Raw genomic sequence first — 230686 nt, forward strand, 5'->3', positions numbered from 1 at the left:
AGAACGGTTACGGTAGAAACTTTTTAATTCCAACTGGTCAAGCTATTTTAGCTACCGTTTCAGCAAAAAAAGTATTAGCTGAAAATTTAAAGCAAAGAGCTTTTAAAGAAAAGAAAATTATTGATGATGCCAATGCTACAGCTGAAGTATTAAAAGCATTAGAAATTAAAATAGCATCAAAAGTAGGTGCAGGCGATAAATTATTTGGTTCTGTAAATAATATTGATGTTGCTGCTGCCTTAGAAAAAGAAGGTCAAACAATTGATAAAAAATTCATCAATGTAATTGGTGGTAACGTAAAACGTTTAGGTAAATACAATGCTGTTGTGCGTTTACACAGAGAAGTATCTGTAGATTTACCTTTTGAGGTTGTTGCACAAGCAAATTAATGTTAACAAAAAGTTAATAAAATATTATCATAAAAAAAGGCTACTCAACTGAGTAGCCTTTTTTTTTAGTAATTTTGTACTGCATGTTTACTATGCATGCATAATAGACTAACTCATTTTAAAACAATTCACATGAAAAAATCAACTACTTTAATTTTCTTCTTGTTTTGTAGTTTACTTGGTTTTGCTCAAGTAACAACATCAAACATTAAAGGCCTTATTGTTGATGGCAGTTCAGAGCCACTTCCGGGGGCCAATGTTGTTGCTATACATACACCAACAGGTACAAAGTATGGTGCAGCTACAAACTTTGATGGAAGATTTAACCTTTTAAATTTAAGAGTAGGCGGTCCTTACACCATTACTGTAAGTTTTATTGGCTACCAAGAACAAACATTTAACAATGTGTTTTTAACCCTAGGTAAAACACAAAATATTGATGTTACCTTAGCTGAAGACAGTCAACAGCTTGATGCTGTGGTAATTCAAAGTTCTGGCGGTACAGGTACTTTTGGTAGTGACCGTACAGGTGCAGAAACCAGTGTAGGCAGAAGAGAATTAACAAGATTACCAACAATTTCAAGATCGCAAGCAGATTTTACACGATTAGAGCCAACAGCAAGTGGTGGTTCATTTGGTGGTAGAAATGATCAGTTTAATAACTTTTCATTAGACGGAGCTATTTTTAACAATCCATTTGGTTTAGATGCAGCAACACCTGGTGGGCAAACAGGCGCACAACCAATTTCGTTAGATGCTATTGATCAAATTCAAGTATCAACAGCGCCTTATGATGTTACACAATCTGGTTTTACTGGAGCCTCTGTAAACGCTGTTACTAAAAGTGGTACCAATGAATTTCATGGTACTGTTTATGGTTTTACCAGAAATGAAAAAATGACTGGCAAAAAAATTAAAGGTGAAGATGTTACGCGTCCAGATTTAAACCAAACGCAATACGGTGTAAGTATTGGCGGACCAATAATAAAAAATAAATTATTCTTTTTTGCAAATTTTGAAAAAGATGATAGAGATGATTTAGGAACCAATGGCTGGGTACCAAACACTGGCGCAGGCGGTATTAACGAGTCTAGAGTCTTAGAAAGTGATTTAATAGCGGTTAGAGATGCGCTTTTAGCACAAGGTTATGATCCTGGAGCTTATCAAGATTTTACACACGCCTCAGAATCTACTAAAGGTATTTTTAAATTAGATTGGAATATTAACGATAAAAACCGCTTAGCATTAATTTATAACTTTTTAGATGCTTCGCAGCAAAAACCAGCACATCCATCGGCTATATATCCACGTGGTCCTGGTGCTTCTACACTTCAATTTCAAAACTCAGGTTATGAGCAAGTTAATGAGTTAAATTCGGTGCAGTTAGAGTTAAATTCAACAGTCTCAGAAAGTGTTACAAATAAATTACAAGTTGGGTATTCACACTTTAATGATTTTAGAAATCCGTTTTCAACACCAGCACCAGTAATTAATATTTTTAAAGATGGATCGCCATACATTGTTGCAGGTCATGAGCCATTTTCAATAAATAATAAATTAGACCAAAAAGTAATTCAGTTAACCAATAACTTAAACTTTTTTAAAGGGAACCATACTTACACTGTTGGTTTTTCATTTGAAAAATTTGAGTTTGATAACTCATTCAACTTAAAAGGTTACGGTTTTGATGTTTTTGGAAGTGTTGATATTAACGAATTTGATGCCGCTGCGTACGATTTTGCAGCAGCACAAGCTACTTTTAATGCAAGAAATGCACAGCCAGATGGAACAGATGGTGGTTGGTTACTTGCTGAAACTAACGTAGGTCAATTAGCATTTTATTTACAAGATGAATGGGAAGTAAATGATAAATTCAAATTAACCTACGGTATCCGTTTTGATAAACCGCTATTTTTTGATACCGCAGATAAAGCACAAAACTTTATTGATACTGATAATGGTGAAATTTATTTACCAGACACGCAATATTTTGATCCTAATACAGGCGAACCTTTGTTAATAGATTCTACTCAAATGCCAGGTAACGATTGGTTAATTTCTCCAAGAGTTGGTATTAATTATGATGTTAATGGCGATAGCTCATTACAAATTCGTGGTGGTACAGGCATATTTACTGGGCGTTTCCCATTTGTATGGATTGGTAATCAAGTAAGTGGTGTAGATGCATTTTTCTACCAAGCGGTAGACCCTGATTTTAAGTTTCCACAAGTTTGGAGAACTAATTTAGGTATTGATAAAAAATTAGAAAACGGTATTATTTTAACTGCCGATGTATCATACACCAAAGATATTAACGGTGTACATGTGCAAAATTGGGGATTAAATAAGCCAACTGGCCAACTACAAGGAGTTGATAACAGAGCTGTTTATACAGATGCAGACCACGCAAAAGCTACATTACCATGGGGAGAAGTTGTAAATGGTAACGCGTATGTTATGACAAATTCTGATAAAGGTAGAATTTGGAATGCTTCTTTAAAAGCTCAAAAAAGCTTTGATAACGGCTTATATACAATGCTTGCATATAGTTATTTAAATGCCAAAGACGTAAATTCTATTGAAGCTGAAATTACCGGTGATGCCTTTAACGGAAATCCTGCTTTAGGTAATGTAAATAACGATGTGTTAAACTACTCTAAATATGGTGATACACACCGTTTTATTGGTGTTGCTAGTAAAAAATGGACGTATGGCAGTGATAAATGGTCTACTACAATTTCTACATTTTTTGAGTATGCACAAGGAGCACGTTTTAACTACACTTACGGTGGAGATATTAATGGCGATGGTAGTGGTATTAATGATCTTATTTACATACCAACATCATCTGAAATTGGTCAAATGCAATTTGCTAATACTGCCGATGCGCAGGCGTTAGAGAATTACATTGCTCAAGATGATTATTTAAGCGACAGACGAGGTGAATACGCTGAGCGTTACGGAGCTTTAGCACCTTGGAGAGGACGTTGGGATATTAAACTATTACAAGATTTTAAATTTAATGTTGCTGAAGATAAAACAAACACGCTTCAACTAAGTTTAGATATTTTAAACTTTGGTAATTTACTAAATTCAGATTGGGGTGTTATTCAACAACCAAACAACACACAACCTATTGGTGTATCTTTTGATAATGCTGGTGCACCAGTTTATACCTTTAACGGTAACCAAACTAAAACCTTTGGTTTTGATTCTAGTTTGGCATCGCGTTGGCAAGCCCAAGTAGGTTTACGTTACATTTTCTAGAATACTAGTAGTAATATTATTAAATTTGCGCTTCTAAATTTAGAGGCGCATTTTTTTTATTATGAAATATTTACTAGTTTTTTTTCTTCTTCTGGGGCTATCATGTAAGCAAACAGCTAATCAAACAGAGCAAAATAAACCATCGGCTTTATTAAGTTCATTTACGTATTCACCAAAAGCATCAACAATAATAAGTGTACATAGAGGCGGAAAAGGCATAAAGAATTATCCTGAAAACTGTTTAGAAACACTTCAATTTATAAATGATAGTATTAAAGGCGCCGTTTATGAAATTGATGTAGCTTTAACTAAAGATAGTGTATTGGTTTTAATGCATGACAATGCAATAAACCGAACCACAACCGGAAACGGTAAAATTTCAAATTTCACTTACAAAGAACTTTCAGCATATTATTTAAAAGATGATTTTGGAAATGAAACACCATTTAAAATACCGTTATTTATCGATGTTTTGCAATGGGCAAAAAAGAATAATGTAATTTTAACGGTTGATATTAAACGAGGCGTTTCTGTGAAAAAAGTAGTAAATTTAATTAAAGAAGCGCAAGCTCAAGACATAGCCATAATTATAACTTATAGTATAGAACAAGCAGTAGCTGCTCATAAAGTTGCTCCAGAGTTACTATTATCAGTTTCAGCTAGAAACGAAAAGGAGCTTGACTGGTTAATACACTCAAAAATTCCCACCCAAAATATGTTAGCCTTTACAGGTACACGCTTATCATCAAAAAAATTTTATGATAAGATACATTCTTACGGAATAAAAACAATTTTAGGAACATTAGGTAACCTAGATAAACAAGCACAAGCAAAAAATGATTCATTGTATAAAGTATGGTCTAAAAAAGGTATAGATATTATTGCTACAGACAGACCTTTTGATGCTTATAATGCAATAACCAATTAAAAAAATAATCTTTAAAGAGTTACAATGAAATATTCAAGATTAACAAAAGAACAATTTGAAGAACTACATAAAGAGTTTATAAACTTTTTGGCAACACAACAAATAACTGCCAGTGAATGGGAAAATTTGAAAGTAAATAAACCCGAATTGGCAGAAACAGAATTAGATGTGTTTAGTGATTTAATCTGGGAAGGTGTTTTAAACAAAGCTGAATATTTAGAACATATTTCGGCAAAACATATGTATTTGTTTTATTTAGGCGAAGAAAACATGCAAGCCATTGTTATTAACCTAAAAAATGATGTAGACATTACAACTACTGAAGGTTACAATTGGTTACGTGAAAATTTAATGGATGAAAATGTTGAGTTTTTACAGGCAAATAAAGATTACACCGAAGATAAAAACTTAGATAAGTTTAAAATGATAGAACAAGGCGCCGTAATTACTAAAGGCGATTTGTTTAAATACTTTAATAAACTCATAAATTAAGGTTTTATTCCTGCTAATGCAGCAACCTTTTTCAAGATAAACAGTTATTTTTGTTATTCCGTGTTTTAATACGGAATCTATTTTATAATTTTTAAAAGAGATACCTGTATTTACAGGCAGAATTATGGCTCAAAAACCAAGTATACCAAAAGGCACAAGAGATTTTAATCCAGAACAAGTAGCAAAACGCAATTATATTTTTAATACCATTCGTGCTGCTTTTGAAACGTTTGGCTTTCAACCCATAGAAACACCAAGTTTTGAAAACTCAAGTACTTTAATGGGGAAATATGGCGATGAAGGTGACCGCTTGATTTTTAAAATTTTAAATTCTGGTGATTATTTAAATAAAGCCAATACTGAAGCTTATGAGGCTAAAGATTCTAATAAATTAACCGCAAGTATCTCAGAAAAAGCATTAAGATATGATTTAACTGTGCCTTTTGCACGCTACGTAGTACAACATCAAAACGATATTGAATTTCCGTTTAAACGCTATCAAATTCAACCTGTTTGGAGGGCAGATAGACCACAAAAAGGACGTTTTAGAGAATTTTACCAATGTGATGCCGATGTAGTTGGAAGCAAAAGTTTGTGGCAAGAAGTTGAATTTATTCAGTTGTACGATACCGTGTTTTCTAAATTACAGTTAGATGGTGTTACAATAAAAATAAACAACCGTAAAATATTGTCGGGTATTGCTGAAGTTATTGGTGCAAGTGATAAATTAATAGATTTTACAGTAGCCCTTGATAAGCTAGATAAAATAGGCGAGGATAGGGTAAAAGAAGAAATGCTAAGTAAAGGTATTCCTCAAGAAGGTATTGATAAACTACAACCTTTATTTACGCTTTCTGGTGCTTTTGAATCTCAAATAGAGAGTTTAAAAACTATTTTATCAACCTCAGAAGAAGGCTTAAAAGGCATTGAAGAATTGGCGTTTATAGATAATGCTATTGCTACTTTGGGCCTAAAAACAGCAACTTTACAATTAGATGTTACCTTAGCACGCGGTTTAAATTATTATACCGGGGCTATATTTGAAGTTTCAGCACCAAAAGGCGTAAAAATGGGCTCTATTGGTGGCGGTGGAAGATATGACGATTTAACGGGTATTTTTGGTTTAAAAGATGTAAGTGGCGTTGGTATTAGTTTTGGTTTAGATAGAATTTACTTAGTGCTTGAGGAGTTGAATTTATTTCCTGAAACTGTAAATAAAAATGTTGAGGTTTTATTTATAAATTTTGGTGATAACGAAGCGCTTTTTAGTTTTAAAGCTATAAAACAATTACGTGCACATGATATTAATGCCGAATTATATCCTGATGCTGCTAAAATGAAAAAACAAATGATGCATGCTAATAAGCGTAATATTCCGTTTGTTGTTTTGGTTGGTGAAGAAGAAGTAAAATCAAACACTTACACGTTAAAAAACATGATAACTGGTACGCAAGACAACCTTGAATTATCTCAATTAATTAAAGCTGTTAAGCAATAAAAAGAAAAGCCCTTAATAAAATAAGGGCTTTTCTTTTTTAAGGGTTTATTCATTATAAACACTAGTTTATTATTACTTTTTTAGAAATAGTTTTATCATCCATTTCAACGTTTAAAATATAAGTGCCAGATTGTAATTTTAAAGTTTCAACAGCAATGTAATCATCATTGGTATTTAGGGTTTTATTAATAAATGATTGCCCTAAAATGTTGTGTAATGAAACAGTTTTTATGTTTTCATTTATTGAATTAATAATAACAATTTGATTGCTATTATTAGCGTAATGTATTTGAAGATTTTTAGTTTCAAATGTTTCATTACTTAACGCGTTTGCGGTTGTAGTGCCAAACGTTAATTCAAATCTATCAAGATATTCTCCCGCATTCATGTAAGTTTGGTAATTGCTATCCTTTATGTTGTGGTATAAATTAAGCGCTTTATCATGTATGAAAATAGATGTTTCTTCATTAATATTTTCTAAAGATTCAATTTTTAAAGTAATTAAACCTGCTTTATTAATTGTAACACCAAGTGGCAAAACTTGTGAACTATCAAAATTATTAATGGCTTGTATTATTAATTTAGAATTAAGTAAAAACCAGAAGGCATCCTCTTTGTTGTTTTCAATTAAAACACCTTCATAACCCAAATCAAAATTTGCTGTTGCATTGGCATCTGCACCTAAAAGCAGCTCACGATGATACCCTGTTGGTGTGCTTATTAATAAACGTAATTTTTGTCGGGTATCAGTTTCACTAATTTTACTGGTGATGTTTTTCAATTTTTCAGATTCATGAGCTTTTACTTCTTCTTTTTTGAAGGTTCTTTGGGTATTATTAAAAGTAATTTTTCCGCCGCTAACAGTTGTGTTATTAATATTACTATTTACTGTTGAAGATACAATAAATCCTTGCCCAACAGGAATGTGTTTACTAGGCACTGTTGTTTGCGGTATATTGGGTGTATTTAAGCGTGTATTGTGTGTAAGCGCCTTAACGCCTCCCATTAAAGTGTACATTGCATAACCACCACTATACTCTAATGGTTGGTGTGAGTTTGCAGCAAAATGATCCCAATAATAAATGGTGCCATTAATAATATTTTTAGTGTTATTTCCGCCGTTTAAAACCGATATGTTATCTTTTATAAATACATCAGCATCAATAGCAGATGGATACGGATTTCCAATTAAATAGTTATTGTTAGAAACAATGTTTAAGGTAATATCACCATTATTTGGTTGCCCTTTAAATACATAATTTTGGTTGATGTTATTTGTTCCCGGCCCTTTCATAGTAAAGCCTTCACCAGCTTTAATGGCACCTGTACTTCTAACATGTTGCCACTGCGAGCAATTTATGTTAGGGTTGTTGGCGTATTTCCAAATCCAATAATCGGCAATTTTAACGGGCGATGATGTGCCATTATACCCCGATGTTAAAAAACCTATATTATCTATAACACTTTTTGCAGTATAATTTGTGTTACTAGTAGGGGCAACGGGAGATGACCAATAGTTATATGTATACGTGTTTGCTGTACCTTGTTGGTTTAGTTCTAAAGAGCCAATGCTACTAGAATCATAAAAACTACCAAGTGTTTGTATAAGTTGAGATTTACCTTCTAAATCAATACTACCGTCTATTTTTAAATAATGCGTAACAGTTAAAGCGTACCCTGTTTTATCATTGTTGTTGCCAGTTAAAACTAATGATCCGTTAGGGTTTACAATTAATCCCAAAACATTTCTATCGCCGTTATTTTGTTCAGGAATTAAATTGTTATTATCATTACTTAAAGTAGTATTGTGATTTATAACAGCTATAGCATTGTTAATTGTTTGGTTTGAAAAACTACAAGATTTTGCGCCAGGGATATATTGCACATTACCGTTAAGCCACGTATTTGGGTTGTCCCAATGGCCATTTTGAGCTGTTTGGTAAGGCAAAGGAGCTGTTTGTGGTTCCAATCCATTAAAGTTAATCATAGAAGCATCGTTATTGTATTTTGATGCGTCTTTTATACTTCCAAAAACCACTGTATTCATGGGATAATAACCCAATAAATCTTCCCAAGAAATTGTATTAATATCATTTTTTTCTGTTGAAGCAGGCAGTACTTTACCCGCAACATTACATTGAGCATCTTCTTTAATTTCTTGATTCATAATAAACCGAATTTGGTTTGCGGTTAAAGCAGTTTTCCAAATTCTAATTTCATCAATACTACCATTAAAATAATTTTTTGGATTTTTATGGTTTGAAGCACCAATTAAAAAATGGGCATCGGTGCTGTTTTCTATAGCAGGTTTTGTTGATGTTTTGCTTTCTAGAATACCATCAACATAAAGCATAAACGTGTTGCTATTACTGTTGTAAGTTACTGCAAAATGATGCCATTGGTTTTTTAAAATAGCTGTTGAAGCTTCAATGTTATGACTGTTATTATTGTTTTTCCAAGAAAATTTAAGCGTGTTGTTAATTGTTGTTGAAACAGTATAACCATTAGTGTTGTTAAGTTTTGAAACAATATCAAAGTTACCATTTGAAGCCAATTTTACCCAACCACTAAGCGTAAAGCTTGTATTGTTTAAATTGTGAACATTGCCAGCGCTTAAAAATGAATTTGTGTTTTGAAATGAAGCTGCTCTAGGGATTTCTGGTGTTATTTGAGTTGAAGCAAACGTAACATATTTAGTACCTGTAAAATAAAAACTAGCCTCAAGTTTTGTGCTGTTAGCTTTCATAGTTACAGATGTTACATTACTGGTGAAATTTTCATCATCGGCAATTAACATCACATAAGTACTATTGCTACTTTTTGTACTTGAAACCAAGTGTTCTGGAATTGAAATTTTAATTGTAGGTATAGTATCTGTAACAACAAATTTCCAAATTCTTGCAATAGCTATTGCGCTAACATTGGTTGCCGTATTAGGTGTTGAATCACTGTAATTTACGGTTATTGTAGATGCAGATAATGTACTTTTGTTATTATGCCCACATGCAAGAAAACTTTTGTTGTTAAAAAAAGTTTCAGTGTTTAATGTTGCTATTGTTTTAATGCCAATGGTAATATTGTTATTTGCAGCCTGAGATTGTTTTTTATTTAAGTTTGAAGCATCATCTCTACCAATTACAATTACGTTGTTGTTATAATTTCCATTTTCAGATATATTCCAAATATTATTACCACTAGAATCAGTGTAGTTTTGGGCTGTATTATTTTGTGCAAATATTAAAGTACCGAAGCACAATAATATTTGCAAAGGCAAATACCTTGAAAGAGGGACAATTATTTTCATTATTGGTTAAGTTTTAGCTTTGGGGGCTAATTACTCGTCAAAAGTATAAATAACATCTTTTAAATGCAAAAATAATCGATTAAGTGTTGTTTTTGTTTTTATTTTGAAAGAATAAGACTTCTTTTTTTGTGTTTGTTCAATGGAGGGAATAATTTATAATGATATTCATAAAAAAACCTCAGATGATTAGTCTGAGGTTTTAAGCTTTTATTAAAAAGAGGTATTGTTAATCTACATGAGCATCAACAGCGCCACCAATATTGTTTTCAGTATAGCCTTCTAGCGTTATTTTGTAAGCATGCGCATAATTTGAAGGATAATTATCTGCAGCATTAATTATAAGGCCTTCATCATTTCTTTCCCAAGTAATAGTTTCATTACTACCTAAAAGTTCAATGCTTTCAATTTTTGAATTTAAAAGACCAATTTGTTTGCTAAAAGATTTAATAACCGTTTTTTCAGAAGGTTTATCCATTACAATGGCATAAAATTCTTTATCAGATTTTTTAGTAAATCTTATATCTTTATTAGTGTATTCAATTTTTAATTTTTCAACTTTATGGCCACCTTCAGGTAATCTTGTTGGGCCTTCGCCAAAAATAGTATAAGGTCTTGTGCCATAAATAGCATCGCCGTTAACCTCTAACCAAGCGCCCATTTCTGTTAATAAATTAGCCATAACATCAGGAATAGTACCGTCAGGATTTGGTGGTACATTTAATAACATTAGCCCGTTTTTTGATACTATATCAACAAGAATATCAATAAGTTCATTAGGTGTTTTAAATTTGGCACCTGGTCTGTAAAACCAAGCCCCTGGTGATGTATCTGTTAACCAAGCATTTTCTTTAGGTTGGTTTGGGCGGCCTCTTTCATAATCTTTAACAGCAGCATTTTCATTAAATGTGGTTTCTTTGTAGCAAACCACTACGTCTTTTCCCCATTCTAAACCTTTGTTATAGTAATACGCTAAAAATTCTGTTCTACATTCTTCAGTCATGTTTTCCAACCACCAGTCAAACCAAATTAAATCGGGTTGATAAACATCAATAAACTCTTTTAATTTTGCCCACCAATCTGCATAAAACTGTGCGTCTGGAGTATCAGAATCTATGGGGTGTGGGTTGGTGTATAAATCATAATCTTTTGGGTTTATACCGCCATGTGCGTGTGCTGGTGCAAAATATTTCCAAGTAAAAGCATGATGAAAAGACCCCATAAATTTCATGCCTCTGGCTTCAATTTCTTTTTTTAATAGGGCAGAAGGATCAATACCTCCATAATTCATAGAATTCCATCGTGTAGATTTTGCATCCCACATAGCAAAATTATCATGGTGCATAGCTACTGGTCCCGCAAATTTAGCACCAGATTTTTCAAATAATTCGGCCCAAGCTTTGGCATCAAAACCAGAAGGATTAAATTCTTCAATTATATGTTTATATCCGTATTTTTTTGGATTTCCGTATTTCTTTTTGTGATGAATGTAATTATTTGATGGTTTTCCGTTTTTGGTAGGTACTTTTTTGCCATCTTCATACATTTTCATTCCGTGCCAACCAGCATACCACGTATCTGGGTCGCCACCTACAAAAGCATTACTAACAGGGCCCCAATGGGCATAAATACCAAACTTAGCATCTTGAAACCAATCTGGTGTGGCATTTACAGTGTTAACAGATTCCCAAGTAGCTTTGTATGGTTCTTTTTTTGTGTTTTGTGCATTTAAGTTTAAAGCAAAGCTTAAGCCTAAACCAAAAAGGAATGATAATTGGCGCGTTTTTTTAGTTAATCGCATTTTAAGTGTTTTTTTATTAATTGAAATATCTTTTATTCTTTTTAAACGAGATACCTGACAATACAAAACTAAATGTAAACTAAAGTAAGTTTTAAGACATATGATTTAGTTTAGGCTACAAATGATTTTTAAAATGAAATTAAGAGCAACAAGTGTCTTTTTCATTTTAAATTACATTGTATATTTATATTATCTCTCAACAGAATAGTACATTAATTATGACCTTTAACAAACGTTTCATTACTACATTATCTAATATTATTGTTTTCTCAATAATTCAAATTATTAATGCCCAAAGCAATATAAAATTTGAGCGTATTACCACAAGCGAAGGTTTATCACAAAGTGATATAAATTGTATATATCAAGACCATGAAGGTTTTATGTGGTTTGGTACTTTTGATGGTTTAAATAAATATGATGGCTATAAGTTTGATAATTATGTGCCTAACCCAAACAACAAAAATAGCATTAGTAGTAACATAATATTTACTATTAGTGGCGATAAAAAAGGTAATTTATGGATTGGTACCACCGGCGGCGGATTAAATAAATTTGATAAAAAAACCGAAACGTTTACTAAGCATTATCACATAGAAAATGATAGCACAACAATAGATAGTGATATGGTAAGAGTAGTTTTTGTTGATAATAAAGACAGAGTTTGGGTAGCTACCGATAGAGGAGTTAATTTATTAATAGATGAAACACCAAAAGGTAAAATGATATTTAAGCGCTTAGAGCTTCCATTTAATAAAATAATAAAAACAATTTACCAAGATAAAATGGGTACCATTTGGTTTTCTGCTACTGAAAAATTATTTGAACTTGTTGAAACTAATGATGGCACGTTTAAATTTAAAAAACTTAATTACAGCCCCGATGTACTCAATAGCACTATTTCATATTTAGGTGAAGATAAAAAAGGTAATTTACTAATTGGCACTACAAAAGGCTTATTTGTAAAGAGCTTAAAACACAAAAAAAGAAAAGCAAAACAAGTGTTGAAAACTGCCGTAAAATCTTTGGTTATTGATAATGATAATAATTACTGGGTGGGCACCAACAACGGTGTTTTACAATATGAATTTAATGATAAAGGGAGGCAATTAATAAAAGAAAATCACTTTATTTATGATCCTGTTAACCCAAATAGTTTAAGTAAAAACTTGGTTAATTTATTGTACAAAGATAAAACAGGCATTATCTGGATTGGTACTAACGGTGGTGGCGTAAATAAAGTAAACCCCAAGAAAAAACAATTTCTTCATGTAAAAAAAACATCAAGCCCCAATAGCTTAAGTTATGACAAAATTAGAGCGCTTTTTGAAGACAGTTTAGGTAATGTTTGGATTGGTACTGAAGGCGGAGGTCTCAATTTACTTCCTAAAAATGAAATAGGTAAATATAAAAACTTTAAAAAATTTGAAAAGGTTTTAAGAGGTTTTGCGCTACAAGAAGTTGAAATAAACAACCGAAAAAAATTATTAATTGGCGATGGAAATAAACGTGGCTTATATATGTTAGATATTGAAGATGCCACTAATAAAACCAACACCAAAACAGAACTGCTATTAGAAACCACAAATAGTGTTTTTTCTATATTAAAAGATACAGACAATACCATTTGGGTAGGCACATACAATGGTGGTGTATATAGAATGGTGAAAAATAAAAATGGGTCTTACAATGTGTCTGTATTTAAAAATAACCCAGAAAATAAGTACAGTATTTCTAATAATATTATAAGGTATATTTACCAAGATAGTAAAGGAAATATTTGGTTTGCAACAGGTGATGGCTTATCAAAACTAGAATATAATGAGCTTTTAGAAGAAGACCCTATGTTTGATGTTTATAAAACAAGCAAACAAGATGCTAACTCTATAAGTCATAATTACATTATGCCAATATATGAGCATTCATCTGGCGATATTTATATAGGAACTTTTGGTGGCGGCCTAAATAGGTATATACCACCTAGAAATGGCAGCTCTGAAAAGTTTATGAGGTATTACCAAAAAGATGGTTTAGCCAATAATGTAGTAAAATCTATTTTAGAAGACCATTTAGGACATGTATGGATATCAACAAATAAAGGACTTTCAAAGTTTAACCCAGAAAATCAAACCTTCAAAAATTATGATGTAAATGATGGTTTACAAGACAATGAGTTTCAAGAATTAGCAGCTTTAAAATTAAGCTCAGGAGCTTTAATGTTTGGTGGTATTAACGGTTTTAATGTGTTTACACCAAGTCAAATAAATGATAATGTATTACCTTCAGAAACCATAATATCAAATTTTTCAATTTTCAATGAAAAAATAAAAGTAGGCCAAACATATAATGAAACTGTGGTTTTAGATAGTGCCATAGCCTACAAAAAAAATCTAAACTTAAAGTATAATCAAAATAGTTTTGCAATTGAATTTACAGGCTTGCATTATGAAGCGCCATTAAAAAATAAGTTTTCATATAAGTTAGAAGGTTATGATAAAAATTGGATAAACTCAACATCTAATAATAGATATGCCAATTACACCAATATATCACCCGGAAATTACACGTTTAAAGTAAAATCATCAAACAGTGATGGTGTTTGGGATACCACACCAAGTACATTAAATTTGTATATAGCACCACCTTTTTGGAAAACAAATTATGCCTATCTTATATATACATTACTTACAATAGGGCTCTTATTGGCCTTCAGAAAATATACTATTATAGGCACAACCCGAAAGCATCAATTAGAATTAGATCAATTAGAAAAGGAACAAAAAGAAGAACTTCAAAAAATAAAATTAGAGTTTTTTACTAACATTTCACATGAGTTTCGTACACCTTTAACACTTATAAAAGGACCTTTAGATTATTTACTAACATCTAATACAACAAAAGATAATGAAGTAGTGCAAGAGCAAGCACAAATCATGCTAAAAAACACCAATTATTTATTACGGTTGGTAAATCAGCTTTTAGATTTTAGAAAAATAAACCAAGGAAAAATGAGGCTTGTATTACGCAATACAGAAATAATTAGCTTTGTAAAAGATATAGGAGAGCCTTTTCAGTTTATAGCACACAAGCAAGATATAGATTTTAATATAGAATCACCGCATAAAAGTATTAAAGCATGGTTTGATCATGATGCGCTTGAGAAAATAACTAAAAATTTACTGTCAAATGCATTTAAATTTACGCCTGCAGGCGGTGAAGTTACCGTTAATATTTTTAAAGAAACTAATGAGCTACAAAACCAAAATACAGATTTTGTTATAATAAAAGTTAAAAACACGGGAGTTGGTATTAGTAAAGATGATATTGAAAATATTTTTGAACGTTTTTACACCAAAAAAAATAAAAAGCGAAATACCGATTTTCAAAACGGAGCAGGTATTGGTTTAGCCTTCACTAAAAATCTTATAAATTTTCATCAAGGCACAATTAGCGTTGAAAGTGAACCTAATAAAACAACTACTTTTATTGTAAAATTGCCACAGCGTAAAACAGCTTATGAAAACATACCAGAAATAAGTATAAAAGAAAAAAACGAAAGCGATTTTCTAGTAAGAAGTTCAGAGCAAGAATCGTTTGCAATTCAATTAAATGATGAAATAACAGATTCTCAAATATCAAGTTATCGCTCTAAACTCCCCGTTTTATTAGTAGTTGATGATAATAAAGATATAAGAAGTTTTATAAAGCGTGCTTTAGGTGAAACATACAAAGTATTAGAGGCTGAAAATGGAGCCGAAGGTTTAGAAATAGCCAATAAAGTAATACCAAACATTATACTAACCGATGTTATTATGCCGGTAATGGACGGTATAGAACTTTGTAATAACTTGAAAGCACAAAACAAAACTAGCCATATTCCTGTAATTATGTTAACAGCAAAATCTTCAAACGAAAGCGAAATAGAAGGTTTAAAAATAGGAGCCGATGGTTACATGAAAAAACCATTTGATATAAATATTTTAAAATTAAAACTTAGTAATATTTTAAAGTATAGAGAAGGTTTAAAAAAGAAATTTAATAGAGAAATAACACTGCAGCCAGAAGAAGTTACCGTAACATCATTAGACGAAAAGTTCTTGAAAAAAGCCATTGAAATTGTTGAAAAACATATGATGAATACAGATTTTAATGTAGAACTTCTGGTGAAAGAAATGGGCCTAAGTCGTAGTAATTTATACGTTAAATTTAAAGAGCTTACGGGGCTTTCATCAAGTGCGTTTATTAGAAACATTAGGCTAAAAAGAGCAGTTCAACTTTTAGAGCAAAGTAATTTTTCAGTAAAAGAAATTATGTACATGACAGGGTTTAACACCTCATCATATTTCTCACAATGTTTCAAAAAACAATTTGGTATGTTACCCAGAGAATACGTAAAAAAAATAAAAGCCGAAAAAGCCAAAGCTTCACAAAATATATATTAATCACAAAAAAACATCATGGGGTCTAAAAATTTAATTTGTATAACTTTTGTACATATTTTAAATACTCATGAATATGGACAAAAAGGCTTTTTTAACTATATTTCCACATCAATTAAACACTTAACTATACAATATGAATTTTAATTTAAAACCTTTATTTTTTTTAATGTTAGGTTTGTTGTTTTTAAGTTGTAAACAGCAACAAGAAAACGTTCAAATAGACCCGCCAAACATAGTTTGGATAACTTCAGAAGACAATTCAAAACACTACATGAAATTGTTTGATGAAAACGGTGTTGCAACACCAAACATTGAGGCATTAGCAAGCCAAGGTGTAGTTTTTAACCATGCATTTTCAAATGCGCCAGTTTGCAGTGTAGCACGTTCTACGCTAATTTCGGGAAGTTACGCTCCAAGAGTTGGTGCGCAGTTTCATCGAAAAATAGAACAGGTGCCAATGCCAAATGGTGTAGAAATGTACCCTGCTTATTTAAAAAGCGCAGGGTATTACACTACAAACAATGCTAAAGAAGATTATAATTTTGTAAAAAGTGATTCCGTTTGGGATGATTCTTCAAAAAAAGCAACCTATAAAAACAGAAAAGAAGGGCAGCCATTTTTTCATGTTGTTAATTTAGGTGATTCTCATGAAAGCAGACTGCATTTTTCTGAAGAAAAAATGAAGAACAACCCAACAAAAACAGATGTTAATACTGTTTTTGTGCAACCTAATCATCCAAACACAGAGGTGTTTAAATACACAAATGCCTTTTACAGAGATAAAATGGTGCACATTGATAAGCAATTAGGTGAAATAGTAAAAGAATTAGAAACTGATGGCTTATTAGATAACACTATTATTTTCTATTTTGGAGATCACGGAGGTGTGTTACCAGGAAGTAAAGGTTATATTTATGAAACGGGTTTACATGTACCTTTAGTGGTTAGGGTGCCAGAAAAATATAAACATTTGGTTAATGCTAAAATTGGCGGAAGAGAAGATGCTTTTGTAAGTTTTAAAGATTTTGGGCCAACACTTTTAAACTTAGCAGGTATTAAAGTTCCTGAAGGTATGGATGGTAAACCTTTTATGGGTGAAAACGTAACCAAAGAATACCTTGCAAGTTGCGATGAAACTTATAGTTATGCCGATAGGTTTGATGAAAAATATGATATGGTACGTACCGTTAGAAAAGGTAAATACAAATACATGCGTAGTTACCAACCATTTAATTTTGATGGTTTAATGAACAATTACCGTTATAAGCAATTAGCATACAAAGAATGGGCTAAATTATATGATGAAGACAAATTAAACGAGGTTCAAGCCGCATTTTTTAAAGAGCGACCAGTTGAATTACTATTTGATGTTGAAGCAGACCCCTACGAAACTAAAAATTTAGCAAATGATGATAACTTCAAATCTAAATTATTAGAATTGAGAGGAAAGTTAAATAATTGGGTAGAAAGTATGCCAGATTTATCATTCTATCCAGAGCATTATTTAATTGAAAATGCTTTTGATAATCCTGTAAAATTTGGTCAAGACCATAAAGAAGATATTAAGCGTTATATAGATATTTCTAACCTAAGTTTATTGCCTTTTAATGAAGCAAAATCAACTTTAGAAAAAAGTTTAAATTCTTCAGATCCTTGGGATAGATATTGGGCATTAATTAACTGTAGTATTTTTGGTGAAGAGGCTAAAGAATTTATACCAAAAATAGTTGAAATATCTAAAACAGATTCAGAATTAATTAACAAAGTTAGAGCAGCAGAATACCTTGGCTTAATAAAGCATACAAGCCCTGTAAAAGTAATGACAAATGCACTTTACCAATCAAAACAAGCAGCAGAAGCATTATTAATAATAAACTGTATTGTTTTAATGGATCAAGAACAAGGAGGTCATAAATATCAGTTTAATATAGATGTTAATAAAATTGACAAAGAAATCTTAAAAGTTAAAGAACTAGAACGTAAAATGGATTACATAAAAAATACAATAAACAGCTAGTAATTTAATACGTTATAAAATCAGGAAAGCCTATGAGAAATCATAGGCTTTTTTTAACCATATCAAACACTCAAAAACACATTTGGTGTACAGTAAAATAAAAGTTATAAATAGTTTTGTAATAAACATTCAAACTATATTAAACCCAATGAAATTTTATTTAAGTCTATTTGCTGTAGCGCTTCTATTTTTTAATTGTGCCGAAACTAAAAAACAAACAGCTCAAAAAGCGTTTAAAAAGCCCAATGTTATTTTAGTTATAACTGATGACCAAGGCTACGGAGATATTGGAGCTCATGGCAACAAAATTATAAAAACACCAAATATTGATGCGCTGCATAATGAAAGTTATAGGTTTACAGATTTTCACGTGGGGCCAACATGCGCACCAACGCGCTCTGGTTTAATGACGGGTAGATACGCCAATGAAGTTGGTGTTTGGCACACCGTAGGCGGTTGGTCTTTATTAAGAGAACAAGAAAAAACTCTAGCCGATATGTTTACCCAAGCAGGTTACGCCACAGGCGGATTTGGTAAATGGCATTTAGGAGATAATTATGGCTTTAGGCCAGAAGATAGAGGTTTTCAAGAAACCGTAATGCACGGTGGTGGCGGTGTAGACCAAACACCAGATTATTGGGGAAATACTTATTTTGATGATACTTACTTTCATAACGGTAAACCTAAAAAATATGAAGGTTACTGTACAGATGTGTTTTTTAGAGAAGCCACAAGGTTTATTGGAGAGAATAAAGACAAACCTTTCTTCTGTTATATTTCAACAAATGCACCGCATGGTCCGTACCATGTTCCTGTAAATTATTATAATATTTATAAAGATTTAGGAAATGATGTTCTAAAAGATACACAAAAGCGCTTTTATGGAATGATTACTAATGTTGATGATAACTTAGGTAAACTTCGTAACACATTAAAAGAAATGGGTATTGCAGATAACACAATCTTAATTTTCATGACAGATAACGGAACATCGGCAGGATATTATAACAAAAAAGGAAATATTACCGGCTATAATGCAAATATGAGAGGAACAAAAGGCAGTGAATATGAAGGTGGACATAGAGTACCATTCTACATTTATTGGAAAGATGGAAACTTAGCTACAGGCACAGATATTAATCAATTATCGGCTAATTTAGATGTAATGCCAACATTAGCAGAATTGTGTAAAATAGATTTACCTCAAAATCATTTAGAATTAGCAGGACAAAGTTTAGTGCCTTTCATACAAAACCCTGATAAAAAAGAAGATAGAATGTTGGTAACAGATTCACAAAGAATTCAAGTACCAGAAAAATGGCGAAAATCTTCAGTAATGCAAAACAAGTGGCGTTTAGTAAATGGTGAAGAGCTTTATAATGTTGAAGATGATAAAGGGCAAAAGAAAGATTTAGCTGAAGAATACCCTGAAAAAGTAGCGCAAATGCGTTCGTTTTATGAAAAATGGTGGCAACGCGTGTCTGTGCAATTTAATGAAGAAGTTTACATAAAAATTGGAACACCACAAGAAAATCCTGTTACATTAACATGTCACGATGTACATGCCGATAATGGTAAACAACCATGGAATCAGCGCTATATTAGAAGTGGCGCAAACGGAGAAGGTTATTGGGCTATTAATGTTTTAAAAGAAGGCGATTACCAAGTGTCTTTAAGAAGATACCCAATAGAAGCAAATGTTATTATAAACGGAACAGTGCCAGCAATTACAAAAGATGAAAAACCAGGATTAGAAAATGCCTATGCCGAAGGCGAAAATTTAAATTATGTTAAAGCAAACATTAAAATTGGTGAAGTAATTAATCAATCAGTTAAGGTGTCAAACACAGATAAATCGGCTAATTTTAATGTGCATTTAAATAAGGGTAAAACTAAACTGAATGCAAGCTTTTTTAATGCTGAAGGTGAAGAAAACGTAGCCTATTATGTTTACATAACTAAAAAAGGATAGTACTTTAAAATCAGTTTATTTTATAAATGAGGCGTCTATTTCAGACGCTTTTTTATTGTATAATAGCTATTAAAAACCATTTATTGCTATTTTTATTCACTTTCTTACTTTTTAAACTTTTTGTACCAGTTAATTTTACGTCAACCAATAATATCAAGAAGGTAATTGCTTAAAAAAAAAAATCAATTTAACCAATATGTTATAGGTTTTGAATCGTATGTCTTATTAAAGCACTAAATAATTAGGCATATTTGTTTTGGACACTTAAACAAAAAACATGAAACTATTAAAATTAGTTATTATAACAAGTATATTTCTATTTGTATTAAACGTTTCTGCTCAAAAAGAATACAAATCAACTTGGGAATCATTAAAAAAACATAATGCCGTTCCAGAGTGGTTTTCTAATGCCAAACTTGGTGTGTATTTTCATTGGGGTGTATATTCAGTGCCAGCCACCGATGGTGAGTGGTACCCGCGTTGGATGTACGTTCCAGACAGAGATGAAAATCTTTGGGGCGGAAAAGTATATAAAAAACATCGCGAAACTTACGGAGAAGATTTTGATTATCATGATTTTATTCCCATGTGGAAAGCACCTAAGTTTAACGCCAAAGAATGGGTAGACATGTTTGAAGGCATGGGAGCTAAATTTATTGGTTCAATAGCAGAACATCACGACGGATTTTCCCTCTGGGAAAGCGAGGTAAACGAATGGAATTCTGTAGCTAAAGGCCCAGGAATTGATGTTGTAAAAGCCATTGGAGAAGAAACCAAGAAACGTGGTTTAAAATTTATGGCAACATTTCATCATGGATTTCACAACGTATTTTATCCAAAACCCGATTTATCGTATTTACGTCCTGTTACTTTGAATAAATACAATTATGTATATGAAAATTGTGAAGTACCGCAAGATGAAAAATACAAGAATCTATATTGTAACATGGATTATAAAGAAGCACAAGATTTGTGGCTTGGGAAGTTAAACGAAGTCATTGAGGCGCATTGTCCAGACTATATTTGGATGGATTTTGGGCAACGTTTCATTTCAGAAGATTACAGAAAACAATTCTTAAAAAACTACTTTAATAAAGCTGAAAAAGAAGGTAAAGATGTAGTTGTTAATACAAAAGGAGATTTCTTTCCAACGGAACTGGCAGTAGTTAATGTGGAACGCGCAACAATGGAAGATATAACTCCAGAAGTTTGGATTACCGATTTTATTCTGGGTAGCAGTTGGTGTTACAACAAAGAAAAAAGAACAGCTATTAACCCTGCACAAGCAATTAGAATGTTGGCCGAAGTAGTAAGTAAAAATGGTGTAATGTTGTTATCTGCAGGTCCTATGGCAGATGGTACAATGCCTGAAGAACAGGTGAAAGCTATGGAAGGCATAGGTGCGTGGATGAAGATTTACGGCGAATCTATTTACAATACCAAACCGTTTGTAACATTTGGAGAAGGCACAACAGTTTTAAAACGAGATGAAGCCGATGCTTGGAATGAATACGGTGCTATAAAAAAGGGTTTAAATAAATTGAATGCTGAAGATATTAGGTTCACCCAAAAAGGAAAGGTGGTTTACGCTATTCAGTTAGGATGGAATGAAAAAGAATCAAAAAGAACTTTAAAGGTTTTTGCAAATGAAGCTAAAGATTTAAAAGTAAAATCAGTTTCTGTCCTAGGAAGTAAAGAAAAAATACGTTGGAAAAAAACGAAAGAAGGTTTGCTTTTAACTCAACCTAAGCAAAAACCATTAGAGGCAGCAAAAGCCTTAGTGTACAAAATTAACATCAAATAAAAAAGAATTTTTCATGCTGAACTTGTTTCAGCATTAAAGAAAAAATTATAAACGACTCTAAACATGAAAACTAAACTTATTCCACTTTTATTTCTGCTATTGGCCACAGCTGTCTATGCTCAAGATAAACCAAATATCATCTGGATTTTTAGTGATGATCACTCCTATCAAACCATTGGAGCTTATGGCGGTAGGCTGCAAGAAATAAACCCAACACCTAATTTAGATAAATTAGCTTCAGAAGGTATGATTTTTAATAAATGTTATGTTGAAAACTCCATTTGTGCACCTAGTAGAGCCGCTTTGTTAACTGGTAAAATGAGTCATTTAAATGGAAAATTCACCAATACAAAAAGGCATCCTTTTAATCATGATCAGCAACAGTTTCAAAAGATTCTAAGAAAAAATGGGTATCAAACAGCAATGATTGGTAAAATCCATTTAGATGGTAATATGCAAGGCTTTGATTATTGGGAAGTTTTATTAGGTCAAGGCTCTTATGTAAATCCGGTGTTACTTTCAGAAGAAGGTGAAAAAAAATACCAAGGTTACACAACCAATATAATAACAGACAAATCTTTAGACTGGTTAGAAAACAAGCGCGATAAAAGTAAGCCTTTCATGATGATGTTGCACCATAAAGCACCACACAGAGCTTGGGTGCCTAGTAGAGAGCACATGACTTTATACGAAGACATTACAATTCCAGAGCCAGATAATATGTTTGATGATTACAAAACAAGAACTACTGCGGCAAACGGACAAACCATGAGCATTTTAAAAGACATGAATTTGCACAGAGATTTAAAAATGATTGAGGCCGAAAATGATTATTGGAAAGTAACAAAAGGCATTGATGATAGATTTGATGCCAGAAGAGAAAAATATAAAAACCTTGATTTAAAAGGAGATGAATTATTGAAGTTGAAGTACCAAATCTACATGAAAGATTATTTACGATGTATTTATAGTGTAGACCAAAATATAGGTCGTGTTATGGCATATTTAAAAGAATCAGGCTTAGATAAAAATACCATTGTAATGTATTCGTCAGACCAAGGATTTTATATGGGAGAACACGGTTGGTTTGATAAACGTTTTATTTATGAAGAATCTTTTAGAACACCGCTAATTGTAAAGTGGCCGGGGCAAACCAAACCAGGAAGCGTAAATAAAGATTTAGTACAAAACATAGACTTTGCCGAAACCTTTTTAGACATAGCTGGAGCTCCAATTCCAGACGACATGCAAGGAAAAAGCCTAGTGCCCATTTTAAAAGGTAAAACACCTAAAGATTGGAGAAAAAACCTCTATTATCATTATTACGAATATCCAGGAGCACACTCAGTACGTAGGCATGAAGGTATAGCAAATAAACGCTATAAACTCATTAGGTTTTATGGGGAAGACGTTAAAAATGGCGAAGAATGGGAGTTTTACGATTTAAAGAAAGACCCTGCCGAAATGAATAATTTGTATCCAAAATTAAAAAATAGCAGTAAAATTTCAGAAATGAAAAAAGAACTGTTAAAACTAAAAAAACAATATAAAGTAATTTAATACCAATTTAAAATTCAAAATAAAAACAATGAACAAACTATTTAGTTTACTCTGTTTTGTGGCCTTAAGTATAAGTAGCTTATGCGCACAAAATTTAAATTTTAACGACTCTTGGAAGTTTTATAATGATAAAGCAGAAGGTGCCGAAAATATATCTTTTGATGATTCAAAATGGCGAGATTTGAATCTCCCACACGATTGGGCTATTGAAGGACCTTTTGATGTAAAATATAACGCCCGCGCAGGCGGATTACCTTTTCACGGTACAGGTTGGTATCGCAAACATTTTAAGATGGATGCAAATGCCAAAGGTAAAGTGGTGCGTTTAGAATTTGAAGGCGCTATGTACAATGCGCATGTATGGGTTAATGGGGAATTTGTTGGTAATCGCCCATACGGATACATTGGATTTGAATTTGATGTAAGTAAGTATTTAAAATATGATGGTTCAGATAATGTAGTAGCTGTGAGATTAACACCCGAAGATTTATCTTCAAGATGGTATCCTGGAGCAGGTTTATACCGTTCCGTTTGGTTAAAAATTGATAACCCTGTGCATGTTGAACAATGGGGTGTTTATATCACCACACCAACAGTGTCTGAAAAATTAGGTGTAGTTCAAAATGAAACCACCGTTGTAAATAAAACCGTATTACCAGTAACTGTAAATGTAAAACACGAATACTTTTCACCTGATGGCAAATTAGCTGTCACTATAGATGACGATATTAAAATTGAAGCAAATTCAAAAGCAGTGTCTGGAACTTGGGTAAATGTTGAAAACCCTAAAATATGGGATACCAAAACGCCTCATATTTATAAAGCGGTTACTACAATTACTCAAAACGGAAAAGTTATTGATACCTATAATTCCACTTTTGGTTTCCGTTCTATTTCCTATACCACCGAAGGGTTCTTTCTTAATGGTAAAAAAGTAAGATTTAATGGGGTTTGTTTACACCATGATAATGGGGCTTTAGGTGCTGCTGTTTACAGAAGAGCAGATGAACGTAAACTTCAAATTATGAAAAGTATGGGAGTAAACGCTGTTAGAACCAGTCATAATCCACCATCAAGAGAGTTTTTAGAATTGTGTGATGAGTTAGGGTTGATGGTGTTAGATGAAGCTTTTGATGTTTGGGCAGAAGAAAAAGTACCTAACGGATATAATTTGTTTTTTGAAGAATGGGCAGAACGCGATATTAAAGACATGGTGAGAAGAGATAGAAATCATCCATCTGTTGTAATGTGGAGTACAGGAAACGAAATTCATGAGCAGCATAACAAAACAGAAGGCTGGAAAATGGCAAGAATGCTACATAACTATTGTAAAGAAATTGACCCAACACGCCCTACAACTTTAGGAATGAACAATTTTGAAGCACCTTATAAAATGAATTTTGCGGCACAGTCTGATATTGCTGGAATTAATTATAAGCCAACAAAATATGGCTATATTCATGAAACTTATCCGCAATTGGCGTTGTACGGTTCAGAAACTTCAAGTTGTACCAGTAGTAGAGGTGTTTATCATTTGCCAATAGAAAAGTACCAAACTCATGAATCTAAACACGTTACAAGTTATGACTTAATTGGTCCACCATGGGCATATCCACCAGATGTAGAATTCCATTTTCAGGAGCAAAACCCACATATAATGGGAGAGTTTATCTGGACAGGTTTCGATTATTTAGGAGAACCAACGCCATATGGCGGAAAGGACAACTCAACAAATGGGTATTGGAATGCCGATTGGCCATCACGTAGTTCTTATTTTGGAGCCGTAGATTTATGTGGTTTCCCAAAAGATAGATTCTTTTTATATCAAAGTCAATGGACAACCGAACCTATGATTCACTTACTACCACATTGGAACTGGAAAGGCATGGAAGGACAAACCATTCCTGTGTATTGTTATACGAATTGCGATAGTGCCGAGTTATTTGTAAACGGAAAATCAATGGGTAAACGTGTTAAAGGTAAAGATTTAACAGAATTAAAGGTTGATTTTTTAAGGTACGAACCAAAAACATTTCAGTCTAAATATAGACTGTCTTGGGATGTACCATACGAAGCAGGAACAATTAAAGTAGTTGGTTATAAAGATGGAAAACAAATTTTAGAAAAACAGATAAATACAGCAGGAAAGCCAGCAAAAATAAGCTTATCTGTTGATAGAGAAGAAATAAATGCAGATGGTGAAGATTTAGCTTATGTAACAGTTAGAATTGAAGATAAAAACGGAAACTTATGCCCGAATGCAGATAACCTAGTAAACTTTTATGTAAAAGGAACAGGTGAATTATTAGCTGTTGATAACGGAAACCAAACCAGTGTAGAGTCTTTTCAAGCAAATCACAGAAAAGCTTTTAGCGGTATGTGTTTAGCTGTTGTGAAAGCAAAAGATATTAAAGGGAAAATTACATTGTACGCAAAATCTAGAGGATTGAAGTCTTCAAAAATTGAAGTAATTTCTAAATAATACAAATAACCTTAAAACTAAAAGCCAGTATCTTAAATATGAGTTGCTGGCTTTTTTTAAAGCACAAGTTTATCTTTAATAGATGATTGCCTAATATTAAATTCGCCATTCATAACAATAGTTTCAATAGGTGCGTTTTCATCTTCAATTCGTTTAAGCAAAAGTTCAGCAGCTTTTTTAGCCATATCATATGTTGGTTGTTTCACGCTACTTAACGGTGGGCTCATCAATTCAGCTATTCTAGTTTCGGTAAAACCTACAAAAGCTACGTCTTTAGGAACAGCGTAACCATTTTCTTTAAGCTTTTTAATGGCACCAAGGGCAACCATATCATTCACACAAAAAAAGGCATTTGGTATATCATGGTTAAAAATTAAATCTTCAATAACTTCCATACCTTCTTTAGCTAATAAACCGGCTTCAATAATTTTATAGTTTTCTTTAGGGAAATTATGTTTATTCATTGCTTTTTTGAAACCCTGAACACGTTCATATGAAACAGATAAATCTTTATAGCCAGACAGGTGATATATTTTTTTATAACCCTGCCTAATTAAATGTTCGGTGGCAAAAAAACTCCATTTTAAATTATTAAAAACTACTTTTGAAACTGGCACGGTTTCTTCTATTCTATTTAAAAACACAATAGGGTAGCCATCTTTAATTCTGTCTTGGTAGTATTTCATGTTTCTATTGCCGGTGGTTGGCGCAACAATTAACCCATCAACCATGTTGCTAATTAAGGTTTGAGCATTCATAAGCTCTAAATCTTCATTTTCATCAGATTGCATTACCAAAACTTGATATCCTTTCAAAATTAAAAACTCTTGAAGTGCAATTACAATTTCAGAATAATATTCGTTTATAAATTCAGGTACAACAACACCAATATTTAAAGATCTTTTTTGGCTTAGTTTTTTAGCAATTGGGTTAGGCATGTAGCCCATTTCTTCAGCAGTTTTTAAAATGAGTGCTTTGGTTTCTTTTTTAATATCATATTTATCATTGAAGGCTCTTGATACTGTAGAAACCGAAACATTCAATTTTTTTGCTATGTCTTTAATGGTGTAGTGTTTCATGAGGGTAAATATAGTGATTTTCGGTAACGTTTTCGGAAATTTATATTGTTTTCGGTAACGTTTCCGAAGATATATTTAAGGCTTTTTAGTTTAGATATATGTTCTGGGGTTATCTTTAAAAGAAATTAATCTTTTTTTATGAATAATATTGATATTATTGTCATATTGGTGTTTACAGCACTAGTTTTTATCTGCGGTATGAGTTTCTCAAAAGCAGGCAAAAATATGAAGTCGTTTTTTGCTGCAGGAGGCGCATTGCCTTGGTGGATGAGTGGCTTATCGCTTTTTATGAGTTTCTTTTCTGCAGGTACATTTGTAGTTTGGGGCTCCATTGCTTACTCAAGTGGTTGGGTAGCAGTTTCTGTGCAATGGACTATGTGTATTGCAGGAATTATAATTGGGTTCTTTATAGCTCCTAAATGGCAAAAAACAAAAGCTTTAACAGCTGCAGAATATATTACAGACCGCTTTGGGAAGACCACACAAAAAACATATACTTATCTATTTTTATTCATTTCATTATTCACAACAGGCGCTTTTTTATACCCAGTGGCTAAAATTGTAGAAGTATCTACAGGAATTCCTATAGTTACAAGTATAATTGTTTTAGGAATTCTAATTCTTATTTATACGGCAGTTGGCGGCTTGTGGGCTGTAATTGTAACAGATGTTTTACAATTTATTGTACTAACTGCTGCTGTTTTAATAGTGCTGCCGTTATCATTTAATAAAATTGGTGGTATTGATAATTTCATAGCAAAAGCACCTGAACGATTTTTTGAGTTTACAAATAATGAGTATTCGGGGTTATTTATGGTAGCTTTTTGTTTGTATAACTTATTCTTTATTGCCGGAAACTGGGCATATGTGCAGCGCTATACCAGTGTAGCAACTCCAAAAGATGCAAAGAAAGTTGGTTGGTTGTTTGGAGCGCTATATACAATAAGTCCGTTAATTTGGATGTTGCCTCCAATGATATACAGAGTACTAAATCCAGATTTACAAAATTTAGCAGATGAAGGAGCGTATTTACTAATGTGTAAAGAGGTATTACCAGTAGGCATGTTAGGGTTAATGTTAGGAGGCATGGTGTTTGCAACTTCAAGTTCTGTAAATACAACACTTAACATTTCAGCTGGAGTATTAACAAATGATTTGTACAAAAATATATTCCCTAATACAAGTGGTGAAAAGTTAATGAGGGTTGCTAAAATTGCAACAGTGGTTTTAGGAATATTAACCATTATTGTAGCGCTGTTAGTACCGTATTTAGGGGGTATTGTAGAAGTAGTATTGAGTTTAGGAGCAATAACTGGTGGCGCTATGTTTTTGCCGCCACTTTGGTCTCTGTTTTCAAAACATCAAACAGGGAAAACCATATTATTTGTAACAATTACATCATTAATAATTAATTCATTTTTTAAGTTTATTGCTCCAGAAATGTTAGGTATTTCCTTAAGTCGCGCTATAGAAATGGCTGTTGGTATGGGCGTGCCAATATTATTAATGGCTTTACTAGAAATTTATTTAATAAAAACCAATAGTGATACTTCAGCCTACGATAATTACGAAAAAATTAGAAAGGAAAAATTGGTCAATGCTACAGCAGAAACATCAGGAGATGATTCTGAAGGAAATAAAAGAGGAACTAAAGTTATTGGTATAGGCGTAGCTTCTACAGGTGTACTTATATTAATACTATCATTTTTAGCAGAGTCAGCAACTACGTTAGTGGCCGGTATGGGAATAGCTATTCTAATACTTGGGGCATTCATAATAAAAAAATCAAAATAGTATAAAAATAAAATTGCGTTTCAATGATAATAGAAACTTTCAATAAAGAAAAAAGAAACAATAAAACAATCACTCTTGAGTGCGATTTAAGCATAACAGGAGGTGGAACTGCCGGTGTTTGTGCTGCAATTACAGCAGCCAGACAAGGTACTAAAGTAGTGTTAATACAAGATAGACCTGTTTTAGGCGGTAATGGTTCATCTGAAGTGCGTTTATGGATTTTAGGAGCCACTTCACACATGGGCAACAACAACCGTTGGTCTCGTGAAGGCGGTGTTATGGATGAAATTTTAGTTGAAAATTTATACCGAAACCCAGAAGGTAATGCTGTAATTTTTGATACTGTTTTACTTGAAAAAGTGTTAAATGAAGAAAACATAACGTTACTTTTAAATACAAGCGTTTATGATGTTACCAAATCTAGTGATACACAAATAGAGTCTGTAACAGCATTTAATTCTCAAAATTCAACCCAATATATTGTTAAAGCACCATTGTTTTGTGATGCTTCAGGTGATGGTATTGTAGCCTTTAAAGCAGGTGCATCATTTAGAATGGGAGCAGAACCAAAAGAAGAATTTGGTGAGTTGTTTGCGCCAGATAAATCTTATGGAGAGCTTCTAGGGCACTCAATGTATTTCTACAGTAAAAATACCGATAAACCGGTGAAATTTAAAGCACCAGAATTTGCTTTAAAAGATATAAAACAAATTCCAAGATACAAAGCCATTGGTAAAGATGATAAAGGGTGCCGTTTTTGGTGGTTTGAATATGGCGGACGAATGGATACCATTCACGATACCGAGCATATTAAATATGAACTTTGGAAGGTAATTTACGGTGTTTGGGATTACATAAAAAATTCAGGTGAGTTTGAAGATGTTGATAATATGACCTTAGAATGGGTTGGTACTATACCAGGAAAACGCGAAAGCCGTCGTTTTGAAGGACTGTACATGATGAAACAACAAGACGTTATTGAACAACAAACGTTTGATGATGCTATTGCACACGGTGGTTGGGCCATAGATTTACATCCTGCCGATGGGGTTTACAGTAACCTTTCGGCTTGTACACAATGGCACTCAAAAGGGGTGTACCAAATTCCGTATCGTTCGTTTGTAAGTAAAGATATTGATAATTTATTTTTAGCAGGCAGAATAATAAGTGCAACACACGTTGCTTTTGGCTCTACGCGTGTTATGGCTACAACAGGTTTTTGCGCTCAAGCCGTTGGTATGGCAGCTTCAATTTGTACTGAAAAACAACTAAAACCTGCCGATATTTTAAAAAATAATGAAATTAAAAACCTTCAAAATAGATTAAATATTGAAGGGCAAAGTATACCAGATATTCCAATAAAAGCAGAAACTAATTTGTTAAATGAAGCTGAGGTTGAAGCCTCTTCAGAATTGCAATTAAGTGAAATACCTTCAGATGGAAAATGGTTTCAATTAAATATTTCGGCGGCTCAATTATTACCTTTAAAAGCTAAAGAAAACTACCAATTTAAAGTATTGGTAAAAGCTGAAAAAGCAACAAGTTTACATGTAGAACTAAGAACTTCAGAAAAAAGTAAAAACTACACACCAGAAGTTATTTTAGATACACAAACCTTCAATTTACAAGAAGGAGAGCAAACTATAAGTGTTAGTTTTTCAAACGGAATGCCTCAAAATCAGTACGGTTTTGTAACGTTTTTAACAAATGAAAATGTAAGTATAAAAACAAGTAAAAAGCGCTATTCAGGAGTTCTGTCGGTTTTTAATGGTGTTAACAAAGCCGTGTCAAATAACGGAAAACAAGTGCCACCACCAAACATTGGTGTAGATGAGTTTGAATTTTGGACACCACACCGCAGGCCCGAAGGTGAAAATATAGCCATGGCAATTACCCCAGCAATTAAAGCATTTAATGCTGAAAATTTAGGCAATGGTTATGTGCGTCCGTGGGGTCAAGTTAATGCGTGGGTTGCCAGTTTAAATGATAAAACGCCAACTTTAAAAGTAGCTTGGAATGAGGTTAAAGAAATATCAGAAATTAAATTGTTTTTAGATCCAGATTACGATCATCCTTTAGAGTCAACCCTTATGGGCCACCCCGAAGAAATAGTTCCTTTTATGCTTAAAAATTATGTAATAAAAGATTTAGAAGGTAATACTTTACAAACAGTTGAAAATAACTACCAAGCCATAAACAAATTGAAGTTTAAAGAGCCGGTAAAGTTAAACGGATTTGTAATAGAGGCAGAACATCCATCAAAAGATGTACCAGCAGCAATTTTTGAAATATTATGTAAATAATGGTATTTTTAAATATGAAACATCTTTTTTTAATTTTCATCACATTTATATTTTTTGGATGCAACACTTCAACTGAAAAAAATAAAATAGTAGGTGTTGATGAATTCTCATTAAATGGTAAATGGAAATTCAATGCTATTTACGGGCAAGGTTACAACTACTTAAATGTTGAAGAAACCACCTCAGATATTATTATTGATAATACAGATAAAAGTAGAGTTGAGCTAAAAGGTAATTGGAAACTATCAACAAAAAAAAATAGAAGTTCTAATTTTTACGGTGAAAATTATTATTCAAAGTTTTTCAAAGAAGATCAAAAAGATGAAGGTGAAAATTATGTGCGTTTTCGTCCAAAAATTAAAACCTCAGGGTATTATGAAGCATTTGTAACCCATCCGTTTTCATCACATCAGACGGTTCAATGTAATGTGAATCACGCAGATGGAAAAACAGCGAATTATGTAAGTCAAAGATTGTATTGCGGAGAGTGGATTAGTATTGGTATTTATCAATTTAACAAGGAAGATGATAATTACTTAGAGATTACTGCGGTTACAGAAGGGCAAGTAGCGGCAGATGCGGTGATGTTTAAACCCATTTCTAAAGAAAAATACTTAGAGGCAAAAAAATTACCAAGTCAAGTTTTCAAAACAGATTTTGATGATAGCAAATGGTATGATTTAAAAGTGCCTGGGCATTGGGGAATGATTAATTCGTTCTCTAACTATACAGGTTTAGGTTGGTATCGAAAATCATTTGAATTACCACCAAGTTGGTCTGCCCAACAAGATGAAAGAATTCGTATACAATTTGGAGCCGTTTATCATTTAGCAAAAGTTTATGTAAATGGTGAATATGTTGGTAAACATCAAGGTGGACTAACACCTTTTGAGTTAGATATAACCGACTTTGTAAAGTTTGGAGAAGAAAATGTAATTGCCGTAGAAGTTAATAACGCTTTTATTGTAGGCGCTACTTGGAATTGGGGCGGTATTATTAGAGATGTCACAATTAATAAAAACAAAGATGTACGTATTCAACATCAATATATTCATGCCGAACCTGATTTAAATACTGGTACTGCAGATGTTAGTTTAAAAGTGAGATTAGAAAATAACTCCAATAAATTAAGAGCCATAAATGTGCTTTCAAAAATTAAAGAAGTAGAAAATATAATTTTATCTCAAGAAGGTGTTGAAGTAGAGCCAAATAGTACAAAAACAATAGAGTTAAAAGGCAAATTAAATGCCAGCAACGTTAAGTTATGGCATTTTGATGAACCAAATTTGTATACGCTTCAAACTACTATTTTTGAAAATGAAAATACCTTAGATTTTGAGATAGACAAATTCGGAATTAGAAAAATAGAATTAACAGATTCTCAATTAATTTTAAACGGAGAACCTATTAGAACAGGTGGCTTTAACCGCGTAAGTGAACAACGTTATTTTGGCTCTTCAGAACCCATTGAAGTTTTAGAAAAAGACGTAGACTTAATGAAACAATCAGGAGCTAATTTCATGCGTATTATGCATGGAACTCAAAATGAAAAACTAATTGAGTTATGCGACAGGAAAGGTATTTTATTGTTTGAAGAAGTTAATGTACGCCAACTATCTAACCCAGAATTTACAGCACCAGAGTACCCATTGGTTAAATCTTGGCTGAAGGAAATGATAGAAAGAGATGCTAATCATCCAAGTATTATTGGTTGGAGTGTTGGTAATGAACTGGCTTACCATTATGATTACGCAAAAAAAATGATGGAGTATGTACGTGTTGAATTGGATGAACACAGAATATTAACCTGTGTGAGTAACAGTGGGCAAAAAGATGAATATACCCGCGAAACAGACCCCAATACTCATGTAGATTTAATTATGCATAACATGTACAGGTGGCAAGGTCAGCCACAAGATATTTTAAATACCTTAAGAGAAAAATGGCCAAACAAACCTGTTTTTATTTCAGAGTATGGCTTTGACCCCTACCCAACAGCATCCTTAGATGGCGACAAACCAATAGTTTCTGAATGGAACGCCCATTACAGAGGTAAGAACGAATTTGTAATTGGTACGTCTATGTGGACTTTTAACGATTATAGAAGTGGATACGCAGGAACTTCCGCTGAAGAAAATAGAGTTTGGGGTGTTGTAAATGTTTGGGGGCAAAAAAGACGTTTGTTTGATAGATTTCAAAAAGAAAACAGTCCAGTTGAAGTTTTTGATGTAGCTAATGTAGACATGTCAAAAAAAGAAACCTCTGTAAAAATAAAAACCAAAGCACTTTCAAATTACCCAAGTTATACTTTGAAAAATTATAAGTTGATTTATACGTTCTCAAATGAAGAAGGCGAAAGCGTATTTCAAACTGAGGTTGATTTACCAATATTGGCACCAGGGACTTCTTGGGATGGTAATATCACTTGGGAAAATATTGAGAAACCATATAGCTTAAAGGTTCAAATAATTAATCCGTTAGGTTATGAAAGGGCTAAAAAAGAAATATTCTTTAAGGTTCCAAATGCTCCTACCATAAAACAAGTGATTGCAGGAAACAGAAAAGCAAGAATCTATTTTGATAAAGCGTTTGGTATACAAGAATACAAGGCTGCTTATAAAACCAATGGCAGCGATTTTCATTATTCTGAACCAACAATTTCAGATTTTATTACACTAGATAGTTTGTCTGGTAAAAATTATGAAGTAGCTTTAATAGCAATAAATGGTAAAGGAGAGAGTAAGCCTTCCGAAGTTATAAAAGTTACAATGAATAACAAGTTGTTACCACCAGTGATATGGCATTCTTTTATAACCGATAATAAATTAGTGATTGGATATTCAAGCGATTTTGAAGATGGTTTATACACTGTAAAATATGGTACTTCAAAAGATAATTTAGATAAAGAATTTACTTCAAATGTAAGAGGAATGATGTCGATAGATTTAAATGGAGAAAAACCACTTTTCTGTCAGATAAAGCGAACATCTATAACAGGTGAAAGCGCATGGTCTAACATAGTAAAAGCCAACCAAAACTAATACATAAAACAACAATTAAAGAAATTAATTATATAACATGAATAATATTAAACTAATAGTGTGTAGCTTATTATTTATAGTAATAGCTATCTCTTGTGGAAAAAAACAAGACAAACAGGGAGCAAAGAAGGAAGCTGTTATAGACTACCAAATTGAGTTTGAAAAAGTATCTCCAAAATCAGTTTTTGTAAACGATACAATGAGTATTTGGGGCGGTTCATTAGTTAAAGGCGAAGATAACCTTTACCACATGTTCTATTCAATTTGGCCAAAAAATATTGGTTGGGAATGGGTTAATTATTCTATCATAGCTCATGCCACCTCAAAGTCTCCATTTGGTCCTTTTGAATATAAAGGCGATGCTTTACCAGATAGAGGCACTAAATTTTGGGATGGTTCCACAACACACAATCCTACGGTACACAAATTCAACGGTAAATATTACCTGTATTATATGGGTAATAAGGGCGATAAAAAAATTGTTAGCGTTCCAGGAAAACAAAAAATAAACTGGGTACACAGAAACAATCAAAGAATAGGTGTGGCTGTTGCAGATACACCAAATGGCCCATGGAAACGCTATGATAACCCCGTTTTAGATATTACATACAACGATTCTTTGGCACACGATGCGCTTATGACATCAAACCCCTCAGTTTGCCAAATGGCAGATGGTAAAATTTTAATGGTGTATAAAGCTGTTGGAAAAAAAGGAAAAATGCCAAATGGTGGACCAGTAGTGCATATGGTAGCTATTGCAGACTCGCCAACAGGACCTTTTAAAAAATACCCAAATCCTGTGTTTACTTTTGAAGGAGAAACGTTTCCTGCAGAAGATCCATACATTTGGTATCAAGATGGCAAATACCGCGCTATTGTAAAGCGTATTAAACATGAAGGAAAAAAACGTGTATTCTCTTTGGTTCATTATGATTCTGAAGATGGCATAAAATGGAATCAAGCCAAACATTTTGAGATATCAGACCGCACAGTAACATTCACTGATGGTAGAAAAATAAAATTTGACCACCTTGAGCGTCCGCAAGTGTTTGTTGAAAACGGAGAGCCTGTGGCGCTTTTATGTGCTGCCGATACTATTGATGTTAATAATGTACGTCATTCATTTAACATTCAAATTCCTTTAAAAATTACTAAGCATAAAAATTAATAGCCGTGAAAATTCAAATGTATCTTCTTTTAATGTTTGTTGTTCTATTTAGTTGTAATAACACCCAAAAGGACATTGTAGGAAACCGTATATCCTTAAACGGAACATGGAATTTTTACGCTTCAAATGATGTGAATGAAACAGAAGTTTTAACACAAAGCACCATAAAATGGGATACAATACAAGTACCTGGAAATTGGGATACTCGTGAACGCTATTCAGAATATGTTGGAAAAGCATATTACCAAAAAGAATTTAGTTTACCTAAAAATTGGAAAAGCAAACAAATAAGATTAAAATTTGATGCCGTTTATGAAACTGCCAAAGTTTGGTTAAACGGTAAGTTTTTAGGTGAACATGTAGGCGGTTATACACCTTTTGAGTTTAATATAACAGATGAAGTATATTTTCAAAAATCTAACTCAGTGGTGGTTATGGCCAATAACACATATAAACGCGGTGCTTGGTGGGCATGGGGCGGTATCAGTAGAGATGTTTCTCTACTAGCCAATAATAATGTTAGAATTGTTTACCAACACATTACTTCAGAGCCAGATTTTGAGACTAATAAAGTTAACTTCATTATTAAATATAAGTTAGAAAACAACGGAGCGGAACAAGCTTCTGTAAAAATACATTCAAATATAGCAGGTATTCATAAAGATTCTCTATCTGTAACTATAGATAAAAATGCCGAAGCAGTATCATATTTAAAGTTTGAAAAACCACTTTCCGATGTAAAACTGTGGCATTTTAATCATCCTAATTTATATGAATTACAAAGCACTATTTCAAAAAATAATGATCAATTAGATACAGCTTCTGATAAATTCGGAATCAGAAAATTTGAAGTTCGTGGTGAACAATTCTTCTTAAACAATGAAGCCGTTAGAATGAATGGTGTAAATCGTGTACATGACCATCCCGCCTACGGAAATACAGAACCAGATCATTTAGTAAAGCAAGATATGCTTGATATTAAATACAACTTAGGCTGTAATTTTTCTAGGTTAATGCATGCTCCGCTTTCAAAAAACATTTTAAAATTATGCGATAGTATTGGTTTTTTATTAGTTGAAGAAATTCCTGTTTGGGGAGAAAAAGACCCAAATTCAGTTCCTAATAACCCTGTTACAAAAAGATGGTTAGAGGAAATGGTAGAGCGTGATTATAATCATCCGTCAGTGGTTGCTTGGAGTGTTGGTAATGAATTAAGAACTGTTGAACCTAAATGGGGAAAACAACATTTAACAAAAGACCAATATGATTATGTAAATGAAATGATTGATTATGTTGGAACATTAGATAAAACAAGACTAAAAACCTACGTGAGCAACACATCATATCAAGGTGGCGAAATAGGAAATGAACCTTATGAAAAAGTAGATTTTTTATGTGTAAATAGCTATGGGCATGCCATTAAAATTATAGAAAAAGTACACGATAAGTTTCCAGGGAAACCCATGTTTATTTCTGAAATTGGAAAAGGTCAAATTGGTCCAGCACCCGAAGCCGTTTTGCATGATGACCTCGCTACTTGGTTAAAAGAACTAAAAGAATACCCTTTTATAACAGGTGTATCAATTTGGAGTTATAATGATTATAGAAGTAACTACAAAGGCACACCAGAATCTGGTTTTAGAGAATGGGGTATTGTAGATGAAAGACGAAACAAAAAGAAAGCATACAATCAACTTAAAGAAGCATATAAAACATGGGGAAATTAATTAATATTTGTTTAGTTGTATTCAGTGTATTGTTTTCAAGTGAAGTTGTGGCTCAATTACCATCGCATATTGAAGACAAGTACCAATTAGTTTGGGAAGATGATTTTAATTATAAAAATGAAGCCCTTGATAAACAATGGGAATCAGCTAACCATTCAAGTTTTAATCTGTATTGTAGCCGTTGGCGAGAAAATGCGGTGGTTAGAAATGGCGAATTACATTTAGATATTAGAAAGGAGAGACGCGGAGGGCAAGATTGGACTGCAGGTAGTGTTTGGACCAAAAAGAAGTTTAAATACGGCTATTTTGAATGTCGCTATAAATATGCGGGTGGAGAAGCCACCAATAATTCGTTTTGGTTAATGACAAAACCGAGAAAGCAACCTCAAGAAGGAGCTATTTTTGAAATTGATATAAATGAAGGTCACTATCCAAACGAAATAAGTACCAATATTCACAATTGGTCCGATATCACTGTTTTGCCAAATGGAAAGAAGACACATCCAAGTTTTAATAAGATGTACTATTTTGGAACCAAGCCAGATTATTCTATTCAATTAGAGTTGCCTATAGAAACACAAAAAGTACGATTTGTATCCAAAAATGCTTCAAAATTCAATGTTGGAGAGTTCAGAATTTATAATGTTATAGAATCTGGAGAGTATCCGGTAGTGTTGTCAGAAACAGCGGATACAGATATTCCAGGATTAGTTAACCATGCAAGAGCAGAGAATGTTACCATTTCATCTAGTGGTTCTTTTAACGGAAAACCATCTGAAAATCGTTTAGTAGATGGAAACCCCTTTACATCTTGGACTACTCAAAAAGAAGGAGAAAAGTGGGTAGAATTTTCATGGGATAAACCTATTACAGTTGGATGTGTGCAGTTTGTTAATGGCTGGAGAGCTAAAAATGATACTTGGAAATCTTTAATTCATGATTATAAAATTCAATATCTTAAAGATGGCGAATGGAGAGATATATCTGTTTTAGATGCATCTGAAACTAACGATTTTTCTGAGGAGTGGCATACTTACGGCTTAGAGTGGACCAAGGATGAATTAGTGTTTTATTTTGACGGCAAAGAATTACGACGAACTAAAAACGAATTCTGCCACAGTGAAGCCCCAATTTGGTTAAGTCTGGCTTTAATAAAATGGCATGGAACTCTAAAAGATGATTTAGATGGAAAAAGCATGAAAGTAGATTACGTCAAATATTATCAAGCTAAATAAAATTCGAAAAACAAAGACTAAACAATAAAACAATGAAAAAACTAACTCTTTTACTGCTTTTAATTGGTGTGGTAAGTTGCCAAAAGCAATCAAAGCAATCGGCAGACAATAAAGACCAAGAGCCATTTCCTTATACCATTACAGATAGCACAAAAAACAGAACCTTAAGTTCGGCAATGGATAGAAGTTTTAACCACTACAGCAACATTCACCCTCGAAATAACGAGCTATATACAAATTTTAAATATACCGAGTTAAAGGGTTTTGATTATAATGGGCATGACGGAACCGTGTCCAGAAGAGACCCTTCAAAAGTGATTTTTGAAAACGGAAAATATTATGTGTGGTACACCAAACGTGATACACCTGTAATTCCTGTTGGTGCAAAAAACGCAGAAAAGAGCAACGATACCATCCCATCTACAGATTGGGATTTATCAGAAATCTGGTATGCCACTAGTGAAGATGGGTTCACTTGGGAAGAGCAAGGTGTTGCTGTGCCTCGTCCACCAAAACCTGAAGTAGGTTGGCGCTCAGTAACCACTACAGATATTTTAAAGTGGAAAGGTAAGTACTATTTGTACTATCAAGGCTTTATGGAAGCCAGTGGAAAACGAGGAGATTACTGTCCAGTAACAGCTTCTTATGCAGATTCTCCTGATGGGCCTTGGACTCCGGCTGGAAAAATTGTGATTGAAAACGGACCAGAAGGCGCTTGGGACCAATATGCCATTCACGACCCATATCCTTTAGTACATGATGGTAAGATTTATATTTATTACAAATCAGCTTTTAACAGACCAAACCCAGTTTGGGTTGGTGGTGGTTTGGTAACTGGTGATAATCCGTTAGGACCATTTGAAAAGCACCCTTTAAATCCGGTAACAACTTCTGGACATGAAGTAACACTGTTTCCTTTTAAAGAAGGTTTAGGAGCCATTGTTGCCAAGGATGGAACGGAGCATTTTACCATTCAATATGCCGAAGACTGGGTAAACTTTGAAATCGCCTCTATTTGTGAGTTGGTACCTGTAGCAACAGGGCCTTTTGTTCCAGATGCCTTTACAGATACTAAATACGGAAGAGGTATTACATGGGGAATGTCTCATTTTGTTAATGCCGGTAAATATGGCGTGAATCCCCATTCTATTTTAGTGCGTTTTGATTGTGATTTAAGTTTAGATGTTGATGACCCTGCTATGAAAGCAACAGGTATTCGTCATAATCTAGATGTTTATTACAGGCAAGGTCTGAATAAAAAACAACGGGAGCGCATTGCTGAACAAAATAAAAAACTAAGGGAAGCTAGTAACTAGTTAAAAAAGAATAATGAAGTTTAAAACAATTTTATATGTTGCATTGGCCTTAAATTTGATATGGTCATGTGAAAAAGTAGAAGAAAAAAAAGAAACAACTTCAGTAGAAGAAGGTGTATTCCCTTTCGCATTACCTGAGGAAAAACCAAATATCCCTTTGAGTGCAGCGTCAAAACGCATGTTTGAATATGATACGCCAAGGGCACAAGACAATGAATTGTTTACCCAGTTTAAATATACAAGACTAAAAGGGTTTGATTATAACAATGGCGACGGAACGGTTTCCAGACGCGACCCCTCTAGACCAATTTTAGTAGATGGAAAATACTATATATGGTACACAAAACGTCATACAAAAGTACCGCCAGTTGGTTGGGATAGAGCAAAGGAAGCAACCGATGAAATTCCTTCAACAGACTGGGATTTAGCAGATATATGGTATGCTACAAGTGAAGATGGTATAAATTGGGAAGAAAAAGGACCAGCTGTAACACGTCCAGAAAAACCTAAATCAGGATGGCGTTCTTTAGCTACACCAGATATTTTAGTTTGGGAAGGTAAATATTATTTATACTACCAAGCTTTTGATGAACCTAGTGGTTTAAGAGGAGATTTATGTCCAGTATCGGTTTCTTATGCAGATTCCCCTGAAGGTCCTTGGACACATGGTGGAGATGCTGTCATTCCATTCGGTAAACCTGGGGAATGGGATCAAAATGCTACGCATGACCCACACCCAATAATTTTTAATAGTAAAATTCATATTTACTATAAAGCCGCTTATAATAAATGGCCAGATAAAAGAGATAAATATGCCGTGGCACATGGTTTGGTTTTATCTGATAATCCGTTAGGACCTTTCGAAAAACATCCTTTAAATCCGGTGATGCAATCGGGTCATGAAACAACATACTGGCCTTTCAAAGATGGTATCGCTACCTTAGCTATCAAAGATGGTAATGAAAGAGAAACCATTCAGTTTTCTAAAGATGGCGCGAATTTTGAAATAGCTTCAAAAGTGTCATTTGCACCAACAGCGGCAGCACCATTTATCCCCAATTTATTTGAAAAGGAAGGGAACAATCGTGGGTTTAAATGGGGCTTAAGTCACTTTGTAAATGCAGGAACACCCAAAGCAGCCTATTCCATAATGGCTAGATTTGATTGTGATTTAAGTTTGGATTATGATGAACCAGGGTTTAAAAAGACTGGTGTATGGCACGACCCTGAGGTGTATTTTGCACAGGGTATGGATAACTTGTATAATCACCCAGAAGGACGATATAAAAAGAAGGAATAATTTATAGATGAAAATGAAAAAAATATTTTTTAGTGTTGTAATAATTGCTGCATGTATTGTAAAGGGATTTGCTCAAGAACCACCAAAGAAGGTAAGAGCTAAATATGAAACTAAAATTGATTGGAATATTTCGGACAATTTTAGCTCTCTAGATAGAAGCAAATGGACTTTTAGAAGACCGGATAAGTTAACTGGTGATAGTGAAAAATATGTAAGTATAGTAGATAAATCATATGTAAGTATTCATTGTGATGTGTCCGATAAAAAAGGAGGTGGTATCTCTGGTTTAAACTACTGCCGTTTTGGTTTTTTTGTGACTAAATTCAGAATTAGAGGCATAGAAACCAACGGGCCTAAATCTCACACACATCCTGCCATTTGGGGGTATAGAAATAATATGGGCGTAGAAAACAGAAATGCCCCAGTTGAAGGTGATGATTGGATGGAGCTAGATTGGGTAGAATACTACGCATGGAGTAAACAAAATTGTTGGGATATTGATGCGCCACCGAATTTAGATACCAAAAGACATAAAGAGCTAATTAGCGTTATGCTAGAGCATGATGTGAAAACTAAATTTGGAGATTGGGAAGTTGTAGGCTTAGAGTTTCATCCAGATTATATGCAAGCCTGGGAATTTGTTAATGGTGAATGGCAAAAATTAGGTAGAAAAGTGCCTGCAGGAAAAGAACAAACTCGAGATGTTATGAAAAATACATGCTTTCAAAATATGCACTGGATTATATCAAACGGCTATTTCGGTCATAAAAATGGATCGGATGATGATTCTTGGCTAGATGTAGATTATTTCCATTATTATCCTTTAAAATAAATAAAAATTTAAATGCAAATGAAACTTAAATTAACATTATCTATCATATTTCTAAGTTTAGGGTTAAATAATTTAATTGCCCAGAAAGATTTTAATTTTACAGAACTACTTCCAGAAAAGTTTGATAAAGCAAACATCATTCAAGAAGAAAATTATAATGTTTGGGGTACCAATATCCTAAAAGGTAAAGACGGAAAGTACCACGCCATTTACTCGCGTTGGCCAAAGTCTAGAGGACATCATGGTTGGGTAACCCATTCTGAAATTGCACATGCGGTTTCTGAAAACTTAACAGGACCTTACAAGTTTAAAAATGTGGTATTACCTGCACGTGGAAACAAATATTGGGATGGTGACTGTACACATAATCCACATGTAATTGAGCAAGATGGAAAGTATTACCTATACCATATGGGTAATCATGGTAGTGGGTATTGGGATAATACACCAGATGACCGCATGCCTTCTATTAAAAAGGATAAAGAATGGTGGGTTAATAGAAACAACCAACGTATTGGTGTTGCAGTTACAGATGATTTAAATGGAGAGTGGAAACGTTTTGATAAACCATTAATTGATGCCACCAACGGACGTTGGATGACTTCTACCCCAACAGTTACCAGAAGAAATGATGGTAAGTTTTTAATGGCATATAAGTATGTGGAGGCGCACCCGAAATTTAAAAATGGTAAAGTAGTGCACGTAACAGCAACAGCTAGTTCTCCATTAGGACCATTTACGGATACTAATATTCCGTTTATTACACATCCAACAGCTTCTTTTGCAATAGATGATCATGTTGAATGGATTTTCAACGGAAATTATTATTGTTTAGCAAAAGATTCGCGAGGTGCTTGGGGGAAACATCCAGACGGTTCTACATTGTTGTTTGAAGGCGATGATATGGGCTTCGATTGGAAACCAGCTAAGAACTTTGTAGTGATAAAAGCAGGAAAAATTGAATGGACAGATGGTACCGTTACCAAAACTCAACGAACGGCCGATATGCCAAAATTCTACATGGAAAACGGTATTCCTAAGGCTTTGATAATTGCAATTCTTCCGAAAGGTAGTGAAGATTCTTATTCATTGGTAATTCCATTAAAAACACCTAAACCTGGAACGGAAGCATTTCCTTATCAGGTGACTGAGTATTCAGATGACTATAAGTTAAGCGCTGCTTTAGACAGAAGTTTTAATCAATACCCTTCACACGTAAATGCAGAAAATGAATTGTATAGCCAATTCAAATATACCAAATTAACTGGTTTAGATTATAATGATGGCGATGCTACCATAACACGAAGAGACCCATCAAAAGTACTGTATGAAGATGGTAAATACTATGTTTGGTATACAAAGCGCGAAACGCCTGTAGCCCCAACAAAAAGGTATACTAAGGACTATAAATCATCTGAAGGACAAAGCACATGGAACGATACCATTCCAACAACCGATTGGGATTTAGCAGAAGTTTGGTATGCTACAAGTAAAGACGGATTCCATTGGGAAGAGCAAGGTGTTGCGGTTAAAAGGCCAGAATATCCAATACCAGGTTGGAGGGCTGTTGCAACGCCAGATATCTTAAAGTTTAAAGGAAAATACTATATATACTATCAAGCTTTTACAGAGCCAAGTGGTGTAAGAGGTGACTACTGTCCGGTTGGAGTAGCATATGCCGATAATATTAATGGTCCGTGGACGCACGTTAACGATGTTGTTATTCCAACAGGAGCAAAGGGAGAATGGGATCAGTTTGCCATTCAAGCACCAACACCTTTAGTTCACGATGGTAAAATTTATGTGTATTATAAGGCGGCATTCAACAGACCTGGCACGGTATGGAGTGGTATCGGTTTAGCAATTTCTGATAATCCGTTAGGGCCTTTTAAAAAGCATGAGCTAAACCCCGTTCAGAATTCAGGACATGAGATTTGTTTCTTCCCTTGGAAAGAAGGTGTAGCATCTTTAACAATTCGTGATGGTTCAGAGCATTTCACCATTCAATATGCAAAAGATTGGGTGAATTTTGATGTCATGGCCATTACAGAGTTCATGCCAACTGGCCCAAATGCTTATATTCCTGATGCTTTTGAAGATAATGGTAATGGTCGAGGTATCACTTGGGGAATAGGTCACTTTATTAATTTCACTGGAAAAAACACGAAAGGGTGGCATTCAGAATTATATCGTTTTGATTGTGATTTAAGTTTAGATGTTCATGACCCAGAAATGAAATACCATAATTATCGTTTAGATCCGCAGTTTTATTTCAATTTAGGGTTAAGCGATAAACAAAAAGAAAGAATTAAAAAACAAAATGAGGAAGTTAGAAACAATGAATAAACTAAGCATATTATTTACGGCTTTAGTATTAACGTTTGCAACGTCTTGCAAGGACAAGGGATCTAAAGAAGAAAAGCCAGCTGTTCGTCCAAACATCATTTGGATTAATGCAGATGATTTAGGGAGGGAATTAGCCTGTTATGGCAACCCTGACATTAAAACGCCTCACATAGATAAATTGGCACAACAAGGTACGTTATATGCAAATGCATATTCAAATGCGCCCATTTGTTCGTCTAGTAGGTCGTCTCAAATTACAGGAATGTATCCAACAACAGTTAATTGCTTAGACCACAGAACCATTAACATGACCCAACTTCCTGATGGGATTAAACCAATTACCGATTATTTTAAGGAAGCAGGTTATTTCATTGCCAATGGAAGTGGCAAAGACTACTTGAAGAAAGGTGGTAAAAAGGATTATAACTTCGTTCCTGCTGTGAAATACGATGGAAAGGATTGGAGTGAGCGAGCAGAAGGACAACCTTTCTTTGCACAGGTTCAGATTAAATACCCGCATCGTGTGTTTGAACATCATGAAACAAATCCAATAAACCCAGAAACAGTAAAACTTCCAGGTTGCTATCCAGAGCATCCATTATTAAAAGCAGATTGGGCTTTATACTTAGAATCTGTTCAAAAATGTGATGATATTGTAGGTTGGGTCATGAAACGATTGGAAGACGAAGGTTTAGCAGAAAATACCATAGTGTTCTTTTTCGGTGATCATGGGCGTCCGCATTTAAGAGATAAGCAATTTTTATATGAAGGCGGACTTCAAATTCCGTTAATAGTGAGGTGGCCAAATAAAGTTGATGCAAACAAAGTAGATGATAGATTAGTAAGTTTGGTAGATGTTGCAGCAACAACTATGAAAATTTCAGGCTTGGAAGCGCCTTATAAATTACACGGAAAAGTATTTATAGGAGAGGGGCAAGAAAAACGAGACTATGTTTATGGGTTCCGTGAAAGAGCAGGTGATGCTGCAGATGCTATTAGAAGTATTACTGACGGACGTTACAAGCTTATTTGGAATCAAGAACCGGAAAGACCGTGGATGCAATTATCAAGCTATAAACGCAGTGAATATCCTGCTTTTACTGTGTATAGAGTGCTTCATGAAAAAGGAGAATTAAAAGCACCCTATAACCAGTTTATGGCCGAAAGCAGACCAGAATTTGAATTTTTCGATTTAAAAGATGACCCGAATGAGTTCAATAATTTGGTAGATGATGCATCTTATTCAGAGCATCTAAATAGATTAAAATCAGAACTTCTGAGCAAACTAAAAGTTTACGATAAAAATCAAGTTCCAGAGTCTGAAGAAACCGTTCAAAAAGGGGTAAATGGCTCTCAAAATTACTTCAAAAAGAAGATGAAAAAATTAGGGTTGCCAGAAGCACCTTCTGATGAAGAATTGTTAGATTATTGGAATAAAACACTTCTATAAGAAATTGTAATATTTAAAAAGGAACAACCGTGTTTAGCTTTAAACTCGTATTAGTTCTATCTTGTCCTTTTACCTCAAAAACAGCTGTAAAAAAAGCGTTGTTTTTGAGGTAATTATTATAAAATTTTTGAATACTATCTTTATTAGTAAAATACTCTAACGTAGCACTAACGCCAATATCATGCTGAGAGAAAAACACAAAATGCTCTGTGTTTCCGCTAGGGTATTTTGAAACAACAGCATATTCATGAGAAACATTAAAGGTGTTTAAATTGTAAATACTATCATTAAATTTTGGATGATCATGTAATTTTAATGTGGTATTGGAGATTTCAAAATAGGGATTAGCTTCATTAAAGAAATACAAGAATTGATTATCGTTCTTACTAGGTCCTACATAAATAGCATTGCCTTCTTTTATTTCTGAAGCTGAAGTTTGCGTTGAAAATCTAATAGAAAATGCTTTATCATAATTTTGAAAAAACGATTGCAGCTTTTGAGCAGATAATGCTGCCATTCTTGTAGAGTAGGAGTAATTGGCAGGCCTAATACTATCTCTTAAATTTGGGTTTTTATCAATAAAATTGTAAAAATCGTTGGTGTTATTAATTGAAAAATCTCTGGTCCAGCCATTGTTTTTGGTAATAGTTTTTCCTGTAACTCCAAAATGATCACCAATGTAAAGATTTGTTCCGAAATCTTGGGATAAAAAGGGTTTCCACATCTTTGGTTTAGATTCAGGTATACTTAGCTTAATTGAAATTATAACAAAAACCAATAAAAGCGCATAAGGTATAAGTGTTGGCCAATTAAGCTTTTTTAATATAGATTTACTGCGTTCAATTTTGTGAAAACTAACTTGATACTGCCCTTTATCTATATGTAAACGCCAAATATCATCAGCGCCTTCAGTGTCATAAAATTGGGTTATTTTTTTTCTAAGATTATGAACATTTACACGAACTCTGGGGTTACTTCTGTCTCCTGCATTTTCACTTTTAAAAAACTCAATATCAATGACGCTTTCCTTAAGGTGAATACCTTTTTCGGTAGCATTGTATAAGTATTGTAAAAGCGCACTACTTGTAGGAGCATTTTTAAAAGTTTTACTCTGTACAAGTTTTTTAACTATGCTATCTTTTTTATAGTCAGTCTTTTTTGAGGTTATCATTTTTCTACCTATGTCATACTTTAACCGTTATAGTTACCGTTAAAGTTGCGTTAAAGTTAATAAAATAGAGTCTTGTAATTACTTTTGGGAGAATGTTTTTTCAATTAATTACTAAGTAATATGAAAGCCTTTCTAGATGATAACTTTATTTTAGAAACAAAAACTGCTTGCAAACTCTTTCATGATTCTGCATCCGGTATGCCAATTATAGATTATCATTGTCACTTAATCCCGAAGCAAATTGCTGAGAATAAGAATTTTAATAATTTAACTGAACTTTGGTTATATGGTGACCATTATAAATGGAGAGCTATGAGAACCAACGGCGTATCTGAGAAGTATTGTACAGGAGATGCCAGTGATTGGGAAAAGTTTGAAAAATGGGCGCAAACAGTTCCGTACACTTTAAGAAATCCGTTATATCATTGGACACACATGGAGCTAAAGCTTTATTTTGGGTATGATGGTATTTTAAATGGAGATACTGCCAAAGAAGTTTGGGACTTGGCTAATGCAAAATTGCAAACAGATGCCTATCGTCCACAAGGATTATTAGAAATGATGAATGTTGAAGTAGTTTGTACCACAGATGACCCTACAGATGCTTTGGAATACCATATTCAGATAGCCGAGAGTGATTGTAATATTAAGGTATATCCAACCTGGAGACCAGACAAAGCCATGGCAGTTGAGGATGTTGAGGCGTTTAACGATTATATGGTGAAACTTTCTGAAGTTTCTGGTATTTACGTAAATTCGTTTGAGGACTTAATTAACGCTTTGAAGAAAAGACATGATTTTTTTGCTGAAGTAGGATGTAAATTGTCTGACCACGGGATTGAGGAGTTTTACGCTGAAGAATATGAACCAACCGAAATAAGAACAATATTTTTTAAGGTGCGGTCTGGAATACAATTAACTCCCGAGGAAATTCTAAAATTCAAATCGGCTATGATGTATGAGTTTGGAGTCATGGATCATGAAAAAGGCTGGGTACAACAATTTCATTACGGAGCAATTAGAAATAACAATACAAGACTGCTATCCAAATTAGGGCCAGATACTGGGTTTGACTCCATTCATGATGTGAATTCTGCCAGAGCCATGTCTAAATTTTTAAACGGTTTAGATACAGAAGACAAATTAGCCAAAACAATAATTTATAATTTAAACCCTGCTCATAATGATGTCGTGGCAACCATGATTGGTAATTTCCAAGACGGAAGCGTTCCAGGTAAAATGCAGTTTGGTTCTGGTTGGTGGTTTTTAGACCAGAAAACAGGTATGGAAAATCAAATGAATGCGTTATCTAATATGGGGTTATTGAGCAGGTTTGTTGGCATGCTAACAGATTCACGTTGTTTAATTTCTTATTCAAGACATGAATATTTTAGACGTATTTTATGTAATTTACTGGGCAATGATGTAGAAAGCGGTCTCATAAATAAGGACATGGATTTATTATCTAAAATGGTAAAGGATATCTGTTATTATAATGCCAAAAATTACTTCAACTTTAACTAAACAAAAAGATGCAGAGATTAAAACTAATTATAATGGCGTTAGTGCTTTTTGGGCAGCAATTAGCTTTTTCACAATCAGAAACTACTCAAATCCATTATTTATCAGGAACAGATAAAGATAATTTGGTGGAGTGGGATTTCTTTTGTTCAGACGGAAGACAAAGCGGTAAATGGACTAAAATTGGTGTGCCTTCTTGTTGGGAACAGCAAGGGTTTGGTACTTATAACTATGGTGCTGCTACCGGAAAATTAGAGTTATCTTCAGAACATGGGCTCTACAAGCACAAATTTAGTGTGCCTAAAGAATGGAAAAACAAGGACATTAAAATTGTTTTTGAAGGTGTAATGACAGATGCTGAAGTGAAGATAAATGGTAAAATAGCAGGTCCTATTCATCAAGGTGCATTTTACGAATTTAAGTATGACATTACTAAGTTATTAAAATATGGGGCTGAAAATGTACTGGAAGTAAAAGTGAATAAGATGTCCGCCAATGAATCCGTCAACCACGCTGAAAGAGGTGCTGATTTTTGGGTTTTTGGTGGAATTTATCGCCCTGTATATTTAACGGTTGCACCAAAGGATAATATTGATAGAATAGCAATTGATGCTAAAGCTGATGGACAAATTACAGCAGACATATTTATAGATTCCAAAAAAGCAAATGATATTCTAGTAGACCTTCTTGATTTAGGTGGGAATAAAATTCAAAATATCAAGATTGATAATGTAGCTAAAGAATCTGGTAAATGGCGAATTAGTGGAAAGGTTGATAATGTAAAAACATGGAATCCAGAATTTCCCAACCTTTATAAACTTCAAGTTTCGTTATTAGGTAAAAACAGAAAGGTGTTGCATCAAGTTGAAGAACGTATTGGTTTTAGAACCGTTGAAGTTTTAGAAGGCGATGGGATTTATGTTAATGGCGAAAGAATAAAATTTAAAGGTGTTAACAGGCATGCATTTCACCCAGCATCAGGAAGAACCACATCTAAAAAGATTAGTATTGAACATGTTGAATTGATGAAAGACATGAACATGAATGCGGTTCGTATGTCACATTACCCACCAGATGTTCATTTTTTAGAGGTTTGTGACTCACTCGGGTTATTTGTTATCGATGAAATTTGTACATGGCATAATCCAATGTTAGACACTAAAGTGGCAAGAAAAATTGTAAAGGAAACTGTGGTTCGTGATGTAAATCATCCATCAATATTAATGTGGGGAAATGGAAACGAACAAGGCTGGAATCCCGAAGTAGATGATGATTTTGCTAAATGGGATATTCAAAAGCGAGAAGTAATTCATCCATGGAGCATTTACAAAAAGACCAACACTATTCACTACAGTCATTATCATTCTTTAATTAATGATTCGTATTCAAAGGAAAAAATACTATTTCCAACCGAATTTCTTCATGGTGTTTATGACGGCGGACATGGAGCAGGACTTGAAGATTATTGGTTAAGAATGTGGAATTTACCATTAAGTGCAGGTGGATTTCTATGGGATTTTGCCGATGAAGGCCTTGAAAGAACCGATAGAAATAATGAAATTGATTTACAAGGAAATAAAGCCAATGATGGTATAGTTGGCCCATATTTAGAAAAGGAAGCAAGTTACTTTACTATTAAAGAAATATGGTCGCCAGTATTCATAGAAGATAGATTTATAAAAGATGATTTTAATGGCATTTTCAGAATAGAAAACCGCTATCATTACACTAATTTAAATCAAATTTCTATGACTGCTAAATGGGTGAAGTTTGATGGACCGAAAGGTGATTCTCAATCTAAAATAATTTCAGAAAGTAAAATAGAATTACCAAATTTATCACCTGGAGGAAAAGGAAAGTTCTACGTTGAAAAACCATCAAATTGGAAATCGGCTGATGCTCTGCATCTTACCGCTGTTGATGTTTACGGAAAAGAAATTTTCACATGGTCTTACCCAGTATCTACACCCAAAGAAGTTAGTCGTCCGCTAGTTTCTTATTCTGGAAATGGAGACATTAAAACAGAAACAAAAGACCAAAAAATAACGGTTGAAGCTAATGGTATGTCTTATGTTTTTTCAAAAGAAACAGGAATGTTGTTGGAGGTGAAAAAGGGTGACAAGTTAATTCCGTTAAACAACGGACCAATCATTTTAAAACAAAAAGCAAAGATTGAAAGCATAACCGTTACACCTTTAAAAGATAAAGTTGAAATATTGACCATTTTTGAAAAAACCGACAAATCTCCAGGTTGGTCAACGGTTAAAGAATATGCTTCAGATATCATTAAATGGACAATCCATCCAAACGGTTTGTTAGATTTAAGAGTAGAATTTAAAGGTTATAGAAACTTAAAAGGCTACAGAGGTATCACATTCTCATTCCCAGAAGATGAAGTTTCGGGTATGAAATGGCTTGGAGATGGTCCATACCGTGTTTGGAGAAATAGAATGAAAGGCACACGTTTTCAAGTTTGGGAAAACGATTATAATAATACCGTAACAGGAGAAGTTGGTGAATACCAATTTGTGTACCCAGAGTTTAAAGGTTTCTTTTCAAGTTTGTACTGGTGTGAAGTTAAGGGTAACAATAACAACGGATTTACAGTATACTGCAGAACACCGCACACCTATTTAAGGATGTTAACACCACAAGAACCTAAGAAAAACAAAAAGGGAAAAACGCATCCAACCTTTCCAGAGGGAGATATCTCATTTGTTATGAACGTTCCTGGAATTGGCACCAAATTTCAAAAACCAGAAAGTATGGGGCCACAAGGAAATCCAGAACATTATTTTGGAAATGATGATGAGCCAATAGTTATAGATTTAACTTTTGAGTTTTAATATAACAAAAACGTAGTTGTGTCATACTGAACCCGTTTCAGCATCTCATAAAAACAAACCGCTTAAACTAAACCACCAATGAGACTATTTAAAACATTACTTTGCTTTTCTCTGTTGTTCTTCGGAAATAACATCGTTGCAAATGCCCAAAATCAAACCCAAATAAAATACTTGTCTGGAACAGATAAAGACAACACCGTAGAATGGGATTTTTACTGTTCAGAAGGTATGCAAAGTGGTAAGTGGACCAAAATAGGAGTGCCTTCATGCTGGGAATTACAAGGTTTTGGAAATTATAATTATGGGCGCGATTATAAAATACCAAAGGAATACCATAAGGAGTATGGGCTTTACAAACATAAATTCAATATTCCTGAAGATTGGAAAGGCAAGGAAATAAAAATTGTGTTTGAAGGGGTTATGACTGATGCCGAAGTGAAAATAAATGGCAAATTAGCAGGCGCAAAACATCAAGGGGCTTTTTATGAGTTCAAATACAATATTACCAAACTTCTAAAGTACGGTACAGAAAACTTAATAGAAGTTAAGGTAGATAAATGGTCTTCTAATGCCTCTATTAATTCAGCAGAACGCAATACAGATTTCTGGATTTTCGGTGGTATTTATCGCCCCGTTTATTTAGAAGTTTTACCAAAAGCACATATAGAGCGCGTTGCTATTGATGCTAAAGCTAATGGCAATATTACAGCCGAAGTTTATACCTCATCAAAGAAAGCAACATCAGTACAAATAAAACTTGCAGACTTAAGAGGGAATAAGATTCAAGACTTAAATGCCAACATTAATAAGCAGGAAGGTAAGTTGACACTTTCAGCGAAAGCTACCAATATAAAAACATGGAATGCTGAAAAACCAAATTTATACCAACTTCAAATTGATTTGCTAGATAAAAAGGGAAATCCGTTACACTCAATTTCTAAACGAATAGGCTTCCGAACGGTTGAAATAAGAGAAAGTGATGGCATTTATGTAAACGGCAATAAAATTAAATTTAAAGGCGTTAACAGACATAGTTTTCATCCAGAATCTGGCCGTACAACATCAAAAGCATTGAGTATTGAGCATGTAAAGATGATGAAGGACATGAACATGAATGCCGTGAGAATGTCGCATTACCCGCCCGATGTACATTTTTTAGATGTTTGTGATTCTTTAGGACTTTTTGTTATTGACGAACTATGTACATGGCATACTCCTTATTTAGATACTACAGTTGGTAAAAAGTTGATTAAAGAAATGATTGTGCGTGATGTAAATCATCCATCAATTTTAATTTGGGCAAATGGCAATGAAACAGGATGGAACCTGAAACTAGATAACGAATTTCCAAAATGGGACATTCAACAGCGTGAAGTGATACATCCTTGGAATTCTTTCAGAAAAATCAATACTATGCATTATCCGGATTACTACAAGTTTGCTTTTGATGCACCAGTAAAGGATAAAATCTACTTTCCAACAGAATTTTTACACGGTTTATATGACGGAGGACATGGTTCTAGTTTAGACGATTATTGGAAACAGATGTGGCATTCTCCACTTGCCGCAGGAGGTTTTCTCTGGGATTTCGCAGATGAAGGTGTAGTTAGAACTGATAAAGGAGGCATTATTGATGTAGATGGCAATCATGCGCCAGATGGTATTGTTGGACCATACGGCGAAAAAGAAGGAAGCTATTTTACCATTAAAGAAATATGGTCACCTATTTACATTGCTGATAGGTATATAAGAGATGATTTTTCTGGAGTATTTCAAGTAGAAAATCGCTATCATTTCACCAATTTAAACGCGTGTAAAATGATTGCAAAATGGGTGAATTTCAATGGGCCTAATGGAACTGCTGATGTAAAAGTTCTTTCGGAAAATAATGTGGAACTTCCTGATTTATCACCAGGAGTAAAAGGAGAATTTACTGTAAAAAAACCAGACAATTGGAAAGAGGCAGATGCCTTATTTTTAACAGCTATAGATATTCATGGCATGGAAATTTTTACTTGGTCTTATCCTGTAAAAACAGCTAAACAGATTAATGAAAATCATTTAGATTTCACAAGTTCTGGAAGTATTAAAACACAAAAATCAAATGAAATAATAACCGTTAGAGCTAATGGCGTTGGGTTTAAATTCTCAAATAAAACAGGATTATTAAAAGAAGTTTTGAAGAACGGATCTCTAATTCCTTTAAAAGATGGTCCAGTGCTCTTGGGGAATAAAACAGATTTTGAAAATGTGGTGGTAAATACTTTTGAAGATAAAGTAGAGATTATTGGTTTGTTTAAGAAAAGAAAGAAATACTACGATTGGAAAGAAAATAATGAAATGACTCAAGATTTCTTCAAATGGACTATATACCCTAGCGGATTACTCGATTTAAAAGTTGAATTAAGAAATCAAAAAATTGTAGAAGACTATATGGGAATTACCTTTTCTTTCCCCGAAGATGATGTTAAAGGCATGAAGTGGTTGGGTGATGGCCCTTACCGTGTTTGGCGTAACCGTATGAAGGGAACAAGATTTCAGGTTTGGGAAAACAATTATAATAATACTATAACAGGAGAGTCAGGGTGGGTGTATCCTGAGTTTAAAGGGTTTTTCTCTAGTTTAAATTGGATGAGGTTGTATAGTAAAAGTAGAAATGGGTTTACCGTGTATTGTCATTCCGATTTAATATTTTTAAGAATGCTTACACCCGATCAACCGGCAGAACCTAAACAAGGTGCAACGGTGCGTAATTTTCCAAAAGGAGATATTTCATTTGTAAAAAACATACCAGCTATGGGTACCAAGTTTATGCCAGCTAGTTCGTCTGGGCCTCAAGGTAGTGTAAAGCACTATTTTGGTAATGTAGATGAGCCAATAACAATTAATTTAACCTTTCAATTTTAAAAAAAACATGCAACTAAACTATTCTAAATTTACATTTTACAGCTTCTTTTTGCTAAGTATTGCGGTATTTGGTCAAAAACAAAAAACGAGTCAGCAACCCAATATCCTTTTTGTACTAACTGATGATCAAAGGTATGACTCGGTAAAAACATTCAATATGGCAATAGATGGTCAAGAGATGAGCAAGCTTGGTTATATTGAATCTCCTGAAGTTGATAAACTTGCAGCCCAAGGCACCACATTTATAAATACCTATTGTCAGGCAACAGGATGCGCACCTTCAAGAGCTACTATGCACCAAGGGCGTTACCCATTTAGGTCTGGGGTGTATGAATTTGAATGGCATAATAATGCCGCAAAACATATGAAACCTTCATTGCCAGAACAATTGGCAACTTTAGGATATCAAACATTCCATGTAGGTAAATTAGGATATCGCCTAAAAGGGCTTACACCAGATGGAAAAACTAAAAAACACGATGTATATCAAACCGATATAGATTTTAGACGTTTAGGCTACGAAGGTTTAACTGATTATTCTTATGGCGGATTTAAAAAAATTGATGGTAAACCTTTAGATTCATACGTTAACAATATTGGGTTTTTTGTAACTCCTGATGGGAAGTTTGAATATGTTTCAAAAGATTTAGTTACACAGCGAAGTGAATATAAAAACGTTGCCGCAGAAGTAACTAAGAAATACGATTTGTTAAGACATTATAAAAAAGGTCAAAAAGAATCTATTTACAAAGGCATGATAATTTCAGGAGTAAGTCCGCAACCTGCGGGGAAAACTAGAGATGGGTATTATGCACATTTTTTAAATGAGTACTTAATTAATGAAAACAAACAGTTTAATGCTGGTTCAATGAAATTTCAAGGTGTAGATCCTTCAAAACCAGTGTTTGCGCATGTTGGTTTCGATTTTCCGCATACACCAGTACTACCTCCAGCAGATTACAGAGAGCGTTTTCAAAAGCATACTTATAAAATACCTGAGTTTAGTGAAGCTGAATTAGCTTCAATGTCTCAGCAAATGAAAAAAATAACAGGTAATAAACCATCCTATCATTTTTCAGAAGAAGAAAAACAAAAAATGATTCAGGATTATTATGCGTTTTGTGCTTACGGTGATCGCCTTGTAGGTAAAACAGCAAAAGACTTTGTTGCTTACAGTGAAAAACACAATCAACCTTGGATGATAATTTACGTTTGTGGAGATCATGGTTGGAAACTTAATGAGCACGGTGCAATTTCTAAATTTACCCCTTGGGAATGGGATAGCCACAACCCAATTATTGTAGTGTCTTCAGATAAAAAGAAATTTCCAGCAGGGAAAATTGTTACAGAATTTACAGAGTTTGTTGATATAGCTCCTACGGCTTTAGGCGCTGCCGGAGTTAACCTTAAAGATACAGATTTTGATTATTTAGATGGCTTAGATTTAGCAGAAGTAGTATCAAAAGAAGCACCAATTAGAGATTATATTGTTGGAGAATCACATGCTGTAACTGGTGCTAGAGCTTATATACGAACTAAAGATTATGTGTTGTCTTTAAAAACAAGACCATCACGTAAAGAAGGTGAAAACATGCAATGGGCATTAACCGCTTCATGGGAAGATTTAGATCCAGCATTATATGACTTTAAAAAAGATCCTGCTGAAATTAACAATGTAGCTTTTGATAAAAAATACAAGAAAATAGCAGAGAAAATGAAAGATAAACTCTTAAATATTGTTTTAGGAGATAATCGTGTAGAAGTTAATTGGGAAAAATGGGGAACGGGCACTAAAACCTATCATAGTAATTTTGCACCAGGGGCTCATGATTATAAACTAAAATTATAGATCCAAAACATGAAAGCAATATTTCAATTTTTATTTATAATAGGAGTATCTTTTTCTGTTTTTGCTAAAGATTATCATGTAGATGCCAGTAATGCTAAAGCAGGTAATGGTTCTAAAGAAAACCCTTTTAAAACAATAGCCCAAGCAGCCAAAATATTAAAAGCTGGTGATGTTTGTTACATACATGCGGGAGTTTATAGAGAACAGATTGCACCCCAAAACTCGGGCACAAAAAAGAACCCCATAATATATACTAATTATAAAAATGATGTTGTAATTATTACGGCAACCGAAAACGTTACAGCTTGGGAACAACACCAAGATAATATATACAAAGCCCAAAATGTAGAGATGGCTTTAGGCGATGGTAACAACGTTTACTTTAACAATAAAAAAATGCAAATTGCACGTTGGCCTAATGATAGTGATGATAATGAATATTCATTAGATGCCAAGTTTATTGATATAACCAAAGGAACTTGGTCAATGTCTTATATAAGTAATAATGAAATTCCTGATTTCGATTGGACGGGAGGCATCATTCATTATTTAGGAGCGCATAGCGGATGTAGTTGGGAACGCACTATTACAGATTACGATAAAAGTTTGCACAGGGTACATTTTGAATCCTTACCCAATAAGTGGCCTTTCGGAAAAACGCATAGTCCGCAACGTTTTGAAAACGGTCATAGAGGAATGTTTTATTTAATGGATAAGTTAGAAGCACTTGATGCGCCAAATGAATGGTACTATGATAAAGTGTCTAAAACACTCTATTTCTATGCACCTGAAGGTAAAAACCCTAATAAGAGTTTAGTTGAGGTGGCAGTTAGAAAAAACACAGTGAATATCAAAGGAAATAATGTTCATTTAAAAGGCTTAAACTTTTTTGGAGGCATGATTACTATTGATGGCAATGGCAATAAGGTTGTGAATTGCATGGTAAAACACGGTGCTGAAAGGTTGGTAACCAATTTAAATGGAGCAGCAGTTTCAGATGCCGCTATTCAAGTCAAGAGAGGTAGTGGCAATGTCATAGAAAGATGTGTTTTAGAAAATGGCTCAGTAAACGGCATTGTGTTAGCGAGAGATACCGAAGATACTCGAGTAGAAAACTGCATCGTTCAAAATTTCAATACTATTGGTATTCATGCTTGTTTATTGAGCAGCCAAGGTGAAAGAAATAGAATTATTAGAAATTCCTTTTATGGTTCTGCACGCGATGGCGTAAAGGTAACAGGTGATGATAGTGAATTCGCATATAATCACGTTCAAAAGTGTTTAATTTCTGGAGCTGATGGCGGATTATTTTATGTAACAGGAAGAAGTATTCCTAAAAACATAGAGTTACATCATAATTGGTTTCACGATGCCCATGCCGATGATAATCATGCTGGTAAAAAGGCAACAGGCATCTATTTAGATAATAATGCTGCCGGATATATTGTTCACCATAATGTGGTTTGGGATGTAGAATGGGCTGGGTTACATTTTAACTGGGACGCCATTCAAAATGAAATATATAACAATACTTTTTGGAATGTTGGTCCTCCAAATGAAGCCTTAATAAATTCTTGGGTCCCTAAACGTAATGATCATCAAACCAATGTGAAAGATAATACGCTTTATAACAATATTTCAGATGTGCGTCCTTGGTGGGATTCAGGAAACGGTAAGCATTACAGAGTTGATGAAAAAGAATTTAAAGGAAAAGATGCAGATAATATTTTTAGCAATAACGAGCAGTTTACCGCAATTCCTTTTAGTACAGAAAAACACACACTTTTTATGCCTTTAGAAAATGCAAAGTTAATTGACAAAGGAAGAAAAATTGGCAAAATAACTAAAGGATACAAAGGTAAATCACCAGATTTAGGTGCTTATGAATATGGCGGTAAATATTGGAAAGCAGGTGTAAATTGGGAGCCAAATAATTTTGCTTGGAAAGTTAGTAAAGGTTATTTAAATGTTGGAATTCCTTCAATAAAAAATAACCAATATGAAGGAAAGACCAGTAAAACAGTTAAAGAACTACAACTAAACTAAAAGCAAAATGAAAAACAAAATTTTATTAATATTAGTTTGTTTTATGTTTTTCTCATGTGAAAATAGTGTGGAAAGCAAGCAAAATATAAATGAAGGTGAAGAATTAAACTCTAAAGACGAGTTTCCTTTTTTTATTCCTGAGGAAAAACCTAAACGCCCTTTAAGTAAAGCTGTAGAACGTAATTACGATGCTTACGAATCTATTCGTCCTGAACAGAATGAATTATATTCGCAATTTAAATACACTAAATTAAAAGGGTTTGATTACAACGGCGGAGATGGAACAGTTACCCGAAGAGACCCTTCTAAAGTTATTTTTGAAAACGGAAAATATTACGTGTGGTATACAGGAAGAAAATCGCCAGTTAAACCTGTGGGAATGTCTAGAGCTAAAGAAGCAACCGATGTGATACCTTCAGCAGATTGGGATTTAGCCGATATCTGGTATGCCACTTCCGAAGATGGTTTTACTTGGGAAGAACAGGGTATTGCAGTGCCTCGTCCGCCTAAACCACAACCTGGTTGGCGCTCTGTAACTACTACAGATATTTTAAAATTTAAAGGGAAGTATTATTTGTATTTCCAAGCCTTTATGGAGGCTAGTGGATTACGAGGAGACTTTTGTCCGGTTTCGGTAGCTTGGGCAGATTCGCCAGATGGTCCTTGGCATCATACAGGAAAAGTGGTATTGCCTAACGGACCAGAGGGGTCTTGGGATCAATATTCAATCCACGATCCGTATCCGTTAGTTCACAATGGTAAAATTTATTTATACTACAAAGGTGATTTTGATAAACGACCAGAACTAAAACCATCAAAAATTCGTATGCAAGGTTTAGCAATTGCTGAAGATCCATTGGGGCCTTTTGAAAAACATCCATTAAATCCGGTTATTAATTCTGGCCACGAAACCACATTGTTTCCTTTTAGAGAAGGCGTGGCTGCTATTGTGCAACGTGACGGACAAGAGCATAACACTATTCAGTATGCCGAAGATTGGGTAAATTTTGAAATTGCTTCTATTTCAGAATTATTGCCATTAGCTGCAGGACCTTACGTTCCAGATGCTTTTACCGATAACAAAGATGGACGGGGTATTACTTGGGGAATTTCACATTTTATCAATGCCGATGGTAATTGGAATCATACTGTATTAACACGTTTTGATTGCGATTTAAGTTTAGATGTTCATGATGAAGAAATGAAAAAACATTACTATACATATCCACAAGATTTCTATTATAAAAAACATGGTTTAAGCGCTAAGCAAAAGAAGAGAATTCAAAAGGAAAACAAAGAAATGGTAAAATAGCGCTATGAGAAGAATTAGAAATATTGTCAATATAATAGTTCTTGTATTATGTTCGTGCTACTTGCTTGAAGCTCAAAACACATATCCTGTGTTGCCTAACGGTTGGCATGTACATGACGAGCAAAGACCTATTCCAGAGAAGGTAACTCCAGGGAAAACAGACTCGCAAGCACCTTCTGATGCCATTGTGTTATTTGATGGGAAAGATTTTAGTCAATGGGAAAGTATCGATAGCACTTCTATAGATTGGAAACTTGAAGATGGTTATATGGAAGTAGTTCCAAAAACCGGAAGTATTCAAACAAAAAAAACTTTTGGAGATATCCAGTTACATTTAGAATGGTCAATTCCGTCTTCGGCATTTGCAAAAGGACAAAAAAAAGCTATTGGCGGCGTCTTTTTAATGGGCTTGTACAAAATTCAAATAGCTCATTATCTTGAAAAAACTTACGCCGATGGTATTGAAGGCGCCATTTACGGTCAAAATCCTCCATTGGTAAATGCCTCAAAAGAAATAGGAGAGTGGCAATCTTATGATATCATTTTTAAAGCACCAGTTTTTGAAAATGACAAACTCGTATCACCAGCTTATTGTACCATTTTGCAAAATGGTGTGTTGATTCAAAACCATACTGAAATCTATGGTCCGGCGGCTTATAAGGCAACAATCCCTTATAAATCCCACCCAAGTAAATTACCTATTATGTTACAAGATCATAAATGTGACGTACGTTTCAGAAATATTTGGGTTAGGCAACTTAATTAGAGTTGAAATTGACAATATTATTTAACAAGGAAATAAATTACTGTTAAGTTTAAAACTTTTGATTTAAAGAGGGAAAAAATAATTTAAAAGACATTAAAGAACTTTGAATTCACAATGTATATTAAAATACAGTTATAAATACTTTAAATTTAGAAGAAACCAACAAACAATGATAAATAAAACAAAATTTATAAAACATGTACTTTTTACTTTAATTAGTACGCTTTTAGTACAAAATAGTTCAGCACAAGAATTCTGGAAAGATAAACAGGTGTATACCGTTGGTACGGAACCTCATGCCGCTACACATTATATATTTCCAGATGCCTCATCAGCGTTAAAAGGTAATTATAAAGCTTCGCCTTATTTCCAAAATATAGCAGGTGATTGGAAATTCAATTGGGTTGAAAAAGTTGCTGACAAACCCAAAGATTTTCATTTACCAACATATAATGTGGACAACTGGAAAACCATTCCTGTACCTTCATGTTGGGAACGCCAAGGATACGGAGTACCATCTCATCGTGGTTTAGGGATGTTGGTAAGAGCGGAAAAGATTAAGATTCCGGATGTTCCAGAAGATAATCCTGTGGGAAGTTATAGAACCACTTTTGAAATTCCTGAAAACTGGAAAGACCGAGAAACCTTATTACATTTTAATGGTGTTTCAAGTGCGTTTTATCTTTGGATTAATGGTGAGTTAGTAGGATATGACGAAGACTCCATGACCAGTTCTGTATTCAATATCACACCTTATTTAAAAGAAGGTAAAAATACTCTTGCGGTACAAGTATATCGTTGGACGACAGGTAGTTATTTTGAATCTGGAGATACTTGGACATTTAGTGGAATATTTAGAGATGTATATCTTCAAAGTCGTCCTAATGTTAGAATTCGTGATTTTTTCTTCACCTCAGATTTGGATGAAAACTATAAGGATGCTGAATTGAATGCTAAAATTAAAGTTTTTAATAATAGTGAGGTTGTTGCAAAAAATTATCAAGTAACTATTGATGTGTATGATGATACAGGAAACCTAATTTCAGAATCTGGAAAGAAAAGTCCAAAGTTAGGTTGGCGTATGGGGAATTTAGGCGCAGAAAGTATTTTGGAATATTCTACTAAGATTGAAAATCCAAAGCTATGGTCGGCAGAATTTCCTAATCTGTACACTATTGTCATGACGCTTAAAGATGGTGACGGAAACATTAAGGAAGTTACAAGAACACCATTTGGTTTCCGTGAAGTAGAAATGAAAGATTTACAAGTACACATCAACGGGAAGCCCATAAAAATAAAAGGAGCCAACCGTGGTGAATCGCATCCAGAAACTGGAAAAACCTTATCTGAAGAATCCATGATTCAGGATATTTTGTTGATGAAGCAAAACAATTTTAATGCGGTACGTTCTAGTCATCACCCCAATGATCCAAGGTGGTACGCCTTGTGTGATAAATACGGATTATATGTAATGGACGAGGCTCTAGAATCACCAGATTATTTCATTCGTGGAAACGGATTGCCAGGTAGTGATATGAGTTGGATGGCAACAGCATTAGATAGAGCGGTAGCTATGGTAGAACGCGCAAAAAACCATCCTTCAATTATTTTTTGGTCTTTAGGAAATGAATCTGGTTTTGGGCAAAATTTCGCTTTAATGAGTGATTATATCCGTCGTTTTGACCCATCACGATTGATTTCTTACGATGGTAGGGAAACCGATTGTTGGGCACAAAAAGACTATTTTGATATGAATAGCTCTATGTACCCTTTTATTGAGGATGATGAAAAACAAAAGCATTGGAAATTATTGAGTTTTTGGGCAGAACCTAAATATAACAAACCTTACATCATGATTGAATATGCCCATGCACAAGGTAATTCGTTAGGTAATTTTGCAGAGTATTGGCGTGTGATAGAAAAAAATCCATCTTTTATTGGAGGATATATTTGGGATTGGGTGAATCAAACGTATAATACCAAAATGCCAGATGGTCGTGTACGTCAAAGTCAGAGGCTAGATTATCATCCAGTGGACAGTCTTTCGGTAGATGGCGATTTTTCCGAAGTTATAAAATTAGATAATGAGTGTGCTAAAGGAGCTGTGTTTGCAGACCGAACGCCAAAGCCAGCTATGGAAGAAATGAAAAAGGCGCAACAATACATTGGAATTAGTGCGGTTGAAAATCAGAAGTACGTATATCAGATAAAAAATAAATATTATTTCACCAATCTTAATGCTTTCGTTGGAAGCTGGAAGTTGTTAAAAAATGGTATGGCCATTAAAGAAGGTAATATTCCAGAATTAAATGTAGCTCCGGGAGCATCAACTGAAATTACGTTGAAACTTCCAAAGTTGGATGCCGAATCTGAATATACTTTGAATTTTAGCTACAGACTAAAAGAAGATAAGTTGTGGGCAAAAGCTGGCTTTGAGGTGGCAAAAGAAGAAATCATACTTCAAAAGTGGACGCCTACTGAAAATGAAGCTTCGGACACTGTATCGGTTTCAGAAACAGATAATACATTCATAGCCTCTGGTAAAAACTTCAATATAAGTATTGATAAAAAAGAAGGAGTCATCACTTCAATTGTATCAAACAAAAGGGAATTAATTGCTCAAAATGGTACTATAAAAGGCCCTTCTTTAAATGTGTATCGTTCACCAACCGAGAATGATAAGCCTTATAAACAACCTTGGAAAGATGCAAAATTGAAAGACTTAGAATATAAGGTGCTTTCAGTTAATTCAAAACAAATAAATACATCTTTAGCTTCTATTACTGTGGTTAGAGAATTCAAATCAGATTCCGGAAGTATAAAGCACGAATGTGTTTATGATATTAGCGGACAAGGTAAAATTACATTAAACAATAAGATAACACCTTCAGGTTTCAAAAGTTTAGAAACCTTACCAAGAATTGGACTAAAATTAGGCCTTACACAAGGGCTTGAAGACGTAAAATGGTATGGCCGTGGTCCTCAGGAAAACTATCCAGACCGTAATGAATCTGCTTTTATAGGGAATTATAAATCTACAGTTTCTAATTTGTTTGTGCCTTATTTATATCCGCAAGAAAATGGAGCGCGTTCAGATGTACGTTCTTTAGAAATAGCGTTTAAAAATCAAGAGAAATCAGCTTTAAAAGTAACCTCAAATAAGCCTTTTGTGTTCTCTGCATTGCATTATGATGCTACTGATTTAGATAGAGCCATTCGTCCGCAATTCTTAAAAGAACGAAAAGAAACCATTTTATGTATAGATGCTGAAATGTTAGGTTTAGGAAATGCCAGTTGTGGCCCAAAGCCTATGAAGCAGTATTTAGTGCCAGTAAAACCATATGAATTTAGTTTTACATTGAGTTTTAAATAAAATAAGACCTAACAATGAAAAGAACAGCAATTTTATACATCCTATTAATTGGGCAATTATTCTCTTTAAATGCTCAGGAAATTGAAACTTTACCTAGGTATCCTATTCTTACCAATATGGTGCATCATAATCCTGGTGAACCTCGGTTTATTACAAAATATAATAACCCGGAATACATAAAAAAAATAGGTTATAAAGCGCAGGCTCCAAAAATAGAAATTCAATGCGCTTTAACCTATGATGATTGGCAAGAAGGCATTGTTCCTAAAAAAAGTCAAGAGCGCGCTTGGATTGAAAGGCATGGTGCCAGAATCAATAGATTAATTGACTTGCAGAAAGAAGCAGGCCTTGAAGTATATCCGTTTACAGATGTATTGGTAGTGCCTAAATCTATCATGGAAACCTATGGCGAAGAGATGAAAAAAGATGGGAAATTATCCATCCATCAAGCCAGAACTCAAGAAATTTTAAAAGCTCAAATTGCTGAAATATTTGAAAGATTTCCGAAGATAGATGGATTAACCATTCGTTTTGGAGAAACGTATTTGCATGATACACCTTTTCACCAAGGAACCAGACCGGTTTATGCGCCAGAAGACCACATAAAATTCATTAATATTCTAAAAGATGAAGTCTGCGTAAAAAGAAACAAAAAGCTGTTCTACAGAACTTGGGACTGGGGAAAAGTAAAAAGAAAATTCCACCTAATTCCGGAAGTGTATTTAGAAATCACTAATGCTGTAGAACCGCATCCTAATTTGTTTTTTTCAATAAAACACGTTAATGGAGATTTTTTAAGAAATAACCCTTTTAATAAAACGGTTGGTATTGGTAACCATCAACAAATTGTTGAGGTATCAATGAACCAAGCAGGGATGTACGGAAAAAATGCACATCCATATTACATTGGAAAAGGCGTAATTGAAGGTTGGCCAGAAATGGAAAAGAAAAAAGGAATTCGAGATTTGTACAATAACCCTCAAGTAAAAGGTTTTTATACTTGGACATGGGGTGATGGTTGGTACGGTCCTTACTTTGATAATGAGTTTTGGTTAAATTTAAACAATTATGTGATTAGGGAATATGCTAAAAATCCTCTAAAGACAGAAGAACAGCTTTTTAATACGTATGCTACTAACGTTTTAGAAATGTCTCCTAAGAATATTGAAAAACTTCGTGAGTTATGTTTATTGTCTGTAGATGCGGTATTTAAAGGGCAAGCAACCAGTTTGCAAAAAATGCAACCATGGTGGATTCGTGACCACTTTTTCTCAGCACAAGACATGTCAATTTATGTCAAAAAAGGCTTAGCCGAATCTGTATTGAAAGAGAAAAAGAACAACTTAAAGACATGGTATAAAATGGAAGAAATAGCCAAAACTATTTCATTACCTAATAAAGAAGATGAAGAATTTTTAAAAGTTTCCACTACATACGGACGTATTAAATATGAATTGATTGAATTGATATTTAGAACTCAAATTATGTTTGCGCAAATGGAAACCGGGAAAGCTTTTAACCCTAAAGAAGGAAAACTAATTTTAGAGACATATAACCAAAAATGGAATGAGTGGTATAAATTAAAAAGAGAAAACCCGTGTTGCCCTTCACTTTATGTAGATTATGAAGCCATTCATTGTCAAGGTAACGAGCCGTTTTTAATTTCAATAAAAAAGTTGGAATTACTTTTAGAAAACAACAAAAATTAACTAAATAATATTCAAAATTGAATTATATGAAAACCATAATCCTATTGTTGTCAATTGCTATATCTGGAGTACTTCACGCCCAAAAAGAGCTTAATGTTGAAGTATGGGTAACAAAACTAGAGCGAGGAGAAGCTTCTCCTGTTTTTAAGGTGAATAATGACGATTCTGGTTTAAAAGGAAGTTGGAAGAATAGAATTTTCATCCAGCCAGAAATCACATTTCAAACCATTGAAGGTATTGGTGGTGCATTTAATGAAATAGGAGGAGAGGCCTTATTGTCACTCTCTAAAAATAAGCAAAAAGAATTAATGAACAACTTGTTTTCAAAAGAAGGCGCGGGTTTTAGTTTTTGTAGAACAGCAATAGGTGCTAGTGATTTTGGTATTGATGCTTATAGTTATGCCGTAGTACCAAATGATTATGAAATGAAACATTTTTCCATTGAACGCGATAAAAAATATGTATTGCCTTATTTAAAACAAGCTTTTGCCATTAATCCTGATTTGACCTTGTTTGCGTCACCGTGGAGTCCTCCAGGTTGGATGAAAGAAAGTGGTAAAATGATTGGTTTACAGCCTGAAGGTAACCGTATTAAAGCCGATGCAAAAACATGGGAAGCCTATGCAAAATATTTTGTAAAATATGTGCAGGCTTATGAAAAAGAGGGCGTAAAGGTTGATAGAATTTGTATTCAAAACGAAAATGATGCCGATACAAAATACCCAAGTTGTATTTTTCCTGCTAAAGACATGGTTGCTTTTGCAAATAGTTATATGGCTCCCCAATTCTCAAAAAACAACATCAAAACAAAAATTTTTGCAGGTACTTTTAGAGCTTCAAACAAATCAGATTTAATGGATTTCACCCAGCTAAATGACACACATGGCGTGCAAGGTGTTGGTATTCAATATACCGAAGGAAGAATTTTAGCAGATGCTAGAGAAATGATTCCAAGCCTCAAAATTTTTCATACCGAAGGACATTGTTATAATGGCAAAAATTCATCTGAGCAAGCTAAACATCGTCTAGCTGAAGTGGCGCAGTATATCAATAACGGTAGTACTACCTTTTCGTATTGGAACATGATTTTAAATGAGACCACCAAAAGCGGTTGGGATTGGACGCAAAATTCTTTGGTAAACATCGATCGTCAAAATGGTACGATACAATACAATCCAGATTATAACGCTATGTACATCATTAGTAAATTTATTAAACCTGGTGATGTTAGAATTGTTGCTTTTAACAGGGGAAATCATCATCCAATGATTGCAGTAAAATCTCCTGATGGGCAGATAAAGGTGTTATTACAAAATGAAGCTGAAAAAGATGGTGTTTTTGAATTAGCAGTTGGAGAAGAAATTATAAAAGTCAATGCACCTGCACACGCCATTACAGGGGTAGTTATTAAGAATTTACGATAGAAAGCCAGTTTTTGGTAAATGAATAGAACACTTCCCATTATATTAATAATCATTCTAACCTGCGTTAAGACAACTGCCCAGGATTTGGAAAGAACGCATCCTGAAGCTTGGGAAAATCTCGTTTTTGGAGGTCGTTTTATGGATAGATTTTTACCAATGCCCGACCTTGGAGGTGAAACATTAAACACTTGGGGTGCAAGCAAGGTAGTGCCTAGAGATATATTGAATGGTATTGAAGATTCAGATTGGTCTTATTGGGGTGGTAATATCCGATTGATGGATGATGGTAAGTACCATCTTTTTGTTTGTCGTTGGCCTGAGAATTCGGTAAAAGGACATATGGAATGGCCAAGGTCTCATGTTGTTCACGCCGTTTCGAACAATCAATTTGGTCCGTATAAGGTAATTGATGAAGTGGGGAAAGGACACAACCCAGAGTGGTTCATTAATAAAGATGGAAAATATTTAATTTATATAAGAGGAAAGTACTATGTTTCAGAGACTATAAATGGTCCTTGGGAACATAAAAAGCTAGATTTCAATAAAAGAGATCGTAAAGTTTTAGAATTAATGTCTAACCTAACATTTGCTAAAAGGGAGGATGGCTCTATGATAATGGTTAATAGAGGAGGAGGTGTTTGGGTTAGTAAGGATGGTGTTTCACAATGGAATCAAGTGAGTGATGGAAGTATTTATCCCCCAGTTGAAGGTCGGTTTGAAGACCCTGTAATCTGGAAAACCAATGTGCAGTATCATCTTATTGTTAACGATTGGTTGGGTAGAATCGCCTGGTATATGCGTTCAAAAGACGGTATTCATTGGAAGACAGATACTGGTGAAGCGTACATGCCTGGAATTGCTAAACATACAGACGGGACCAAAGAAGATTGGTATAAATATGAGCGTATAAAAGTGCTTCAGGATGAATATGGGAGAGCTGTTCAGGCTAATTTTGCAGTAATCGATACCTTAAAAAGACAGGATTTAGCTAACGATAATCATAGTTCTAAAAACATCACTATACCTCTTACAGTGGGTAAACTTATTTCAATTGAGAATAAAAAACCAATAGATACTAAAACTAGAAAGATTGTAGTTAAAATAAAAGCAGAAAAAGGTTTCAACCCCAATAAAGATATAGATTTTGAGTCTTTACGATTCGGAGCTTCTGAGGAAGTAAACTTTGGAAGAGGGGCAAAAGTAAAATCAATAAAGGCGAAAGGACAAGGTGTTATTATCACTTTTGAAGGTAAAGGTAACGGGATTACCGATGACAATTTTGTAGCCAAAATGTTGGGTAAGGATAAAAAAGGAAATCTGTTATTTGGATATGCCCGATTACCCGGAGTCAATTATATGGAATCATTTCTTTCTCCATTAAAACCTAAGATTTTATTCGACCAGAAAAAGATAGAAATAGAAGTTCAAAATTTTGGCCAAGTACGATCTGTAGAGGGTAAACTAAGTCTTTGTATTGATAATAATGGAAAGGAAATCGAAATAGGAAAGGCAACAATTCCTGAGCTAAACCCATTTGAAAAAGCAACAATTGTAATATCAAATCTGAACAAAATTCTAGGCTCAAAAGATCACAATTATGTTATAGTAATCAACGATGCTAAAAGAAGTAAGTTTTCAATAGAATAAAAGTTAAAACAAAAATTATAATGAAACTAGCCAAATTTTTTACACTGTTAATTTTAGTTTGCTTTTCATGTAAGGAAGAGCAAAACCTAACTCAAACAAAAGTGGTTCTTTATGAGCCAACATTTGAATCACTTTCAAAACACGGTGCAGCACCAGAATGGTTTGCAGATGCCAAATTAGGAATGTACTTTCATTGGGGGCCATATAGTGTTCCTGCTTTTGGTAGTGCGTGGTATCCGCATAATATGTACAAAGACAATAATAAAGTGCGTAAACATCACGAAAAAACCTACGGTAGTATTCATGAATTTGGTTATGAAGATTTTATACCCATGTTTAAAGCCTCACAATTTAATCCAGATGATTGGGCAGAATTATTCAAACAAACAGGTGCTAAATTTGCAGGACCAGTAGCCCAACATCATGATGGTTTTGCCATGTGGGATAGTGAAGTAAACCCTTGGAATGCTGCCGATATGGGTCCAAAGCGCGATATTTTAGGTGATATTTTTAAATCTTTAAAAAGTAAAGGTTTAAAAACTATAGCAACATTTCATCATGCCCGTAATGGACAAAGAAATAAAGATAAACCAGATATGTGGAAAATAGCCTATGATAGTCATTACCCATATCATCCAGATTTACCAACAGCAACAACAGATCCCAAATTGCGTAAACTATTTGGTAATTTTGAAACTATACAGGAGTTCAATCAGTATTGGCTAGACCAAGTGAATGAGGTTGTAGATAAATATAGTCCAGATATTTTATGGTACGACTCATGGTTAAATTTAATTCCAGAAGAAAAACGTAATCAAATGGCTGCCCACCATTTTAATAACGGTTTAAAGCATAACAAAGAAGTTATGTTGGCTCATAAACAAGAAGATTTACCCTTAGAATATAGTGTTTTAGATTATGAACAGGGAGGAAGAAGAGACTCATGGCCAACACCATGGATGACCGATATTACCCTTGGAAAAAGCCGTTGGATGTATGTAGAAGGCCACCCATATAAAAACGCCAGCTTAGTAATAAGAAACATGATTGATGTGTGGAGTAAAAACGGCATAGTTTTATTAAATGTTTCACCAACTGCCGATGGTGTAATAAATAAAGAACAAAGAGATGTATTAAAAGAAATAGGTAATTGGATGAAAATTCATGGCGAAGCTGTTTACGGCACACGGCCGCATACCATTTTTGGTTATGGAACTGCCAGTGCTGGCGATGGACACCACGGTGGGCAATCTGCAACAGTTAATTACACCGCAAATGATGTACGTTTCACAGTAGCTAAAGATAAGAAGGCTATGTATGTGTTCTTCTTAGGAAAACCAGAGGCAGGTAAACGCATATCAATGCGCTCAATAGGAGGCTATCACCGTAATATACCTCCTTCAAAAATTAAAAAAATTAGTCTTTTAGGTTCTAATGTTAATGTTGAATGGCAGTTAACCTCTGGCGATTTCTTTTTAACAATGCCAAATAAAGATTTAAATGAAATGGCTACCGTTTTTAAGTTTCATTTAGAATAATGGTAAGTAAAATACGCTAATTGCACATTTGTTATTTTAAGTAAAACATTTGTTGTTAAATATTATAAGGTATTTAAATAATTTTGAATGAAACATTTAATAAACAACATGAAATTATTTAAACACTTTGCATTACTAGCATTACTTTTTTTTATAACATCAATTAATGCACAAAAAGCACCTTATTTTTTAAAAGGAGAAGACCCTAAACCAAACGTTGGAAAATGGAAATTAGTAAAAAATATGTCTGATGAATTCAACGGTAAAAAAGTTGATGAAAAAAAATGGCAAATTTCTGGTCAAGGTTGGATTGGTAGAGCTCCTGGTTTATTTCAAGCTGAAAATATAAAAGTTAAAAATGGCAAGCTTCAAATTACAACAAAAAAACTTGCTAAACCCATTGTAAAAAACGGAAAAACATTTACACACGGTGGTGGTTATGTTGGTTCTTATGAAGGGACAACTTATGGTTATTTTGAATGCAGAATGAAAGCTAATAAAACATTTATGTCTTCTACATTTTGGTTAATAAATGAAGGACGAGATAATAAAGGTTGCGATAAAAGAACCACAGAATTAGATATTCAAGAATGCGTAGGTGAAATAGTAAATGATGCTGCTTGGATGAAAGATTTTGATCAAAAAATGAATTCTAACACCCATAGTAGAAATATACCTGAAGGCTGTGATTTTGAAAAAGGTTCTAACAAAAGTAGTGGTCAAATAGGAGGAAAAGTCTATGATGACTACCACGTTTACGGTGTTTGGTGGAAGAGTAAAGACGAAGTATTATTCTTTTTAGATGGTAAATTAGTGAATAAAGTTACACCACCAGCCCATTATGATATTGCTATGCACTTGCGTATGGTTGTTGAAACATACAATTGGAACCCTGTACCAGCTGATGGTGGTATGAATTACTCAGCCCAAGACCGCACAACAAGTTATGACTGGGTACGCACTTGGAAATTAGTTAATTAAAAAATATATAAAACACTTATAAAAGCACTCTTAATAGAGTGCTTTTTTTGTTTAAAGAAGCGCCTATTAAATGTTTAACATAAAAAGAATTTGGATTTTAAATATTTATTGCTATTTTTGGAAAACCAATCTGGTTTACCAATTTGGTTTTCCAGATATAATAATGAAACTATAGTTTAGTTGATTATATTTTGAATAGTTGTTTAGTTGTTAAAAGAAAGTCTTTCTTTATTGAGGGCTTTCTTTTATTTTAATTTTTAACATGTAAATTAAAACGGTATTATAATGAAGAATTTTGTGTTGTTAGCGTTAAGTATAATTTTGATTTCTTGCACAGAATTAACATCTGTAAAAAATCAAATATTAGTAAAAAACAATTCAGAATTAAATTCAGTAATACAAAAAGCTCAACCAGGAGATATAATTGCTTTAAAAAATGGTACATGGAAAAATGTAGTTATAAATTTTACAGCTAACGGAACAAAAGAAAATCCTATTACCCTAAAAGCAGAAACCCCAGGAAAAGTATTCATTGAAGGTGTTTCAGAATTAAAATTTGGAGGGAACTATTTAATTGTTGATGGTTTGCATTTTAGAAATGGTTACGCGCCATCTGATGCTGTGGTAGAATTTAGATTAAATAAAGAAGCCATTGCTAACCATTGTGTGTTTACAAATTCAGTAATTGAAGATTTTAATAAAATGTCACGTGATGATGCTGATAGATGGGTGCAGTTTTGGGGCAGACATAACACCTTAAGCAATACATACATTGCAGGTAAAACTAACCGTGGGCCAACCATTAGAGTAGATTTAAAAGGGAATGAGCACATAAACAATTACCATCAAATTTTAAATAACCATTTAGGGCCAAGACCACCAAAAGGAGGCGCTAGCGGAGAAACTATTCAAATAGGAGACAGCTACACTTCTATGGCGCCAAGTTACACAATGGTGGCAAACAATTTATTTGAAGAGTGTAATGGCGAGGTTGAAGTTATTTCAAGTAAAACTAATTTTAACGAGTTTAGAAATAATGTGTTTTATAAAAGCGAAGGGTCTTTAGTAACACGCCATGGAAATTATTGTACCATTGATGGTAACTATTTTATTGGCGATGGTGAAAATGAAAATATAGGCGGAATTAGAATTATTAACACAGGCCACTGGGTAACAAACAACTATTTCTATAATTTAAAAGGAAAAAGTTTTAGAAGCCCCTTGGCGGTAATGAACGGTATACCAAAATCGCCACAAAATAGGTATAATCAAGTAACCGATGTGGTTGTGGCTTACAATACGTATGTAAACTGTAAATCGCCATGGCAATTTGGTGTAGGTCAAAATTTAGATCAAGAAGGTGTATTGCCCAAATCTGAAATACGCTCAGCAAAACCTATTAGAACTTTGGTAGCTAACAATGTGTTATACAATGAAGTAGCTGATAAAAATCCAATAGTTGCACATGATAAAATTGATGGTGTAACATTTAAAAATAACGTAATTAATAATCAAGGGGAAGCATTTAAACCTCAAGAAGGGCTTCAAAATATTAGTTTTAAGTTACATGAAGTGGCAGAAAATATAGTGATGCCAATATCAAATTTTAAAGTTGAGCCATTTCATGGTTTTGAGTTTGATAAAATAAATAAAGACCTTTTTGGTAATTTAAGAAGCGAAAAAAATAGCATTGGGGCAGTGGTAAACCCAAATGCTAAAAACCCCTTGATTTTAGATAAAACTAAATATGGCCCAAGCTGGTTTTCAAATGAAATTGAAGAAACTAGAGCAAACACTATTCAGGTAAATAGTGATAACAATTTTCAGGCTAAAATAAACCAAGCTCAGTCAGGTGATGTTATTTTATTAAGTGAAGGCGTTTTTAATATCAATAAACCTCTTGATGTTTTAAAAAACATAATAATAAAAGGAGCAAGTGCTTCAAAAACAATTATAAATTATACAGGTGCACCAAATACGCCATTATTTCAATTACAACCTAAAGGCTTTTTAACATTAGAAAACGTGTCTTTAAAAGGCACTGGAACACAGCAAGCTTTTGCCAGTTTAAAAGAGAATATGTACACGCATTTTGGGTTAACAGTTAAAGATTGTGAAATAAGTAACTTTAATTATGCTTTAAAAGTTTATAAACAAACATTTGCAGAACGTATTACTTTTGAAAACACTTCTATTTCTAACTGTGAAAACGGACTAGAATTATCTGAAGAAACAAACGATAAAGGCGATTATAACACCGAATATTTAACCATAAATAACTGTAAATTTAATAACGTTAAACAAAATGTTATAGATTATTACAGAGGTGGTTATGATGAGTCTACCATTGGCGGAAACCTATTAGTATTTAACAGTACTTTTCAAAATTGCGGAGCTAAAGAACAAAACAAAATTTTACTTAACACAAGAGGTATTGTAAATGTTAACATAAAGGGCAATACCTTTAAAAATAACCCTGTAAAGTTAGTAGCATTACTTTGGGGCGCTAAAAATAACAGCCATTCAAATAATACAATATCAAACTCGGGTAAAATTGTAGTTGAGCAAAATTTGAAGCAAACCTTAATGTATTAAATATTTCAGGTAATGAAAAGAAGTTTTATAGTCATCATTATATTTTGTGCCACAGTAGCTTGTAAAAATAATTCTAAAAACAATTTAGAAACTACAACAGCTTTTGCAGAAGAAAAAAAATACCCAAGTGATGTAATACCTTTTATGGAAAAATGGAAAATTCTTTTAGGTGATGGTACAACTTCAGAAGATTTAGTGAATTTTCACAAAGAAAATTTTTTCTATGTTGAAAATGAAAATAACACAAATTGGGTAGTTTACAAAACACCAAATGCAGGAATAACTTCAAAAAACTCAAGCAATACGAGAACAGAGTTAGGTGAAAAAAAACGTTGGATTCCAGAAGAAGGTGGTAAACTAAAAGGTACTTTAAAAGTGCAACATGTATCAACAACTGGCGATGCTACTGCGCGTTCTTCATACTCGGTAGTAGTTGGTCAAATTCACAGTGATGAAGGGCATGAAAATGAACCTTTAAAAATATATTACAAAAAATTCCCTAATCATGAAAAAGGTTCTGTTTTTTGGAATTATGAAATAAATACAGCAGGAGAAAATGATGGTCGTTGGGATTTTTCAACAGCAGTTTGGGGGCATGATTTTTCGGTGCTTGGTGAAACAGCAAATTCTTATCCAAAAGAACCAAAAGATGGCATTGCTTTAGGTGAAGAATTTACTTATGAGGTTAATGTATATAAAGGTGTAATGTATTTAACCTTTAAAAGTCAAGGTCACAAAACAAAAACATTCACTAAAAACTTATTACAATCAGATTTTGCTGAAGAAACTAATATTCCTCAACAAGTAAGAGATTGGTACTCTACAAAAAGACGTGTTGGAGTAGAGCGAGATAGTGCATATGCTGGCGAAAAACAATTTTTTAAACAAGGTGCTTATAATCAAGCAAATCCAAAATCTACAAAATCTAAAACCTATAATGGCAATATAGATAAGCAATATGCTAATGGTAGTTATGCTGAAGTGTGGTTTAAAGAAGGAACTATAGGAGAGGCAACAAAGCCTTAATGTTAGCTGGAAACAATATGTTATTTCTGTTAGAAATGTATTAGAAAGCTTCAATAAAAAAATAATTAACGGTGTTAAGCACAAGAAAAAATTATTCAATAAAAAGCGGAGTTGATTAATTTGTTTAATACCGTTTAAATTACTCAAAATCTTTATGCAAAAAAGTCTAAAAAAAATAGGTGTAGTTCTTTTATTAAATATTGTAATATTTTCGTGTAAAGAACCCGTAAAAAAACTAATTAACACAACAAAAGTTTCTAAACACCCTAGTATTATTTTAACAAAAAACGGTGTTGAATCAATACAGCAGCATTTAGGTAATATACCTATGTTTGATGCTTCGTTAAAAGAAACTCAAAACGAGGTTGATGCCCAAATTAAAAAAGGCATAGATTTACCAATTCCTAAAGACTATTCTGGTGGTTACACCCACGAAACACACAAAAAAAACTATTTAACGGCGCAAAAAGCAGGGGTGTTATTCCAAATTTTAAATGAAGAAAAATATGGTAATTATGTAAAAAACATGTTGTTAGGATACGCAAAAATGTATCCAACATTACCAAAACATCCGCAACCACGCAGTTATGCTCGTGGTAAGCTTTTTTGGCAGTGTTTAAATGATTCTAATTGGCTAGTGTACATGAGTCAAGCTTATGATTGTATTTATAATTTTTTAACAGAAGAAGAAAGAAACACACTAGAAAACAATTTATTTAAACCCTTTGCTAATTATATTTCAAAAGAAAATCCGCAGTTTTTCAATCGCGTACATAACCATAGTACATGGGGTAATGTGGCAGTTGGTATGATTGCTTTAGTAATGGATGATGATAGTTTATTACAGCGTGCATTATACGGTTTAAAAGATGTAAATATTGATAAAAACTTGAAAGATAATGATGGTGGTTATATAAACAGAAATGGTAAAGTTGGTTTTTTTGCTAATTTAGATGAGCCATTTTCGCCAGATGGTTATTACACCGAAGGCCCATACTATCAGCGTTATGCATCTTACCCGTTTTTAATATTTGCCCAAGCACTTCAAAATAAAAAACCAAGTTTAAAAGTGTTTCAGTATAAGGATAGTGTACTTATAAAAAGTGTTTCGGCATTAATTAATTTATCAAATGCCAAAGGTGATTTTTTCTTATTAAATGACGCACAAAAAGGCATGTCTTATCATGCAAGATCATTAGTGTCTGCTGTAGATATTGCATATCATTTTGGAGGCAACAACCCAGAGCTTTTAAGCATTGCCCAAAAACAAAATATGGTAAGTTTAGATGATGCAGGATTAGCTGTTGCTTTGGCAATTAAGCATGGAAAAACCAAAGCGTTTAATAAAAAATCAATTGAATTATCTGATGGCCCTGAAGGAAAACAAGGTGCTGTTGGGGTTTTAAGAAGTGAAGCTTTAGAGGTAGTTTTTAAATATACAGCACATGGTTTAAGTCATGGGCATTATGATAAACTATCGTTTGCATTATTTGATGAAGGTGATGAGGTTGTGCAAGATTACGGATTAGCACGTTATGTAAATATTGAGCAAAAAGGCGGTGGAAACTATTTAAAAGAGAACAAAACATTTGCAAAACAAACTATTGCTCACAATACTTTGGTGCAAAATGAAACATCGCACTTTAATGGTAAATATGATATTGGTAGCAAGCATCATTCAGAAAAATACCTTTTTAATGTAGATAATGAAAATGTACAGGTTGCTAGTGCTAAAGAAAATAACGCTTACCCAGGTACAGAACTGCACCGCACCATTGTTACTATAAAAGATGAAGATTATAAAAATCCGTTTGTTTTAGATATTATGCGGGTTACATCAAAAACTTCAAATAACTACGATTTGCCATTTTATTATTTAGGGCACATAATGCAAACAAGCTTTAAATATTCTAAGTTAAAAACACCAGTAGTATTAGGCTGTAAAAATGGTTATCAACATCTGTATAAAGAAGCATCAGCTGTTTCAACTGGAGAAAACATAAAGCTTAATTGGTTAAATAACAACAAGTTTTATACATATACAGCGGCAACTTCAAATAATGACACTATTATTTTAGCACGTATTGGTGCTAATGATCCTGAGTATAATTTAAGGCAAGAGCCTGCATTAATTTTAAGAAAAAAAGACACCAAAAACGCCTTATTTGTTTCAGTATTAGAATCACACGGAACCTACAGCCCGGTTTCAGAATTTGCTGTTAATGCTTATAGTAATATTAAAAAAATAGAAACGGTATATAATTCAAAAACATATACAGCGGTAGGTATAGAGACTACAAGCAATAAAAAATATTTATTCATTATTGCTAATGAAAATGCAAATAAGCTTAATACACACAATCTTTCTATAGAAGGTAAAACATTTTCGTGGAATGGAGCGTATACATTAATTAACTTAAAATAAATAGAATGAAACGATTTAGTGAAAAGTACATTATAACCAAAAACATAGAATGGGAAGCACTAGGAGGCGGTGTTTCTAGAAAATTTTTGGGTTATGATAACCAAATAATGATGGTTAAAGTGAAGTTTGAAAAAGGAGCCTTAGGTTCTCCACATAAACACTTTCACACACAAGCAACGTATTGTGTATCAGGTAAATTTGAATTTGAAATTGATGGCGTTAAACAAATTGTTGAAGCTGGTGATGGTGTATATATTGAGCCTAATTTATTACACAGTGCAGTTTGTTTAGAAGAAGGGGTTTTAATAGATACTTTTAGCCCTGTTAGAGAAGATTTTTTAAGTGGCAATGGTGTGTCTTACTTTGGAGATAAAAAATAATTATAAAGCCATTACAAACCAGCATTTTAAAAAACATAAATACTTGATGTAAAATTTGAAATTTAGTTTGTTTTAACAAAAAAATAACATATATTTGGAAAACCAATCTGGTTTACCAATTTGGAAAACCAAAAAAACAAATCTAAACTAAATGTATAACTCTTCTAAAAACATCAATTTATTTATGAAAAAAAAATAAAAAAAAAGGACAGGTGCACGCCTATCCTTTTTAAATCATTACTTCTTTTCGGAGGGAAGTAAATTACACACAAATGCTAAGCAAATTATGTGTTTACAAAATTACTAAAAAAAGTTAAACAGTATGAGCTAAAGTGTTAGTGTTAATTGATTAAAAGTGTAATAGTGTTAAAAAAAGCTATTCACAACAAAAATTAAACTAAAAAGACAAATTATGAATTTAAAAATTAAGCTAACTCTTATTGCAGCATTGTTTTTTAATGCTGTATTATTTGCACAAGGCGAAATTAATATTTCGGGCACAGTTGTCTCTGCAGCCGATAATATTCCAATTGCCGGTGTAAATGTTATTGTTGTTGGTACTACAAACGGAACCACTACAGATTTTGATGGTAATTTTCAAATTAAAGTAAAAAAAGGAGCTGCAATACAGTTTTCTTATGTTGGTTTTGTAGCCCAAACGCGTATTGTGGGAGATCAATCTGTTTTCAATATATCATTAGCTGAAGATGTTTCAGCTCTAGATGAGGTTGTTGTAATTGGATACGGAACTCAAAAGAAATCACATTTAACAGGAGCTATTTCTAAAGTTGTAAATGAAGACTTAGGGCAAATTGCTGTTGCAAGGGTAGATGATGCTTTAGTTGGCCAGGTATCTGGTGTAAACATTCAGGCTAGTTCTGCAGAGGCAGGAGCTGCACCAACAATAACCATTAGAGGTTTTGGATCTATTACGGCCGACTCTGGTCCTGCAGTTGTGGTTGATGGAGTTATAGTAGACTCAAGTTTTCTTGGAAATTTAGATATGAATGATGTAGAATCTTTTGAAATTTTAAAAGATGCAGCATCTGCAGCTATTTATGGTAGTGAAGGTTCTAACGGGGTAATTTTAATTACTACAAAAACAGGAAAAGAAGGGAAAACAAAATTCTCTTATGATACGTATGTAGGTTACAAACAAGCTTTTGGAAGCGATGATTATAAGAAAAGTGTTGCAGATTGGGCAGCTAGAGAGTTAGCTGCAACCGGAGAACTTTCTGAGCAAACACAATACGCACAAAAGTTAGTTGAAGTTACTGGTATTGATAGAGATTGGCAAGATGTTTTCTTTAATGGAGGCTTCATTCAAAGTCATTCATTATCAGCTAGTGGTGGTACAGATAAAACAAAGTTTACAACATCTTTAAGATATCTTCATGATGAAGGTGTTGTAATTACAGATGATTTTAAATTATACACAGCAAAACTTAAATTAGATAGTAAATTAGGTAAAAAATTTAAGTTTGGGTTAAGTGCTACGCCCTCTTATTCTAAAAGAAGAGCATTACCAACATCGGTTCACAACCCTATAAGGCAATCACCTTGGTTACCAATATATCATACAGAAGAAACTTTACAATTTATAAATAGAGATGCGTATCCTGATGTTGGAGTGGGCGATTATTTTTATGAAAATCATTTAGTTGAGTTAGATTTAGATGGCAATGGAAGTGATAGTAGACCTCGTACCTCAGGTGATGCTAACCCTTACGCACAATATGTTGAAAGAGAACACTATGAGTTTAATACTAAACTTTTAGGTAACACCTATTTACAATACGAAATTACTGATGGTCTTTTAGCTAAAACATCTTTAGGTGTTACTTTAGAGCAGCGCAAAAGAACAAGATGGGATGGCACAAAACATCATGCATCAGGAAATAGTAGAGCGCAGTATTTACTACAAAATAGGTTTAGTACAAGGTTAATTTCAGATAACACCTTATCGTACAATAAACAATTTGGTAAACATGAAATTAGTGCTTTAGCAGGTTTCACAATTCAAAACAGAAGAGCAGAATTTAGTCAATTAACAGGTACAGGATACACCAATGATTTACTTAAAAATTTACAAGGTGCTACTACTGTTGTTGCAGATGGAGAATACACAACTGTTCAAAACAAAATAGGTTATTTCGGTAGACTTTCTTATGTTTTTGCAAATAAATACTTAATAAATGCATCGTTCAGGCGAGATGGGAGTTCAGTCTTTGGTAGAGATACTAAATGGGGTAATTTCCCAGCAGCTTCTTTAGGTTGGAATGTACATAACGAAGATTTTTTAAGTGAAAGTGATGTTTTAAGTAAATTAAAACTTAGAATTAGTTATGGTCTTACAGGTACTGAAAGATTTAGTGTTGGTAATGATTTAATTAATTCATGGCCTTATTTAGCACAGTTAAATAATACTAATGCCATTGTTAATGGCGGAATAACTACAGGGTTTTCGCCAACAAATATTGCTAATCAATTATTACAATGGGAAGCTTCAGAAGAGTTTAACCCAGGTATAGATTTTGGATTTTTAAGAAATAGAATTTCAGGGTCATTAGATTACTATGTTAGAACTAGTGATAATTTATTACTAAACACTCCGGTATCATATATAACCGGTTTTAATACAGGTATAGCTAATTTAGGTAAAGTAGAAAACAGCGGATGGGAATTAGAATTAAGAACCAAAAACATAGCTAATGAAAACTTTACATGGAATACCACGGTAATAGCTTCTACAAATAAAAATGAATTACTTGATTTTGGTGAGTCTAATGGTGCTTTAACTGAAGACGGATGGGGAAGAAACTCACAATGGATTAATTCTGTTGGTAACCCAATTTCATCTTTTTATGGTTATGTAGTAGATAAAGAATTAGCCAATGAATATTGGGATTCACCATGGATACCAATAAACGGTGTGTCTGAAGATGTTATTGTAAAAGATTTAAATGGAGATGGTTTAATTACTGATGATGATAAAACAATTATTGGTGATCCTTATCCAGAAATTGTTTGGAGTGTTACTAACGATTTTAAATATAAAAACTTCGACTTTTCTTTCATGATTCAAGGTAGTCAAGGTGCCGAAGTTAAAAACATAGGAGACCAATATTTCTTTACACATTGGCAAGGTGCAACTTCAGATGAACAAGCCGTTGTTGATGCAGGAATAATACCTGATGCATCATTTCTAAAACCAAGAGTACAAACTAATGATGTTGTAATGAGTGCTGGGTATTTTTCATTAAGAAATGTAAATATAGGTTACACATTACCACAAGATTTTGTAAATAAATTTGGTGTTACTTCATTAAGGCTTTATGCTACAGGTCAAAACTTATTATATATCACTTCTGATGATTATCATGGGTTTAACCCTGAGTTTGTTGATAGTAACAACACACCACAATCTTATGGTGCACAAAGAGCAGGTACGCCATTGTTCCGTACCATGTCATTTGGTTTAAATGTTAATTTTTAATAAAAGAAAACTATTCGTTATGAAATATATAAAATTTTTAATAGTAGCTATAGCAGGGGTTATGTACACCTCTTGTGATAGTGATGAGTTTTTAAATCCACTGCCAGATGGCGCTGTTGTTGCAGATAGTTTTTTCCAATCAGATGAAGATGTGTTGGCAGGTATAATTGGTGTTTATGATGCCGTACAAGGCGTTAATGAAAACACACAATCTAGTTCAATTAGGTATAACAGAGGTGTGCAATTAGAATACTTGTTAACTGAGCACCGTTCAGATAATACTAGAAGTAAAACACTTGAAGGTTCAAGAGCAGATTTTCACAGGTATATAGTTGAACCAGAAAATATTCAATCTGAAGATTACTGGCAATCTATGTATGAAATTATTTTTAGAGCCAATAATGTTTTACAATACGTTAATAATGCCGATGCTGCAAATATTGAAAAATATTCAGCTGAAGCTAAATTTTTAAGAGCCTATGCTTACTTTAACTTAGTAAGGTTATATGGTGCTGTGCCTTTAGTAACAACAGTAGTTGGTGCTGAAGATAAGGAGGCACTTTATACAAGAATTGATGAAGCTACTGTATACCAGCAAATAGTATCAGATTTACAAGAAGGTGTTGCAAATTTAGATAACAAATATAAAGCAAGAGCCTCTAAAGCAGCAGCACAAGCATTGTTAGCTAAAGTTTATTTAACACAACCAACACGTAATTATACAGGGGCAAAGCAACTGTGTGAAGATATTATAGATAGTGGTGAGTTTAGTTTACAAGACAACTTTAGTGATGTGTTTTATAATGAATTGAATAGCGAAATCATTTTTGCAATTCAATACCAATCAGGTAACCCAGATGAAAGTCAAGGTTTTTCAGCAGAGTTTACCTCATATAGTCGTCAAGGAAGGCAAGATGGCCTTAATATTGTAAATACAAACCTTGTTGAAGATTTTATGTCTCACGGAGGAAACAGAGGTGCTGCTTCTTATGCAGCTTTTGGTAGTGAAGCTGATCTTCCAGATGGAGAACTACCTGAAAATGCAGAAGTTATTAAGTTTTTACCAGACGGTTCTGATATTTCAGATAGAAACGTACCTACTTATGGTGAGTCTCCTGCTAATGCAGGTAACGATTGGATTATTTTACGTTATTCAGATGTGTTACTAATGCATGCAGAAGCTATTATGGAAGATAATGATACAAATAATAGCAGTGCTATAGATTCTTACATGGAAGTAAAAACAAGAGCAGGTTTTGATCCTGTAGCTGATCGTCCTTCAGTTTTAACAAAAGATGCTTTATTAGTTGAAAGACGAGTAGAGTTAGCTTTTGAAAACCACCGTTTCTTTGATTTATTAAGATTAGGTGTTGCTCATGAAATATTAGGTGCTCATGCTGATGAAATGGGGTATACTAGTTATAATATTAGAAGGTTACTACTGCCAATTCCGGCAAGAGAAATTAATTTAAGTGATGGTGTTTTAACGCAAAACCCTCAGTAAACTTAAAATTTTAAAACATTATGAAAAATCAATTAAATATTTTTAAAAGTACCATTTCAATGGTGTTTAGCTTATTGCTAATAGTATTGTCGGTTAGTTGTGAAGAAGCTTTCGAGTTTGATTTACCAGAGGCAGGTTCTCAGCCAGATAATGTATTGCCAACAGCAAATTTTACATACATACCAAATGCTGAAAACTTTAAAACCATTGAATTTAATAATTTGTCTACAGAATCTACTAAATTCCTTTGGGACTTTGGTGGAGGAAACACATCAACAGAGAAAGATCCTATACATACATTTCAAGCAGGTGAAGGTGTTTATCAAGTAACATTAACAGCATCAGATGCTAACAATGCAGAAAATACAGTAACTTTAGATGTAGCGGTTGTAGATAAGTTTATTCCAATTCCTGTAACTATTTTAAATGGTGATTTTGATGATAGCCAAAACGATTGGAAATTTTCATCATTCACAGGCGGTACAACAAGTCCTTTTAACTCAAGTTCCGATGGGTCTTTTACAAACTACGACGGTTCAGATAATGGTGCAAAAACTAAAGGAGCAAAATGGACTAAATCAACTTCAGCAGGAGCCTATTTAAGTTCAAATACTAGATATGCATATCAGGCTATTGTAGTATCACCTTCTGATGATGATAGAGAGGTTAAATATATTTTAGAATATGAGTACGCTATAAAAACACCAGCAGAACAAGCAGGTGTAGCACCAGATGGAAACAGAATTATATCTGAAGTTTTAAATGCTCACTTTGAGGATGGTGCAGATGCTGTAGCTAGTTCACCTGTTTCTCAATTTATAGCCGATAAAGCTCTAGGAAAAACATCGCATACAAAAGTACTACAAGAGTTTAAAACCAATGCTAGCGGAGAAATGGCAATAATGTTTTATGCAGTTACCGATGTAGATGTTTATATAGATAATGTTAAAGTATATCCAGCTGAATAATTAGGCTAGTGTTAAACAACAAAAAACAAAGAAAATTATGAATTTATTAAAAAAAGGAATATACGTTTTGTTATTAACTGGCCTTGTGTTTTCTTGTAATGAAGATGATGAAATTACAGCGCCAGCTGAAAGTACCAAAGGCACCGGGCTTACTGAAATTACATTTTCAAGTTTCGATGCTGCCCCAGGACCAGATGCTAATGGTTTAGAAGACGGAACTTTTGTAACAGTTAAACCCATTGCCATTGGAATGTCTTCGTTTGATATCGATTTTGGAGACGGTAGCCCTGTAGTAACTATTGGTGGTTTAGAAACAGCATCACATGATTATTCTAATACAATAGCAGAAGCAGTTTATACCATAACAGTTACTGCAAAATCAGATGAAGGACTACCTAGTGTTACAAAATCTTTAGATTTAACTGTAGAACATCAAATTACAGATGTAGCTTCAGCAGCAGCGGCGCCAACTGTTGGCCTAGAAGAAGTTATAGCCATATACAGTGACGGTATTGAATATAACGGAGCTACCATATCTTACAGATACGAACCTTCAGGATTAGACCTAAAAAACGGAAATGCTCAACAAAGTGAAGCTACCATAGCAGGAAATAAAGTGTTACAATACTCAAGGTTTAGTGAAACAGTAGGCGCATCTATAGCTTTAGATGAAGTGGTAGTTGCAGATGCTTTTGAAACAGGTGTTGCAGCTACACATTTACATTTAGATGTTCACTCAACATTTGCTGTAGGTATTGATAAGTTGAAAATAACTTTGGTAAACGGAGCAACAGAATACACATACAATCAAGACTTAACAGACGGAGAGTGGGTAAGCTTAGATTTAGATTTAGCAACAGATTTCTCTTCGCCAGTTGATCAATTTACTGAAATTAAGTTAGAATTAGCCGAAGGAGGTACAGCCAATGATGCAGCAACGCTTAATGTAGATAATGTATATTTATACAAGCCTGTTACTTCAGTAATTTTAAATGGCGATTTTAATGATAAAACAGACCATTGGAGATTTACAACATTTACTGATGGTACTACAACACCTTTTGGATCAAGTTCTGATGGGTCTTGGACAAATTATGACGGATCAGATAATGGTTCTAAAACAGCAGGAGCTAAATGGACGGCAAGTCAGTCTGGAGGCTATTTACAAAGTTCAGGTTCAAGGTACGCCTACCAAGCACTTCAGCTCATGCCTAACACAAATTATATTTTAGAATATCAATATGCAATAAAAGATGATAGTGGAGATGAACCTATTGGTGGTAGAAGAATTGTAGGTTTAGTTTTAGATGGTCATTATATAGATGGTGCTGATGCTGTGAATGATGTAGATTCTAACTTAGCAAATCATGTAGGAACAATAGCTGAAGGTAAATTTTCAGATTCTAGACGCGAAACAGTAATGCTTCCTTTCACATCAAATGATAGTGGTGAAGTAGCAGTAATGTTCTATGCAGTTACACCGCAAGACGCCTATATAGATAATGTAAAAGTGTATTTACAACCTTAAAAACATCAATTATAAATGAATATCCGAAAAAACATACTATTTACAATTTTAATAGTTTTTATATCTGTAAACGCTACCTGTCAAAATCAGGAAGGTAGCGTTTCAGGTTCGGATGTTAAAATTGAAAAAAAGAAAAAGAAAGCTAAGAAAAAGAGAAAGAAGGTAAGATTACCTAATATAGATTTAAGTCATTGGAAGGTTACATTACCTGTAGCTAATCAAGAAGGTAAACCATTAGAAATAAGTCCGCCAGAAATATTAAATTTTGCAAGTATAGATGTTGCTAAGCCTTACATGTATATTGATTCTACAAAGGGAGCCATTGTATTTCATGCAATGCCAACAGCCTCTAAAACCAGAAACACAAAATTCACAAGATCTGAGTTAAGAGAACAAATGAAACCAGGAGACAATAATGTAAACTGGACATTTGCCGATGGTGCTTATATGTATGGGAAATTAGCCATGGAAGCATCAACAAGAGCATCTAATGGAAAATATCACCGCACTATTATCATGCAAATTCACGGTCGTTTAACAAATGAACAGCGTGATTTAATAGGAGCAGATGATAACAATGCACCACCAATATTAAAAATTTATTGGGATAATGGAAAAATTAGAGTTAAAACCAAAGTTCTTAAAAATTTAAACGCAACCAATACTGAAATTTTACATGAAGATGCATGGGGTAATGATGAAGGCTTCAACTTTAAAGAAGAAGTAGGCTTTAGAAAATTCACATTAGAAGTAAAAGTATCTGAAGGCAAAATGGTAATAGTTTTAAATGGTAATGAGTTTAAGGTTTATGAAAACATTCATATGAAAAAATGGGGTGTTTTTGAAAACTATTTTAAAGCAGGAAATTATTTTCAAACAAGAGATAATGGAGCTTTTTCAAAAGTTAGGTTTTATGAATTAGAAGTAAAGCATTAATAACAAGTTATGAAGTATTTAAATAAAATATATAATGTAAAAACTATGGCAATTTTAGTTTTGTTTTTGGCTTTAGCTTGTTCTAAAAATGATTCTGAAACAGAAAACTTAAATGAAGAGAATCCAATAGATATTATTGACCAAGAAGAAGAAACTAACCAAGATCCTGAACCAGAACAAGAAGAAGCAAATTATATACTACCAAATATAGATTTAAGTAACTGGAAAGTAACACTACCAATAGGTAAACCAACAGAGGTGCATCCACCTGAAATATTAAATTATGCTTCAAACGAAACATTAAAACCATTTTTTTATAATGATTCTATAAATGGCGCATTAGTATTCCATACATATCCAGGTGCATCAACAGCTAATTCATCGTATTCACGTACAGAATTAAGAGAATTAATGAATCCTGAAGATAGGGGTAAAACCAACTGGACATTTAAAGATGGCGGTTACATGAAAGGCAAATTACAAATGGAAGCCATTTCAAAAGATAGTGAAAATAAATACCACAGAACCATTATTATGCAAATTCATGGTAGATTAACAGATGCTCAAAGAGATTTAATTGGTGAAGATGATAACAATGCTCCACCAATGTTAAAAATTTATTGGAACAAAGGCTATGTTAGAGTAAAAACTAAAGTGTTGAAAAATTTAAATGCTACAGATACAGAAATGTTACATACAAGTGCTTGGGGAGATGATGATGGTTTCACTTTTAAAAAATATGTAGGTTTTGATCCTTTTGAATTAGAAGTAAAAGTAGAAGAAGGAAAAATGGAAGTTACTTTAAATAACAATGAAAAAGTTACTTATAATGATGTACACATCCAAAAGTGGGGCATTTTTGAAAATTACTTTAAAGCAGGTAATTATTTAGTAACAAAAGATGAAGGTGCTTATGCAACTTTAAAATATTATCAGCTGCAAGTATCACATTAAAAAACAGTGCAAGTGTTAAAAATAGTAGTAAAACTTATTAATAAAAAAAGATTAAAGGTTATCAACAATTTATAAATTTGCAAATTGGTTAGCCAGTTTAGGTTATTAGGTTTTATTTAAGTAATAACAAGTCTGTAATAAGAGAACTTTTGGTGTAAACCAGCTAGTTATTATTCTAGGCATAAATTTTTGAAAGCATATGAAGTTAGAAGCAATTACAATAAACGAAAATCATCAAGCGCAAAACGCTATTATTGAAAAAATTCGAGATTTAATAAATTACAAAAATCTTGAACCAGGTGATAAACTTCCATCTGAAAGAATGTTGGCCGAAAAGTTTGAAGTAACACGCAGTAACGTAAGAGACGCTATTCAAAAATTAGAATTTTATGGCTTGTTAAAATCTATACCACAAAGCGGCACTTTTGTAGCTAATATAGGTGTTATTGCCTTAAATGGTATGATTGAAGATATTTTAAGGTTAGATAAACCAGACTTTAAATCGTTAGTAGAAACCAGAATTCTTTTAGAGCTTAAAACAGCAAGTTTAGCAGCAACAAGAAGAACCGAAGATGATTTAAAACACATGAAAGCTACACTTGATGCCTACACAGAAAAAGTAATGAATAACGAAGATGCTGTACAAGAAGACCTGTTATTTCACTTAGCAATAGCCAAAGCAAGCGGTAATAGTACCATGAATACATTAATGTTAACTATAACACCTGAAATTATTACAAATTTTGAAAAATATCATGTATGTAATGATAATCAGGCATTTTTAGGAATACAAGAGCATAATGATATTTATGAAGCCATAAAAAATCAAGAACCAGCTTTAGCTAAAGAAAAAATGAAAATTCATTTTAAAGCGCTGTATCAATATTGTTACAATAAATAAAAACAAAAATTGAAGTTAAGGAGTGCACGCCCAAACTTCAATTCATAAACATAAATTTAATGGAGGGAAGTTATTACCACAAGGTATTTCTTCAAAAAAAGTAAATAGAATGGGTTTTACAAGTTTTAAGTAAAACCATTATTAAAATTACAGATTAAACACATAGTTTTTAATACTGGAGTTACCAGTACAAGTACTTCTTTGTCTGTATTTTAAAGAGAAAAATAAAATATATAAAAATTAAGTGTATGAAATTAAAAGGTTTACGCTGGTGGATTGTAGGTTTAATAGCCTTAGCTACTATAATAAATTACATTGATAGGCAGTCATTAAGTGTACTGTGGCCAGAAATTGCAGCCGATTTATATCCTGATAAAACACCCGATGAGCATAAGTCTATTTACGCATACATATCAATTATTTTTGTGTTTTCTTATGCCTTTGGTCAAGCCATTTTTGGTAAAATATTTGATTGGGTTGGCACACGCATTGGCTTTGCACTGTCAATAGGTATTTGGTCTGTAGCAACAGCACTTCACGCTTTAGCAAAAGGCTTATTAAGTTTTGGTATTTTTAGAGCAATTCTTGGTATTGCCGAAGCTGGTAACTGGCCAGGAGCCACCAAAGGAAACGCAGAATGGTTTCCTACTAAAGAAAGAGCTTTAGCTCAAGGAATATTTAATTCTGGTGCTGCCATTGGCGGTATTATTTCAATACCATTAATTGCTTATTTAACCGTACATTTTAGCTGGCAAGCCATATTTATTTTGGTAGGTTTAGCTGGTTTATTATGGTTAATTCCTTGGATGATTTTGGTAAAAGCACCACCTAAAGCACATCCTTGGATTACGCCCGAAGAAAGAGAATATATTTTAACCGGTCAAAAAAATCAGGATGTTGATAATGATGGTTCTTTTGATGATGGTTATAACCCTTCAGTTAAAGAGTTGCTTTCAAGAAAAGAAAGTTGGGGTGTTATTGTAGCTTCAGCAGTTATAGATCCTATTTGGTGGCTGTTCGTTTTCTGGATTCCTATTTACCTTTTTGAAGTGTATGGTATGGATGTAAAAACCATAGGTATTTACGGTTGGGTGCCCTATGTAGGAGCCATGTTAGGTGCATGGTTTGGAGGGCTTCTTGCTCAAAATAGAATTAAAGCTGGTTGGACTGTTAATAAAACCCGAAAATTAGTAATAACCATAGGTTGTGTAATAATGCTACCAGCATTGTTAGCAATGGCAAACCCAGGAGCTCCAACAATAGCTGTAATTATAATGGCAGTAATATTATTTGGTTTTCAAACAGCCATAGGTAATGTGCAAACACTACCTAGCGATTATTACGGAGGAAAAACTGTTGGGACCTTATCTGGTTTTTCAGGTATGGCAGCAAAACTTACAGCATCGGGTTTAACATTTTTAGTGCCCATTTTAACTATGGGTGGTAATTATACGCCTGTATTTATTATAGGTGCTGCATTGGCCATAATTGCTTTAGCTAGTATATGGTTTTTATGCGGAAAAATAGAACCTCTAAAAGCAAAACGTTAGTTTAAATAATAAAAACAAGTAAATAAAAAGAATATGAGTAATTTAAATGAAAAAGTAGCAATTGTAACTGGAGCCACTGGCGGTATTGGCTTTCAAGTAGCAAAAAGACTTGGTAAAGACGGTTATACAGTAATTTTAAATGGTATTGATGATGAAGCTGGCGCTGAAAGAGTTAAAGAACTAGAAGCCGAAGGTATACAAGCAGAGTATCATGGTTTTGATGTTACCAATGAAGATGCTGTAACAGCAAATATTAAAGCTATTGGTGATAAATTTGGGAAAATTGATGTTTTAATTAACAACGCAGGTGGCTTAGGAGGCAGATCTAGATTTGAAGATATGACAACTGAATTTTACAGATTTGTAATGGCTTTAAATTTAGATTCTACATTTTTTGCATCAAGAGCAGCCATACCTTATTTAAAGAAAAGTGATAATGCTTCAATTATAAATTACACATCAAATGCAGGTTGGAATGCAGGTGGACCAGGTGCCGGTATTTACGGAACATCAAAAGCTGCAGTACACACCATTACTAGAGCCTTAGCTAAAGATTTGGCAGAGTATGGTATTCGTGTTAATGCGGTATCACCAGGCACTATTGATACTGATTTTCACAAGCAAATTAAATCTACTAAACCTGAAGTTTTTGCCTCTTGGAAAAATAATATTATGTTAGGTAGATTAGGGCAACCAGAAGAGGTAGCGGGTGTAGTTTCGTTTTTAGTGAGTAAAGATGCATCATTTATGACAGCTGAAACTGTACAGATAGGTGGTGGCCAAGGTTTAGGAATTTAGTTGTTATACCAGGCTTAACTTTCACATCTTTTTAAAATACAAAAACCTTCAATACAAAGCGTGTTGAAGGTTTTTTTATGTTTTATATATATAATTTTTTAAACAGCTCCTATAACAACTATCGTTTCGTCTTTATTTATTGGTGGTGTACCAAGCATAAATAAAATTACACCGCTTGATTCTGCAAAAACAGTTTCTAAAACATTACCAAAAAAATCTGTAATTACACCAACTTGCATGCCTTTATTAACATAATCTCCAGATTGTTTTGAAGGATAAAAAATACCTTGGTGTTTACTTTTTTGCGATGTTCTATTGTTTATAAATTGATACGAATTTTTAATATTTGCTACGGTATTTGTATTCACCATGTTTAGTTTGTTTAACATGTTTAATACACCGTTTTCTATTTTTAGAGTAGCTTCTTTTTCTGGTATTCCAAGTTTACCACATTCAATATCCACTGCAGGAATACCTCTTTTAAAAGCTTCAGCAGAACAGTATAAGCTAGGGTTTCCTGTTTTTAAGTAATCTTTATCATCGGTTTCAAAAATAATAATAGAATCAAAAAGTAGTGCTTTAGCCATTTCTCGTCCTTTTTTAGAGGCTTCTTTTAAAGATGTATTTGAATAGTAAGCCGAATAAGGCATTAAATCTTCTGGTGCATCACCAGCATGGATATCTAAAAAATAATCAGAATTAGCAATAACGTTTTGGGTAATAAAATGGGCAATTTTTTCGGTTAAAGTGCCGTTGGGATTGCCCGGAAATATTCTGTTTAAATTTTTTCCATCTTTGGGGTTTTTGTATGGCGATCGCCCAGTGAAACTTTCTAAATTAGCAATTTGAACTAAAATTACCACACCATTTAATGTTTCTGGATTTATACTTTTTATTAAACGTTGGCCTGCCAAAATAGGAGGATATTCGTAACCATGCACTCCCGCTGTAATGCCAAGTGTTGGTCCTGTTTTAGAACCACAAAAAACTGTTATTGGTATAAAAGTGGACTGTTTACCACTAGATATAGGAATTTTAAAATGCTGTTTTGTACCTGGATTAACTGTTTTACCATAAAAAGAAAATGGAGTTTGGCTAAAAGCAACTTGGGTTATAAGAAACCATAATAAGCAATAGTATGTTGATTTCATGTTATTTAAAAGTTTTAAGGTTTTTAAATATGGCAAAACCAATTAATAGGCAAGTTATTAAAACTAAAGGTAGTATGTTTTTAAAAACTGTAAAATGAGTTTTAGGCTTAAAAAATTCAGGTTTGTATTTATTTAAATCTACGGTGCTTGGGTGGCGATTTTCAAAAATACTAGGATAAATATCTAAACGAATGTTTTCGTGAAACTTAGTAGTGGCATCTAAAAAATCAATGTGATTTGTTAAACTGGTTTTTGCCAATTCATTCATAGATAACTGTAATTGTAATGGCGGAAAAAAGCGTGCAATATTTTTACTTACCGCCTCACGTTGCTTAATTTTGGCATACATGGCATTGCGCTCGGTTTGTGAGTCATCATCACCTAATTGTTGCATGGCGTAATACCATAACCATGTAAATCCTTCGGTTGGGTAGCCATACTTTTCTAAATGCGGGTAGCGCTTATAAAACCTTTTTAATGTTTCTTCTTTATCTGTATCCCATTTTTGGTGGTAGGCATCACGTTGTTTAATAACCATAGAAAAAGCTTCATTAACAGGGTATTTACTGCTTATGTAGTTGCTTACAAGTGCAGGAATAAATACTACTAATAAAAGCCAACTAGCTAATAAAACAATGGCGTTTGTGCTAGAGGATTTTCTTAGTAGAATAACAAAAAGGCACAATGCAAACCAAAATAAAATGTACAAATAACTCATAGCAATGAGGGTGAAAAAATTTGTAGACCACGGTATATGCATAACTATTTTAGCCACAAGAAATAAAATGGTTAAAGCAAATACAATAAAAATAAGTCTTATAAATAGTTTTGCTATTAAGAAATTAAAAGCAGATTTGGCTTGTATGGTTATCATTTTCCAAGTTCCACTTTCTTCTTCTTGAGATAGAATATTAAAATTTAACGCAATAATTATTAAAGGAAATAAGAAAATAATTAAAAAACTCATGTCTAAATTTCCTACTTGCTGGCGCATGGGGTTTATTAAATCTGTGTTGTGTTTTTGGCCTTCTAAGGCAACAATACCAACACTTTGAATGTGTGAGTTTAAATCGCTTTGTCCAATAGAAATTCCAGACAATGCATCAACAGGATTTATAAATGCAAATTTTAAGTAATAGGTTAAATATGCAATATCATCTTTATAATATTTTTTTTGCGTTTCTAAATGTTTTTGTTGGTGAGCAATGGTTTTTTGTACAGCTTCGGTTTGGTAGGTTAAAAATTGTTTACCCGTATTTATACTTAAAGCACCCAAAAACATAAGAATACCAAAAGCCAACCATACGGTTTTAGATCTAAAAAACTGTTTTATTAATAAAGTATACAAGTTAAATAATTTTAAAACGATTAGAAAAATTGATAATTATAAGTACTGTAAGTACTAACCATGTTATTAGCGCAACAAAACCTATAAAGTGATTTTTTAAGGTTTTTACAGTTGAAATATATTCGTAACTAAATTTTGGGAACGATTGCCAATAGTCTTGCTTTAACACATGTACTTTACCTTCACTTCCTTTAGCTTTATTACTAATAAATTTCATTTGCAGTTCATTTAAATATTGAGATTGCTTATAACGATAATTTTCGGTTTGAGTTAAAAAATTAGTGTAAGTATGAAAATCTGTGGCCGCAAGCCCCATAGATAAATTTTTAATAGCTAAATACGGATTAAACAATACCAAACCATTAGTTATGCTATTTTGTTTTTTATAAGCTTCTATTAAATGCTTATGCTCATTGGCATAAATTTTAGCCGATGTTTCTTCGCCTTTACGCATTAGAAAACCACTGTAATTAAAGGGTAAATCGGTTACATTTTTAACATTATGTGCCTTTAAAACAGAGTCTCGTAATTTTTTAAAGTGAACATCATCTGGGTTGTGGCTATCGCCTTGTTTACTCACCTCTTCTTCAATAGCCGCCGCAAATTCAATTTTAGATTTATTGGGGTAAATAGAGTTTCCTATTACTTGTGCCGTTTTAGGTATGATTATAAAAAATAGCAGCCAACCACCAAGTAAGCTTAGAAGCGCTTTGTTGGAATTTACGCTTTTTGCTGAAATTAAAACTGTAATACAGCAAAGTATAATTAAAAATATAAGATAGCTTATAGATATGAATAACGATCTTAAAAACACTTGCGCATTAAAGGTGTGTACTTCAATAAATAATATACTCCAAAGGGCAATTAAAGCAGGAATTAAAAATAAAGTTGTTATAAAAAACAGCCCTAAAGCTTTACCAAAAATAATTTGTTTCATTGATAAACCTTGAAGATACATTATTTTTAAGGTACCATTTTCTTTTTCTGAAGTAATTGCAGCGTAGCCTATAAAAAATATAATTAAAGGCAAAATGAGTTGCAGTAAAAGCGCAATATTTAAATCGCCAAACCTAACTAAACTAGTTGATAAACTAGCTTCAGAGAAATTAGCCGTATTTTGTTTATGTGCTTCTAAAAAAATGGCATTACCAGTGTAGTTTTCAATACCAGAATCAAAAATACTTAAGGGGTGTTGTTGCCTAAACACAAAAGACCCAAAGTGAGCCATTCTATGCGGATGTTTATCTGGGTTGCTTTCCCAACTTTCTCTTTGTTCATCTTGATGGCTATCGGTAGTATGATCGTGAGCTTCAAATGTTTGCCAACTATTAATAGTAACATATATTAAAGCTAAAATAAAAAGGGTTAACAGTACAAAAAGACCTTTGTTGTAAAAGGCCTTTTTGAAAAATTGTTTTCCTATTAAAACAACAACATTTTGTTTCATTTAAACTAAAATTTATAGGTTGCATTAAGTAACACATTTCTTGGTGCTCCAGGGCCTAATCTTGATGGGTTAAGGCCACCTAACCAATAGGTGTCATCAAACACATTGTTTATTTTAAGTGTTAATTGCATGCCTGTATTACTTGGTTTGTAATATACTGCGGCATCAAAAATGGTGTAATCTGGTAGTAATACTCTGTTGGCATCATAAGATGGGTTGTACCATGTGTAACGCTCATCTACATATTGTGCGCCAAAACCAATACCAATACCTCTTAAGGTAGTGTTGTTAAAATCATAACGTCCCCAAAAATTGGCATTGTGTTTAGGTGCTCCACCAATGCGTTGGCCTTCGTATTCTTCAATAGCATCTTCAACAATTTTTGCATCATTATACCCATACGACAGTATAACTTGTAGGTTAGAAGCTATGTATCCAGAAACATCCATTTCAAAACCTCTACTACGTTGTTCTCCTCTTGTGGTATATGTTGTGAAATCGTAAATATCATCACCTGGGATTAAAATATTTTTTTGTGAAATATCAAAATAAGCCAGGTTTGCAAATATTTTACCATTTAAAAATTCGGCTTTAGCACCAAATTCTTTTAAACTACTTTCTAACGGGTCGAACCTACCTGGTGATGCACCCCAGAAAAAACTTTCTGCAGATGGCGATAAGGAAACTGTGTTGGTATGTGGTTGAAAACCTTCAAGGTAAGTAGCATAAGCACTTATGTTATTTGTAATTTCATAAGTTAAGCCTAGCCTTGGTACAAAAGCACTGGTTTTAAATTCTTGTTCATTGCCTTTGTAGTCAAAAATATCAGAAAACCATTCGTATCTTAAATTTACAAGAGCAGAAAATTTACCAAATTTAAATTGATTTTGAAGGTAAATACCATCAGAGCTTGTTAAGTTAGCTGGTATAGTTAATTCTGCAAGATTATAAGCGTTTGTGTTTCTTGAAGCATTAAACGGATTTTCTAAATTAAAATGAGGTACAGCAGGAACGGGCATAGTTACACCATCTACTACCATTTGCTGATAATTGTCTGGATTGCTAGGGTTGTAATTTGCTTGTCCGCCATTTACAGTTAAATAACGGCGAGCTCTTAAAAAGCCAGCGCCTGTTTTGCGTTCCCAACGTGTGGCATCGTAACCAACTAATATTTTGTTTGTAAAGTTTGCTTTTTCAATAGTATAATTAAAATAAGTGCTAAAATTATCAGTTTCCCAAAACTGTTGTCTTTGGTCGTAGCGCATTCTAGCAAGTGTAGTTATAACATTACCATCAATATCTACAGCGGTTCCATCAACTCTATGTTCGGCTAAGTCTTCGTCCCATGTTTGTTTCATGTATTGTGCATTAAACCCAAGGTTTTTGGTAAACTTTTTATTAAAGCTAGCCATAAGCATAAGCTCTTTGGTTTTATAATGGTCGTTAGATGCGCCAACATTCATGGTAATTGGTGTGCTGTTAATATCGTATTCACCATTAATAGCGCCAAAAATAGGTTGTCCGCGGTCTAAATTACCTTCGGCATTATTGTAAATCATTTCAACATTAAGCGATGTGTTTTCATCTGGAATATAACTAAACGAAGGCATGAATAGGATAGCGTTATTGTTAACAACATCTCTAAACGAATCTGCATCTTGGTAAGCGGCATTAAAACGATATAAAAGTGTTTTAGATTCATTTAATGGTCCTGTAAAATCTGCGGTGGCGCGTAACGTACCAAAACTACCAGTGGTTAATGATACTTCTCTGCGTTTTTCGTCAAGTGGTTTTTTAGTTACAAGGTTTACAGTACCTCCAGGGTCTGCGCTAGAAAAAGTTACCGATGAAGGCCCTTTTATAACCTCTACACGCTCAAGGTGCGAGGTAATAGGCTGTAAAAAGTAATATTGGCGTGTGCGCATACCGTTTACAACTTGCCCATCATCGGCTTGTGTAATACCTCTAATATTAAAATGGTTGTACAAACCTGTTGGCGCAACGTTACTTACGGTTTTAACCGCTTCTGTTATTTGAAACGCTTGTCTATCGGCCAAAAGTTCTTTGGTAACGGTAGTAAGTGCTTGTGGTAACTCTTTGTTTTTTATGGCCATTTTTGTGGCGGAAAACGAATAATCACTGTTATAATCTTTACGTTTTCTACCTATAATTTCTACAGATTGTAAAGACTCTGTAGATTCGTTTAAGGTAATGGTTTCTAGGTTAATGTTATTGCTGTTAACATCAATAACCTTAGTGAATGTTTGATACCCAATGTAAGATATTTTAAGTGTGTGTGTACCTTTATTTTTAACTTCAAGGCTAAAATTACCATCAAAATCTGAAGTTGTTCCTTTTTTAGTGTTATTTCCGGAAACAATAATGTTAGCACCAGGTATTGGTGCATTAGCTGCATCTACAATTTTTCCTTTTAGTATATTTTGTGAAAAACTAAGTTGTATGCTAAAAATGAGTACTATGAATAGTATGTTTTTGAAATTCATCTTTTTTATAAAGTTTGTTATATTGTTTTTATGTATAAATCTTGAAGCTCTTGAGCAGAAATTTTAGATGTGTCTGTTGTATGAATTAAGGCGCCTTCTTTCATAATTCCTATTTTAGACCCAATGTTTACGGCATTAAAAATATCATGCGTAGCCATTAAAATGCCAACTCCTTTTGCCGATAAATCTTTGCAAACTTTTGCAAATTCTACAGATGCCTTGGGGTCTAAACCAGAGGTTGGTTCATCCATAAGAATATAATTAGCATTTTTAGCTAAAGCTATAGCAATACCTACTTTTTGGCGCATGCCTTTAGAGTAGGTAGAGAGCCTTTTAACATGAGCTTCTTCTTGTAAATTAGCTTGGTTTAAGTAATCTGATAATTCTTCTTTAGAGTATGAAAATCCTGCAAGTTTACTAAAATATTCAAGGTTTTCAATACCGCTTAAATTGCCGTATAGCTGAACAATTTCTGGAATATAGGCAATTAAGCTTCTTGCAGATTTATGTTCTGTTACCGAAACTCCATCAATTAAGGCTTTACCCGAAGTTGGCTTTAAAAGGCCTAAAAATATATTTATAGTAGTAGTTTTACCAGCTCCGTTTTGCCCAAGTAAGCAAAAAATATCTCCAGGAGCTACAGAAAAACTTAAATCTTTAAGCGCTAAAGTATCATTATAGCGCATACTAAGCTTATTGGCTTGTAACATAAAATAAAATTTAATAAATAGTTTTAACACAGAATTTTGTAAACTGTGTTAGTAAGAAAAAAGTAGTGCAGCTACCTTTTATAAATGTTAAGCGGTAACGTAAGATAAGTTATAAGGCGGTGAGCGTGATTTTTTTCGGAATAAAACAACCGAAATAAAAACCTGTTTAGTAGCTGTTATTTTTGTTTGTAAAATAGTTAAAGGGGCTATTACAAAACTTGTGGGTTCTAAATTAGGATAATTTAAATTAAAGAAAGTATCACAAAAACAACAATGTTCATTTAAATAAGCTTGTTTTTCAAACCTTAAAACATTGCTGTATTCATTGCTAGCATTAAAAGTATGTGTATGTTCAAAAGCATGAACAAAAGCCACTATGTGATTTGTAATAATAATCACAGGTAATAAAAAATATATGAATTTTTTAAAGGGCTTCACTATTTAAATTATAAGGTTTTTTAAAGCTTTTATCTTAAAATAATAAGACGGCAAAATTACTGCGTATTTATTAATTAAGCAACTTAGTTGCATTATATTTGTAATATGGGAGTAACAAGGCAAACAAAGCAAGTAAAAACGTTATTAGAAGTTTTTAACACTGAAAATAACGCTATTTCTGTGGCAGATTTAGTGAAAAAATTAAGTGCAGAAATGAACAAAACCACAGTTTATAGAATTTTAGATAGACTTATGGAAGACGGTGTTGTACACTCTTTTATAGGTAAAAATGGTTTAAAATGGTATGCTAAATGCCAAAGTTGTTCATGCAATGCACATTTTGATGTACACCCACATTTTCAATGTAAAGTTTGCGGTAAAGTAACATGCCTAACTACCAGTTTTAAAATACCCGAAGTTAAAAACTATAAAGTAGATTCTGCTAGTTTATTGTTGGTAGGTACTTGTGAGTTATGCTATTAATTACAGTAGGGTTGTAAAAATACATAACCGTTAGCATCATAATTTTTAGTTCAGATAAATTGTGGTAGTGTTTGTAATCTGGTTTATTTCTTAAATCTAAATAATTATATCTAAATATATTATTCATAAAAAAACGGTTTAGTGTGAGCTAAACCGTTTGTTTTTAGTTATTTGTATTTTGTAGCGAGATCGAGATTTGAACTCGAGACCTCCGGGTTATGAATCCGACGCTCTAACCAACTGAGCTACCTCGCCATATTGCGGGTGCAAATATAAAAACAAAATTAAAGTAAGCAAACATTACTGCAATAAAATATTATTAAAAAAATTGCTATACTTACTAATTAATGTATATATTACGCATCATTAAATTTTTAAAGTACTTATGGACGATAAAGTTAGATTTGACATAGAATTTCCAATTCACGCTTCACCTCAATTATTATATCAATATATATCAACACCTTCAGGCTTATCTGAATGGTTTTCAGACAACGTAAATTCTCGTGGAGAATTATTCACTTTCATTTGGGATGATAGCGAAGAACAAGCTAAATTACTAAGTAAAAAAAGCGGAGAACGTGTTAAATTTAGATGGTTAAATGATGAAGAAGAAGGTGCGTCATGCTATTTTGAAATTAGAATTCAGGTAGATGAAATTACCAAAGACGTATCATTAATGGTTACAGATTTTGCTGAAGATGATGAAATTGATGAAGCTAAAATGCTGTGGGAAAATCAAATATCGGACTTAAAACAGGTATTAGGTTCAGCTTAAAATTAATACATTTAAATACCCTATATTTGCCCCGTTTTACAACTATTAAAACGGGGTTTTTTTATGATAAATTTTAACGGAAATATAGTAGAAAATAATAACACTATTTCAGTTGAAAATAGAGGTTTTACTTATGGTGATGCAGTTTTTGAAACCATAAAGGTAAACAACGGAAACATATTGTTTTTAGAAGACCATTACTTTAGGCTCATGGCCTCAATGCGTATTATGCGCATGGAAATACCAATGAGTTTTACCATGGAATATGTAGAAAGTGAAATACTAAAAACCATTGCCGCCAATAACCTGTTAAAGCAAACCGTACGTGCAAAATTTTTTGTAAACAGAAATTTTGGAGGGCTTTACACACCAACCGATAATAATGTTACGTTTTTAATAACTGTAAAACCCATAGAAAACACGTTTTATACCTTAAATGAAGATGCTTACCAAGTAGATTTGTTTAAAGATTATTACGTGTCACCAAGTTTATTATCAACACTTAAAACAAACAACAAAGCTTTAAATGTAGTAGGAAGTATTTATGCCAAAGAAAACAACCTAAATAACTGCTTTGTGCTAAACACAAATAAGCAAGTAGTTGAAGCTTTAAATGGTAATATTTTTGTTGTGAAAGGTAATACTATTAAAACGCCACCGATTATTGATGGCTGTTTAAAAGGCGTTATGCGAAAGCAAATACTTGAAATTTTAAATAGTATGACAGATTTTACTGTTGAAGAAACATCAGTATCACCGTTTGAACTTCAAAAGGCCGATGAAATTTTTATAACCAATGTAATTGTAGGCATTCAGCCAGTTACTAAATACAGAAAAAAGACATTTTCAAACGCAATAGCTAAACAGCTAATTGGTAAATTAAATGTGAAAATTAGGCTAAGTTAGTTAAAGTTTGGATTTTCGGGCGCGTTAGACCAAATACTATATTCGCCACCAAACTCAAGCATTTTTTCTTTCCAAAAAGATTTGTAATCCTTATCAATTATATTCTTTTTGTACATGTTTTCAGTAACTACCCATGAGTTTGCTTTTAGTTCATCTTCTAACTGTAAAGCACTCCAACCAGAGTAGCCTAAAAAGAATTTTATGTCACTTTCTTCAACTTGGCCATTACTAATAAGGTCTACCACTTTATTAAAATCGCCACCCCAATAAATGCCTAAAGAAATTTCAATACTATCGGGTATTAAATCGGGTACTTTATGTATAAAATATAAATTGTCTTGCTCTACAGGGCCGCCGTTATATACTTTAAAATTCACATTAACATCACTAATTAATTCATTTATAGTATAATCTAAAGGTTTATTAAGAATAAAACCTATTGAGCCTTCTTTGGTGTGGTCTGCTATTAAAACAATTGAGCGGTTAAAAGAAACATCTCCAATTATTGATGGTTCAGCGATTAACAAATTTCCTTTCTTGGGTTTTATTGTAATCATATTTTAGAAGATTTAGTAATTAAATCTAACATTTATTTATTAAAAATGCAACTTTTGGCCTTAAACGCAAAAAAGCCTTCAGTATTTGAAGGCTTTTTTTAAGTTATTTTGTGTAACTAAATTAGTTTACTGCGTTAGATAAATCTGCACCCGCTTTAAACTTAACTATATTTTTAGCTTTTATTTTGATAGTTTCACCAGTTTGAGGGTTTCTTCCTTCTCTAGCTGCTCTTTTAGAAACAGACCAAGAACCAAAACCTACTAAAGAAACTCTGTTTCCTTTTTGTAAAGCACCTTCTATTTCAATAAGTGCACACTCTAAAGCTTTTTTAGCAGCAGCTTTAGTGATTCCTGCGTGTTCTGCCATTGCATCGATTAAATCTGTTTTGTTCATAATATAAAGTTTAATTATTAATAAATTGGTTAAACATTTTTGTTAAATCCTCTACAAATTTATACGGATTATTATATCACGCAAGTAATAGCAAGGGAAATACGTGCTTTTGTTAATAACTTCAGGCATTTGTTAATAAAGCTTATGTGTTTTGTCGATGTTTGGAAACGGCTAGTAGTTACAAGGGTTTACAGCATTTTAGCATTTTCATAAAATGTGTAACCGTTTAAAAACGATTTTACATCCATATTTCGTTTACCTGGAAGTTTAATTTCTTTAATAATTATATACCCATTTGATACTGAAACTTTTAATTCATTTTTATTTGAAATAATTAAACCAATGTCGTTATTATGTTTACAAGGTTCTTTTTCGGCGTTATAAATTTTAATATCTAATGTGTTATCACCGTTTTGTAAAATACACCACGCTGCTGGGTATGGGCTTAAGCCTCTTATATGATTATAAATGTTACTTAAACTATCATGCCAGTTTATTTTACAATTATTGCGGTTAAGTTTATAGGCTGTTTTAATATCTTTTGTATCTATTTGAGGATTGGTATTTACAGGGTCTTTTTCAATTAAGGCAACAGTTTTTAAAACCAATTTACTTCCAATAGTCATTAATTTGTCATGAAGACTTCCTGCGTTTTCATGTTCATCAATGCCTATGGTTTCTTGTAAAATCATTTCGCCGGTATCAATTTTTTCATCAATAAAAAATGTAGAAACACCCGTTTTTGTTTCGCCATTAATTATCGCCCAGTTTATGGGCGCAGCACCTCTATAATTTGGTAGTAATGATGCGTGTAAATTAAAGGTGCCGTATTCTGGCATTTGCCAAACTACTTTTGGTAACATTCTAAAAGCCACCACAATTTGAAGATTAGCATTTAAAGATTTTAATTCTTCAATAAAATTTTCATTTTTTAAATTGGTAGGCTGTAATATATTAAGGTTGTTTTCTTTGGCATATTTTTTTACAGCGCTTTCATTTAGTTTACGGCCTCTGCCAGCAGGTTTATCGGGTGCTGTAATTACGCCAACTACGTTATAATTATTATCTACTAGAGTTTTTAAGGTGGCAACAGCAAAATCTGGTGTGCCCATAAAAACTATTTTTAAATTCCTCATAAATGACTTAATTTATAGGTGTTTGTTTCTGTTAATGTAATAATATTATGTTCTAAAAGAAGTTTCAAAGTATTTTTTAAATCTGTTTCTGAGCATTGTATGTTTTCTGCTAAATTTCTTGATGTTAAATTACCACTTTGTAAATGCTCAATAATTTGTTTTTTTATGGTTGAAGTATCAACAGGTTTATTGCTTTTTTTTGAGCGAATACACACAGAGCAAATGCCGCAGGGTTTTAAATTAGTTTCACCAAAATAGGAGAGAAGTTGCATGCTTTTACAAGTATTTTCATTTTCAACATAATTTAAAATAGCTTGTACTTGGGTTTGTTTTAGTTTGTTTTGTTGCTCAATAATATTGGCAATACGGTTTATTGTTTTATCGTCTTCTCTGGGTTGAATAAAGGTTATTTGAGCATCGGTTTTTGTAAGATTTAATGTAATTATTTCATCTTTTTCTAACTGTTTAAGTACTTTTATTATTGCAGTTTCATGAACCGATGCTTTGTCGGCTATTTTTTGAATGCCTATACTAGTTTCGTGTTCAAAAATACCACCATACATTCTTAAAATAGATTTTACAATAAGGCTAAAACTTGGGTTAGCATCTAAATAATTAAAAATGGAGTTACTAGAAACTATAAACTGTACGGTGATTTTATTTTTAAATTGTTTTGAAAGACTGATAACGCTGTTTCTGTCTAATAATTGTAGTGCATTATAACATAAAACTCCATTAAAATTATATGTTTTACAAAAGGTGTTGAAGTTAAAATCTTTAGTGAGATATTCACCTTCGCCGTATGAAACTTGAAAATAATTGCATAATTTACGATACACTTGTTTAGTGTACTGCAAAGTTGGTAATATACTTAAAAACTGATTTTTAACTTGTTGTACATCAGCTTCATTTTTTAAAATAACGGCAAACGCCTTTTGGCCATTTCTACCGGCTCTTCCGGCTTCTTGAAAATAACTTTCAATACTTTCGGGTAAATTTATATGAATTACTGTTTTAACATCGGGTTTATCAATACCCATTCCAAACGCATTTGTGGCTACCATAACTTGTTTTTTGTTATGTAACCAAGCACTCATGTTATTTTCTTTTTCAGCATTTGTTAATCCGCCATGATAATGTGTTGCAGTAATGTTTTTAGTTTGTAAATAGTTGCTTAAATCTAAAGTTAACTTCCTATTTCTAACATATATTATTGATGATGCTGTGTGTTTTTTTAAAATGGTTTCAATACGGTAGTATTTATCTTGTTCATTAAAAACCATGTAAGCTAAATTACTTCTAAAAAAAGAGTGTTTAAATACTTTAGGTTTAATAAAATCAAGCTCTTTAATAATGTCATTAACAACTTCAGGTTTAGCCGAAGCTGTTAAAGCAACCACGTTAACAGTTGGCTGTAGGGTGCGTAAAATGGCAATATTTTTATATGATGGCCTAAAATCATTACCCCATTGCGATATGCAGTGCGCCTCATCTACAGCTATTAAATTTACGTGCATTTGCCGTATTCTGTCCTGTACAAGTTCTTGTTGTAAACGCTCTGGCGATAGATATAAAAATTTATAATTGCCGTAAATACAGTTGTCTAACAGTGTGTCTAACTGGTTATATGAAATACCACTAGTTAAAGCCAAAGCTTTTATGCCTTTATTGTTTAGCGCTTGTACTTGGTCTTTCATTAAAGCTACTAATGGTGAAATTACAATGCAAATACCTTTTTTAGCTATTGCAGGAATTTGATAACACATAGATTTTCCGCCACCTGTTGGTAAAAGCACAAAAGTGTCTTCGCCAGCAATTACAGCATTAATAATAGCTTCTTGGTTGTTTTTAAAGGAGGTGTAGTTCCAATAACGTTCTAATATGTTAATGGGGTGCTCCATTTAATTATTTTATAGAGTCAAGAATAAAATTTGTTCGTTTTTCAACTGTTCCAAAAGGCACTTCAATAATTTTATAATTAAATTTTTCATAAATATTTACTAAAGCTTCGTGAATTTTAACTACTTCTTCAAAGCTTTCAAAACGCTCATTATCAGTTTTGTATATGTCTTTCCAAGGCGGAAGTAAGTAAACACAAGAATACGTGTTGTTTATACAAGCTTGTGTAAAAAAATCATCATACTCCTGATTAAAAAACGCCATGTAAGCTAAAACGTCGGGTATTCCGCGGTCAAAAAAAATAACCTCTTTGTTTTGAGTACTAGCATTTTTAAATTGTTCAACACGTCCATTTAGCAATTTGGTGTTAAAATCTTTGGGGTCATTTGTAAAAGCAATAGGGTTAGAAACATGTAAATTTTCATCTATTTCTTTTTTAGCTTCTAAAGTAAGTGACCTTATAATTTCATCAAAACAATAATAACCTTTTTGTTTTAAGGCATTTATAATAGATGTTTTACCAGTTCCTGGGCCTCCTGTAATAACAATTTTTTTTGTGTTCAAACCATAAATTTAGAGTGTAAAATTCGGAATTTACTAGCGATTAAAAAAATAGAAATGAAACTGTATATTTGCAGCATATAAAAAAGCTATGAGTACACCAGAAAAAACAGAGGCGTTTTACAATAAGTTACGAAGTCAACTTTATGATACAACAAGCTGGCCATCAGAATATTTGTATAAATTTATTGTGAAGTCAGACACTGAAAAAATTGCCATTTTAGAAGCCATTTTTGATAATATGGGCGCTGTAATAAATACAGTAACATCAAAAAACGGAAAATATACCAGCGTTTCAATAAACCTTTTAATGCGCGACCCTAACAGTGTTATAGAAAAATATAAAGAAGTAGCAGAAAAAGTAGAAGGCGTTATTAGTCTTTAGTTTTTTTTTGTATTTTGCACAAGCATAATAACTACGTGCGTTAATTTAATTCCACATCATTTATTTTGATAGATACCTTAGAATATAACACAGAGCGTGAACATTTAATCATTCCTGAATATGGCCGCCATATGCAAAAAATGATTAATCATGCCAAATCAGTTGAAGATAGAGAAGAGCGTAATAAAATAGCTAAAGCCATAATTTCGGTTATGGGTAATATACAACCGCATTTGCGTGATGTACCAGATTTTCAGCATAAATTATGGGATCAATTATTCATAATGGCTAATTTTGAGTTAGATGTAGATTCGCCATACCCAAAGCCAACAAAAGAATTGTTAGCAGAAGGCCCAGAACCATTAAAATATCCGCAAAATCATCCAAAATATCGTTTTTATGGAAACAATATTAAAACCATGATTGATGTTGCAAATACATGGGAAGAAGGCGATTTAAAAGAAGCCCTTGTTTACACCATTGCAAACCACATGAAAAAGTGTTTTTTAAATTGGAATAAAGACACGGTTGAAGATGTTGTAATTTATGATCATTTATTTGAACTATCAAACGGAAAAATAAATTTGAAAAATTCTGACGAAGATTTATCAGCCTCATCAAGTTTACTTAGAACTAAAAATAAATTTTCAAGTAACAAAAAAGGAGGACATCACAAAAAACAAAATAGAGGAAGAAAACGCTACTAAACTAATCCATGGGAATATTTAAAATTGAAGGTGGGCATCAGCTAAAAGGCAGCATACAACCACAAGGTGCTAAAAACGAGGCATTACAAATTTTATGTGCAGTTTTATTAACTTCAGAAAAAGTAACCATTAACAATATTCCTGATATTGTTGATGTTAACAAACTTATAAGTTTACTAAAAAAATTAGGTGTAAAAATTGAAAAACTTTCAAAAGGCACCTATACATTTCAAGCAGATGCTATTAATTTAAATTATTTAGAATCTGATGAATTTAAAGTAGATGGGCGTGGGTTACGTGGCTCAATAATGATTGTTGGACCACTTTTAGCACGTTTTGGCAAAGGTTACATACCAAAACCAGGAGGCGATAAAATTGGTCGCAGGCGTTTAGATACACATTTTGAAGGCTTAATAAAATTAGGCGCGAAGTTTAGATATAGTAAAGAAGAACAGTTTTATGGTGTTGAAGCAAATGAGCTAAAAGGCACATACATGCTTTTAGAAGAAGCATCGGTTACTGGTACAGCAAATATTGTAATGGCCGCTGTTTTAGCTAAGGGGCAAACTACTATATACAATGCTGCTTGCGAGCCCTATTTACAGCAACTTTGTAAAATGTTAAATAGAATGGGCGCTAAAATTAGTGGCGTTGGTTCTAACATGTTAATTATTGAAGGCGTAGATAGTTTAGGCGGTACAACACATACCATGCTACCAGATATGATTGAAATTGGTAGTTGGATAGGTTTAGCTGCTATGACTAAAAGTGAATTAACCATTACAAATGTATCTTGGAATGATTTGGGCGTAATACCAAATGTGTTTAGAAAATTAGGTATTAAAGTTGAAAAACAAGGAGATAATATTCACATACCTGCACATACTAATGGATATGAAATTCAAAGTTTTATTGATGGTTCTATTTTAACAATTGCCGATGCGCCTTGGCCAGGATTTACACCAGATTTGTTAAGTATAATTTTAGTAGTGGCTACACAGGCTAGGGGTAGCGTGCTTATACATCAAAAAATGTTTGAAAGTCGTTTGTTTTTTGTTGATAAGCTAATAGATATGGGGGCGAAAATTATTTTATGCGATCCGCACAGAGCTACTGTTATTGGGCACGATTTTAAATCTACCTTAAAAGCAACCACCATGACATCACCAGATATTAGAGCTGGTGTTAGTTTGTTAATTGCAGCACTATCAGCCAAAGGAACTTCAACAATAATGAATATTGAACAAATAGACAGAGGTTACGAAAATATAGATGAACGTTTACGAGCAATTGGTGCTAAAATAGAAAGAGTAAACGCTTAAATAATATAAGTTTGAATTACATTGGCTGCAACCAATGTAATTCAATTGTATTGTAATTTAATAGTTTGACACTTTTTTTTTGATTTACATTTTTAAATTAATCAATATACCTCTTCTGGAACATCTGTTAACGTATGTAAAAAAGCAATCATGTCTTTTATTTCAGTTTCTGATAAGTTGAGCTCATCAAAAGGTAAGCTTTGGTTGGGTACATGAAAACCTAAACCAGCTCCACCACCTTTATTGTAAAAATCCATCAACTCTTCTAAAGTATTATAAACTCCGTTGTGCATGTATGGTGCGGTTAATGCAATGTTTCTAACGGTAGGCGTTTTGAACATGGTTTTGTAATAATCTTGTTGAAACATATGATAAAAACCTAAATCTGTATCTAATTCTTTATTTTGATTTGTTTTAGGAACACCAATAGCTTCTTTTTCTGTGTCTGTGTAAAACGGAGGCACTGTTCCGTTAGTTAAAGGTATAAAATGGCAAGTGGCACACAGGGCTTTTCCCATAAATAAATTAAAACCTCTCTTTTCTGATGTTGTAAACGTATCTTCTTCTCCTCTGATGTTTTTATCGAATTTAGAGCTAAACCCATTTAATGTTCCTACATAAGAAGCAATTGCTCTCACCATATCATGATTACTTTCGGGTACTTTACCATAGGCTTCTTTAAATAATTTTACATAGGTAGAATCTACCAATATTTGATTAGAAAACTGATGAACTGTGCTGTTAAATTCTCTTTCGTTTTTAAAAACATTGCTAATTTGTTCGTTTAAGTTTCCAGATTTTCCATCCCCAAAAAAGGCTTTTTGATAAATTGAATTAATTAATGTAGGGGAATTTCTTGTTAAAGGTTTTCCTGTATTGTCCATAGAAAATTGCAATCCATCGGCATATCCTTTTTTAGGATTGTGACAGGTAACACAAGCCAAATCTTTTGTTTTGGATAGGTTTGTATCGTAAAAAAGTTTTTTTTCTAATGCAATTTGTTTTGGAGTTGCGTTTTTGATTTTTGGGGAAGCTTACATATCGTGTAATATTCTATTTGGCGGACTCTCTAGATATACACTAAACTTTTCGGTTAAGCACTTATTAGCTGTGTTTTATGCACCGTGTTGGCAATAGTTTTTTTATTCGTAATATTCGTATTTATAATCCTCTTCTCGTCTTAAAATTCCGTTTTTGTCTTTAGAGACTATTTTTGTTAATAGTCCGTTTGAATACTCAAAATATGTATTAGAAATTAAATTTCCCTTATCATCTGTTATGGTAGTCTTTATTATTTGTCCAATTTTATTTCTGTCATAATTACATATTAATGAATCCATATTTCGATTGACAAGTTCTCCGTTTTTGTATTTGTACTTTAACTTTTTATCCGCTGAATAACAAAAAACAGAATCTACCTTTTTTTCATAATAATTTTTAAGCTCCCCATCAGCCGTTATAACCTTAAGTATTCGGTTTTTGCGATAAATATAAATTAGACATTCTTCAAGTAGAAATTCAGTTGCATTTGTGCTTCTATAATAATCACAACTCTTAATTAGTTTGTTTTCAGAATCGTATTCATATTCAGTTAAATCTTGGGCTTCATCGTCTAACCAAGTCCATTCTGTTTTTATGATTTGGTGGTTATCATTGTATTTGTATTTCACTTCCCAACCGCCAGTAGAATCTGAATCAAAAAACTCACGTTCTGTAATAATATCTCCATTTTCTGCAAAATCTTGAATTAACTTAATATATTCTTCTTTTAATTTCCCATTGTCAAATTCTTTCGTTATAACTTTCAAGGATTTTACTTTTAGTTTGTTGTATAATTCGTGGTATGAATTATCTAAATCATAAAAATCTTTCTCTTGTCCAAATGAAAGAAGTGGTATTAAAATCAGTAATATTAATTTATGCGATGATTTCATTAAAATGTCTAGTCCTGAAATATGGCTACAGGTTAAAAATTGAATTAAGCTGATAATTTATATACCATATTAGGTGTTTTATAGTCTAAAGATACATGTAATCTTATTTCGTTGTACAGATTAATTGCATTTTTTGTAGCCCTCTTAGCATGTTGCAGGCAATCAAAGGTTTGGTCGAGATAGAACTCATCTTTTAAGATGCCGTTTACACGCTCTGCTACGGCATTTTCATAGCAATGATTTTCTTCTGTCATACTTATTGCGATGTTGTTTCTTTTAAGTATTTGCGTATAAACATTACTACAGTATTGTATGCCTCTGTCAGAATGGTGTATAAGTCCATTGGTGCTTTTAGCTTGATACAAGGCTTTGTTCAGAGCCCTCTCGCAGCCTTTTAGTTCTAGACTATTACTTATATCGTAGCCAACTATTTTACGACTATACATATCTGTAATTATAATACGCATCACGTTTAAGGCCAAAACAGGCGGTTATAGTAGTTAAAGAAGCAAATCCCATAGACTTTTCTTTAGCTATAATCAGCGCTCTATACTTAGCTTTTTTTTTAGTTCAGTTACAGATTTGTAACCAAGATCCTCAGCAGCTACTTCAAGATATGAATCTAACACCATAGCATCCAGATCTTTTTTAAGCAGTAGTTTTTTGAGTTGTTTGATTTCCTTTTGTAAGGCTTTAATTCGAGTTATTTCGTCTTTAGTTTCCACTTTAATTCTGGTATTGATAAGGTCTTTACGATTATATTTTTTAATCCATTCATTAATAGTTGTAGGATTAATTCCGTAAAGTTTTCCAAGTTGTGATTTGTTTAATTTTCCAGTGCTAAGTTCGTCTAGAATTTTTAGTTTAAAAGGTTCTGAATACCGTCTAATCACTTTGTCATTTTTATACATAATGTTTAAAATTATGTAGCCTTTATTCAGGACGGGTCAAAATGTGTGGTAACGTGTTTGTATATGGTTTGTTGCGTGGTTTAGCACGTAATTTAGCAAATAAAAACCGAATAGAAAATCCGCGAGGATTTTCGTAAGTAGGCAAAAACCAGGCAATAAATTATATACGATGTTGGCTTTTAGTGCTTTTATTTTATCGGTTTTTGTTTCGTTCCTCTAAAGTTAATGATTTCAATTAATTCCTTTTTTGGTTGAATTCTGTAGATTATATAATTGTTTTTGTCAACCAATCCTTTGTGAACATTATTATACTTTCCAGTTGGTGGACAAATTTTAGGATATTTACTTATTTGAGTTAAAAGGTCATTAATATTCTGTTCTAAATTCAGAATTTCCATTATAGTCCATTCTTTCTTTAAATAATCCAAAACCTTATCTAATCCATTTTCAGCTTGTGGTGTCCAAACGATTTTTAATGCCATTTATCAAATCGTTTCATTACTGTTTCATTAGCTGTATATTCCCCTTTATCAGCTTGCGCTAAACCAGTCTTGATTTCTTCTTGTTCCTTTTTAGACATTTCACTCCACCAATCCACTTGATCTTCCTCAAAAACAGATTTGAGTTTTTTTAAAATGCTTTCTTTCTGTGTTTGAAGTAAAAGATGCATTAATTCTAATTTTGTGGTCTCTATATTCATAATCCTAACTTTTATTATAACAAAGATAGCTTTTTATCTATAAACTTTATTTTGAATTAATTTGATAATAATATTTTTGAGTTTGGACTTAAATTTTGATGATTTTCACTGTCCTTGTATTATACTGAAATAGGTTGACTTTTTTTTGATAGCTATATTTTAATATTTAGATGTGGAGTTGGTGTAAATTTACATTATTTTTTCGATAAGATCTGTATTCGATGTTCGGATTAAGATGAACTTCTGCAGGTTTTCTTAAGTTAAGGCTAAAATGTGCTCTAAGGTTATTATAGATATATACTGCTTGTTGTGTTAATTTCTGAGCTAATTCAGTGTTTTTAATAGTTTGTTTTAAACCGTATTCGTGTTTTAGTGTTCTGTTAATACGTTCAGCAACTGCATTTTCGTAAGGATCATATTGTTCTGTCATACTCATTGTAATATTATTATCTTCTGCAAACTGCGTGTATTTAGGATTGCAGTACTGGAAGCCTCTATCAGAATGATGAATGATTTTAAGATGAGGATATTTTCTGTTTTTAATGGCCATATCGAGCGCTTTTGTGCAAAGAGATGTTCTCATATGGTTATCGAGATTATATCCCATAATTTGCTTAGAATAGGCATCTGTAACTAAAGCAAGATAGTTGTGTCCATTTTCAGTTTTAATGTAGGTAATATCACTTACCCATAGTTGTTCTGGTCGGGTAGGGACGTGGTCTTTTACAAGGTTCTTATATTTTTTGTACATATGGTTTGAGTTAGTCGTTGTGATGTAATTTTTAGTTTTAGGAACGAGAAGATTATTTATTCTAAGGAATCTATAGAATTTATCTCTACCGATCTTAATATCAGCGTTTATGAAATCCTGTTTTAGTTCCGTATAGAGTTTGATTCCCCCCGTTTTAGATCCTACTTTTTTACGGTAGTCCTTGACCATTTTAATAAGCTTTTGCTGGTCTATTTCTTGTTTTTGTTGAGCTTTGATTCTTTTGTAGAAGGCTTGTTTAGATATCCCAAAACATCCATAGAGCCATTTTCTTTTATACGGTTTTTCTTTTTTAACTCTATCTCTTTTGCTAATGTTTTGGGTAATGACTTTTTTGACATATCGACACCTGTAATCAGTTCCATATCAGCGATTATGTCTTGTTGAAAGTCTTTTTGAAACTCCAGTTCTTCGATCTTTTCCTTTAACTTTTTAATTTCATCGTTTTTACTCATACCATTATTTTGTTGCACTAAGGTACTGTATTTTCTTAACCAATAGGAAATAGTTGTTCTTGGGACATCATATTTTTTAGAAGCCTGGTTGTTGGAGATATGTCCTGTAAGAATTTGGTCAACGACTAAAAGTTTAGTCTCTAAAGTTACTTTTTGGTAGCTTTTTTTTCGCCAGTGTTCATTTTGTGTTTTCATAAGTGACTATAATTAATGGTTTAAATTTTAGTCAACCTATTTCAGGAAAGTTCACCTCCAGCATTAAAGCCAACGGTCTTGTGTATGATTTCGTTGCGTATTTCAGCTACTAATTTAGCAAATACATACCGAATAGAAAATCCGTGAGGATTTTCGTAAGTAAGCCTGAACTAACAATGAATTATACACGGTGTTGGCTTTAGTTTTTTGCAAATTCAATTAGTGGTTTAACATTTCCATTGTCAGCTTCTTTCAATGCATTAATATACTCTTTTCTAGTTTCGTTAGCTTTTACCATATTAGACTGATGCCACGAAAATATTTCTTTTCCAAATATTGATTCCATAATTATGTCCGCCATCATTCTTGAATGTCGTCCATTTCCATTTGGGAAACAATGAATAGATACTATTCGATGTTTGAATCTAATTGCTATTTCTTCTGGTGAAAAGGTTTTGTTTTCTATCCAATATTTAGTATCGTCCAGTAAGTTTTTTAATTCAAGCCCAATTTTTGTCCATGGAATTCCGATGTTTTTTTCAGTTCTTCTAAATTCACCAGCCCATTTCCATACATCACCATACATTTTTTTATGTAAGTCTTTAACAAACTTTTCTGTCAAAATATTTTCAGGTTTCAAATTTGTGTGAATAGTCCATTCGACAGCTTTTTCAATGTTAAGTTGCTCAAATTCATCTAACTCTCCTTGAGTCGTAATCGATTTTATTTTAAGACCATCCTTTTCTTCTTCCTCTAAAGGTGTTTGTCCATCTTTGTAAACGAATTCTAATCCCATAATGATTTTCTCATTTCTCGTTTTATTTCATTAGCAAGTTCCTTTATAGTTTTGGCTATCTTGTCATCTCCAATTCCTTGGTCCTCTAATTTCATATTTTGATTGGTCCGTAATACTATTTTTTGGGCCAGTTTATCTGCTTTTTTCTGTATTAAATCGTCTATGGTCTCATTTTTTGGGACCAGTGCATATACCAATTTTAAATCCAGAGCCTTGGCGACATCTTTTAAGGAATTGAGTGTTATCGTGCCATTAGCCTCACTTTCCTCAATTCTTTTTACGCCTTGTCTCGTAATATTTAGTTTGGCACCAAGTTGGGCCATGGTCATATTAAGTGCAGTTCGAATAGTATTTATCCATCCACGTTCTGGGACCAGGACCTTTCTGCTTTCAGAGAACGGTTGTAGCTTTTGGTCCAATTGTTCGATTAAAAGTTTTCGCTTATTTCTCATTTTTTGTAAATATTTAAGTTTACAAAACATAAATAATGTAAACATTTATATTTACAAATATATGAAAAAGTCAATTTATAAGTTTACAAAATATAAAAAAAGTAAACTCAAATGTTTACTTATGGTTGTTCTTTAAATTAAAGCCAACGGTTAACGGCTAGAAATTCGTTGCGGAAAAATCCGCAGGATTATTCCGCCGTAGAACGAATTTAGTAAAAAGAAATGAATTTTCGGAAGAAAATTCAGTCGCAATGATTTTTAGCCAATGTTGTTTTTAGTAGCGGCCCACAAGAGTAAGCAGAGGCAGTTTGCGTGTCTGTTATTTTATCCGCAGCGTTTATTTAGTCGGCAATTTATTGGTCGGCTACATTTTTTATCCAAAGTGTTAATTTTTAGCTTTCAGATTTAATTTTTTTTTAAATCCGTAACAGTAGTTTTTCGCGCAAAGTTTTAAGTTTTAAAGAATCCGAGTGAATATCGATTGTAGTTTTTTTTCAGCGTTTTGCTGAAAGTCGGTCGCAGTTGAGTGATCAAGTTTTAACCGGCATTTTGTAAATCGGATTTTTTTAAAGAGTTCGAGTGAGCGTCGGCCGCTATTGAAAGCAACGTTTGTGTATAAATTTCAGTCTAAATCGGAAAATCGGTTACGATTTTCCGATTTAGACTGAAAGATAGAAAATTGCAATGAATTTCCGCAGGAAATTCATTGCAATTGAATTTATACTATGTTGGCTATAGTATTTTTAATTTTCAGACAATTCTTTTTCATCAGTATCTTCAGGTGAGAATCGAGCAATCAACATTGGTGTCAAAATACAAACAATTCCGATTATTGATTTCGGTCCAAAATCACCAATAAAATTCATTGCAATTAAATAAATTCCGCAAACTAGAAAAATTATGTTATTCAGTTTTTTATCCCAAGCAAAACCTCCAACCAAGTATGCAATTCCGATTAGAGTAAACATTCCAGCATTCAGAATCTGATTTGTTTCGTCACTATAATCTAGAAACCAATTCGATATTTTTCCGATTAAAACAATTCCGATTAGTATTAGAAATATTTTATGCAATATGTCTTTCATTTCGATTACGTTTTATATGTATTATACTGAAATAGGTTGACTTTTTTTTGATAGCTATATTTTAATATTTAGATGTGGAGTTGGTGTAAATTTACATTATTTTTTCGATAAGATCTGTATTCGATGTTCGGATTAAGATGAACTTCTGCAGGTTTTCTTAAGTTAAGGCTAAAATGTGCTCTAAGGTTATTATAGATATATACTGCTTGTTGTGTTAATTTCTGAGCTAATTCAGTGTTTTTAATAGTTTGTTTTAAACCGTATTCGTGTTTTAGTGTTCTGTTAATACGTTCAGCAACTGCATTTTCGTAAGGATCATATTGTTCTGTCATACTCATTGTAATATTATTATCTTCTGCAAACTGCGTGTATTTAGGATTGCAGTACTGGAAGCCTCTATCAGAATGATGAATGATTTTAAGATGAGGATATTTTCTGTTTTTAATGGCCATATCGAGCGCTTTTGTGCAAAGAGATGTTCTCATATGGTTATCGAGATTATATCCCATAATTTGCTTAGAATAGGCATCTGTAACTAAAGCAAGATAGTTGTGTCCATTTTCAGTTTTAATGTAGGTAATATCACTTACCCATAGTTGTTCTGGTCGGGTAGGGACGTGGTCTTTTACAAGGTTCTTATATTTTTTGTACATATGGTTTGAGTTAGTCGTTGTGATGTAATTTTTAGTTTTAGGAACGAGAAGATTATTTATTCTAAGGAATCTATAGAATTTATCTCTACCGATCTTAATATCAGCGTTTATGAAATCCTGTTTTAGTTCCGTATAGAGTTTGATTCCCCCCGTTTTAGATCCTACTTTTTTACGGTAGTCCTTGACCATTTTAATAAGCTTTTGCTGGTCTATTTCTTGTTTTTGTTGAGCTTTGATTCTTTTGTAGAAGGCTTGTTTAGATATCCCAAAACATCCATAGAGCCATTTTCTTTTATACGGTTTTTCTTTTTTAACTCTATCTCTTTTGCTAATGTTTTGGGTAATGACTTTTTTGACATATCGACACCTGTAATCAGTTCCATATCAGCGATTATGTCTTGTTGAAAGTCTTTTTGAAACTCCAGTTCTTCGATCTTTTCCTTTAACTTTTTAATTTCATCGTTTTTACTCATACCATTATTTTGTTGCACTAAGGTACTGTATTTTCTTAACCAATAGGAAATAGTTGTTCTTGGGACATCATATTTTTTAGAAGCCTGGTTGTTGGAGATATGTCCTGTAAGAATTTGGTCAACGACTAAAAGTTTAGTCTCTAAAGTTACTTTTTGGTAGCTTTTTTTTCGCCAGTGTTCATTTTGTGTTTTCATAAGTGACTATAATTAATGGTTTAAATTTTAGTCAACCTATTTCAGGAAAGTTCATTTTTGTAAATGAGGTACAACGGTTTTGTATAAGCGTCAGTAGCGGTTTTATAGAACCAATTTTTCGGCTTATAACCGACTTTAAATTTATGAATTTTATTTCGTTTTGCACTTAAACCGCTATTGCGCTTATACGTTGTTGTAAGTAGTGCTTTTTCCGTTCAGCTTGGTTTTCCGTTGTTTGTTATTTAGTTCAAATGTGAGCGTTGGCAAGACATAATCTTTTGTAATTTTTGGTGTAGCGTTGGCTGATGCGAATTGCAAATGTGTATGGCTTTTAGCGTTGGCTATTACAATATTCCCGTGAAAATTGAAATATAATACAATCCAGTCAAAATGAAAACAATTCCTGCAACCACACGCATCACTTTTTCAATTTTCGTAATTCTGTTGTAAAATACACCGACTTTTCCTGCTGTAAAAGCTAATAAATAGGTAAAAAGAATGACAGGTAATCCTGTTCCAAATGCGAATACAATAGGTAAATAAAGTCCGTCTGCTGATGAAATGGTCATAGGAATTAGCATTCCAAAAAATAAGGCTCCACTATAAGGGCAAAATGCCAAAGAAAAAACAACACCTATTAAAAAAGAGCCTAAAAGTCCTTTATCCTTAAATTTTTCAGATAGTTTTTCTTGAAAATTCGATTTTCCTAAATAATTGAGTTTGATAATATTTAGCATTATCAACCCAATGATTATTAATAAAGGACCTAAATATTTCTCTCCGTTCTGATTGAAAAATCGAGCGATATGGAATTTACTTGCTCCAAAATATAATAGCAAGCCAATTGCGGTATAACTAAATCCTCTACCCAATGAGTAAAGCAAACCGCTTAAAAACACGTTCAGTTTGCTCGAAATATTTTTAGAAATAAATGCTGTTGCAGTTATGTTGGTCGCCAAAGGGCACGGACTAATGGCCGTCATTAGTCCGAGTACAAATGCCGATAAAATAGGAATATTGTAATTCTCTAAAAGTGATTGCAAAAAATCCATTTAGAGTGTTTTTAATTCTGCGTCTATTTTTGCTTTTAGTCCTTTAGAAAACGCATCTTTGTCGTTTCCTTCCATAAAGGCAAATTCGGTTAAATCTATTTTGTTTTCACTACCTTTATGTATCACATTTAAGAACAAGGAAGTTCCTGCTGCTTCAAATTTCTCGGCTATTTTTTTGTTTTCTTCTTTATCTACATTAAGAACTTTAAAAACAATTTTTCCGTCCTTTAATTCTTCAGAAAAATAGGTGTCTAAAGTATATTTTGTATTGGCTTCAATTGCATTACAAGTCATACATCTATGTGTAGAGTGGAAATCAAGAACTTCAATTTTTGAAATTGACTCATCTAAAGATGTTATTTTGTTCTTATCTTGACCGTTACAAGATGCAAGTATTAGACCAATTGCTAAAACTGTTAAAAATTTGATTGTTTTCATTTGATTTTTGTATTTGTGAATATTTGAATTCATTTTTAATTCAGTTATAGTTTATAATATAATATTGAATAGAAATCCTGAAATAATGATGGCGATTGTAACCACACCAAAAAAGATTGCAATTAACTTTATGGACATCACTTTTTTTAGCAATGTTGCTTCAGGAATTGATAATCCTACTGTTGCCATCATAAAGGCAATTGCAGTTCCAAGTGGTACGCCTTTGGCAACAAAAACCTCGATAACAGGAACAATTCCTGCTGCATTGGCATACATTGGAACAGCAAGTAATACTGCAAGTGGAACTGTCCACCATTCGCCACCTCCTAAATATTGATTGAAAAAGTTTTCTGGTACATATCCGTGCATTGCAGCACCAATTGCAATACCTACAAATACATAAATAAGCACTCCCTTTACAATATCCCAAGCTCCTCTTGTAATTTCGGGCACTCGTTGATAAAAAGTTCGCTTTTGTTCTTCATATTCCGCCTGTTGCATTTTATTTTCTAGAACCTTTTTTACCCAATCTGAAAGTAATGGTTCGAGATTGAATTTACCAAGTAGCCAACCACCAATTGTCCCTAATAAAATGCCAGAGCCTGCATAAATAAGTGTTGTTTTTAAACCAAACATACCAATAAACATAGCTATAGCAACTTCATTAACCAAAGGCGAAGTAATTAAAAAAGAGAACGTTACGCCTAGTGGAATTCCTCCTTGTACAAAGCCAATAAATAGAGGAACAGAAGAGCAAGAACAAAAAGGTGTGATTGCACCAAAAACGGAAGAAAAAAAGTATTCTAAACCGTACATTTTTTTTCGGTTCAGATAATTTTTAAGACGTTCAATGGGAAAGTATGCGTTTACAATTCCCATAAAAAATACAATTACAAATAAGAGAATTAAAATTTTGAGCGTATCATATACAAAGAAATTTAGCGCAGTACCTAAATGAGTTCCTGCTCCAACATTAAAAACAGAATATATAAGCCAATCGGCAAAATTTTGTAACCAATCAAACATTTGTAATCGTATTAATAGAACCAGAAATAGTGCAGGATAGTTTCACAGTATTGTAGATAGTGCCAAATTTTTCAATGTTCTTTTTTAGCAAATCTGTATTCAATTTTTTATCGTTGCTGTAAATTGTCAAATTGTAAATGATATTTTCCATTCTTGGTGGATTTTCAAGACGTGTCGCATTAACTTCAATAGTGGCTTTTGAATAGTTGAATTTCATCATACCAGAAAATCGTTCTACATTTTTCAGAACGCAAGAAGCAAAAGAGCCCAGAAATAATTCGGCAGGATTTGGTAAGGTTTCAGCAGTTTTTGAAGTTGTGCCGAAGTCTATATTCGATTGCTTAATATGAACAACTGCATCTTGATTTGAAATGGATGAAGCCTTGATATGATAATTCATAGTTGGGTTGAATTAGTTTAAAAGAGCCAAAACTTCATCTTTTGAAGGCACTCTACCTTTTATTGTAATCACGTCATCTATTACCAAAGCTGGTGTTGTCATTACGTTGAATTTCATAATTTCCATAATGTCTTCAACTTTTTCAATTGTTGCATCAATGTTGTTTGCTGAAACAACATCTTTAACTACACCAGTCATTGATTGGCATTTTGGACACCCTGTCCCTAAAATTTTAATTACTTTAGTCATAATATTTATATTTGTTTATCGCCAATAGACGATAGGATTGATAAAAAATATCAATCAAAAAATTGTTGAAACAACGTTTTTGCAATGTTCCAATTTTCTTGATTGATACAGTACTTTATTTTTGGCGGTTTAAGTTCTCCTTGAATTAAACCTGCGTTTTTTAATTCTTTTAAATGTTGTGAAACTGTTGATTGAGAAATAGGCAATACTTCAACCAAATCTCCAGTAAAACAACAGGATTGGTTTTCAAGATATTTTAAAATAGCAATACGAGTAGGATGTGCTAATGCTTTGGCAAATTTCGCTAGTGTTTCAGTATCTTCTTTATATTCTATGTGTTCTAAACTTCTTTTCATATTTCTTATCGCAAATGTACGATAGGTTTTTGAATTTTAATGTGACTTTTATCACATTTGTCTGTTTTTTTCGAGCATTGGCTAGAAACAGCTCTTTTATTTTTTTTGGAGTTGGCTTTTATGGGTGGAAAAAATAAATGTGCTGTTTGTGCGGTGGGTTTTTTAGTTCAAATATTGATGTTTAGCACTATTTTTCGCATTACTTACAACGGTTTCGTATAACCGTCAGTTACGGATAAATATACGAAGTTTTTCGGTTTAGAACTGACGTTAGCAATTCCGAGTGGATTCGGACGTAGTCGAATCCGCCGTAATTGCGGTTATACATTGTTGGCTACAGTTTTTTAATTCCATTATAATTTTTCATTCAAATCTTGTCTTCCAATTATTGTCATTATTTCAACAATATTTTCATTGACTTTATAGTAAATACTATCAACTCCACAAACGCAACGTCTGTATCCTTTTTTTATATAGTCAACAGATTCAAAGGAAAAAGGGCGTTCAGCAATAATATCAAAATATTCGAAAAAAGACTCAAAATATTTGTCCGCTTGTTTCATTCCGAATTTTTTAACTCCGTAATGGTGAATCCGAATCAAGTCATTTTTCGCTTCATTTGTCAGTTTGTATTTAGCCATTTAGCAAAGACTTTGATTGAGCTAGAATACTTTCTTTACTGTCATTGGTAAATCCACTGTTTTCAGCTTTTTCAATTTTAGCTCGAATCCAGTCAATTTGAACTTGCTGTTTTCTTGCTTGTCTAATCAAATCGTTAACTAATTCGCTTTTGCTAGAATATTCTTTATTGTCCACTTGGGCTTTTAACCATTCATCGTTTGGTTTTGTAAAAGATATACTTTGTCTTGACATTATTTAATTATTTGATGTAAATATACACCAAAAACGAATCATTTCCAAATTGGAGCCAACGGTTTCGTATAACCCGTCAGTTATCGGGCTAAATTAGCCAAAAGTTTTTAGTTATTTATTAGCTTAAGCAATTTAGAGTGGATTCGGACGTAGTCGAATCCGCCGTAATTGCGGTTATACATTGTTGCCAGTAGTTTTTTATTCATAAGTGACTTAAATTCAATTCCATTTTATTATTTAAAGTGTCTACTTTGAAATAAAACGGTTCAGCTCTATTTATTTCGTTGTAATTATGCTCAAAATCGAATCCATTGTCATATTTTTTCCACGAACCTTTATCCGATTCCAATTCCGTTCTTTTAAGAATTTGCTCTATAATATTCTTCTCATCAGATTGTTTGTATTCGATTGTCAGTCCGATAGAATAATCAGAGTCAAAAGCTCCTTCTGTGTGTTCAATGAGATTTTCTAAAACCACAAAATCCTTAGGGATAATCAAATCTGTTTTTTCTTTAATCAAGGGTTCAATTCTATCTAAAGCTAATTCTCCGTCTGGTTTATTCATCATTCCAGCAAATAGGTAAACCATAAATCCGAAAAACAAAATTGGTATTGCTAAAATTGACAACTGTAAAAATCCAATTGCTATTTTACCTTTAAAAAATTGCCAAATTGTTGAAATCAGTAATACAATTCCAAAAAATAAAACAGCATAAAATCCAAAGTCAGTACTTGGAAGAATTGCTCCGCTGATGAAAAGAATGATAGAAATTCCGAAAAGCAATATTGGAATCCACCATTTGATAACTAAATATTTCTTTAAAATTTCGGTCATTTCAAATTACTGGCAACGGTCTCGTATAACCGTCAGTTACGGGATTAAAGGTAATGTTTTTCGGTTAAGCACTGACTTTAGCAATTCCGAGTGGATTCGGACGTAGTCGAATCCGCCGTAATTGCGGTTATACATTGTTGGCAACCGTTATTATTTTATTTTTTAGATGTCATATTATTCAGTCGTTACAAAATTCGGTTTGTCGTTTAGTCCTATTAGTTTTAATGTCAGTCATATTTATTCAACAATTTAAACTCCGATTTACATTTAAATTATATGTTTTTTCAGCTTGATAGCGTGTAAAGTGTTATAAAATATAAGGCTGGTATAAAGCCAATAATTATCAATACTATATTTTTACTAATGTCATTTCTTGTTTTTAACCAAACTATTAAAGGATACAAAAATGATAATCCAAAGGCTAAATAAACTAATCCTTTAGAAAGCAAGATTCCATATTCATAAATATAATTTTGTTCCGAAAACCTGAAAGAGTTGAGTAATCCTAATCCTCTTATCATAAGATTTTGAGCGAGAAAACAATAAATCGTTATTAATAAAATTTTATTTGATGTGGTTAGGTCAAAAATCTTTTTCATTTAATTTACGTTCTGTTTTAATGGTTGCCAACGGTCTCGTATAAGATTAGTTGCGTGGTTTAAGCAACTAATTTAGCAAATAAAAACCGAATAGAAAATCCGCGAGGATTTTCGTAAGTAGGCTAAAACCAAGCAATTAATTTTATACATTGTTGGCAAACGTTTTTATTGTGTGAATTTTTAATTTAATTTTCACCCCAAAGGTCTTTAATTCGCCAACCCCTTGACATCATATTAGTACCAATTTTAATGACCACATCCCTTTGTTTCTTTAAGTCATCAAATGTCTTAAAGGTGGTTGAAAGCTCCTTTTCCCTTTCGCTGATTAAATCATATGGTGATTTAAATTGGTTAATATCAAAAACTCTGTTTTCATAATATCGATGACGAAGTCTATTGTTATTTATACTTGCATAGATATCGTAATACGCTCTTTCTGCCCTTTTGATGAATAATGACTTATATTCAGAGCTACTAATATGTTCAATAAATTCTTTATAAGGTTTTTCTTTTTTTGAATTTTCAGTGGCTTTCATATCGTCGAGAATTGCAATAGTCTCTTTAGTTATAAGAAAGCACTCACAATCAACAATTTCGACATGTAAAGATTTTGCTTTGGTATCAAAGTCACACATTAACTGGTTTAAAATTCTGCCTTCTTTTATTTGGGTTGTAATACTTTTTGTCTTCACATCTTTAAGAGTGTTTTTTATTCCAAAAAAATTAACATGGGAAACTGAAAAACTGTTCTGCTTTTTATCTGTAATAATCACGTTGTAATCCTTTGAATCTGATTTTTCCGTACAATCATAATATTTCAAATCCTCATCAAAAAGTTCTACTTCATAACAAGTAGAGTTTAATTCAAACGACTTTTTTATATCGGGCCATTTTAGTGTATTTCCGTCAAATTCAAAGTTTTGGTCCAAGAACACGTATTTCTGGTATAGTTCGACTATGTCCTGCTTGCTTTGTGATAAGCCGTTTTTAAAATTTATGAGTATGATAAAAAAAGTTATGTATTTTAATTTCATCTTGGCAATCATTAATGTTTGTTATAAAATATAGGTGTAACCTCATCTACCCACATTACGCTGTTCGGGTTATTTTTAAATATAACATAAGAGCGCACCCATAATTCAGAGTCTGTATCAAAATAATCTACTCGAACTGCAATATTGTCAGCATCGCTAAATTCAAAACCCATTTCTTCGTAAGCTAATTCCACATATGATTTATCAAGTTCCATAAACCTGTCGCCAGTTCTATCTTTTAAAATTGAAAAATCTCGTAAAATTCTATATTCATAGTCAGCTATTTTAAAAAAATCGTTAGGCTCATAACCATCTATTGGGTTTATATCTTCATCCATTTTATACTTCCTTACATCTGAAATATTTTTAGTAAGCTCACCGTGATTTAAATTTAAAAAAAAATATCATTATTATTTGGTTCAGAGACACTTAGCCAAGCTTTATAAATCAATTCGTTTTGTTTTTTATTTCTGATTCAGTTAGTTCAGTTTCTTGTCCGTAGCAGGTCGCTGAAAGAAAAATTAAAGTTTGATAAAACAATATTTTAACTGCATTCATAATATTTGGTTTTAATGTTTGCCAACGGTTTAGTATATGATTTGTAGCGTTGTTTCAGCCAGTAAGTTAGCAAATAATTACATAATAGAAAAACCGCGAGGTTTTTCGTGAGTAGGCAAGAAGCAGCTATAAATTATATACATTGTTGGCTAACGTTTTTTCTTTTTACGAACTACTCCTTTGTGTATTTATAAGATCTTTGGTTTTTCGTACGTAGTTTCGTTTTTTACTTAAATGTCAAAATAATCTTCAAATTATTATTCCGTTTTTTTCCGCAAAGAGCATCAGTTTTGATTTTCGGCCTAAATTTCGTGACATCAGAATCGATTGATTTAAACAACTAGTTTCAATTTTTTTAAATTGCGAACAGTTCAGCCGTACGTTTTGCCATTCCGCTTATCATCCAAAAGTTGAGGATTGCTATAATTTTGAATTAAAGAACCGAAGTTGGGTAAGTCGAAATTCGTGCGTAAAGTTCCGCAAGAGTAAGAAATTCCAGTGTAATATTTTTCTAACGTTCAGCTTTAAATTCCAACGTATTTTTCTGAAGCAAGTAAGCACAGAATTTCGTAAAAGCCTTGAAATTGTTGGCACGCGCAAAATGTTTGCCAACGGTCTTGTATATGAAAAGTAGCGTGGTTTAATTCACTAATTTAGCAAATAAAAACTGAATAGAAAATCCGCGAGGATTTTCGTAAGTAGGCTAGAACCAAGCAATTAATTTTATACATTGTTGGCAACTGGCTTTATTTCCAGAATTTCCACCATTCCGTTTTTGTATTATTTCCATTTTCGTTAAATTGACTTAACAATTTATCTTCGTTATCAGGTTTGTCATAAGCATCAGCGTCAGTCAAATGTCCGTCAATTTGACTCACTCTCGTTATTTTTTTTCCTTGTCTGAATACTAATTGTAATCCGTGTTCCTGTTCCCAATCACATTCACAATTTATGTCAACATAAATATTTTTGTCTTGATAGGGTCTTCTCGTAATGAATATTTCGTTCGGCTGAACGTGATTCCAGATTTTGTTTTTGTCTTTTATATTCCAAAGAGGTTGGTCTGCTTCATCAAATTCAACAGCATTTAGAAAATCTATACAGTTTTTGTGAACGAGATTTGATATTAAAAATCTGTCAGATTCATTTTTTTCAATGAATAACTTTAAAGCTTCGTCAGCTTCTTGGATAAATTCAGAATCACTTTCAGGAACGAAATCCATAAAAGTAATTTTCATTTTCTTATTGTCAAAAAAGGGAATTTCAATGAGTTCACTTTCCCACCAATCCTCAAATTGGTCGTTTTGTTTTAATTCTCCTATTATTTCGCTTTTTATCGTACTCATTTTTCAGCTTGTTGCCAACGTTAGCGTATAAATTTCAGTTGCGGAAAATCGGCACGATTTTCCGATTGAAACTGAAAGATAGAAAATTGCAATGAATTTCCGTAGGAAATTCAGCCGCAATTGAATTTATACATTGTTGTACTGCGTTATTTTTTCAATTCCACTTCGTAATTCAGATTCCAACCATTGTCGGTTTCTCTCTGTATTAATTTAAATTTCTCTATTTGGCTTTCCGATTCAAATTCATAATTCCAGTTATTTTTCAGTTGAATTTTGTCTTTTAAAATCGGAAATATTCGTTTTTTAATTGAGTCAATAGCAATTTGCTCCATATTTTCTTGGTTTAAGTCAAAATACCAACTCGCTGAAACATTAAAAATTTGATTTGATTTTCTGTCCGCTGAAAAAAATGCTATTCCGTTTAATGAGGAATGATTTCCAAGTTCGATTGATAAATTGTCATCGGTAGTCAAATAGTCCGTAATTAGATATTCGTAACCTTGATAGTCCATATTTGGGTCCATCCGATACGAAAGTGTTGAATCTAATTCAGATGTTTTTTGTCCAATTCTCAAAATCGGTTTTCCATTATAAATTAAACTCAAAGGTTTATAAATTCTTATGCTATCAAATTTTTCTGCACGATAAATTGAGTCCAAAATAATTTGATTTCGGTCTGTCTTACTTTCAGCATTTTTTCTGTCATTTTGTTTGCAAGAAACGACCAAAATCAAAACTGTCAAATATATTGTTATGCTCGATTTCATAATGCAGTACAACGTTAGCGTATAAATTTCAGTTGCGGAAAATCGGTACGATTTTCCGATTGAGACTGAAAAGATAGAAAATTGCAATGAATTTCCGTAGGAAATTCAGCCGCAATTGAATTTATACATTGTTGTGGTTAGTTTTTTATTCCGTTTCAAGTTGTTCATTTATAAATTCCAATACGTCTTTGAAATAACTTTCCAAATTTTCGTGTTCTTCTTCTGCAGGATGCCAATTTGCAAACTTCCAGTATTTCCATTTCCCTGCTGTTAAGTCAGATGGAATTAATAAAAAGTATTGCTCTTCATTTATTCCACCAACAAGAATACTTTTTTCTAGTTCTTTTCCAATATTTTCAATTCCGTCAATGCTGTAGGCTTCGATTATAAAACTATCAATGTTCTTTAAATAGTCAATTTTGTTAGTTGGCTCAAAAGTCGGCTCGATATCATTTGGTGCAGAAAATCCGTTTGTTATGGATAAGAACTTTTTAAAATCGGATGGGAATTCAATTCCGAGTCTTTTTTCGGTCAATTTTATTTCACTTTCCGAAGCTGGTTTACTTCCTAACCATTTATTTTCAGTCTGCTCTTGAGTAAACTCAAAATTAGCTAAATCAATCGCTTTCTCTGATATTTGTTTTAGTAGACTGTTCATTTTTTCAAATTAACCACAACGGTCTCGGCTTTGAGTAGTTGCGTGGTTTAGCAGTTAACTTTGCAAGTACGCACCAAACTGAAAATCCGCGAGGATTTTCAGAAGTAGGCGAGAACAAGCAATTACTTATAGCCATTGTTAGCCACTGGCTTTTTTTATTTCAGTTTCTATTATTTTTCCATCTTTCCAAGTCTCAATTTTTGTTATTTCTCCATTGGGAAGTAACTTACTTTCTTTTATTTGTTAATCCTTTGTTATTGTTGGTTTTATAGTGTTTTATCTTCTTTTATTTGTTGCTTATTTACTCTTTTTTGATTAAATTTGTTGTATATCTGTTGCCTTAAATATGGATTTGTTGCCCAAATCTGTTGGCGAAAATAAAGGCGAAATGATGCACCATAACGCACCACGCTGCACCATTACGCTACATAAAGCACCATTTATGAGCAGTAATTTATTCATTCCTAAAACTTGTAAGCATTGCGGTAATGCGTTTACAGCACGCACAACAGTTACTAAATACTGTGGTGATACTTGTGCAAAAAGGGCATATAAGGCACGTAAGCGTAAAGAAAAAATCCAAGCTACTCTTACTGAAGATATGCAACAGCAAAAACAAGTTGTTGAAGTTCACAATCCTAATGCTGTAAATAACAAAGATTTTTTAAGCGTTACAGAAGCCTCACAACTTATTGGTGTGAGTAGATGGACCATTCAAAGAATGATTCAACAAGGACGTTTAAAAGCAGTTCCTTTTGGTAGAAAGCGTATTGTGGCCAGATGGCAAATAGAAAACCTCTTTAATTAATTCCATTATGAAAGTAACATTAAGACAACGCAAGAAGAACGACAAAATAAGCCTGTATTTAGATTACTATCATAAAGGTAAACGTAAAACCGAATACTTACGCTTATACCTTACACCAAATCCTAAAACCAAAACGGAAAGAGAGGTAAATAGGAAAACGAAGCAACTTGCAGAAACTATTTGTGCACAACGACAGATTGAAATTCAAAACGGTATTTATGGCTTTCAAGATATTGAAAAGCTAAAAGGCAGTTTTATTACTTATATCACAGCTTTAGCAGAAAAGAAAAATACAAGCTCTGGCAACTATGGAAATTGGAATAGTATGCTAAAACATTTAAAAAAGTTTTGTCCAACTGATGTTAGTTTTCAAGATATAGACAAATCATTTGTTGAGCGTTTCAAAGAGTATTTAGATAAAGATGCAATAGGTAGAGCAGGTAAGCAATTGTCTCAAAATTCAAAATATTCATATTTCGGGAAATTTTCAGCAGCATTAAAACAGGCTGTAAAGGATGGTATATTAAAAGTAAATCCTGCAAATGGTGTTGAATACTTTAAACAAGGCGAACCTCAACGAGAATTTTTAACGCTTGATGAATTACAAAAGGCAGTTAATACAGAATGTGAACTACCTATTTTAAAAAATGCTTTTATTTTTTCAGCTTTAACCGGATTACGTTGGTCAGATATTGAAAAACTAATATGGTCAGAAATCCAGCACTCTAAAGAAATGGGATATTATATCAGATTTAGACAAAAGAAAACTAAAGGTGTAGAAACCTTACCAATATCAGACCAAGCAAGAAATCTATTAGGAGAAAAAGGTAATCCAGATGATAAAGTGTTTGATGGCTTACATTATAGTGCCTGGTCTAACTTAAAGCTACAACAATGGATGATGAAAGCAGGTATTACTAAAAATATAACCTTCCATTGTGCGCGTCATACCTACGCTACCTTACAATTAACTTTGGGTACAGACATATATACAGTATCAAAATTATTAGGTCATAAAGAATTACGCACTACACAGATATATGCTAAAGTAATTGACGATAAAAAGAAAGAAGCTGCTAACCGTATTCAACTGGATTTATAATGAAAGGAAGTGTATTTTCAAATTTGGTATCAATTACCAATGGTTTACATAGAGAAAATAGACAGGAAAAGGATTTTAAATTCCTATTGTCTGATTTTAAATTAAATCCAAAAGCCAATAACGCAGTTTTTAAAGTAAACTTTAAAAAGCCTTTAAATGCGAAAAAAGAATACTACCAAAAGGTAATATTTAATGAAACAGAAAATACAGTAGCATCTTTTGTAAAGGAATTTCCTAAAAATGCAACTACACCAGAAAATAAATATAGCTTTACTATTCTTCTTAATAAATTTGATAAGTACTTAAATGACATTGCAACTTATATCAATAAAAGAGGAATAACAGCAGATTTAAATAATGATGACAATCATATCATAAACTACTTAAAAGTGTCTGCTATAAGATTGTATGCTGAACTACAAGAGCAATACGGTCAGTTTTCCGTAAACACAAAATTCTCAATTTCGGAAATTGCAGAAAAATACTTTAATGATGAAACTTTTGATGTTAGTTTAATAGAAAAGAACACTACTAAAAAAGTTGCTACCAAAAAAACATCAAAAACGAAAGCAAAACCAAAGACTTCTTTCGGATATAAAAGTAATGACACTTCAACTTTGCTAACTGTGCTCAAACTGGTAAATCTAAAAATAGATTTGTTAGATAACCGTACAACTGTAGAACAGTTGCACGAACTCTTATTAGCAAAAGATTTCACAAATACAGAATCGCAAATTTATCTTCAATGCGAGACGACACAGTTTAGTTACCTTGTAACAAAACTTAAACCATTTTTTATTTATTTCAATCCTACGGCAATAGAACGTTCTGGAAAATTTGTTACCAAAACAGGTACGCTATTAAAGGCTAATAATCTTCACAAAAACAAAGTTCATAACCCAAAAGAAAAGGAAGAAATAGATAAAATTATCCAACAACTGCAATAAAAAACAGTAAGAATAGTAAGAAACCTTACTGTTGTCTTACCCTTGTTTTACACTCTTACTAAAATCGAGAAGCCAATTTTGAACCTTTGTCCTGTTCTTGAAAACCAAGAATGACATTTGGCCAGATGTCCATTTACTATAAACTAAAATTTTATTAGTTATGGACGAAATATTAGAACGTCTCAAAATTATTGAACAGCACGTTTTAGACAGAAACATTATTGTAAAAAACGTATTGAGCTTCAACGAAGCGTGTAAGTTTTTGGAATTATCACAATCCCATTTATACAAACTTACAAGTACAGGAACCATTCCACATTATAAACCGAATGGAAAGAAAATTTATTTTAACAGAGTCGAATTAGAAGAATGGTTATTAAGTAACCGTGTTGATTCACAAGATGAAATCGAACAGCAAGCTGCCGATTACCTAATTAAGAAAGGAGCGGTGAAGTTATGACTGAAATAATCGATTTAATCTTGGCACTCTCGCAAGATATCAAGGACTTAAAAGCACGTATCGAATTGTTGCGACAATCGAGAGCAGAAGTATTAAAGGATACGTGGATAGACAATCAAGATGTATTGCAGACTTTACATATTAGTAAGCGTACGTTGCAAACTTTAAGAACCAATGGCACTTTGCCTTACAGCAAAGTAAAAGGTAAATTTTATTATAGAGTTGCTGACATAGAGCAATTGCTTCAAGATAACTACTACAACCATAATTTCAAGCAAGATGGAAATAAGTAGAGAAGCAATTTTAGACAAAACACATTATGGCTTAAAGATTTATGCCTATGTGTTAAGACAGTATTATCCTGATACAACAGTCCTTTCCGTAAAAGGAAGGGACTGCGGGATAACTCGTAACCCATTTAATGGTGGAAAAGAAACTTTACGGATTCATATTGATGGAGTGATTGCAACCCATAGAGATACCGAACTAAAAACCTTTAACGGTGATGTATTTGAATTTGCCAAATATCATTTTAAAACTATTGATGAAGCTGATTTATTGCAGAAAATAAATGAAGCAGTACATCTGAATTTAGAAATCAAAGAAAATGACGAGTTAGAATGGTTAAACGAACCAGACGATACCTGGTATGCTTACTGTAGCTTTTTCAAAGCACCTGTTCGTAATGTATTTCCTGCGGAAACATTGCGACTGCATCAAATATTTGCATTAATCACAAGTGATAAATACAAAAGCATTACTGAAGAATTAAGAGCAATTACCAATGTAAAAGAAGCACGTAAATTCAAAGCAAATCGCTTTGATTACGTAACACTTTCAGGAACATTTGAAAAACGAAGTGATAACAATTTGCTAAAGCATTCTAATCTATTAACGATTGATTTTGACCATTTAGAGAATTTACAAGAGTTAAGAACGCAACTCTTAAATGATGAATATTTTGAAACCGAAATGCTCTTTATTTCACCATCTGGTGATGGTTTAAAATGGATTATTAGAATAGATGTTTCAGAAGTATCACATTCAAAATATTTCACAGCAGTAGCAAATTACATTAAACACAATTATAACATTGAGGTTGACCAGTCAGGTAAAGACGTTTCCAGAGCGTGTTTTTTACCATATGACCCAACAGCCTTTCTACATAAAAGACATCAAGCATTATGACAAAAATATTTAACCCAAAAGATTGGTTAGAAGTTCCTAAAGAGCAACCTCAACCAAAAAGCAACACGGCAACAACTAATGTTGTTGCTGTTGCTGATAACGACATTGAATCCTACATTTCAGCAATCGAGCAATCAGGTTTGGACATAACAGGAAACTATGCAACTTGGAGAGATTTAGGTTTTGCTTTAGCTGAAGAATATGGAGAAACAGGAAGAGATTATTTCCACCGAATAAGCAAAAACTATGCGGGCTATGATTCAAAAGAATGTGATGAACAATTCAACAAATGCTTAAATGCAAAAGGACACGGAATTACTATTGCTACCTTTTACCATAACGCACATCAATCAGGTATCAAACCGACCAAACAACAGTACAACAACGAAGTTGCAACAAACGTTGCAACTATTGTTGATACACCCAACCAAGCAATGCCAACAATACCAGAAAAGGTATATGAGAATTTGCCACAGTTTTTACAACAAGTTGTAAACCCTGCTAATGGTCAGGAAGAAAAGGACATTTTGTTATTAGGCGCATTAACAGCATTTAGTGCGTGCTTTCCTAAACTCTTTGGTATCTATGACCAACGTAAAGTGTTTTGTAATTTATATCTATTTGTTACAGCACCTGCATCTGCAGGTAAAGGAAGACTTAACCAAATTAAAAATTTGGTAGAACCTGTTCACAAGTTAAAACGAGAACAAGCCAAAGTATTAAAACAGCAATTTCAAGCAGAAACAGCTACTTATAATATGAACAAGGGTAAAGATGAAAACTTGGAAAAACCAAGTAAACCACCAGAAAGAATGCTGTTTATTCCTGCTAACAATAGTGTAACAGGCGTATATCAATTAATTTCTGATAATGATGGTAGAGGATTAATTTTTGAAACCGAAGGAGATACATTAGCACAAGCCTTTAAAAGCGATTATGGTAATTATTCCGATGGTTTTCGTAAAGCCTTTCATCACGAAACTATAAGCTATTATCGCAGAACAGATAGAGAATATGTAGATATTGAGAAACCGTGTTTGTCAACAGTATTATCAGGCACACCTAAACAAGTGGCAACCTTAATACCCAATGCCGAAAATGGTTTGTTTAGTCGTTTTATGTTTTACTATATGAATATAAAACCAACTTGGAAAAACGTGTTTCAAAATAGCAATAAAGTAGGTTTAGATGATTACTATAACCAATTAGGTAGTGAGTTTTTAGAATTGTACAAAACGCTAAAAAACAATCCAGAGATTGAAATACGATTAACCACAACTCAACAACAGCAATTCAATACCTTTTTTGAATCCTTACAGACCAAATACATCAACCTACAACCTGAAGAGTACATCGCAACAATAAGGCGATTAGGCTTAATTGCGTTTAGGATAATGATGCTATTCACAGCATTCCGAATTATGGAAGATGGTGATGTAAATGCAACTAAAGAATGTGAGGATATGGATTTTGAAAACGCACTAACCATAATTTCAATTTTAGTAAAACACAGTAGTAAAGTATTTAATGATTTACCAATTGAGCAAAAAACAACAAAACGTTCAAATAGAAAAGAACGCTTTTTAGAAAGTTTGCCAAAGCAATTTAGCAGACAAGATTATTTAGATTTAGCGACAAAACAGAGCATCCCACATAAAACAGCAGAAGGCTATATTACCAAATTTGTTGATGCAGGTTTAATACATAGAGAAGCGCACAATAACTACTCAAATCCTGCAAAGACATAGTTAAGGATTTGAAGGATTTAAGGAAATGATTAAATGGATTTCCTCAAATCCTCAACTTCCTCATTACCTGTTAATAACTGTTTATATCTTTTTACTTTCCTTTTGTTTCCTTTTCTTAAATTAGACAAATATTGACAAGTCAAAATATCTCTAAAATGACATTTGGTAATTATATAAGGAAGTTAAGGGAAGAAAAGCAACTATTACTGCGTGAGGTTGCCTCTCAAATGAATATCGATACCGCCTTATTAAGTAAGATTGAACGTGGTACACGTATGGCCAGAAAGGAACAAGTAGAAGATTTAGCAAAGGCTTTAAACAAAAGTAAAAATGAGTTACTAAACTTTTGGATGGCTGATAAAATTGTCAATATGCTTAAAGATGAATCCAACAGTACGGAAATCCTCAAAAAAGTAGAAGAAGAAATTAAGAACTTAACCAACCAAAAAAAGTAGCTTTAAATGGCATTATTTCAAACATCAGTAATAAAAACATATCTGGCGCAACAAGATAATTCAGTAGTAGAGCTTGCCTATAAAAAATATACCAAGTATTTTCACAATGCTACCATTCAAGAGAATATTAAAAACTCTAAAGAAGAACAGTACCAGGCAAAGTTTCTGGATGAGCTGTTTGTCAATGTCTTGGGTTATACGCTAAATCCAAAGCCTAATTTTAATATTACTACCGAGTTTAAAAACCAAAAAGGAGCAGGAAAAGCAGATGGAGCTATTTTAAAGGAAACCAAAGCTATTGGAGTTATTGAGCTAAAGGGAACCAATACCAAAGATTTAGAAAGCATCCGTAAACAGGCATTCGACTATAAAGCCAACCAAAAGGGTTGTGTGTATGTCATCACATCCAACTTTGAGAAGTTGCGGTTTTACATCAATGATGCTACCGAGTTTTTAGAGTTTAATCTCTTTCAGTTAGCGCCCGAAGAATTTGCTTTAATGCACCTGTGCTTACAAAAGGATAACATTCTCAACAATCTACCATTAACCATTAAAGAAGCGTCTTTAGTTGAGGAAGACAAGATTACCAAACAGTTTTACAACGACTATTCCGTATTTAAACGCGAACTCTTTAGAGACCTCGTAAAACGAAATGCCAAACGCATTAAATCCGAAGCTGTCACATCGAGCGCAGTCGAGATGTCTCAAGAAGCTGACGAACTAAAAGCACTCGAAAAAAACGTAAAATTATCCCTATTCAAAAAATCACAGAAACTCATAGACCGTTTTCTGTTCATTTTCTTTGCCGAAGATAGAGACCTATTACCACCAAATTCAACCATACAGATATTAGATAAGTGGAAAGCCGACATCGATTTTGGTGACGAACGCCCATTATATAATCTCTTTAAACAATACTTTCATTTTTTAGATGAAGGTAGAAAAGGCACAACCTCAAGAGCAGAAATCTATGCCTACAATGGCGGATTGTTTAAACCGGATGCCATTCTCGATAGTTTAGAGATAGATGATGACTTGCTTTACAAACACACCTACAAACTCGCTAAATACGATTTTAGCAGTCAAGTAGATGTCAATATTTTAGGGCACATCTTTGAAAACTCACTTAACGAAATAGAAAGCGTTAATGCTGAAATTGAAGGTGGCGAGTTCGATAAGCAAAAGAGCAAGCGTAAAAAAGATGGCGTGTTCTACACACCAAAATACATTACCAAATACATTGTAGAAAATACCGTTGGTAAATTGTGCCAAGAGAAAAAAGACCAATTAGGTTTTAAGGAAGAAGCCTATTTCGAAATAAAAAAGGGGACACACCAAAACACCAAAAAGCAATTATTAGAGGTTTTAGATAATTACAGAGCGTGGTTACTACAAATCACTATATGCGACCCTGCTTGTGGCTCTGGAGCATTTTTAAACCAAGCGTTAGATTTTCTTATTAAAGAACACCGTTACATCGATGAGCTAAAAGCAAAAGTATTAGGTGGTGGCCTTATATTAAGCGATATAGAAAACACCATTTTAGAAAACAATATTTATGGCGTAGACCTTAATGAAGAATCTGTAGAAATTGCTAAACTATCGCTTTGGTTACGCACCGCACAACCACGCCGAAAACTCAACGATTTAAGCAACAACATTAAATGTGGTAACTCATTAATTGACAGCAAAACCGTAGCAGGAGATAAAGCCTTTAATTGGCAACAAGAATTTCCACAGATTTTCAATCCTACTGTCATTGCGAGCGAAGCGCGGCAATCTCATAATTCAAAAAATGGCTTCGATGTAATTATTGGGAATCCGCCTTATGTAGATATTAAAGCATTAGATAATGTTATAGTTAAACAATTATTTAAGGACTACAAGACTGCTGAAAATAGAATAAATTTATACTCGATTTTCATTGAAAAAGGATTCGAATTAATTAAAGATGGTGGGTTTCTTTCTTATATAAACCCTAACTCAATCTTGGTGAATTCTTCTTATACTAAAATAAGAAAGCTATTGATTGACCATATGACAACTATTGTCAAACTTCCTGATGGTGTATTTAAAGATGCAATTGTTGAAACCATAATATTTGAATTGAGAAAAAACAATAATGAACAGTTTATAAAAACAATTGTTTATCCTAAAAAAGAATCAATCTCTTTTGTTGATAATAACTTATCTAATGATGTGAATAGATTGTCTTGGAAAAATACAGAAAATTGTAATTACAACATTTTTGTATCACAAGAACAACAAAACATTTTAAATAAAGTCGAAAATGATACGGAGCAATTAGGTGATATTGCTGACTTTACATTAGGAATAACGCCTTATGATAAATATAAGGGGCATTCCCAAGAACTTATAAAGAGTAGAGGTTTTCATTCTGAAACCAAGTTGAATGAAAATTATAAGCCTTTAATATCCGGTGCTAATATTATAAGATATTTAGTTACATCTAATATTGATGAATATATACACTATGGTGATTGGCTTGGTGCACCACGAGAAGAAAGGTTTTTTACAAAACCAAGAATTATTGTACGTCAAATAGTTTCTGGTAATCCGCCAAGAATTTACGCTGGCTATACAGAAGAGCCATTATACTTTACTCAAATAGGATTTTCCATTATACCAAATCCAAAGACAATTAATGTAAAAGTATTATTGGCTTTAATAAATTCAAAGCTTTTGAACTTCTATCATAAATATTCTTATTTGGATTTGGAGAAAGAGTTATTTCAAAAAATTTTAATAGCTAATTGTAAAAAGTTTCCAATCTCAAAAAAGTTAATTGAGACAGAAAATGTTGATATGATTTCTTTAGTAAATGAAGTTATTAAATTGACTTTAAATGAATCAGAAACTTTATTAAAGTTCAATAAATATGTTGAGCAAACTTTAAATATTATACTGACCCGTAAACTACAAAGCTGGCACGAATTAGACTTTGCAGACTTTATAAAAGAACTCAACAAAGCCATTAAAAAAGCAGGTGGCACACCGCTTACCAAAAAAGACGAGTTTGAGTGGCTCGAACTCTTTGAAGACAACAAGAAAAAAGCCCAAGAGTTACAAACCCAAATCACCCAAACAGAAAAAATAATTGATACTATGGTGTACGATTTATATGGTTTAACACAAGAAGAACGAGACATTATAGAAAATTCATAAAAATTAATAGTAGTTGTCATTGCGAGAAGCGCAACGACGAGGCAATCTTTTAAATTGAAACTAAAAAAATAAATATGTAAAACTGAAAATCCCAATACCAATGCAAGAACACCTCAAAACGAACATACTCAACTTTAAATGGCCTAATAGTGCGCCTACCATTTATTTAACTTTAGAGGATATAGAAGGTAGCCATCCCATCCATAAATCTAAATTTTCAAGGCAGATTAAAGAGGTGTTTCCAGATGCAGACTTATCTAACACAGAACAAATATTTACAACATTTACAACGGTAATACCAGATGCACCAAGTATTAAACTAAATTTAGTAGATGGTAGAGAATTAAGAATATACAAGCAATTCCTTAAACACCAATTAAGAAGCTATTTTAAATCTAAAGACTATATAGTAGTAAAAAACTTCGTTGGTGATGTACAAGTGTGGATGCCTTCCAAAAAAGGAAATACAGCAGACTATAACCTCTACTATAAATTTTCATTTAAAATACAATTTGCAAAATTAACCGACTTACCAGAGCTTATTGTATCGTATGATGGCACATCAAAAGTCCTTACAACTTCGGTTAAGGATATAGAGGATTCAGAGCTAATAAAACGTTGTGTATACGGTCAAAAAACGTTTAATTACCAAATGGACCTCGACACAGAGGAAAAACAAGAATTTCACAATGCTATTCAGTTTGACCAAGCATTCCCAATTTTTAGTTTACCATTAGCACGAGCATTAGATATACCTATTGAAGAACCAGTAAGACCAGCCAACAAATACCAAAAGTATGTAGCACTTATTAATAATTTTGCAACCAACTATCTATTTACAGAAGACTTTAAAGCCATATTTCCGTTTAAGAATGATGCGTTTATTGATGTGCCACTCAATCGTATCAATCACATTGACCCACAAGTAGGATTATTAGAATTTGGTAAAGACCAATACGGTAACAAGAAAACCCATTTAGTGCCTAAATTGGCAATGAATAACCTCAACCCTTACAAAAGACCCAACAACCAAAACATTAAGTTTTTCTTTGTGTACCATACGTCACATAAAGAAGCAATTAAAACCTTTTACAATAACCTCAAAACTGGTGTTACTGCGGATAAAAAATATTTTAAAGGGATTGAGGCTTATGTAAATATTAAGGCTTCAACTTCTAAAGAACATTTTATTGAGTTTACCAACGAAAACAACCCAATACCAGAAATAACAGAGCAATTAGAAAACCTTTCGTTTGACCACGATAATGTGCGTTATGCAGCTTTCTATTTAAGTCCTTTCGATAAGTATACACCAAATCCCGAAGACCGAGAAATCTATATTCAAATCAAAGAACTCTTTTTAAACGAAGGCATTGTTACACAAGTTGTAGATTATGAAAAAATGGTGGTCAATATCGAGAATCAATACAACTTCCAATTTTCATTGCAAAATATGGCGTTGGCAATTCACGCCAAATTAGGTGGTGCACCTTGGAAACTCGCAGTAACCGATAAAAAAGAATTAGTAATTGGTGTTGGTGCTTTTACCAATCAAGGCGAAAACAGACGGTATATAGCAAGTGCCTTTAGTTTTCAAAACAATGGTTTATTTAGAAAGTTCGAATATTTTGACCAAAGCGAAACAGACCTATTAGCAGGTAGTATATGTAAAGCCATAAGAGATTTTACATCGGTTGCTGAAGCAGATAAAGTAGTCATTCACTTTTATAAGGAAATGAGTTACGAGGAACTAAAACCTATTATAAGAGGGATGCATACATTAGGGTTGAAAATTCCTCTTTACATTTTAAATATCAATAAAACAGAAGCAGAAGATATTATTGCTTACGACCTCAATTGGGGTAAAAAGTTAATGCCTGTAAGTGGCACATACATACGTATTAGCGAAAATCAATTCCTACTGTTTAATAATGCACGTTATCCTAATTCACAGCGATATGCAGATACAGATGGTTATCCGTTTCCAATAAAAATTAAGGTAAGCAGTCCAGATGAAGATGCTTTTGAAGATGCAGACGTGGTTTTAGAGTTATTAACACAGGTATATCAATTTAGCAGATTGTATTGGAAATCACTTCGACAACAAAATGTTCCAATCACTATAAAATATCCAGAAATGGTAGCACAAATAGCACCACGATTTAATAATGGCGTTCCAGACGATGCTAAAGATGCTCTATGGTTTTTGTAATTTACCAATCAATTTATTTGCACAACCATTGCATTAAAAAATTCTTATATTTGCCTTAATGAAATTTTTAGCATTCATATTGTCAATCTATATCTTCACACTAAATTTAGTGCCTTGTGAAGATACAGGTACTTTTGACAATGAAGTTAAAACAGAAATTTCTCAAGATTTAGGTGATAACCACCAACATCAAGATGCAGATTTATGTTCCCCATTTTGTATTTGCCAATGTTGCCATTTAAACGTAACTTATTTCAAATTCGCAGAAATAAAATTTGAGTTTAAATACATTTCTTCTCAAGATTTTCTCTACTTAAACGGTATAAAAAAAGATTTTACCACTTCCATTTTACAGCCACCACAGGCATAATTCAGTTTTTTAAAGGATAGCTATATCCTTACGCAATGCTTTTTAACAAAAGCATTGCTTCGCTTTTATTTTGCGCGAAGCGCAAAATGATATGTTTAACTGAATTAAAATTTTACTATGATTAATAAAATCATTGATTTTTCAATCAATAACAAATTCATTATTGGTTTGCTTACGCTTACCATAATTGGAGCAGGTATTTGGAGTATGACCAAAGTGCCAATCGATGCTGTTCCAGACATTACCAATAACCAAGTACAGGTTATTACACAAGCACCTAATTTAGGTACAGAAGATATTGAACAATTTGTAACCTACCCTGTGGAAGTTGCAATGAGCAACCTGCCTGATGTAAAGGAAATTAGGTCAATCTCTCGTTTTGGCTTATCGGTTGTTACCATCGTATTCGACGATGATATGGGAACCTATCTACCTCGTCAATTAGTAGCCGAAAAACTAAACGAAGTCAAAGAACAAATTCCAGCTGGTTTTGGAGAACCTACTATGGGACCTATTTCCACAGGATTAGGGGAAATTTATCAATACACCTTAAAAGTAGCACCAGAGTATAAAGACAAATACGACATTGCAGATTTACGCTCAATGCAGGATTGGATTGTACAACGTCAAATGGCAATGGTAGAAGGTGTGGTTGAGGTTAACGCCATAGGCGGTAAAATTAAACAATACGAAGTCGCGGTTGACCCAAACGATTTAAACGCAATTGGATTGACCATTACAGATGTCTTTAATGCACTTGAAGCCAATAATCAAAATACAGGTGGTGCATATATTGAAAAGAACCATCAGGCTAATTTTATTCGTGGAGAAGGCTTGGTACGGAGTTTAGAAGACATTAAAAAAATTACGGTAAAAACCGTTAATAATATTCCTGTAACTATTAATGATATTGCAACTGTGCAATTCGGTTCTGCCATACGTTACGGTGCATTAACCCAAGATGGAGAAGGCGAAGTAGTTGGTGGTTTGGTTATGATGCTTAAAGGCGCTAATTCAAACGATGTAATTGAGAATGTAAAAGTGCGAATGGCTCAAATTGAAGAGTCATTACCTGAAGGTGTAATTATTGAACCCTTATTAGACCGAAGTAAATTAATTGGAGAAACAACTTCTACTGTAACCACAAATCTTATTGAAGGTGCATTGATAGTTATTTTTGTGCTTATCTTCTTATTGGGTAATTGGCGAGGTGGTTTAATCGTTGCTTCAACAATACCATTATCCTTATTATTCGCTTTTATTTTAATGAACGTGTTCGATGTTTGGGTAAACTTAATGAGTTTGGGAGCAATAGATTTCGGTATTATAGTTGATGGCGCTGTAATTATTGTAGAAAGTACAGTATTTCTCATTGCATCACAAGTACTAAAAAAGAAACAGCTTACATCCAAAGAGCAAGATAAAGTGGCGTCTAATGCTTCAAAAAAGATGATGAACGCTGCGTTTTTCGGTCAGTTGATTATCCTTATCGTTTTTCTACCCATTTTAGCCTTACAAGGTATTGAAGGAAAGATGTTTAAACCAATGGCATTGACCTTTATTTTTGCTATGATTGGTGCAATGGTACTGTGTTTAACCTATGTGCCAATGATGTCTGCTTTAGTGTTAAGAGCACCAAAAAATGATAAAAAATCTTATGGAGATAGATTTGTACATTGGGTTGAAGACAAATATCAACCTATATTGGTTAGAGCCTTGCGAAAAGGTAAATGGGTAATTGGTATTGCAGTTGTGTTGTTTGGGATAACCGTTTTTATGTTTTCAAGAATGGGTGGTGAATTTATCCCGCAACTCGATGAAGGTGATATTGCATTTCACGCAATATTAAAACCAGGTAGCTCACTTACAGAAACTATTGAAACTACGACCAAAATAGAACAAATAGTAAAAGCCAAATTTCCAGAAGTCGAAAAAATTGTGAGTCGTATTGGTGTTGCTGAAATACCAACCGACCCAATGCCAATGGATTTAGCTGATGTTTTTGTTATTCTGAAACCTAAAAGCGAATGGACAACAGCAGAGACAAAAGATGAATTGATTGAGAAAATGAAAGAAGCGGTTGAAATCGTTCCTGGTGTTAATTATGAATTTACTCAACCTATCGAAATGCGTTTTAATGAGTTGCTTGAAGGTGTGCGTGAAGATATTGCCATTAAACTCTATGGTGAAGACATTGACATACTATCCCAAAAAGCTGAAGAAATATCTAAAATTATTGCAGGTACTGAAGGTATTGGAGATATGAAAGCGGAAGCCACAACGGGTTTACCACAAATGACCATCAATTACAACCGGAATAAATTAGCACAATACGGACTTCAAATAAATACGCTCAATCAAACCGTACAATCTGCATTTGCAGGTGGTACAGCAGGTGTGATTTTTGAAGGTGAAAAACGCTTCGATTTAGTGGTGCGTTTAAGTTCTCAAAACCGAAAGGATATAACAGATGTTCAAAACCTGTACATCAATTTACCTTCAGGTGCACAAATTCCACTTCGTGAAGTAGCTGATATATCTTATAAAGCGGGACCTATGCAAATAAGTAGGGACAATACCAACAGAAGAACCTATGTAGGTATCAATGTGAGAGGACGTGATGTAAAATCGTTGGTAGAAGAAATTAAAACCAAATTAGATGCACAATTGGAACTACCATCGGGTTATTTTGTACGCTATGGCGGTGCTTTTGAAAATTTAGAACGTGCCAGTAACCGATTACAAACCGTTGTTCCTATCGCCTTATTACTCATATTTATACTAATATACTTTGCATTAAAATCACTACCTCAAACCTTAATGATTTATATAGCCATCCCAATGGCAACTATTGGTGGTGTAGTAGCCTTATGGTTGCGTGATATGCCATTTAGTATTTCGGCAGGTGTTGGTTTTATTGTGTTGTTTGGTGTTGCGGTATTAAATGGATTGGTAATGATAAGCGGACTCAACGAATTAAAAGAAGAAGGTGTAACCAATCTAAAGGATAGAATAGTTGAAGGTACTAAACGAAGAATCAGACCTATTATGCTAACTGCTTTTACAGATGTATTAGGCTTTCTACCAATGGCTATTTCATCATCAGCTGGTGCAGAAGTACAACGTCCTTTGGCAACGGTAGTTATTGGTGGATTATTAACTTCAACTTTGCTTACCTTATTTGTTTTACCAATTTTATATCATTGGGTAGAAAACAAATCTTTTACGTTTAAGCCAAATAAAAAGTTAGTAACAGCAACAGCAGTTGTATTATTACTATTTGGCTTTTCACCACAAAGTAATGCACAAGAGTTGAATGATACAATTCCCGAAATTTCATTACAGGAAGCTGTTAAACTCGCAAAAAGTAATTATCCATTATTGAAGCAAAAGCAGTTGGAAATTACAAAACAAGAACAATTAAAAGCGACTGCCTATGATTTCGGAACGACTCAAATTTTTACAGGTGGAGAAGAAGTTAATAGTGGCAATGGTATTTATACAACCATAGGTATTGGTCAATCTAATATTGATGTGTTTGGTATTGGTTCAAAAAGGAAGTTACAAGAACAACGCATTCAGTTAGCACAAAAAGCCTTTCAACTTTCCGAATTGGAATTGGAATTAGAAGTCAAAAAGGCGTGGTCAAAATGCTATCAAATGAAACGGAACTATAACTTGTATAAAGAACTGGATTCCATTTATTCCAAATTTGAACAAGCAGTAGCTTTAAATTATGAAGTCGAAGCTATTTCTAAATTAGAATATTCGGCAGCAAAAAATCAAGCGTTTCAAATTCAGAATAAAAAAGCGCAAGCCTATAGTAATTATCTTATTGCCTTACAACAATTCAATTTATGGTTGGTATCAGAAGAAATTTTTACAGTTTCAGATGAATTTGAGGTAGCGATAGATAGTGATATGGAAACGTTCAGTATTGAAAGTCATCCATTGTACAGTATGTCGCAGAACATTGTAGATGAAGCAGAAGCCAAATATAAAGCTGCAAAAGCAGATAATTTGCCAAAGTTCAATCTTCAAGGTGGTTTACAAAAAGTAAATGGCAATTCAGGATTTTACACCTATCAAGCAGGAATTTCAATTCCGTTTTTATCAGGTTCTAGCAAAGCACAAGTTAGAAGTGCCAGAATTGATAAAGAAATAGCGGAAACCAATGTAGCGTTCAAAAAACAGGAAGTACAATCAAGGTTTGTTCAGGCTAAAGAAAATTATATGAAATGGAAAACATCTTGGGAGTTTTACAAAGACCAAGTTTTACCATTAACAAAAGAGCAAAAAACAGGTGCATTACTGGCATATAGAGAAGGCGAAATTGATTATACTGCATTTACGCAGTTGATAAAAGAAGCAATTCAATCGGAACTTGAAGCACAGACTGCATTAGTAAACTATTTAGAAAGCACATTTCAATTACAATATTTTAATCAATAAGACAATGAAAAATAAAATATATAAAATTCTTACCGTAATGGTGTTAACCATTTTTGTTTCAGCTTGCGGAAATAAAGAAAATCATAACGAGAATGATGGTCATTCCCACGATGAGGAAGAAAAAACAGAAGTTAACGAAGAGCATCACGATGAAGACGAAGTAATGCTTTCACAACAGCAATTCGATGCATTGAAAATGAAAATAGATACGTTAGCATTACGTAATATGAGCGGCTATGTAGAAGCAAACGGAACGTTAGAAGTACTACCACAAAACGAAGCAGCTATTACTACTGTTGTTGGTGCAAATGTCGTTTCAATTGAAGTGATTGAAGGTGATAAGGTTAATAAAGGTCAAGTTGTGGCTTATCTATCGCACCCAAATATCATACAAGCGCAAACGGATTATTTAAACGCTTATAGCAATAGCGAGCTTGCAAAGAAAAATTATGAACGTCAACAAAAATTATACGATGCTGGTGTTGGTTCTGGTGCTAATTTCCAGAAAGCAGAAGCAGAATATCAAGCATCAAAAGCAATGGTTAATGGTTTAGAAGCGCAATTAAGAATACTCAACGTTAACACTACATCAGTTCGCAATGGAACAATTGCACAGCGCATAGCATTGCGAAGTCCAATAGAAGGCTTTGTGCAAAAAGTTGAAGTAAAAACAGGTCAATATGTAGAGCCACAAACCGAATTATTTGAAATTGTAAATACGCATCACGTTCACGCAGATTTTATGGTCTTTGAAAAAGATGTCCATAAAGTACAGAAGGGTCAAAGAGTAAACTTTACGGTACAATCTATACCAGATACAGAACTTACCGCAGAAATCTATTCCGTGAGTAAAACGTTTGAAGACAGCCCGAAAGCAGTTCACGTTCACGCAGAAATAGAAAACAAAAAAGGTAATTTAATTCCTGGTATGTATATTCAAGGTAAAATTCAAGTAGATAATACCCAAACAAAAGCTTTACCAGAAAGTGCAATTATAAAAGAAGGCGAAAGATATTATGTGTTTTCAGTAGAAAAAGAAAATGACGATTGGAGCTTTAAACCTATCGAAGTTGTGTTAGGTACTAAAGATGGTGATTGGGTATCGGTTCAATTTATTGAAGATATAGAAAGTAACACACAATTTGCCTATAACAATGCTTATTACCTTAACGCAGAAATGAAAAAAGGAGAAGCAGAACACGAACATTAATTATGCAGACAATAGAACAATTATTAGAGTCAAAACAAATTCGTATTACAGCAATGCGTTTGCTTATATATAAGTTTCTTGCAGAAAAAGAAATAGCAGTAACATTAAGTGACATTGAAAATGCTTTTGAAAAAGCAGATAGAACTACCTTATACAGAACTATTAAAACATTTGAAGATAAAGGAATAGTCCATCAAATAGACGATGGCACAGGGATAACAAAATATGCGTTATGCGAAGAGGGATGTAATTGTGATATTAAAAACGATTTGCATTTACATTTTCATTGTAATAATTGCAATGAAACCATTTGCTTAACAGAACATAAAATACCTCAAATAAAAGTGCCAAATGGTTTTGTGTCAGAGAATGTAAATTTGGTGGTAAAAGGTATTTGCGATAAGTGTAGTGTCTAATTATTGCACTTCCATTGCACTTACTATTAAAGTACATTTATCCAAAATTAGTGAATATGAAGTTTAATACTAAAATACCTAAACATCTTAAACAGGCGTATAACGAAGAATTAAAACTATACAGTTTCTGTTTAGAAAATAAGCATTTTGGCAATGCTTGGTATCATTTAGAACGCAGTCATATCATAGGGCAATCTTATCCAATAGAACATACCTATTCACATTGGTTAATGCTAAAATTTGGATTTAGACAAAAAGATACTAAAGAAGTAATAGGTCAAATAGTTAGGTTGTTTGTGGGTGGCTGGAAATCATTTATAAATCACGTTCCACTTGGTAATACAGGTGGAGCAAACGTGCCACCATTAAAACGGATGCCTATTCCCAATGACATTGAAAAATTATTAGATATTAAATGAAAAAAAAGAAAGTCAATTTAAGAGATTTAAAACCAAATTCAGAAGAACAACATTCTCACGATGATGGTCACGACCACGGAGATGGAAGTGCATTCAAGACATACATTCCTGCTATTATAAGTTTTGTTATGTTAATGGTAGGTATCGCTGTAGATTATTTTGATGCGATTCCTCAATTTGAAGGATTGATTCGAGTAGTTTGGTACACTTTAGCATATATTCCAGTTGGATTTCCTGTAATTAAAGAAGGATGGAAAAGTCTTATAAAAGGCGATGTTTTTACCGAGTTCTTTTTAATGTCTATTGCCACCATTGGTGCGTTTATCATTGGTGAATATCCTGAAGGTGTGGCAGTAATGCTATTTTATGCAGTAGGAGAATTATTTCAAAACGCAGCAGTTAATAGAGCAAAAGGAAATATTAAAGCCTTATTAGATGTTCGACCAAAAGAAGCCAATGTATTTCGTGATGGTGATTATGTTAGTGTGTCGCCAGAAGCTGTAAATATTGGTGAAAAAATACAAATTCGAGTAGGTGAGAAAATACCGTTAGATGGGATTTTATTATCCGAAAAAGCATCTCTAAACACCGCAGCGTTAACAGGCGAGAGCAAACCAGATTCCATTCAGAAAGAAGCAAAGGTTTACGCAGGTAGTATCAATTTAGAAAGCGTTATTGAAGTTGAGGTAACTAATAAGTTTGAAGACAGTTCTATTGCGAGAATATTAGATTTGGTTCAAAATGCTACAGCTCGTAAGTCTAAAACAGAACTATTTATTAGACAGTTTGCTCGTATCTACACACCAATTGTTGTGTTTTTAGCTATTGGTGTTACTTTTATACCTTACTTTTTTGTAGATGATTATGTGTTTAGAGATTGGTTATACAGAGCATTAATTTTCTTGGTAATATCTTGTCCTTGTGCCTTAGTGATTTCAATTCCATTAGGATATTTCGGTGGATTGGGAGCAGCTTCAAAAAATGGAATATTATTTAAAGGTGCTTCATTTTTAGATGCTATGACCAAAATAAATACTTTGGTAATGGACAAAACAGGAACCGTTACCAAAGGTGTTTTTAAAATCAAAGAAGTAAAAGCAATTGGTTGGAATGAAACCGAATTTATGCAATACTTAATGGCGTTGGAAGAACAATCCACGCATCCAATTGCTAAAGCCATTTTAGAGTACAAAGCTGAAGGAGAAGATTTTGAAGCACAAGACGTTTCTGAAATTGCAGGTAAAGGTTTAAAAGGCGTTGTTAATGGTAAAACAGTTTTAGTAGGAAATAAAGCCTTAATGACTGCGAATAATATAAATGTTCCATCTGAAACGGAATCTATTGTAGAATCGATAGTATTAGTTGCAATCGATAATCAATTTGCAGGTTATGTAGTCATAGCAGATGAATTAAAGGAAGATGCAAAAGAAACTATTACAGCATTACACAAAGTAGGCATTAAAAATATTATGATGCTTTCCGGTGATAAAGATTCCATCACGCAACAAGTCGCTAAAGAGTTGAATATCGAAAATGCTAAAGGTGGTTTACTTCCAGAAGATAAATTAAACGAAGTTGAAATTTTAAAGAAAAATCCTGAAAACAAAATAGCCTTTATAGGTGATGGTATTAACGATGCACCTGTTTTAGCAGCAAGTAACGTTGGTATTGCAATGGGTGGTTTAGGTAGTGATGTAGCTATTGAAACAGCAGACGTTATCATTCAAACCGACCAGCCTTCAAAAGTAGTGAGAGCCATTAAAATAAGTCGTTCTACAAGAAAAATTGTTTGGCAAAATATCATTTTAGCGTTTGGAGTTAAAGTTATTGTCTTGATATTAGGAGCAGGTGGTTTAGCCACAATGTGGGAAGCTGTTTTTGCAGATGTAGGAGTAGCATTATTAGCAATTTTAAATGCAGTTCGATTGCAGAAAATGAAATGGGATTAAGCAGATTAATCAATTAAACTTCTGTTAAACAAAATCAATAGTTGTTAAAATTTCGTAACTTCGCAATCAATATGAAGCAGATTTTCCATAAAATAATGTCTTTAGCAATGACTTTTGTAGTGTTATTCTCTACAATGTCATTTACTGTGAATATGCATTATTGTGGAGATACTTTAGTAGAATCTGCTATCTTTCAAAAAGCCAAAGGTTGCGGAATGGAAATGGAAAAGCCTTCAACCGAAGAATGTTCTATTACCAAGAAAAATTGTTGTGATGATAAACAATTAGCAATTGAAGGTCAAGACGAATTACAATTGCAAGTTGACAAAATCACGTTTGAGCAACAAGTATTCATCGCTTCATTTGTTTATACTTACATTAACCTTTTTGAAGGTTTAGACAGTAATGTATCTACCTACGAAGAATACAAACCACCACTCGTCATAAGGCAACTCTACAAGATTGACGAGACATACTTAATTTGATTTTTAAACAATAGACTCTTTTATCCTATGACTGCAATGTCGTAAGGATAATTTACTGTATTCGGTGTTTTTACAACACTATTGTCTAATTGTTTAAAATCAATCATATGCTAAATAAAAGCATCAAATTTTTAATAGAAAACAAACTCATTGCAGTTTTACTACTTGTCCTTTTTATTGGATGGGGAACTGTTAATGCACCTTTTAATTGGGATACAGGATTTTTGCCAAGTAACCCTGTAGCAGTAGATGCTATTCCCGATATAGGTGAAAATCAACAAATCGTATTTACCAAGTGGGATGGTCGTTCCCCACAAGATATAGAAGACCAAATAACCTATCCATTAACCACATCATTATTGGGTATTCCTGGAGTGAAAACCATTCGTAGTTCCTCTATGTTTGGGTTTTCAAGCATCTATATCATTTTTGAAGAGGATATAGAATTTTACTGGAGCAGAAGTCGTATTCTCGAAAAACTTAATTCCTTACCAAGTGGTTTATTACCCGAAGGTGTTAATCCAGCGTTAGGTCCAGATGCCACAGGATTAGGACAAATATTTTGGTACACACTTGAAGGTCGTGATGAGAACGGTAATGTAACAGGTGGTTGGGATTTACACGAATTACGTAGTATTCAAGATTACTATGTTAAATATGCCTTGTCCTCTGCAAGCGGTGTTTCTGAAGTTGCATCAATTGGTGGTTATGTTCAAGAGTACCAAGTGGATGTAAACCCAGAACTAATGCGTCAATATAACATTGGGTTACATCATATTGTTAAAGCTGTAAAAGAAAGTAATAAGGATATTGGCGCACAAACCTTGGAAATTAACCAAGCTGAATATTTAGTTCGTGGTTTGGGGTATGTAAAATCCATTGCAGATATTGAAAATGCTGTAGTTGATTCTGAAAATTTCACTTCAATAAAAATTAAAGACATTGGAAAAGTTTCATTAGGTCCAGCAACAAGACGAGGTTTATTGGATAAAGAAGGTGCTGAAGTTGTTGGTGCTGTTGTGGTGGCTCGTTATGGAGCAAACCCAATGGAAGTCATTAATAACGTAAAGGAAAAAATTAATGAATTAAGTGCAGGATTACCTTCAAAAGTTTTGGCAGATGGAAGAACATCACAAGTTACCATAGTGCCTTTTTATGACAGAACAGAATTGATACAAGAAACTTTAGGTACACTCAATGAAGCCTTAACTCTTGAAATATTGATTACCATTTTGGTTATAATCATTATGGTGTTTAATCTTCGAGCTTCTGTCTTGATTTCAGGATTATTACCAGTTGCAGTCTTAATGGTATTTATTGCGATGAAACTCTTTGGTGTTGATGCTAATATTGTGGCATTATCAGGTATTGCTATTGCTATTGGTACAATGGTCGACGTAGGTGTCATACTATCAGAAAACATTATAAGGCATTTGGATGAAAACGAAAATGTCATTCCGACAGAGCAAGGAACGAGCGACGAGGAATCTCATAAAAAGTTACCCATAAACACAGTAGTCTATAACGCAACAGCTGAAGTGTCTGGTGCAATCGTAACCGCAGTTATGACAACTATTATCAGTTTCATTCCTGTATTTACAATGATTGGCGCTGAAGGTAAATTGTTCAGACCATTAGCATTCACAAAAACCTTTGCATTAACAGCTTCTATAATAGTAGCGTTGTTTTTAATTCCACCGTTTGCTGCATTTTTATTCAGAAAGAAAAACATCAAAAACACTTTTAAATATGTTTTAAATGGTGTTTTAATAGCATTGGGAATCGTAGCCATAGTCTATGGATATTGGTTAGGATTAATTTTAATTGCGTTTGGGATTACAGCAGGTCTTAATCTTCAAAATAAGATAACAGACAAACAAGCGAATCTTACCAATATCATTATTTCAGCATCAGCAATAGTGTTCCTATTAGCGGAATATTGGAGACCTTTAGGAGTTGATAAAAGTATCTTCTGGAACCTCATCTTTGTTGGTGTCATTTGCTTTGGCTTATTGGGTGTTTTCTCATTGTTTATCAGGTATTATACTCGAATTTTAAGATGGTGTTTAGATAATAAATTACTATTTCTTTCAATTCCAACTGCAATTGTCATTGCTGGTTTTTTCATTATGAAAAACACAGGCAAAGAATTTATGCCATCGTTAAATGAAGGTTCTTTTTTATTGATGCCTACTTCTATGCCACATTCTGGTGTAGAAGAAAATAAGCGTGTTTTACAGCAGTTAGATATGGCAGTTGCCAGTATTCCTGAAATCGAAACTGTAGTTGGAAAAGCAGGTCGTACAGAATCTGCATTAGACCCAGCACCACTATCAATGTATGAAAATGTTATTCAGTATAAGTCAGAATATATGCTGAATGAAAACCGAGAACGTCAACGCTACAAAGTGAATAATGATGGCTTGTTTGAATTAAAAGATGGTCGATTTATCGCAAATCCAAATAATACAGAAAATGTCACCTTGAGCACAGTCGAAAGGTCTCAACTCATTCCAGACAATAATGGAGAGTTCTATCGAAATTGGAGACCTGAAATACAATCACCAGATGATATTTGGAACGAAATTGTAAAAGTGACCAAATTACCAGGCGTAACGTCTGCACCAAAGCTACAACCTATTGAAACCCGATTGGTAATGTTGCAAACAGGAATGCGAGCACCAATGGGTATTAAAATAAAAGGGCAAGATTTAAAGCAGATTGAAGCGTTTGGAATGCGATTAGAAGATATTTTAAAACAAGCTGAAGGTGTAAAAGATGAAGCTGTTTTTGCAGACCGTATTGTAGGTAAACCCTATTTGTTAATTGATATTGATAGAGAGAAAATTGCTCGTTATGGCGTAACCATTGAGGAAGTTCAAAATGTTTTGAAAGTGGCTGTTGGTGGTATGGTATTAACACAGACAGTAGAAGGTCGTGAGCGTTATGGTGTTAGAGTTCGTTACCCAAGAGAATTAAGAGCAAATCCAACCGATTTAAAACAAATCTATGTGCCTGTTGAAAAAGGAAGCCCTATTCCTTTAAGTGAATTAGCGACTATAAAATATGAACAAGGTCCACAAGTAATTAAAAGTGAAGACACTTTTTTAGTTGGCTATGTGTTATTTGATAAAATGGATGGTTTTGCAGAAGTCAATGTGGTAGAAAATGCACAAACCTTAATTCAAGAAAAGATAGATAGTGGCGAATTGGTAGTCCCAAAAGGTATCAACTACCAATTTACGGGAACGTATGAAAACCAATTAAGAGCAGAAAAAACCTTGTCGGTTGTTGTGCCTTTAGCGTTGGCAATCATTTTCTTAATTCTGTATTTCCAATTTCGTTCAGTAGGGACATCACTAATGGTATTCACAGGTATTGCAGTTGCTTTTGCTGGTGGTTTTGTAATGATATGGCTCTATGGTCAAGATTGGTTCTTAAACTTCAATGTCTTTGGCGAAAATCTACGTGATTTATTCCAAATACACCCAATTAATTTAAGTGTTGCAGTCTGGGTAGGGTTTATTGCACTATTCGGAATTGCAACCGATGATGGTGTAGTTATGGCAACCTATTTAACTCAAACATTCGGTAGAAATACACCGGATAATAAAAAGGAAGTAAGAGCATCTGTTGTAGAAGCAGGAGAAAAACGTATCAGACCTTGTTTAATGACTACAGCTACGACCATTTTAGCATTATTACCAGTATTAACATCTACAGGAAGAGGTAGTGATATTATGATACCTATGGCAATACCAAGTTTTGGTGGAATGCTTATAGCCTTAATCACTTTGTTTGTTGTACCAGTATTGTATAGCTGGAAAGCAGAAGTTCAACTTAAAAGAACATCAAAATGAAATATAAATCAATACAAATAAAAATCGTCTTGGCTCTTGGCTCTTGTTTCTTGAGTCTTTTTGCGAATGCTCAACAATTAGAAATACTTATCGATGAAGCCTTAACAAACAATCCAGAAATTCAAAAGTTTGAGTTACAATACAAAAGAGCTTCCGAAAAGGTAAACGAGGTCAACACCATTCCTAATACCGAATTTGGTGTTGGTTATTTTGTGAGTGAGCCAGAAACACGAACAGGTGCACAACGCTTTAAAGTATCTGCTAAACAAATGTTACCGTGGTTTGGGACTATTACTTCGAGAGAAAATTACGTGAGTTCATTGGCAGATGCTAAATACGAAGACATTGTCATCGCAAAGCGAAAACTAATGGCTTCGGTATCACAATCCTATTATAATCTATACGCTAACAAAGCAAAGCAAGAGGTTTTAACTGAAAACATCAAACTATTAGAAACTTATGAAACGTTGGCATTAACTTCTGTAGAGGTTGGTAAAGCATCCGCAGTAGATGTGTTGCGATTGCAAATGCGTCAGAACGAAATGCAACAATTAAAAGATGTATTGCAACAACAGTTTTTAGCAGAACAAACTAACTTCAATAATCTATTGAATAGAGATAATGATGTTACCGTGAATGTGGTAGATAGTTTAATGATACCTTCAGAAGACTTTGATATTACTTTTGAAAAATTAGTATTACATCCTGAATTACTAAAATTTGATAAACTCTATCAATCCATAGAGCAATCAGAATTATTGAATCAAAAAGAAAGCAGTCCAATGATTGGTTTTGGATTAGATTATATCAATGTTGCTGAAAGACCAAATATGGATTTCAGCGATAACGGAAAGGATATTGTAATGCCAATGGTTTCGGTATCTATCCCAATTTTCAATAAGAAATATAAATCCCAAACCAAACAAAATGATTTGCAACTGCAGGAAATTACTGCTCAAAAACAGGAACGTTTAAATGCATTGGAAACGCTTTTAGACAAAGCGAATAACGAACGCATTTCTGCAAGAATAAGTTATGCTACCCAAACCAAAAACCTACAGCAAGCCAAAGATGCAGAAGACATTTTAATCAAAAGCTATGAAACAGGAACGATTGATTTTAATGATGTTTTGGATATTCAAGAGTTGCAGCTAAAGTTTCAAATGAACCAAATAGAATCTGTGAAGACCTACTATGTGCAAAGTACAATCATTAATTATTTAATTCAGTAAAACAATGACACACACATATTACATACACGGAATGACCTGCAACGGTTGTCGCAGTCACGTTGAGGAAACGCTCTCTAAAGTAGGAGGTGTTTCAAAAGCAACAGTCGATTTAGATAAGGCAGAAGCTAACATAGAAATGGAATCACATATTCCCATAGAAACATTTCAAGAAGCCTTAAAAAAGGATGGTGGTACATATAGCATTCATAAACAAGGTGAACACCATCAGCATTCAGAAGCTAAAAAGGAAAAGCAACCTAAAGGTACAGGCATATTTTATTGTCCTATGCATTGCGAAGGCGATAAAATCTATAACAAACCAGGTGATTGTCCTGTTTGCGGAATGGATTTGGTGGAAGAACAAAATCTATCAGCAACTTCAAAGGAACAATGGACGTGTCCGATGCATCCAGAAATTGTAAAAGAAGAAGCAGGTTCGTGTCCTATTTGTGGGATGGATTTAGTGCCAATGGAAGCAGATAGTTCAGCAGAAGAAAAAACGTATAAAAAACTTTTAAAGAAGTTTTGGATTGCAACCGCATTCACCTTACCAATTTTTTTAATTGCAATGAGCGAAATGCTCAATAACAATCCATTGTATGATATAATGGAACAAAAAAATTGGAATTGGATTCAGTTTGTTTTATCCATTCCAGTTGTCTTTTACGCTACGTGGATGTTCTTTGAGCGTGCTTATAGAAGCATAAAAACGTGGAATCTCAATATGTTTACACTTATTGGAATCGGTGCAGGTGTGGCTTGGTTATTTAGTGTATTTGGGATGTTGTTTCCAGATGTATTTCCTGAACAATTTAAAACTGAATCAGGCGCAGTTCACGTCTATTTTGAAGCAGCAACAGTTATTCTAACGTTAGTGCTTTTAGGTCAGTTGTTAGAAGCTCGTGCCCATAGTAAAACCAATTCGGCAGTAAAAGAACTGTTGAAATTAGCACCTAATAAGGCCATAAAAATAGTAGATGGTGAAGAAGTTGAAGTCAGTATTGACGAGATAGAACTTAATGATATTCTAAAAGTGAAACCAGGAGATAAAATTCCTGTGGATGGTGTGATAACTGAAGGCGAAACAACTATTGATGAATCTATGATTACAGGCGAACCTATTCCTGTAAACAAATCTCAAGAAGATAAAGTAAGTAGCGGAACCATTAATGGGAATCAATCCTTTTTAATGAAAGCAGAAAAGGTAGGAAGTGACACTTTATTATCACAAATCATTCATATGGTTAATGATGCCAGTAGAAGTCGTGCACCTATTCAAAATTTAGCAGATAAAGTTTCAGGCTATTTTGTGCCAGTTGTAGTTCTTATTTCTATTATCACATTTATTGTATGGTCTATTTGGGGACCAGAACCAGTTTATGTGTATGCGTTTGTCAATGCAATTGCAGTACTAATCATTGCTTGTCCTTGTGCTTTAGGTTTAGCAACACCAATGTCTGTAATGGTTGGTGTGGGTAAAGGTGCTCAAAATGGTGTATTGATTAAAAATGCTGAAGCTCTTGAAAAAATGGATAAGGTAAATACGCTTATCGTTGACAAGACAGGAACAATTACCGAAGGAAAACCAACAGTTGAAACCGTTGGAGCTTTTAATGATGCTTTAAGCGAAAAAGAAGTGTTACAATACATCGTGTCATTAAATACAAATAGCGAACATCCTTTGGCAGAAGCGACAGTTAAATATGGCAAAGAACACAACGCAGAAATTTTAAAGTCCGAAGATTTTAGTGCTGTTACAGGAAAAGGTGTTGAAGCTAAAATTGATGGAAAAAATGTAGTATTAGGTAATCCTAAAATGATGGAATATGCTAAAGCGGATATTACTTCTAAAATGAAAGACGAAGCTAAATCTTACCAAGAACAGGGTAAAACAGTTTCTTATTTGTCAATAGATGAAACCGTAGTTGGATATGTAGTTATAGGCGATAAAATAAAAGAAACAAGTGCTAAAGCCATTAAAGCACTTCAAGATAAAGGGATAGATGTAATAATGCTAACAGGTGATAATCACAATACAGCACAAGCAGTAGCATCAGAACTAAATCTTGCAGATTTTAAAGCCAGTATGCTACCAGAAGACAAACTCAAAGAAGTAGAGAAACTACAAAAAAATGGAAAAGTAGTTGCTATGGCAGGTGATGGCATTAATGATGCACCAGCATTGGCAAAAAGTGATGTAGGTATTGCAATGGGTACGGGAACAGATGTAGCGATAGAAAGTGCTATGATAACACTCGTAAAAGGCGATTTACACGGTATTGTAAAAGCAAAAAATTTAAGTAATGCTGTAATGAAGAACATTAAGCAGAACCTATTTTTTGCACTTATTTATAACACTTTAGGTGTGCCTATTGCAGCAGGAGTTTTGTTTCCATTCTTTGGAATATTGCTCTCGCCAATGATAGCAGCTTTAGCAATGAGTTTTAGCTCTGTTTCAGTTATTGGAAATGCACTACGATTAAGAACAATTAAAGTTTAACTATAAAATCAAATAATTATGGAAAATTCAAAAGAACACTCAAACAAAGGAAATTACAAAACCTTCTTTATAATGTTGGCTTGCTCATTTGTAGCAATGTACATCACAATGTATCTAAACACCTATGCAATAGACCACGTGTGGTTTAGCTTAACCCGATTTTATATGACCTGTTTAGGTATTTCAGCAATGGCAGTAATAATGTGGTTTTTTATGCGAAAAATGTATAATGATAGAAAGAAAAACATAGCCATACTTGCAGGTAGTTTTATCCTGTTTGTAGGTGCATTAGGATTAGTAAGAACACAAGCACCAATCATTGGTGACGTACTATGGATGAAAGCAATGATACCACATCATTCTATCGCTATTTTAACAAGTGAAAGAGCAGATATTCAAGACCCAGAAGTTAAAAAATTAGCAGAAGACATTATAAAAGCACAACGTAAAGAAATAGAAGAAATGAAAGCAATGATAAAACGATTAGAGAATGAAAAATAATAAAATAGTCATATATATTGGCATACTCGTAGTAGGTGTGTTATTGGGTTGGTTGCTTTTTGGTGGCTCATCAAATGAAGAAATAGACCATAATCACGATGCGGTTGCAGCAACCAATCAAATGTGGACGTGTTCTATGCATCCACAGATTATGCAACCAGAGCCAGGCGACTGCCCCATTTGTGGTATGGATTTAATTCCTGCGGAAAGCGGAAGTGATGGCTTAATGGCAGACCAATTTAAACTAACAGAAAATGCGATGGCATTAGCCAATATTCAAACAACTGTTGTAGGCAAGGGAAATGTTGAAGGCAACACCATAAAGTTATCTGGTAAAATTGCTGAAAACGAAGAAGCCAATGCAGTACAGGTAAGTTATTTCGCTGGAAGAATTGAACGTTTGAATGTGAGTTTTACAGGCGAAGAAGTTCGTAAAGGTCAATTATTGGCAACCATTTATTCGCCAGAACTCTATGCAGCACAACAAGAATTAATCACAGCAGCTTCTTTAAAAGAATCTCAACCTGCTTTATACAAAGCAGTCCGTAATAAATTGAAATTATGGAAACTCTCTGAAAATCAAATCAACCAGATTGAAGAAACAGGAAAAGTAAAAGAAAACTTTCCTGTTTATGCAACCGTTTCGGGTACTGTTACAGAAAAATTGGTAGAGCAAGGCGATTACATCAAACAAGGACAACCCTTATTAAAAATTGCCAATCTCAACACAGTTTGGGGAAACTTTGATGTGTATGAAAATCAGATTGACCGCTTTAAAAAAGGACAGGAAGTGATGATAACAACCAATGCTTATCCTAATAAAGAGTTTAAAGGTAAAGTTGATTTCATTGACCCAGTTTTAAATACGAAAACAAGAACTGTAACCTTACGTGTTGTTTTAAGCAATAAGGACGATGTATTTAAACCAGGAATGTTTGTAACCGCAAATATTGAAGGCAGTACAGCTAAAAATGATGAAGTATTATCAATTCCTGCATCTTCTGTATTATGGACAGGTGAACGTTCTGTGGTGTACCTTAAAACAAATCCAGACCAACCTATTTTTGAAATGCGTGAAATTAAATTAGGCAATCAAATTGGTAATGAATATGAAGTTGTAGAAGGTTTATTTGTTGGAAATGAAATAGTGACTAACGGAACATTTACGGTTGATGCAGCAGCACAATTACAAGGCAAAAAGTCTATGATGAATAAAGATGGTGGTAAAGTAATGACTGGACACGAAGGTCATTTAGGTATGGATAACAATGCATCTAACAAAGAAAGTGACCACACTAATATGAATGAGCGTTTGGAAGTATCAGAGAAATTTCAACAACAGTTAAATAGTGTTTACAATGCGTATATCAATTTAAAAGATGCTTTAGTAAAAGAAGATTCAATAAGTACTTCAGCAAACGCAACAACTTTATTAAATAAATTGAACAAAGTAGATATGAAATTGTTGTCAGATAATAAGGCGCATAACCATTGGATGTCATTAGAAGGCGAAATAAAATCTTCTGCAACTTCAATTTCTGAAACGTCCGATATAAAATCACAAAGAGACCATTTTAAACATTTATCATCACATCTAATCAATGCTGTACAACTATTTGGTATCAATGAAAAGGTCTATGTAGAATTTTGTCCAATGGCAGATAACAATAATGGTGCTTATTGGTTAAGCAAAGAAGAAAAAGTAATCAATCCATACTTTGGCGAAGCAATGCTAACCTGTGGTGAAGTAAAACAAGTAATAGAATAATAAATCAAGTAATAACAATTAAATTTTAAACAATGAATTTTTCAAAGAAAAATCACGCACACAAAAACAAAAATGTAATCGACGTGAGTAAAAAAGTAATTTTAAGTGTAGCTGTAATAGCAGCATTAGGTTTAACAAGTTGTAAAAACGAAACCAAAAAAGAAACAGAAACCACAACTACTGAAATGTCAAAAGATATGGCAATGACAGACCTGTCTTTTGGTGTAAGAGGAAATTGCGGAATGTGTAAAAACACTATCGAAAAAGCAGCTAACGGTGTTGAAGGTGTTGCAAGTGCTAATTGGGATGTCGATAAAAAGAAGATTGATGTGTCTTTTGATGATACAAAAACCGATGCAATGGCAATCCATAAAGCAATCGCAGCTTCAGGATATGATACCGAAAAAGTAGCAGGTGATGAAGAAGCATATGATGGTTTACCAGGTTGTTGTAAATACGACCACGAAATGATGATGAATCAATCTGGTGAAGAAGAAAGTGATGACCATTCAAATCACGACCATTAAGCAATAATGAAAGAGTCTTTTTCGGAAGGCTCTTTTTTATTCCCCACAACCCAAAACCCAGTTTTTTCGTACCTCAAAATCCTCTATCTTTTGTGTTGTTCCGCTCACCTAACAAGTTTAGCGTTTTTTTGTCTTTAAGGTAATAGCATATTACAGCTTTGGTTTTCATAAAATCAAACCAAACTGCAATAAGCTATTCTGTTATTATTATATCATAAAACCCTAAACTCACCCAAGCTATGTTACATAATACAAGTTATAGTAGCAAAAATCCTTTCAAAGGTTTGCTAACGCAGTATTCTTATATTTTCGTAGCTATAACTGGTATTATGTAAAATATCCGCAATTCCAACGCGCAATTCCGAACATTTAACCACATTTTGAACTAACATTAAACATTTAAACATTTTAAGGTTTCCGTTAATTGATAATAATATTCGTTATCTCATTCAAGCTGCACAAAACCATCGTTAAGTCCAAGTATTCCTTACCTCAAGTCTTTGTTTGTTTCATTTCGTTAACAAATATAAAAGTCCACTTTTCCCCACCACCCAAGTCAGCGGTTATAAAAAAATAGGTTTATAAAGTGTAGTAATACGCCATAGCATATTGCTTTTTCTCGTGCTTCAAAAAAAGCAATTAGCTATTGTCTAAAAGTCCTGTATAAGTAGCTTGTTTAAATGCTGTTTTATCAAACAACTATTTAAAACGCTACCCATACAAACGCTTCATCCAACACTTAATAACAAAATGCAACCTATTTTTTTAAGTGTTAATTCCCCAGAAAAGTTAAAGGCAATTTCAATCAAGTTTAAACCAATTTGAAATATTAAAATAAAAAAAGATGGCAAATATATGTGGCTACATCTGCCAACCGCACAAGGCTATAAAGGTCAAGCCCTACGGGTTTTGAATAAAACTTTTTTCAATACCTTTTTTTTTGATTTAGTCATTCAATAAAAAAACTTTTATCCAAAAACCTTGACAGCCTTACCCACGCCACAACAACTATGGCTATCTTTTTTCTTTTCAAAAAAAAATAATGGCGCGAAGCGTAGCGAAGCAATTTTAAATTGGATAGCTATGTCAACTTTTGAACTAAAAACACACCAAGTCGGAAAAGCTTACTCAAACCCTCATTTTTTTATACTAAACAAAGGGCTAAACAGCGGAAAACCACTCTTAAAATCCTGTGCTAACTGTTTCGTTGTCACTACTACAACAGAAGAGGTAAAACACACACTTTTTAACTTATCTATGATGTTACAAATAGGCGGTTTTTACGCTTACCATTTAAAAGGAAGTGTTATTCCGTTTATTTCAATAGATGATTGCAGAAATACTCTAAAAAATAGTTTTATATCATTAATAAATAATGAATTTCAATTGCAAAAGCATATTAATATAGTGTCAGCGATTAGTAAAAAAGAAGCCGAACTTCAAAAAGTCATTTCAAAAATGGCAGATTTGAAAGTATCATACATTCAAAGTTTATTTTCTAAAATGCAAAAAGAAGCAATCTAAAGCAACAAAATCCATATCTAACGAATAGCATAAAACTTGCCATATATTCAGTCGGAAGGTACAACTTCGTGTTAAGTCCGTACCAAGTCCGAAGAAAAATAAGTTTCATTTAAATTATTTATGTTATGGGTAAAATTTCCCAAGGTATTTTAGGAGGGCTTTCAGGTAAGGTTGGAAACGTTATCGGTGGAAGCTGGAAAGGAATTGATTACATTAGAATTAAACCCTCAAGTGTAGCCAATCCAAGAACTGTTGGTCAAGTAAACCAAAGAACAAAGTTTACTGCCACTTTAGAATTTTTACAGGCTGTAAAGCCTTTTATTAAGTTAGGGTATAAAGGATTAGCAGTTAAGAAAACAGAATTTAATGCTGCAATGTCGTATGTGTTGAATAATGCGATTACAGGTACAGAACCTAACTTTGTTGTTGACTATCCAAACGCTTTAGTAAGTCGCGGAGGTTTATCTGGTGCGTTAAACCCGACGACTGATTTAGCAACTGCTGGAGAAGTAACTTTTGGGTGGGATGATAACTCTGCCGAAGGTAACGCAAATGCAACTGATAAAGCGATGTTGTTGGTTTACAATCCCTCAAAAAAGGAATCTATTTCTTTACTTGATGGAGCAGACAGAACAGTAGGTTCTCAAATTGTTTCAATCCCAACAACTTATGCAGGAGATACGGTAGAGTTATTTATGGCGTTTATTACTGCTGATGGTAGTCAAGTATCAAACAGTATTTATTTAGGCTCTGGTACAGCTAATTAATGCTTGGTGTTTTTATTTGGAAACCGCTCTAATCGAGCGGTTTTTTTTGTGCTATATTAGTAGCTCAATTTATTGATGTTTACTCTTTATTTATTCTTTTTATGTATTTTTTGCACCCTATTTGTTGCCCAAATGCCTTAACGTCAATAGACATAAGGATAGTTAAATATTGTATTGAATTATAGAAATATTGTTTGTCAATTGGTTCGTCGTCTTTAAAAATTCCTTCGTATTTTGTATTTCCGTTTTCGTAAAATTCACGATAAACTCCGTTTTTATCGAGGTCGATAATTTCACACTCCGTTTTTAAAAATCCGTTCGGAAAATATTCTTTGAAACTCTCTTTTTCAATGTCATCTTTTAACTCTTGGATTACTCGTTGAATTTTTAAGGAACCGTCTTCATAATATTCCGTTTCGACAGTTCTTTTTAAGTCGTGTCCATCGTGTTCTGAATATTCATAAGAGTAAGTTGAGATTTTTTCCAAAAGTCCATTTTCATAGAATTCTTGAGTTCCCATTTCTTTGTCGGCAGTATAAAAGTCAATCCAATATAATTTTCCGTTTTTTTGGTAATGGAAAAAATTTCCTTATCTTAAACCACAGAAATAGTTGTATTTAGATTCAAGAATTCCATTTTCGTAATAGTCTTTCCATTCTCCGTGTTTTTTTCCTTTTCTGATTGTCGAATTATTGCCAACTCCACAAGTTAGTTTGTAAATTTTTGAATGATTAGTTTCATATTCACAATTCTTGAATTCTCCAGTTGTTTTTATTTGTCCGTTTTTATAATATTCAGTGTATTTTCCAATTAAAACACTATCGGTTAAAAATCCCTGAATTTTGATTTGTCCATTATCATACTTCTCAACATATTCAGTCTGCGAGTAAATCAAACTTGAAACTAAAATGGTAAAAAGTAATGACAATTGGTTTTTCATAAAGTTGGTTTCAGCTTGTGGCTAACGGTCTCGTATAACCGTCAGTTACGGATAAATATACGAAGTTTTTCGGTTTAGCACTGACGTTAGCAATTCCGAGTGGATTCGGACGTAGTCGAATCCGCCGTAATTGCGGTTATACATTGTTGTAAAACGTTTTTATTCCACAATAATCGCTTTAGGCAATATTCCTCTACTTTCAAACATAAAACCGAAGTTAGGCTTATTTTCAATTCCATTTAATTCCTCAATTATATTCAGTAATAGTTTTTTCGTTTCGTTTATTTTTTTTGTGCTATCAACATTTATACTAATCAGCTTTTTCTCGTTTTTTAGTGAGTAATTCCTATCATTTGTTGGGTTGAAAAGATGATTTTTCAGAGCAAATTTCAAACTATCAATTGGGAATTTTAGGTTGTAATTTACAGTAATACTATCAGTATTTACATAAAGTACTTCTCTTAATTTGTAATCAAATATACTTTCGCAAAATTGTAATGGTTGGATTTTATAAACTTTGTCTTCAGTTTCCAATTTAAACATAGCATATTCACTTAAACAGTCAGTTTCATCCAAAATTTTTATAACTGCATTGTAATTCTTAAGTGTATCAATATCGTATTCAACTAATTCGTTATCGACCAAACGAAAAGTCATAAAACGTTGAATTGGTTTTTCAATCGCAACTCGTTTTTTTCCGTTATTGTTTTGTCCACAAGCAGTCAGCAGAAGAATTAAAATCAGTATGGATAATGTTGCTCTCAAATGTTTTACAACGGTCTCGTATAACCGTCAGTTACGGGTTAAATTAGCGATTATTTTCGGTTAAGAACTGGCGTTAGCAATTCCGAGTGGATTCGGACGTAGTCGAATCCGCCGTAATTGCGGTTATACATTGTTGTAAAACGTTTTTTATTTATCAAACAATCCACGAGCGGTTAGTACTCCTTTTTTCTTTTCGTTAAATAACTTTTCAATGCTTTCTCCATTCAGTCCTTCCCAAGTTCCGTTTTTGCTTTTCTGTACTTGGTCATATTGATATTTTTGATGAAAATAATGACCTTTTTCCTTATTCAAGGAAATATATAAAATCACATTTTTATAGCTTTCAAAACCTGGTCGCCCATAATGGTCATAAGCAACAAATTCAATCGTATCTGTTTTCAAGTCATTAAACACATTTTTAAGAACTCTATATTTGTTTTTGAATCCGTAATCCATAACATAACTTACTATCCGAATCGTATCTCCAGTTATTGAGTCAATTTCTATTCGAATATTATTTTCATTTGGGTCAAATTCAATTACGGATATTTTTTCTCCGATAAAAGCATAAAGATTTACAGAATCATCTTCCATTTTAAATTCCGATTTCTGTCCGACTTTAGTTGATTTACAACTAATCAGTATTATCAGAATTCCTAAAATTTGAAGGATGCGATTCATTTCGTCAAATGTTTTACAACGGTCTCGTGTATGAGCAGTAGCGGATCTCGGAAGACAAAACTTTCAGTTTAGCACCAACGCAAGCTACTGCAAAAATTCATTTGCTAATTTACGAAAAGCAAATGAATTTGCAGTAGCGACAAAGAACGCAATAACCTCGGATTAGGCACTTAATCCGCTATTGCTTATACACATTGTTGGCAAACGTTATTTATTAATCGACACAATTTCAGGCCCGTATGAATAAATTGATAGGTCCTTGTTTTGAGTAACGAAAGTGATTCTTGCTAAATGATAGGTTTCATTTTCTTCAGGAAGAATACTAATGGTGTCTAAAAAGATATTGCTGTTTATGATTAATCCCTTGTCAATTTTATATAAAGCCTTTTGAATATTTGATTTAAAACCAGTGTTTGGTTTCTCAAAATACGCTATTGTTTTTTCTTCCTTTTCGGTTGCATCATGAATAAACGAAGCGATGATACCCTTAAATCTCAATAATGCCATTTCTGGATTGTTCTCTATTTTAGCACCAATATAATCATGGTATTCCTTTAAGGGATTTTCTGTAAATTCGGGCACTATTATAAAAGAATCAAACTCTCTAGACATAAAATTTCACTTATTCAATATAGTATACTCATTTGCTTTCCTTAGTTAAACAAGAAATTAGATTATCACAAACTCAATGAAAGTAGAATCTAACATTAATTTTTCTTTTCATTTTCTTTACGAATTTTCGCGTAGTTTATTTCAAAATCGTGCCTACGCTTCTTTTTATATTTGCCGTCTTTGGTGTAGTAAAAAGTGATATCTTCACTTTCTGCGTTCAAGTAAATTTGAGTTTTTTCTCCTTCTTGGTTAGTTACATGAAAAGTGATACGCCTTTTGTTATTATCGTCAATTTCATATTTTATGATGTGAAATACTTCTTCTGTCTCTCCCAATTTTTTTATGATGGTTTTGGCAACTTCGTCTATTACAATTTCAAAAGTTCCTTCTGGTTCGTTTTCCCACCAACAAGGTAGTAATCCATTAACATCATAATCTATAACTTTGGGATCACCATCAGTAGATCCTTCACAAGTACACTCATGATATTTTTTTTCAGCAGTTAAATATAAAGTCTGGGCTTGGCATAGGTTACCAATTACTATTAATAAAATAAAGAGAAAGGTCTGTTTTAAATTCATGTTTTTTTTGACTAAGTGGGTTGATATATTATTCTTGATATTCGAAATTATGTTCTTTTACTTTTTCAAACAGCGCCTGTGTTAGTTCATTTCTAGGATGAAAATAAATGTAGTCCATTCTCCATCTCATTCCATGAGTGCCATACATACCAGTAGATGGAAAATAAGCAAGATCTAATAGCACATTATATCCTTTGGATTTTGCCAATGTTATAGCTTCGCCTTGCAATGACTTATAGACTTGGTATTGAAATTTTTCAATATGGTGTCTAGATGCTCTTTGATAGTCTCTACCTTGATATTGGGTTTCTAGTTTTTTTAGGAAATTGATAAATTCTGCATTATTAGATATTAAATGGTTTGCCAAAGCATCAAGATCTACTTTAGCAATTTTTGCATGCTCTATGCCTACTTTTAGTTTTGCTGAATCCCATTTTAGTTTTGATTTTACCATAGACGTTATATCGCCACCTTCTTTTAACCCTAGTAATATACGATCGGTCAGCTCAGGGTATTTTTTTTCAGTTTCTGTACTGATTATTCTAAAATCAGAAGTGTTTAATACCAAATCAATATTGTTTAATTCACATATATATTTTATGGCACTTCTTACTTTATCGTAATGTTCTTTGTTTGAGCTTGCTCTTTTAGATTCTATTTGAGCTTTGTAAGTTTTTTTTTCCTCTTCTAAGGCTACACGTTTAGTCTCTGCAATTTGTTCTTGTATTTTCAGTTCTTTTTTGAGTTCATTAATGGACTCTTCATTTTTATTGTCCTTCTTCTCATTAAATAAAAGGACTTGAATCCTATTTTTAAGTTTAGTTATGGGTTCGGATATCTCATAACTTTTTTCTAAGAAGTATATGTATTTTGATTCATCATGAAAAGATATAGGATTTTCAAACTTCATGATGTCTATAAAGCCTATTTTAAGGGTTTCTGATGAGGGTAGTTTGTCAATACTTTGTAGGTTATTATTAGCTACAATTTCTGTAATATCAAGATGAGGATTACGGTAAATAACAAAAGAATTAAAAAGATTCGTGTTTGAACCAAACATACAATCTAAATTTAGGCTCGTAACCATATTTGATAAAACACTATCCATGGCAGCATAGTAATGTTGAGTTGTTCCGAAATCATCTTTGTTTTCTCTACTTATTTTAAAATCATTTTCAAATTGTGGTAAAAGGTCCTCATAATAAAATTTAGCATATGAAAGTTCGTCTTTTTTTGTCTTGTTATTATCTGGTGTTTTTGACAATGCAAGATTAACACTATCTATCTTTTTCAATAAATCTTTGTAGGTTATGTCGAAATATACATTTCTTAACTTCTGAAATTTTTTGTATTCAGGACTTTTTGTTTGCAGGTAATCTGCTTTTACAGTTCCAACTGTTTGTGCCTTTATCTGTAAAGAAAAAATAGAAATTATAATGTAAATAAGGTGTTTTTTTAATATCATAAAATTATTGTTCAGTAAAAGTTTTAAATAATAATGGTCATTTTAGGTTATGTTTGCCAACGGTTTTGGCTATGATACGTTGCGGAAAAATCCGCAGGATTCTTTCCGCCATAGCCGAAAGATAGTAAAATTGCAATGAAATTCCGATAGGAATTTCAGCCGCAATGGATTATAGCCGTTGTTGTACCTCGTTTTTTTTTAGTTTTGTTATTCCGATTATTTCAGTCAGTTTATTTATTCCGTTTTTTGATATAATTCTAAATGCTAATTCCGTGAAAATAAATCTAAAAACAACGATAGCCATTAAAGTCGGAATTATTAAAGAAATTATAATCTCTTTTTCTTTTGTAAATAATGCTATTAAAAATCCGATTATTGGGAATAAAAAGATAAGTGATAGCATTACTCTGAAGGCTTTATGAATTCTGATTTCAAGAGTTCCGTTGTACGATTCAACTTTTCCCTCTAAAACACAAAATGCTCCACGTCCAGGTTTTGATGAAATTATTTTAAATCCGTTTCTGTTTACTTGTCCGATAAATGCTTTTTTTGTCCATTCCGAAACAAGAGAGTCAGTTATCATTGTGTTTTTTTCCAGTTCAGACAACGCATCTGAACTTTCTTTTTTAAGTTCAAATTGATAATTGTTAGTCGGAAATATTTTCATTTTACGTTCAGTTTGGAAATGAGGTACAACGGTCTCGTATAACCGTCAGTTACGGGTTAAATTAGCGATTATTTTCGGTTAAGAACTGGCGTTAGCAATTCCGAGTGGATTCGGACGTAGTCGAATCCGCCGTAATTGCGGTTATACATTGTTGTAGCCAGTTATTGTTCTCTATTAAGTGTCATTTCGAAAAACTGACTCCAAGAGTTTTCTCTCTTATATTCACCAGTTTCATACCATTGTCCTTTCTCATTTTGCCATATTATATATCGTACATTATCATTTGGATACCAGTATAGCTTGTTCTCGATAATTTCAGCTTTAAACTCTGCATTCATTCCGCTTGGTAAATATGAGCGAAATATATAATTGTCATTAGTTTTATCATACGTTAATATTGCAAGTGCATTGTGGACAATTTTCCCTTTCGATATTCCTTTTCCCTCAATAAGAACAGCAGTTGAGTCTAATTTAAATTCAATTCTTTCTGTTTGTTCAAATTCTGATTTTCCATTTCGTCCCATCATCCAACCAGTTCCTTTCCAGTTGCCAACCATAAAATCCAATTTTTTTATTTTAGCTTTAGAAATTGAGTCAGTTTCAGAAGTTTGAGAAAATCCTAATGTTGAGATTAAAAGAGTAATTGTAATTGTCAGATAAAATTTCATATTGATTTTGTGTATTATACTGAAATAGGTTGACTTTTTTTTGATAGCTATATTTTAATATTTAGATGTGGAGTTGGTGTAAATTTACATTATTTTTTCGATAAGATCTGTATTCGATGTTCGGATTAAGATGAACTTCTGCAGGTTTTCTTAAGTTAAGGCTAAAATGTGCTCTAAGGTTATTATAGATATATACTGCTTGTTGTGTTAATTTCTGAGCTAATTCAGTGTTTTTAATAGTTTGTTTTAAACCGTATTCGTGTTTTAGTGTTCTGTTAATACGTTCAGCAACTGCATTTTCGTAAGGATCATATTGTTCTGTCATACTCATTGTAATATTATTATCTTCTGCAAACTGCGTGTATTTAGGATTGCAGTACTGGAAGCCTCTATCAGAATGATGAATGATTTTAAGATGAGGATATTTTCTGTTTTTAATGGCCATATCGAGCGCTTTTGTGCAAAGAGATGTTCTCATATGGTTATCGAGATTATATCCCATAATTTGCTTAGAATAGGCATCTGTAACTAAAGCAAGATAGTTGTGTCCATTTTCAGTTTTAATGTAGGTAATATCACTTACCCATAGTTGTTCTGGTCGGGTAGGGACGTGGTCTTTTACAAGGTTCTTATATTTTTTGTACATATGGTTTGAGTTAGTCGTTGTGATGTAATTTTTAGTTTTAGGAACGAGAAGATTATTTATTCTAAGGAATCTATAGAATTTATCTCTACCGATCTTAATATCAGCGTTTATGAAATCCTGTTTTAGTTCCGTATAGAGTTTGATTCCCCCCGTTTTAGATCCTACTTTTTTACGGTAGTCCTTGACCATTTTAATAAGCTTTTGCTGGTCTATTTCTTGTTTTTGTTGAGCTTTGATTCTTTTGTAGAAGGCTTGTTTAGATATCCCAAAACATCCATAGAGCCATTTTCTTTTATACGGTTTTTCTTTTTTAACTCTATCTCTTTTGCTAATGTTTTGGGTAATGACTTTTTTGACATATCGACACCTGTAATCAGTTCCATATCAGCGATTATGTCTTGTTGAAAGTCTTTTTGAAACTCCAGTTCTTCGATCTTTTCCTTTAACTTTTTAATTTCATCGTTTTTACTCATACCATTATTTTGTTGCACTAAGGTACTGTATTTTCTTAACCAATAGGAAATAGTTGTTCTTGGGACATCATATTTTTTAGAAGCCTGGTTGTTGGAGATATGTCCTGTAAGAATTTGGTCAACGACTAAAAGTTTAGTCTCTAAAGTTACTTTTTGGTAGCTTTTTTTTCGCCAGTGTTCATTTTGTGTTTTCATAAGTGACTATAATTAATGGTTTAAATTTTAGTCAACCTATTTCAGGAAAGTTCAGCTTGGTAATGTGTTACAACGGTTTTGTATATGATACGTTGCGTGGTTTAGCACGTAATTTAGCAAATAAAAACCGAATAGAAAATCCGCGAGGATTTTCGTAAGTAGGCTAGAACCAAGCAATTAATTTTATACATTGTTACCTGCAGGCTTTATTCACGTTCATTGTTCAAATATTGTTCAATTTTTTCGTGTAAATTTTCTTTAATCCATTTATTCATTTCCACTTTGTCTTTTCCATCAGAAGCATTCCAAGGACTTTCCTCGTTTAAAATGACTTTCTCATTTTCCAAGTCGTAAAGTGAATGATATAAATTCCCACGTTCCATTATTAAATAGTCATTTTTGATAAAAATCCGAATATTTTCCAAGTTTTTGGCTGCCTCATCGTAATTCCATAATATTTTTTCAATATCATTATCGGTTTTTAATCTTTCTCGGTTTAATCGTTCTTCTCCTTTCCATTTTTCTTTTTTCCACTTAACAATATTCCATTCCATATCGTCAAATCCAGCCATAGTAAAATAGAGAACATAAATATCGTTTCCATATTCTACTTTTTGTTGATATAAATAATCTTTGAAAAATTTCTGATAAATGTTCATTTTTATTTCTGAATACTTTTGAAATCCTTCGCTGTTAAGTCGATTACTTGTTGTGTCTTTATATTTCTCCGCTATTGTTACACTATCAATTAAAATTTTCTGTTCTAATAATTCCGATAATTCTAAATCTCCAATTTGCTCAAAATAATATTCTATTGTTCTGTCCTCAATCTTTTCAGTTTGAGTTTTACAGCTTATTGAACAAGCTATTAATAAAATTAAGGTCAAATTTTTCAAATTCATACGTAATGTTTTTTTTAGCTTGCAGGTAACGGGTTTGGCTATGGTTTCGTTGCGTGAAAATCCGCGAGGATTTTCCGCCGTGCACCGAAGATAGCAAATTTGCGAGGACTTTCCGAGAGGAAAGTCAGAAGCAATGAACTATAGCCGGTGTTGGTAGTAGGTTTTATTCATTTAACATTCTGTTTTTAATGAAATCATTCTCAAATTCAATTATTACTTTTTCTCTGTATTTCATATGAGATATAACACTAATTAAAGGTAAATCTTTATACATATAATTCAGATAGTCAATTTTCTCTGCTTTTCGGGTTAGAACGTAATCTGTATTTAATTCCGAACGTATTCTTCTTCCTAAATTTTCATCTGTTATTAACGCCAAAATTTCCGTTCTATATTTTTCTAATTTAGAAATGAATTCAGTCGCATTTTCATTGTATTTTTCTCCAATGAAGAAAAATTCGTTTACTAATTCTTTATTTGAGAGTTCTCCATTGTAATCAGTTGGGTCGTCAATTTTATTAATTAGTTCGGAATAAGTGTTGTCCAAATAGTTCAGGTATTCTGTGGTTAAGCTATGATATAATTGAGTTGATTCATCATTAATGAGGTTTTCATTTGATAGATTTTCAGCAATTTGGTCTTTCAACATTCCGCTAGAATGAACAAATTCTTCATTCAATAATCCATACATTGAGTATGGTTCATTCTCTTGCTTACAAGACGATGTAATTATCAATAAAAGTAAAAGTGTGATTTTTTTCATGTGGTTTTGTTCAACTTACTGCCAACGGCTTCGTATAACCCGTCAGTTATCGGGCTAAATTAGCCAAAAGTTTTTAGTTATTAACTAGCTTAAGCAATTCTGAGTGGATTCGGACGTAGTCGAATCCGCCGTAATTGCGGTTATACATTGTTGGCATTTCGTTTTTATTTTTCAATTAAATCTCTCGGCAATTTATTCTCAAATATATATACGTTTTTTTCATCAGGAATTGTCTCGTTATGAATTATTAAATTCAAATTGTTTTCAAAATATAAATTTATTCCGAAACTCAAATCGTTATCTTTTTTCCAAACTAATTCTTTCCATTCTACCAATTTCTTTCCGATATATTTTTCAAATTCAGGAAATAAAATTTCGGTTAATTCAGTTGGATAGCTAAATTCAGCATCTTCATTTTTGAACGTTTTAATTTCCTCAATTGATTTTCCGCTATTTCGAATTGTAGTTATTTCATCTGTTGAGACAACACTAATCCAATTATCAAATTCCAAATATGAAACATTGATTCTATCAACTAATTCTCCATTTAAGAAAAAGGATTGAATTCGACCTTTTTTCAGTCTTTTATCAATCATAGAATCTAATATTTCTTTTCCGTTCATAATTTTCCGTAAATGAATGCCAACGGTTAACGGCTAGAAATTCGTTGCGGAAAAATCCGCAGGATTATTCCGCCATAGAACGAATTTAGTAAAAAGAAATGAATTTTCGGAAGAAAATTCAGTCGCAATGATTTTTAGCCAATGTTGTTTTTAGTAGCGGCCCACAAGAGTAAGCAGAGGCAGCTTGCGTGTCTGTTATTTTATCCGCAGCGTTTATTTAGTCGGCAATTTATTGTCGGTTAAATTTTTTATCCAAAGTGTTATTTTTAGCTTTCAGATTTAATTTTTTTTAAAATCCGCAACAGTAGTTTTTCGCGCAAAGTTTGAAGTTTTAAAGAATCCGAGTGATTATCGGTTGCAGTTTTTTTCAGCGTTTTGCTGAAAGTCGGTCGCAGTTGAGTGATCAAATTTTAACCGGCATTTTGAGAATCGGATTTTTTTTAAAGAGTTCGAGTGAGCGTCGGCCGCTATTGAAAGCAACGGTTAACGGCTAGAAATTCGTTGCGGAAAAATCCGCAGGATTATTCCGCCGTAGAACGAATTTAGTAAAAAGAAATGAATTTTCGGAAGAAAATTCAGTCGCAATGATTTTTAGCCAATGTTGTTTTTAGTAGCGGCCCACAAGAGTAAGCAGAGGCTGCTTGCGTATCTGTTATTTTATGCGCAGTGTTTATTTAGTCGGCAATTTATTGGTTGGTTACATTTTTTATCCAAAACGTTAATTTTTAGCTTTCAGATTTAATTTTTTTTTAAAACCGCAACAGTAGTTTTTCGCGCAAAGTTTTAAGTTTTAAAGAATCCGAGTGATTATCAGTTGCAGTTTTTTTTCAGCGTTTTGCTGAAAGTCGGTCGCAGTTGAGTGATCAAGTTTTAACCGTCATTTTGTGAATCGGATTTTTTTTAAAGAGTTCGAGTGAGCGTCGGCCGCTATTGAAAGCAACGGCCTCGGCTATGAGTAGTTGCGTGGTTTAGCACTTAACTTTGCAAGTACACACCGAACTGAAAATCCGCGAGGATTTTCAGAAGTAGGCGAGAACAAGCAATTACTTTTAGCCATTGTTGGGTGTAGTTTTTATTATTCGGTTATTCTCCTTTTCAAATCCATTCGTTCGTGTAAAATTCTCGTGATTTCGATTGGATTCACTTCTGATTTGCGATAGAATATTACGTGTCGATTTGCTTTTAGTCCGAAAAGGTCAGATTTAATTCCGTCATAATTTTTTCCAAGTTCTGGATTGTTAGCAATGTCTTGGCAAATATCCAGAAGCATATCATAATATCTGTCGGCTTGATTTTCAGACCAATTTTCAACTGTATATTCCCAAATTCCATTTAAGTCACTACAGCCTTATTGGTCAACTCGTATTTAGCCATTCTGTCTGCGTTTAGCTTTTAATTCCTCAAGATTTTTTTTAGGGTCGAAATCGTGAGCAATTCCGCTATCTATTCCTTCTTGAATAGCATTTCTTAACGCAATAACTTTACTTTCTTCATTTTCCAATAATCGAAGTCCAGCTCTGATTACTTCACTTACGTTTTTGTAACGTCCAGCAGAAACTTGAGTTTGTACAAACTGGTCAAAATAATTTCCGAGTGATATTGATGTATTTTTCATTCCGTTTTAATTTTAATCAAATATACCAATTTTTGGTAAAATAATCAAATTTGTGGATTTTCGCTCAAATTACACCCAACGTGTTTGTATATGGAAAGTTGCGGGTTTGCGTGCGAGGATTTTCCGAAGGAAAATCAGACGTAGCAAACGTGCAACGACCTTTGTTTTAGCACAACACCAGCAATTTTTTATATACGGTGTTGGCAGTAGGCTTTTATTCTTTGTTCAATTTCATTAATATTAATCGGTTAGGATTTAATTCTAAAATAAGATATTTATTTCCGAAATCGCCCAAGGAAATAGTCGTTGACAAAGTCCGATTACTTTGATCAATTTTCCACGTTCCTATTTTCGGTGTAGTTTCTCCATCGTTCTTTTCAGAGTTTTTCGGATATCCAGCTTTAAGTCCGCCGTTCCAGTAAAATATTGTTACTAATTCTTTGTATTCGCTGTTATATTCTAATCTTTTAGTCAATATAATTCTATCATTTGGTTCAATTTTATTGACTTCCCAGACTTCTGAATCGTTGCCATATAAGTATCTCACATTAATATTTTCTGCGTTTTGGTTTTGTCCGCTAACAAGTCCAAAAGTTAAGAAGGTTAAAATTAATATCAGATTTTTATAATTCATCGATTTTCAGCTTACTGCCAACGGTCTCGTATAAGAATAGTTGCGGTTTTGTGTGCGAGGATTTTCCGCAGGAAAATCAGACGTAACAAAACTGCAACTACCTTTGTTTAAGCACTAATGTAGCAATTATTTTTATACATTGTTGGCAATAGTTTTTTATTCCGTTTAAATTTCTAAAGACTATTTAATTCTGCTAATTTGTCGAGTAATAAACTCCTATAACTTTCTATGTAATCTGGATATATAGCATTTCTGAAACGCCAAGATTTATGAAATCCATTATTGTCTTGATATTCTAAATAATATCCTCCATTTTCATTTGTACAATTGGTGCAGTCTAAATATCCATTTGGCTCATCAAATATTTCATTCGGTAATTCAGTAATTAATGATTCAAAATCTTGGTAATTTGCGTTACTCATAAGCTGAAAATTACCTTCAAAAAATGTGCTTTCAGGATAATTATAATCGACGTCTCTATAAATATTTTCAGAGTCTATTTTGTAAATCGTAGAACAATCGCCTGAACAGCTTGAATCTGCAAACCAACCAAAAATAAGTGTTCCGTTTCTTTGAGTGCTTTCGTTTCCATTGTCATCATCAGAACTGCATCCAAACAACGTTAATATTAATGATAAGGTTAAAATAAAATTCAGTTTTTTCATTGTGTAAAATTTGGTTTAAATTGTTGCCAACGGTTTTGGCTATGATTTCGTTACGGAAAAATGGGCGACCATTTTTCCGACGTTGACCGAAAGATAGCAAAAATGGATGGAATTTCCGCGAGGAAATTCCGCCGTAATGAATTATAGCCGTTGTTAGCTTTTAGTGCTTTTATAATTCATTCCGTTTTTTGTTTTTTCGGTCAGCTTTTTATTCAAGTTTCTTTAATTTCCGCTTTTAATTCATTCCGCAAACTTGCTCAAATTCCGACCGTTTTTTAATTCAGGTTTGAGTGAGTAATTCCAGCGTTGTTTTTCCAGTTCCGATTGTGCAAACAAGCTAAAAAGTCAAGCGTAATTCAATTCAGAGCTTGAGTGAGTAATTCCGTTGTTGTTTTTTCATTCCACATTTGAGTGATAATTCCGAAAATTTTGAAATTCCGCACACAGTTTTTCTGATTTATCTACCTTAAAATTCTAAAAAAAAAAATCGAAAAATAAACCAGTCTTTTTTCAAACCGCAAACTTGCTCCAGCATTAAAGCTAACGGTCTCGGCTATGAGTAGTTGCGTGGTCTAGCACTTAACTTTGCAAGTACACACCAAACTGAAAATCCGTGAGGATTTTCAGAAGTAGGCGAGAACAAGCAATTACTTATAGCCAATGTTGCCTGTAGTTATTATTTAAATTTAATCAATTTTAATATTTTTAAATAAATCAACTAATTCAGCACTTGAAGGTCTTGGAGTGCTATAATCTACAATATTACCTTCAGGATTAATTAATATATATCTTGGAATACTATTTATGCCATATTCTTCAAAAAAATAATTATCATTTTCTGTTGCAAACAGGTGTATCCCTGTCAAAGATTTCTTTTTTATAGCTTTTTTCCATTTCTCTTTATTGTCCTTCCATGCAATACTTAAAAAAGTAATGTCTTCATGTTCTTGTTCTAATTTTTTTAATGCTGGCACTTCTGCAAAACAGTTACCACACCAAGTAGCCCAAATATTAATAAACACAAACTTTCCTTTAAAATCATCAAGAGAATTTATACCACCAGAATAGTTCTTGTAATTAGCAAATTTTGGAGAGGGAGTTCCTTCTTTCAATTTATTAAATCGAAAGTAAAGGTCTGTCATTCTAGCTTTAATTATTGTATCATTTCCAGTATAATATTTTTTAAAGTCATTGTAAAAAGCTTGAGTGTCTTTTGCGTTTAAAAAATAGAAATCTGCACTATTTGCAATTAAGTCATTTTTTATGTGTTCGTTTGGAACAATCAAAGCCAAATCTTTAATTGCATTTTGAAATAGTGAATAAGATGGATTAAGTTTTTTAGACTCATTTTCTATTTTCCTAAGCTGTAAATTGTAATAGCTTGTAACCAAATATTTGTAATGTACATATTTTTTATAATCTTCTTCGTTGGAGTAGTCAATATCTAATTCTTTATTTAATCCCGATTTATCATGAAGATAGAGAGAGAGGTTATTAAGGTATTCATATTTAATTGAAGCTCTTTCATGTATTTTCATTTCATTAGTCAGCTTAGAATCATTGAGTTTTTGAAGTTGCTTTTCTTTAATATCACTGAGAATGGTTATTATTTCTTTTTCGGATTTTTCTTCTAAGCTAACATCATTAAAACTTTTCTCTCTTGATTTATTAACAAAGTATTCGTTAGTTGTAATGTTATCACCTTTTATTGTAGCTCCTTCTGTTTTAAATTTTTTTGAATCGTATTTAATGGTGTATTTGTTTGATGGACTTAAATAGAATTGAATCATGTTGGTCTTATCTGATATTAAATACAGTTCCTTTTTTTTAATATTTAGAGTGTCAAGAAAACTTCCATCTCTATTTAAATCAATAGTTATGCCTTTTCGGTGAGAATTATACTGAGACCTAAGCTCTATTGTTTTTGGTCCATTTTTAATTGTGCCAGATATAACAGTGTAATCAGTTTTTTTTTGACAGGAATAATTAAAAATCAGCATAAAGTTTATTGTACTAATCAATATTATTTTCTTTGTCATATGTCGTTTTTTTAATTACAGGCAACGGTTAACGGCTAGAAATTCGTTGCGGAAAAATCCGCAGGATTATTCCGCCGTAAAACGAATTTAGTAAAAAGAAATGAATTTTCGGAAGAAAATTCAGTCGCAATGATTTTTAGCCAATGTTGTTTTTAGTAGCGGCCTACAAGAGTGAGCAGAGTCAGTTTGCGTGTCTGTTATTTTATCCGCAGCGTTTATTTAGTCGGCAATTTATTGGTCGGCTAAATTTTTATCCAAAACGCTAATTTTTAGCTTTCAAATTTAATTTTTTTTAAAATCCTCAACAGTAGTTTTTCACGCAAAGTTTTAAATTTTTAAAGAATCCGAGTGATTATCGGTTGCAGTTTTTTTCAGCGTTTTGCTGAAAGTCGGTCGCAATTGAGTGATCAAATTTTAACCGGCATTTTGAGAATCGGTTTTTTTTAAAGAGTTCGAGTGAGCGTCGGCCGCTATTGAAAGCAACGGTTTATGGTATGGTGTCGTGCGGGATTACGAAGCGATTTCTTATCATTTTACACCGACTTTTTTTACGAGCCACAAACGCTCGCAAACCACTGAAACCCGCATGCACTATACCATGTGTTACCTGCTGGTGTTTATTCATTTATCAATCCGAGAACCTTTTGTTCTAATTCTTTTCCTCTCAAATTTTTTGCTACAATTATTCCTTCTGGATTTACAAGGAAAGTAGTTGGGTATCCATGAATCCCGAATGTTTCCTTGATTTTATTGGAATCAGTCGAAAGTATTTGAGTCCAGTTAATTGAATCTTTTTCGATCATATCTTTAAGTCCTTTTGAAGGGCTATCTCCAACAATTCCGACTATTTCAAATTTATCTCTGTCAGTTTTTTCATAGAGTTCTTTCAAGTTTGGGATTTCTTGTATACATGGGCCACACCAAATCGCCCAAAAATCAATCAATACATATTTACCTTTCAATTGTTCCGATGATATTTGAGATTCAGTCATAAAATCGTTACCCTTAAAAGAAAATGATTTAAAACCAATCTGTGTTGAATACAATTCACTTTTCGGCACTGTCATTTTTTCTAATTCCAGCGTATTGCTATTTAAATTAACCCCAATATTTTTATAAATGTTTCCATTGATTTCAATGAACTCATTTTTCGCTGTAAGTTTTTCAGGATTGATTTTATCTCCATCTTTTATACTATCATTTATCAAAACAATACTTGGTTTTTTAAATGATAAATTGGTAAATCCATCAGAGCAAACTACAATTTTTTCTCCATCGAAATCAGCTACTGAATATTGAGGAAAATTGCACATAAACATATTATATTGACTCATATGTGCTATGAAAAGCGGAGCAGCAATTAATTGTTTTTTACCATTTACCAATCTTTCGAATGAAACATTGATAGCATTGCTTAACGCAACAGAATCTTTGTTAATTTTTTCGCTTGGTGAAAAATCATATGGTATGAAGCTTTTATCATCACTAAAATCAAGATTATTATTTGCATCAACTATCATGTTTGTTACACCTTCTGAATCTTTACCAAAGGCAAATGCTATTTTAGTTTTTAATGGTTCTTTTGATAACTCAATAGTATCAGGTTTCCAATCCCATGATTTTTGCAATTCTTCATATCTGATTTTAGTAATGTTTCCAAGCAAATAGTTTTGATAAACTGATTGATACATATTTGTCTCAATATCTCCAAATTTTATTTCAGTCCAGTTTTCTGGTGCTCCTGTTACAGATAAATAAGTTTTTTTCCATGGATTATTCTCATCTTCAGAGTATGGTGAAATTCCACCAAGTGAAGCGTTAAAATATCCATACCCATTCTGATGAGTTAGTGGAAGTTTAATCGTTTTTTCTGTCGAGCAACTAATTAAGATTGTAATACAAATTGCTAATAGGGTCAATGTTTTAAAATTCATTTTATTGGGTTTAAATATTAATTTTCTCATTCTGTTTATTTATTGCTGTGCCGTTCTTTACACTTGCAGGTAACGGTCTCGTATAACCGTCAGTTACGGGTTTATATGCGTTAATATTCGGTTTAGCACTGACGTTAGCAATTCCGAGTGGATTCGGACGTAGTCGAATCCGCCGTAATTGCGGTTATACATTGTTGGCAATAGTTATTTTTTCAGATATTTCTTCACGAATTTCAGTTCCGATTTTTTGTCAATTTGGGAATTCGAAACGCAGACGCTTGTCCAAAATTTTCCATTCTCATCTATTTTTCCAAAAACCAAATACCTTTTATTTTTTTCGAAATAATAGTCGCAAAGATATTTTTCTTCTTTTTCCTCAATCAGTTTCAGATTCGATAGTATTTCTTTTCCGCGATATAATTTTATTGGTTCAAACTTTCCGTCTCCAATATAATTCCCGTAAAAAATTACAGTCGAACTTTCAAAACTGTCTTCTAATTTCAGTTCCGATTCACTTTTTTCGTTTGTTATTGCGTAAGTTTTGCATTCACACGCAAAAGATTGATTGAGATAGGTCAAAAATAGGATTAGTATTATCTTTCTCATTGGGTTTTTCTAATTATTGCCAACGGTCTCGTATAAGATTAGTTGCGTGGTTTAAGCAACTAATTTAGCAAATAAAAACCGAATAGAAAATCCGCGAGGATTTTCGTAAGTAGGCTAGAACCAAGCAATTAATTTTATACATTGTTGTAGCCAGTTTTTATTCATCGTCATCCATTGTTTTAAACTTAACAGGTATTCCAAAATTTAATTTCGCAGAATGACCTGAAGTATTTGAACTGTCACCTTTTATATTACCTCCAACAATAGCAGCTACTACACTTAATTTCGCTTCACTTCCTTCTTTTTCAATTACATTTACTGAAACTTCAAACTCAATTTTCTGAAATCGTGAAATTCCAGTTTCTACAACTGATACAGTTTCATTTAATTTAGGAACAATAGTCCCATTTTCTATTTCACTTTGAGCTTCGCTTACTCCTTCAATAATATCAGTCAAGGTTTTTTTGATAAATTTTTTTAATTCCATTGGTTATTTTTTAAATCTTCGATTTCTAGTTCAGCCCAATTCAGGACGTTAAATTCATTTCTCTTAAAATTTGATAAATCTACCTTATTAAATATTAACTGAACTTCGTTTTGTATTCGGTCAAAATTCACAATCCAAGGTGAACAAATTCTGTCAGTCAATTCAATTGATTCCGAAATGGAATTATTTTGGTCTGATATTTTTCCAATTATTTCAATTCGATAAGAGTTCTTTAGTTTCTCATATTTTGAGATTTCAAATCCGTTTTTACAATTCAGAGTTTCGCATATCAATTCCGCAAACTTTTTCCCTTTATCAAGTGATTTCTGGTTTTCAGTAATTAAAGTTAGTCGAAAGTTCTTCATTTCCTCAAATTGGCTACAACGGTTAACGGCTAGAAATTCGTTGCGGAAAAATCCGCAGGATTATTCCGCCATAGAACGAATTTAGTAAAAAGAAATGAATTTTCGGAAGAAAATTCAGTCGCAATGATTTTTAGCCAATGTTGTTTTTAGTAGCGGCCCACAAGAGTAAGCAGAGGCAGCTTGCGTGTCTGTTATTTTATCCGCAGCGTTTATTTAGTCGGCAATTTATTGTCGGTTAAATTTTTTATCCAAAGTGTTATTTTTAGCTTTCAGATTTAATTTTTTTTAAAATCCGCAACAGTAGTTTTTCGCGCAAAGTTTGAAGTTTTAAAGAATCCGAGTGATTATCGGTTGCAGTTTTTTTCAGCGTTTTGCTGAAAGTCGGTCGCAGTTGAGTGATCAAATTTTAACCGGCATTTTGAGAATCGGATTTTTTTTAAAGAGTTCGAGTGAGCGTCGGCCGCTATTGAAAGCAACGGTTAACGGCTAGAAATTCGTTGCGGAAAAATCCGCAGGATTATTCCGCCGTAGAACGAATTTAGTAAAAAGAAATGAATTTTCGGAAGAAAATTCAGTCGCAATGATTTTTAGCCAATGTTGTTTTTAGTAGCGGCCCACAAGAGTAAGCAGAGGCAGTTTGCGTGTCTGTTATTTTATCCGCAGCGTTTATTTAGTCGGCAATTTATTGGTCGGCTACATTTTTTATCCAAAGTGTTAATTTTTAGCTTTCAGATTTAATTTTTTTTTAAATCCGTAACAGTAGTTTTTCGCGCAAAGTTTTAAGTTTTAAAGAATCCGAGTGAATATCGATTGTAGTTTTTTTTCAGCGTTTTGCTGAAAGTCGGTCGCAGTTGAGTGATCAAGTTTTAACCGGCATTTTGTAAATCGGATTTTTTTAAAGAGTTCGAGTGAGCGTCGGCCGCTATTGAAAGCAACGGTTCGTATATGGAAAGTTGCATGTTTGTGAGCGGCGATTTTCCGAAGGAAAATCGGAAGCAAGCAAACGAGCAACTTCCATTTGTTTAAGGTAAAACTAGCAATTTTTTATATACAATGTTAGTTTTAGTGCTTTTTTTTGATTGAAAATCAGTCGGCAACCAAATCCGCTCAATTTATTTTTTTTATCAGATTATGATTGGTTAATCCGCAAGGTTTTTTTAATCCACAAAAAGCTCAAAATCCGATATAATTTTTGTTTATTCAACAGAGTGGAAGTCCACAGTAAATTTTATTCACAATTTTAGGGTTTCCGCAACGTTTGTCAAAATCCGCACAGTTATTCACTCTAATTTTAGAGTTTTTAATCTGCAAAATTTTGAAACTCGGCAGCAATCTTTTTCGGAATTGTCTATCTTAAAATTCAAAAAAAAATTCGAATCTAAGCACCAGGCATTTTTCTAACCGCAAACTTGCTTCAGCATTGAAACTAACGGTCTCGGCTATGAGTAGTTGCGTGGTTTAGCACGTAATTTAGCAAGTACACACCAAACTGAAAATCCGCGAGGATTTTCAGAAGTAGGCGAGAACAAGCAATTACTTATAGCCATTGTTAGGCAACGTTTTTATTTATTAATCATTTTTTTCAATTCCCCAATAGTTGGTTCTTTACCATTTAATTTTCTATGAAGCATAGAATGGCAATTTGGACAAACTGGAATTAAATCGTTTCTATAATCTATTTTATAATTTTTTCCGATTTCGTGAATTGGAACCAAATGGTGAATGTGAATAAAGTCTACTCCAATTTCTCCGTACATTTCTTTAAAATTCAAGTCACATACTTTGCAATTCAGTCCGTGAAAATTGACAGCATTTTCTCTCGCTTTTGAACTTCTCTCATATTTATTGACAATTACTATTCTTTTCGCTCCTTCATATTCTGTTTCTTCCTCATTCACAGTATCAGGAAAAAAGTCAGTTTGATAGTTGTCAGTAAAATAAGTTTCAATGTGTTTTAGCAGATTTTCATCTTTTATTTTTACTGGACCTTGTGGTGCAGCTTTTAATCCATTCTCTTTAAGATTCTCAAGTTTCATTTGATTGTTTGAAACTTGTTCGATAAGTCTTAAAGTCATAAATTTTCCATCTAACGATTTAAAATATTCCTCTTCGTCAAGCCAATATTCTTTATCGTCTCTAATTTGGTTAGAATTGAGGTCAATTCTATCAACTGTACATTTGTACTGTATCATCATTAAAGGTCGAGTACAATAAATGTAAACAGTATCTCCAACTTCAAATTTCGCATTTCCTTGTCTCCAATCTATTGAACCATAATGTTCAAAAGAACTTGAATGGTCGTACATTTTAGAATTTGCTGAAATTATCCAATTCATTGATTATTCTCGGTTTTTGTATTATACTGAAATAGGTTGACTTTTTTTTGATAGCTATATTTTAATATTTAGATGTGGAGTTGGTGTAAATTTACATTATTTTTTCGATAAGATCTGTATTCGATGTTCGGATTAAGATGAACTTCTGCAGGTTTTCTTAAGTTAAGGCTAAAATGTGCTCTAAGGTTATTATAGATATATACTGCTTGTTGTGTTAATTTCTGAGCTAATTCAGTGTTTTTAATAGTTTGTTTTAAACCGTATTCGTGTTTTAGTGTTCTGTTAATACGTTCAGCAACTGCATTTTCGTAAGGATCATATTGTTCTGTCATACTCATTGTAATATTATTATCTTCTGCAAACTGCGTGTATTTAGGATTGCAGTACTGGAAGCCTCTATCAGAATGATGAATGATTTTAAGATGAGGATATTTTCTGTTTTTAATGGCCATATCGAGCGCTTTTGTGCAAAGAGATGTTCTCATATGGTTATCGAGATTATATCCCATAATTTGCTTAGAATAGGCATCTGTAACTAAAGCAAGATAGTTGTGTCCATTTTCAGTTTTAATGTAGGTAATATCACTTACCCATAGTTGTTCTGGTCGGGTAGGGACGTGGTCTTTTACAAGGTTCTTATATTTTTTGTACATATGGTTTGAGTTAGTCGTTGTGATGTAATTTTTAGTTTTAGGAACGAGAAGATTATTTATTCTAAGGAATCTATAGAATTTATCTCTACCGATCTTAATATCAGCGTTTATGAAATCCTGTTTTAGTTCCGTATAGAGTTTGATTCCCCCCGTTTTAGATCCTACTTTTTTACGGTAGTCCTTGACCATTTTAATAAGCTTTTGCTGGTCTATTTCTTGTTTTTGTTGAGCTTTGATTCTTTTGTAGAAGGCTTGTTTAGATATCCCAAAACATCCATAGAGCCATTTTCTTTTATACGGTTTTTCTTTTTTAACTCTATCTCTTTTGCTAATGTTTTGGGTAATGACTTTTTTGACATATCGACACCTGTAATCAGTTCCATATCAGCGATTATGTCTTGTTGAAAGTCTTTTTGAAACTCCAGTTCTTCGATCTTTTCCTTTAACTTTTTAATTTCATCGTTTTTACTCATACCATTATTTTGTTGCACTAAGGTACTGTATTTTCTTAACCAATAGGAAATAGTTGTTCTTGGGACATCATATTTTTTAGAAGCCTGGTTGTTGGAGATATGTCCTGTAAGAATTTGGTCAACGACTAAAAGTTTAGTCTCTAAAGTTACTTTTTGGTAGCTTTTTTTTCGCCAGTGTTCATTTTGTGTTTTCATAAGTGACTATAATTAATGGTTTAAATTTTAGTCAACCTATTTCAGGAAAGTTCATTTGTCAAATGTTGCCTAACGGTTACGTATAAGAATAGTGCGGTCTTGTGTCCGAGGATTTTCCGTAGGAAAATCAGAGTGACTAAATACGCACTAAACTTTTGATTTAGGATTAAACTTAAGCATTATTTTTATACAATGTTGTGCAACGTATTTTATTTATTCTTTCTGTTTTTCGACATTTTCATTTCCGCTTTTACATAATCAACAATTTCATTATTTCTAAAATATTCGTAATCATAATCCTTGTCCGAATTATAGTGAACTAAATCTCCATAACTCTCGGTAAAAACTACGTTAAAATACTCGACGTTTTTACAGTCAGCTGTCGAACACAACACTTCTACAAATCCGAAATTCATTTTTGCAGAAGTACTATTGGAAATATCCGTTTTTAGTTTTTTCAATAACGATTCAATTTTCCTAATTTTCTCTTTGTCAGTAATTATTAATGAGGTTTTTCCACCATAAGAATGTTCCGCTTTATTAATCATTTTAACTTCAACTATCGGTAAAGAGCATTCTCTCCTTTTACAAGAAAATAAACAAAATAATAGAAAAATTAGAGTCAGATTTTTAAACATTAGAATTTTGTAGTGGAAGCGGTTTTTATGTTGCACAACGGTTCGTATATGGAAAGTTGCGTGTTTGTGAGCGGCGATTTTCCGAAGGAAAATCGGAAGCAAGCAAAGGAGCAATTTCCATTTGTTTTAGGTAAAACTAGCAATTTTTTATATACAATGTTGGTTTTAGTGCTTTTTTTTGATTGAAAATCAGTCGGCAATCAAATCGGCTCAATTTATTTTTTTTATCAGATTTTGATGTGTTAATCCGCAAGGTTTTTTTAATCCACAAAAAGCTCAAAATCCGATATAGTTTTTGTTTATTCAGCAGAGTAGAAGTCCACTGTAAATTTTATTCATAATTTTAGGGTTTCCGCAACGTTTGTCAAAATCCGCACAGTTATTCACTCCAATTTTAGAGTTTTTAATCCGCAAAATTTTGAAACTCGGCAGCAATCTTTTTCGGAATTATCTATCTTAAAATTCTAAAAAAAATTTCGAATCTAAGCACCAGGCATTTTTCTAACCGCAAACTTGCTTCAGCATTGAAACCAACGTTAGCGTATAAATTTCAGTTGCGGAAAATCGGTTACGATTTTCCGATTTAGACTGAAAGATAGAAAATTGCAATGAATTTCCGTAGGAAATTCAGCCGCAATTGAATTTATACATTGTTAGCAAACGTTTTATTTTCATCTTTTCAGTATGTAATTCTTATTCCGTTTTTATATTGATTCAGACATTTTTTGTCCAATTCTATTTTCTCATTAATGAAAGAAATGCCTTTTCGCGTCTCTTTATATACCTTAATTAATTCTAGTGTTTCTAAATTAATCAAAATGCTATAAGAATAATCTGTACTATAATCAGAGATTTCAAAGTTCAGATAAAATGGCATGATGTCTTTTGAATGATACCAAGAAGCAGATAAATTTAATTTTGCATTTTTATTTTCCTCAAAGTATTCAGTTATACATTCAGGGAATACAATTATTCTATTTCTAATTTGTAGTATTTTTTCAGCCTTGTCAAATTTCGCAGGACTATATTCATTCGGTAAACCAATTATATTTCCATTTTTGTCAATTTGAAGAGGTGTATCTTTATGGATAACATCTCTGTTTGTCAGAAGCAAAAATGAAAATAAAATCAAAAATGTTTTCATCCGATAAGTTTGGTTTTAATGTTTGCTAACGGTTCGTGTAAGGATAGTTGCGTGGTTAAGCATCTAACTTAACAAAAATGGAACGAACCAGAGGAAAATCCGCAGGATTTTCCGAGTAGGCTAGAACCAAGCAATTATTTTTACACATTGTTAGCGCACGTATTTATTTAATTCAGCCCAAGTTTCAATTCCGTAAATTTTTGAAATTATTTGTCCGTTATACTCCAAATATTTCCATTGCTCTAATCCGCTATCGAAAACTGAAACCATTTGGCTATTGTTTTTTATTTTAATCAGTTTATTAATCGTATCTATTTTTACTTTTTCACATCCAAATCTAGATTTGTACTTTTCAAGTACTCTTTCTGAAATATTTGAAGAGTCAAATTCCAAATCCGATGAATAAGTAATAATTCTAAAATCCTTATTATTTGATTTTATGGATTTACTGATATTAATGATTTCAATATTGTCAATTGAAATTGAGTCTATTTGCTTTCCAACCCGTTTCATTTTAGTCAGAAATTCATTTTTCTCATATACAGTCCAAAATTCAGTCGGCATGTAATCAACAGCTTTGTCATATTCAAAGTTTGTAATCAAATTGCTGTATTCCAAAAAATCAGATTCCAATTGATTCCTTGTGATTTCTTGTCCGCAACTAGTGTATGCAACAAGAATAAATAATATCAAGAGTGTTTTTCTCATATGTGCGCTAACGGTTCGTATATGGAAAGTTGCGTGTTTGTGAGCGGCGATTTTCCGAAGGAAAATCGGAAGCAAGCAAACGAGCAACTTCCATTTGTTTAAGGTAAAACTAGCAATTTTTTATATACAATGTTGGTTTTAGTGCTTTTTTTTGATTGAAAATCAGTCGGCAATCAAATCGGCTCAATTTATTTTTTTTATCAGATTTTGATTGTTTAATCCGCAAGGTTTTTTTAATCCACAAAAAGCTCAAAACCCGATATAATTTTTGTTTATTCAGCAAAGTGGAAGTCCACAACAATTTTATTCATAGTTTTAAGGTTTCCGCAACGTTTGTCAAAATCCGCACAGCTATTCACTCCAATTTTAGAGTTTTTAATCTGCAAAATTTTGAAACTCGGCAGCAATCTTTTTCGGAATTATCTATCTTAAAATTCTAAAAAAAATTCGAATCTAAGCACCAGGTATTTTTCTAACCGCAAACTTGCTTCAGCATTGAAACCAACGGTCTCGTATAACCGTCAGTTACGGATAAATATACGAAGTTTTTCGGTTTAGCACTGACGTTAGCAATTCCGAGTGGATTCGGACGTAGTCGAATCCGCCGTAATTGCGGTTATACATTGTTGCCATTTCGTTGTTTTTTCATACAATTCCGATTAATTATTTCTTTCCTCTCTTTCTCTAATTATTATGAAGTAGATAACATAAAGCCATCCGAAAATTCCGTGTAAAATTGCATACAAAATTGATTTATTTCTGTCCCAAGAAACAACAATAGCAATTACGCTTCCAATTCCAATTCCGTTTTTAACAACTGTTTGTTTTATTCCAGTATTTCCTGTTTGTTGGCTATAACACTCTAAAGAAAATATCAGTAAAAAAATCAAAATTAGTTTTACTTTATTCATTCCGATTAGTATAGATTACTTTTCGATTCTTTTTTTTCCTTTTCAAAGGATTTTGTTAAGTTTTCTAATTCCGTTTTCTTTTCGGATTCAGTCAATTCTAAATTTCCTTTAATTTTATTTCTTAATGATTTATATTTCTCTTTTAAAGATTCCAAATGGTCATTTTGTCCAAAAGAATGTAATTTTAATTCTTGCATAAATTTCGATTTTAGTGCGTTCCGCAATGAATGGCAACGGTTCGTATATGGAAAGTTGCGTGTTTGTGAGCGGCGATTTTCCGAAGGAAAATCGGAAGCAAGCAAACGAGCAATTTCCATTTGTTTTAGGTAAAACTAGCAATTTTTTATATACAATGTTGGTTTTAGTGCTTTTTTTTGATTGAAAATCAGTCGGCAATCAAATCGGCACAATTTATTTTTTTATCAGATTTTGATTGGTTAATCCGCAAGGTTTTTTAATCTGTAAAAAGCTCAAAATCCGATTAATTTTTTTATTCCGCAGAGTGGAAGTCCACAGTAAATTTTATTCATAATTTTAGGGTTTCCGCAACGTTTGTCAAAATCCGCATAGTTATTCACTCCGATTTTAGAGTTTTTAATCCGCAAAATTTTGAAACTCGGCAGCAATCTTTTTCGGAATTGTCTATCTTAAAATTCAAAAAAAAAAATCGAATCTAAGCACCAGGCATTTTTCTAACCGCAAACTTGCTTCAGCATTGAAACCAACGTTTGCGTATAAATTTCAGTTGCGGAAAATCGGTACGATTTTCCGATTGAGACTGAAAGATAGAAAATTGCAATGAATTTCCGCAGGAAATTCAGCCGCAATTGAATTTATACATTGTTAGCACCAGTTTTTATTCCATCTTATAAATTCGTCAAACTTTTCAATCAGATTTTCAGGCTTGCATTCAGTCCGCCATAAAACTGGATTCTCACTTTTGTCTTTTATTGTATCCCAGTCTGAATACTTAAGCACAATTTCTTTTTCATTCTTTTTTGTCTCAATGCTCAAAGTCCTTTGATAATTCAGTTTTCCTTTTTCAGGTTTGCTTATCAATAAGCGTCCTAAAGAAGAGCCTGGATAAAATTCAGACGAGTACTTTGAATTTTTTATATATTCAATTAAATCCAACACTTTTTCACTTGCCCATCCACCTTTAATTAAGTCAGTAAATCTTTCTGTCATTTTATTCCATTCCGAATAAAGCATTTCTGGGCTATAAGTCAATTTTTCTTGATATGCGTTTGTTGGATGTTTTTGCATTTTTCAAATTGGTGCTAACGTGTTCGTGTATAGTTTGTTGCGGAAAATCAGCTATGATTTTCCGTCATATTACGAATATAGCGAATAAGAATGAATTTCCGATAGGAAATTCAGCCGCAATGAGCTATACACGTTGTTAGGCACGGTATTTTTAATATTTATCCTTTTTCGATATTTTCAAATTCGTTAAAGAAATCAAATAATCACAAGCATTATAAAAATCGCCTTTTTCTGGATAAAAAACACTTACAGCTCTATAATTTTCGGAATTCACTCCTTCTAAAATCCATTCAGAACCATCAGTACCCATTGAATATCGACCTAATTCCATATTCCAAAAATCAGCTTTTTTAACTAATTCATTGAAATTTTTCCATTCCTTTTTAGTAATGTTTTTGCTTTCGTTAATTATTATTTCAATCGGTTTATGATTTTCATCTAATTTGAGAGTTTTCCAATTCAAATTATACTTTTGTTCCGTTTCTGAAATTCTTATTACAATAGGTTCGTGGAAAGACCTTAACCAAGTAAAGCGAAATATTTCATTATCAATTTTTCGATTAAATAGTAATGGTTCTTTCATTCCGAATAAATATTCAGAATACCATTCCATTACTGAATCATCGTATTTGTCTTTTGAGTAAATTCTTTTTGCTATATAGCTCGAATCTTTTTGTTGTATGTATTGAATCGAATCTATATAAGGAAACATTTCCTTTGGAAAGTAAAATTGATTTTTATCTAATGGAACATTTAGGGTATCAACTTTAATTGTCTTATCGAAAAATTTTTCAATCGGTTTTTTACATTGAAAAAGGAAAACAGATTGAACAAGAAAAATAAATAATATCGATTTCCTCATAGGTTGGTTCATGTTGTGCCTAACGGTTGGGCTATGATTTCGTTGTGGAATTTCACGCAGTGAACATTCCGCCTGAAATCTAACCTTATTATAAAAGTAAGGGTTTCCGTTTAGGAAATCCGCCACAATGAATTATAGCCAATGTTGTAAAACGTTTTTATTTAGTACTTTATAGTTAAATTCAGTTCGTTAAATTCCATTATTTTGTTTTGACTTTTATTGTCAAATTCAAGTGTCAAATGATTTCGTTGTCCATTTTTAAAATGAATATTTTTACAACTCTGAAAATAGTTCTTAAATACTTTCTCGTCCTTGTTTAACGGTAATTCGAATTCGGTATTAGTTAGTTTTCGTATTCCATTATTGTGTTTTGTTGGTTCATTATGGACTTTTTTTTCGGTACGATATGGCAGTCTGAAAGTCCAAGGTAAATTTGGATTTTTTTCGTTTGAAATTATGTCAATTGACATTCCTTTAGGAAAATAATTCGGCTGATAAATCTGGCTTTGTTCAAAAAGCTTGTCAGTCAAATTTGAGTTGACTAAACACAAGCCAAAAGGCGAGAAGGCATTTTTATCAAATTGTGAACGTTCCCAAAGTTTTGTTTTAGAAGTCAATTCGCTTCGGATTTCAGTTTCGTCTATAACCCATAGAATTTCAAGAAAAAAATTTTCAAAATAAAATTTTCGGTTTACTGTTCCTTGTCCTGGATGAATGCGACTACTTCCTTCAGTCAAACCAAACTCAACTAATTTGTCAGCTTCTTTTCCTCCATTATTGGAAAATATAAATATGTGGTCTATTTCCATATTTGTCGGTTCGGTTAAATGTTTTACAACGGTTTAGGCTATGAGTAGTTGCGTGAGTTAGCACTTAACTTTGCAAGTATGCACCAAACTGAAAATCCGAGAGGATTTTCAGAAGTAGGCGAGAACAAGCAATTACTTATAGCCATTGTTGTGCGTTCGGTTTTTCTTTCAATTATTAATTTCTTTTTCGTATTTGTAGAATTCTGGTTTTTCGGTTTGTTCAATTAACACAAAATTCATTTTTTCTACTAATTTAATTGATGGAATATTTGCTTTCTTAATAAACCCAATTAATTTTTCGTAATTTCTACTTCGTAAATATTCAGTCATAAGCATCATAACTTCAAAACCATAACCTGTCCTCCAATATTTCTTTCCAATTGAGCAACCAATTGTACATTCTGTATTATTAATAGGCGTTATCAAGTAAGTTCCAATTAAGTTGTTTGTTACTTTTTCAAGAATTGCGTACCTAAACTCAGTTCCATTGTTAATGTTTTCGGCAACTTTTTTTAGCATTTCTTTTGCTTCATCAATATTTTCCAAAGGACTACTTCCTCTATATTTCATAGCTTCTTTGTCAGAATAAAGCTCGAAAATTACATTGACATCATTTTCAGCTAATTCTCGAATAAGCAATTTTTCATTTTCAATAATCATTATTTAGTTAGTTTCTTTCGGTTTTCTTTTTTTCTAAACTGACGCACAACGGTTTGGTGTATGGCTCGTTGCGGAAAATCAGCTATGATTTTCCGCCGTGACCGAAAGATAGCAAATTGCAATGAATTCCGATTAGGAATTCAGCCGCAATGAGCTATACACGTTGTTACCACACGTTTTTTTATTCAATTTCGGTCAAGATATAATCTTCCTTTTCGTATTCAAATGTCGAAACGAAAATATCTTTTCCAATTTTATTTTTAATCACAAATGGTGGATAAATATTCGTGAAAAGGATGTCAAATCCGTTTTGATTTATCCTTTCCCACATTAAATCAGAATTTCCCATTGTCCAACCACTACTTGTATAAACAGAGTCATTGACAAAATGAATTGTATCAGTCCATTTTCTGTAATTGCGGATAAACTTTTTTCCAGTCAATTTGAATTCAGGTGTTTTATTTTTGAGTGAATCAGCTAATCGTTTATAAACGCCATTTAAGTTACTATTCAAACGGTTAATTACAATGCTGTCGTTTGTCAATGGTTCAATGACATCTGAAAAATAGGATTCATTGTCGGCTATAACGAACTTATTTCCTTTTAGTTTGAAATTGTCAGTTCGTTCGTCGTTATAAACTTGATATTTAAATTGCTTTAAATTAAAAGTGCCATTTTCAAAAGTAAAAACTTCATTAAAAGGAATTCCAGTAGTGGATTCCATTAGACTGTCATTCTCTTTATATTGATATGCAGAAACCCAAGTTCCATTCAGCTTCTTTTCATTCTGACAAGAGGTCAAAATTAAAGTCAAAATAAATATGTTGAGCAGTTTTTTCAAATGTGTGGTAACGGTCTCGTATAACCGTCAGTTACGGGTTAAATTAGCGATTATTTTTCGGTTTAGCACTGACGTTAGCAATTCCGAGTGGATTCGGACGTAGTCGAATCCGCCGTAATTGCGGTTATACATTGTTGGCAATTGGCTTTATTTTTTTCAGTTCTAATTTATTTTCCTTTTCGTCAATTTTAAAGTCAATGTGTTGAAATTCCATCTTTTTGTCACACTTTGAGCAATTATATTTATGCTTAATAAAGTCAAACAAGATTATATCGTTTTTCTCATATTCAGATTTTAAATTTTCTCTTAATTGTATCGCAACAAGATTTTTATACGAAAAATTAGGATTGGTAAAGTCTTTTAGCATATTTTGCTTCAAAAATTTTGAGAAATTCTTAAAATAATAGAATGTTGCAATGTGATTTTCGAAGATTCTTAGATGTTGGAATTTTTGCTCACAATTTGGACATTTTAAAATGTTTACTTCATTTCTATGTTTAATAGAATAGTCATCTTTGATAAATTCCGATTCCAGTTTTTCAGTCAACAGTTTGTGGGTTATTCCATATAGTAGATTGAACCAAGCGTATTCAATATCATCTTTATAGCTCGGACTCCAGTCATTTAGTGAGCCCATTCCACCACCAGGTAAGTCGTGTCCAAGTCTCAAATTATGAAAATATTCCAACCACTGTTTATCTTCATTCAATTCAACCAATTCAATCAGAAGTTCAGAGTACTGCTGTTTGGTTTCATTGCTTAATCTATTTTTATTCCAAAAGCTCATTTTTTTTCAGCTTGTTGCCAACGGTTCGTATATGGAAAGTTGCGTGTTTGTGAGCGGCGATTTTCCGAAGGAAAATCGGAAGCAAGCAAACGAGCAACTTCCATTTGTTTAAGGTAAAACTAGCAATTTTTTATATACAATGTTAGTTTTAGTGCTTTTTTTTGATTGAAAATCAGTCGGTAACCAAATCCGCTCAATTTATTTTTTTTATCAGATTATGATTGGTTAATCCGCAAGGTTTTTTTAATCCACAAAAAGCTCAAAATCCGATATAGTTTTTGTTTATTCAGCAGAGTGGAAGTCCACTGTAAATTTTATTCATAATTTTAGGGTTTCCGCAACGTTTGTCAAAATCCGCACAGTTATTCACTTTAATTTTAGAGTTTTTAATTTGCAAAATTTTGAAACTCGGCAGCAATCTTTTTCGGAATTGTCTATCTTAAAATTCAAAAAAAAAAATCGAATCTAAGCACTAGGCATTTTTCTAACCGCAAACTTGCTCCAGCATTGAAACTAACGGTCTCGTATAACCGTCAGTTACGGGATTAAAGATAATGTTTTTCGGCTTAAAACTGACGTTAGCAATTCCGAGTGGATTCGGACGTAGTCGAATCCGCCGTAATTGCGGTTATACATTGTTGCCAGTAGTTTTTATTCGGATATAAACTTTTCAAATTCCGATTTATTTATTTTCTGTTCTATTCTTGGTTTTTCCAATTTCAGTTTTCCATTTTCTGTAACTGAAGCAACTTTATCATTAGGCTTCTCAATAAAATATTCGAACCTGTGATTAGTAAAATCATATTCCGACCATACATAAATTCCTTTTTTGTTTTCGTTTTTATAATAGTCGTTTTCTGATTTCGCATTTAGGATTCCGTATTTGATTATTTTCTTAAAATGTCTTTCAGATTTATCATCATTCCACCACGAAACATTGTATTGGTCAGAATCATATTTTCTATTCTCCCAAGTATTTCCAATTTTTGGTATTCCGAGTTTTTCTCGTTCCGAATTAAATTCAATTCCGTAATTTTTATTGAATGGTATTACTAATTCATAGATTGCGTTTAAACCTATTAGAAAACCAACATACACAAGTCCTTTAAATATCCCTTTTCCTAAAGTTTTAATTGAAAAAGTAAATTCTTTTGGGTCTTTTTTGTAGTCATAATAATATGCGATTCCAATTGGTACAATTATTAAAATTATTATCAAAATTCCGTAAATCATTCGTGGTCTCTTAAATTACTGGCAACGGATGGCGGTATGAAACGTTGGGAAATTCGGAGCTACTTCACTATCAAAATACAATAAACTTTGATGCGAGAACTGAGGTTTAAATAACCACTTAACTCCCAATGTTTTATGACCGCGTGTTGCCAACTGTACTTTTTCACGAACTGATGTTTAACAAATCAAATATCTTGTACAGTTCTGCTTTTCCTTGCTTTGGAATATCAATATTGAAGTCCCCAAGCTTTTTTGAATTTTGTATTGCAAGGTTCTTATATGGTTTCAATTTTTGATATATATCAGAATTTTTTCGCTTATAATACCGTTCAGTCTTCTCATAATCTTTAAGAATCGTGTTTTTAAACTCGTTGCATACTTTATCACAATTCTCATAGTATTTACCAGACTCTTTTATGTGCTGTAGGTACCAATACTCCAAGCACGGAGTATTTACTAAAACAGAAATGTTTTCAATAGGCTCTATTGTACTTAGATATTCTTTCAACTCATTTATTTTTGATTTTGAGCCAACTTTCCTTTCTCTTTCTTCTTTAAGAATAGTATCAAAATCTATTACCCATATAACTTGACTATAATCTTTGCTATTTTCAATCACATACTCAAACAACTCTGCAAGTTTCTTTTTCTTTGGCAGTTCCGGCTTAATGCTGATAGACCTTAAAAATTCGTGTTCCTTCATCATTTGAAGATACCAAATCTCAGTTTTTCCATCTACTACGATTGAGATAGCCTTTTTTCCAGTTCCTTTTCTTTGTTTATGATTCCTTTTCATCTACAATATCAATATAGTAATCATTTAAGTTTGGAGCCGCACCTAACTTGCCAATTTTATAAGCATTATAAACTGAGCTAGTATTTCTAATTACAGATGAATCGAAATCCATTAAAGAAAACAAATCAGTACTTCCATCAGATTCTTTTTCAGTAAACCATATTACATCATTTCTAAAAATATCTTTTTCCATTAATAACTCTCGATGATGAGTTGAAGCTATTAATTGTGAGTTTTTACTATTTACTAAAAATGTTAATAGAAAATGTTTAAATAAATCAGGATGTAATGATGATTCTAATTCATCAATAGGAAAAACACTTTCTTTTCTAATCATTATATCAATAAGCCCACTAAATTGATAATATCGCTGTGTACCAGAAGATTCAGATTTGTATGGAAGAAAATGTGGTTTATTATCATCAAAAGTGTGTTGAAATTGTATATCCCTACCTTCTATTGTACCTGATTCTTTCATTTCTGAAATTATCTCGTCAGAAATAGGAACTGTTTTTGAAATAAACTCTATGAGTTCAGACGAAACTTCTTTAGTGTCTTTTTTAATTATAATATCAGAGATATTGAAATCTGCCTTTTTTAATAAGTTAATTACATTAACCTTGTTTATTTCTTCATTTTCAATTCTTTTTGATACATATGCAAACAAATCTGTTCTCGGCTTTATTAATGGTTTGAGTTTACTCTCAAACCAATCTGTAGTTTCTTGAAGTTCTTTAGATTCAAAATTTGTTTTTAAATATCCACCCAAAACACTGTTATTCCATAAAGTGTTTGCTTCAAGGATTGACTTATGTTCTTTGTTTATTTTTATTTTACTACCAAAGTTTATTTTTGCAAGCTGTTTAGATTCATCTGTAATCCGCTCGTAGACTAAAGCTTTATTTGGATTATAGAAATACATTTTCTCTTTAACAATTGCATTTACATTCAATTCAACTTCATACAAATATTTAATATTATTCTGTATGAATTCAAGGGTAAAAAAAGTATTTTCATCCACTGTTTTATCATCAAACAAAAAAGGTTTATACTTAAACAGTTCCGTTTTCTTTTCAAAAGGGTCAATTACTATATCTCTTAAAAAGTCCAAAGCCTCAAGTACAGTTGTTTTCCCTGAAGCATTTGCGCCATATATTAATCCTAGTTTTAATAATCTTATATTCCTATCTGTACCAACATTGTTGACATAATACTCTTCTAAATCATCTGATTTGGTTGCTTCAAAAGATAAGTGAATCTTATCCTTAATCGAGCGAAAATTCTGCACTATAAAATTTACTATCATTTTTCCAGTCGTATTTGTAAATCATTTACAAAAGTAAGTATAAAAACGATATATATATTGATTTTTTAAGTAATTTTCTTGATTTGCAGGTCGGTTCTTTTGTATGGTTGGCAACGGTCTCGGCTATGAGTAGTTGCGTGCTTTAGCACTTAACTTTGCAAATACACACCAAGCTGAAAATCCGCGAGGATTTTCAGAAGTAGGCGAGAACAAGCAATTACTTATAGCCATTGTTGTGCCTAGTTTTTTATTCTTGTCAAATTTAAATATTCGTCAAAAGCTATTTTTAAAAGCGGTGCAAAAGGGAAGTCTAATCTTTTAATTTCAGGTTTATCTAAGTATGTAACTTCCGTAATATTAGCAGTCGTTTCGTCTCTCCAATTTCCATATCTCATAGCGGAATATTTAATTGAAATATTTAAATCAACATTATTATATTCAAAATCACCTTCTGAGGTTTTATGATTTTTGTAATCTATCAAGGCTATCAAATTTCCATATCTTCTAAGTTGCCTTTCATCAACAAGTTTTGATGGATTTCTTTCTGCGAGTTTTTCTAATGCTGTTTTTAAGCTAGTTATTGAACCATAAAATGAAATCAAGAAATCAAAAACTAGTATTTTTTGAAAATGCCAACTGGAAGCTCTTCCGTAATTTTCGTCAATTTTGAAATCAAAGAATTTTAACGTGTACTCTTTGTCAAAAAGTTTTAATAGCGTTCTAAGATTTAATAAGTCATTGTTGATTAAATCCTCTAAAATTTCTTTAAAATTTACAGTTGTTGTTCTATCTCTAGCACCCAAGTTTATTATGTGGTCGTATGCACCTTGTATTTTAATTGACGCTAGTATTGTTTCAACAGATTTGCTTACAATCTCTTTGTTGTCAAAGTAATGTATTTCTCTACTATAAAACTTATCAATATAACCTGAGAAATCTACTTTTGAACCATATTTTGAATGGAATAAATTTCTAATGTTTTCAATATCGCAAACAAGGATTATTTTATGGAATCCGAATTTATTTTCCGTAAAATTCCCAATATCAAAATGACAAGCAAAAACGTTTAGTATCCTAAAAATATGTTCAGGGTCAAGTCTATCCAAATCATCTATTACCAGAACTATCTCTTTCTCACTTTCTTTAAGTTTTTCGATGAGTCCTGAAATTAATTCAGTAATTCTATTTTCTTCATAAATAGAATTGTCTCTAGCAGTCAGTTCTTTTAAAAAATCGATTAACTCCTTTTTTTCGTCAATCTGAGATTCAGAGTTATGTTCTTTAATATTGTTTACGATTTTTTTTAAGTTTTCATAAATATCACTGAAAGCTTTTCCAATTTTTCCACCACTTTTAGCTAAAAGGGACATTGTATCTAAAAAATTGTCTTTTAAATAAAACTGAGAGGTAAGCAATTTCGAAAAATCAGTCTTTTCGTATTCTACATTTTTACCAAGAAGTTCGAAAGCAATGTCATATTTTATATAATCAATAATGTCATCATTATTTGATATTGAATAGTTGATTGGTGAGAGTAAAAAAAGTTCGTATTCCTCAGAATTTTGCTCAAAAAACTCTTTTAAAAAATACGTTTTTCCTATACCAAATATTCCAGAAAAAATCATCTGATTATTATCAGGAAGACTCAGGTGAGTTTTGAATCTTTCAATTTCGGATGTAATGTCAATTTTCAATTTTTCGTGATGATTTTAAATTAGGCACAACGGTTTGTGTAAGGATAGTTGCGTGGTCAAGCAACTAACTTAGCAAAAATGGAACGAACCAGAGGAAAATCCGCAGGATTTTCCGAGTAGGCTAGAACCAAGCAATTATTTTTACACGGTGTTGGCAATAGTTATTTATTTTTTACCAGATATTTATGGTTTCAACAAATTCCGAATCTCCTGTTACACTAATTTTTAGTTTAGAAGGAATAAAGCTTTTTCCTTTATATTCGGGTTCAGCTGAATAGCTCAATTTTTTCCCATCAATTAATAATTCCTCAATCATTTTGTCAAATCGTAGTTTAAATACTTTTGCAAATTCAGGAACATAGAGAATATTTACAGGACTATCTTCTCCTCCAAATTCCAATGGCATTAAATGTAGTTCTGTCAGTTCACCTTTTTTAAATAAATCAATTGCTTTTTTGTTACTATCGATTTTGCTAAAATCAGGTCTGTTTTCGTTTTCTGAATTATCTTTTTTCTTAAACCATTTAAACATACTCAGTTTTTTTAATCAGACGTTTTTAAATTCAAATTCTTTATTTTCCGCTGTTCCATATCCTGAACAGCTAATTTTAGTTTTTTTATTTGTCCATACAGGTTGTTCCAAGGTTCCGCATTTAAATGAAATGTCTCAGTGTTCTTTCCTAAAGAGTTTTTGTATTTCACGACAAAACCTCTGTAGAAATCTAATTCAATAATCTCTTCTATATTTAAATTCAATTCATTTCTACCTCCAAAAATCGAATAACTTTTGAGAAGTAGTCTTTCTCTGTTAACATGAACTTCAAGTAAAATTTTCTTCTCTTTAATCATTAAATAGGTTGGATAAATTAAATATAATAACCAAATGTACCATTCTATTTTTCCAAGAGTTATGTATATAAAGAAACCAACAATCATAAAGTTTCCTAATAAGCTCCAAAGCAAAGAGATTCTGAGATTTTTTATTAAATGGTCGTTCATATCTTACGAGTAAGTTTTAATTGTTGCCAACGGTCTCGGCTATGAGTAGTTGCGTGTTTTAGCACGTAACTTTGCAAGTACATACCAAGCTGAAAATCCGCGAGGATTTTCAGAAGTAGGCGAGAACAAGCAATTACTTATAGCCATTGTTGTACATAGTGTTTTTATAAAATTAGTTTGCCATAATTTAATTCCGCCACAATGTTATTTTTGTCGAATTTAATAAATATTGATTCCTCTAAATCATTTACTAATTGTATATAATTTTTTCCTTCTGTATTCACCTTAAATGTTTTTTCGATTTTTTGTCTACTTTCACCGATTTTAATTCCATTTATACTCATAAGGGAATCTTCTATATCTACATCTGAAACAAAACCATAACTTGCCAAAATATAATTTTTTCCATATTCAATATCGTAATCAGGAAAGCCAGTTTCATCTATGTATTTGTTACTTTTTTCGAATTTATCTGGTTTACCAAGAGTTTGCATCAAAACCTTTTCACTAAAGGGATTACTGAGATTGAAGTCGTTTAGAAAAAAAGCTTTAACATTAACGGAAATAACATAAGGCTTTTTATCTTTTTTTTGTTCATTTTGCTTCAAGTCAGAGTTTTTAGAAACTATTTTATTTTGAGGTATAGACTTCGTATTCCGTTCAGTTTTTTGGGTTTCGGATTTACAAGAAAGACTGACTAAAATCAGAAAAAGAATAGATATGTAATTGAGTTTTTTTCTCATTATGTACAACGGTTACGTATATGAAATGTTGCGTGTTTGAGTGCGAGGATTTTCCGAAGGAAAATCAGACGCTAGAAAACAAAGCAACTTCCATTGGTTAAGCACAAAATAGCAATTTTTTATATACAATGTTGCCAACCGTTTTTTATTTATCAGATTTAATATTATCAATTATGGAATCAGTTTTTAAATTTTTATCAGTTGTTTGGTCATTAGTTTGTTCAAAGGATTTTTGGCTTTCGTTATTTTCTGGTGCATTAGGTTTTTGGTTATCGACTTTATTTTTTTGAAATAAAACACCACCTATGAAACCTAATAAAGCAATTAATAGATATTTTAAAATTCCAAGTTTTATTTCTCGGGATTGTATTAAATATTTTTTAGTTCCCCACTTAAATTTTAATAGTTGAAATGGATTTAGACTTAAATATATTTTTCTCGGTTCGTTATGTTGTCCGATGTAATTCAGAACGTAATTATGTTTTACAGGAACAAACTCGATTGGGTCAGAAGATATTTTTTCTAAATCAAAATCCGATTTGTTTTTGGGATTAGAAGTGTTAAAAATCTGTCGTGAATTAAATTTCACACGTTGCAGTTTTCCATATTCGATTAGGATTTCACAATCTGTAAATCCAACTACGTCTTTTGCATATTTTCCTTTAAATTTCAATTCAGATTACGGTTTTCTCAAATGGTTGGCAACGGTCTCGTATAACCGTCAGTTACGGGTTAAAGTACGCAAATTTTTCGGTTTAGCACAGACGTTAGCAATTCCGAGTGGATTCGGACGTAGTCGAATCCGCCGTAATTGCGGTTATACATTGTTGTGTGTAGTTTTTTTTAATCGGTTAATTATTTTTCTTACTCTACTTTCTACATTTTTCCAATCCCATAATTCTGGGTTCCCGAATTCAGGGTATGTACTTTTCCAACCCTCAGCTCGTTTTTTTGAATTTACAGAAACTCTGCATTCGATTTCGTTCTCTCCTTGTCGCAAGTCAAGTTGAATAAAGATTATAGCCCAACCATCTATTTTATATCGAAAAGTTTTTCCGTTACAATATTTTGGATTAAGCTCTATTTTTGTCGTAAAGAACTTGCCTTTTGATTCAGGGTTATAAATTCCAAACCCAAAATGTTTTTTTCCATTCGTGATTCCATTGTCAAAATAGCTTTGAAATTCAGATGTAGAGTTTATCCGAATAATTTCTTTTTCCATTTCAGAATCAGATTCATAGAATTCGGTTTTTGAGTCCGAAAGAATGTATTCAATCAGTTCAAAAAGTTGGGTTTTATCTATGATATCTGTTCTCTGCATTAGTTTTTCTCAAATTACACACAACGGTCTCGTATAACCGTCAGTTACGGGATTAAAGTTAATGATTTTCGGTTAAGCACTGGCGTTAGCAATTCCGAGTGGATTCGGACGTAGTCGAATCCGCCGTAATTGCGGTTATACGGTGTTGCCAGTAGTGCTTTTTTTCTTACAAGTCATTTTCTGTTTCGTAATATATTTTTCCATTTAGCGGAATCATAGTTGTAATTGCGTATGAATTAGAAAAGGAAATTTTTTGTAATTCATATATTTTATTTGCGTTAACTCTGTCCCAATATTCTAGTGGAATAGTTTCTACAATTCCGAAAATCATTTTATCTCCACCTTCACATCTTGTATCTACGAAATGTTCTTTAGGAACAAAATCGAGAACAAAGTCCAAATCTCCGTTTTTCTTGAAGTATTTCCATTTTCCAATTCGGTAATAATAGAAAGCTCGAAATGCTCCGCCCATTCCACAATCGATAAAAGAACTTATTTTATAATTTCCTTCTGCCGATAAAATTCCGTCCGAGTCAAATTCTTTCCACAAATTGAATTTCAAATCACTTACATTGTTATCCGCAACTGCCATTTTTCCAATTCCGATTACAGTTCCTTTTTTGTTTTTCAGTTCAATTAAAGTGTCATTTTCAGGAATTCCATTTTCAAGTTCTCCATAAAGTTTTTCGTCTTGAATGTAAATCCGATTCTGATGTAGATTTTTATTTCCACAACCAAAAGTCAAAATAATTAATATGAATGTTATCGATTTGTTCATTTTCGCATTACTGGCAACGGTCTCGTATAACCGTCAGTTACGGGATTAAAGATAATGTTTTTCGGCTTAAAACTGACGTTAGCAATTCCGAGTGGATTCGGACGTAGTCGAATCCGCCGTAATTGCGGTTATACATTGTTGCCAGTAGTTTTTATTCGGATATAAACTTTTCAAATTCCGATTTATTTATTTTCTGTTCTATTCTTGGTTTTTCCAATTTCAGTTTTCCATTTTCTGTAACTGAAGCAACTTTATCATTAGGCTTCTCAATAAAATATTCGAACCTGTGATTAGTAAAATCATATTCCGACCATACATAAATTCCTTTTTTGTTTTCGTTTTTATAATAGTCGTTTTCTGATTTCGCATTTAGGATTCCGTATTTGATTATTTTCTTAAAATGTCTTTCAGATTTATCATCATTCCACCACGAAACATTGTATTGGTCAGAATCATATTTTCTATTCTCCCAAGTATTTCCAATTTTTGGTATTCCGAGTTTTTCTCGTTCCGAATTAAATTCAATTCCGTAATTTTTATTGAATGGTATTACTAATTCATAGATTGCGTTTAAACCTATTAGAAAACCAACATACACAAGTCCTTTAAATATCCCTTTTCCTAAAGTTTTAATTGAAAAAGTAAATTCTTTTGGGTCTTTTTTGTAGTCATAATAATATGCGATTCCAATTGGTACAATTATTAAAATTATTATCAAAATTCCGTAAATCATTCGTGGTCTCTTAAATTACTGGCAACGGTCTCGGCTATGAGTAGTTGCGTGTTTTAGCACGTAACTTTGCAAGTACATACCAAGCTGAAAATCCGCGAGGATTTTCAGAAGTAGGCGAGAACAAGCAATTACTTATAGCCATTGTTGTACATAGTGTTTTTATAAAATTAGTTTGCCATAATTTAATTCCGCCACAATGTTATTTTTGTCGAATTTAATAAATATTGATTCCTCTAAATCATTTACTAATTGTATATAATTTTTTCCTTCTGTATTCACCTTAAATGTTTTTTCGATTTTTTGTCTACTTTCACCGATTTTAATTCCATTTATACTCATAAGGGAATCTTCTATATCTACATCTGAAACAAAACCATAACTTGCCAAAATATAATTTTTTCCATATTCAATATCGTAATCAGGAAAGCCAGTTTCATCTATGTATTTGTTACTTTTTTCGAATTTATCTGGTTTACCAAGAGTTTGCATCAAAACCTTTTCACTAAAGGGATTACTGAGATTGAAGTCGTTTAGAAAAAAAGCTTTAACATTAACGGAAATAACATAAGGCTTTTTATCTTTTTTTTGTTCATTTTGCTTCAAGTCAGAGTTTTTAGAAACTATTTTATTTTGAGGTATAGACTTCGTATTCCGTTCAGTTTTTTGGGTTTCGGATTTACAAGAAAGACTGACTAAAATCAGAAAAAGAATAGATATGTAATTGAGTTTTTTTCTCATTATGTACAACGGTCTCGTATAACCGTCAGTTACGGGTTAAAGTACACAAATTTTTCGGTTTGGCACAGACTTTAGCAATTCCGAGTGGATTCGGACGTAGTTGAATCCGCCGTAATTGCGGTTATACATTGTTGTGGTTAGTGTTTTTTTATTTATTTACTCAATTTTAAAATTCTAAAAGCACCTTGAATTACCAAAACAAAAACTATTGTTCCGATAATCAAATCAGGTTTGCTTGAACTCAACCAGTTTACCAAAAGTCCAGCTGTTATTACTCCTAAATTTATAATCACATCGTTTGAAGTGAAAATCATACTTGCTTTCATATGTGCCTCTTCCTTACTTTTTGACTTTTGTAAAATGTAAAGACAAATTCCGTTTGCAATAAGTGCGAAAATTGAAACGATAATCATTGTCGAAAAGTTTGGTAATTTCTCGTCTCCGAAAAATCTCCTTAAAACTTCTACAAATCCGATAATTGCAAGTGTTATTTGAAAATATCCAGCAAGTTTGGCAATCCGTTTTTTCTTTATTACTGTTCCACCAACCGCAAACAAGCTAATTCCGTAAACGAAACTGTCCGCAAGCATATCTAAACTGTCGGCAACCAATCCCATTGATTTTGAGATTATTCCTGTTGTCATTTCAATTATGAAAAACGCAAAATTTATGGCAAGTACAGACCAAAGTAGTTTTTTTTGGTTTGCATTTTCATTAAATTCTGTTTGGTGGGTTTGTTCAGTCGAGATTTTCTTTCCGCCTAAATTCAGTTCGATAACTGATTTTTCGATTTGGACAGTTTCTCCGCTGTGAAAAACGGTCAGTTTTCGGTTGGGAATGTCAAAGTCCAAATTCGCAATACTTGGAATTCCGTCCAATTTCATTCGGATTAGATTTTCCTCTGAAGGACAGTCCATTTTAGTAATTTCAAATATTGTTTTATTCATTTAGTTACTCGGTTTTTTTTACATTAACCACAACGGTTTCGTATAAGATTAGTTGCGTGGTTTAAGCAACTAATTTAGCAAATAAAAACCGAATAGAAAATCCGCGAGGATTTTCGTAAGTAGGCTAGAACCAAGCAAATTAATTTTATACATTGTTGTAGATAGTTATTTTTTCGGAGCAGGTTTCGGTTTTGGAGGTGGTGGAGGTGGTGCTTGTCTACCTCTAGTTGGTGTACTTCTAGTGTTTCCTTTAGATTGACCTTCGTTAAGTGGTCTCGGTTTGTTCGGATTCTTCTGTGCCATTTTCGTTATTTTTATATGGTAATTCAATTATTAAATTTTCTTTTGATTTCGAAAGATATATTTTATCTAAATCGTATAATTTTGTTGAAGTTTCGTAATCATATACAACAACATCCAATAATACAAGTTCTTTTATTTCATCCGTTTCAGAAAATGAGTTTACAAATCCGTGATAGGTTAATTTATTCTCAATATCTCTGACATATACTTCTTCAACTTCTTTAGCATTTAAGAAGTAGGAATATAAATTCTCATCACCATATTTGTTCGTCAAACCAATCCATTTTCCAAATCTATTTATCAGTTTGTAATGGTCTATACCTGTCGAAATAAGTCCAACAAATATTGAAATTAAAGATGATTTAAGTATTACACTGTATGGAATATCTTTCGTTGGAAGATTATCCCAAAAAGATTTAAAACTCTCATCAGTTCCGCAAACATTGAATAATACTCCAGCAATTAAATAACTAATTGCTCCAAACAAAATAGCATTAGTTACAAACTTAAAAGACGTCCATTGTTTATGAATAGTTAGTCTTTCATATATAATACAAGCTAGACTTCCTGGGATTAGAAGTAGTATTAGTTTTAATGTTAATTCGGATATCTCCATATTTTTGGATAATTATCTACAACGGTCTCGTATAACCGTCAGTTACGGATAAATATACGAAGTTTTTCGGTTTAGCACAGACGTTAGCAATTCCGAGTGGATTCGGACGTAGTCGAATCCGCCGTAATTGCGGTTATACATTGTTAGCAAACGTATTTATTGTTTTTTTTCACTTTCTTTTGGTTCTTGGTTAATCTCATAAAATTTGTCAAACCATTTACGTCTAATTATTCCATCAAATTTATTTTCTATATTCGAAATTACTATTATTTCAAAAATATCATTTGATTTTGAGTATTTAGATTTGTGTCTATAAACAATTCTTGTTTCATTATCAGTTAGAACTTCAACTAATTTTAGTTCAACCAATTTACCAAGTTTATTATTGCTTTCAATACACGATTTTGTTATTTTTTCGTCGATTAATGATTTTGTCAACCTTTTTGTAGCTATTTCTTCAGAAAGCTTTAAATAATCGTTTTTACAAGTGTAAGTTTTACTTGCAAAAATAAAAGCTCCATCTATGTGTTTTTGATTGATTGTATCTAAATCTACTTTGATAAAAGGTGCCTTTTCATTCCAATCGTAGAGTTTCGCATACCAATATTGTTTAGATATAATTCCATAAAACTTATTTTCTTGATTAACGTAAACCCGAATTTCTGTAGCTCTGTCAATTTTTTCATATTTAGGTTTATATCTAAAAATCAAGTTTGAACCATCCTTTACTATTTCGGCTAAATTTATTTTTATTAATTGACCATAAACTTTGTTAATATTTTCACAGTTTAGAGATGCTACTAATTGAGAATTATATTTTTTTAAAAAAGTTTCGGTTGCATTTTGAGAAGTTAGTTTTGGAAAATTTCCATTTTCACAAGCATTATATGCGTTAAATGCAAAAGAGTAAGTTTTATAGATTAAGTCTGCACTAATAGAGTCTTTATCAACTTTTTGAACTTGGGCAGTAGAAAAATTCATTAAAGACAAAAATAATATGTTAAGTAAAAATGTTCGTTTCATATGTTTGCTAACGTGTTTGTATATGGTTTGTTGCGTGGTTTAGCACGTAATTTAGCAAATAAAAACCGAATAGAAAATCCGCGAGGATTTTCGTAAGTAAGCCTTCACTAGCAATGAATTATATACGTTGTTGTGCAACGGTTTTATATTTTTTTCTTATTTGGATTCTTTCTATTTGAAAATAAAGAAACAATCTCAATTGTATTTTTATTGATTCTGTAGTATAAATTGTTATGCTTTTCAACTACAGCTTTTCGTATATTCTTTTTTTCGATTGATTCGGGGAAAATTGCAGGCATTTTTGAAATCAGTTCAATTGTGTGATCTAATTTAGCAGCAAATTTTCTTAATTCTCTTTCAGTCCAATTATTTTCAAGATATTCAATAGTTTCTTTAAGTTCAGAAATTGCGTGGTCAGTCCACAGTATTTTATAACCACTTTTCATAAATTCCTTTCACGTTAGAGTGAGAAGTTAATTTTCCGTTGTCAGCATCTTGAATTCCTTTTTCAATAGATTCTTTTTCGGAAGCAGAAATTTCATTCCACCAATCGGTTTTTTCTTTATCTCTTAATTTCATTAGTTTGTCAATCAAAGACTTGTCGTTTAATGTTGACAACCATTGAATTAATTCAATTTTTTTATTTTCTAAACTTAAATCCATAATATCAAAGTTACAAATTTAATTCTATCATTCAATGTTTGCGTGATTTTTTTAACTGTTGCACAACGGTCTCGTATAAGATTAGTTGCGTGGTTTAAGCAACTAATTTAGCAAATAAAAACCGAATAGAAAATCCGCGAGGATTTTCGTAAGTAGGCTAGAACCAAGCAATTAATTTTATACATTGTTGTGGCTAGTTATTATAGTTGTTCGATTAGTTTTTTTATTCGTTCAAATTGATTGTCTTTTTCTAAAGGATTGATTTTATTAAATGATAGTTGGGAAATATTTTGGTTGAGAACTTTAATTTTATTTAGCATTGGGATTATATATTTCATAAAATGACTAAAATGTTGTTCTATGTCAGAATAATTTGAAGCTAATTTATATCCAGGTTTACCAGAATGACTGATAATAAACAATCCTTCATATCTTAAATCTCTAATTAGTAAACGAAGTTTATCTTCGGTTATCGTCTTTGAGAAGTTTTTTAAAAAGTTAATGAGTTCGAAACTAGGAACAAGCCTTTCCGAATCAATTTTTGAGTTTGTGTATAAATATTCTAAAAGTCTTCTTTTTAAGGCATCTTCGCTTTTTTGAGAGTTTTCAAGGTAATTCTTTAATGACTCAAGGTTTAATAGACTTATTTCCTTGCTTAATAATTTAGTTTGTTTTACTTCATTACTGTTAACTTTTAAATAAGGATGATAACTTACAGACATTCTCGTGTGAAGAATTTCATATATTTTATCACTCTCAGGGTTATAATGACTTAAACAAAATAAACGACCTAAAGAACCAGCTATGATGTCTGCGTATTGTACCATCTTTTCGCCTGTTTTGTCATCAGATAGCTGAAATGTTCTGTCAGGATTAAAAAGATCTCTTTGAGTCGCATTATTTTCAATAAAATGAACTAGTTCTTTTCTAAAACTATCAAAGCCAAGTTTGTCTAAATATATATCGTAAGAATTATATATTAGATTATATTTTTTAATTAGTATCTTTTGAAAATACTTATAAAAAACCTTTTTAAACCTTAAACCTCCTTCATCTTTGTCTAATTTACTTTTGTCTACAACTAGAACGTCAATTGTGAAATCTAAGTTTTCTATTAAGAATTGAAGTATGTTTAACCTTTTTTGAAAATATTTTTTGTCTCCAAGGTTATTTGATTTAATATCTTTTCCTAATCTGAATTTTAGACAGATTTCTTTACGTAAAGCTCTTGCTTTCTCGATTTCGGATTCTGGAAAAATAACTGAAGTATATACGAAATGACTAAACGTTCCTTGTTTAGTTAGGTTTAAATGGGAATTACCAAATTCATCGATAAATATTTTAGCTTTTTCCAAGGTTCGTTTTAATTAGCCACAACGGTCTCGTATAACCGTCAGTTACGGGATTAAAGTTAGTGATTTTCGGTTAAGAACTGACGTTAGCAATTCCGAGTGGATTCGGACGCAGTCGAATCCGCCGTAATTGCGGTTATACATTGTTGTGGTGTCGTTTTTTTATTTTTAATAGTCAAATTTATAAGAATTAGTTGTTTGTCTTTTTGTCCAATTTTTAAATTCAACGTTCACAATTACTTCTTGTGTTCCGTGAATTTTTTCTTTAAAATCAAAGTTTTCTTGATATGAAATCCCATATTTATCAAGGACTTCATCAATTTTGTTTTTTTTCAGTTCCGCTTTTTTATTTTCTCTTCTGTATTTATTCAGTTTAGAGTAAGCAATTCCAAGAAATGAAAATCCAGCGACAATCATTCCAATTTTCACATACCATAGAAATAAGCTATGTATATTCCAATCAGAAAAAAAGTATCCAAGTAGTATTAATAGAAAACCAATAATTATGGTGCTGTAGAAAGTCAGATGTGTTGACTTTTGGTTTCTACGTATTATTTCCAATTCGAGATTAGCAATTTCTAATTTCTCTTGAAATTTTTTGTCAAGTGTAATTTTTGAGCAAGTATTATTAAAATCAGGTTTTTTATTGGTCAAATTGCAAGTCAATCCTTTTTCAAGACTCGTTATTTGGTTTTCGCATAAATCACAATGTCGTGAAAAATTCATTAAAGTTTCAGTTCAGTTTTAGTCAGTTTTTGATTCCAGCGTTCGTTTTGGTAAATGCACCACAACGGTTAACGGCTAGAAATTCGTTGCGGAAAAATCCGCAGGATTATTCCGCCATAGAACGAATTTAGTAAAAAGAAATGAATTTTCGGAAGAAAATTCAGTCGCAATGATTTTTAGCCAATGTTGTTTTTAGTAGCGGCCCACAAGAGTAAGCAGAGGCAGCTTGCGTGTCTGTTATTTTATCCGCAGCGTTTATTTAGTCGGCAATTTATTGTCGGTTAAATTTTTTATCCAAAGTGTTATTTTTAGCTTTCAGATTTAATTTTTTTTAAAATCCGCAACAGTAGTTTTTCGCGCAAAGTTTGAAGTTTTAAAGAATCCGAGTGATTATCGGTTGCAGTTTTTTTCAGCGTTTTGCTGAAAGTCGGTCGCAGTTGAGTGATCAAATTTTAACCGGCATTTTGAGAATCGGATTTTTTTTAAAGAGTTCGAGTGAGCGTCGGCCGCTATTGAAAGCAACGGTATCGGCTATGAGTATTTGCGTGGGTTAGCACTTAACTTTGCAAGTACACACCAAGCTGAAAATCCGCGAGGATTTTCAGAAGTAGGGGAGAACAAGCAATTACTTATAGCTATTGTTGTAGTGCGTTTTTAATATTTTCCTTTTAATTCAAATCCGTTATCTCCAATTTCATAAATTCCAGTCGTAATTGGATATTGCGTGTTTTCATATTCCTCAATTACTATACTTCCGATACGGTTTGAAAAATAATCAAAATCTTTTTTCCCAAACATATAAATGAAATCTCTTACTGGAAAAACACAATAAATTGGCCATCCAATTTCCTTTTCCATTTTTGCTTTTAAATCAGTTGATAATAATAACTCTGATTTCATAAAAAAGTCCGTATCAAAAAAGCACAATTTGTGTCCTTCAAGATTTTGAACTTCCAATTCAGTTTTGTTTAAAACTCGATTAATATTTGAGTTTACTTGTTCAAAAATCAAGCTTTTATCAATTCCCCAATTTTCCAATTGATGATTTGTTATCCAATGTATTAAGTCCGTTTTGTAATAAACAAAGATTTTACTCAAATCACTATCGAACTCTTGATTTAGAATATCGGTCTTGTCAAATGAGTCGTTCGGCACAAGAGATGAATAGATGTAATTTTGAGCTTCTGTCCAATTAGGGATTTCGGGTTCAGGTTCAGTCAGACTTTTTATTACTGTATCTACTGTGTGAAAACTCTCGTTAGATTCATAATCTCGGATAGAGTTTTCCAAGTGTATTTTGTAATCCAAATCGTCTTTTTCAATAAATAGAAAACCATCTTCGTCAATTCGGTTTATTGATAGTCCAGCTTTTTCAATTTCAGACTTAAACCTCTTAAAAATTATATGTTCTTGTAATTCCAAATTCATTTTTCAAATGCACTACAACGGTTAACGGCTAGAAATTCGTTGCGGAAAAATCCGCAGGATTATTCCGCCGTAGAACGAATTTAGTAAAAAGAAATGAATTTTCGGAAGAAAATTCAGTCGCAATGATTTTTAGCCAATGTTGTTTTTAGTAGCGGCACACAAGAGTGAGCAGAGTCAGTTTGCGTGTCTGTTATTTTATCCGCAGCGTTATTTAGTCGGCAATTTATTGGTCGGCTAAATTTTTATCCAAAACGTTAATTTTAGCTTTCAGATTTATTTTTTTTTTTTAATCCGCAACAGTAGTTTTTCGCGCAAAGTTTTAAATTTTATAGAATCCGAGTGATTATCGGTTGCAGTTTTTTTTCAGCGTTTTGCTGAAAGTCGGTCGCAATTGAGTGATCAAATTTTAACCGGTATTTTGTGAATCGGATTTTTTTTAAAGAGTTCGAGTGAGCGTCGGCCGCTATTGAAAGCAACGTTGATGTGTATGGTTAGTTGCGTGGTTAAGCAACTAATTTAGCAAACAAATACGAACCTGAGAAAATTCCGAAGGAATTTTCCAAATAAGCACTTGCCAAAGCAATTAATTATACACGGTGTTGCCCACAGTATTTTCTCCGTGAGTATTTTTTTATTCAGTTTTAATAAATTCAAGTTCGTCATCAATCGCATCACTTTTCGCTTGAACCTTAATTTTATTACCATCAATTTCCAAAATATTCACAAATATTTGCTTTCCGATTACATCGCTTACATCTCGATTAATATTCAGTATTTTTTTATAAGTCAAAATATATTCGCAATCTGATTTCCATTCTACAGAAGTATGGATTTCAACTCCAGTTTTTAAATTCCGTTCAATTTGTAACGTATCGTTTCTTATAATTTCGAATGGCAGTTTTTCGTCAACATAATTAAATTTTCCAGTTTTAAATTCCAAACAGTTTTTTTCTTGGGCACAACCGCTTAAAGTCAGAAGCAAAATTATTGATTTGAGTAGTTTTTTCATATTGTGGGCAACGGTTTCGTATAACCGTCAGTTACGGGTTAAATTAGTGATTATTTTCGGGTTAAGCACAAGCCTTAGCAATTCCGAGTGGATTCGGACGTAGTCGAATCCGCCGTAATTGCGGTTATACATTGTTGTGCCTAGTTATTTTTGATTCCATTTTGTTAAAATACTGTCGGCTTGTTTTTTAGTTATATTTCCAAAATATGGTTTTCCTGATTTACGCTGTTTCTCTCGTTCCATTACAGCAGGTGTGCCACAATAGAACTCGTCCAATCTGTATTTTGAATAATTTGCTTCGAAATAATCTTTATTTCCATTATCATCACGAAAATAATAAGTCAGATATAGATTTTCTGAAATCATCGAGTCAATTTCTCTTTGATAAAAATCCATTTCTGCCGAAATTCCATTTTTCCAGAATAGAATATTTGAATTTATCCAAGTTATTTTTCCTTTGAAATAATCAGCCTTTTTTGTGGAATCAATTTCATAAGTCATTCCAGTTTCAATGTTTTGAAACGTGAAAGTTTTGAATAATTTGTCAGTCAAAGTTGCGCCAACAGGTTCTAAATCATTATGATATTCGTAATTCCAATTTTCAGATAATTCTTTTAGTCCGATTTCAGCTCTTTTTTCGTTCAGTGCGATTCCGTATTTTCTATAATTCAGCTTTTCGTTTTGAGAACGTAAAGTAATTTGATATAAAATAAGCCCGAGAAGAAATATTCCAATTCCAATTATTAATATTTTTCTCGAACGTTTTTTCATAATTAGGCACAACGGTTTTGTATATGGAAAGTTGCGTGTTTGAGTGCGAGGATTTTCCGAAGGAAAATCAGAAGCTAGCAAACAAAACAGCTACCTTTACTTGAGTCTAAAACTAGCAATTTTTTATATACGTTGTTGCCATTTCGTTGTTTTTTTCTTATAGTTTTGGGTCAGTCAGAAATCTTTTTTTATTCGTTTCACTAATCAGTCCGTCACAACAGTTTCGTACTGCTATGGTCAGTCAGAGATTTGTTTAGTTTTTATTCAGTAAACAAGCTAAAAGTCTGACTTTGTTTTATACAAAATTTGATTGAGAATTCAACGTAATATTAGAAATTACAAAATATGATTTTTCTGTTTTTTTATTAAAATGTAAAAGGAAAACTTTATTCACAATTACAAATAGTTCCATCCAATTCAAATAAAATTTCTTTAAGATCTTCACAAGGCAAGGTTGCACCAAAACCACCATCATTAAGTTCTATTTCGTGACAATTTTTAATATCATCATCAGATGAACAATTAATAATCAAAAAAACAAATGCTATTAAAAACAAAAAATTAAAAAATTTATTCATATTAAAATTCAATTAAAATTAATCAATTACTAAATCATTGCTTTTTTAATTTAGCTTTATCAACTCAGAGTACGTTCCGCAATGAATGGCAACGGTCTCGGCTATGAGTAGTTGCGTGGGTTAGCACTTAACCTTGCAAGTACATACCAAACTGAAAATCCGCGAGGATTTTCAGAAGTAGACGAGAACAAGCAATTACTTATAGCCATTGTTGTAAGCAGTTTTTTTTAGTTCAACCAGACAATTTTCAGTCCAGTTTTATTCTTAATTTCTTTTAAACTTTCCGCTGTTTCAAATCCGATAACTGCGTTTTGTCCTCCAGTATCAAAATATGTGTAACGACCTTTAGAATTACTGTTTTTTGTCAAGCTTACGATTTTAGAAAACAAGTCAGTATCAACCCAATCATTGTCAACTTTTAAATTCCATTTGTATTCTTTTCCATTAAACGTAAAAGAAACCCAAGCTTTTTCCTCCTCAATATCCACGTAATCTTTCACGTTTTCAAATTTCAAACTACCTCTGGTAATCCGTTCAAGATTTTCAAATATATCTACATATGAGCCGTGGTCTTCAATAGCTTCTGTGTCAAAATCCCAACATTTATTCGTTAATGGTGTCCAAGGTTCACGTTCTATTGTTTGTCCAAGCGTCATATACATTAAAGAAAATGGTTCGTCAAGAAAGTCCTCCTCATCCCAACGCTCAATATCAGATTTATCAGCTCCAGCATTTAATTCAAATCCCAATTCCTTAAATATTGCCAGTTGTTCCTCAAACGAAGGATTTTTTGGTGCGGAATTATTCTTAAATCCAAAAAATGATAGTATTCCCATAAGTAGTAATATTTTTTTCATTTTGTTTTTTGTCAAATTGCTTACAACGTTAGCGTATAAATTTCAGTTGCGGAAAATCGGTACGATTTTCCGATTGAGACTGAAAAGATAGAAAATTGCAATGAATTTCCGTAGGAAATTCAGCCGCAATTGAATTTATACATTGTTGTGGTTAGTTTTTTATTCCGTTTCAAGTTGTTCATTTATAAATTCCAATACGTCTTTGAAATAACTTTCCAAATTTTCGTGTTCTTCTTCTGCAGGATGCCAATTTGCAAACTTCCAGTATTTCCATTTCCCTGCTGTTAAGTCAGATGGAATTAATAAAAAGTATTGCTCTTCATTTATTCCACCAACAAGAATACTTTTTTCTAGTTCTTTTCCAATATTTTCAATTCCGTCAATGCTGTAGGCTTCGATTATAAAACTATCAATGTTCTTTAAATAGTCAATTTTGTTAGTTGGCTCAAAAGTCGGCTCGATATCATTTGGTGCAGAAAATCCGTTTGTTATGGATAAGAACTTTTTAAAATCGGATGGGAATTCAATTCCGAGTCTTTTTTCGGTCAATTTTATTTCACTTTCCGAAGCTGGTTTACTTCCTAACCATTTATTTTCAGTCTGCTCTTGAGTAAACTCAAAATTAGCTAAATCAATCGCTTTCTCTGATATTTGTTTTAGTAGACTGTTCATTTTTTCAAATTAACCACAACGGTCTAGTATAAGATTAGTTGCGTGGTTTAAGCAACTAATTTAGCAAATAAAAACCGAATAGAAAATCCGCGAGGATTTTCGTAAGTAGGCTAGAACCAAGCAATTAATTTTATACATTGTTAGCATACGTTTTTAATTTTCCGATATTTTTTTTATTGCAGATTCGATTAATGATAGTTTGCCATATTCTGGAAATAATTGTTTAATATCATCAGATTTTGATGTTGGTAAAATTTTAGCTCCTTTGTCAATTAAGTCTGCAACAGTTGATATGGATAATTTCAATCTTTCAATCGTCTCAGGTTCTTGAGCAGAATAATGTTTTGAGGCAATAGCTTCTGCCTCATTTTGAAGTATGTTTTCTAACTGTGTTTTTTGGGCACTAACATACAAATCAATTTGGTCATTTTTTAGTTCCAACGTTCTGGCGTGTTCTTCAAATATTTTGGCTTCAGCATTCTTTCTTTTAATTACAGCTGCTGCCCAAGCAATTCCTCCAATTAAATTTATTGCTATTGTTGTTCCAACACCTACCATCAACCATATTGAACCTGGTTCAGCAGTTTTAATATCTAATTCTGAATCGATTTTTGAGTCTAACAATGGGATTTCAATAGCCTTTTTAAAATCATTTGCTGTTTTCGATAAATCATTAAATGTTTTAATAGGCGGTAATTTTATAGCTAATGTTGTCTCTGATTCTATGCTATAATTTGACTCAAATTGCCTTACAAAAAAGTCCAACCCTATAAATAAATTTTTTACAAAATCTTGAAGTACTGTATGGTTTGAAGCATTTAAAGAAAGTTTGTCACCCGTTGACGTAAATAAAAAACCATTTTTAAGTTTTTCTATCTGTGTTTTTAAAAATGGAATTCGTTCAAATTCTAAAATTGCATTCCTTAATTTGTTTAAGCCACTAACTTCATATGGATTATCTGCACCATTTTTATAGTTGTAGGTGAAATTTAAATTATCTAAATTTTCTTTTGCAATATTGTATATTTCTCTATTATTCATAGTTGCTTTTCAAATGTATGCTAACGGTCTCGTATAACCGTCAGTTACGGGATTAAAGTTAATAATTTTCGGTTAAGCACTGACGTTAGCAATTCCGAGTGGATTCGGACGTAGTCGAATCCGCCGTAATTGCGGTTATACATTGTTGTAAGCTGGATTTTTTTCATCGACATCTTATTAAAATTCCACCTTGAGGGAAATTCAATTCCGCTATGTATTTTTCGTCAGTCAAACATCCATATCGTTTTCTAAATTTCCGTTCCCTAAAATCATAAACTCTTAAAATCAGATAGCTTTTGTCAAAATGATGTTTTTGCATTTCAATTCCGAAATTCACGCTGTTGTAATACTTTCCCTTAAGAGCATAGTAGTCAAAAGTCAGAGTTATTTTTTTAGTCGATTCAGCTTTTATTTTTTCCCAATCTTCTTTTTGAAGTCTTAATTCTCCAGGATGATATCCGACAAGATTTCTGCTTTTCGTTCCGTCCGCATTTTCGAAATTCAGATATGCACCAGCGATTTCTCCAACAACTAATCTTTCGTTTACTTCAATTACCATATTCAGATTTTGTCCAAATCCGTTTATTGTAATTAAAAGAAGTAGTGCAAAAATCAGTTTAAATTTCATTCAGAGTTCGGTTTTTTAGCTTGCTTACAACGGTTACGTATAAGAATAGTGCGGTTTTGTGTCCGAGGATTTTCCGCAGGAAAATCGGAGTGACCAAATACGCACTAACCTTTTGATTTAGGATTAAAATTACGCATTATTTTTATACAATGTTGTAAGTAGTTTTTATTGTTTAAAATATTATACCTAGGCTTAACATTATTCCCTTAATTTGAGTCCAACTTTCGGATTTTCTAATTGATAAGCCGTCATTACTTATTGATTTATAACTATAACTTATATCTGTCACTATCGTTAATCTTTTTTCATTTAACGAAAGTTTATATCCAAATCCAATATTGAAAATTGTTCCATTATTTGTTCCGTTTTCAATTTTCACTAATGTGCCATAATCAGTAAATAGGTAAGGACTAGCAATGTCATCATTAAGGTAAAATCTAAAGTCTAAAAAGATGGGTAGAGTATTATAATTCGGATTATGATAACCATCCAATCCAATTCCTAATCCAGTTGAGAAATACGGACTGATAAAATATCCGTTTATTGTCTGTAAGTTATAAGCACTAGATTTCTCAAGAGGTAAGTCGGTTACAACAACACCATCTATTGGTGAGTATGTTTCTAGTTTTGCACTCGATACATTTATGTATCCAAATTTTGTGATATTAAAATATCCTTTATTTCTAAATTCATCAATTGATTTTTCGTTTTGAGAATATATTAATCCACTTATGAATAAAGTTAAGATTATTGTAAATAGGTTAGTTTTATACATTCGTATTCTGGGTTTTCTTAAATTACTTACAACGTGTTTGTATAAGATTAGTTGCGTGAACTAAATATTAACTTTAAAAATAAGCAATACAAAAGAAGCACGCGATTAGTTTCCAAATAAGGAAACAACTAGCAATTAATTTTATACGGTGTTGTGTTTAGTTTTTTTATGTCGGTTGTCAATAGTTCGGATGTCATAGAAGCAAATCCAAAGTTTGTAAATGATAAATATTTTCAAGATTTAGTTGATATTGTTTATTCATATAAACTTGATGATGTTGTTTCTGGTCAAATTATTAGAGAAATATCTCATTTTATAGGTTTTCATAATGATGATATGCAAAAAATAGCTGAAAAGGCAATTAAAAATCCTCGCCGTAACATTCTTTCATGAGTTTGTCGGATACATTTTTAAGAGTTCCTTTTCCTTTATTAAAGTCAGAATCGCACTCAATATAAAAAAGTCCGTTTTCTGAATTTATTTTGTCCGATAATGGTTCAAGTTGATGCCAAGTAATAACTGTATTAGCTAATCGATGCATTTTTTTATCAGAATGTATTTGGTCAAAGTTATATTCTTTGATTCCGTTATTGATGATTATGTTTTTGATTTTTATCATATTGTTCTTTTAAATTAAACACAACGGTGAGTGTATGGTTTTGTGCGAGCAAGAAGTCGAAGACTTCGGGCAGACCACAAAGCAATACTTTTTGTTTGTAGCTAATTTAATGAAATAACAGTTACAATAAAAAAAGTGTTGTGCCTTGGATGGCAAGTAATTCCATCGACCATAACAGACCTTGAGCATAAACTATACATATTGTTACCCACAGGCTTTTATTGTCAGGATTATGATTATCAATAATATTAAGCTTAGTATAATAAAACAACCTATCGAGCCTTTTTTTCTTTCACTTTCAAGTTCTTTATCTCGTTTTATTGCATTGTTTTTTGTCAAAAAGTATCCTCGCCAAGCGTTGTCAGGAATAGATAAAATCCATTCCTCATTACAAAAAACACATTGATATATTAATTTGAAATCCCAATTTTTGTGATTTTCATCTCTTATTGTTCTTAATTTTTTCTCGTTGATTTTTATATCAATCGACCTTTGAAAAACATCAAAATCTTCTTGAGAATCAAATTTTAAAATTTCTTTTTTAAAACAATCTTCGCACATATTTTTAGGAATCTATGATATTAGTCCATTTATCAACTATTTTGGAAAATTTTAAACTCTCAGCAGTGCTTTCATATTTTTCATCCAATGAGCCCTTTTCTAAATCTCCAAATAATTCAATTATTTGGTCAATATGTTCTGGTTTTAAATCAACAACATAATGACTACTCTCTTTATCATTTAATTTATTGCGTTTAGTTGATTTCTTTATCTCATTATTTTTAAGAATTCTAATTATTTCGTCAACAATCTCATCATTATTAATTTTTAAAAGTTCATTTCTCGTAACTATTAATGTATGAAAATCAATTGAACTCATAATTTTTAAATCAAATTGAGAATATCTTGGTGCTTGTGGGTAACGGTCTCGTATAACCGTCAGTTACGGGTTAAAGTACGCAAATTTTTCGGTTTAGCACTGACGTTAGCAATTCCGAGTGGATTCGGACGTAGTCGAATCCGCCGTAATTGCGGTTATACATTGTTGTGAGCTGGCTTTTATTCACGATAAAATTATTCCGTATAACCATAAAAGTCCATAAATATTAGCAATTCCGAATATTATTCCGAAAATCAACTCTTTATTAATTCGGTAATTTTTTAATTCCGAACTTATTGTTTTTAGATTATGTTCCTTTTCAACTCCAACTTTAGTTTCCGCAATTCTATCACCAATTCTGCGTTCAGGACTGAAAATCGTAAAAATCAATTCGAATGGAATTATTGGTAAAAAATTCCGCAATGAGCTTTTCCATTCCGTTGCTTTTTGACTATTCAGGTTTTGCACTTGGATTCCAAAAATTCTTTTTCCGATACTTTTTCCATTAAGAAAGTCCTTGTTCATTGTTATAGGATAAACAATCATCATTCCGAGAAATAGATTGTTAGTCAACGCTACAATTCCAAATCCGATTAGTCCCATAATCAAATAATCAATTGCAAATGCCTTAATTCTATTTTCTAATATTGGTTTCAAATGATTGTTTTTTTCAGCTTGCTCACAACGGTCTCGTATAACCGTCAGTTACGGGTAAATTTACGAAAATATTCGGTTTAGCACTGACGTTAGCAATTCCGAGTGGATTCGGACGTAGTCGAATCCGCCGTAATTGCGGTTATACATTGTTACCTGCTGGCTTTTAATTTTTCCATTTCTAATTTCTGCTTTTCAGTCAGCTCAATATTGTATAAGGAAATTGACATAGAAAAGTCAGTTACTTTTTCAAGAGACAGATTCTTTATTTTTTCTTTTTTTATTAAATCAGCTACTTTTTGAGTGCAAAACCTAAACATAGTCGATTCTCCATTTTCATCTGGTTTGCACATAAACAAGTCCGAACCATCCCAATAATCGTCTTTAAAGAAAAAACCTTTTGAATGTGGCTCTGTCGTAATTCCGATTTTGTCCATTACTATGGCGTTTTTAGAATAGTCACGATATCCACAACGTCCAGTTATAATCAGTCCGAAATATTTTTGACTAATCAATTCATTTTTTTTTGAGTGGATTTCGACATCATATGTTTTCCAACCAGTAATTCCATTAGATTTAAATAATTCAATTACTCTTTCACTTACTATTAATGGAAATGCATTAGTTGTCCAAATAATATCATAGAGAGTTTTTCCGCCCATCGAATGTTTGACAGAAACAATTTCAGATACTTCCTTTTCTCCGCGAGAAATTTCAGGTTCAGCCAAATCATAATTTTCAATCACTCCTCGAAATGGTTTACTCGAAAAAGATTCTCCAATCTTGTAAATTTTATCGTAGTTCAGCATTTTTTTCAGCTTGCAGGTAACGGTCTCGTATAACCGTCAGTTACGGATAAATATACGAAGTTTTTCGGTTTAGAACTGACGTTAGCAATTCCGAGTGGATTCGGACGTAGTCGAATCCGCCGTAATTGCGGTTATACATTGTTGTGGCAAGTATTTTTTTATTTTAGTTTAAATCTTGTCTTTAACCACTCAATTAATTTTTCATTATATGAGTCGTTTGATTTCATTTCAAGTACTTTTCTTAACTCTCTACCTACACGAGTAAAATTTATAATTTTGGTTCTTATTTGTTTGTGGTCTATTTCACCAGTTAAGTTTAGTTGAAAAGACTTATCGCCTATTTTAAAAGGCATTGCGAAAAGTGCAGGATGCATATCTCTCCAAGCAGTTAAGTCATATTGAATTAAGCCTGCATCTTGAAGTTGAGATAAATTTGAATAGTTTAAATTAAAGTCTTTTAAAGCATTACTTCCTGGACTTCCGAAAGGTTCAGTTATAACTTGTACCATTTGGTCGCCTAATTGTGGTAGCTCATAACTTATAGAACAGAAATCTCTAAATATTTTCGCAGTTTCTTGGTCTAATAAGGTTAAGGTTTGAAGGGTTTTTGGTCCAAAACTTCCGGGTCTTTTAATTTCACCTGCTAAAATTTTAGACAGAATTAATTGAACTTCTTCATTAGATTTAGTTTCAGAAATCCGAGAAAACATATCCAACCAATCTTCATCAATTTCTTTTTCCGTATCGCTCTCAGGCGGATTTAATTTCAACTCATCCGTGGTTTTATTTACAACACTTTCACGATTGATTTGTTCTTTAAGTAATTTGGAACCATAATAATCAACAGCTCGATTCATTAAACCTTCATCTTGCATAAATTCGTCCGATGCTTTTTCCGCAATTTTTGTCCTGAATACGTTTAAGGCAGTTGTTTCCCCTTTTATTCTTTCTGCCTTCGATTCTAAATAAGCAACAGGAATGTCAACAACACCAGTTATTAGACGTCCCAGAGATTTCCAAAGATTCTTTTTAATTGCTGGTGGTAATGGTATTCCGTCAACAGTAGATAATATATCTTCAGGTTCTAAGCCAGAAGAGTTGATTATTTCTTTGTCATTTTCTTTACTCATTGTTTTTCAATATTTGCCACAACGGTCTCGGCTATGAACAGTTGGGGGTTTTACGCCTTAACTTTTCGGTTTAGCATCGACCTTAGTTTTATGTTTATAGTTTCGTTTTATCACTTTCGCCCCAATTGTTTATAGCCATTGTTGTAGCCAGTGCTTTTTTCATTTTCCAAGTTTTAATATTCTTATCGCACCTTGAATTACCAAAACAAAAACGATTGTTCCGATTATCAAGTCAGGTTTGTTCGAGTTTAGCCAATTAACTAAAATTCCTGCTGTTATCACTCCCAAATTTATTATCACGTCATTTGAAGTGAAAATCATACTTGCTTTCATATGAGCTTCTTCTTTGCTCTTTGATTTTTGTAGCAAATACAAACAAATTCCGTTTGCAATAAGTGCAAAAATCGAAACGATTATCATTGTCGAGAAGTTGGGCAATTTTTCTGCTCCGAAAAATCTTCTCAAAACTTCAATAAATCCAATTACTGCAAGAGTTATTTGAAAATATCCAGCGAGTTTTGCAATTCGTTTTTTTCTTGTCAAAGTTCCGCCAACCGCAAACAAACTGATTCCATAAACGAAACTGTCGGCAAGCATATCCAAACTGTCCGCAACAAGTCCCATTGATTTTGAGATTATTCCTGTTGTCATTTCGATTAGGAAAAAAGTAAAATTTATAGCGAGTACAGTCCAAAGTAGTTTTCTTTGGTTTGTATTTTCTTTAAAATCAGTTTGGTCAGTTTGTTCGGTCGAGATTTTCTTTGCGCCCAAATTTAGTTCGAGAACAGATTTTTCGATTTGGTCAATTTGTCCGCTGTGAAAAATGGTCAATTTTCGGTTTGGAATGTCAAAGTCCAAATTCGCAATATTTGAATTTCCATCTAGTTTCATTCGGATTAAATTTTCTTCCGAAGGGCAGTCCATTTTTGTGATTTCAAATATCGTTTTATTCATTCACGGTTTCTTTTTTCGCATTGGCTACAACGGTCTTGGCTATGGTTTCGTTGCGGAATGATTCGGCAGAATTATTCCGCCGTAAACCAAACATTGCAAACACGCAGGAATTTCCGCGAGGAAATTCCGCCGCAATGAACTATAGCCGTTGTTGTGTGTAGGTTTTATTTTTATTTATCAATTCAGTTATTTTTTCCGCTTTTCCATAATCCGCATCATTCAGCCATATTTTTAAATTCCGATTTTCTGTTTTCAGAGTTAAATTTGGTTTCGTTTTAAATTTTCCTCCGTTTCCACTTCCAGTTAAAAGGTCGATTATTACGCTCAAAATTGAAATCAGCCAATTAGTCCGTTCAGAGTTCAATTCCGCACTTTTTATTTCCGTGTATGAGTAAGTTCCGTTGTTTTTCGGTTCGGAAGCATCAATGACATTAAATTCGTCCGTATTCAGGATAAATTTTAATTCCGGTTTATTTCTCAATTCAACAGTTTCTGTCATTCAGCGTTCTGATTTTAACTTACACACAACGTGATTGTATAAGATTAGTGGCGTGTTTAAGCACCTAATTTAGCAAATAAAAACCAGATAGAAAATCCGCAAGGATTTTCGTAAGTAGGCGAGAACTAGCCATTAATTTTATACGGTGTTAGCGGTAGTATTTATGATACCCAGAGCATATTTCTATCCGCAATTTTCCATTTTCCATTCTCTTTAACGCAGAATATTATTTCTCCTGACCCACATAAACTCCCACACATCAAATCAAAGTAGAAAATGGCTTTATCTTTTTTTTGATTTATTTTGAAATCAGAAAATCTTATTGACCCCATGTATCTGTATTCCGTATTTTTCCAATATTCTTTATTTTGTTTTTCTAATTGTCCCAAGTCCTTGATGATATAATTCCCTGTTTGGGTTAGTTTGCTTAATTCCAATTTACTTTTCTTAAACAATGTACTATCAACTAATTGCGTTAAGAGTTGGTCAAAATCCTTTGAATGCAGGGAAACTGGATAGTACATTCTAGGGAATGACGATGCTTGAATATTCCAACCTATAAATTCCGTTTTTGGATTTATATGATAAGGCTCAATTCCCAATACCAATTCTGCTTTATCCAATTTAGGATTATCGAAAGCTTCGTAAAATATTTCCTTTTGAATGTAGTAGTTTATGGAATCTTGATTGTTTTCAGCATATTCTAGTGGCATTGGCGGCATTGGAGGTTTCTCGTAATAATATTCAGTTCCGACTAGTTCAAGGAAGATGTCGTTTAGTAATTCCACTTCGATAACTGTATTGTCAGGTTTTGGTAAACAGCTTACCAAAATATAGAATAAACTTGTATAGAGGATTACTTTTTTCATATTACCGCTAACGGTCTCGTATATGGAAAGTAGCAGAGTTGATATGCTATTGCTTTTGGTTTTAAACAAAAATAGCAGAAAATAACCAAACTTTTGGATTGGCTCTTAACTGCTATTTTTTATATACTATGTTATGTCACGTTAATATTTTTTTATTCAGACTCCCATTCCTCCTTAATTTGATCAACTAATAATTCGTCTATATTCTCAATGTCTTCTCTGTTAACTCCTTCTAAATCTGAGAATACAATTTGTTTAAAAGGTCTTGGAGAATAACAAACTTGAACACCAGTTCTAACTCCAAGAGTAGTAATAGGTTTAACTTTCATATAAACAGTTTTTGTGCCGTCACCAACTGCTTTTTTGATTGTTTTAGCGACACAGTCTTCACTTCTACAAGTTTTACATGTCACACTTGAATCAGTTTTTGAATACTGATTAATATTTTTAGAGTTATCTAATTTTTTTTCATATTCAGAACTAGAAATTCTTACAAAAGTAAAATCTTTATCGTTAATAATATAAAAATTTCCATTTGATAATAATTCATCTGAAAATTTTTCGTTAAAAGAATTTAGGTTTGATGATTTAAAGTAGATATCATAATAGTCATCTAAAGTAAAGTCTAAATCCAAATTTAATTCTGTTACTATGAAATCTTCTGATGTATTTGAGAAGTTACTGTTTTCATTAGTTTGTTCTTTCTCACATGAAGTGGAAATTAAAACTAATAATACTATGATTAATAAATTTTTCATGTGTTTTTTCTTAATAAATTTTGAGTAAATATAATTTAAAATTTTTAAATACATTTTCATTTTGGGAGGTCAACCCTTTTTTGACTGTTATTTTTATTTTATGTGACATAACGGTCTCGTATAACCGTCAGTTACGGATAAATATACGAAGTTTTTCGGTTTAGCACTGACGTTAGCAATTCCGAGTGGATTCGGACGTAGTCGAATCCGCCGTAATTGCGGTTATACATTGTTGTGCGTAGTGCTTTATTTTTTATCACTCAGTATTTCTTCGTAGGTTGCTTTTTTTACATCGTGAAATTTGTTCCAAACTTTTCTGTATTGTCGAATTATTGTGTCGTCTTTATTTATCTCTTTCATAACGTGATTCGCCTTATTCAGATAACTGATGAAATTTCCCCAATCGAATTGTTTAGAAGGACTATATCCAGTTGGGCTATTTTCATCTGGTAACCATTTCATACGTCTTTGAGAGCCTAAATGCGTAAATCTTTTATATAATCGTGCTTCAAAAAGTGAGTCAGATGGAATATGTGCTTTTTTCGCAAAATGTGCTCCACGTCTAAATGACCTTTTCATTGTTCTATAAAACTTCGAAAAACCTGCTGTTTTTACTCTGATTTTTGAGCCATCATACATAAACCCTAAATATTCTAATTGTTTATTTGGGTTTAAAGTTTCATTTTTTATTAAACCTCCGTTAAATTCAGAGTTCTCGTTAAGCTTGTATCTGTAAGTATTGGTTTTTTTTGGTTGAATGTCAAGATTTGCTTCAACTTCAATTTCTTTACGGATTAGGTTATAAAAATATTTTTCATCCTCTTGGTCGCAAATGATTATTAAATCATCACTATATCTTTGGTAATAAGCGTTCTTTGATGTTGTTTCTGAATGAACTCTATCATCAAAATCTAACATATAAATATTTGCGAGAGTTGCACTAATTGGCGTGCCTTGAGGAATTCCTTTCTTCTCTTTTTTGTTGAGTTTTTGACGAATATCTTTTTTATATGGTTTATCCGTTCTAATTAAGTCTGTCGCTTCTTCGAAAAACTCATCCTTATCACAAAAAGCGACTACATTTTCGTGTCGCATATTGTAGATTTTACTCACTTTTTTGCGCTTAAGAACCTTTTGTGAGGTGTCATTAGGCAAGAACCTTTCTATTATTAGTTTATGTTGAAACCTTTTAAATAATTCATTCTCATTTACATATTTGTTGTCTACCAAATTTTTAAATATTGTATAATGGTCATCTGGTAGATTGTTAGTGTTCAATACACGTTTCCATTGACTATGTAAAATCCGATGGTCTAAATTGTCAAAAAATGAAGTTACATCAGCCACTATTATAGATAGCTTCCTATGTTTGTTATTCTCTATAAATTCAAATGCCTCAAACGCAAATTCGATATTCGATTTATTCCCGCTTTTACCATTACCAATTGGTATCTTTCTGTAAGCAACAGCGACTGAACCATATGGTTTGTCTTTCAAATAATCTTCATAGGCTTTTGTAAGAAGATGACTGTAGTAGCTATAAATAATTGAATCTAAATGTGAGGGAAAGTATATATGGCGTTCTTTTTTATCACTTACCGTTCTTTTCCTTTTACCACTAATGTTTTTTGGTGCATTTTCAAGTGGTCTATATTTTCTTTGACTTAAAGTTCTATGTAAAAGAGGTACGAACTTATGGTTGGCGATATTCTCAGGGTTATTTACGTAATTTTTTAACCACTTTTTATCCTTTTTGCTGGTTAGCGGTTTTCCAATATGAGGATACTTTTTAAATTTCAGCCATTCATCATTCATATTCATCTGTTGATTATAAAAAAAGGATTGAGGTTGGTCGTGGCTTACTTATCGGTAGATACAATCCTGAAGTTGCTTTTCACTTTCGCTATAGGCAACGCCACTCATTGATAGAATAAAGTTCGTATCTTTACTAACACCACCATTTATGATAGTATCGGCAGAAATAGAAACTAAGACAGTTCAACTCACAGTCCTCTCAATGCAACTTCTAATAACATTGATGAAGATTTGCGAGATTGGAATCTCTCTTCACACGTCAGCCGAAGCCTGCGCGTGGAACACTAATGTGCACTTTGCATAAAACGTACCTACCAGTCTTGTCCCAACACTCAATCCGTTGAATGTAGCAATCACAAATCGTTCCATTGCTTTATTTATTACAAAATCAGTTTAATCTTATAAGGTTTGTGACATATTGGCATTTCTATTGTCAGTTCAGCAAGAATTTTAATGAAACGCAAAGTTTTTTTCGGCATTACGCACAACGGTCTCGGCTATGAGTAGTTGCGTGGTTTAGCACTTAACTTTGCAAGTACACACCAAACTGAAAATCCGCGAGGATTTTCAGAAGTAGGCGAGAACAAGCAATTACTTATAGCCATTGTTGTAAGTAGTTTTTTATCTTATTATTTCTTTAATTTCCTTTATCGTAAAAGCAGGTCGTTTTGAATGAATCATTGCGTGACAGTTTGGACAAACAGGAATTAAGTCTTTTATTGGGTCAACTTCATATTCCTTTCCTATTTCCGAAATCTGATTTATGTGATGGACGTGAATAAATCCTTTTCCGATTTCTCCAAAATGTTTTTCAAAATCATAAGAACAGACTTTACAAGAATAGCCAAAATGCTTTAAACATCTCTTTCGGGCTTCAGGATTTCTTTCATATCGAGTTTGTACAATGTCTTTCGATTTACCTTCTTTATATGTTTTTTTAAATTGTGTTGTAACATCATTAGAAACAAAACTATTCTTTATGTATTTATTCTCCTTTATAAAGTTAAACCAGTTAGATTCCAAACTTTCCAAAACTTCTTCTTTTATTGAAATTCCGCTTTGTTGAGGAAACCATTGTTGTAAATTGTTTTTGTCAATACTTTCTAAAGATTCTTTGTCAAATAACTTGTTTTCGTTTGGGTTAATTAGAATATCGAATTCAATATCAATGTAGTTAGTCGTTTTATTTTCTGTTCCGTCCCAATGAGGTGCAACGTAGTATGAAGATTTGGCATAACCACTTCCCATTATTCCTCTTGGTTCGTTACCTAATCTAATTAAGAAAATTCTGTCTCCTTTTCTAATGCTCTTTGAATTTCCACAACTCCATCTTCTTTCAACATATCCAACTTTTTCAAGATGCTCAATGCTTTCTTGTAAATCTTCCCAATCCCATCTGTTAGGATTCCAAGCAAAAAGAAATGTGTTCATATTGTTCTGTTCTTAAATTACTTACAACGGTTTTGGCTATGATTTCATTGCGGAAAAATCCGCAGGATTCTTTCCGCCGTAGCCGAAAGATAGCAAACTTGCGTTGAATTCCGATTAGGAATTCAACCGCAATGAATTATAGCCGTTGTTGTAAAACGTTATTTATTTTCAGTTTCTATTTTTATATGGTTCAATACTCGTTTATGTATTCTGTGAATTATAAAATCAGACCAAGTTTTCCAGTAAATTTCTGGTGTAATATCTACTTTATACCAAGTCGTTCCTTCTAATTCCGTTTTATTTTCTCCGATTTTGGTCAGTTTAAATTGACCTTTATATGACTTGAAATAACCATCTAAATGTGGTGGATGAATTTCCCAAAACGGATTAAATTCATTCATAGGAATTGGTTGTTCTTTTACGTCAAATTGCAATAAATTCGGTTCGTTCCAAGTTGTGATTGGTTCTACAAAACTACCAGTCGTAAAATTACAATATCTGATTGCTCCAATTCCAGTTCCTTTAATAGTTGCGTCTGTTGGATATGAAATTCCAGTTTTAAATATCCAGTCAGTTGGTTCGTCTATTTTGTCAAAAGTCACAACGTTTTTCCAAACATTCTCAATATTTGAGTTAACAATAACTTTCGTTCTAACAGGAATTAAGTTTTCAGGTTCATTGACATAGTCAAAACTCATTGAACTTACGCAAATGACAAGAAGTCCAATTGTTGTATTTGTCGGATTTATCCACTTTCCAGAGTTTGCTTTAAATCCTAAATAAGAGCCAAGCCAAACTAATAAAGCGATTAATGGCAAAGACATTGCAATACAAATCATTCCTTCAATTGCGAAAATCAAAAGTCCAATTAAAACAATTCCGAGTGTTAGAAAACTCAATTTATAACTCTCTTTTTTACTTATTTCTGATAATTTGCCATTAATGAAAGGTGGTAGAAATCCAATTATGAATGGAATAACAAGAAATACAGTCCAACCATATTCTTTAAAAATTCCAATTTCTATATATCCTAAAATCGCAGATACAATTAGAGTGATTAAAATTGAAAATAGTTTCGGGTTTTTCTTCATTTCTAGGATTTCGTTCTAATGTTTTACAACGGTTTTGTATATGGTTTGTTGCGTGGTTTAACTCGTAATTTAGCAAATAAAAACCGAATAGAAAATCCGTGAGGATTTTCGTAAGTAGGCTAGAACTAGCAATAAATTATATACGTTGTTACCACACGTTTTTATTCAGTTTCTTTTTCCAAAATGTAAGTTTTTAGTCGAGAAATAAATCCATTGATTTTTCTACTTTCATTCGACCATTTTCCTTTATATCTTTTATTGTTTTTGTCATAATCGTGCTGAAGTTCTCCACCTAAATCTGCTAAATATATATCTAAGTCCATTTTTAATGATTGAAGAGTAGGAATCATTTCGGAATTTTCAGATTTCATTGTTTTTACAATATCTAAAAGTTGATTTCCAACTCTTTTTAAAGAGTAAATACTCGGTTGTTTTAATAGACTCTCATCAAAGATTTCTTTTCTAATTATTTTAGATTTTTCTTCAAATTCTTTAAGTGTCATTTATAAGTTAGTTTTAATTAAAAGTCCAATTATAATTATTGGTGGAAATATTATTAAAAAGTGATAAATCAAACTTGTTTTAATGTAGTAATCAGCTTTTATTTTGTAAACATCTATTTTGCTTAATTCGTGATAATCAGCTTTTGATGCTTTGAACATATTATGGTCAATTGGCTCGTGATTTTCGTGTCTTTCCAAAATTCGTTCATATTTGTCAGATATTTTTTCTGCAAATTCTTTCTTTTCATTCAATTTTGGTTTCTCTTTTAGAGTTTTAAAAATCCTTAAATCATTATACAGTTTTGATAATTCAAGTCCGCAAGTATGAAATTGCTTAGCTTTTGTACTGAAGTCTTTTGCGTTCTCAATTTGTCCAAACACTAATAATAATATTGAAAGACTGGTAATTGAATAGGCAATTAGGTTTTCGTCAATTGTTTCTGCTGAATATATATTATAAACAGATAAAAGTCCGACTGATATTAAATATACAGATAACATACTTAAGCATAAATTTGATAAGTCAGCTACTTTCAAAAGTCTTTTACCTGCATTAAATCTACTGCCTTTCGTTGACCAAATTTTGTAATTCAATTCCTCAAGAAATGTTTTGTCTAAATAATCCTTATATGATTTCTTTTTCTCCAATGTTCGTTTTTTTGTTCAAATGTGTGGTAACGGTGCAGTATAACCGTCAGTTACGGATAAATATACACTAATTTTCGGATTAAACACTGACGTTAGCAATTCCGAGTGGATTCGGACGTAGTCGAATCCGCCGTAATTGCGGTTATACATTGTTGGGTGCAGTTTTTATTATTTTCCAAAAATTCTTTTTAAATATTGAGTTTGTTTGTCATTCGTAACATTACCATATTTTAACTTTGGCATTTTGTTTCGCAACTGGGTTAATTCTTCTTCCGAACAATCTAGAGTTAATCTTAAGTTTTCTAATTCTTTCAATCTTTCGATTGGTTTTAAAGAATTGTCCAAGATTTTGGTGGACATAAGATAAAGGTATTTTAGATTAATTAACTCGCTTATAAAATCAATTGATTTTAGCTTTAGTCGTTCGTACATTCCTCCGCTGATTCCAAGCCCTTCTAGTTGCTTAAGATTAGCTAAAGAATTCCAATCACTAACCTTTTTTAAGTTTTCCGATTCCAGAGTGATTAGTTTTGGTAATTCGCATATTGGTTGAATGCTTTCTATACTAGTTGATAAACCAAGATTCAAATGCTCAATTTCAGTTTTGTCTTTTAAGCATTCCAAGTCTTTTATAGAACTCCATTTGATGTTTATTCCTTTTAGGTTTTTCATTCGGCAAATGGATTCAAATGTTGTTTGGTTTAACTTATGATAAGTCCAAACGTATTCAACATTATCTAGTTGTCCAAGCATGCTATTCCAGATTTTTAGTTCTTTGGTTTTATTGTCTTCGTTCTGGAATCCGATACATAACCATTTAACTTTATTTATTTTATTACTGTCAAAAGTTAGATATTCAGGTTTTCTATTCTTGATGTTCCAAAATCCGTATTTAATATCTTTCTTTTCTAGACTCAATGTCGTTCGTTTTAAATTGCACCCAACGGTCTCGGCTATGAGTAGTTGCGTGGTTTAGCGGTTAACTTTGCAAGTACACACCAAACTGAAAATCCGCGAGGATTTTCAGAAATAGGCGAGAACAAGCAATTACTTATAGCCATTGTTAGGCAACGTTATTTTGTTTTAATCGGAATCGACAATTCAATATTTGTTCCTACAGCTTTTTTGTCAGCAGTTTTGGTAGGAATAAATTTAGGCAGTGATTCTATTATTTTTTTAATTTCTTTTCTCGCTTGGTTTCCACCTGGAATTGAGTTCAAGGTTTCCACGTTAGTTACATATCCAGTTTTCGCAATGTTTACCTTATATTTTAGGATTCCGTCTTCTTTTGGTGGTTTGATATTTGCAGTTTTCAATTTCTCAATAACATAGGAATGAATAGATTTCATTGTACATTCAGTTATTTTATCCTTATCTGCTTCATTTTCACAACCGACGTATGATAATGGTTGAACAAGTGATTCAGCTTCTTCTTTGTTCGGTAAGCAAATTCCTTTAATCCCTTGTTTGCTTGTTATAGCAACAAGTCCCAATCCTTTTTTGTAATAACGTTTTTCTTTAGTGCCATTTGAGTATTTGTTTTCAACTACAATTAGGTTTTCATAGTTACAATAAGGCGTCTCAAAACTTCCGTCAATTTCGGCAACTTTTCCAGTCTCCCATTTGATTCCTTTTTGAGGTTTTGCAATTAAAAGTATCTGTTCTGTTTTCTTAACCTCGTTATACATAAAAATTGTGTCATTTTGATTTCTCAACAATAGGTCATATACGGTTCCATTTCTAAAATCTTGCTCATATTTGAAATATTCTTTTCCGTCGATTTCTATTTTTTCAGTTACTTTTTCCACATAAAATGCATTTCCCCAAGTGATATGTTTTTCAAATCCGATTTGAAGTGGAAAATAACTTTCTCCGAAACTTTTGTCACAAAATTCGCTTTGTCCGAAAATCAAAATAGGTAGAATTACTAATAATAAAAATATTGTTCTTTTCATTCGTTGATTTGGTTTTAATGTTGCCTAACGTGTTTGTATAAGATTAGTTGCGTGTTTTAAGCACCTAATTTAGCAAATACAAACCGAATAGAAAATCCGCAAGGATTTTCGTAAGTAGGCTTATACTAGCAATTAATTTTATACGTTGTTGTAAAACGTTTTTTAATATTCAGACTCTTTTTTTATTTTTCCATCGTCAGAATATTTTTTCCATTTTCCGATTTTCTTGTCATTAAGCATTTGTCCCTCTGAAAATAAATACCATTTACATAATTTAAAAGAGTATTTATATTTTTTCTCATAAGTCAGAATTTCATAATATTTATTTAAATGCAAAAATTCCTCTATAGTTTTTGCTTTAGTGTCAATTTTCAATGTTTTAGATTCTCGTAAAATATCTCCGTTTCCATCGTACAATTTACAGCTCAGAATGTTTCCATATAAATCGTATTCAGATTCGGTCATTATTTGTCCGCTTTTATAATATTCAATTCTTTTTCCGGTTGAATAGGTATATTCATAATCTCCAAATTCATAGATTATATTAGTTCCTTTTTCTTTTTGATTTCCGTTTTTGAATTTGATGTCAACGACTATTGTTTCTAAAGGTTTTATTTTAGAAGCAATTTTGTCAAACTCCAAAGTGTGTTGTGCAATTGAAAAATTACAAATCAGAAATGAAAATATGATTGTTAAAATGTATTTCATTCAAATGTTTTACAACGGTCTCGTATAACCGTCAGTTACGGATAAATATACGAAGTTTTTCGGTTTAGAACTGACGTTAGCAATTCCGAGTGGATTCGGACGTAGTCGAATCCACCGTAATTGCGGTTATACATTGTTGTAACCAGTTTTTTTATTTAGTTATTTTCTTGATTTTTCTTTTAGTATCCTTTATTGTATTCAAATTGTTTTGAATGTTCTTTTTTGCAATTTCTATAAATCCGATATGAGTTTCACAGTAAAAGTCGTGATTGGGTTCATTCTTTTTTTCTTCGAGATGTAATTCCGATTTTGTTAAATAATCTTTATAAACCCAATATGGTCCATTGTCTTTTATAAATTCTATTGATTTATAAATATCAACTAATGTTGCTAAATCTTTTTTAAATATTGAATGAAGTTCGTTTTTTGGAACACTTTGATAAATGTCCAATTGTAAAGTTTGAAAAATACTTGTAGTAAAAAGGTCAGTTTCTTTCTTTACAAATAAGTTATTCAGTTCAATAAACTTTTCCGTAATTGAATCAAGAGTTTTATTTTGATTATTCAAATCATTAATAATCATTTTCTTCTTTCGTGATAAATCAATTTTTCTCTTTGCCCAACTGATTAATAAAATCAGAGTTTGTCCAATTATGGCTCCTATTAATGCAATCAGAAGAGTTTTTTGGAAAGAAAAAGGCTCTTGAGTTAAAAATATCATTTATCGGTTTTCTTAAATTGGTTACAACGTGTTTGGCTATGGTTTCGTTGCGTGAAAATCCGTTAGGATTTTCCGCCGTAAAACGAAGATAGCAAATTTGCGAGGCCTTTCCGAGAGGAAAGTCAGAAGCAATGAACTATAGCCGTTGTTGGGCTTCGTTATTTTTTTCAACAGTTTGTTGTATTCATATTTGATTTCTCTTCTATAAAATTTCTTACCCTTAATGCTTCCATAAACCATATTTAATTTAGGGAGATATTCAATTGATGTCTCAGAACAACCCCACATAAAGAAATCATCTTCCATTTCATTAGGAAATCTCTCGAATGCATATTTTGATAAATATGGGATTATAATATAACTTTTACCTTTTTTCATGTGTCGTACACCTGATCTACAAACCGCTCCACCGAATGATCCGAATAATCGAATTTTTTTCTTTTTAAATTCACCTTTAACTACGGTCAATACCTCTAAGTCCACTGATTGCCAATATTCATCTTTACCATTGTCATATTCTGATTTAAAGGTTTCGTGAATGGTATCCTCTAAATTGTGAAATATTTTTCCATTGTGTAGGTGGAAATTTTCTTCGATTACTTTAACGAGAAGAATCAATTCAGCGTTTTTTCCAGCTTTAATAAAGTTTCCACCCCATTTACAAGTACATGCAATTGTCAGATTTGAAATCAAAAGCAAAATTATTGTCGAATGCAGTTTTTTCATAATGAAGCCCAACGGTCTCGGCTATGAGTAGTTGCGTGGGTTAGCACTTAACTTTGCAAGCACACACCAAACTGAAAATCCGCGAGGATTTTCAGAAGTAGGCGAGAATAAGCAATTACTTATAGCCATTGTTGTAATGCGTTTTTTATTATTCATCATCTTTCATTGAATCCCAAAAATCGGCATCCAACTTCTTAATTTCTATTGTTTGCTCAACTTGCATTCCAAGTCCATAATCATAGATGTATTCCGCAAGTTGTT

200 protein-coding genes, 1 tRNA gene and 5 pseudogenes (2 of these 206 running past the window's edge) are annotated in these 230686 nt (G+C 32.7%); 79 read left to right on the forward strand and 127 right to left on the reverse strand.

Annotated features, from left to right (window positions below; genetic code table 11):
* The 5 genes from rplI to hisS all read left to right on the forward strand — a co-directional run.
* Positions 1 to 389 carry the 3' portion of a 50S ribosomal protein L9 gene (rplI, locus tag ACYX4H_RS10450; RefSeq protein WP_475294112.1) on the forward strand. The gene continues 64 nt to the left of window position 1, outside the view, so the window shows 389 of its 453 coding nt (coding positions 65-453); its start codon lies off the left edge, out of view; it ends in the stop codon at positions 387 to 389.
* A 132-nt stretch (positions 390 to 521) separates the two neighbouring features.
* Positions 522 to 3656, forward strand: a complete 3135-nt coding sequence (locus ACYX4H_RS10455) for a TonB-dependent receptor (RefSeq protein ID WP_476236188.1) — start codon at positions 522 to 524, stop codon at positions 3654 to 3656.
* Between the two features lie 61 nt (positions 3657 to 3717).
* Positions 3718 to 4584: a glycerophosphodiester phosphodiesterase family protein gene (locus ACYX4H_RS10460; RefSeq protein ID WP_476236189.1), complete on the forward strand. Its 867-nt coding sequence runs from the start codon at positions 3718 to 3720 to the stop codon at positions 4582 to 4584.
* Between the two features lie 24 nt (positions 4585 to 4608).
* Positions 4609 to 5076, forward strand: a complete 468-nt coding sequence (locus tag ACYX4H_RS10465) for a DUF6495 family protein (protein ID WP_475294109.1) — start codon at positions 4609 to 4611, stop codon at positions 5074 to 5076.
* 124 nt (positions 5077 to 5200) lie between these two features.
* Positions 5201 to 6574, forward strand: coding sequence for a histidine--tRNA ligase (gene hisS, locus ACYX4H_RS10470; protein ID WP_476236190.1), 1374 nt, complete (start codon positions 5201 to 5203; stop codon positions 6572 to 6574).
* A 61-nt stretch (positions 6575 to 6635) separates the two neighbouring features.
* Here hisS and ACYX4H_RS10475 read toward each other — a convergent pair whose 3' ends face one another.
* Positions 6636 to 9878 carry a DUF8202 domain-containing protein gene (locus ACYX4H_RS10475; protein WP_476236191.1) on the reverse strand — a complete coding sequence of 1081 codons (3243 nt, stop codon included), beginning with the start codon at positions 9876 to 9878 and terminating at the stop codon, positions 6636 to 6638.
* 226 nt (positions 9879 to 10104) lie between these two features.
* Positions 10105 to 11676, reverse strand: a complete 1572-nt coding sequence (locus ACYX4H_RS10480; protein WP_476236192.1) for an alpha-L-fucosidase — start codon at positions 11674 to 11676, stop codon at positions 10105 to 10107.
* A gap of 218 nt (positions 11677 to 11894) precedes the next feature.
* On the opposite strand from ACYX4H_RS10480, the gene ACYX4H_RS10485 reads away from it, so the two are divergent.
* The 6 genes from ACYX4H_RS10485 (at position 11895) to galB (ending at position 25953) form a co-directional block, all read left to right on the forward strand.
* The gene (locus ACYX4H_RS10485; RefSeq protein ID WP_476236193.1) at positions 11895 to 16118 is read left to right on the forward strand and encodes a hybrid sensor histidine kinase/response regulator; all 4224 of its coding nucleotides are present in this window, start codon (positions 11895 to 11897) and stop codon (positions 16116 to 16118) included.
* Positions 16119 to 16251: 133 nt separating this feature from the next.
* Positions 16252 to 18135: a sulfatase family protein gene (locus ACYX4H_RS10490; RefSeq protein WP_476236194.1), complete on the forward strand. Its 1884-nt coding sequence runs from the start codon at positions 16252 to 16254 to the stop codon at positions 18133 to 18135.
* Positions 18136 to 18283: 148 nt separating this feature from the next.
* Positions 18284 to 20107, forward strand: a complete 1824-nt coding sequence (locus tag ACYX4H_RS10495; protein ID WP_476236195.1) for an arylsulfatase — start codon at positions 18284 to 18286, stop codon at positions 20105 to 20107.
* 277 nt (positions 20108 to 20384) lie between these two features.
* Positions 20385 to 21911, forward strand: coding sequence for an alpha-L-fucosidase (locus ACYX4H_RS10500; RefSeq protein WP_476236196.1), 1527 nt, complete (start codon positions 20385 to 20387; stop codon positions 21909 to 21911).
* 63 nt (positions 21912 to 21974) lie between these two features.
* A complete protein-coding gene (locus tag ACYX4H_RS10505; RefSeq protein ID WP_476236198.1) occupies positions 21975 to 23471 on the forward strand; it encodes a sulfatase family protein in 1497 nt (498 codons plus the stop codon).
* 28 nt (positions 23472 to 23499) lie between these two features.
* Positions 23500 to 25953: a beta-galactosidase GalB gene (galB, locus tag ACYX4H_RS10510; protein WP_476236199.1), complete on the forward strand. Its 2454-nt coding sequence runs from the start codon at positions 23500 to 23502 to the stop codon at positions 25951 to 25953.
* 56 nt (positions 25954 to 26009) lie between these two features.
* Here galB and ACYX4H_RS10515 read toward each other — a convergent pair whose 3' ends face one another.
* Positions 26010 to 27032: a LacI family DNA-binding transcriptional regulator gene (locus ACYX4H_RS10515; protein ID WP_476236200.1), complete on the reverse strand. Its 1023-nt coding sequence runs from the start codon at positions 27030 to 27032 to the stop codon at positions 26010 to 26012.
* Positions 27033 to 27170: 138 nt separating this feature from the next.
* Here ACYX4H_RS10515 and ACYX4H_RS10520 point away from each other — a divergent pair, with 138 nt between their 5' ends.
* From ACYX4H_RS10520 to ACYX4H_RS10570, 11 genes are read left to right on the forward strand one after another with little or no spacing between them, the layout of a single operon-like run.
* Complete coding sequence (locus tag ACYX4H_RS10520; protein ID WP_476236201.1) at positions 27171 to 28826, forward strand: sodium:solute symporter family protein; 1656 nt, start codon at positions 27171 to 27173, stop codon at positions 28824 to 28826.
* Between the two features lie 23 nt (positions 28827 to 28849).
* Positions 28850 to 31129 carry an FAD-dependent oxidoreductase gene (locus ACYX4H_RS10525; RefSeq protein WP_476236202.1) on the forward strand — a complete coding sequence of 760 codons (2280 nt, stop codon included), beginning with the start codon at positions 28850 to 28852 and terminating at the stop codon, positions 31127 to 31129.
* 14 nt (positions 31130 to 31143) lie between these two features.
* Complete coding sequence (locus tag ACYX4H_RS10530; protein ID WP_476236203.1) at positions 31144 to 34170, forward strand: glycoside hydrolase family 2 TIM barrel-domain containing protein; 3027 nt, start codon at positions 31144 to 31146, stop codon at positions 34168 to 34170.
* 37 nt (positions 34171 to 34207) lie between these two features.
* Positions 34208 to 35338, forward strand: coding sequence for a glycoside hydrolase family protein (locus ACYX4H_RS10535; protein ID WP_476236205.1), 1131 nt, complete (start codon positions 34208 to 34210; stop codon positions 35336 to 35338).
* 5 nt (positions 35339 to 35343) lie between these two features.
* Entirely contained in the window at positions 35344 to 37065 is a 1722-nt protein-coding gene (locus tag ACYX4H_RS10540) for a glycoside hydrolase family 2 protein (RefSeq protein WP_476236206.1), read from the forward strand.
* Complete coding sequence (locus ACYX4H_RS10545) at positions 37053 to 38300, forward strand: family 16 glycosylhydrolase (RefSeq protein WP_476236207.1); 1248 nt, start codon at positions 37053 to 37055, stop codon at positions 38298 to 38300. Before ACYX4H_RS10540 ends, ACYX4H_RS10545 begins: the two co-directional genes overlap by 13 nt.
* A 32-nt stretch (positions 38301 to 38332) precedes the next feature.
* Positions 38333 to 39616, forward strand: coding sequence for a glycoside hydrolase family 117 protein (locus ACYX4H_RS10550; RefSeq protein WP_476236208.1), 1284 nt, complete (start codon positions 38333 to 38335; stop codon positions 39614 to 39616).
* A 13-nt stretch (positions 39617 to 39629) separates the two neighbouring features.
* Positions 39630 to 40916, forward strand: a complete 1287-nt coding sequence (locus ACYX4H_RS10555) for a glycoside hydrolase family 117 protein (RefSeq protein ID WP_476236209.1) — start codon at positions 39630 to 39632, stop codon at positions 40914 to 40916.
* A 13-nt stretch (positions 40917 to 40929) separates the two neighbouring features.
* On the forward strand, positions 40930 to 41748 hold the full coding sequence (locus ACYX4H_RS10560; RefSeq protein ID WP_476236210.1) for a hypothetical protein: 819 nt from the start codon (positions 40930 to 40932) through the stop codon (positions 41746 to 41748).
* 18 nt (positions 41749 to 41766) lie between these two features.
* A complete protein-coding gene (locus ACYX4H_RS10565) occupies positions 41767 to 44094 on the forward strand; it encodes a hypothetical protein (RefSeq protein WP_476236211.1) in 2328 nt (775 codons plus the stop codon).
* Entirely contained in the window at positions 44087 to 45544 is a 1458-nt protein-coding gene (locus ACYX4H_RS10570) for a sulfatase family protein (RefSeq protein WP_476236213.1), read from the forward strand. The genes ACYX4H_RS10565 and ACYX4H_RS10570 overlap by 8 nt, the downstream gene beginning before the upstream one ends.
* 13 nt (positions 45545 to 45557) lie before the next feature.
* On the opposite strand, the gene ACYX4H_RS10575 is transcribed toward ACYX4H_RS10570, so the two are convergent.
* The gene (locus ACYX4H_RS10575) at positions 45558 to 46715 is read right to left on the reverse strand and encodes a hypothetical protein (RefSeq protein ID WP_476236214.1); all 1158 of its coding nucleotides are present in this window, start codon (positions 46713 to 46715) and stop codon (positions 45558 to 45560) included.
* 120 nt (positions 46716 to 46835) lie between these two features.
* Here ACYX4H_RS10575 and uxaC point away from each other — a divergent pair, with 120 nt between their 5' ends.
* The 26 genes from uxaC (at position 46836) to ACYX4H_RS10705 (ending at position 89695) form a co-directional block, all read left to right on the forward strand.
* Positions 46836 to 48239, forward strand: coding sequence for a glucuronate isomerase (gene uxaC / locus ACYX4H_RS10580; protein ID WP_476236215.1), 1404 nt, complete (start codon positions 46836 to 46838; stop codon positions 48237 to 48239).
* Positions 48240 to 48271: 32 nt separating this feature from the next.
* Complete coding sequence (locus ACYX4H_RS10585; protein ID WP_476236216.1) at positions 48272 to 51082, forward strand: glycoside hydrolase family 2 TIM barrel-domain containing protein; 2811 nt, start codon at positions 48272 to 48274, stop codon at positions 51080 to 51082.
* 78 nt (positions 51083 to 51160) lie between these two features.
* On the forward strand, positions 51161 to 53989 hold the full coding sequence (locus tag ACYX4H_RS10590) for a glycoside hydrolase family 2 protein (RefSeq protein WP_476236217.1): 2829 nt from the start codon (positions 51161 to 51163) through the stop codon (positions 53987 to 53989).
* A 7-nt stretch (positions 53990 to 53996) separates the two neighbouring features.
* Positions 53997 to 55838, forward strand: a complete 1842-nt coding sequence (locus ACYX4H_RS10595; protein ID WP_476236218.1) for a sulfatase-like hydrolase/transferase — start codon at positions 53997 to 53999, stop codon at positions 55836 to 55838.
* A 9-nt stretch (positions 55839 to 55847) separates the two neighbouring features.
* A complete protein-coding gene (locus ACYX4H_RS10600) occupies positions 55848 to 57884 on the forward strand; it encodes a right-handed parallel beta-helix repeat-containing protein (protein ID WP_476236219.1) in 2037 nt (678 codons plus the stop codon).
* 7 nt (positions 57885 to 57891) lie between these two features.
* Entirely contained in the window at positions 57892 to 59196 is a 1305-nt protein-coding gene (locus ACYX4H_RS10605) for a glycoside hydrolase family 117 protein (protein WP_476236220.1), read from the forward strand.
* 4 nt (positions 59197 to 59200) lie between these two features.
* The gene (locus tag ACYX4H_RS10610) at positions 59201 to 59962 is read left to right on the forward strand and encodes a 3-keto-disaccharide hydrolase (RefSeq protein ID WP_476236221.1); all 762 of its coding nucleotides are present in this window, start codon (positions 59201 to 59203) and stop codon (positions 59960 to 59962) included.
* A gap of 169 nt (positions 59963 to 60131) precedes the next feature.
* The gene (locus ACYX4H_RS10615) at positions 60132 to 63335 is read left to right on the forward strand and encodes a glycoside hydrolase family 2 TIM barrel-domain containing protein (protein WP_476236222.1); all 3204 of its coding nucleotides are present in this window, start codon (positions 60132 to 60134) and stop codon (positions 63333 to 63335) included.
* A 14-nt stretch (positions 63336 to 63349) separates the two neighbouring features.
* Positions 63350 to 65044: a hypothetical protein gene (locus tag ACYX4H_RS10620; protein WP_476236223.1), complete on the forward strand. Its 1695-nt coding sequence runs from the start codon at positions 63350 to 63352 to the stop codon at positions 65042 to 65044.
* Positions 65045 to 65070: 26 nt separating this feature from the next.
* On the forward strand, positions 65071 to 66468 hold the full coding sequence (locus ACYX4H_RS10625) for a glycoside hydrolase family 30 protein (protein ID WP_476236224.1): 1398 nt from the start codon (positions 65071 to 65073) through the stop codon (positions 66466 to 66468).
* Between the two features lie 18 nt (positions 66469 to 66486).
* The gene (locus tag ACYX4H_RS10630; protein ID WP_476236225.1) at positions 66487 to 68115 is read left to right on the forward strand and encodes a glycoside hydrolase family protein; all 1629 of its coding nucleotides are present in this window, start codon (positions 66487 to 66489) and stop codon (positions 68113 to 68115) included.
* A gap of 20 nt (positions 68116 to 68135) precedes the next feature.
* Positions 68136 to 69653, forward strand: coding sequence for an alpha-L-fucosidase (locus tag ACYX4H_RS10635; RefSeq protein ID WP_476236226.1), 1518 nt, complete (start codon positions 68136 to 68138; stop codon positions 69651 to 69653).
* Positions 69654 to 69740: 87 nt separating this feature from the next.
* A complete protein-coding gene (locus ACYX4H_RS10640; protein WP_476236227.1) occupies positions 69741 to 70634 on the forward strand; it encodes a family 16 glycosylhydrolase in 894 nt (297 codons plus the stop codon).
* Positions 70635 to 70919: 285 nt separating this feature from the next.
* Positions 70920 to 73229, forward strand: a complete 2310-nt coding sequence (locus ACYX4H_RS10645; RefSeq protein WP_476236228.1) for a chondroitinase-B domain-containing protein — start codon at positions 70920 to 70922, stop codon at positions 73227 to 73229.
* A 12-nt stretch (positions 73230 to 73241) separates the two neighbouring features.
* Positions 73242 to 74255: a polysaccharide lyase family 7 protein gene (locus tag ACYX4H_RS10650; RefSeq protein ID WP_476236229.1), complete on the forward strand. Its 1014-nt coding sequence runs from the start codon at positions 73242 to 73244 to the stop codon at positions 74253 to 74255.
* A 154-nt stretch (positions 74256 to 74409) separates the two neighbouring features.
* On the forward strand, positions 74410 to 76680 hold the full coding sequence (locus tag ACYX4H_RS10655; protein WP_476236230.1) for an alginate lyase family protein: 2271 nt from the start codon (positions 74410 to 74412) through the stop codon (positions 76678 to 76680).
* Positions 76681 to 76685: 5 nt separating this feature from the next.
* Positions 76686 to 77060, forward strand: a complete 375-nt coding sequence (locus ACYX4H_RS10660; protein ID WP_476236231.1) for a cupin domain-containing protein — start codon at positions 76686 to 76688, stop codon at positions 77058 to 77060.
* 412 nt (positions 77061 to 77472) lie between these two features.
* Entirely contained in the window at positions 77473 to 80556 is a 3084-nt protein-coding gene (locus ACYX4H_RS10665; RefSeq protein ID WP_475294066.1) for a SusC/RagA family TonB-linked outer membrane protein, read from the forward strand.
* Between the two features lie 19 nt (positions 80557 to 80575).
* Positions 80576 to 82060 carry a RagB/SusD family nutrient uptake outer membrane protein gene (locus ACYX4H_RS10670; protein WP_476236233.1) on the forward strand — a complete coding sequence of 495 codons (1485 nt, stop codon included), beginning with the start codon at positions 80576 to 80578 and terminating at the stop codon, positions 82058 to 82060.
* 20 nt (positions 82061 to 82080) lie between these two features.
* Entirely contained in the window at positions 82081 to 83028 is a 948-nt protein-coding gene (locus tag ACYX4H_RS10675) for a PKD domain-containing protein (protein ID WP_476236235.1), read from the forward strand.
* Positions 83029 to 83065: 37 nt separating this feature from the next.
* Positions 83066 to 84556 carry a hypothetical protein gene (locus ACYX4H_RS10680; RefSeq protein WP_476236237.1) on the forward strand — a complete coding sequence of 497 codons (1491 nt, stop codon included), beginning with the start codon at positions 83066 to 83068 and terminating at the stop codon, positions 84554 to 84556.
* A gap of 15 nt (positions 84557 to 84571) precedes the next feature.
* Positions 84572 to 85492, forward strand: a complete 921-nt coding sequence (locus ACYX4H_RS10685) for a polysaccharide lyase family 7 protein (RefSeq protein WP_476236239.1) — start codon at positions 84572 to 84574, stop codon at positions 85490 to 85492.
* Positions 85493 to 85537: 45 nt separating this feature from the next.
* The gene (locus tag ACYX4H_RS10690) at positions 85538 to 86446 is read left to right on the forward strand and encodes a polysaccharide lyase family 7 protein (protein ID WP_476236241.1); all 909 of its coding nucleotides are present in this window, start codon (positions 85538 to 85540) and stop codon (positions 86444 to 86446) included.
* A gap of 199 nt (positions 86447 to 86645) precedes the next feature.
* Entirely contained in the window at positions 86646 to 87347 is a 702-nt protein-coding gene (locus tag ACYX4H_RS10695) for a FadR/GntR family transcriptional regulator (RefSeq protein WP_475294060.1), read from the forward strand.
* Positions 87348 to 87595: 248 nt separating this feature from the next.
* Positions 87596 to 88897 carry an MFS transporter gene (locus ACYX4H_RS10700; protein WP_476236244.1) on the forward strand — a complete coding sequence of 434 codons (1302 nt, stop codon included), beginning with the start codon at positions 87596 to 87598 and terminating at the stop codon, positions 88895 to 88897.
* 33 nt (positions 88898 to 88930) lie between these two features.
* A complete protein-coding gene (locus ACYX4H_RS10705; RefSeq protein ID WP_476236246.1) occupies positions 88931 to 89695 on the forward strand; it encodes an SDR family NAD(P)-dependent oxidoreductase in 765 nt (254 codons plus the stop codon).
* Between the two features lie 98 nt (positions 89696 to 89793).
* On the opposite strand, the gene ACYX4H_RS10710 is transcribed toward ACYX4H_RS10705, so the two are convergent.
* From ACYX4H_RS10710 to ACYX4H_RS10730, 5 genes are read right to left on the reverse strand one after another with little or no spacing between them, the layout of a single operon-like run.
* Complete coding sequence (locus ACYX4H_RS10710) at positions 89794 to 90846, reverse strand: M14 family metallopeptidase (RefSeq protein ID WP_476236248.1); 1053 nt, start codon at positions 90844 to 90846, stop codon at positions 89794 to 89796.
* Position 90847: 1 nt separating this feature from the next.
* Complete coding sequence (locus tag ACYX4H_RS10715; RefSeq protein ID WP_476236250.1) at positions 90848 to 92194, reverse strand: DUF3526 domain-containing protein; 1347 nt, start codon at positions 92192 to 92194, stop codon at positions 90848 to 90850.
* 1 nt (position 92195) lies between these two features.
* Positions 92196 to 93641, reverse strand: a complete 1446-nt coding sequence (locus ACYX4H_RS10720) for an ABC transporter permease (RefSeq protein WP_476236252.1) — start codon at positions 93639 to 93641, stop codon at positions 92196 to 92198.
* A gap of 5 nt (positions 93642 to 93646) precedes the next feature.
* Positions 93647 to 96145 (reverse strand): TonB-dependent siderophore receptor, encoded by a 2499-nt coding sequence (locus ACYX4H_RS10725; protein WP_476236254.1) that lies wholly within the window; start codon positions 96143 to 96145, stop codon positions 93647 to 93649.
* 17 nt (positions 96146 to 96162) lie between these two features.
* The gene (locus tag ACYX4H_RS10730; protein WP_476236256.1) at positions 96163 to 96855 is read right to left on the reverse strand and encodes an ABC transporter ATP-binding protein; all 693 of its coding nucleotides are present in this window, start codon (positions 96853 to 96855) and stop codon (positions 96163 to 96165) included.
* 543 nt (positions 96856 to 97398) lie between these two features.
* Between ACYX4H_RS10730 and ACYX4H_RS10735 the strand changes: the two genes are divergently transcribed.
* Positions 97399 to 97776 carry a Fur family transcriptional regulator gene (locus ACYX4H_RS10735; RefSeq protein ID WP_476236258.1) on the forward strand — a complete coding sequence of 126 codons (378 nt, stop codon included), beginning with the start codon at positions 97399 to 97401 and terminating at the stop codon, positions 97774 to 97776.
* Positions 97777 to 97957: 181 nt separating this feature from the next.
* On the opposite strand, the gene ACYX4H_RS10740 is transcribed toward ACYX4H_RS10735, so the two are convergent.
* Positions 97958 to 98031 (reverse strand) — tRNA-Met (locus ACYX4H_RS10740).
* Between the two features lie 130 nt (positions 98032 to 98161).
* Here ACYX4H_RS10740 and ACYX4H_RS10745 point away from each other — a divergent pair.
* Together ACYX4H_RS10745 and ACYX4H_RS10750 are read left to right on the forward strand one after the other, a co-directional pair.
* The gene (locus ACYX4H_RS10745; RefSeq protein ID WP_475294052.1) at positions 98162 to 98554 is read left to right on the forward strand and encodes an START-like domain-containing protein; all 393 of its coding nucleotides are present in this window, start codon (positions 98162 to 98164) and stop codon (positions 98552 to 98554) included.
* Between the two features lie 63 nt (positions 98555 to 98617).
* Entirely contained in the window at positions 98618 to 99460 is an 843-nt protein-coding gene (locus ACYX4H_RS10750; protein WP_476236261.1) for an aminotransferase class IV, read from the forward strand.
* Here the strand turns inward: ACYX4H_RS10750 and ACYX4H_RS10755 are convergent.
* From ACYX4H_RS10755 to ACYX4H_RS10775, 5 genes are all read right to left on the reverse strand, one after another.
* On the reverse strand, positions 99457 to 100017 hold the full coding sequence (locus ACYX4H_RS10755) for a YqgE/AlgH family protein (RefSeq protein WP_476236263.1): 561 nt from the start codon (positions 100015 to 100017) through the stop codon (positions 99457 to 99459). The genes ACYX4H_RS10750 and ACYX4H_RS10755 overlap by 4 nt on opposite strands.
* Positions 100018 to 100138: 121 nt before the next feature.
* Positions 100139 to 100411 (reverse strand): HU family DNA-binding protein, encoded by a 273-nt coding sequence (locus ACYX4H_RS10760; protein WP_139698478.1) that lies wholly within the window; start codon positions 100409 to 100411, stop codon positions 100139 to 100141.
* A gap of 188 nt (positions 100412 to 100599) precedes the next feature.
* Complete coding sequence (fmt, locus tag ACYX4H_RS10765) at positions 100600 to 101547, reverse strand: methionyl-tRNA formyltransferase (protein WP_476236266.1); 948 nt, start codon at positions 101545 to 101547, stop codon at positions 100600 to 100602.
* On the reverse strand, positions 101544 to 103448 hold the full coding sequence (locus ACYX4H_RS10770) for a RecQ family ATP-dependent DNA helicase (RefSeq protein ID WP_476236268.1): 1905 nt from the start codon (positions 103446 to 103448) through the stop codon (positions 101544 to 101546). The genes fmt and ACYX4H_RS10770 overlap by 4 nt, the downstream gene beginning before the upstream one ends.
* 4 nt (positions 103449 to 103452) lie before the next feature.
* The gene (locus ACYX4H_RS10775) at positions 103453 to 104010 is read right to left on the reverse strand and encodes an AAA family ATPase (RefSeq protein WP_476236270.1); all 558 of its coding nucleotides are present in this window, start codon (positions 104008 to 104010) and stop codon (positions 103453 to 103455) included.
* A gap of 88 nt (positions 104011 to 104098) precedes the next feature.
* Here ACYX4H_RS10775 and ACYX4H_RS10780 point away from each other — a divergent pair, with 88 nt between their 5' ends.
* From ACYX4H_RS10780 to murA, 3 genes are all read left to right on the forward strand, one after another.
* Complete coding sequence (locus ACYX4H_RS10780) at positions 104099 to 104392, forward strand: DUF493 domain-containing protein (protein ID WP_475294046.1); 294 nt, start codon at positions 104099 to 104101, stop codon at positions 104390 to 104392.
* A 65-nt stretch (positions 104393 to 104457) separates the two neighbouring features.
* Positions 104458 to 105099 (forward strand): DUF4290 domain-containing protein, encoded by a 642-nt coding sequence (locus ACYX4H_RS10785; RefSeq protein WP_475294045.1) that lies wholly within the window; start codon positions 104458 to 104460, stop codon positions 105097 to 105099.
* An 8-nt stretch (positions 105100 to 105107) separates the two neighbouring features.
* Entirely contained in the window at positions 105108 to 106421 is a 1314-nt protein-coding gene (gene murA, locus ACYX4H_RS10790) for a UDP-N-acetylglucosamine 1-carboxyvinyltransferase (RefSeq protein ID WP_476236272.1), read from the forward strand.
* A 101-nt stretch (positions 106422 to 106522) separates the two neighbouring features.
* On the opposite strand, the gene ACYX4H_RS10795 is transcribed toward murA, so the two are convergent.
* The 27 genes and pseudogenes from ACYX4H_RS10795 to ACYX4H_RS10925 form a co-directional block, all read right to left on the reverse strand.
* On the reverse strand, positions 106523 to 107443 hold the full coding sequence (locus ACYX4H_RS10795) for a cytochrome-c peroxidase (RefSeq protein WP_476238660.1): 921 nt from the start codon (positions 107441 to 107443) through the stop codon (positions 106523 to 106525).
* Between the two features lie 120 nt (positions 107444 to 107563).
* Complete coding sequence (locus ACYX4H_RS10800) at positions 107564 to 108355, reverse strand: hypothetical protein (RefSeq protein ID WP_476236273.1); 792 nt, start codon at positions 108353 to 108355, stop codon at positions 107564 to 107566.
* Positions 108356 to 108399: 44 nt separating this feature from the next.
* Complete coding sequence (locus tag ACYX4H_RS10805) at positions 108400 to 108822, reverse strand: transposase (protein WP_476238661.1); 423 nt, start codon at positions 108820 to 108822, stop codon at positions 108400 to 108402.
* Between the two features lie 72 nt (positions 108823 to 108894).
* The gene (locus tag ACYX4H_RS10810; protein ID WP_476236275.1) at positions 108895 to 109266 is read right to left on the reverse strand and encodes a transposase; all 372 of its coding nucleotides are present in this window, start codon (positions 109264 to 109266) and stop codon (positions 108895 to 108897) included.
* A 188-nt stretch (positions 109267 to 109454) separates the two neighbouring features.
* The gene (locus ACYX4H_RS10815; protein WP_476236277.1) at positions 109455 to 109748 is read right to left on the reverse strand and encodes a type II toxin-antitoxin system RelE/ParE family toxin; all 294 of its coding nucleotides are present in this window, start codon (positions 109746 to 109748) and stop codon (positions 109455 to 109457) included.
* The gene (locus ACYX4H_RS10820) at positions 109739 to 109966 is read right to left on the reverse strand and encodes a hypothetical protein (protein ID WP_476236279.1); all 228 of its coding nucleotides are present in this window, start codon (positions 109964 to 109966) and stop codon (positions 109739 to 109741) included. The genes ACYX4H_RS10815 and ACYX4H_RS10820 overlap by 10 nt, the downstream gene beginning before the upstream one ends.
* Before the next feature lie 166 nt (positions 109967 to 110132).
* Positions 110133 to 110984 (reverse strand): annotated as a pseudogene (locus tag ACYX4H_RS10825) (IS3 family transposase); the annotation flags it as partial.
* Positions 110927 to 111385, reverse strand: a complete 459-nt coding sequence (locus tag ACYX4H_RS10830) for a transposase (protein ID WP_476236281.1) — start codon at positions 111383 to 111385, stop codon at positions 110927 to 110929. The gene ACYX4H_RS10830 and the pseudogene ACYX4H_RS10825, both read right to left, overlap by 58 nt.
* Before the next feature lie 199 nt (positions 111386 to 111584).
* Positions 111585 to 112181 carry a mobile mystery protein B gene (locus ACYX4H_RS10835; RefSeq protein WP_476236282.1) on the reverse strand — a complete coding sequence of 199 codons (597 nt, stop codon included), beginning with the start codon at positions 112179 to 112181 and terminating at the stop codon, positions 111585 to 111587.
* Positions 112172 to 112633 carry a mobile mystery protein A gene (locus ACYX4H_RS10840; RefSeq protein ID WP_476236283.1) on the reverse strand — a complete coding sequence of 154 codons (462 nt, stop codon included), beginning with the start codon at positions 112631 to 112633 and terminating at the stop codon, positions 112172 to 112174. Before ACYX4H_RS10840 ends, ACYX4H_RS10835 begins: the two co-directional genes overlap by 10 nt.
* A gap of 743 nt (positions 112634 to 113376) precedes the next feature.
* Positions 113377 to 113718, reverse strand: coding sequence for a hypothetical protein (locus tag ACYX4H_RS10845; RefSeq protein WP_476236284.1), 342 nt, complete (start codon positions 113716 to 113718; stop codon positions 113377 to 113379).
* Between the two features lie 68 nt (positions 113719 to 113786).
* A pseudogene (locus ACYX4H_RS10850) lies at positions 113787 to 114638 on the reverse strand (IS3 family transposase); the annotation flags it as partial.
* Positions 114581 to 115039: a transposase gene (locus ACYX4H_RS10855; protein ID WP_476236281.1), complete on the reverse strand. Its 459-nt coding sequence runs from the start codon at positions 115037 to 115039 to the stop codon at positions 114581 to 114583. The pseudogene ACYX4H_RS10850 and the gene ACYX4H_RS10855, both read right to left, overlap by 58 nt.
* A 344-nt stretch (positions 115040 to 115383) precedes the next feature.
* Positions 115384 to 116091: an aromatic aminobenezylarsenical efflux permease ArsG family transporter gene (locus ACYX4H_RS10860; protein WP_476236286.1), complete on the reverse strand. Its 708-nt coding sequence runs from the start codon at positions 116089 to 116091 to the stop codon at positions 115384 to 115386.
* A complete protein-coding gene (locus tag ACYX4H_RS10865; RefSeq protein ID WP_476236287.1) occupies positions 116092 to 116562 on the reverse strand; it encodes a nitrophenyl compound nitroreductase subunit ArsF family protein in 471 nt (156 codons plus the stop codon). It lies immediately after the preceding gene.
* Between the two features lie 18 nt (positions 116563 to 116580).
* On the reverse strand, positions 116581 to 117555 hold the full coding sequence (locus ACYX4H_RS10870) for a permease (protein WP_476236289.1): 975 nt from the start codon (positions 117553 to 117555) through the stop codon (positions 116581 to 116583).
* Positions 117548 to 117955 (reverse strand): OsmC family protein, encoded by a 408-nt coding sequence (locus ACYX4H_RS10875; protein ID WP_476236290.1) that lies wholly within the window; start codon positions 117953 to 117955, stop codon positions 117548 to 117550. The genes ACYX4H_RS10870 and ACYX4H_RS10875 overlap by 8 nt, the downstream gene beginning before the upstream one ends.
* Before the next feature lie 12 nt (positions 117956 to 117967).
* On the reverse strand, positions 117968 to 118204 hold the full coding sequence (locus tag ACYX4H_RS10880) for a thioredoxin family protein (protein ID WP_476236292.1): 237 nt from the start codon (positions 118202 to 118204) through the stop codon (positions 117968 to 117970).
* A 50-nt stretch (positions 118205 to 118254) separates the two neighbouring features.
* Complete coding sequence (locus ACYX4H_RS10885; protein ID WP_476236293.1) at positions 118255 to 118560, reverse strand: ArsR/SmtB family transcription factor; 306 nt, start codon at positions 118558 to 118560, stop codon at positions 118255 to 118257.
* Positions 118561 to 118913: 353 nt separating this feature from the next.
* Positions 118914 to 119201, reverse strand: coding sequence for a type II toxin-antitoxin system RelE/ParE family toxin (locus tag ACYX4H_RS10890; protein ID WP_475294040.1), 288 nt, complete (start codon positions 119199 to 119201; stop codon positions 118914 to 118916).
* Entirely contained in the window at positions 119194 to 119433 is a 240-nt protein-coding gene (locus tag ACYX4H_RS10895; protein WP_036118677.1) for a ribbon-helix-helix domain-containing protein, read from the reverse strand. Before ACYX4H_RS10895 ends, ACYX4H_RS10890 begins: the two co-directional genes overlap by 8 nt.
* Positions 119434 to 119635: 202 nt before the next feature.
* Positions 119636 to 120268 carry a hypothetical protein gene (locus tag ACYX4H_RS10900; RefSeq protein WP_476236295.1) on the reverse strand — a complete coding sequence of 211 codons (633 nt, stop codon included), beginning with the start codon at positions 120266 to 120268 and terminating at the stop codon, positions 119636 to 119638.
* Positions 120269 to 121052: 784 nt separating this feature from the next.
* A complete protein-coding gene (locus ACYX4H_RS10905; protein WP_476236296.1) occupies positions 121053 to 121796 on the reverse strand; it encodes a hypothetical protein in 744 nt (247 codons plus the stop codon).
* 116 nt (positions 121797 to 121912) lie between these two features.
* The gene (locus ACYX4H_RS10910; RefSeq protein WP_476236297.1) at positions 121913 to 122239 is read right to left on the reverse strand and encodes a hypothetical protein; all 327 of its coding nucleotides are present in this window, start codon (positions 122237 to 122239) and stop codon (positions 121913 to 121915) included.
* 966 nt (positions 122240 to 123205) lie between these two features.
* Positions 123206 to 123805 carry a DUF6985 domain-containing protein gene (locus ACYX4H_RS10915; protein ID WP_476236298.1) on the reverse strand — a complete coding sequence of 200 codons (600 nt, stop codon included), beginning with the start codon at positions 123803 to 123805 and terminating at the stop codon, positions 123206 to 123208.
* Positions 123806 to 123951: 146 nt separating this feature from the next.
* Positions 123952 to 124572 carry a hypothetical protein gene (locus tag ACYX4H_RS10920; RefSeq protein ID WP_476236299.1) on the reverse strand — a complete coding sequence of 207 codons (621 nt, stop codon included), beginning with the start codon at positions 124570 to 124572 and terminating at the stop codon, positions 123952 to 123954.
* 145 nt (positions 124573 to 124717) lie between these two features.
* Positions 124718 to 125230 (reverse strand): SMI1/KNR4 family protein, encoded by a 513-nt coding sequence (locus ACYX4H_RS10925; RefSeq protein WP_027880806.1) that lies wholly within the window; start codon positions 125228 to 125230, stop codon positions 124718 to 124720.
* A 346-nt stretch (positions 125231 to 125576) separates the two neighbouring features.
* On the opposite strand from ACYX4H_RS10925, the gene ACYX4H_RS10930 reads away from it, so the two are divergent.
* From ACYX4H_RS10930 to ACYX4H_RS11050, 25 genes are all read left to right on the forward strand, one after another.
* Positions 125577 to 126038, forward strand: a complete 462-nt coding sequence (locus ACYX4H_RS10930) for a helix-turn-helix domain-containing protein (protein ID WP_244906390.1) — start codon at positions 125577 to 125579, stop codon at positions 126036 to 126038.
* Positions 126039 to 126045: 7 nt separating this feature from the next.
* Positions 126046 to 127140 carry a site-specific integrase gene (locus ACYX4H_RS10935; protein ID WP_105473073.1) on the forward strand — a complete coding sequence of 365 codons (1095 nt, stop codon included), beginning with the start codon at positions 126046 to 126048 and terminating at the stop codon, positions 127138 to 127140.
* The gene (locus ACYX4H_RS10940) at positions 127140 to 128087 is read left to right on the forward strand and encodes a DUF6617 family protein (protein WP_476236300.1); all 948 of its coding nucleotides are present in this window, start codon (positions 127140 to 127142) and stop codon (positions 128085 to 128087) included. Before ACYX4H_RS10935 ends, ACYX4H_RS10940 begins: the two co-directional genes overlap by 1 nt.
* A 160-nt stretch (positions 128088 to 128247) precedes the next feature.
* Positions 128248 to 128547: a helix-turn-helix domain-containing protein gene (locus ACYX4H_RS10945; RefSeq protein ID WP_036122936.1), complete on the forward strand. Its 300-nt coding sequence runs from the start codon at positions 128248 to 128250 to the stop codon at positions 128545 to 128547.
* Entirely contained in the window at positions 128544 to 128840 is a 297-nt protein-coding gene (locus tag ACYX4H_RS10950) for a helix-turn-helix domain-containing protein (protein WP_027879784.1), read from the forward strand. Before ACYX4H_RS10945 ends, ACYX4H_RS10950 begins: the two co-directional genes overlap by 4 nt.
* The gene (locus tag ACYX4H_RS10955) at positions 128827 to 129735 is read left to right on the forward strand and encodes a BT4734/BF3469 family protein (RefSeq protein WP_476236301.1); all 909 of its coding nucleotides are present in this window, start codon (positions 128827 to 128829) and stop codon (positions 129733 to 129735) included. The genes ACYX4H_RS10950 and ACYX4H_RS10955 overlap by 14 nt, the downstream gene beginning before the upstream one ends.
* Positions 129732 to 131483: a DUF3987 domain-containing protein gene (locus ACYX4H_RS10960; RefSeq protein WP_476236302.1), complete on the forward strand. Its 1752-nt coding sequence runs from the start codon at positions 129732 to 129734 to the stop codon at positions 131481 to 131483. The genes ACYX4H_RS10955 and ACYX4H_RS10960 overlap by 4 nt, the downstream gene beginning before the upstream one ends.
* A 155-nt stretch (positions 131484 to 131638) precedes the next feature.
* Entirely contained in the window at positions 131639 to 131938 is a 300-nt protein-coding gene (locus ACYX4H_RS10965; protein ID WP_476236303.1) for a helix-turn-helix domain-containing protein, read from the forward strand.
* Positions 131939 to 131944: 6 nt separating this feature from the next.
* A complete protein-coding gene (locus ACYX4H_RS10970) occupies positions 131945 to 135124 on the forward strand; it encodes an Eco57I restriction-modification methylase domain-containing protein (protein ID WP_476236304.1) in 3180 nt (1059 codons plus the stop codon).
* 100 nt (positions 135125 to 135224) lie between these two features.
* Positions 135225 to 137336: a Piwi domain-containing protein gene (locus ACYX4H_RS10975; RefSeq protein ID WP_476236305.1), complete on the forward strand. Its 2112-nt coding sequence runs from the start codon at positions 135225 to 135227 to the stop codon at positions 137334 to 137336.
* 58 nt (positions 137337 to 137394) lie between these two features.
* Complete coding sequence (locus ACYX4H_RS10980; RefSeq protein ID WP_105045957.1) at positions 137395 to 137706, forward strand: DUF6660 family protein; 312 nt, start codon at positions 137395 to 137397, stop codon at positions 137704 to 137706.
* Between the two features lie 117 nt (positions 137707 to 137823).
* Positions 137824 to 142158, forward strand: coding sequence for a CusA/CzcA family heavy metal efflux RND transporter (locus ACYX4H_RS10985; RefSeq protein ID WP_476236306.1), 4335 nt, complete (start codon positions 137824 to 137826; stop codon positions 142156 to 142158).
* Between the two features lie 4 nt (positions 142159 to 142162).
* Positions 142163 to 143368, forward strand: coding sequence for an efflux RND transporter periplasmic adaptor subunit (locus ACYX4H_RS10990; protein ID WP_476236307.1), 1206 nt, complete (start codon positions 142163 to 142165; stop codon positions 143366 to 143368).
* Positions 143369 to 143370: 2 nt separating this feature from the next.
* Positions 143371 to 143784 carry a Fur family transcriptional regulator gene (locus ACYX4H_RS10995; RefSeq protein ID WP_036122963.1) on the forward strand — a complete coding sequence of 138 codons (414 nt, stop codon included), beginning with the start codon at positions 143371 to 143373 and terminating at the stop codon, positions 143782 to 143784.
* A gap of 56 nt (positions 143785 to 143840) precedes the next feature.
* Positions 143841 to 144203: a DUF3703 domain-containing protein gene (locus ACYX4H_RS11000; RefSeq protein ID WP_079738442.1), complete on the forward strand. Its 363-nt coding sequence runs from the start codon at positions 143841 to 143843 to the stop codon at positions 144201 to 144203.
* Positions 144200 to 146152, forward strand: a complete 1953-nt coding sequence (locus tag ACYX4H_RS11005; protein ID WP_476236308.1) for a heavy metal translocating P-type ATPase — start codon at positions 144200 to 144202, stop codon at positions 146150 to 146152. Before ACYX4H_RS11000 ends, ACYX4H_RS11005 begins: the two co-directional genes overlap by 4 nt.
* Positions 146153 to 146223: 71 nt before the next feature.
* On the forward strand, positions 146224 to 146637 hold the full coding sequence (locus ACYX4H_RS11010) for an HYC_CC_PP family protein (RefSeq protein ID WP_036122971.1): 414 nt from the start codon (positions 146224 to 146226) through the stop codon (positions 146635 to 146637).
* A gap of 107 nt (positions 146638 to 146744) precedes the next feature.
* On the forward strand, positions 146745 to 150497 hold the full coding sequence (locus ACYX4H_RS11015) for an efflux RND transporter permease subunit (RefSeq protein ID WP_476236309.1): 3753 nt from the start codon (positions 146745 to 146747) through the stop codon (positions 150495 to 150497).
* Complete coding sequence (locus ACYX4H_RS11020; RefSeq protein ID WP_476236310.1) at positions 150494 to 151729, forward strand: TolC family protein; 1236 nt, start codon at positions 150494 to 150496, stop codon at positions 151727 to 151729. The genes ACYX4H_RS11015 and ACYX4H_RS11020 overlap by 4 nt, the downstream gene beginning before the upstream one ends.
* Positions 151730 to 151733: 4 nt before the next feature.
* On the forward strand, positions 151734 to 154229 hold the full coding sequence (locus tag ACYX4H_RS11025; RefSeq protein WP_476236311.1) for a heavy metal translocating P-type ATPase: 2496 nt from the start codon (positions 151734 to 151736) through the stop codon (positions 154227 to 154229).
* Between the two features lie 18 nt (positions 154230 to 154247).
* The gene (locus ACYX4H_RS11030) at positions 154248 to 154730 is read left to right on the forward strand and encodes a DUF305 domain-containing protein (protein ID WP_106688417.1); all 483 of its coding nucleotides are present in this window, start codon (positions 154248 to 154250) and stop codon (positions 154728 to 154730) included.
* On the forward strand, positions 154720 to 156498 hold the full coding sequence (locus ACYX4H_RS11035) for an efflux RND transporter periplasmic adaptor subunit (protein ID WP_054851355.1): 1779 nt from the start codon (positions 154720 to 154722) through the stop codon (positions 156496 to 156498). The genes ACYX4H_RS11030 and ACYX4H_RS11035 overlap by 11 nt, the downstream gene beginning before the upstream one ends.
* A 32-nt stretch (positions 156499 to 156530) precedes the next feature.
* Positions 156531 to 157025 (forward strand): heavy-metal-associated domain-containing protein, encoded by a 495-nt coding sequence (locus tag ACYX4H_RS11040; protein ID WP_476236312.1) that lies wholly within the window; start codon positions 156531 to 156533, stop codon positions 157023 to 157025.
* 1083 nt (positions 157026 to 158108) lie between these two features.
* Positions 158109 to 158549: a DUF6943 family protein gene (locus ACYX4H_RS11045; RefSeq protein ID WP_036123372.1), complete on the forward strand. Its 441-nt coding sequence runs from the start codon at positions 158109 to 158111 to the stop codon at positions 158547 to 158549.
* Positions 158550 to 158674: 125 nt separating this feature from the next.
* Positions 158675 to 159316 (forward strand): DUF6266 family protein, encoded by a 642-nt coding sequence (locus ACYX4H_RS11050; RefSeq protein ID WP_054851354.1) that lies wholly within the window; start codon positions 158675 to 158677, stop codon positions 159314 to 159316.
* A 79-nt stretch (positions 159317 to 159395) separates the two neighbouring features.
* Here the strand turns inward: ACYX4H_RS11050 and ACYX4H_RS11055 are convergent, their stop codons facing one another.
* The 85 genes and pseudogenes from ACYX4H_RS11055 to ACYX4H_RS11475 form a co-directional block, all read right to left on the reverse strand.
* A complete protein-coding gene (locus ACYX4H_RS11055; protein ID WP_476236313.1) occupies positions 159396 to 159836 on the reverse strand; it encodes a toxin-antitoxin system YwqK family antitoxin in 441 nt (146 codons plus the stop codon).
* Positions 159837 to 159905: 69 nt separating this feature from the next.
* Positions 159906 to 160256, reverse strand: a complete 351-nt coding sequence (locus tag ACYX4H_RS11060) for a toxin-antitoxin system YwqK family antitoxin (RefSeq protein ID WP_476236314.1) — start codon at positions 160254 to 160256, stop codon at positions 159906 to 159908.
* A 159-nt stretch (positions 160257 to 160415) separates the two neighbouring features.
* Complete coding sequence (locus ACYX4H_RS11065) at positions 160416 to 161021, reverse strand: hypothetical protein (protein WP_476236316.1); 606 nt, start codon at positions 161019 to 161021, stop codon at positions 160416 to 160418.
* Between the two features lie 147 nt (positions 161022 to 161168).
* Positions 161169 to 161702, reverse strand: a complete 534-nt coding sequence (locus tag ACYX4H_RS11070) for a hypothetical protein (protein WP_476236317.1) — start codon at positions 161700 to 161702, stop codon at positions 161169 to 161171.
* Positions 161703 to 161909: 207 nt separating this feature from the next.
* The gene (locus tag ACYX4H_RS11075; RefSeq protein WP_476236318.1) at positions 161910 to 162314 is read right to left on the reverse strand and encodes a hypothetical protein; all 405 of its coding nucleotides are present in this window, start codon (positions 162312 to 162314) and stop codon (positions 161910 to 161912) included.
* A 95-nt stretch (positions 162315 to 162409) separates the two neighbouring features.
* On the reverse strand, positions 162410 to 162895 hold the full coding sequence (locus tag ACYX4H_RS11080; RefSeq protein WP_476236319.1) for a hypothetical protein: 486 nt from the start codon (positions 162893 to 162895) through the stop codon (positions 162410 to 162412).
* A 28-nt stretch (positions 162896 to 162923) separates the two neighbouring features.
* Positions 162924 to 164360 (reverse strand): hypothetical protein, encoded by a 1437-nt coding sequence (locus ACYX4H_RS11085; RefSeq protein WP_476236320.1) that lies wholly within the window; start codon positions 164358 to 164360, stop codon positions 162924 to 162926.
* A gap of 169 nt (positions 164361 to 164529) precedes the next feature.
* Positions 164530 to 165027 (reverse strand): hypothetical protein, encoded by a 498-nt coding sequence (locus tag ACYX4H_RS11090; RefSeq protein WP_476236321.1) that lies wholly within the window; start codon positions 165025 to 165027, stop codon positions 164530 to 164532.
* 161 nt (positions 165028 to 165188) lie between these two features.
* A complete protein-coding gene (locus tag ACYX4H_RS11095) occupies positions 165189 to 165695 on the reverse strand; it encodes a hypothetical protein (RefSeq protein WP_476236322.1) in 507 nt (168 codons plus the stop codon).
* A 61-nt stretch (positions 165696 to 165756) separates the two neighbouring features.
* Positions 165757 to 166608, reverse strand: a pseudogene (locus ACYX4H_RS11100) (IS3 family transposase); the annotation flags it as partial.
* The gene (locus ACYX4H_RS11105; RefSeq protein ID WP_476236281.1) at positions 166551 to 167009 is read right to left on the reverse strand and encodes a transposase; all 459 of its coding nucleotides are present in this window, start codon (positions 167007 to 167009) and stop codon (positions 166551 to 166553) included. The gene ACYX4H_RS11105 and the pseudogene ACYX4H_RS11100, both read right to left, overlap by 58 nt.
* Positions 167010 to 167215: 206 nt before the next feature.
* Positions 167216 to 167911, reverse strand: coding sequence for a hypothetical protein (locus ACYX4H_RS11110; protein ID WP_476236323.1), 696 nt, complete (start codon positions 167909 to 167911; stop codon positions 167216 to 167218).
* Between the two features lie 163 nt (positions 167912 to 168074).
* Positions 168075 to 168674, reverse strand: coding sequence for a hypothetical protein (locus ACYX4H_RS11115; RefSeq protein ID WP_476236324.1), 600 nt, complete (start codon positions 168672 to 168674; stop codon positions 168075 to 168077).
* Positions 168675 to 168838: 164 nt separating this feature from the next.
* Positions 168839 to 169297: a hypothetical protein gene (locus ACYX4H_RS11120; RefSeq protein ID WP_476236325.1), complete on the reverse strand. Its 459-nt coding sequence runs from the start codon at positions 169295 to 169297 to the stop codon at positions 168839 to 168841.
* Positions 169298 to 170372: 1075 nt separating this feature from the next.
* A pseudogene (locus ACYX4H_RS11125) lies at positions 170373 to 170671 on the reverse strand (type II toxin-antitoxin system RelE/ParE family toxin).
* Positions 170664 to 170912: a type II toxin-antitoxin system ParD family antitoxin gene (locus ACYX4H_RS11130; RefSeq protein ID WP_143381536.1), complete on the reverse strand. Its 249-nt coding sequence runs from the start codon at positions 170910 to 170912 to the stop codon at positions 170664 to 170666. Before ACYX4H_RS11130 ends, ACYX4H_RS11125 begins: the two are co-directional and overlap by 8 nt.
* Positions 170913 to 171126: 214 nt before the next feature.
* Positions 171127 to 171546 carry a hypothetical protein gene (locus tag ACYX4H_RS11135; protein WP_476236326.1) on the reverse strand — a complete coding sequence of 140 codons (420 nt, stop codon included), beginning with the start codon at positions 171544 to 171546 and terminating at the stop codon, positions 171127 to 171129.
* 173 nt (positions 171547 to 171719) lie between these two features.
* Complete coding sequence (locus ACYX4H_RS11140; protein ID WP_476236327.1) at positions 171720 to 172211, reverse strand: hypothetical protein; 492 nt, start codon at positions 172209 to 172211, stop codon at positions 171720 to 171722.
* A gap of 686 nt (positions 172212 to 172897) precedes the next feature.
* Positions 172898 to 174250 carry a TlpA family protein disulfide reductase gene (locus ACYX4H_RS11145; protein WP_476236328.1) on the reverse strand — a complete coding sequence of 451 codons (1353 nt, stop codon included), beginning with the start codon at positions 174248 to 174250 and terminating at the stop codon, positions 172898 to 172900.
* 617 nt (positions 174251 to 174867) lie between these two features.
* Entirely contained in the window at positions 174868 to 176184 is a 1317-nt protein-coding gene (locus ACYX4H_RS11150; RefSeq protein WP_476236329.1) for a TlpA family protein disulfide reductase, read from the reverse strand.
* Positions 176185 to 176388: 204 nt separating this feature from the next.
* Positions 176389 to 176790: a hypothetical protein gene (locus tag ACYX4H_RS11155; RefSeq protein ID WP_476236330.1), complete on the reverse strand. Its 402-nt coding sequence runs from the start codon at positions 176788 to 176790 to the stop codon at positions 176389 to 176391.
* A gap of 157 nt (positions 176791 to 176947) precedes the next feature.
* A complete protein-coding gene (locus tag ACYX4H_RS11160; protein WP_476236331.1) occupies positions 176948 to 177277 on the reverse strand; it encodes a hypothetical protein in 330 nt (109 codons plus the stop codon).
* A gap of 1927 nt (positions 177278 to 179204) precedes the next feature.
* The gene (locus ACYX4H_RS11165; protein ID WP_476236332.1) at positions 179205 to 179978 is read right to left on the reverse strand and encodes an HNH endonuclease; all 774 of its coding nucleotides are present in this window, start codon (positions 179976 to 179978) and stop codon (positions 179205 to 179207) included.
* A 68-nt stretch (positions 179979 to 180046) separates the two neighbouring features.
* Positions 180047 to 180898 (reverse strand): annotated as a pseudogene (locus ACYX4H_RS11170) (IS3 family transposase); the annotation flags it as partial.
* Entirely contained in the window at positions 180841 to 181299 is a 459-nt protein-coding gene (locus ACYX4H_RS11175; protein WP_476236281.1) for a transposase, read from the reverse strand. The gene ACYX4H_RS11175 and the pseudogene ACYX4H_RS11170, both read right to left, overlap by 58 nt.
* Positions 181300 to 181508: 209 nt before the next feature.
* Entirely contained in the window at positions 181509 to 181847 is a 339-nt protein-coding gene (locus ACYX4H_RS11180) for a hypothetical protein (RefSeq protein WP_476236333.1), read from the reverse strand.
* Between the two features lie 769 nt (positions 181848 to 182616).
* Positions 182617 to 183081, reverse strand: coding sequence for a hypothetical protein (locus tag ACYX4H_RS11185; protein ID WP_476236334.1), 465 nt, complete (start codon positions 183079 to 183081; stop codon positions 182617 to 182619).
* Positions 183082 to 183231: 150 nt separating this feature from the next.
* Positions 183232 to 183789, reverse strand: a complete 558-nt coding sequence (locus ACYX4H_RS11190; RefSeq protein WP_476236335.1) for a hypothetical protein — start codon at positions 183787 to 183789, stop codon at positions 183232 to 183234.
* Positions 183790 to 184448: 659 nt separating this feature from the next.
* A complete protein-coding gene (locus ACYX4H_RS11195; protein ID WP_476236336.1) occupies positions 184449 to 184700 on the reverse strand; it encodes a hypothetical protein in 252 nt (83 codons plus the stop codon).
* Positions 184701 to 184705: 5 nt separating this feature from the next.
* Positions 184706 to 184897 (reverse strand): hypothetical protein, encoded by a 192-nt coding sequence (locus ACYX4H_RS11200; RefSeq protein WP_476236337.1) that lies wholly within the window; start codon positions 184895 to 184897, stop codon positions 184706 to 184708.
* Between the two features lie 646 nt (positions 184898 to 185543).
* Positions 185544 to 185966 (reverse strand): hypothetical protein, encoded by a 423-nt coding sequence (locus tag ACYX4H_RS11205; protein WP_476236338.1) that lies wholly within the window; start codon positions 185964 to 185966, stop codon positions 185544 to 185546.
* Between the two features lie 151 nt (positions 185967 to 186117).
* The gene (locus ACYX4H_RS11210) at positions 186118 to 186840 is read right to left on the reverse strand and encodes a hypothetical protein (protein ID WP_476236339.1); all 723 of its coding nucleotides are present in this window, start codon (positions 186838 to 186840) and stop codon (positions 186118 to 186120) included.
* A gap of 149 nt (positions 186841 to 186989) precedes the next feature.
* A complete protein-coding gene (locus tag ACYX4H_RS11215) occupies positions 186990 to 187637 on the reverse strand; it encodes a hypothetical protein (protein WP_476236340.1) in 648 nt (215 codons plus the stop codon).
* A 168-nt stretch (positions 187638 to 187805) separates the two neighbouring features.
* Positions 187806 to 188297, reverse strand: a complete 492-nt coding sequence (locus ACYX4H_RS11220) for a GNAT family N-acetyltransferase (protein ID WP_476236341.1) — start codon at positions 188295 to 188297, stop codon at positions 187806 to 187808.
* A 181-nt stretch (positions 188298 to 188478) separates the two neighbouring features.
* Positions 188479 to 189138: a hypothetical protein gene (locus tag ACYX4H_RS11225; protein ID WP_476236343.1), complete on the reverse strand. Its 660-nt coding sequence runs from the start codon at positions 189136 to 189138 to the stop codon at positions 188479 to 188481.
* Between the two features lie 124 nt (positions 189139 to 189262).
* Positions 189263 to 189925: a hypothetical protein gene (locus ACYX4H_RS11230; protein WP_476236344.1), complete on the reverse strand. Its 663-nt coding sequence runs from the start codon at positions 189923 to 189925 to the stop codon at positions 189263 to 189265.
* 651 nt (positions 189926 to 190576) lie between these two features.
* Positions 190577 to 191158, reverse strand: a complete 582-nt coding sequence (locus ACYX4H_RS11235) for a hypothetical protein (protein WP_476236345.1) — start codon at positions 191156 to 191158, stop codon at positions 190577 to 190579.
* Between the two features lie 163 nt (positions 191159 to 191321).
* Positions 191322 to 191954, reverse strand: coding sequence for an RloB domain-containing protein (locus tag ACYX4H_RS11240; protein WP_476236346.1), 633 nt, complete (start codon positions 191952 to 191954; stop codon positions 191322 to 191324).
* Entirely contained in the window at positions 191938 to 193260 is a 1323-nt protein-coding gene (locus ACYX4H_RS11245; RefSeq protein ID WP_476236347.1) for an AAA family ATPase, read from the reverse strand. The genes ACYX4H_RS11240 and ACYX4H_RS11245 overlap by 17 nt, the downstream gene beginning before the upstream one ends.
* Positions 193261 to 193499: 239 nt before the next feature.
* Entirely contained in the window at positions 193500 to 194954 is a 1455-nt protein-coding gene (locus tag ACYX4H_RS11250; protein WP_476236348.1) for a P-loop NTPase fold protein, read from the reverse strand.
* Positions 194955 to 195126: 172 nt separating this feature from the next.
* The gene (locus ACYX4H_RS11255; protein ID WP_476236349.1) at positions 195127 to 195486 is read right to left on the reverse strand and encodes a hypothetical protein; all 360 of its coding nucleotides are present in this window, start codon (positions 195484 to 195486) and stop codon (positions 195127 to 195129) included.
* Between the two features lie 11 nt (positions 195487 to 195497).
* The gene (locus ACYX4H_RS11260) at positions 195498 to 195953 is read right to left on the reverse strand and encodes a hypothetical protein (RefSeq protein WP_476236351.1); all 456 of its coding nucleotides are present in this window, start codon (positions 195951 to 195953) and stop codon (positions 195498 to 195500) included.
* 164 nt (positions 195954 to 196117) lie between these two features.
* A complete protein-coding gene (locus ACYX4H_RS11265) occupies positions 196118 to 196696 on the reverse strand; it encodes a hypothetical protein (protein ID WP_476236352.1) in 579 nt (192 codons plus the stop codon).
* Between the two features lie 145 nt (positions 196697 to 196841).
* Positions 196842 to 197369, reverse strand: a complete 528-nt coding sequence (locus ACYX4H_RS11270; protein WP_476236353.1) for a hypothetical protein — start codon at positions 197367 to 197369, stop codon at positions 196842 to 196844.
* A gap of 144 nt (positions 197370 to 197513) precedes the next feature.
* Positions 197514 to 198017 carry a hypothetical protein gene (locus ACYX4H_RS11275; RefSeq protein ID WP_476236354.1) on the reverse strand — a complete coding sequence of 168 codons (504 nt, stop codon included), beginning with the start codon at positions 198015 to 198017 and terminating at the stop codon, positions 197514 to 197516.
* Positions 198018 to 198183: 166 nt separating this feature from the next.
* Complete coding sequence (locus tag ACYX4H_RS11280) at positions 198184 to 198795, reverse strand: hypothetical protein (protein ID WP_476236356.1); 612 nt, start codon at positions 198793 to 198795, stop codon at positions 198184 to 198186.
* Positions 198796 to 198946: 151 nt separating this feature from the next.
* Positions 198947 to 199528, reverse strand: a complete 582-nt coding sequence (locus ACYX4H_RS11285) for a hypothetical protein (protein ID WP_476236345.1) — start codon at positions 199526 to 199528, stop codon at positions 198947 to 198949.
* 159 nt (positions 199529 to 199687) lie between these two features.
* Positions 199688 to 200266, reverse strand: coding sequence for a hypothetical protein (locus ACYX4H_RS11290; RefSeq protein ID WP_476236352.1), 579 nt, complete (start codon positions 200264 to 200266; stop codon positions 199688 to 199690).
* Positions 200267 to 200418: 152 nt separating this feature from the next.
* On the reverse strand, positions 200419 to 201213 hold the full coding sequence (locus ACYX4H_RS11295; RefSeq protein ID WP_085765556.1) for a cation efflux transmembrane domain-containing protein: 795 nt from the start codon (positions 201211 to 201213) through the stop codon (positions 200419 to 200421).
* 265 nt (positions 201214 to 201478) lie between these two features.
* A complete protein-coding gene (locus ACYX4H_RS11300) occupies positions 201479 to 202132 on the reverse strand; it encodes a hypothetical protein (RefSeq protein ID WP_476236358.1) in 654 nt (217 codons plus the stop codon).
* Positions 202133 to 202288: 156 nt separating this feature from the next.
* Positions 202289 to 203155 (reverse strand): hypothetical protein, encoded by an 867-nt coding sequence (locus ACYX4H_RS11305; protein WP_476236360.1) that lies wholly within the window; start codon positions 203153 to 203155, stop codon positions 202289 to 202291.
* A 143-nt stretch (positions 203156 to 203298) separates the two neighbouring features.
* On the reverse strand, positions 203299 to 203601 hold the full coding sequence (locus tag ACYX4H_RS11310) for a type II toxin-antitoxin system RelE/ParE family toxin (RefSeq protein WP_475296964.1): 303 nt from the start codon (positions 203599 to 203601) through the stop codon (positions 203299 to 203301).
* Complete coding sequence (locus tag ACYX4H_RS11315) at positions 203585 to 203734, reverse strand: hypothetical protein (RefSeq protein WP_476236361.1); 150 nt, start codon at positions 203732 to 203734, stop codon at positions 203585 to 203587. The genes ACYX4H_RS11310 and ACYX4H_RS11315 overlap by 17 nt, the downstream gene beginning before the upstream one ends.
* 284 nt (positions 203735 to 204018) lie before the next feature.
* Complete coding sequence (locus tag ACYX4H_RS11320; RefSeq protein ID WP_476236363.1) at positions 204019 to 205173, reverse strand: DUF3800 domain-containing protein; 1155 nt, start codon at positions 205171 to 205173, stop codon at positions 204019 to 204021.
* 165 nt (positions 205174 to 205338) lie between these two features.
* Entirely contained in the window at positions 205339 to 205896 is a 558-nt protein-coding gene (locus ACYX4H_RS11325; RefSeq protein ID WP_476236364.1) for a hypothetical protein, read from the reverse strand.
* A 654-nt stretch (positions 205897 to 206550) separates the two neighbouring features.
* Entirely contained in the window at positions 206551 to 207324 is a 774-nt protein-coding gene (locus ACYX4H_RS11330) for a hypothetical protein (protein ID WP_476236365.1), read from the reverse strand.
* Positions 207325 to 207955: 631 nt separating this feature from the next.
* Positions 207956 to 208333 carry a hypothetical protein gene (locus ACYX4H_RS11335; protein WP_476236367.1) on the reverse strand — a complete coding sequence of 126 codons (378 nt, stop codon included), beginning with the start codon at positions 208331 to 208333 and terminating at the stop codon, positions 207956 to 207958.
* 144 nt (positions 208334 to 208477) lie between these two features.
* Positions 208478 to 209104, reverse strand: a complete 627-nt coding sequence (locus tag ACYX4H_RS11340; protein ID WP_476236368.1) for a hypothetical protein — start codon at positions 209102 to 209104, stop codon at positions 208478 to 208480.
* 386 nt (positions 209105 to 209490) lie between these two features.
* Positions 209491 to 209682, reverse strand: coding sequence for a hypothetical protein (locus ACYX4H_RS11345; protein ID WP_476236369.1), 192 nt, complete (start codon positions 209680 to 209682; stop codon positions 209491 to 209493).
* A gap of 227 nt (positions 209683 to 209909) precedes the next feature.
* Positions 209910 to 210539 carry a hypothetical protein gene (locus tag ACYX4H_RS11350; RefSeq protein WP_476236370.1) on the reverse strand — a complete coding sequence of 210 codons (630 nt, stop codon included), beginning with the start codon at positions 210537 to 210539 and terminating at the stop codon, positions 209910 to 209912.
* A gap of 159 nt (positions 210540 to 210698) precedes the next feature.
* A complete protein-coding gene (locus ACYX4H_RS11355; RefSeq protein ID WP_027880806.1) occupies positions 210699 to 211211 on the reverse strand; it encodes an SMI1/KNR4 family protein in 513 nt (170 codons plus the stop codon).
* A gap of 153 nt (positions 211212 to 211364) precedes the next feature.
* The gene (locus ACYX4H_RS11360; RefSeq protein WP_476236371.1) at positions 211365 to 212252 is read right to left on the reverse strand and encodes a hypothetical protein; all 888 of its coding nucleotides are present in this window, start codon (positions 212250 to 212252) and stop codon (positions 211365 to 211367) included.
* A 163-nt stretch (positions 212253 to 212415) separates the two neighbouring features.
* Positions 212416 to 212880: a hypothetical protein gene (locus ACYX4H_RS11365; RefSeq protein ID WP_370228095.1), complete on the reverse strand. Its 465-nt coding sequence runs from the start codon at positions 212878 to 212880 to the stop codon at positions 212416 to 212418.
* Between the two features lie 172 nt (positions 212881 to 213052).
* Complete coding sequence (locus tag ACYX4H_RS11370) at positions 213053 to 213655, reverse strand: hypothetical protein (RefSeq protein ID WP_476236373.1); 603 nt, start codon at positions 213653 to 213655, stop codon at positions 213053 to 213055.
* 361 nt (positions 213656 to 214016) lie between these two features.
* Positions 214017 to 214274, reverse strand: coding sequence for a hypothetical protein (locus ACYX4H_RS11375; protein WP_476236374.1), 258 nt, complete (start codon positions 214272 to 214274; stop codon positions 214017 to 214019).
* Positions 214275 to 214478: 204 nt separating this feature from the next.
* Positions 214479 to 214835 (reverse strand): hypothetical protein, encoded by a 357-nt coding sequence (locus ACYX4H_RS11380; RefSeq protein ID WP_476236375.1) that lies wholly within the window; start codon positions 214833 to 214835, stop codon positions 214479 to 214481.
* 4 nt (positions 214836 to 214839) lie between these two features.
* Positions 214840 to 215154: a hypothetical protein gene (locus ACYX4H_RS11385; RefSeq protein WP_476236376.1), complete on the reverse strand. Its 315-nt coding sequence runs from the start codon at positions 215152 to 215154 to the stop codon at positions 214840 to 214842.
* A gap of 183 nt (positions 215155 to 215337) precedes the next feature.
* The gene (locus ACYX4H_RS11390) at positions 215338 to 215811 is read right to left on the reverse strand and encodes an RDD family protein (RefSeq protein WP_476236377.1); all 474 of its coding nucleotides are present in this window, start codon (positions 215809 to 215811) and stop codon (positions 215338 to 215340) included.
* Between the two features lie 149 nt (positions 215812 to 215960).
* Positions 215961 to 216617, reverse strand: coding sequence for a hypothetical protein (locus ACYX4H_RS11395; RefSeq protein ID WP_476236378.1), 657 nt, complete (start codon positions 216615 to 216617; stop codon positions 215961 to 215963).
* 158 nt (positions 216618 to 216775) lie between these two features.
* Positions 216776 to 217747: a DUF2806 domain-containing protein gene (locus tag ACYX4H_RS11400; protein WP_476236379.1), complete on the reverse strand. Its 972-nt coding sequence runs from the start codon at positions 217745 to 217747 to the stop codon at positions 216776 to 216778.
* 159 nt (positions 217748 to 217906) lie between these two features.
* Complete coding sequence (locus ACYX4H_RS11405; protein ID WP_476236380.1) at positions 217907 to 218701, reverse strand: cation efflux transmembrane domain-containing protein; 795 nt, start codon at positions 218699 to 218701, stop codon at positions 217907 to 217909.
* A 139-nt stretch (positions 218702 to 218840) separates the two neighbouring features.
* Complete coding sequence (locus tag ACYX4H_RS11410) at positions 218841 to 219200, reverse strand: hypothetical protein (RefSeq protein WP_476236382.1); 360 nt, start codon at positions 219198 to 219200, stop codon at positions 218841 to 218843.
* A 161-nt stretch (positions 219201 to 219361) separates the two neighbouring features.
* Entirely contained in the window at positions 219362 to 220069 is a 708-nt protein-coding gene (locus ACYX4H_RS11415; protein ID WP_476236383.1) for a hypothetical protein, read from the reverse strand.
* 152 nt (positions 220070 to 220221) lie between these two features.
* A complete protein-coding gene (locus ACYX4H_RS11420; RefSeq protein WP_476236384.1) occupies positions 220222 to 220827 on the reverse strand; it encodes a hypothetical protein in 606 nt (201 codons plus the stop codon).
* 246 nt (positions 220828 to 221073) lie between these two features.
* Entirely contained in the window at positions 221074 to 222642 is a 1569-nt protein-coding gene (locus tag ACYX4H_RS11425) for a reverse transcriptase domain-containing protein (protein WP_476236385.1), read from the reverse strand.
* A 621-nt stretch (positions 222643 to 223263) separates the two neighbouring features.
* Complete coding sequence (locus ACYX4H_RS11430) at positions 223264 to 224073, reverse strand: HNH endonuclease (protein WP_476236386.1); 810 nt, start codon at positions 224071 to 224073, stop codon at positions 223264 to 223266.
* A 158-nt stretch (positions 224074 to 224231) separates the two neighbouring features.
* Positions 224232 to 225164, reverse strand: coding sequence for an SRPBCC family protein (locus ACYX4H_RS11435; protein ID WP_476236388.1), 933 nt, complete (start codon positions 225162 to 225164; stop codon positions 224232 to 224234).
* Between the two features lie 161 nt (positions 225165 to 225325).
* Positions 225326 to 225667, reverse strand: a complete 342-nt coding sequence (locus tag ACYX4H_RS11440) for a hypothetical protein (protein WP_476236389.1) — start codon at positions 225665 to 225667, stop codon at positions 225326 to 225328.
* The gene (locus ACYX4H_RS11445; RefSeq protein WP_476236390.1) at positions 225668 to 226315 is read right to left on the reverse strand and encodes an SLATT domain-containing protein; all 648 of its coding nucleotides are present in this window, start codon (positions 226313 to 226315) and stop codon (positions 225668 to 225670) included. It abuts the gene before it with no gap.
* A gap of 168 nt (positions 226316 to 226483) precedes the next feature.
* Positions 226484 to 227233, reverse strand: a complete 750-nt coding sequence (locus tag ACYX4H_RS11450; protein WP_476236392.1) for a leucine-rich repeat domain-containing protein — start codon at positions 227231 to 227233, stop codon at positions 226484 to 226486.
* Between the two features lie 155 nt (positions 227234 to 227388).
* Positions 227389 to 228270 (reverse strand): hypothetical protein, encoded by an 882-nt coding sequence (locus tag ACYX4H_RS11455; RefSeq protein WP_476236394.1) that lies wholly within the window; start codon positions 228268 to 228270, stop codon positions 227389 to 227391.
* Positions 228271 to 228432: 162 nt separating this feature from the next.
* A complete protein-coding gene (locus ACYX4H_RS11460; protein WP_476236396.1) occupies positions 228433 to 228978 on the reverse strand; it encodes a hypothetical protein in 546 nt (181 codons plus the stop codon).
* 151 nt (positions 228979 to 229129) lie between these two features.
* On the reverse strand, positions 229130 to 229699 hold the full coding sequence (locus ACYX4H_RS11465) for a hypothetical protein (RefSeq protein ID WP_476236397.1): 570 nt from the start codon (positions 229697 to 229699) through the stop codon (positions 229130 to 229132).
* Between the two features lie 36 nt (positions 229700 to 229735).
* On the reverse strand, positions 229736 to 230425 hold the full coding sequence (locus tag ACYX4H_RS11470) for a hypothetical protein (protein ID WP_476236398.1): 690 nt from the start codon (positions 230423 to 230425) through the stop codon (positions 229736 to 229738).
* Between the two features lie 148 nt (positions 230426 to 230573).
* Positions 230574 to 230686, reverse strand: partial view of a restriction endonuclease gene (locus ACYX4H_RS11475; protein ID WP_476236399.1) — the 3' end only. It continues 817 nt past the right edge of the window; only the last 113 of its 930 coding nucleotides appear in the window; its start codon lies off the right edge, out of view; the stop codon is at positions 230574 to 230576.

The organism is Seonamhaeicola sp. ABD4_340 (assembly GCF_056312135.1).

Bases quoted from the DNA above. Each gene is read 5' to 3' on its own strand.
- ACYX4H_RS10455 (WP_476236188.1), top strand. From the start codon at position 522: ATGAAAAAATCAACTACTTTAATTTTCTTCTTGTTTTGTAGTTTACTT.
- ACYX4H_RS10460 (WP_476236189.1), top strand. From the start codon at position 3,718: ATGAAATATTTACTAGTTTTTTTTCTTCTTCTGGGGCTATCATGTAAG.
- ACYX4H_RS10465 (WP_475294109.1), top strand. From the start codon at position 4,609: ATGAAATATTCAAGATTAACAAAAGAACAATTTGAAGAACTACATAAA.
- hisS (WP_476236190.1), top strand. From the start codon at position 5,201: ATGGCTCAAAAACCAAGTATACCAAAAGGCACAAGAGATTTTAATCCA.
- ACYX4H_RS10475 (WP_476236191.1), bottom strand. From the start codon at position 9,878: ATGAAAATAATTGTCCCTCTTTCAAGGTATTTGCCTTTGCAAATATTA.
- ACYX4H_RS10480 (WP_476236192.1), bottom strand. From the start codon at position 11,676: ATGCGATTAACTAAAAAAACGCGCCAATTATCATTCCTTTTTGGTTTA.
- ACYX4H_RS10485 (WP_476236193.1), top strand. From the start codon at position 11,895: ATGACCTTTAACAAACGTTTCATTACTACATTATCTAATATTATTGTT.
- ACYX4H_RS10490 (WP_476236194.1), top strand. From the start codon at position 16,252: ATGAATTTTAATTTAAAACCTTTATTTTTTTTAATGTTAGGTTTGTTG.
- ACYX4H_RS10495 (WP_476236195.1), top strand. From the start codon at position 18,284: ATGAAATTTTATTTAAGTCTATTTGCTGTAGCGCTTCTATTTTTTAAT.
- ACYX4H_RS10500 (WP_476236196.1), top strand. From the start codon at position 20,385: ATGAAACTATTAAAATTAGTTATTATAACAAGTATATTTCTATTTGTA.
- ACYX4H_RS10505 (WP_476236198.1), top strand. From the start codon at position 21,975: ATGAAAACTAAACTTATTCCACTTTTATTTCTGCTATTGGCCACAGCT.
- galB (WP_476236199.1), top strand. From the start codon at position 23,500: ATGAACAAACTATTTAGTTTACTCTGTTTTGTGGCCTTAAGTATAAGT.
- ACYX4H_RS10515 (WP_476236200.1), bottom strand. From the start codon at position 27,032: ATGAAACACTACACCATTAAAGACATAGCAAAAAAATTGAATGTTTCG.
- ACYX4H_RS10520 (WP_476236201.1), top strand. From the start codon at position 27,171: ATGAATAATATTGATATTATTGTCATATTGGTGTTTACAGCACTAGTT.
- ACYX4H_RS10525 (WP_476236202.1), top strand. From the start codon at position 28,850: ATGATAATAGAAACTTTCAATAAAGAAAAAAGAAACAATAAAACAATC.
- ACYX4H_RS10530 (WP_476236203.1), top strand. From the start codon at position 31,144: ATGAAACATCTTTTTTTAATTTTCATCACATTTATATTTTTTGGATGC.
- ACYX4H_RS10535 (WP_476236205.1), top strand. From the start codon at position 34,208: ATGAATAATATTAAACTAATAGTGTGTAGCTTATTATTTATAGTAATA.
- ACYX4H_RS10545 (WP_476236207.1), top strand. From the start codon at position 37,053: ATGGGGAAATTAATTAATATTTGTTTAGTTGTATTCAGTGTATTGTTT.
- ACYX4H_RS10550 (WP_476236208.1), top strand. From the start codon at position 38,333: ATGAAAAAACTAACTCTTTTACTGCTTTTAATTGGTGTGGTAAGTTGC.
- ACYX4H_RS10555 (WP_476236209.1), top strand. From the start codon at position 39,630: ATGAAGTTTAAAACAATTTTATATGTTGCATTGGCCTTAAATTTGATA.
- ACYX4H_RS10560 (WP_476236210.1), top strand. From the start codon at position 40,930: ATGAAAAAAATATTTTTTAGTGTTGTAATAATTGCTGCATGTATTGTA.
- ACYX4H_RS10565 (WP_476236211.1), top strand. From the start codon at position 41,767: ATGAAACTTAAATTAACATTATCTATCATATTTCTAAGTTTAGGGTTA.
- ACYX4H_RS10570 (WP_476236213.1), top strand. From the start codon at position 44,087: ATGAATAAACTAAGCATATTATTTACGGCTTTAGTATTAACGTTTGCA.
- ACYX4H_RS10575 (WP_476236214.1), bottom strand. From the start codon at position 46,715: ATGATAACCTCAAAAAAGACTGACTATAAAAAAGATAGCATAGTTAAA.
- uxaC (WP_476236215.1), top strand. From the start codon at position 46,836: ATGAAAGCCTTTCTAGATGATAACTTTATTTTAGAAACAAAAACTGCT.
- ACYX4H_RS10585 (WP_476236216.1), top strand. From the start codon at position 48,272: ATGGCGTTAGTGCTTTTTGGGCAGCAATTAGCTTTTTCACAATCAGAA.
- ACYX4H_RS10590 (WP_476236217.1), top strand. From the start codon at position 51,161: ATGAGACTATTTAAAACATTACTTTGCTTTTCTCTGTTGTTCTTCGGA.
- ACYX4H_RS10595 (WP_476236218.1), top strand. From the start codon at position 53,997: ATGCAACTAAACTATTCTAAATTTACATTTTACAGCTTCTTTTTGCTA.
- ACYX4H_RS10600 (WP_476236219.1), top strand. From the start codon at position 55,848: ATGAAAGCAATATTTCAATTTTTATTTATAATAGGAGTATCTTTTTCT.
- ACYX4H_RS10605 (WP_476236220.1), top strand. From the start codon at position 57,892: ATGAAAAACAAAATTTTATTAATATTAGTTTGTTTTATGTTTTTCTCA.
- ACYX4H_RS10610 (WP_476236221.1), top strand. From the start codon at position 59,201: ATGAGAAGAATTAGAAATATTGTCAATATAATAGTTCTTGTATTATGT.
- ACYX4H_RS10615 (WP_476236222.1), top strand. From the start codon at position 60,132: ATGATAAATAAAACAAAATTTATAAAACATGTACTTTTTACTTTAATT.
- ACYX4H_RS10620 (WP_476236223.1), top strand. From the start codon at position 63,350: ATGAAAAGAACAGCAATTTTATACATCCTATTAATTGGGCAATTATTC.
- ACYX4H_RS10625 (WP_476236224.1), top strand. From the start codon at position 65,071: ATGAAAACCATAATCCTATTGTTGTCAATTGCTATATCTGGAGTACTT.
- ACYX4H_RS10630 (WP_476236225.1), top strand. From the start codon at position 66,487: ATGAATAGAACACTTCCCATTATATTAATAATCATTCTAACCTGCGTT.
- ACYX4H_RS10635 (WP_476236226.1), top strand. From the start codon at position 68,136: ATGAAACTAGCCAAATTTTTTACACTGTTAATTTTAGTTTGCTTTTCA.
- ACYX4H_RS10640 (WP_476236227.1), top strand. From the start codon at position 69,741: ATGAAACATTTAATAAACAACATGAAATTATTTAAACACTTTGCATTA.
- ACYX4H_RS10645 (WP_476236228.1), top strand. From the start codon at position 70,920: ATGAAGAATTTTGTGTTGTTAGCGTTAAGTATAATTTTGATTTCTTGC.
- ACYX4H_RS10650 (WP_476236229.1), top strand. From the start codon at position 73,242: ATGAAAAGAAGTTTTATAGTCATCATTATATTTTGTGCCACAGTAGCT.
- ACYX4H_RS10655 (WP_476236230.1), top strand. From the start codon at position 74,410: ATGCAAAAAAGTCTAAAAAAAATAGGTGTAGTTCTTTTATTAAATATT.
- ACYX4H_RS10660 (WP_476236231.1), top strand. From the start codon at position 76,686: ATGAAACGATTTAGTGAAAAGTACATTATAACCAAAAACATAGAATGG.
- ACYX4H_RS10665 (WP_475294066.1), top strand. From the start codon at position 77,473: ATGAATTTAAAAATTAAGCTAACTCTTATTGCAGCATTGTTTTTTAAT.
- ACYX4H_RS10670 (WP_476236233.1), top strand. From the start codon at position 80,576: ATGAAATATATAAAATTTTTAATAGTAGCTATAGCAGGGGTTATGTAC.
- ACYX4H_RS10675 (WP_476236235.1), top strand. From the start codon at position 82,081: ATGAAAAATCAATTAAATATTTTTAAAAGTACCATTTCAATGGTGTTT.
- ACYX4H_RS10680 (WP_476236237.1), top strand. From the start codon at position 83,066: ATGAATTTATTAAAAAAAGGAATATACGTTTTGTTATTAACTGGCCTT.
- ACYX4H_RS10685 (WP_476236239.1), top strand. From the start codon at position 84,572: ATGAATATCCGAAAAAACATACTATTTACAATTTTAATAGTTTTTATA.
- ACYX4H_RS10690 (WP_476236241.1), top strand. From the start codon at position 85,538: ATGGCAATTTTAGTTTTGTTTTTGGCTTTAGCTTGTTCTAAAAATGAT.
- ACYX4H_RS10695 (WP_475294060.1), top strand. From the start codon at position 86,646: ATGAAGTTAGAAGCAATTACAATAAACGAAAATCATCAAGCGCAAAAC.
- ACYX4H_RS10700 (WP_476236244.1), top strand. From the start codon at position 87,596: ATGAAATTAAAAGGTTTACGCTGGTGGATTGTAGGTTTAATAGCCTTA.
- ACYX4H_RS10705 (WP_476236246.1), top strand. From the start codon at position 88,931: ATGAGTAATTTAAATGAAAAAGTAGCAATTGTAACTGGAGCCACTGGC.
- ACYX4H_RS10710 (WP_476236248.1), bottom strand. From the start codon at position 90,846: ATGAAATCAACATACTATTGCTTATTATGGTTTCTTATAACCCAAGTT.
- ACYX4H_RS10720 (WP_476236252.1), bottom strand. From the start codon at position 93,641: ATGAAACAAAATGTTGTTGTTTTAATAGGAAAACAATTTTTCAAAAAG.
- ACYX4H_RS10725 (WP_476236254.1), bottom strand. From the start codon at position 96,145: ATGAATTTCAAAAACATACTATTCATAGTACTCATTTTTAGCATACAA.
- ACYX4H_RS10730 (WP_476236256.1), bottom strand. From the start codon at position 96,855: ATGTTACAAGCCAATAAGCTTAGTATGCGCTATAATGATACTTTAGCG.
- ACYX4H_RS10735 (WP_476236258.1), top strand. From the start codon at position 97,399: ATGGGAGTAACAAGGCAAACAAAGCAAGTAAAAACGTTATTAGAAGTT.
- ACYX4H_RS10745 (WP_475294052.1), top strand. From the start codon at position 98,162: ATGGACGATAAAGTTAGATTTGACATAGAATTTCCAATTCACGCTTCA.
- ACYX4H_RS10750 (WP_476236261.1), top strand. From the start codon at position 98,618: ATGATAAATTTTAACGGAAATATAGTAGAAAATAATAACACTATTTCA.
- ACYX4H_RS10755 (WP_476236263.1), bottom strand. From the start codon at position 100,017: ATGATTACAATAAAACCCAAGAAAGGAAATTTGTTAATCGCTGAACCA.
- ACYX4H_RS10760 (WP_139698478.1), bottom strand. From the start codon at position 100,411: ATGAACAAAACAGATTTAATCGATGCAATGGCAGAACACGCAGGAATC.
- fmt (WP_476236266.1), bottom strand. From the start codon at position 101,547: ATGAGGAATTTAAAAATAGTTTTTATGGGCACACCAGATTTTGCTGTT.
- ACYX4H_RS10770 (WP_476236268.1), bottom strand. From the start codon at position 103,448: ATGGAGCACCCCATTAACATATTAGAACGTTATTGGAACTACACCTCC.
- ACYX4H_RS10780 (WP_475294046.1), top strand. From the start codon at position 104,099: ATGAGTACACCAGAAAAAACAGAGGCGTTTTACAATAAGTTACGAAGT.
- murA (WP_476236272.1), top strand. From the start codon at position 105,108: ATGGGAATATTTAAAATTGAAGGTGGGCATCAGCTAAAAGGCAGCATA.
- ACYX4H_RS10800 (WP_476236273.1), bottom strand. From the start codon at position 108,355: ATGAAATCATCGCATAAATTAATATTACTGATTTTAATACCACTTCTT.
- ACYX4H_RS10805 (WP_476238661.1), bottom strand. From the start codon at position 108,822: ATGCGTATTATAATTACAGATATGTATAGTCGTAAAATAGTTGGCTAC.
- ACYX4H_RS10810 (WP_476236275.1), bottom strand. From the start codon at position 109,266: ATGTATAAAAATGACAAAGTGATTAGACGGTATTCAGAACCTTTTAAA.
- ACYX4H_RS10815 (WP_476236277.1), bottom strand. From the start codon at position 109,748: ATGGCATTAAAAATCGTTTGGACACCACAAGCTGAAAATGGATTAGAT.
- ACYX4H_RS10820 (WP_476236279.1), bottom strand. From the start codon at position 109,966: ATGAATATAGAGACCACAAAATTAGAATTAATGCATCTTTTACTTCAA.
- ACYX4H_RS10830 (WP_476236281.1), bottom strand. From the start codon at position 111,385: ATGAAAACACAAAATGAACACTGGCGAAAAAAAAGCTACCAAAAAGTA.
- ACYX4H_RS10835 (WP_476236282.1), bottom strand. From the start codon at position 112,181: ATGGGATTAGAATTCGTTTACAAAGATGGACAAACACCTTTAGAGGAA.
- ACYX4H_RS10840 (WP_476236283.1), bottom strand. From the start codon at position 112,633: ATGAGAAATAAGCGAAAACTTTTAATCGAACAATTGGACCAAAAGCTA.
- ACYX4H_RS10845 (WP_476236284.1), bottom strand. From the start codon at position 113,718: ATGAAAGACATATTGCATAAAATATTTCTAATACTAATCGGAATTGTT.
- ACYX4H_RS10855 (WP_476236281.1), bottom strand. From the start codon at position 115,039: ATGAAAACACAAAATGAACACTGGCGAAAAAAAAGCTACCAAAAAGTA.
- ACYX4H_RS10860 (WP_476236286.1), bottom strand. From the start codon at position 116,091: ATGGATTTTTTGCAATCACTTTTAGAGAATTACAATATTCCTATTTTA.
- ACYX4H_RS10865 (WP_476236287.1), bottom strand. From the start codon at position 116,562: ATGAATTCAAATATTCACAAATACAAAAATCAAATGAAAACAATCAAA.
- ACYX4H_RS10870 (WP_476236289.1), bottom strand. From the start codon at position 117,555: ATGTTTGATTGGTTACAAAATTTTGCCGATTGGCTTATATATTCTGTT.
- ACYX4H_RS10875 (WP_476236290.1), bottom strand. From the start codon at position 117,955: ATGAATTATCATATCAAGGCTTCATCCATTTCAAATCAAGATGCAGTT.
- ACYX4H_RS10880 (WP_476236292.1), bottom strand. From the start codon at position 118,204: ATGACTAAAGTAATTAAAATTTTAGGGACAGGGTGTCCAAAATGCCAA.
- ACYX4H_RS10885 (WP_476236293.1), bottom strand. From the start codon at position 118,560: ATGAAAAGAAGTTTAGAACACATAGAATATAAAGAAGATACTGAAACA.
- ACYX4H_RS10890 (WP_475294040.1), bottom strand. From the start codon at position 119,201: ATGGCTAAATACAAACTGACAAATGAAGCGAAAAATGACTTGATTCGG.
- ACYX4H_RS10895 (WP_036118677.1), bottom strand. From the start codon at position 119,433: ATGTCAAGACAAAGTATATCTTTTACAAAACCAAACGATGAATGGTTA.
- ACYX4H_RS10900 (WP_476236295.1), bottom strand. From the start codon at position 120,268: ATGACCGAAATTTTAAAGAAATATTTAGTTATCAAATGGTGGATTCCA.
- ACYX4H_RS10910 (WP_476236297.1), bottom strand. From the start codon at position 122,239: ATGGATGAAGATATAAACCCAATAGATGGTTATGAGCCTAACGATTTT.
- ACYX4H_RS10915 (WP_476236298.1), bottom strand. From the start codon at position 123,805: ATGAGTACGATAAAAAGCGAAATAATAGGAGAATTAAAACAAAACGAC.
- ACYX4H_RS10920 (WP_476236299.1), bottom strand. From the start codon at position 124,572: ATGAAATCGAGCATAACAATATATTTGACAGTTTTGATTTTGGTCGTT.
- ACYX4H_RS10925 (WP_027880806.1), bottom strand. From the start codon at position 125,230: ATGAACAGTCTACTAAAACAAATATCAGAGAAAGCGATTGATTTAGCT.
- ACYX4H_RS10930 (WP_244906390.1), top strand. From the start codon at position 125,577: ATGGATTTGTTGCCCAAATCTGTTGGCGAAAATAAAGGCGAAATGATG.
- ACYX4H_RS10935 (WP_105473073.1), top strand. From the start codon at position 126,046: ATGAAAGTAACATTAAGACAACGCAAGAAGAACGACAAAATAAGCCTG.
- ACYX4H_RS10940 (WP_476236300.1), top strand. From the start codon at position 127,140: ATGAAAGGAAGTGTATTTTCAAATTTGGTATCAATTACCAATGGTTTA.
- ACYX4H_RS10945 (WP_036122936.1), top strand. From the start codon at position 128,248: ATGGACGAAATATTAGAACGTCTCAAAATTATTGAACAGCACGTTTTA.
- ACYX4H_RS10950 (WP_027879784.1), top strand. From the start codon at position 128,544: ATGACTGAAATAATCGATTTAATCTTGGCACTCTCGCAAGATATCAAG.
- ACYX4H_RS10955 (WP_476236301.1), top strand. From the start codon at position 128,827: ATGGAAATAAGTAGAGAAGCAATTTTAGACAAAACACATTATGGCTTA.
- ACYX4H_RS10960 (WP_476236302.1), top strand. From the start codon at position 129,732: ATGACAAAAATATTTAACCCAAAAGATTGGTTAGAAGTTCCTAAAGAG.
- ACYX4H_RS10965 (WP_476236303.1), top strand. From the start codon at position 131,639: ATGACATTTGGTAATTATATAAGGAAGTTAAGGGAAGAAAAGCAACTA.
- ACYX4H_RS10970 (WP_476236304.1), top strand. From the start codon at position 131,945: ATGGCATTATTTCAAACATCAGTAATAAAAACATATCTGGCGCAACAA.
- ACYX4H_RS10975 (WP_476236305.1), top strand. From the start codon at position 135,225: ATGCAAGAACACCTCAAAACGAACATACTCAACTTTAAATGGCCTAAT.
- ACYX4H_RS10980 (WP_105045957.1), top strand. From the start codon at position 137,395: ATGAAATTTTTAGCATTCATATTGTCAATCTATATCTTCACACTAAAT.
- ACYX4H_RS10985 (WP_476236306.1), top strand. From the start codon at position 137,824: ATGATTAATAAAATCATTGATTTTTCAATCAATAACAAATTCATTATT.
- ACYX4H_RS10990 (WP_476236307.1), top strand. From the start codon at position 142,163: ATGAAAAATAAAATATATAAAATTCTTACCGTAATGGTGTTAACCATT.
- ACYX4H_RS10995 (WP_036122963.1), top strand. From the start codon at position 143,371: ATGCAGACAATAGAACAATTATTAGAGTCAAAACAAATTCGTATTACA.
- ACYX4H_RS11000 (WP_079738442.1), top strand. From the start codon at position 143,841: ATGAAGTTTAATACTAAAATACCTAAACATCTTAAACAGGCGTATAAC.
- ACYX4H_RS11005 (WP_476236308.1), top strand. From the start codon at position 144,200: ATGAAAAAAAAGAAAGTCAATTTAAGAGATTTAAAACCAAATTCAGAA.
- ACYX4H_RS11010 (WP_036122971.1), top strand. From the start codon at position 146,224: ATGAAGCAGATTTTCCATAAAATAATGTCTTTAGCAATGACTTTTGTA.
- ACYX4H_RS11015 (WP_476236309.1), top strand. From the start codon at position 146,745: ATGCTAAATAAAAGCATCAAATTTTTAATAGAAAACAAACTCATTGCA.
- ACYX4H_RS11020 (WP_476236310.1), top strand. From the start codon at position 150,494: ATGAAATATAAATCAATACAAATAAAAATCGTCTTGGCTCTTGGCTCT.
- ACYX4H_RS11025 (WP_476236311.1), top strand. From the start codon at position 151,734: ATGACACACACATATTACATACACGGAATGACCTGCAACGGTTGTCGC.
- ACYX4H_RS11030 (WP_106688417.1), top strand. From the start codon at position 154,248: ATGGAAAATTCAAAAGAACACTCAAACAAAGGAAATTACAAAACCTTC.
- ACYX4H_RS11035 (WP_054851355.1), top strand. From the start codon at position 154,720: ATGAAAAATAATAAAATAGTCATATATATTGGCATACTCGTAGTAGGT.
- ACYX4H_RS11040 (WP_476236312.1), top strand. From the start codon at position 156,531: ATGAATTTTTCAAAGAAAAATCACGCACACAAAAACAAAAATGTAATC.
- ACYX4H_RS11045 (WP_036123372.1), top strand. From the start codon at position 158,109: ATGTCAACTTTTGAACTAAAAACACACCAAGTCGGAAAAGCTTACTCA.
- ACYX4H_RS11050 (WP_054851354.1), top strand. From the start codon at position 158,675: ATGGGTAAAATTTCCCAAGGTATTTTAGGAGGGCTTTCAGGTAAGGTT.
- ACYX4H_RS11055 (WP_476236313.1), bottom strand. From the start codon at position 159,836: ATGGGAACTCAAGAATTCTATGAAAATGGACTTTTGGAAAAAATCTCA.
- ACYX4H_RS11060 (WP_476236314.1), bottom strand. From the start codon at position 160,256: ATGAAAAACCAATTGTCATTACTTTTTACCATTTTAGTTTCAAGTTTG.
- ACYX4H_RS11070 (WP_476236317.1), bottom strand. From the start codon at position 161,702: ATGAATCGCATCCTTCAAATTTTAGGAATTCTGATAATACTGATTAGT.
- ACYX4H_RS11075 (WP_476236318.1), bottom strand. From the start codon at position 162,314: ATGTCTAGAGAGTTTGATTCTTTTATAATAGTGCCCGAATTTACAGAA.
- ACYX4H_RS11080 (WP_476236319.1), bottom strand. From the start codon at position 162,895: ATGAATTTAAAACAGACCTTTCTCTTTATTTTATTAATAGTAATTGGT.
- ACYX4H_RS11085 (WP_476236320.1), bottom strand. From the start codon at position 164,360: ATGATATTAAAAAAACACCTTATTTACATTATAATTTCTATTTTTTCT.
- ACYX4H_RS11090 (WP_476236321.1), bottom strand. From the start codon at position 165,027: ATGAAAATATTTCCGACTAACAATTATCAATTTGAACTTAAAAAAGAA.
- ACYX4H_RS11095 (WP_476236322.1), bottom strand. From the start codon at position 165,695: ATGAAATTTTATCTGACAATTACAATTACTCTTTTAATCTCAACATTA.
- ACYX4H_RS11105 (WP_476236281.1), bottom strand. From the start codon at position 167,009: ATGAAAACACAAAATGAACACTGGCGAAAAAAAAGCTACCAAAAAGTA.
- ACYX4H_RS11110 (WP_476236323.1), bottom strand. From the start codon at position 167,911: ATGAATTTGAAAAATTTGACCTTAATTTTATTAATAGCTTGTTCAATA.
- ACYX4H_RS11115 (WP_476236324.1), bottom strand. From the start codon at position 168,674: ATGAAAAAAATCACACTTTTACTTTTATTGATAATTACATCGTCTTGT.
- ACYX4H_RS11120 (WP_476236325.1), bottom strand. From the start codon at position 169,297: ATGAACGGAAAAGAAATATTAGATTCTATGATTGATAAAAGACTGAAA.
- ACYX4H_RS11130 (WP_143381536.1), bottom strand. From the start codon at position 170,912: ATGAAAAATACATCAATATCACTCGGAAATTATTTTGACCAGTTTGTA.
- ACYX4H_RS11135 (WP_476236326.1), bottom strand. From the start codon at position 171,546: ATGAATTATAAAAATCTGATATTAATTTTAACCTTCTTAACTTTTGGA.
- ACYX4H_RS11140 (WP_476236327.1), bottom strand. From the start codon at position 172,211: ATGAAAAAACTGAATTTTATTTTAACCTTATCATTAATATTAACGTTG.
- ACYX4H_RS11145 (WP_476236328.1), bottom strand. From the start codon at position 174,250: ATGACAAAGAAAATAATATTGATTAGTACAATAAACTTTATGCTGATT.
- ACYX4H_RS11150 (WP_476236329.1), bottom strand. From the start codon at position 176,184: ATGAATTTTAAAACATTGACCCTATTAGCAATTTGTATTACAATCTTA.
- ACYX4H_RS11155 (WP_476236330.1), bottom strand. From the start codon at position 176,790: ATGAGAAAGATAATACTAATCCTATTTTTGACCTATCTCAATCAATCT.
- ACYX4H_RS11160 (WP_476236331.1), bottom strand. From the start codon at position 177,277: ATGGAATTAAAAAAATTTATCAAAAAAACCTTGACTGATATTATTGAA.
- ACYX4H_RS11165 (WP_476236332.1), bottom strand. From the start codon at position 179,978: ATGAATTGGATAATTTCAGCAAATTCTAAAATGTACGACCATTCAAGT.
- ACYX4H_RS11175 (WP_476236281.1), bottom strand. From the start codon at position 181,299: ATGAAAACACAAAATGAACACTGGCGAAAAAAAAGCTACCAAAAAGTA.
- ACYX4H_RS11180 (WP_476236333.1), bottom strand. From the start codon at position 181,847: ATGATTAATAAAGCGGAACATTCTTATGGTGGAAAAACCTCATTAATA.
- ACYX4H_RS11185 (WP_476236334.1), bottom strand. From the start codon at position 183,081: ATGAAAACATTTTTGATTTTATTTTCATTTTTGCTTCTGACAAACAGA.
- ACYX4H_RS11190 (WP_476236335.1), bottom strand. From the start codon at position 183,789: ATGAGAAAAACACTCTTGATATTATTTATTCTTGTTGCATACACTAGT.
- ACYX4H_RS11195 (WP_476236336.1), bottom strand. From the start codon at position 184,700: ATGAATAAAGTAAAACTAATTTTGATTTTTTTACTGATATTTTCTTTA.
- ACYX4H_RS11200 (WP_476236337.1), bottom strand. From the start codon at position 184,897: ATGCAAGAATTAAAATTACATTCTTTTGGACAAAATGACCATTTGGAA.
- ACYX4H_RS11205 (WP_476236338.1), bottom strand. From the start codon at position 185,966: ATGCAAAAACATCCAACAAACGCATATCAAGAAAAATTGACTTATAGC.
- ACYX4H_RS11210 (WP_476236339.1), bottom strand. From the start codon at position 186,840: ATGAACCAACCTATGAGGAAATCGATATTATTTATTTTTCTTGTTCAA.
- ACYX4H_RS11215 (WP_476236340.1), bottom strand. From the start codon at position 187,637: ATGGAAATAGACCACATATTTATATTTTCCAATAATGGAGGAAAAGAA.
- ACYX4H_RS11220 (WP_476236341.1), bottom strand. From the start codon at position 188,297: ATGATTATTGAAAATGAAAAATTGCTTATTCGAGAATTAGCTGAAAAT.
- ACYX4H_RS11230 (WP_476236344.1), bottom strand. From the start codon at position 189,925: ATGAGCTTTTGGAATAAAAATAGATTAAGCAATGAAACCAAACAGCAG.
- ACYX4H_RS11235 (WP_476236345.1), bottom strand. From the start codon at position 191,158: ATGATTTACGGAATTTTGATAATAATTTTAATAATTGTACCAATTGGA.
- ACYX4H_RS11240 (WP_476236346.1), bottom strand. From the start codon at position 191,954: ATGAAAAGGAATCATAAACAAAGAAAAGGAACTGGAAAAAAGGCTATC.
- ACYX4H_RS11245 (WP_476236347.1), bottom strand. From the start codon at position 193,260: ATGATAGTAAATTTTATAGTGCAGAATTTTCGCTCGATTAAGGATAAG.
- ACYX4H_RS11255 (WP_476236349.1), bottom strand. From the start codon at position 195,486: ATGTTTAAATGGTTTAAGAAAAAAGATAATTCAGAAAACGAAAACAGA.
- ACYX4H_RS11260 (WP_476236351.1), bottom strand. From the start codon at position 195,953: ATGAACGACCATTTAATAAAAAATCTCAGAATCTCTTTGCTTTGGAGC.
- ACYX4H_RS11265 (WP_476236352.1), bottom strand. From the start codon at position 196,696: ATGAGAAAAAAACTCAATTACATATCTATTCTTTTTCTGATTTTAGTC.
- ACYX4H_RS11275 (WP_476236354.1), bottom strand. From the start codon at position 198,017: ATGCAGAGAACAGATATCATAGATAAAACCCAACTTTTTGAACTGATT.
- ACYX4H_RS11280 (WP_476236356.1), bottom strand. From the start codon at position 198,795: ATGAACAAATCGATAACATTCATATTAATTATTTTGACTTTTGGTTGT.
- ACYX4H_RS11285 (WP_476236345.1), bottom strand. From the start codon at position 199,528: ATGATTTACGGAATTTTGATAATAATTTTAATAATTGTACCAATTGGA.
- ACYX4H_RS11290 (WP_476236352.1), bottom strand. From the start codon at position 200,266: ATGAGAAAAAAACTCAATTACATATCTATTCTTTTTCTGATTTTAGTC.
- ACYX4H_RS11295 (WP_085765556.1), bottom strand. From the start codon at position 201,213: ATGAATAAAACAATATTTGAAATTACTAAAATGGACTGTCCTTCAGAG.
- ACYX4H_RS11300 (WP_476236358.1), bottom strand. From the start codon at position 202,132: ATGGAGATATCCGAATTAACATTAAAACTAATACTACTTCTAATCCCA.
- ACYX4H_RS11305 (WP_476236360.1), bottom strand. From the start codon at position 203,155: ATGAAACGAACATTTTTACTTAACATATTATTTTTGTCTTTAATGAAT.
- ACYX4H_RS11310 (WP_475296964.1), bottom strand. From the start codon at position 203,601: ATGAAAAGTGGTTATAAAATACTGTGGACTGACCACGCAATTTCTGAA.
- ACYX4H_RS11315 (WP_476236361.1), bottom strand. From the start codon at position 203,734: ATGAAATTAAGAGATAAAGAAAAAACCGATTGGTGGAATGAAATTTCT.
- ACYX4H_RS11325 (WP_476236364.1), bottom strand. From the start codon at position 205,896: ATGAATTTTTCACGACATTGTGATTTATGCGAAAACCAAATAACGAGT.
- ACYX4H_RS11330 (WP_476236365.1), bottom strand. From the start codon at position 207,324: ATGAATTTGGAATTACAAGAACATATAATTTTTAAGAGGTTTAAGTCT.
- ACYX4H_RS11335 (WP_476236367.1), bottom strand. From the start codon at position 208,333: ATGAAAAAACTACTCAAATCAATAATTTTGCTTCTGACTTTAAGCGGT.
- ACYX4H_RS11340 (WP_476236368.1), bottom strand. From the start codon at position 209,104: ATGAAAAAACGTTCGAGAAAAATATTAATAATTGGAATTGGAATATTT.
- ACYX4H_RS11345 (WP_476236369.1), bottom strand. From the start codon at position 209,682: ATGAATAAATTTTTTAATTTTTTGTTTTTAATAGCATTTGTTTTTTTG.
- ACYX4H_RS11350 (WP_476236370.1), bottom strand. From the start codon at position 210,539: ATGAAAAAAATATTACTACTTATGGGAATACTATCATTTTTTGGATTT.
- ACYX4H_RS11355 (WP_027880806.1), bottom strand. From the start codon at position 211,211: ATGAACAGTCTACTAAAACAAATATCAGAGAAAGCGATTGATTTAGCT.
- ACYX4H_RS11360 (WP_476236371.1), bottom strand. From the start codon at position 212,252: ATGAATAATAGAGAAATATACAATATTGCAAAAGAAAATTTAGATAAT.
- ACYX4H_RS11365 (WP_370228095.1), bottom strand. From the start codon at position 212,880: ATGAAATTTAAACTGATTTTTGCACTACTTCTTTTAATTACAATAAAC.
- ACYX4H_RS11370 (WP_476236373.1), bottom strand. From the start codon at position 213,655: ATGTATAAAACTAACCTATTTACAATAATCTTAACTTTATTCATAAGT.
- ACYX4H_RS11375 (WP_476236374.1), bottom strand. From the start codon at position 214,274: ATGATAAAAATCAAAAACATAATCATCAATAACGGAATCAAAGAATAT.
- ACYX4H_RS11380 (WP_476236375.1), bottom strand. From the start codon at position 214,835: ATGTGCGAAGATTGTTTTAAAAAAGAAATTTTAAAATTTGATTCTCAA.
- ACYX4H_RS11385 (WP_476236376.1), bottom strand. From the start codon at position 215,154: ATGAGTTCAATTGATTTTCATACATTAATAGTTACGAGAAATGAACTT.
- ACYX4H_RS11395 (WP_476236378.1), bottom strand. From the start codon at position 216,617: ATGCTGAACTACGATAAAATTTACAAGATTGGAGAATCTTTTTCGAGT.
- ACYX4H_RS11400 (WP_476236379.1), bottom strand. From the start codon at position 217,747: ATGAGTAAAGAAAATGACAAAGAAATAATCAACTCTTCTGGCTTAGAA.
- ACYX4H_RS11405 (WP_476236380.1), bottom strand. From the start codon at position 218,701: ATGAATAAAACGATATTTGAAATCACAAAAATGGACTGCCCTTCGGAA.
- ACYX4H_RS11410 (WP_476236382.1), bottom strand. From the start codon at position 219,200: ATGACAGAAACTGTTGAATTGAGAAATAAACCGGAATTAAAATTTATC.
- ACYX4H_RS11415 (WP_476236383.1), bottom strand. From the start codon at position 220,069: ATGAAAAAAGTAATCCTCTATACAAGTTTATTCTATATTTTGGTAAGC.
- ACYX4H_RS11420 (WP_476236384.1), bottom strand. From the start codon at position 220,827: ATGAAAAATTTATTAATCATAGTATTATTAGTTTTAATTTCCACTTCA.
- ACYX4H_RS11425 (WP_476236385.1), bottom strand. From the start codon at position 222,642: ATGAATGATGAATGGCTGAAATTTAAAAAGTATCCTCATATTGGAAAA.
- ACYX4H_RS11430 (WP_476236386.1), bottom strand. From the start codon at position 224,073: ATGAACACATTTCTTTTTGCTTGGAATCCTAACAGATGGGATTGGGAA.
- ACYX4H_RS11435 (WP_476236388.1), bottom strand. From the start codon at position 225,164: ATGAAGAAAAACCCGAAACTATTTTCAATTTTAATCACTCTAATTGTA.
- ACYX4H_RS11440 (WP_476236389.1), bottom strand. From the start codon at position 225,667: ATGACACTTAAAGAATTTGAAGAAAAATCTAAAATAATTAGAAAAGAA.
- ACYX4H_RS11455 (WP_476236394.1), bottom strand. From the start codon at position 228,270: ATGAAAAGAACAATATTTTTATTATTAGTAATTCTACCTATTTTGATT.
- ACYX4H_RS11460 (WP_476236396.1), bottom strand. From the start codon at position 228,978: ATGAAATACATTTTAACAATCATATTTTCATTTCTGATTTGTAATTTT.
- ACYX4H_RS11465 (WP_476236397.1), bottom strand. From the start codon at position 229,699: ATGATATTTTTAACTCAAGAGCCTTTTTCTTTCCAAAAAACTCTTCTG.
- ACYX4H_RS11470 (WP_476236398.1), bottom strand. From the start codon at position 230,425: ATGAAAAAACTGCATTCGACAATAATTTTGCTTTTGATTTCAAATCTG.